The sequence below is a fragment of the Acidiphilium cryptum JF-5 genome (assembly GCF_000016725.1).
Classification (GTDB): domain Bacteria; phylum Pseudomonadota; class Alphaproteobacteria; order Acetobacterales; family Acetobacteraceae; genus Acidiphilium; species Acidiphilium multivorum.
This window is the reverse complement of the sequence record NC_009484.1, coordinates 2,015,001-2,240,158: the sequence shown is the minus strand read 5'-3', so window position 1 is coordinate 2,240,158 and position 225,158 is coordinate 2,015,001. Positions and strand designations below refer to the sequence as shown.

Genomic DNA, 225,158 nt, shown 5'->3' with positions numbered 1-225,158 from the left:
CGCTGATGCTGGTGCTCGCCCTCGGCGCGCTGGCCCTGCGCCGCGGCGGCCGGCTCTACGAGAACGCCTGGTTCAAGCGCTTCGCGGTGGCGATGGGCCCGGCCGGCTTCCTCACCATCATCGCCGGCTGGGTGGTCACCGAAACCGGCCGCCAGCCCTGGACGGTCTATGGCGTGCTGCGCACGGTGCAGAGCGCCTCGCCGCTCACCCTGGGCGAGATCGTCTGGTCGTTCGGCATCATCATCGTGCTCTACACGCTCGTCTTCGGCGTCGGCATCCGCTACGTGCTCGGCCTGATGGCGCATGAGCCGACGGTGGGCGAACCGCCGCTGCGCGACGACAAGCCGCTGCGCAGCCACGGCCCGCACCGCCTGCACGATCCCGCGCCGGCCCCGAGCCCGGCGGAGTGATGGCCATGCTCAACGCCCATACCCTGCCGATCATCTGGGGCTGCATCATGGCCTTCGTGATCTTCGCCTATGTCGTGCTCGACGGGTTCGATCTCGGCGTCGGCATCCTGTTCGCGGCCGAGCGCAGCCGCGCCGAGCGGGACATCATGGTCAATTCCATCGCCCCGGTCTGGGATGGCAACGAAACCTGGCTCGTGCTCGGCGGCTCCGGCCTCTACGGCGCCTTCCCCGAGGCCTACAGCGTGATCCTGCCGGCGGTCTACCCGCTGGTGATCACCATGCTGATCGGCCTCATCCTGCGCGGCGTCGCCTTCGAGTTCCGCTTCCGCGCCCATACCGAGCGGCACCGGCTCAGCTGGGATTACGGGTTCTGGTTCGGCTCGGTCATCGCCGCCTTCTGCCAGGGGGCGATCCTCGGCGCCGTGCTGCACGGCACCAAGGTCGCCGGCGGCCAGTTCGCCGGCGGGCCCTTCGCCTGGTTCTCCGCCTTCTCGGTGTTCACCGGCCTTGCGGTGGTCTGCGGCTACGCGCTGCTCGGCGCCGCCTGGCTGGTCTGGCGCACCGAGGGCGGGCTGCAGCTGCGGATGCGCCGCGAAGCCGCCCGGCTCACGGTGGGGATGCTCGCGGGCATCCTCGCCGTCAGCGTCTGGACCCCGCTGCTCGACCACGCCTATGCCGTGCGCTGGTTCACCTGGCCGGGCCTCGCCGTCACCGGCCTCGCCCCGCTCGCGGTGGCGGCGCTGGCCTTCTTCCTGTTCCGCGCCCTGCGCCACGGCGGCGCGGTGCATGACAGCACCGCCTTCCTCTGCGCGCTCGGCCTGTTCCTCGCCAGCTTTCTCGGCCTCGGCTTCTCGCTGTTCCCGCACATCATCCCGCCCGGCGTGACGATCTGGCAGGCCGCATCCCCCGTCGGCTCGCAGGAATTCCTGCTTGTCGGCGCGGTCGTCCTCATTCCGGTCATCATCGCCTACAACGCCTTTGCCTACACCATCTTCCACGGCAAGGTTGATCACGCGGCGTTCGATCATTGAGCCCGCTCCCGCCGGTCCGCCACCGGACCGGCGGGATGGCTGGACAGCATGTCCAAGCCGTGTTGATACCATAGCCGCAGGCAGCCACTCGCTGCCGCGCGGTTCCGGATGCAAAGGGGAAGACGATGGCGGGTAGTGTGAACAAGGTGATCCTGGTTGGAAATCTCGGGCGGGATCCTGAAATGCGGACGACCCAGTCCGGCATGAAGATCGTCAATCTCGCGGTCGCGACCTCGGAAACCTGGAACGACAAGATGAGCGGCGAGCGGCAGGAGCGCACCGAGTGGCACCGCGTCGTCATCATGAACGACCGGCTGGCCGACGTGGCGGAGCGCTTCCTGAAGAAGGGCTCGAAGATCTATCTCGAGGGCAAGTTGCAGACCCGCAAATGGACCGACCAGTCGGGCCAGGAGAAATACACCACCGAAATCATGTTGGGCCGGATCGGCGCCGAGCTGGTGCTGCTCGACCGTGCTGGCGCCGGGGCGGGCGGTGACGACATGCCGCGCCCGGCATCGCGGCCCTCCGGCGGCGGCGGTGCGCCGCGTGCCGGCGGATGGGATGCCGGGCGGGCCGGCGGCGGCGAACTCGACGACGAAATTCCGTTCTAGAGCACTTTCCGATCCTTTCGGATCGGATGTAGTGCTCTATCATATTGATAAACAGAGCATCTTTATCCGATCAGATGACTCCATCTGATCGGATGATGCTCTAGTGTCCTGCCCCTGAAATTCGTGGGTGAATTTCAGGGACAAGCAGGCCACTAAACTATTGTTTTTCCCAGTGTCCACTTTGAATCTGAAATCCGATGGATTTCAGATTCGGGACACTAGGGCACTTTCCGATCCTGTCGGATCGGATGTCGTGCTCTATCATGTTGATCACCAGAGCATCCTGATCCGGTCAGATGGAGCCGTCTGACCGGATGATGTTCCGGTTCGAATAAACCTCCGTGGTCGAGCCCAGGGGGGTCACTCCAGGTCCGCATCGGTCGCTGGGCCGCGCACTTTCGATATTCGACGGCCGGCGCATCAGAATTTGACACGGACACCGGCATACCCCCCGATTGGCGCCGCGACCGAATAGGCCCGGGGATTGTTATAGCCGGAACCGAGGGTCAGCGCCTCGCCGGCGGGGCTGGAGAATCCGCCGAACTCGTAATATTTGGCGTCAGTGAGGTTGTCGACCTCGCCAAACACGGTGACGCGAGGCGTCACCTTGTAGCTCGTGTTGAAATTCAGCGTCACAAAGCCAGGCAACGGCGGCTGTTGATTGGACTGGTCGCCGTGCAGATAGGTATAGGTCTGCGCGTTGCCAGCCAGTCCGACCGTCCATTGTGGCGTGATCTTGTAGTCGGCGCCGAACTTAAAGATGTTTTTCGGAATGGCGGGCAGGAAGTCGCCTGGCTGGACAGTGATGACGCCGCCGACCGCCGAGGGATTGTGCGAACTGACCAGAAAGCCGCTCTGGTAAGTGGCCTGAATGCGCGAGTAGGTGAAATACGCGTCCCAGCGCCGTTCGTTGAGCTTCAGCGCCAGATCGACGCCCTGTCGCAGAACGCTGCCGATATTGGCAAAATATCCCGTATATTGGCCGAGATAGGGCGACTGGAGAAACTCGATGTCGTTGTTTGCGACGGCATGATAGTAATCGACGTTATAGGTTAGCGTGCCATTGTCCGGCACCAGGAAGGCGCCGCGCAGACCGGCTTCGAACGTGTGGGCAACGACCTGTTTCAGGTTCGGATCCGTCGCGATGAAGTTCGCCAGCGTGCACGAAGCGGTGGGGGACGCACAGGACAGTTCCGCAGGTGTCGGCACCGCGTTCGCCTCCGAATAGCTGCCATAGAGCGTGGCGAGCGGCGTCAGCTTGTAGGCGAAGCCGATATCCGGATTGAAGTGCTTGTAATAGTGCCGCGCGTTGAGCCCCTGCCCGCCGACATATTGATCCGGCGGATTGTGATTGTGCAGGGCGATGTTCGCGATGTTGAACCGGCCGCCGAGCGTCAGGGTCAATCGTCTGGTGAGGTCCAGCGTGTCGAGCAGGTAGAGGCCGTAATACGCGTTGCGCACCACGATTCCGACGGGAACGGCTCCCGCCTCGTCCGATTTGTAGCCCGGATAGGCGATCCCCGGCGGCGGCGCATAGTTGCGCTCGGCATTGAGAATGCCGTCGTAACTTGCCGCCGTGTAGTTCGTGAAACCTCCGTCGAAGCTGACGCCGGCGACAATGTGGTTTCGCAGTCCGAACACGCGCTGCTTGCGGGTGAGCTGCAGCGAGGCGCCATAGCCGTTTGTGTTGGTGGTGTTGACGGCGAGCGATCCGTAACGGCCGGTCGGAGACGCATAATACGGGACATAGCCGCCACCGGCGAGCGTGGCGGGCGTGTTGGAACCGCCCTGACACATGTCGCCGCCATACGGGCCGGCGCCGCAGGGAAGATCGTTCGGCCCGTTGCCGTTGATCAGATGCTCCCAGAGATTGTCGTAGTACAGAACCGCCTGCAGCGATGTCCTGGCATTGATCCGGTCCGTCAGCGTGGCTGACAGCTTGGCGTATTTGTCCTCGATGGAATTGGGGCCGGTATATTCGGCATTCGGGTTGACGGCGAGGAGCTGAACGGGCGTCGCGGCCGGGCCGTTCAGGAACGAATGTCCCAGCGTGGCGTTGACGTGCAATTCCGCGCCGGGCCCGCGCCAGCCAAGATCGCCGTAGAAGCTTTCGAGCGCCGAGGATTGCGCATCGCGCCAGCCTGAACTCCGCGCTCCCTGGATCGCGGCGTAGGCGGCCACGTTGCCGTGCTGCACGCCGTATTGCGCGTTGCCGCGGAACGTGCCGAACGATCCGCCCGAGGCCTCGACCTCCGCGCCATGATAGGTGAAGCCGTTCTTCATCTGAACGTCGAGCGCGCCGCCAAGGGCGTTGAGGCCGAATAACGGGTTGGCGTCCTGCACGCTGATGGACCGGATGGCGACCTGGGGCAGCACGCTCCATAGCGCGAGGTCGCCGAACGGCACGTTGAACCGGGCGCCGTTCACGTAGACGCTGATGCCCTCCGGCGTTCCCTGGATCGGCGAGAGCGTGAACCCGTGATAAATGATGTCCGGCTGATACGGATTGGCCTGGCTGTTCTGCAGGTTCACGCCCGAGGCGGAGCGGTCCAGCGCCGAAACCACGCTCGGGTTGCCGTTCCGGTTGATCTGCCTGCTGCCGAACTGCTGGATCGCCGCCGGCCATTTTCCTGCATTGATCTCGGCGCCGCCAAGCGGCGCCACATTGACGCGGATCGTCCGGATCCCGATCGGGGATTTCGATGATGCGGCCTTGGCCGGCGGCGTTTCGGCACCGGCTGCCGGCGCGACCACGATCGGGTTCTGGGCCGGCGGGACGACCTGCCCGTCGGCGATGCCGGCACTTGCCGCCAGACCGGCCGATACGGCCATGGCGCAAAATGAAAACGAGCGTATTCCGCCGCTCGGGAAATCCCGCTTTTCCATCCCTGTTTCCTCCGCGGCTGAGCCAGCTACAAATGCTTATCGTCGAATATTTATCTTAAACTGCAAGTGGTGTATCGGGAAAAAATCCCGAATCGACCGCGCGCCGGGGAATAAGATCGTGAGGCGAGCCCGCCCTCTCATCCGCCGCTGGAACGGTCTTCCGCACCGATGCCGAGCTGTTTCAGCTTGCGATGCAGCGCGCTGCGCTCCATGCCGACGAAATGGGCGGTCCTGCTGATATTGCCGCCGAACCTCAGCAATTGCGCCTGCAGATACTGGGTTTCGAAAACGTCCCGTGCCTCGCGCAGGGGCAGGGCCATGATGTCGGCAAGCGGATCGATCGCCAGCGCGCGGGGGGCGTGCGCGCCGATCTCCGCGGGCAGATGCTCTGCGCGGAACGGTTCGCCGGACTCGCCGGGATGCATGATCATCAGCCAGTCCATCACGTTGCGCAACTGGCGCACATTGCCTGGCCAGTCATGCACCTGCAACGCCGCCAGCGCTTCCGAGGACAGGGAGCGCAGCGGCAGGCCCGAGGTTTCGGCCGCGCGGTTGAGAAAATGCCGCGCGAGCGCGGGGATGTCCTCGCGTCGTTCCCGTAGCGACGGGACGCGCAGCGGAACCACCGCGAGCCGATAATAGAGATCCTGCCTGAACTTGCCGGCTCCGATCGCGGTTTGCAGGTCGCGCGCGGTACTCGCGATGATCCGCACGTCCACCTTCACCCGCGTCGAACCGCCGATGCGCTCGAAGCTCTGGTCTTGCAGCACGCGAACGATCTTGCCCTGCGTTTCCAGCGGCATGTCGGCGATTTCGTCAAGCAGGAGCGTGCCGCCATGCGCGCGTTCCAACACGCCCGCACGCCGCGGCGGCGCCTTGGGATCGGCGCTGGCCTCGGTGCCGAAAAGCTCCACCTCGAATCGCTCGGGGGCGAGGGTCGCGCAGTTCAGCACCACGAAAGGCTGGTCGGCGCGTTTCGAGCGCGCATGGATCATCCGCGCCACCACTTCCTTTCCCGATCCCGCCGCGCCCGAAAGCAGCACGCGCGAGCCGGTGGGCGCGACCTTCTCGATCGCATGGCGCAGGCCGGTGACCGCGGCGCTCTCGCCCGTCAGGTTCGTTTCCGTGCCGGCCCGCAAGCGGAGTTCGGCGTTTTCCGCGGCAAGGCGGGCGGCTTCCAGGGCCCGCTGGATCACCAGGAGCAGGCGGTCGGACTTGAAGGGCTTTTCGATGAAGTCGTAGGCACCGTGCTGGATCGCGTTCACCGCCATCTCGATCGTGCCATGGCCGGAGATGATGACCACGGGGACGTCTTCCGCCTCGGCCTTCATCACCTTCAGCAGGTCGATCCCGTCGAGCGGGGAATTCTGCAGCCACACATCCAGCACGACGAGCGACGGCCGGCGGTCCCGAAAGGCGGCGAGCGCCTCATCCGAATTGCCGGCATTGCGTGTCGTGTAGCCTTCATCCTGCAGGATGGCCTCGACCAGAAGCCGGATGTCGGGTTCGTCATCGATGATCAGAATCTCGGACATTTGTCTCCTAACCCGCCTTCAGCACCAGCGTTACGGTGGCGCCCGGCCCGTCCTCGCGGTCGGCAAGCTCGAGCCTGCCGTGGTGATCTTCCATGATCTTGCGCACGATGGCGAGGCCGAGGCCGGTGCCCTTCGGCTTCTGCGTTATATATGGTTCCGCAAGCCTTGTGCGATCCTGCACCGGCAACCCGATTCCGTCATCCGTCACCGCCAGGCGGAATTCATCGCCATGCGGGTCGATCCGCAGCCTCACATGGCCCCGGGCCGCTTCGCGCCCGGCATTGTCCGGGCGCATCGCGATGGCATCCGCGGCATTCTGCAACAGGTTCGTCAGTGCCTGGCCGATCAGCCGCGCGTCGCACGCGGCGCGCGGCGCGGGATCGGGGCATTCGACCGACCACTCGATTCCAGGATGTGCCGCGCGTTGCAGGATCACGGCCTCGCGCGCGATCCGGCCGAGGTCTTCGGGCTTGATGATCGGCTGCGGCATCCGCGCGAAGGCGGAGAACTCGTCCACCATTCGGCCGATGTCGCCGACATGGCGCACGATCGTGTCGGCGCATTGGGTGAAACTGTCCTTGTCCGAGGTGATTTCCCGGGCGAAGCGCCGTTTCAGCCGTTCGGCGGAAAGCTGGATCGGGGTCAGGGGGTTCTTGATCTCATGGGCGATCCGCCGCGCCACGTCGGCCCAGGCGGCCTTGCGCTGGGCGGATTGCAGTTCGGTGATGTCATCGAAGGTGACGACAAAGCCGGTCGGCCGCTCGCCCTTCAGGTCAGCGCCGATCCGGACCAGGAACACGCGCCGCTCGGAACCCTTCGCATAGTCGACCTCCCCGGTCGCCGGCCGGCTCGGATTGTCCCGCGCCTGATCGAGCAGCGGGGCGAAATCCGGCACGATTCCGGCCAGCTCTCCTCCGAGATGGTTCAGCAGGTCGATGCCGAGCAGTTCCGACGCCGCGCGATTCGGCAATTCGATCCGCCCTCGCGGGTCGAGGCCGATCACGCCGGCCGAAACGCCGGCCAGCACCGTTTCGGTGAAGCGGCGGCGTTCGTCGATCTGGCCGTAGGCGTTCATCAGTTCGGCGCGTTGCTCGGCGATCTGCCCGGTCATGCGGTTGAAGGCCCGGGACAGCCCGGCGACGTCGTCTCCCGTGTCGCCTTCCGGCACGCGGACATGATAGTCGCCGCCGCGAACCCGCTCGGCCGCCTCGATCAGGTAGGAGATCGGCCGGGCGATCTGGTTGGCGAACAGCAGCCCGATCAGCGAGGCGCCGGAGAGCACCAGCAGGGCGACGGTCGCGAAGATCAGCGCGAAGAACAGCTCGAACTGGGCGCGATGGTGTTCGAGCCGGTTGTATTCGGCAACGGCCTGGCGGGTGCGGTCGACATGGGCGAGGATGGACGGGTCGATCGGCCGCTCGACCATCAGCATGAGCGTCGGCGTCGCCTCCAGTTCGACGACGGCGCGCTCGAGCATGGAGTTGGGCGTGCTCCATACCGCGACCTGGTGCTTCTCCGCTTCGGCGATGATGCGGTCGGGGGGCAGCGTCACGCCTTCCGAGGAGAACAGCCCGGCCGAGGCGACCACCTTGTTGGTCAGGGGCTCGAATATCGCCGACTGGGTCAGGCCGTGCAGGGCGGTCTGCGCGACCAGCACGTTCAGGAAGCCCTGATCGAAGAAGTTCTGCGGATTGCCGAAGAAGATCGGCCCGTTCTGGTTGAGCTGGTTGGCGATGGCCAGGGCATCGAGCCGGATGCTGTTCTTCTTGGCGTCGAGATATCCCTCGGCCACCTGCTGGCTTTCGGCCAGCGCCGTGCGCACCCGCTGGTTGAACCAGGCCTGGATGCCGAGATTGAAGAACACGGCGGCGAAGATCGCGACCAGGATGGCCGGCACCGCAGCCACGCCGCCGAACAGCAGCACGAGCCGCACATGCAGCCGCGCGCCCGCCGCGCCGCGGCGGCTTTCCATCAGCACCCGCGTGACGCTCGCCACCAGCACGGTGATCAGCAGCAGGAGGATCGCGATGTCGCCGATCGCGAGGCCGACGGCCGCACCCGAATGCAATTCGAGCTTGATGCCGCCGGCGAGATAGGCGAACGAACCGATTCCGAGCAGCAGGGCGAGGGTCGCCAGGATCAGGGTCGAGACCCGGCCAAGCAGGAAATCCAGCGGTCCGCTCCGGCGCGGCCTCGTCGGCAGTTTCAGAAGTTCGGCCTGCGGTTCCACGTTGCCCTCAGCCCACCCGGCGCGTGACGCCGATTTCGTGCTCTCGGATCTTCTTGCGCAGCGTGTTGCGGTTGAGGCCGAGCAGGGCCGCGGCGCGAATCTGGTTGCCGCGCGTCTCCCCGAGCACGAGGCGGATCAGCGGCGCCTCGAAGGCGGCGAGCACGCGGTCGTAGAGCACGCCGTCCTCGCCCGCTTCGCGCGCCTCGGTCATCAGCCGGGCGACATGCCGCTCGATGACGCGCTCAAGCGCCTGCGGCGTATCCGGCGGCGGCTCGGCCCCGGCAGGGGGTGGGGCATCCTCGATCGCGCGATCGGAAAGTTCAGCCTCGATGATCTCCTCGCTGATCGTCGACTGCGGCACCAGCGCGGACAGGCGGCGCATCAGGTTTTCCAGTTCGCGCACATTGCCCGGCCAGCGATACTGCGACAGCCGGACCATGGCCTCGGGGGCAAGGGTCTTGGATGGCAACCCTTCGGCTTGCGCGCGGTTCAGGAAATGCTGCGCGAGCAGCGGAATGTCGCCCGGCCGTTCGCGCAGGGATGGCAGGCGGATCGGCACGACATTGAGGCGGTAGAACAGGTCTTCGCGGAACTGGCCCGAGCGGATCAGCACCCGCAGGTCGCGATGGGTCGCGGCGACGATGCGGGCATTCGCGCGGATCGGCTGGCGGCCGCCGACCGTCGTGAACTCGCCTTCCTGCAAGACACGCAGCAGGCGGGTCTGCGCCTCCGGCGGCATGTCGCCGATCTCGTCGAGGAACAGCGTCCCGCCGGCGGCCTGCTCGAAGCGGCCGACATGCCGGTTGGCGGCGCCGGTGAAGGCGCCGCGCTCGTGGCCGAACAGCTCGCTTTCGATCAGTTCGCGCGGGATGGCGGCCATGTTGATCGCAACGAACGGCCCCTGCCGCCGGCGTCCGTAATCGTGCAGGGCGCGGGCGACGAGTTCCTTGCCCGAGCCCGATTCGCCGGTGATCATCACGGTGAGGTCGGTCGTCGTCAGCCGGGCGATGACGCGGTAGATCTCCTGCATGGCGGCCGAACGGCCGATCAGCGGGAGATTGTCCTCCGGCGCGCCGGAAGGTTCGGCCGGCGCCTGCATCGCCGGCTGCTTCAGGGCGCGATCGACGATTGCGAGCAGCTCGCCGAGATCGAACGGCTTCGGGAGATATTCGAAGGCGCCCCGCTGGGTGGACTGCACGGCCGTCAGGATGGTCGACTGCGCGCTCATCACCAGCACCGGCATTTCCGGCCGGATGCGCTTGATCCGGGGAACGAGGTCGAGCCCGTTTTCGTCGGGCATCACCACATCGGTGATGACGAGGTCGCCCTCGCCATCCTCGACCCAGCGCCAGAGCGTTGCGGCGGAGGAGGTGGTGCGGACCTGGTATCCCGAACGTCCGAGCGCCTGGGTCAGCACCGTGCGGATCGAGCGGTCGTCATCGGCGATCAGGATGGTCGGCAGGGTGGTCATGGCGGGCCCTCGGCGCGATCTTCGAACTGCGGCAGATGGATACGGAATTCGGTGCGGCCGGGCCGGCTGTCGACATTGATGAGCCCGCCGTGATCGGCCACGATCTTGGCGACCAGCGCGAGGCCGAGGCCGGAGCCGGCCGCCTTGGTGCTGACGAAGGGCTCGAAGAGGTGGCGGCGGATATCCTCGGGGATTCCCGCGCCGTTGTCGCGCACGGAAATGAAGATCGGCAGGTTGCGCTGGCCGCGGGCAGGGGAGGCGGCGAGCCGCACGCCATGCTGGAAGCCGGTGGCCAGCGTGATCTCGCCATCCGGCCGTTCCGTCTCGCTGATCGCCTCGGCCGCGTTCTTCATGAGGTTCAGCAGAACCTGGACGAGCTGGTCGCGATTGCCGAGCACCGGCGGCAGTGACGGATCATAGGCCTCGACGAAGCGGATCCGCGCGCCGAAGCCGGACTGGGCCAGGCGCCTGACATGCTCGAGCACCCGGTGAATGTTTACGGCCGTCACATCGATCGGCTTGTCGCTGAACACCTCGATGCGTTCGACGAGTTCGCGGATGCGGTCGACCTCGTCGCGGATCAGCACGGCGAGTTCGCGGTCCTCGGGCGCCGCGTTGGCCTCGAGCAGCTGCGCGGCGCCGCGGATGCCCGACAAGGGATTCTTCACCTCGTGCGCGAGAACGGCGGCCATGCCGGTGATGCTGCGGGCCGCGTTGCGGGCCGAAAGCTGCTGGTCGAGCGCCCGGGCGGCCGAACTGTCCTGCATCGTGACCGCGAGATGGCCCGGCGCATCCACGATCGCGGCAACCTGCATCGACACGCCGCGCCGGGCGAAGCGCGGGCCTTCGAGCACGAGGTCGTGTTCGGCGATCGGCGCTTCGTCGCGTCGGGCGCGGTCGAGCAGGATGAAGATGGGATGGTCGGCCGGGATGAATTCGTGCAGCGGCTTGCCGGCAAGGAAGGCCTGCGACGAGCCGAACATTTCCTCCGCCGCGTAATTCGCGAAGAGGAACCGGTCGTCCGCGTCGAGTTCGATGACGGCGAGAGGCAGCGCCGCCAGCAACTGGCGGGAATCGATCGGCGGTTCCGGCTGCCTCGTCACCGCCCCCCGGCGCCGGAATGCGCCGCGCAGGCCGCTCATGCGGCCGCCTGCACCGGTGCGTCCGTCTCGCCCATCGCCCGCGCGTAGATGTCGTGGATCATCGCCTCGACGGCGGCGGAATCGTCTTGCCGGTTGACGGCCGCACGGAATTCGGCGGCGCCCGGCAGGCCGCGCACATACCACCCGATATGCTTGCGCGCCACACGCAGCCCGGGCTGTTCGCCGTAATGCGCCCGCATCGCGCGGTAATGGCCGATGAGCACATCGCGCCGCATTTCCAGGTCCGGCGCCGGCAGCTTCTGGCCGGTGGCGAGATACCGCGCCACCTGGGCGAGAAACCAGGGGCGTCCGTAGGCGCCGCGGCCGATCATCACGCCGTCGGCCTGCGAGCGGCGCAGCGCTTCCTCGGCCTCGTCCTCGGTCGTGATGTCGCCGTTGGCGATCACGGGGATGGCGACGGCCGCCTTCACCGAGGCGATGAAATCCCAGTCCGCCGTGCCTTCGTAGAATTGCTGGCGGGTGCGGCCATGCACCGTGACCATGGCGATGCCGCTTTCCTGGGCGATCCGCGCGAGGGTGGGGGCGTTCAGGCTCTGCCGGTCCCAGCCCATGCGCATCTTCAGCGTCACCGGCACGTCGACCGCCTTCGCCGTGGCTTCGAGGATGCGGCCGGCCTGCACCTCGTCGCGCATCAGCGCCGAGCCTGCCATCTGTCCCACCGCCACCTTCTTCACCGGGCAGCCGAAATTGATGTCGACCAGATCGGCGCCGCCGGCGACGGCGATGCGCGCGGCTTCCGCCATCGCAGCCGGGTCGCAGCCGGCGAGCTGAACCGAGTTCGGCCCCGTGCCCTCGTCGACCGAGGCCATGCGAAGTGTCGCCGCGTTCTCGCGGATCATCGCCCAGGAGGCGATCATCTCCGACACCACGAGCCCGGCACCCATCGACTTGACCAGCCGCCGGAACGGCAGGTCGGTGACGCCGGACATCGGCGCCAGGATCACCGGCGTCTCGATCGTCACGTCGCGCGCGGCGCCGCCCGGCGCCTTGAGCCGGATCGGGTGCAATTTCGGGAAGCTTCTCATCTCGTTGCCCATGAATTAAGCACTACAGGCCCGGGCATTGACGCGCAATCGTCCAGTTGCCAAAGCCGCGCTGTTCCCGCGCACATTGTGCCCGCAAGCCAACTGGAGAACCCGGCCCATGGATATCAAGACCCTTCTCGCCAGCGGCGCGCTGCCCCGCGTGGGCACCGGCTACGACGTGCATGTGCTGGCCGAGGGACGGAAACTGATGCTGTGCGGCATCGAGGTGCCGCACGAAAAGGGGCTCGCCGGGCATTCCGACGCCGATGTGGCGCTGCATGCGCTCTGCGATGCGATCTACGGCGCGATGGCCGAGGGCGATATCGGCCGGCATTTCCCGCCCTCCGAAGCGACGTGGAAGGATGCCGATTCGGCGCGCTTCCTGCGGCATGCCGCGGGCCTCGTCGCGGAAAAGGGCGGGGCGATCGCGAATATCGACATCACCATCATCTGCGAGCGCCCCAAAATCACCCCGCATGCGCTGGCGATGCGCACCCGCGTGGCCGGGCTTGCCGGCGTGCCGCTCGATCGTGTGTCCGTGAAGGCGACGACCTCGGAACGCCTCGGCTTCACCGGTCGGGGCGAGGGGATCGCCGCCCAGGCCGCGGTGCTGCTGCTGATGCCGTTCGCCGCGTGAGCGGGAACGGCCTGCGGGGCTAGCCGCCCTGCGGGCGAGGCTTCTTGAGCACGACAAGCGAGACCGCCGCGGCCCCGAGGCAGATCCAGGCGGAGAGACGGAGCGCGTCGTCGAGGCTCCAGGTGCTCGCATCGAGTTGCAACCGGCCGGCGATCATCGCCATGGTCTGCGCGTGGGACATGCCGTCCTGCCGCGCGTGGGCGAGCGCTTGGCGAACCAGCGACTCGCTCATGGCGCTGCGGGTCAGCGCCGCGACGGATTCGGTGTGCCGCTGCCATAGCGTCTGCAACATGGTGACCCCGACGATGTCGCTGGCAAGGCGGATGAAATTGCTCGTCGTCGAGGCCGCGGCCAGATCGTCCGCCGGGATCTCCGACAGGATGATCATCGTGAGCGGCACGAACAGCATGCCCACGGCAATGCCTTGCAGCAATTCGCTCGGCACCGTCGCCGCGAGGCCGATCTCGGGATTGTAGACCGCCATCGCGAAGGCGATCGCGAAAAGCAGGAAACACAGTGCCGCGAGCATGCGCAGGCTGACATGCCGGGCGATGCGCCCCATGGCGGAGGCCACCGGGATCGCGGTCAGCGCCAGCGGGATCAGCAACACGCCGCCCCACCAGCCATTGTAGCCGAGATCGACCTCGGTCCAGAGCGGGAGGATCGAACTCCAGCCGACGAAGATCGACCAGCCGAGGCACAGCAGCAGCAGGCCGAACCCGAAATTCCGGTTGGTCACGAAGCGCAGTTCGAGCAGCGGCGCCTCGCTCGTCAGTTCCCAGATGATGAAGCAGCCGAGCAACAGGATCGCGGCGACCGTGTAGCGTTGGATGAAGGGCGAGCCGAACCAGCCGAACTGCTCGCCCTGGTTCAGCACGATCTGCAGCGCGATCAGCCCGAGCCAGAGCAGGGCGAGGCCGACAAGATCGAAGGGCGGCGGCGGCGCCGTCGGGCGGTCTTCCGGCAGGGAGACGCGGATCAGCACGAAGGCGAGCAGGGCGAAGGGGATGACCAGCCAGAACAGGTCGATCCAGTCGTAATTCACCGCCAGCCAGCCGCCGAAGGCCGGGCCGAAGAAGAACGGCACCAGCATCGAATTGCTCCAGAGCGCCGTCGCCAGCGTGTGATGGCGCTTCGGGAAATGGCGCAGCAGCAGCGTCTGCACCAGCGGCACCAGCAGGCCGGACGAAATGCCCTGCACGCCGCGCGCGACCAGCATCGTCATCAGCGAATGGGACAGGATTCCCATCCCCGCGCCGATCGCCAGCATGATCATGCTGGCGAGGAACAGTCGCTTGAAGCCGAGCTTGCGGGCGAACCAGGGCATCAGCGCGATGCCGAGGGCCCAGTGAATGAGGAAGTAGGTGAGCGTCCACAGCGCGTGATCGCTGCTGGTCGCCAGCCGGCCGGCGACATAGGGGTAGATGCTCTGCAGCGAGCCGCCGCAGAATGAGCCCGCGGCAAGGCCGAGGCAGGCGCCGATCGTCATCGGCACCAGGGCGACCTCGTTCTTCCGGCCCGCGCGCGAGCGGGCATCAAGTTCGCGTGTGGATGATGAGACAGACATACTGCCCGAAAATAGAAAAGCCGCCGTCCATGTCCAGATGGCGCGGCGGGGTTCAGCCCTGCGAAAACGGGAACATGCGCCAGCCTGGCGCAGATTTCGTTAACCGTTTCGTGCAAGGATCCCGGCATTCCGTCGGGGCTGCCATTTGTTGCGCTGCGGTAGCATCGGCGGACCGGCAGGCGTATACGCGCAATCACAACCAGACCATGGGGGATCAACGATGATCGCAACCTCGCCCGCCCTCGCCAAGACCCTTGTCACCGCCCTGCCGGGCGATGGGATCGGCCCCGAAGTCTTCGAGGCGACGCGCCGCATCTTCGAGGCCGCCGAAGCGCCGGTCGAGTGGGAGGTTGCCGAAGCCGGCGCCGCCGTGTTCAGGAAGGGCATCGCCTCCGGCGCGCCGCGCGAAACCCTCGATTCCATCGCGCGCAACCGCATCGCCCTCAAGGGGCCGCTGGAAACGCCGGTCGGCTACGGCAACAAGTCGGCCAACGTCACCCTGCGCAAGCATTTCGAGCTCTATGCCAATATCCGCCCGGTCCGCGAGCTGCCCGGGGTGAAGACGCCGTTCACCGGGCGCGGGATCGACATGGTCATCGTCCGCGAGAACGTGGAGGACGTCTATGCCGGCATCGAGCACATGCAGACTCCGGATGTCGCCCAGTGCCTCAAGCTGATGACGCGGCCGGGCTGCGAGCGCATCATCCGCGCCGCCTTCGGCCTTGCCCAGGCGGAGGACCGCCGGAAGCTGACCTGTGCCACCAAGGCGAACATCATGAAGCTCACCGAGGGCATGATGAAGCGCGTCTTCGAGGAAGTCGGTCCCGATTATCCGGATATCGCGCAGGATCACATCATCATCGACAACTGCGCCCATCAGCTCGTCATCGCCCCCGAGCAGTTCGACGTGATCGTGACCTCGAACATGAATGGCGACATCATTTCCGACCTCGCCGCCGGGCTGGTCGGTGGCCTCGGCATCGCGCCATCCTCCAATCTCGGCGATCACGCGGCGATTTTCGAGGCGGTGCACGGCTCGGCGCCGGCCATCGCCGGCAAGGGGCTCGCCAACCCGACCGCGCTGCTGTCCGCCGCGATCATGATGCTCCGCCATATCGGCGCCTTCGAGACGGCCGAGACGATCGAGCAGGCGCTGTTCATCACCCTCGCCGAGGGGGAGAACCTGACCGGCGACCTCTCGCCGCGCGGCCATGGCGTCGGCACCGACAAGTTCGTCGGCCAGGTCATCGAGAATCTCGGCCGCACGAGCAATCTCCCGTCGCGCGCCTACCGGCCGCTCGAGCTCAAGGCGTGGCCCGACCGCACCGCCCATACGGAGCCCGCAAGCCGCGAACTGATTGGCGTCGACATCTTTCTGGAAAGCAGCCTTTCCGCGGCCGAGCTGGGCGCCTCCCTCACCGCCATTGCCGAGGGCAGTGCGCTCCGCCTCGACTCGATCTCGAATCGCGGCGTCCAGGTCTGGCCGGCGACCGGCGGCAGGACCTTCCTCGTCGACCATTTCGATTGCCGCTTCATGCTCAATGAACCCGCGGCCGGAAACGGGCCGCAGGGCATTTCCGACCTCGTGAAGGCGATCGGACAGAAGCATTCCTGGATGCATGTCGAGAAGCTGCAACGGTTCGATGGCAAGGACGCCTTCGAACGGCCCCAGGGCGAAAGCTGATCGGCGCTATTTGAAGATGCGCTGGCGGACGAAGCGTCGTGCCGCCAGCCAGCCGCACAGCGAGGCGAGACCGGAAACCACACCACCCCAGACAATGTCGGTCAGGCTCAGCCCGAGAGTCCAGTATTTCAAGGTGGCGAGATTGGTAAGGTCGTAGAGGCCGTAGGTGAACACGCCGAAGCAGAACCCGTATCCAAAGGCTGCGGCCCGGCCGGCCGCGACGGCGCGCGGCCGCACGAACATCGTGAGCCCGAGCACTTGCAGCAGATAGACGGCAAGGGCTGGCGCAGGCCTGAACCCCGGGATCATGATGCCCCCGAGAGAGGCGCGATAGATGGCGTTCGCGGTCAGGCCCAGCCAGACCGCATCGAGAAGCAGATACGCCAGCAGGCAGGCCGTATAGAACACGATGATTGCGCGCATGGGGATCTCCCGGACCGTTCTGGCGGATATGCGCGGTTTGCGATCATTCACAAGCCGCATTGCGATAGGGTGGATTCCGCCGCTCGATCAACCTTCTGTCAATCTCAATGATTTAACGTGCATTCCTGATACCATGGTGGCACTTCATGCCGGAAGCCAGTCTTAAAGGTTGACAGAAAGGAGGCTTGCGATGCGTCTCTCCCGTCGCTTCCTGCTCGATTCGGGGGTCAAGGCCACGATCACCCTGCCGCTCTGGATGCAGTCGGCGCTGGCGCGTGCTGTTCCCGGCCCTGCGCCGCGCCTGAGCCGGGCCGCCTGGCGCGAGGCCACCGGCAGGCGTCTCGTGGTCATCGATCCCGGTCATGGCGGCCACGATCCGGGCTGCATCGGTCAAGGCGACATTTACGAAAAGACGGTCGTGCTCTCCACGGCATACGACCTGCGGCACGCGCTCGAGCGTGCCGGCTATGACGTGGTGATGACGCGTTCGCGCGATATCTTCATCCCGTTGCAGACGAGGGTGGATATTGCCGAGCGGCATAAGGCGGCGCTCTTCCTCTCGATCCACGCGAACTCGGTGGCGCACGATCCCGCGGTGCGGGGCGCCAGCGTCTATACGTTCTCGAACCATGCCTCCGATGCGCTCGCCGCCAAAATCGCGCGTTCGGAGAACAGCGTCGAGCGGATATCGAACCCCAATTTCCGCGGCGTTTCGCCCCAGGTGGCAAAAATCCTGTTCGCGCTGATGGCGCACAGCACCAAGATCGAGTCGCATCTTCTGCAGCAGAAAATGGTCGGCGCGCTTGGCCAGCATGTGCCGTTGCTGCCGAATCCGGCCCGCCACGCAACCTTCGCGGTGCTCCAGTCCTCGGCAATTCCGAGTGTTCTCGTCGAGACGGCCTTCCTGTCGAATCCGCAGGACGAGGCGGAACTGCGCACGCCCGTCTTCCGTCGCCGCGTTGCGCAGTCGATGAAGTCGGCGGTCGATGCCTGGTTCCTCGCCCGGCAGCACGCCGTCGCAAACTTGTAGGAGTATATCCCTACGGCGGCGATGATGTCCGCATCCGGAAATAGGGCGGACTCTCGACCGGCTTGCCGCCTCGAAAGGTGAGGATCGCCGCGGCGCGGACGATTGTTGGATCGACGAGGGGCGCACCCGGCGCGTAGTAGGGCCCGGCAAGGCGAACCTCGCCATGCCCGATCGCGACATCCAGCGCGCACGGGTTCCGGACCGTGACGAGTTCGCCGCGTGAACCGACGAGCCCAACGGTTCCTTCGCCGCAATCCGCGCCGGTGTTGTGCTCGGCAACAATCGCGAAGCGCCGTCCGCCAAGCACGGCGATGCCGGCCAGATGCGCGCGCTGCTGCGGAAACCAGCGCGGCGCGCCGGCCGGCCGGACAAGGCGCGGGATCAGCTGTGCGGGATCACCAGGACTTGAAAAGATGACCCTTCCGTTGTTCCGGACGGAGAGAAAATATTGGAAATTTCCCGGCCCGCGGGGAGAGCGGCGCAATGTTGCCGAGAGCGGTCCTGATGCGGCGTGCCCGACGGGTTCCGATCCTTGCCCCGTCGAACAGGCAACCAGCAAGACTGCGAGCGCGGGAAGCGCTGCCCGCACCGGTCAGTGGCCAGAAGCTCGGCGAGCCTCGATGCGATCCCAGATCGTTGCTTCCAGATGCAGGCCGTTGAAGCGCGCGACCTGTTGCAGCCCGGTCGGGGAGGTGACGTTGATCTCGGTCAGGTAGTCGCCGATCACGTCGATCCCGGCAAAAAGCAGTCCGCGCTCCTTGAGCGTCGGTCCGATCCGCGCGCAGATCTCACGGTCGCGCGCCGTCATTTCGGTGGGTTCGGCGATGCCGCCCGCGTGCATGTTGGATCGGGCGTCTCCCTCCGCCGGCACACGGTTGATCGCGCCCAGCGGCTCGCCATCGATCAGGATGATCCGCTTGTCGCCGGCCCGCACGGCCGGCTCGTAGCGCTGCACCATCAGCGGTTCGCGCGAACCGGCGAAATGCGTGTCGAGCAGGGCGCCGAGATTCTCGTCATCCGGCTTGATGCGGAAGATGCCCATGCCGCCATTGCCGTAGAGCGGCTTGACGATGATGTCCTTGTGACGGGCGCGGAATTCGCGGATGGCGGTGCGGTCCCAGGCAATCAGCGTGGGCGGCATCAGGTCCGGAAAGTCCGTCACCAGCAGCTTTTCCGGTGCGTTGCGCACCGCGGCGGGATCGTTGACGACGAGCGTCCGCGGATGGATGTGCTCGAGCAGGTGCGTCGCCGTGATGTAGCCCATGTCGAACGGTGGATCCTGGCGCATCAGCACCACGTCCATCGCCGCGAGATCCATCGTTTCCGCGGGGCCGAACGCGAAGTGGTTGCCGGCTTCGCGCCGCACCGTCACCGGCCGGAGCCGCGCGTTGAGCGCGCCGTTCTCGAGCCACATGTCGCGCACGGTATAGTGCCAGAGCGCATGGCCCCGGCGTTGTGCCTCGAGCATCAGAACAAAGGTCGAATCACCGTCGATATCGACGCTTTCCATCGGATCCATCTGGACCGCGACCCGCAAACCGCTCATGCGCCCTCCCGTGATCTTCGGCCGCCGGTTCGCGCCACGTGAACCGCTCCGCCTTGTCGGCTTGCTGGATATCAGGAGGCGCGCTGCTGTTCCAGACTGGCAACGCAGGTCGCATCCGCGACGCCGCGAGGGGCCGCCCGCGCAAGGCGCACGACGGGCGCGCCTTTTGCGCCGCGATACAGAATCACGTCGAGCCTGCAGATCGGCGAATGATAGAGCCAGACCTCGGCAGGTCCGTCGACGCGGAGAAGGGATGGTTCGCCAAGATCAGCCTTCAATGTTTCCGGCGTTGCCCCGATCAGCCTGGCCGAGGCGGGCTTGGGCCCGGTATCGGCCAGACCGGTCTTCGGGTTGTGCGGTGCGGCACAACCCGCCAGCGCGCCGGAGGCGAGCAAGATCAGAACGCGGCTGCGTTTCATTCGGAGGCGGTGTCTCCCGTCGCAGGACGGTCAGCAACTCAGTCGGTGGAGGAAGCGCCCGCGTTGCCTTCGGTGATCATTTCGATCCGGCCGGTGATCTGTCCGCCATCCTCGACTTGCAGCCGCCGGCAGCGCGCGGTGCCGAGAACCCGCCCCGTCGCGCGCACGATGAGCGAATGGCGGGCTGTCAGCGTGCCATCGATCACGCCGGCGACTTCCGCCTCCTCGACCTCGACCTCGCCCTTGAACACGCCGCCCTGGCTGATCGACAACTCGGTTGCCTTGATCATCGTGGCCTCGACGGTGCCTTCGACGACGAGACGCTCGGCATCCTGCACCACCCCCTGCAGGCTGATCCCGCGCCCCACCACCAGCGTGCGGCGCTCGGCGGCTTCCGGGTTGCGCATGGTCGGCCGGAAGCTGGCGCCAGAGGCCGGTGCGACGGCCGGCGCGCCGCCGGTTGACGGAGCGGCCGAGGGCTGGTTGGGCGAGAAGGGGGTTCGGGCCATAGGTATCTCCTTAGCCGTTGCGTCTCCCGCCTGGTGCGGGGCAGATTCGGAGGAAGCGGGGCGGAAGGGCGGCATGCTCAGACCGTCATCGGTGGCGCCGTCCTGTCGTGCAGGGGTCAGTCGCGATTTGGTCTCCGCCGCCTGCTCGTCGCGTTTTCTGAAGCTGATCACGAAACCTCCACACCATTCACGTCATGTCCGCTAGCACGCTGCGTGGCCTGCGGACAATCGGCTTGCTGACAAAAATCGCGCATTTTCCCCAAGGTTCCGCAATGCCATCATCTCTCCGCGAGGTAATCCGGCGTTCATGCTCAAGGCGGCATTTGGCACCGGCCCGTGCTGATGATACGCGGTCGCGTGAATACCACGAATGGCTAACAGGACGGGACTGGCAGGAGAGACGCATGAACTCAACCCGGTACGACATCATCGGCATCGGCAATGCGATCGTCGATGTAATCGCCCGCACCGACGACATGTTCCTTGACCGGCATGACATGCGCAAGGGGGCGATGCGTCTGATCGATGCCGAGGCGGCCGAACGGATCCTTACGGCGATGCCGCCTGGCCAGATCGCTTCTGGCGGATCGGTCGCGAACAGTTGTGCCGTCGCCGCGGGACTCGGCGCCCGCACCGCCTTTCTCGGCAAGGTGGCGCGGGACGAGCTTGGCGTGGCCTTCGCCGCCGATCTCCGGGCGATTGGGGTCGACTTTCCGCATGCGCCGCTTCCCGAAGGTGCGCCCACCGCGCGTTGTCTCATCCTTGTGACGCCTGATGGCCAGCGCACCATGAACACCTATCTCGGGGCCTGCATCGATTTCGATCACACCGATCTCGACGCGGAGGCGATCCGCGACTCGTCGATCCTCTACCTTGAGGGCTATCTCTTCGATCCGCCGCGCGCCCAGCACGCGTTCCGCGAAGCGGCGCGAATTGCCCGCGCCGCGGGCCGCCGGGTCGCGCTGTCCCTCTCGGATGCGTTCTGCGTCGATCGCCATCGCTCCGGCTTCCTCGACCTGATTGCGTCCGGCAATGTCGATATCCTGTTTGCGAACGAAGCCGAAATCTGCTCGCTCTTCGAGCAGAACACCTTCGAGAGCGCGGCAACGGAGGCGGCTCATGTCGTTCCGCTTGCCGTGCTCACGCGCAGCGAGGCGGGCAGCGTGATCGTCTCGGGGGCCGAGCGGCATGTCGCCGCCGCGCTGCCGGTCGATGTCGTTGATACGACCGGTGCGGGCGATGCCTATGCCGCGGGCTTCATGGTCGGCTTCTCGCGCAATGCGCCGCTCGCCGAATGTGCCGCCCTTGGCAGCCGCGTCGCCGCCGCCGTCATCGGGCGGATTGGTGCGCGCCCCGATTTGGCGACGCTGGCTGCCCTCGCGCCCGCTGTTGCCTGACCCGCCGGGCGAAGAATCGGTAGGTCCTGATATATTAACGTTTTGGAAAGCTTGTTTTGGTTTGATGGCGCCGTGAATTTCCGGCCCGTGCGCTGACGCCGCGGGCCGTCTGCCAGCAAAATTCTGGCACCGTCATCATCATCGCCGCGCAGGCAGTTGCCATGCGGCGGACAGGAGACCTGACAATGCTTGACTATGCAAAGACCTGGCTCGCGCTGCGCGGCCTGACATTCGCGAAGGACAATCGCGGCGTGACCGCGCTGGAATATGGCCTGATTGCCGCGCTGATGGCGGTTGTCATTATTGGGGCGTTTACCACTCTCAGTGGTGATTTGAAGGGGGCCATCGACGGAATATCTAACGCTTTGTCCGCGAATACCCCGACTTAATTGAACAGTTTGGTTCCGCTTATTTTCTGACCCTGACGCCAAAAGATAGTTGGCGTCAGGGGCCCTGTTCAGTGTGACGCCGTCATGCGTGCGTGTCGTGATCTTCTCCCGCCACCAGCCGGCGCGGCCTATGTGTGCAGGCGCTTCTTCCGAGATGTGTCGTAATGCTGCTGCGTATTGCCCTGTTCATTCTCCTCGCATTGGGACTTGCCGGGTTCGGAACCGTCGCGTGGCTCGACATGCATCCGTCGCACCCTCATGCAAAGGCGCCGAAAATGGTGGCGTTGCTCGCGACCGGGCGGCCGCTGGCGCCGGGCACGTTGCTGCAGCCCGCGGATTTCGTCGCTGAAAACCGTCCGCCGTCGAAAGTGCCGGCGGACGCCGTCCCCGACACGCCGGCGAACCGGGCGGCCTACACGGGAGCCATGGTCCGTCACCGGCTCAGCGCGGGAGACTTGCTGGCAACCGACATTGTCATCCGGCCCGGTGATCACGGCTTTCTCGCGGCGGTGCTGCAACCCGGCATGCGCGCCGTATCTGTCGGGGTCGATGCGATTACGGGGGCGGCCGGTCTGATCTGGCCCGGCGATCATGTCGACCTGCTTCTGACCCAGCACCTGACCGGCGCCAATCTCCTGCCCACCCAGCGCGTTGCGGCGGAGACCGTGTTGTCCGATGTCCGCGTGATCGCGATTGATCAGCGATTGGTGCAGGGGGCGAGCGGCACCCATCCGGCCGCCAAGAACACTGCCAGGACCGTAACCCTTGAAGTGACGCCCGAACAGGCCGAGCGGGTCGAGGTCGCGGCACATCTCGGGCCTCTTTCGCTGATTGTCCGCCCGAGCGAGGCGGCGCGCGGTCCGACTCCGAAGCCGCCGCCCGTGTTCAGCGGTCAGGTTTCCCCTGCTCTTGCCGCCCTGAATGTGCCCGGCCAGACGGGAATCACCGTGTTTCAGGGTGACAAAGGCACGACAGAGTATCATCCTCAATGAACGAACTGGCGCTTCCTGGCCCGGCAGAGCCCACCTCGCGGCACCATAGCGAACGGGGCGGCGGACGACCGGCCTTCATGGGCTTCGTGCGGGACGATGCCAGCCTGCAGGTCATCCGCTCGGCACTGGCTTCGGCTTTTCCGACCGGCGTGCCGTTGCAGCGCGTATCCTTCGCCGAGACGCTGGACTATCTCGCCCGCGTCGACACCCCACGAACGGTTCTGATCGACATTTCCGGTGAAGAGCAGCCGATGAGCGCCGTGCATCGGCTCGAGCCGGTGATCGATCCGGGAACCAGGGTGCTGATCATCGGCGAGGAACGGAGTATCGGCTTCTACCGCAGCCTTACGCGCACGCTCGGGGTCAGCGAATATCTCTCCAAGCCGCTCGACGCGGCGCTGGTCAGCCGGGAATTGGCGCCCTGGGCGGTTGGCGAGGTTCCCGCCTTCGAGACGTCCCGCGGCGGATCGATGGTGGCGGTATGCGGTGCTGCGGGCGGGGTTGGCGCCACCACCATCGCAACCGGCCTCGCTTGGCTCATCGGCGGCGAAATCCGGCGTCACACAATCCTGCTCGATGCGGATTTGCAGCGCGGCAGTGCGGCGCTTGCATCCAATGCCCCACCCAGCACGGGCCTGCGCAACGCACTGGACACTCCTGACCGCATTGACCCATTGCTGATCGAGCGCGCGGCGCAGCCCTCGATCGGCCGGCTTCATGTCCTGGGCGCGGAGGAACCGCTCACCGAACCCTGGGAATATCATCCCGGTGGCGGGCGCGCGCTGCTCAATGCCCTGCGCCAGCGCTACAATCTCGTGGTTGCCGACATACCGGCCCGCCCGACGGGCTTTGCTGCCGAACTGCTCGCCCTTGCGCATATGCGGGTGATCGTGACGACCGGGGCCCCCCGAAGTCTCGGCAACGCCGCCCGGTGGCTGGCTCTTCCCCCGGGCCAGATGCAGACGTCGGCGCCGATCGTGGTTCTCAATCGCTACCAGCGCAAGCGCTGCCCCCCGATCAGCACAATCGCTTCGACCCTCGGCACCGAAATCGCCGTCGTTGTGCCAGAACTTCGGACCATCGTTGCGAAGGGCAGCGACTTGGGCGAACCTCCCGTCGCGCGCAAGGGGCCATTTCGAAAGGTGCTCCTCGATCTTGCCGGCCGGCTCGGCGTCGGCACCGCGGCGCTGGCAACATGATGGACGCCCTGCCCGTGTTCGGCCGACGTGCCGTCGAACCTTCCGCCCCGGTCCAGCAGACGATCCGGTTACGGCTGGAAGACGTCGAGATGATCCGCGCGCTCTGCCTGTCGAATATCGACGCTTCGTCGATCGCCGGGTTGACCCATGCGCGGCTGTTGCAACGCGTCGAGGGCATGGTCGCTGAACTCGCCACCGAGCACAGGATCCAGCTGAACCGGAACGAGCAGAACCAGATTGCCGCCGAGCTTGTGGACGACATGCTTGGCCTGGGACCGCTCGAGCCGCTGCTGGAGGACGAAACGATCACCGACATCATGGTGAACGGTCCGGAACGGGTTTTCGTGGAGCGGCGCGGCCGGCTTGAGCAGCTTGCGGTGCGCTTCCGTGACTCCGCCCATCTCGCGAACATCTGCCAGCGGATCGCCGCCTCTGTCGGCCGGCGCGTCGACGAATCGAGCCCGATGGTGGATGCCCGGCTCAAGGACGGCTCGCGCGTGAATATCGTGCTGCCTCCGCTTTCGATCGACGGCCCCTGCCTGTCGATCCGCAAATTCGCCAAAAAGCCGATCAATTTCGGCAAGCTGATCGAGTATGGCTCGCTCACGCCGCCCGTTGCCCGGCTGCTGGAAATTGCATCCCGTTGCCGGCTCAACGTCATCATTTCCGGGGGCACCGGCTCGGGCAAGACCACGATGATGAACGCGATGAGCAGCTTCATCGATCCGACCGAGCGGGTTGTCACCGTCGAGGATGCCGCGGAACTGCAACTCCAGCAGCCGCACGTGGTCCGGCTTGAGACCCGCCCGATGAATCTCGAGGGCAAGGGAGAGATTACCCAGCGCGATCTCGTTCGCAACGCGCTGCGCATGCGGCCCGACCGGATCATCATCGGGGAGGTGCGTGGCCCCGAGGCATTCGACATGCTGCAGGCGATGAACACCGGCCATGACGGATCGATGTCGACGATCCACGCCAACAACACGCGGGATGCGCTGGCCCGCATCGAAAACATGGTGCAGATGGCCAGCATGGGTCTTTCGCCGCGTGCGATCCGGATGCAGGTCGTCTCGGCCGTCAACCTGATCGTCCAGGTCGAGCGCCAGCGCGACGGCGGCCGGCGCCTCGTGCAACTCACCGAGATCGCCGGAATCGAAGGGGAAACGCCTCTTCTCAACGACATCTTCAAGTTCGAAGTGCTGGGCGAAGATGCGACGGGCCGGATCATCGGTCGCTATGCGATTTCCCATACGCGGGCGAGCTTCCACGAACGACTCAATTATTTCGGCCTGCTTCGTGCCTGGAAGGCCGCACTGGAAGAGGCAGCGGCATGACCGGCCTCCTCTCGCTCATCCTGCCGCTTTCCGCAGTCATGGCGAGCGCACTCGTGCTGCTCGGATTGAATTTCGTGCGGGCCGACCGGATGCAAAAGGCGCTCGACGCGAGGCTGGCGCGGGTTTCCGGACGACGGCTGGTCGTCAGTTCCCAGGATGCGGCTGCTGCGAGCGATCCCCTGGCGCGATTTCGCCGGCCGCTCAATTCCGCCCTGTTGCTTCTGGGGGTCGATCTGGTGCGGGCTCCGGACTACCCGATGCCCTGGTGGGCGATTGTCATTGCCGCTGCGGTGATATCCCGCGGCATTGCCTATCTCGTCGGTGCCCTCATCCCCGGGCTCGGCTGGATCGTCTGGCCGCCGCTGTTTCTTCTTGCTTCACGTCTCGCCTTTGGCGCCGTTCATGCGCGGCGGGCGACTGCGTTGCTGAACCAGTTCCCCGATGCGCTGGCGACGATCGTGCGCTGTGTTCGCGTTGGCATTCCGGTGCAGGAGGCCCTGCGCGTGGTCTCGCAAGACATGCCAGCGCCGACCAGCAGGGAATTCGGCCGGATTGCGGACCAGGTGGCGATCGGCACGCCGCTCGAGCTGGCGCTTCGTCAGATGGCGGACCGGGCGCATCTTGCGGAATATGGCTTTTTTGCCACGGCAATCAGCCTGCAGGCCCGGTATGGCGGTGGCCTCGCGCAGACGCTGGAGGGCCTGGCCGAAGTCATCCGCAAGCGGGTGGCGATGAAGGCACGCGGTTATGCCCTGGCGTCGGAAGCGCGGACCAGCGCTCTCATCCTCGGCATCATTCCGCTCGTTGCCGCCCTCGCCATCGAGGTTATCCAGCCGGCTTATCTCCGCGTCCTGTTCGTGACCCATGGCGGCAATATCGTGCTGGCGGCCGCGGTGGGGCTCCTCGCTGGCGGAGCGCTGGTCATGCGTGAAATCATCCGTCGCAGTCTGAACTGACATGAGAGCCGCCATCCTCTGGGTTCCCGCCCTGTTCCTGCTGGTATCCGTCACGGCGGTGCTGATGCTTCGGCTCGTTATCGTCGAGGAGAAGCTCCAGCGGCGGATCGATCGTGCGGCAGGCACGGCGTCCGGGGCGGCGGAAAAGGGGGGCGAAGCTGCTCAGCCCATCCATGTGCGGATCGTCATGGGTCTCGGTCTCGCGGTGGCGCGCAGCGGCCTGCTCAGTCCCCGCACCCTCGAGGAATTGCGGCATACACTGCGCATGGCCGGTATTCGCGACAAGGGAGCGCTTGCCCTGTTCGTTGGCACCAAGCTTCTTTCATTGACCGGCTTGTCTGTCCTGTCCCTGCTCATGTCCCGGTTCTTGCACATGACCGCGGGCCATGCCGTGATAGCTGCCGTGGTGGGAGCCATCGGGGGGCTGCTGTTGCCCGACATTATCATCCAGCAGCGGCGCAAGCGCTTCATCCAGAAGGTCGAGGGGGGGCTCGCCGATGCGCTCGACCTGATGGTGATCTGCGCCGATGCTGGCTTGAGTCTCGAATCGGCGCTGGTTCGCGTTGCCGGTGAATTGCAGTTGACCCATCCGGCTGTGGCGCAGGAGTTCACTCTGACGGCCCAGGAAATGCGGATCGGCGGCAATATTCGTGATTCGCTGAACGCCCTGGGTGTTCGGACGGGTCTCGACAGTCTGAAACGTCTGGCGTCGACTCTGATCCAGACCCTGCAATACGGCACGCCACTGACTCAGGCCCTGCGCACCCTGTCATCGGAATTGCGGCAGGAACAGCTGACCCGGTTCGAGGAGCGCGCGGCACGCCTGCCCGTACTGCTCACGCTGCCGATGATCATCTTCATCCTGCCCTGCGTGTTCCTGGTGGTGGGCGGACCCGCGGTGCTCAAATTGCTGGCGTCTTTCTGATCCAAAAGGCCTGTCGCGTTTTTGTTGCGCGCCGCTACAGTGGCAACAATTCTTGATGCAAAAAGCGCACCATGCGCGTTCTGCCCGTTCCGCATTGCTGATGGCTTTGGTATGATCCATGCATGGCAATAGGACCTCGTCTCGATCTGCGACATACTCAGTCGCTGGTGATGACGCCTCAGCTGCGGCAGGCGATCCAGTTGCTGCAGTTCACGAATGCCGAGGTCAGCCAGTTCATCGAGGATGAACTTCTCAAGAACCCGCTGCTCGAACGGGTGGAGCCCGAAGCCGACGCGGCGCTGCCCGTGCCGAGGAACGACGCTGCTTCCACCGAGAAGCCGACGGGCGATATTGGCGCGGAACATGTGGTCGATCCGGATCCCTCCGGCGCGAGCACGCCGCTCGATGTCGATTTTTCGAATGTCTATGACGCTGGCGGCGTGGGTGATGGAACCGGTTCCGGCCTTTCGCCGGAGCGGGATGACTGGATCGGCCAGATTGCCGACCGGCCGCCGGGGTTGCGGGAAAGCCTCGATCAGCAGGCGAGGCTCGCCTTTGCCGACCCGGTGCGCCGCAGGATTGCGTTCGCACTCATCATGGCGCTCGACCCTGCCGGACGCCTGGCCGACCCGCCCGAGCAGATCGCCGAACGTCTTGCAGTCGCCCCCGACATGCTGGAGGCGGTGCGTCAGACGATGATGCGTTTCGACCCGACCGGCATGTTTGCCCGCGATCTGGCCGAATGTCTCGCGGTTCAGCTCGACGAGCGCAATAGGCTGGACCCTGCCATGCGCGCGCTGCTTGCCAATCTCGAACTTCTTGCCAGGCGCGATCTTCGGTCACTGATGGAGATCTGCGGCGTCGATGCCGAAGATCTGCGCGACATGATTGCCGAAATCCGCCGCCTCAACCCCAAGCCGGGGGCGATCTTCGATGTCACCCCCATGACGCCGTTGATCCCTGATGTCCTGATGCGCCCGGGGCCGGATGGCGACTATTTTCTCGAACTGAACCCCGAGACCATGCCCCGCGTGCTCATCCGCCGAGGGTTCCACGCCCAAATCGTCGCTCGTGCGTCCCGCGAGACGCGGCAATTTCTTTCCGAACGCGTACAAAGCGCGAACTGGCTGGTACGTGCCCTCGAGTCCCGCGCGGAGACGATCCTGCGCGTCGCCGGCGAGATTGTGCGACACCAGGACGCCTTCTTTCGCCATGGGATCGGGTTTCTCCGGCCATTGACCCTGCGCGAAATTGCCGCCGCTCTCGAGATACATGAAAGTACGGTTAGCCGTGTCACGTCGAACAAGGTGATCGCCACACCGCGCGGCATTTTCGAGATGAAATTTTTCTTCACGACCGCGCTTGCGGGCGCGAATGGCGAAAGCCACAGCGCCGAGGCGGTGCGCCATCGCATCTCGACGCTGATCGAGGGTGAGGCGGCGAACCGAATCCTCTCCGACGATGCGCTTGCCAGATTGTTACAAAAGGAAGGCATAGACATAGCCCGCCGAACTGTGGCCAAATACAGGGAAGCGTTGCGCATTCCCGGCTCGGCGCAACGCAAGCGCGAAAAAGGGCTTCTGGCAGGAGGCTGAAGCGCGTCGCGCGAGGGCCGGCGTCATAAAGACTTGTCGATTATTGAGACGTATCCGTGCCGACGTAAACGCCCGCTTCACCTGGCGGCCCTACAATGCTCGGGTAAGGCTCTAACAAAAAGGATCTCGCTATGCAGATCACGGTCTCCGGCAAACAGGTTGACCTCTCAGACGCGCTGCGCGTCCATGTTGCGAACCAGCTCGACACCATCACCAACAAGTATTTCGATCACGCGCTCGAAGCGAATGTCACCTTCAGTCGTGCCAGAAGCTTCTTCACGTGTGACATCAATGTCCATGCCGGGCGAGGCCTGACCCTGCGCGGGGAAGGCGAGGCGGCCGATGCTCATGCTGCGTTCGACGATGCCGCCGAGCACATTGCCAAGCGGCTCCGGCGCTATCGGCGCCGGGTGAACGACCATGCCCGCGAGAGCGCCACACGTGATCGCCCGGAAACCGCGCGCCAATACGTCCTGCAAGAGGTTTCCGAACAAGCCGAGGTTCCGAAAGGCAACGGGTCGGGTGAGCCGGATGCCGGGCCTTACGCGGCGGTCGTCGCGGAAACGCCGGCTGAAATCGCTTTTCTTTCGGTCAGCGAGGCGGTGATGCGGATGGACCTCGCGGACCAGCCGGTGCTGATGTTCCGCAACTCCGCCAATCGGGCGTTGAACGTTGTCTACCGTCGCAGTGACGGCAATATCGGCTGGATCGACAGTTCCGCGGCGAGTTGAACCTGATTTGCGTGCCTGCGCGGATCAGCCCAACAGGGCCGCCGCGCAGGCATTGAGGATCGAGTCCGCGTCGATGCCATAAATCCTGTAAAGGTCAGGGATGTCGCCCGATTGGCCGAACCGGTCGACCCCCAGTGTCTGCACCCGCTGGCCGCGCACGCCGCCGATCCAGGCGTGCGTTCCAGGGTGTCCGTCCAGCACCGTCACGAGAGAGGCATCCGCCGCAAGCGGGGCGAGCAAGCGTTCGATATGCGAGGTGGCGTCGGCCCTGCCGCTTTGCCGGGCCTGCTGCGCCACCCGCCAGTCGGCGAACAGGCGGTCCGGGCTGGTCAGGGCGAGAAGACCGGCACCGGGCACATCCTCCAGCAGCGCGGCATGGGCGGCCTCCGCCTCCGGCGCCACCGCTCCCTGGTAGACAATCGCGATCCGCGTCCCCCGTTCGGGTGGACAGACCCAGTGGCCGCCGGCGATTACGTCCGCTGGCTCGATCCGCCGGTCCGGCTGGCAGATCGCTCGGGTCGAAAGGCGGAACCAGATCGACGACCCCTCCGGCCGCTGCATCCAGTCGAAGCCGTAGCGCATCAGGAGAAGAAGCTCGTCGCAATAGGCCGGTTCGAATGCAGCGATGCCGTCCTGCACCATGCCGAGCAACGGCGTGTTGTTCGACTGGTGCTGCCCGCCCTCCGGGGCGATGCTGATGCCTGACGGGGTTGCAACCAGCATGAACCGCGCATCCTGATAGCAACCATAAACCAGGGCATCATGACCGCGATTGACAAAGGGGTCGTACACGGTGCCGACCGGCAGAATGCGCGCGCCATAAAGTGGCGCCGCAAGCCCGGCCGCGGCCAGTAATAGGAATAAATTCTGCTCAGCGATGCCGAGCTCGATATGCTGACCTTCGGGGCTCATGCCCCAGCGCTGCGCCGAGGCGAGTTTCGAGTCGCGGAAGACATCGTTGCGGGTGTGCCGATCAAAGATGCCCCGACGATTGACCCATGGGCCGAGGCTGGTGGTAACGGTCACATCCGGGCTCATGGTGACGACGTGCCGTGCCAGTTCGGCCGCCTCACCGGCGCCACGGCCGATTTCGGACAGGATTTCACCGAAGCCGCCCTGCGTCGATAGCCGCCGTCCGGCGAAGGGCGTGTGCGGCAGGGTGGCCGGCACATGTATTCGCGGCGCCTCAAGCATGCGCCCTGCCGGTGTCAATGGCGTCGCGTAGGGTACGCCGGCGATGAACCGGGCCACTCCGTCAGGATCGTCGAGCCCCTCGAAAGGGTCCCATTCATGACCTTCGCGGATCCGCATCTGGCGGCGGAATGCCTCCATCTGCTCCGCGTTCATCAGTCCCGAATGATTGTCCTTGTGCCCCGCGAAAGGCAGGTTGGCCCCCTTGGTCGTATAGGTCAGAAAACAGGTGGGCTGGTCCGACTGAGCCGCTTTCCCGAACACCTCGACAAGTGTGGGCAGGTCGTGACCGGCAAGATTGGTCATCAGCGACGCCAGGGCCTGGTCGCTCATCGGGTCGATGATCGCGCGAACCCCCCGCGAGCGCCCGAGGTCCGTGACCAGCGCCTGCCGCCATGCCGCTCCTCCCTGGAAGGTGAGGGCGGAGTAGAGGCTGTTAGGGCAGTCATCGATCCACGCACGCAGCGCCGCCCCACCCGGCTGGCGAAAGGCGGCCTCGAGGGCCTTGCCATATTTCAGGCTGACGACGTTCCAGCCCATATCGCGGAACAGGCCTTCGAAGCGGCCGAACAGCCGGTCGGGCATCACCGAGTCGAGGCTCTGGCGATTATAATCCACCACCCACCAGACATCGCGGATATCGTGTTTCCAGCCCTCGAGCAGCGCCTCGTAGATGTTGCCTTCGTCCAGCTCGGCGTCGCCCGCGACCGCAATGTGGCGTGACGCAATCCGGTTCTGTCCGACCATGCCATGCGCCCGCAGGTAATCCTGAACCAGGGCCGCAAATGACGTGATGGCGACGCCAAGTCCGACCGAACCAGTCGAAAAGTCGATTTCGGACCCGTCCTTGCTGCGTGACGGATAGGCCTGGGCCCCGCCGAGGCTGCGCAGCCTGGCCATCTTCTCGACCGTCTGCCGACCGAACATGTAGTTGATCGCGTGCAAAACCGGCCCTGCATGTGGCTTTACCGCGACACGGTCCTGCGGCCGCAGCACATGAAAATAGAGCGCGGTCATGATGGTGACGGCGGACGCGCAGGAAGCCTGATGACCGCCGACTTTCAGTCCGTCGCGATTGGGCCGGATATTGTTTGCATGGTGGATCATCCAGGCTGAAAGCCAGAGCAGCTTGCGTTCAATCTGACGCAGGGCCGCATAGTCGGCGATGCCCGCAATGTTGCTGCCCGACCGTTCGCCGGGAGCGAGCAACTCATTCATGCCTGAATCCCGTCCTGTCCGTTTCCTTGATCCGTATAACCAAAAATCAGGCGCGCTTCATGCGCTTTGTGGCCGGCGTGACCTCAATCACGTTTCGTTTTCGTGTAAATCGGCTAACAGAAAACCACACAAGGTGGTATTCACGACAAAAGCAGACTCGAAGAGGTTCCCGCCTCCCTGATTTGATCGACCCATAATCGGCAAGGCGTGCCGACAGAACAAAGCGCCGCGCTTTCCACGCATCCGCGGATCGCCGGAATTACCCGGCGCCCATGTCCGCGGATGCGATCAACTTTGAAATCCAGAAACGTGAATGGAAAATAATTTTATGACCAAACGCCACCGGTCGCAACCGTGATCTGCCTGATTGTGTGGCTGGGGGACCTGGATTCGAACCAAGGCTGCCCGGGTCAGAGCCGGGAGTTCTACCGCTAAACTATCCCCCATGCAGATCGTCAGCGATGTCTGGTCGGGCCTTTAGCACCCTCGGCGATATGAGGCAATCACCGACTGGCCGCGTTGTCGGTCCCCGAGGTGCGTGCAAATCTGTCTTGCTCTCAGCCCATGGGTCTGCCCATTATATCAATGTCATGGCAACCAACGTCGCCGTTCCGCGCTTGTCCGACTCAACGCCCGCCGGTGCAGAACGGCGCGGTGAAGGGCGTGGCGCGCCCGATCGCCGGGCGCGGCCGCCGGCTTTCGCGGCGATTGATCTCGGCACCAATAACTGCCGGATGCTCATCGGCGTGCCGAGCGGCGGCGGTTTCCACGTTCTGGACAGTTTCAGCCGGGTCGTTCGTCTGGGCGAGGGCTTGTATCGCACCGGCATGCTCTCGGATGCGGCGATGGACCGCGCTATCGAGGCCCTCTCCATCTGTGCGGACCGGCAGCGCCGCTGGCAGGTGAGCGCCACCAGGGCGATCGCCACCGAGGCGTGTCGTCAGGCCGAGAATGGCCATGCCTTCATCGCCCGGGCGCGTACCGAAACCGGCCTGCCGATCGAGACGATCTCTCCGCGTGAAGAAATCTGCCTTGCCATGGAGAGCTGCGCCTCGCTCATCACCCAGGCGGAACGGAGGGCTCTCCTGTTCGATATCGGCGGCGGATCCACCGAGATCGCATGGGTCCGCGTGCCCGCCGCGCATGGTGGGTCCGACCGCGTAACGCCTCAATTGATCGGGTACCACACAATTCCCGTCGGAGTCGTCACGCTCTCGGAGCGCTGCGCTGGCTGGTGCGAGACGGAAGCCGGATTCGCCGGCGTGGTGGACGAAGTCAAGGCGCTGCTCCGCCCGTTCGAGGAAACCCACCGCATCAGCCAGGAAATCCGCATGGGCGGTGTCCGTCTGGTCGGCACCAGCGGCACCGTGACCACTATCGCGGGAATTGCCCTCAATCTCGACCGATATCGCCGTGGCGCGATCGACGGCACGGTGCTGCCGCACGATGTCGTCGCCGCCGGTCTCGAGTCGATCCGCGCAATGGGCCGGGCCCGCCTGACCGAGCATCCCTGCATCGGCGCCGACCGGGTGGATTTCGTCCTTCCCGGTTGCGCGATCTTCGCGGCGATCGAGGAGATGTGGCCGGCCGCCGATCTCGCTGTGGCCGACCGCGGCCTGCGCGAGGGGATGCTGATGCGCCTCATCCGCAACGCGCGTTCACGTCCGCGCCGCTGCCAGGCATGACCGAGGAAACCATCGGCTCGCGCCGCCGCGCCGCCGTGCGGCTCAAGGCCGCGCGCAAGCACAAGCCCTCGTCGCAGAAATGGCTGCTCCGCCAGTTGAACGACCCTTATGTCGCCGCGGCGAAGGAGCGGGGATTCCGTTCCCGAGCGGCGTTCAAGCTCATCGAGCTCGACGAGAAATTCGGACTGATCGGCAAGGGGGCGCGGGTGGTGGATCTCGGTGCCGCTCCCGGCGGCTGGACGCAGGTCGCACTTGAGCGCGGCGCGTCACGCGTCGTCGGCATCGACCTGCTGGACATCGACCCGATCGCGGGGGCAACCCTGATCAAGGGTGATTTCCAGGACGAATCGATGGAGACGGCACTTGCCGAGATACTGGGCGGACCTGCCGATGTCGTGATGTCCGACATGGCGCCCAACACCACCGGCCATACCGCGACCGACCATCTCAGGATCATGGGCCTCGCCGAACTCGCGCTCGATTTCGCCTTCAAGCATCTCGCGCCTGGCGGTGCCTTCGTGACCAAGCTGTTTCAGGGTGGGGCGCAGGGCGACATGCTGAACCTGCTCAAGCGCCGCTTCGCCCAGGTGCGCCATGCGAAGCCCGAGGCGAGCCGCAAGGATAGCCGCGAGCTTTACCTCGTCGCCACCGGTTACCGCCCCGACGCATCCTGAGACGCGAGATGCCGCCGCAGTTCCGCGCGGCACGCATCCCCGTCCGGCAGACAATCGTGCGCCATCCACCATCTGCGCACCGCGGCGAGCGCGGCGCCGATCGCGGGGCCTGGGGCAACACCGATGGCTACCGCATCCCGTCCCTTGAGCGGAAAGACCGGACGCTCCATCGTCGCAAGGCGTGCCCGCAGCGCCGAGCGATCGGCATCGTCCGCCGCCAGCCAGCTTCGATCGATCAGCGTTTCCGCCGGCCAGTCGGCCAACGCGTGGCGTAGCACGGCCTCGCCGGCATCAGCGGCGAGGTCCGGTGCCGTGGCAATCGCCTCCAGCCGCGCGCGTTCGGCTTCGGCGAGCCTGAGGCGGCGGGCCAACGGCCGCACCGCCCCACCGATCAGCGCCGCGACCCTGAGCAACGGATCGGCCGGTGCTCCGCGTGTCTGGAGCCGTTGGAGCGCCATGATCCCGGCCGCTTCCGGCAGAACGACTTGCAGCACGCCTGTCTCCGCCATCAGGTTGAGCGCCGCCAGCGGGTCGGGCGCTGCGAGGATGCGCTTGATTTCCTGCCACACCCGTTCCGCCGAGAGCCGGGCAAGTCCGCCCTTCAACGCCCGGATCGCCGCGACCGCCGCCTGGTCTGGAGGACCCGCCTCGTATCTCGCGTGGAAGCGGAAGAACCGCAAGATTCTGAGAAAATCTTCCTGTATCCGTGTCGTTGGGTCGCCCACGAAGCGAACGATGCCGGCGGCGAGATCGTCCCGCCCGCCGAAATAGTCGTGGATCGTGCCGTCCCGCGCCATCGACATGGCGTTGATGGTGAAATCGCGCCGTGCCGCATCCTCCCGCCAGTCATCGGTGAAGGCGACGACGGCGTGGCGGCCGTCCGTCTCGAGATCCCGCCGCAGGGTGGTGATCTCGAAATGCCGTCCGTCGAGAACCGCGGTGATTGTGCCGTGATCGAGACCGGTGGGCACCGCGCGGATACCGGCTTTCGCAAGCCGCGTCGCGACCGCCTCCGGTGGTAGCGGGCTCGCGAGATCGATGTCGCTGATCGGCCGTCCGGCGAGCCGGTCGCGCACCGCGCCGCCAACCACCCGCGCCTCGGGCAAGACGGTCCACAGCCGTTCGAGCTGCGGATCGTCGGCGATCATGGGATTCGGTTCCTGCTCCACGCGCTCTGTCCGCTTGACCATGCGCGCATCTCTACTCGATCGGATGGCGCGTTTGCAGGGCGAGTCGTCCGCTCAGGCGCTGGCCGCTTCGGCGGCGGCGGCGCTGACACCTTCGCGCAGTGTGAGGGCGAGCTGATAGAGAATCCACGCTGTCGCGCCCCAGATCACATGGTCCGGGTGCGGCCAGACGGGGAACTCCCGCGTGCCGCCGTGCCAGGTGCCCTTGCGCCACTCCGGCAGGGCCGGATCGAGGAGATGTTCAAGACGGAGCGGGAACACCGCCACCACCTCGTCCGGCGCCATGCGAAACTCCGGTGTGCCGTGGATCAGCGCGGTGACCGGGGTAATGTGGAATCCGGTGCCGGTTCCGAAATCGTCGAGTCGGCCCAGTAGCTCGACGGCGCCGGGATCGAGGCCGATCTCCTCCTCGGCTTCGCGCAGCGCCGCCGCTTCCGGCGATGCGTCGGACGGATCGACAGTGCCGCCCGGCAGTGCCACCTGTCCCGCATGATGGACGAGATGCGCGGAGCGCCGGGTCAGCCAGACGCCGCGCGCCGGCTCGATTCCGACCAGCACCGCAGCGGCGCGTGCCGTTCCCGGCCCCGCGCTCCGCCGCGCCTTGCGCTCGCGCAGCAGGCGGCGCAGCGTGGTCTCGTCGATCGTCACCGGATCACTCGACCGGATGGGCGATCTCGCCCAGCGAGAAGAACGCACTCTGGCTCCAGACCCCCAGCACCCGCTTGCCGAACTGCACCCCAGGCTCCGCCAGCGCGACGAGTTCGTAGTAGACCGAGCGGCTGACCCGCGCCTCGATCGGGAAGGGACCCTGGCCGGCACGCACGACCACATACGGTGTTGGCTCGCAGGTCAGCAGGTCGTGCGCCACGCGCAGCGGATGGTCCGGTCCGATCGCGATCGTCTCGTCGACATTGGTCCGAAGATAGAGAACCTGGTCGCGCCCCTGGCCATGCCAGTCGAGCTCGACAGCGACGAACGGCGCATCCTCCACCTCGATCCGGCCGCGCTCCACCGGTGTTTCGAGAAGGAAGGCGCCTGTCGGGTCCCGCTTCAGCACGCTGGCGAACAGGCAGACCATGGATTTGCGCCCGATCGGGCTACCGCGATAGAGCCAGGTTCCGTCACGCCTGATCAGGAACGGCAGATCGCCGCAATCCACCGGCGTGCGGGTTCTGGCCGGAGCCGTGACCCCGTCGCAACCGGGCGGACGCAAGGGCACGATGCCGCCGCCGGTTATCGCATTCACGTCGCTGGCAGGACTTCGCAGGGCCGCGGAGGCCGCTTTCGAAGATATTCCCGCCACGTGTCGAGGATCGTCCACCACTAGCCCCTATCCAACATCCTCATATGCAATACATTGGATATAGGCAGCGCGCCGTTCCGGGAAAACCACGCAGGCGATCACAAATGACGGGAATGTTGCAGAACGATGGGCGGGTTGTAAGTTCGACACACCCGGGTGACATCCTTGCCGCTTTCGCCGCCGCCGCGGCGCGGCTCGGTGATGCGCGGGAGCAGGTGCGCCGCGTCATCATCGGGCAGGACGTCGTGATCGACCAGTGTCTCGCCGCCATTCTCGCCGGCGGCCATGCGCTCATCGTCGGTGTGCCGGGGCTTGGCAAGACCCGTCTTGTCGAAGCGCTTGCCGCCGCTCTCGGCCTGTCCACGCGGCGGATCCAGTGCACGCCGGATCTGATGCCAGGCGATATCCTGGGCAGCGAAGTGCTCGAAACGGGTGCTGACGGCGCCCGTGCCTTCCGCTTCATCGAAGGGCCGGTGTTTACCGAGCTGCTGATGGCGGATGAAATCAACCGCGCCAGCCCGCGCACCCAGTCGGCCCTGCTGCAGGCGATGGCGGAGCGCCGGGTCGCGGTGGCCGGGCTCAACCGCCAGCTGCCCGATCCGTTTCACGTGCTCGCCACCCAGAACCCGCTGGAACAGGAAGGCACCTACCCGCTGCCCGAGGCCCAGCTCGACCGGTTTCTGTTCGAGATCCGCATTGAATATCCCTCGGTGGCGGATGAGCGGCGCATGCTGCTGGCGACGACCGGGCTCGATCAGACGGAGGTTGAACCGGTGCTCGACCCTGAAGGACTGCGCGCGGCCCAGCATGTGGTCCGCGCCATGCCGGTGGGGGCGAAGGTGGTTGATGCCATCCTGGCGCTGGTGCGGGGCGCGCGCCCGGAAACGGCGGGTGATCCGAAGATCGCCGCTGCGCTTGCCTGGGGGCCCGGCCCTCGCGCGGCGCAGGCGCTGATGCTCGCGAGCCGTGCCCGCGCCCTGCTGGATGGGCGCGAAGCGCCGAGCCTTGATGACGTCGCGGCGCTGGCGGCGCCGGTGCTGCGGCACCGTATGGGGCTTTCCTTCGCCGCCCGGGCCGAGGGTGAGAGCGTCGAGGCGCTGATCAGCCTCGCCGTTGCGCGGATCCTTGGCTGAAGCGGATGCCCGCGCCGCGGCGGTCGCGGCGGCCGCTGCACTGGCCGCGCGGCTACCGGCCCTGGTGCTCGCCGCGCGGCGCCTGGCCGCGGGAGTGGCGCCGGGCCGGCATGGCCGCCGCCGTGCGGGCGCGGGCGAGCAGTTCTGGCAATATCGCGAACTCCACGAGGCCGACTCCGCCCGCAGCATCGACTGGCGGCGCAGCGCACGCGGCGAACGGCTGTATGTCCGCGAGCGGGAGTGGGAAACCATCGAAACGCTGATGCTGGATATCGCCGATCATCCCGGCATGGCGTTCCACTCCGCCGGCGCGAGTGAACCGAAATTCGACCGCGCGCTGGTGCTCGGTCTCGCCCTGGCCGCGCTCGCGCTCGATGGCGGCGAACGCGTCGCTGCCTGGCGCCGCACGGCACCGCTTGGCGGACCCGGGGCGCTTGAACGCCTCGCTGCCGGCTTTCTGCTGCCGAAGACAGTCGCGCCCGGCCCCGGCCGCCTTGCGCTGATCGGAGACTTCCTCGATCCTCCGGAGGAGGTCGCGGCCGCGCTGTCGGCCATGGGGGCCAGTCTGCGGGGTGGTGTCCTGCTTCAGGTGCTTGATCCCGCCGAATGCGATTTTCCGTTCCGCGGTCGTGTGCTGTTCGAGGATCCGGCGGGGGGGCGTCCGGAAGATGTCGCTTCTGCCGAGGATGTTGCCGTCGCCTATCGCGCGCGCCTGGCCGCGCAACGTGCCGCCGTCGTCCGTGCCGCCGAAACGGCGCGGCTGCGTCCGTTGTTCCACCGCACCGACACTCCTGCCGGCCCGGCGCTCGCCGCCCTGCGGTCTGCGCTTGAACCGGCGCGATGATCGGCCCGGTCAGTTTCGCTGCTCCTGCCGTCCTCGCCGGGTTACTGCTGCTCCCGGGACTATATTTCATCCTTCGTGCGACCCCGCCGGCGCCGCGCCGGCAGCTGTTTCCGGCGATCCGACTGCTGCGCGACGTCCCGCCCACCGCCCGGAGCCCGGCGCGCATGCCGCTCTGGCTGCTGCTTCTGCGACTGGTTGCGGCTGCCGCAATCATCATCGGCTTCGCCGGCCCGCAGATCGTACCGCCTCCAATCCTTGGCGGCGCAGGCCCGGTTCTGCTGGCGATCGACAATGGCTGGGCCAGCGCGGCCGACTTTCCGGCGCGGCAGGAGGCGGCGCGGCGCATCGTCGATCAATCGGGCCGGCGCGGCGTGATCGTGCTGCCGACGGCACGAGATGCCGCGGGGCATCTGCCTCGCGCCAGCGCCCTGCTGGACCGCTCCGCCGCGCTGGCCGCGATCGGCGGGCTTCGTCCCGAGGCCTGGCCGACGGACCGCGCCGCCGCTGCGGCCGCTGTCCGCGCGGTGCGGCGCGCGCATCCTGATCTTACCGCCGTATACGTCGCCGACGGTCTGGCCGCGCAAGGCCTTCGCGGTTTTGTTGCCGCACTCCGCCCGGCGCGAATCGTTGCCGCATCGCCCGCGCGGCTTCGACTGCTGGAGCCGCCGGGCCTCTTGCCGGACGGATCTCTCCTTGCCCGGGTCGGCGTCGTGCCGCAGGCGGCAGCGGTCTCGGTTCCCGTCCTCGCCGAAGACGGCGCAGGGAGCGCGCTCGCCCGCGTGGACATAAAGGTGCAACCTGGAACGTCTGAAGGTGCAGCCCGGATCGACCTGCCGGTTGCACTTCAGGCGCGGGTGAGGCGCCTCGTCATTCCCGGCATTGCCGGGCCAGCGGCGGTCGCCCTGCTGGACGGCGCGTCGAAGGGGCTGCTGGTCGGGCTTGTGGCGGGCGGCGCGGCCGATGCCGAGCAGCGCTTCACCGGCGCACTCTATTACGTGCGCCGGGCTCTCCCCAATGGAACGAAAGTGGTCGCCGGATCGTTTAGCAGTGTGGAGGGGGCTGATCCCGGCGCGCTCATCCTGGCGGATGTGAACCTGCATCCGCGCGAGATCGCGTGGCTGCGGCGCTTCATGTCGGCGGGCGGGGTCGTCATCCGCTTTGCCGGGCCGCTCACCGCATCAAGGCCCGATTCGCTGAATCCAGATGCGCTTCTGCCCGGCGTTCGCGACCTGGCGGGTGCCCTGGCCGGCGGACACCCGGAGGCCATCGCGTCCTTCGCGCCGGATTCGCCGCTGGCAGGAATGGCCTTGCCGCGCGATGCGCGCGTCCGCCGCCAGAGCCTCGCGGACCCGGCGCGGCTCGATCCGGCAACCGTCTGGGCCAGTCTGGCCGATGGCACGCCGATCATACTCGGCAGGCGCGAAGGGCGCGGTGCCTTGGTCGATGTGTTGACGGCCGCCAATCCGGGCTGGTCGGACCTGCCGCTTGCTGCCGATTTTCCCGCGCTGATTCGCCGCCTGGTCCGTCTCGGGGCGGGTCGTGTGCCGAAATCCGGTCAACTCACGCCGGTTCGCGTGCTTGACGGCGAAGGCCGGCTGGTGCCGCCCGGCGCAGCCGCGCGGCCGCTGGATGCGGCGAAACTGGGCAACATCATGGTTTCGCCCGCTCATCCGCCAGGATTGTGGGGCAATGCCCGCGGTTCGGCGGCGCTCGATCTCGGCGGTCATGTGCCGGCACTCGCCGCGGCCTCGTGGCCTGCACTGGTGCCGGTGACCGGGCTCGATGCCTTGCCGCGAGCGCGCCGCTTCGGCCCCGACCTGCTGGCCGCCGCGATGGCCCTGCTGCTCGTCGACATGGTGGCGACGCTGCTGCTCCGTGGCGCCCTTCAGCTGCGTGTTCTGGCCGGGGCGGCCGGGCTTTGCATGCTTATCCCGGCGCCGCATGCGCGTGCGGCGCCACCGGCGGCGGCGCTGACCGCATCGCTCGCCTATGTCCGCACCGGCGATCCGGCAACCGACGCCATCGTGCGTGCCGGACTGACGGCGCTCTCCACCCAGGTGAACGAGGAGACCGCCGCCGTGCTCGGCACACCGCAGGGCGTGGTGCCGGGGCAGGGCAATCTCAATCTCTATCCGCTGCTCTATTGGATGGTGACGTCTGCGACCCGTCCGCCCGATCCGGCTGCCTGTGCGGCGCTCGACGCGTTCATGCGCGGTGGTGGCCTGCTGGTGATCGACACCGATGGCGGCAACCCCGGAAGCGCCGGTTCGGGTGCCGGGTTCGACCCGGGCGCCGGCGCCGCACTGCGCCGGGCGACGGCCTGTCTCTCCCTGCCGCCCCTCAGGCCGCTGACCGACCGTGACACCCTGGCGCACACCTTCTTTCTCACGCGCAGTTTTCCCGGCCGTTTCGACGGAGCGCCGGTCTACATTGCCGCGCCGGGCGGCCGCGACGCCGACGGCGTGAGCCCGGTGGTGATCGGCGCGAATGACTGGGCCGGTGCCTGGGCACTCGACCAGGCCGGCAATCCCTTGCAGGCTCTTCTGCCCGGAACCCCCGGCCAGCGCGACAAGGCCGGCAGGTTCGGCGTCAATCTGGTGATGTATGCGCTGACCGGCACCTATAAGGCGGATCAGTTGCAGATCCCCGCCATTCTCCGAAGACTCGGCGAATGACGATACCCGTCGTCTTTGCGCCGCTGGTGCCTTGGCCTCTGATTGCGGGACTGGCCGCGATTGCGCTCGCGTTCGGCGGCATCGGCCTGCTTCGCCGGGCGCGCGGCGCCTGGCTGCGACTCGCCGGCCTTCTCTTCCTGCTTGCCGTGCTGGCCGGACCGCGCTGGCAGGTGCGCACGACCGCGCCCTTGCCGGACACGATCGTGGTCATTCGCGACCGCTCACCCTCGATGGCGATCGGGCGGCGCGCGGCGCTTGCCGCTGCCGCCTATCGGCATCTTGCTGCCACGGTGCCGAAAGGTGTCACCCTCCGCACCGTTGCCGTCGCCGGCGACGGGCATGATGGAACGCCCCTTTTCTCCGCGCTGAAGGCGGCGCTCTCCGGAATTCCGCCCGGGGAACTCGCGGGTATCGTCGCCATCACCGATGGCGAAGCCACCGACGCACCGCCGAGCCGACTGCCCGACGGCGTGCCTGTCTCGGCATTGATCCCCGCCGCGCCGGGCCAGACGGATCGGGCGCTGAGCCTGATTTCAGCACCGCGCTACGGGCTGGTCGGCCACAAGGTGACGCTGCGTTTCGTCGTCCGGGACCATGGCGTCGAGGATCGCGGCACCGCGGTTCCGGTCGGCATCTCGGTCGATGGGCACACGGTCCATGTGGTCAGCGCACGGGTGGGACAGACGGAGACAGTGCCGCTCGATGTCTCGCATGCCGGGCGCGCGGTCGTTGCGGTGTCGGCGGCGCCGCTGGCGGGTGAGGTGTCCCGCACCAATGACCAGGCGGTGTTCCATCTCGATGGCGTGCGGCGGCGGCTGACGGTGTTGCTGATCGCCGGCCGGCCCAATCCGGGGCTGCGGGCCTGGCGGCTGCTGCTGAAATCCGATCCCGCCGTGCGGCTGGTGAATTTCACCATCCTCCGCCTGCCCGACGAGCCGATGCCGGCGCCGCTGCGGGACATGGCGCTGATTCCGTTTCCGGTGGACCAGTTGTTCGACCGGGATATCGGAAAGTTCGACCTGATCATTCTCGACCAGTTCGCGAATGACGATCTGTTGCTGCCGCCCTATCTCGCGAATATCGCGCGCCATGTCCGCGCCGGCGGCGCGCTGCTGGTCGAGGCCGGGCCGGAATTCGAAGGGAACCGGTCGATCGCCGATTCGCCGCTCGGGCCGATCCTCCCGGTGCGCCCCTATGGTGCCGGCACGGTGACTGGCGCCTTCACGCCCCAGCTCACGCGTGAAGGGCTGCGCGACCCGGTGACCGCCCGTTTCGCGCGTGATTCACTCGGTCCCTGGTATCGCTATGAAACGGTGCAGCGGCGCCGCGGCGTGACGCTGCTTCGCGTGCCGGGCGTGGCGGCGCCGCTGCTCGTTCTTGCGCATGAGGGCAAGGGGCGGGTCGCAATGCTGCTTTCCGATCAATTCTGGCTTTGGGCACGCGGCGCGCTGGCGGGCGATGCGGCGATGCGCGGGCCGGCGGCGGCGCTGCTTGGTCGCACGGTCCACTGGCTGCTCGGCGATCCGTCACTTGCGGCGCGTCAGTTGCATGCGTCCATTGCGGCGGGGCGGCTGAGCATACGCCGGATCGGGCCGGATGGCCCCCCAGGTTCGGTGACGGTGACGGCGCCGGACGGCCAGACCATGACCATCGCGCTGCACCGCACTGCGCCCGGGAGGTTTGCGGCCTCCCTGTCGGCCGGCGGGCCCGGTGTGTGGCGGGTTGCCGGCGGCGGCCGCACCGCCTATGCCGCCGCCGCAGACGAGGATCCGGCAGAGCAGCGGGATCTGGCCGCGAGCAGCCGGATTTTCGCGCCGTTCGCGCGCCGCAGCGGCGGGCGGATCGTCTGGCTCGCACATGACCCGGCGCCAGGCTGGCAGGGGCTCTACCGGCGACGCCATGCCAGCATCGTGACCGGTGAGCGCGATGTGAAACTGCCACCGGCAATTCCGGGCGTGCTTCTTGGACTTCTGCTGATTGTCGCCGGCTGGTGGCGCGAGCGCGCGTGAGCCGGCGGCGCGACGACCTCAGGCCGAGATGGACTTCGCGAAACGCGTCTTGCCGTCCATGTCGATGAAGGCGAACGCAATCGCCTCGCGTGTGACTGACGTCGTCAGGAAGCCATGTGCGCCAAGGCAGAATCCCGCGCGGCTCGGCGTGCCGGGATCGTAGATTTCCGATCCGACGCCGTTGGTCACGTAGGAAACTCCGCCCATCTCGACATATTGCATCGAGTGGTCATGGCCGTTGATGTAGAGCTTCACGCCATGGCGGCGCAGGACCGGTTCGAGTGCCGCGATCAGATCGGGCTGGTCGTGGCCGGGTCCGCCAAGGGCGGTGTAGAGCGGATGATGCCCCACCACGATCTTCCAGCGGGCGGCCGATCGACCGAGCGCATCATCGAGCCAGGCGCGCTGGGCGTGCGGGTCCTGCCCGGAAATATCGGTGACTGTGCCAACATATTTCCGGATGAAGGGCGAGGAATCGAGGAAGAAGATCTCCGCCTCGCCGCCGCCGGGCAGCGTTTCGGTGTGGGTGTAGTAGCGGGCCGGCAACTGCCAGCGCTTCGAGCGTTTCGAATATTCGATCTGCGCGGGCACGTTGCCGCGATAATCATGGTTGCCGAGGATTACTTTCCACGGGCGCTGCAGCGAGGCCTGGTCGTAGACGTCCTCGAAGCTGGTTTTCCACTGCGGATCGTTGACGGATTTCACACCGGATTCATAAAAATTGTCGCCAAGCGAAAGGATGAAGCGCGGCGAATCGGCGGCGGCCCGATCAGCCATGGCCTGGGCGACGTTGCGCTGATGATGCGCGCCGTCGCGGCCCCAGTCACCGATCGAGAGGAAGCGAAATGCATCGGCCGTTCCGGCATGCGCGGCCGGCGCGGCGGCAAGCAGGGAGGCGGCCGTGAGTTCGGCGCCGGTGCCCAGAAAACCGCGGCGGGATATTGTCATGCGGGACCTCCATCGATCAATTCGGCCCCCGTCTACCCCGCTGTCCCGGTGAAGTCATATGACAAGACGGGGACAAAGGGCGGCCCTTGCGGCGCCGCCCGTTCGTCCGTTTAGCCGGCGAGCTTTGCGGCGATCCCGGCGACATGCTTGCCCTGCGCGCGGGCAATGGCGAGTTCGTTGGCGCTCGGCTGGCGGGAACCGTCGGCGCCGGCCAGTGTGGTTGCGCCATACGGCGTGCCGCCGGTGATCTCGTTCATGTTGGTCAGCTCCGGGTTGGAATACGGAACACCGACCACGATCATGCCGTGATGGAACAGCGTGGTATGGAACGAGGTGATGGTGGTTTCCTGGCCGCCATGCTGGGTGCCGGTCGAGGCGAAGACCGAGCCGACCTTGCCGATCAGCGCGCCCTTGGCCCAAAGGCCGCCGGTCTGGTCGAGGAAATTGCGCATCTGGCCGCACATGTTGCCGAAGCGCGTGGGCGTGCCGAAAATGATCGCGTCGTAGTCGGCGAGTTCCGCCGGCGTTGCGACCGGCGCGTCCTGGTCGGTCTTTGCGTGGATCGCCTTCGCGGTGTCTTCCGGCATGGTCTCCGGCACGCGCTTCAGCGTCACCTCCGCTCCGGCGGCCTTCGCCCCTTCCGCCACGGCCTTGGCCATCGTCTCAACATGGCCCCAGGTGCTGTAGTAGAGCACAAGAACTTTCGCCATTTCGACTCTCCGTCAGGTTGTGATGCGCCCGCTATACGACGCAATTCGTTCGATATCAAACGTTATCTGATGACAATTCGGTGTCTGGTTCAATGCTCCTCGGCAATCCAGTCCTCGATCAGCTTGCGCGCGATCGAATCCCGTGGCGGCAGGTTGAAGCCCGCCTCGCGGCGGTTCGCGAGATCCGCGCGGGTGAACCACGCGGCGGCGCGCATTTCCTCGGCGTCGAGCGTGATCGCCTCGCTCACCGCTTCGGCACGGAAACCCAGCATCAGTGAGGCCGGAAACGGCCAGGGCTGGCTGCCGGTATAGGAAACCGTTCCCACGTGAACGCCGACCTCTTCAAGGGTTTCGCGGCGCACCGCATCTTCGAGACTTTCGCCCGGTTCGACGAAGCCGGCGAGGGTCGAGAACATGTTCCGCTCGGGCGGAAATTTCTGTGACTGGCCGAGCAGCACGCGGTCGCCTTTCGCAACCAGCATGATCACCGCCGGATCGGTGCGCGGGAAATGCTCGGTGCCGCATTGCGCGCAGCGCATGGTGTGGCCGCCGCGTTCGGGAGCGCAGGCGCCGCCGCACACGCCGCAGAATTTGTGGCGGGATTGCCAGTAGAGCAGGCCGCGCGCCGTGGCGAGCAGCCCGGCCTCCTCGGCCGGCAGCGTCGCGGTCAGCCCGCGCAGTTCGAGAAACGCGCCGCGCGGACGGTGCAACGCATCGAGCGGCGCGTCATGTGCCGAAAGATCGACGGCGAAGACCGGGCTGCCGTTCATCAGCCCGAGAAAGACGCTTTCCCCCGCGTCCTCGCGCGGCGGGGCATCGAGCACGGCGCGGGGTTCCGGTTCGGGAGCGATCAGCAGCTTGCCGCGCCAGTAGGCGACGAAGCCTGCGCCCGTATCGGCGCGGGCCGCGGCCAGCCAGTCGGCATCGGTGCGGCGGTGGCTGGCGCGGTCGAGCCGGGCGGAGCTGTAGAGCAGGGCGGAAGGGAGCGGAATATCGTGCATGGCGGGAAGGTGGCACCGGTCCACGGTGCCGGCAAGCCGGCCTTGCAAAGAGGCTTCAAAGGATAGATATGGAAAGCGGGAGGCCGGTCGCGGACGGGCGCCTCGCCAACCCGGTCAGGGCCGGAAGGCAGCAGCCGCAACGAGTTTCCGCACGGGTCGCGGTTCCGGTCTCCCACCTCTCAATCCAGCCCAGCTCATCGGAGGCGCATGGCCGGTCTGTTCGACGACGACGAGACGGACGATCAGCCTAGGTCCGAGCCGCCGCCGCCGGGACCGTCGCTGTTCGGCGACGACGAATTGCCCGAGGCCGCCGCCCCGGTCCATGCCGAGTCCTACCGCGTCCTCGCCCGCAAATACCGCCCGACCACCTTCGACGACCTAATCGGCCAGGACGGGCTGGTCCGCACCCTGCGCAACGCCTTCGCGATGAACCGCATCGCCCACGCCTTCATGCTCACCGGCGTGCGCGGTGTGGGCAAGACGACGACGGCGCGGATTCTCGCCCGCGCGCTGAACTGCACCGGGGCGGACGGGCAGGGCGGTCCCACGCCCGATCCCTGCGGCGTGTGCGATAATTGCGTGGCGATCCTCGCCGACCGCCACCCCGACGTGGTGGAGATGGACGCGGCCTCGAACACCGGGGTCGACGACGTGCGCGAGATCATCGAGGCGACGCGCTTCCGCCCGATGATCGCCCGCACCAAGGTGTTCATCGTCGACGAGGTCCACATGCTCTCGCGCAACGCGTTCAACGCGCTGCTCAAGACGCTGGAGGAACCGCCGCCGCACGTGAAATTCGTGTTCGCCACCACGGAAATCCGCAAGGTGCCGATCACCGTGCTCTCGCGCTGCCAGCGTTTCGACCTCAAGCGCGTGCCGGTCGATGTGCTGGCCGCGCATTTTGCCCGCATCGCGGAGAAGGAGGCGGTCGCGGTCGAAGGTGGCGCGCTCGACGCCGTCGCGCGCGCCGCCGACGGGTCGGTGCGCGACGGGCTCTCCCTGCTCGACCAGGCGATCGCCCGGGCCGATGAGGGGGCACCGGTCACGGCCGAACTGGTGGCCGATATGCTCGGCCTGGCCGATCGCGGCATGGTCTTCGATCTGCTGGAGGCCGTCGCCGCCGGCGATCCCGCCGGTGCGCTCGGCGTGATGGACCGCGCGCATGAAGCCGGCGCCGATCCGGTATTGGTGATGCAGGATCTGCTCGGCCTCGCCCATACGCTCTCGCGCCTGAAGGCGATCCCGGCCCTGGCCGAGGGCAGCGAATTGCCCGAGCTCGACCGCGCCCGCGGCGCGCCGCTGGCCGCGCGGCTTTCGGTGCCGTTTCTCGGCCGCCTCTGGCAGATGCTGCTCAAGGGCGTCGCCGAGGTGGAGCAGGCGACCGACCGGCGCGCCGCCGCCGACATGATCCTGATCCGCCTCTGCTACGTGTCCGACCTGCCGCCACCCGGCGAACTGGTTCGGCGCCTGTCTGGCGAGGGGACGGTGGCCCGCGGCAATGCCGTGCCCGCGTCCGCGCCCGGCCCGGCCCCAAGGGCGGTGGTGAACGGCGCCCCGGTCGCGCCGGCCGAGACCGCCCCGGCAACGGCCCCGCGCCTTGCCCGGTTCGAGGACGTGATTGCCCTGGCCGGCGAGAAGCGGGACGCCTTGCTCTATGCCCATCTCCGCCACGATGCCCGGCTGGTGCGGTTCGCGCCGCCGGTGATCGAACTGAACCTTACCCCCGAGGCGCCTCGCGATCTTTCGTCCCGCCTCGCCAGGTTTCTCGAGGCGGAAACCGGACGGCGATGGACCATCGCCCTATCCCGCGCCGCCGGCGCACCGAGCATGGTCGAGGCCGAAACCACGGCACGCGAGACGGCGCGCAACGAGGCACTCGACCATCCGCTGGTCAGGGCCATCTTCGAGACGTTTCCTGGGGCGAAGATCGCGAGCGTCGAGGTCGACGCGCCGCCCGCCCTTGCGGAGCCGCCCGTGATGGATGATGACCGCTTCGACGATGTCCCGCCGATTTCCGACGACGACATCGCCGATGCCATGGAGATCGACTGATGAAGAACCTCGCCGGCCTGATGAAGCAGGCCCAGCAGATGCAGCAGAACATGCAGGAGATGCAGACGCGTCTCGAAGCCATGGAGATCCGGGGCGAGGCCGGCGCCGGCCTGGTGAAGGTCACGCTGTCCGGCAAGGGGGAGATGAAGGGGATCGAGATCGATCCCAAGCTGATCGACCCGAACGATGCCGAGATGCTTCAGGACCTGATCGTCGCCGCCCATCGCGACGCCAAGTCGCGGCTGGAAACCCTCGCTGCCGAGGAAATGCAGAAAGTGACGGGCGGGATTTCGCTGCCGCCCGGCATGAAGCTGCCGTTCTGAGGCTGCATAGGCGGATATTCCTGCGATGATGGGCCCGGAGATCGAGCGGCTGGTCGGGCTGATGGCGCGGCTGCCGGGTCTCGGGCCGCGTTCGGCGCGGCGCATCGTGCTGCGGCTGATGGCCGAGCGCGAGCAGCGCCTGCTGCCGCTGATCGCGGCCCTTGATGCCGCTTGCCAGCGCGTCGCCGTCTGCCCGGTTTGCGGCGGACTGGATTCCCAACAACCCTGCATGATCTGCGCCGATGCCGCCCGCGAACCGCTGATCTGCGTGGTCGAGACGGTGGCCGATCAATGGGCGCTGGAACGCGCGGCAGTCTATCGCGGCCGCTATCATGTCCTCGGCGGCCTGTTGTCGGCCATTGCCGGCCATGGCCCCGAAGATCTTGGCATCGACCGACTCGTCGCCCGGCTCGACGGATCGGTGCGCGAGGTGATTCTCGCCCTGCCGGCCACCGTCGATGGCCAGGCCACCGCGCATTATCTCACCGAACGGCTCGCAACCTGTGGCGTGAGCGTTACCCGGCTTGCCCAGGGCGTTCCCGTCGGCGGCAGTATCGAAATCCTCGACGAGGGCACACTCGCCCTCGCGCTTTCCGCCCGCCGCGCTGCCGGATGATGCAACTCGTCCGCGACGGGCGCGACCTCAGGGTCGATTTCTTCCGCGGCATCGCGCTGTTCTGCATCTTTCTCGACCATATCCCGCACGACACACTGGCCCGCTTCACCGTGCGCAACCTCGCACTGAACGACGCGACGGAAATCTTCATCCTGCTTGCCGGCTTTGCCGCCGCCCTTGTCTATGGCCGCAAAATGGATCGCGCGGGGCCACTTTCCGCCTCGGCCGACATGCTCAAGCGCGCCTGGACGCTCTATATCGCGCATATTTTCCTCTTCGTGCTGTTCGCAGCGCAGGTGGCGCTTGCGGCCATCTGGTTCGCGCGGCCGCAATACATTTCCGGGGTGGGAATCGATCATCTGGTTGCGAAGCCGCTTTCGGCAATCATCGAGGCCGTGCCGCTGCTCTACCAGCCGGCCTATCTGAATGTCCTGCCGCTCTATGTCGCCATCATGGGCGGCATCGCGCCGCTGCTCTTCATGCTGCGCTTTCCGCGCGCACTGCTCGTGCTCAGTTTCGCGCTCTATGCCGGCGCACGGATCTATGGCTGGAACCTGCCGACCCACAGTGGCCACGGCTGGTACTTCAACCCGTTCACCTGGCAGTTGCTCTTCGTCCTCGGCATGCTGTTCTCGCGCTATGGCAAGCCGGATTTGCCCGTTCTCGCGACCGATGCGGTTGCGGTCGTGCTGCTGCTGATCGGCTTCGCGATCCTGCTGACCACATGGATCGAGCCGTCCCTCGCGAAGCACATCCCGCCACTGCTCAAGCCATTCGTGAGCAATATCGACAAAACCGGCCTGCATCCGTACCGGCTGGCCTCCATTCTCTCGCTTGCCTGGCTCGCCTCCCGCCATGTCCGCGCCGAAGGACGGTTTCTGAGCAGCCGCCTCGCCCGCGTCTTCGTCCTGATCGGCCAGTACGGCTTGCCAACCTATTGCGCGAGTATCCTGCTCTCCTATGCCGGGCGCATCGTGATGGACACCGATGACGGCTGGGCGATGCAGATCGTCGTCAATCTCACCGGTCTCGCCGCGCTGCTCGGCGTCGCCGCGATCGCCGCCTGGTACAGGGTGAAAGATGCCAAACCGTCTGTTTCCTAGTCTCCTGCTGCTTTTCGCATTGGCCGGGACGGCGGCGGCCGCGCCGTCCTGCCCGACCGTGCCGGTGCAATATCTGCGTCTGCCGCATCTGCGGGCCGCGATCCACCAGGGCCAGCCGGTCGTGATCGCGGCGATCGGTTCGTCATCCACCTGGGGGGCGATGGCGCACGACATCGGCGATTCCTATCCCGCGATGTTGCAGGACGACCTTGGCGACCGGTTGCCGGACGCGGAGATCAGCGTGATCAATCGCGGCATCAGCGGCGAGGATGCGCTGCGCGAGGACCGCCGGATGGAGCGCGATGTGCTTGCCCTGCGGCCCGTGCTGGTCATCTGGCAGGTCGGCGCCAATGCGGCGATGCGCGGCGAATCACCGGACCGGTTCACCGCTCTGGTGGAGCAGGGATTGCGCAGACTTCGCGCAGCCAATCTCGATGTGGTGCTGATGGATAACCAGCGGTCGCGCCGCCTGTTGCACTCGCCCGACAATGCGCGGATCAACGCCGCCCTTGCTCATCTGGCCCGGCGTTACCGGGTGGGCCTGTTCTCGCGCGATGTGCTCATGCGCGCTTGGGCGCGCGCCGGCGCCGATCCCTCCGGTTTCCTCGCCGCCGATGGCATGCACATGAACGACCGGGGCTATGCCTGCACCGCGGCGGCGCTGGCCGATTCGATCGTCGCTGCGGTGAAATAGCGTTCAGGCGTCCGGTTCGAGAGCCTCGGGCGCATAGCCGAGCGCGTTCAGCCCTTCCTCGAGCATGTCGCCGAGGCCGGTTTCGCCGAGCAGGTCATCAGCAAGGTTGCCGTTGATCTGCTCCGCCGCCTGGGCGCGGGCGTCGGCCCACTCGTCCCTGCCGAAATCACCGCGGCCGACAAGAAAGAGAGCCAGCAGGTCGGTCGCGGCCTCGTCGGACAGAAGGTCGATGGCCTCCCGCAACTCCGTCTCGCTTTCATCGCCGGCCTGCTCGTCGAGCATATCGGTCTCCTCCTCGGGCGGAGGCGTGCCCGCTTCGGGCTCTTCCTCCGGCTCGACCGGCGGCAAATGGGCCTCGACGGCGCGTGCCTTGAGGATAATGAAGGCGACATGCTCGGGCGGGATTTCGAGCGGAACCGGCTCGGGTTCCTCGGTGTCGATCACGCGTTTCCTGTCACGATCCGGATCGGCCATGGCGGGGTCTCCTCATCGGTGCGACTCCGGATCTGTGCATTGCGCCTTCGGGTTTGAAGTCCTCCGGAAGGCGAGTCTCTCAGCGCGAGGCGCGGGCCGTGTCCTTCGCGACGGTCGGATCGTCGGCGACTTTCGGGTTGCCCCGGCGCAACCGGTGCTCGCCGAGCAGCAGCAGGATCGGCGCCGCGATATAGATCGACGACGAGGTGCCGACGACGATGCCGAACAACATCACCCAGGCGAAGCCGGAGAGCGAGGCGCCGCCGAACAGGGCAAGCGGCAGGGCGGCGAGGAACACCGTGCTGGATGTGCCGAGCGTGCGGTTGAGGGTTTCGTTGATCGACAGGTCGATCAGCTCGCGCAGCGGCATGGTCTTGTATTTGCGCAGGTTTTCCCGCATCCGGTCATAGACTACGACCTTGTCGTTGGTCGAATAGCCGATCACGGTCAGGATCGCGGCGATGGTCACCAGGTCGAAGGGCAGGCGGGTGATGACCATGAAGCCGATCGTCTTGGTCACGTCGAGGATCAGCGTCGCCACCGCGCCGACGGCGAACTGCCACTCGAAGCGGAACCAGATGTAGACCAGGATCATCAGGAAGCTGATCCCGAGCGCGATCAGCCCCTGCTGGAACAGCGTCGCCGAGACCGAGGCGCCGATCGCCTGGGTCGAGAGGATCTTCGCACCGGGCAGGTTCTGCTTCACCACCCCTTCCGCGGCGGCGAGGGATTTCTGCGTATCCTTCGCATTGTCCTGGGATTCGAGGCTGATCAGCACGCCCTTGTCGCCGCCGAAGCTCTGCAGGGAGGCGCCGGGCAGATGCACCGCCGCGAGTTCCGCCCGCAGCCTGGTGAAATCCGGCTTCTGCGGCGTTGCCACCTGAATGACGACGCCGCCGCGGAAATCGAGGCCGAGATTGAGGCCGGGATGAAAGAACAGGATCACCGACGCGGTCGAGAGAATGGCCGAGACCGCGAGGCCGATGAACCGTCCCTTCATGAACTGGATGCGCGTGCCGTCCGGCACCAGGCGGAAGGCGGGGCGGGTGAGGAATTTCATGGCGCGGGCCTCAGAGAACCGGCAGCGCGGCGGGACGGCGCGCGACATACCAGCGCGCCGTGATCAGCCGGACCAGCACGGTCGACGTGAACAGGGTTGTGATGATGCCGACACAGATGGTCACCGCGAAGCCGCGCACCGGCGGCGATCCGAAGATGAACAGCATGATGTGGGCCAGCAGCGTCGTCACGTTACTGTCGATGATGGTGCCGTAGGCGCGCTTGTAGCCGGCCTCCAGCGCCGCGAGCGGCTTGCGGCCGAGCTTGACCTCCTCGCGCACGCGCTCGTTGATCAGCACGTTCGAGTCCACCGCCATGCCGAGCGTCAGCAGGATGCCCGCCATGCCCGGCAGCGTCAGCGTCGCCCCCATGAGCGACAGCACGGCGATCAACAGCAGCAGATTGACCACGAGGGCGATGTTCGCGAACCAGCCGAACAGGCCATAGAAACTCGCCATGAAGGTGATGACCAGCACGAAGCCCACCGCCAGCGAGACGATGCCGGCGCGGATCGCGTCGGCGCCGAGTTCCGGCCCGACGCTCTGCTGCTCGACCACCTTGAGCGGGGCGGGCAGGGCCCCGGCGCGCAGCAACAGGGCGAGGTCGGATGCGCTCTTGGCCGTGAAGCTGCCCGATATCTGTCCCCGCCCGCCGACGATCGGCGTGCGGATCACCGGCGCCTCGATGATCTTGCGGTCGAGCTCGATGGCGAACAGCTTGCCGACGTTATGGGTCGTGATGTCGGCGAATTTGCGGGCGCCGACACTGTTGAAGGTGAAGTTCACCACCCATTGCCCGCTCTGCGGGTCCTGCCCGGCCTGGGCGTTGGTCAGGTCCGCGCCGTCGACCGCGACGCGCGAGCGGATCGCGAGCTTCCGGCCGCTGCCATCGCTCATCGGCAGGATCTCGACGCCAGGCGGCGGTGTCTTGGTCTCCGGGTTCACGTCCTCCGCGACCATGTGGAAGGTCATGTGAGCGGTCTTGCCGAGCAGTTTCTTGATCTGGTTCGGGTCGGACACGCCGGGCAACTGGATGACGATCTGGTCCGCGCCCTGCCGCGCGATCTGCGGGTCCACCACGCCGCTGCCGTCGATGCGGCGGCCGATGATGGTGATCGACTGGGCGATGGCCTGCGTCTGCTTGGCGATCAGTGCCGGGCGCGAGAGGGTCAGCGTTGCGGCTCCGGCATCCGACACCTTCACGTCCAGATCCGGCGCGCCGCCGGCCGCCGCCACCGGCGAGACCAGCTTCGCGAGGATCTGCCGCACCTTCGGTGCCTCGCCCGGCTTGACGAGATTGAACTGGACCCGCCGCGCTGCAACGTCCCCGCCGAGATCGGTATAGCCGATATCGGCCTGGAGCAGGGCGTGGCGCACCTCGTCGGTCAGGTTCGCAAGCTGCTCCTTCACGACGGCGTTCATGTCGATCTGCATCAGCAGGTAGGATCCGCCGCGCAGGTCGAGGCCGAGATGGATCTGTGGCCAGGGAATGCCCGGCACCGGCCGCTTGATCAGGTTCGGCAGCGTGAGCAGCACGCCGATCGCGCAGAACAGCACGATCAGGGTGGTTTTCAGGCGCGTGAAATAAAGCATGACAGGCGAAGGGCTCCCAACGGCAAGGCATGGGTGGTATGGCGGCCTCGGCTTGCGGGTGCAAGCCCGCTGCGGTCGGGAACGGAAAGTGATGCAGAAACTCGGGGTTGGTGTGATCGGGGTCGGCCATTTCGGCCGCTACCATGCGTTGAAGACGGCCGCTTCCGAGCGGGCCGATCTGGTCGGCGTGTCCGATCCCGATGCGGGCCGTGCCGCGGCGGTGGCGGCGGAAGCCGGTTGTGTCGTCCGCCCGCTCGACGAACTGATCGCGACGTCCGACGCGGTGATCGTCGCCGCTCCGGCCGACTCCCATTTCGCCCTGGCCCGGCGCGCGCTCGAGGCCGGGCGCCATGTTCTCGTCGAAAAGCCGATTGCCGCGACGGTGGAAGAAGCGGAAATCCTCGGGCGCCTCGCGTGTGAGCGCGGCCTCGTGCTCCAGGTCGGGCATCTCGAGCGGTTTTCCGCCGCCCACGGCGCGGTCGCCGCGCGGATGGGCAAGCCTCTTTATATCGAGGCCGTGCGAATCGCCCCGTTCAAGCCGCGCGGCACCGACGTATCGGTGATCCTCGACCTGATGATCCACGATCTTGACCTCATTCTCGCCCTGGTAGCCCAGCCGATCGAAAGCATCGATGCGGTCGGCGCGGCAGTCGCCAGCGCGCATGAGGATATCGCCAATGCACGGGTGCGCTTTGTGAACGGCTGTGTCGCCACCGTCACCGCGAGCCGAATTTCCCTCAAGACCGAGCGGCGGATGAGAATATTTTCCGAGGCGGGCTATCTCGCGGTGGATTTCGCGGCGCGCCGGCTGAGCCTTGTCGGGCGAGGGCAGGGCGGAGGTCCGCGGATGCCCGGTTTCGAGGAATTCGGCATCGAGCAGGCCGGCTGGGAAGACCATGATGCGCTGGCCGCCGAGCACGCCGCGTTCCATGCCGCGTGCCTGGACGGCGCACCGGTGCTGGTCGACGCCGAAGCCGGGCGTCGCGCGCTGGAGGCGGCGATCGGCGTTGGACGATCGATCGCGGAAAGCCGTGCGAGGGCCGAGGCATCGGGTCTGATCGGCGGGCACTGAAAAGAGGGGAGCAGCCACGCCGAGTCGCGGCCTGCCGGGCCATCTATCGGGCACATGCGGGCCAACCGGAAAAATCCAGTCCTGTCCTTGATCGTTTCGCTGGCTTCTGGACTTTTCCAAAATCCCTTGTTGACGCGCCAAGCCGCGGCCCGCTACGTCGGTCACGTGTCTGAAACAGCCATTCCGCTTCCTGCGATTCGAATCCGTGGCCGTACCTTCATGGCCATGGTCGTCATGCCGGAATCGCCTTTCGGCGCCTGGCTCGATGCGCTCGACCGGCAGATCCAGCGCTCCGTCGGCTTTTTCGAGGGCCGCCCCGTTGTGGTCAATCTCGCCCTTCTTGCGATGACCGGCGATGATCTTCCCGCCGTTCTCAAGGCGCTCGAGGCGCGTGACCTGCGCATCATCGGCGTCGAGGGGGTGGAGATGGAGCGGCTGGCCGGAACGCCCTGGTTTGGCGTCAATCTCGCTCCGCCGGGTCGGGAAGGTCGTAGCGACCGTGCGATCGAGATTCCGGAACCCGAAGCCGCCATGGCGGTCGAGGCACCAGCCGCACCCCTTGTTCCTTCGGCCCGCCCGTCGCTGCTGATCGACCGCCCGGTCCGTTCCGGCCAGTCGATCGTCTTCGAGGATGGCGACATCACGGTGATCGGCCCTGTTGCCTCGGGCGCCGAACTTATTGCCGGCGGGTCGATCCATGTTTACGGCACGCTCCGCGGCCGTGCCGTCGCCGGTCTCGCGAACGGTCACGAGGCGCGGATCTTCTGCTCCCGCCTCGCAGCCGAACTGCTCGCGATCGACGGTCTCTACCGCACGGCGGATCACTGGGGCACCGGCCTGCAGGGGCGGGCGGTGCAGGTCTGGCTGGATGACAAGGAGCTGCGCCTCGCAGCATTGGGATAGGAATTCATTCATGGCGAAGGTTCTCGTAGTCACATCGGGCAAGGGCGGCGTCGGCAAGACGACCTCTTCGGCCTCGCTGGGCGCAGCTCTCGCCCAGGCTGGGCAGAATGTCGTGGTGGTCGATTTCGATGTCGGCTTGCGCAATCTGGATCTGGTCATGGGTGCCGAGCGTCGTGTCGTGTTCGACCTGGTCAACGTCGTGCAGGGCGATGCGAAACTCGCGCAGGCGCTGATCCGCGACAAGCGGGTCGACACGCTGTCGCTCCTGCCCGCGTCGCAGACCCGCGACAAGGATGCGCTGACGCCTGAAGGCGTCGAACGGGTGATTGGCGAGCTGCGCGAGAAGTTCGACTGGATCATCTGCGACAGCCCCGCCGGCATCGAGCGTGGCGCCACGCTCGCGATGCGCCACGCCGACGTCGCCGTGGTGGTGACCAACCCCGAGGTGTCCTCGGTGCGCGACTCCGACCGGATCATCGGCCTGCTGGATTCGAAAACCGTGCGGGCCGAGGCGGGCGAAACGATCGAGAAGCACCTCCTGCTCACCCGCTACGACGCCGGCCGCGCCGCCCGTGGCGAGATGCTGAAGGTCGAGGATATCCTGGAAATCCTCGCGATCCCTCTGATCGGCATCATCCCTGACAGCGAGGACGTGCTGCGCGCCTCGAATGTCGGCTGTCCCGTCACGTTGCACAGTCCAACATCCGCGCCCGCCCGCGCCTATATCGATTCGGCCCGGCGGCTGATGGGCGAGACGATCGAAATTACCGCACCGGTCGAAAAGAAGACCTTGATGAGCCGTCTGTTCGGCAGGAAGGTCGCATGAACCTGTTCAATTTTTTCACCCGCTCGCGCAGCACCGCTCCGGTTGCGCGCGAGCGGCTGCAACTCCTGCTCGCCCATGAACGCGCGCTCTCCGGCCAATCCGATCTCGCCGTGGTGCTGCAGGAAGAAATTCTTGCCGTGATCGCCAAGCACGTATCGATCGACCGCGAGAAGGTGAACGTCAAGCTCGGCCGCGATGGCACGGTGTCCACGCTCGAGATCGACATCGAGATGCCGGAGGCCGCCCTCGTAAAGAACTGAGCGCGCGCGGCAGCCATCGCCGGTTATTGCAGGGTGATGACTTGATGCGCGCGCCGGCTTCGGCTAAACCCCGCGTCGCGCTGATTGCGCCGTGCCCAGGTAGCTCAGTTGGTAGAGCATGCGACTGAAAATCGCAGTGTCGGTGGTTCGATTCCGCCCCTGGGCACCACTGCCCCAATATCCCAGACCGATGATTGGCGCTTTACCCTGACACCGATGGCGGCGTGATGGACGGTATTGAAACGGCGACGGACAGTCTCGAACGCCACAAGCATTTGCGCGAACACCCCGAAAACCGTCACGCCCGGCGCATGGCGCTGCTGATCGGCATTCTCGCCGCCGCTCTCGCTATTTGCGAGATGGGCGAGAAATCGGCGCAGAACGACTATATCTCGAAGCAGATTGCCGTGAACGACACTTGGTCCTTTTACCAGGCCAAGGCGATCAAGGCCGACATCGCACGTTCGCAGGCGCAGTTGCTCAAGGCGTTTGCCACCCAGGATAACGACCCTGCAACAGCGCGCGCGGCGCAGGCGGCCGAAGCAAGGGCAGACAAGGAAGCCTCCGATCCGCAAGGCCGCGAAGGAAAGGCACAACTGCGCGCGCAGGCGCTGCGACAGACCGAGGCGCGCGACCATCAGCTTGAGCGTTACCACCTTCTCGAAATCGTCGTGGGTCTGCTGCAGATCGCGATCGTCCTGGCATCGGTTTCCGTCGTTACCGACGTCCTCACGTTCGGTCTTGCCTCTGCTGCGTTGGGAAGCCTGTCGTTTTTAGCCGGTTTGGTGGTGATGGCGTTCGTCTAGGCCTCATCATCCGGCGTAATGGGGTTGACCGGCCAGGGGATACATGCCGTTCCTATCAGGCCAGCATCGCCATCCATCCGATCCAGTAGGGTCTGAAGATGCCAAGCGGACCTGGCCTGTGAATTCGTAGGCGAATATCAAGGATCAGCGACCGGCAATGCATCGATATCCCGATGCCCTCGCCACTTGGATTGGCCAATCTCGCTCGATTGAACGGATTTTCTTGCCGATTGATGAACAATCGGCTGCGGTGTCGTCGCAACTTCGCCACGAGCGCGCAAATTGGCAGTCAACGCATTTTCGTATGTTGAATAATACGGCGAATCGCTACAAGATTCGCCGCCGATCGATTCGTTGTTGGTCGATTCGTCAATTTATCCAACCTGCCGGAAACGCCGGCATCGGCCCGAAAGCCGATCTTAGACAGGAAAGAGGCTTCGACCATGTCGAAAGCGTTTATCGCCGAGGTCATTCAGGGCTCCGCCGAAATCACGGGCGTGGCCGCCAACCGCGCCGCGACGGACCTGATGGAAGCAATCGTCAAGGAACTGAAAAAGAACGGGAAGTTCACGCTTCCAAGCTTCGGCACGTTTACCGTCCGCAAGACCAAGGCGCGCAAGGGTGTGAACCCCCGCACCGGCGAGGAAATCAAGGTCAAAGCAGGTAAGACTGTGCGATTCAAGGCATCGCCGTCGCTCAAGAAGATGGTCTGACCCTTCAGCTCCGGGGTCCGGTTTCTGCGTATTGTGACCGGAGCGATCCGCCGAGCGGGTCGCTCCGGTTGTGTTTCATGCTTTCACCCTGCGGCATTTGTCTCGCTACCCGGGAGATCGAAATAAGAAAGAAAGTTTTGTAACGAAAATGTTTTGCGTTGCCATCTTCAAATAACCGATAATAAATTTGATCAAATTTCAGAAATCATATACGATACTATCAAGTATAAAAAAAAAGATAAAACTGAAAATTTTTCAAATTTTGAACTTACCCGGATTTTTATGCCTGTTATGGGCCAGGCACGACGTTCCGGTGGGAGAAGAAGATGAGCAGGATGACGAAGCCGGGCGGAAAGGCTCCGGAACCGGCACAGTCCGCGGCAGTGCGCAATCGCGATCCCGAAGCCAGGACGTTTGGTATCCTGGATCTCCAGTTCACATCCGTTGATCCGATCACGATCAGCGGCACTATCGGCGGAACCGCCGATGTCGAATATGCCGATGAACTCCTGCTGTCGGTCCTGACGCCCATTGCCATGCCGCGCATCGATTCCGATCCGTCCGATGATCCGGACGAGTCCTTCGATATCGAGCAAAATGATCTTCACGAACACGCGGAAGACCAGGTCAGCACGGTTGCACCGTTGCAGCAGACGGACATGCACGGCACGACCGGCCTTGTCGATCTGACGCGTTTCGCCGCGGAGGCTGCCTCACCGCAAGCCGCGATGTCCCCCTTCGATCTGGCGCCCAGAGGCGTTGCGGACCAGACGGCCGCTTCCGCCGGGTCTGCGGATCTCGCGCCGCAGCCGGCCAGTGACAGGAATGCCGGCGTCACCACCTCGGTTTGTTTCCTCGAAGGAACCAGGATCTTCGGCCTGAATGGCGACATCCCGGTTGAGACCATGAACCGTGGCGATCGGCTGATCACCAAATCCGGAGCCATGCGGCCGGTGCGCTGGGTCGGACGCCGGACGATCGACAGCCAGCGCCATCCCCGGCCCGAAACAGTCTGGCCCGTGCGGATCGAGCGCGGCGCAATCGACGATGGTCTGCCCGAGCGGACACTCTATCTCTCACCCGATCATGCGATCTATCTCGATGGTTGCCTCGTGCCTGCCAAGGCGCTGGTGAACGGCCGCTCGATCGTCCAGGAGCAACGCCGCAGCTTCACCTATTATCACATCGAACTCGAGACCCACGACATCCTGCTCGCGGAAGGACTGCCCACCGAGTCCTATCTCGACACGGGCAATCGCCGCTTCTTCGAAAGCGACGATGATGCGATGACCCTTCATCCCGATTTCGCACAGACGATGCGCGAAACCCGCAGTTGTGCGCCCTTTGTCGAATCGGGGCCGATGCTGGCCGCGATCCGGGCGCGCATCGATGCGCGGCTGCCAGCTGCCGAGATAACGACCGATCCCGGCCTGCGCGTGCTCGCGAACGGGCGTTTCCTGCCCGTCTCGTCACTCGATCCGACGACCTATGCCGTGCAGCTGCCTGCGTCGCCGACCGATCTGCGGCTGATGTCGAATGTCGTCGTCCCCGCCGAACTCCATCCGGACGCCGAGGATCGCCGTCGCCTCGGTCTCGACGTCGTCCAACTGCTGATAATGAACGAGGGGCGGATGGTTCATGTGCCGCTCGAGAGCGAAATGCTGGGGGAAGGCTGGTACGCGCTGGAGTCCGGGCATCGCTGGACCAATGGCGATGCCGTCATCCCGGCTTCACTGACGGCCGGCGCCAAGACGCTGCTGGTGCGCCTCGCCGGGCAGACGAGCTACCCGGTTGCCGGCGCCATTGCCGCCGGGGTCGGATCCTGATCAGCCGACCAGGCGGGTGAATCCGTTGGTGATCGGATAGCGACGGTCGCGGCCGAAGGCGCGCGCGGTAATCTTCACGCCGGGTGGCGCCTGGCGCCGCTTGTATTCAGCACGGTCGAGCAGCTTCCACACGCGTGCCACGGTCGCCCGATCATGCCCGGCCGCGACCAGTTCCTCGATCGATTTCTCGCCCTCAACCAGTCCTTCCAGCACGGCGTCGAGCACGTCGTAGGGCGGCAGGCTATCCTGGTCGGTCTGGTTCTCCCGCAGCTCTGCCGAGGGCGGTTTGGTGATCACGCGTTCGGGCATCACTGCTCCGGCCGGCCCCAGCGCGTCCGCCGGGCGATTGGCGTTGCGCCAGTGCGACAGCGCGAAGACCGTCGTCTTGTAGACATCCTTCAACACCGAATAGCCGCCGCACATGTCGCCGTAGAGAGTCGCGTAACCCACCGACATTTCCGACTTGTTGCCGGTGGTCAGCACCATGTGGCCAAGCTTGTTGGACAGCGCCATAAGGATCAGTCCGCGCGCGCGGGACTGGATGTTCTCCTCGGTGATATCCGGTGTCCGGCCCTCGTAGAGCGGTTCCAGCACGGCGGCGAAAGCCTCGGTGGCGCCGCCGATCGGCACCGTGTCGCAGCGGATGCCGAGCAGATCCGCGCAGGCGGCGGCATCCTCGAGGCTGTGCGCGCTGGTATAGCGGCTCGGCATCATCACCGCGCGCACCCGCGCCGGCCCGAGCGCATCCACCGCGACCGCCGCCGAAAGCGCGCTGTCGATCCCGCCCGAGAGGCCGAGAATGACGCCGGGAAACCCGTTCTTGTTCACATAATCGGCCAGTCCCATCACCATTGCCCGGTAGACCAGGTCGAGCCGCTCAGGCTCGGGCGGCAGAACGTGCGGTTCCGCGACCAGGCCCGTGGTTGTCCGCTTCCAGACGAGAGTCTCGATCGCCGCACGGAAATGCGGCATCCGCAGCGCCAGCGAGCGGTCGGCATTCAGCGCGAAGGATGCGCCGTCGAAAACGATCTCGTCCTGCCCGCCCGTCATCGCCGCGAAGACGAAGGGCAGGCCGGTCTCCACCACGCGATTGAGCGCGAGTTGCAACCGCACGCCCAGCTTGCCGTCCTCGAACGGCGAGCCGTTGATCGAGACGAGCAGTTCCGCGCCGGTCTCCGCCAGGGTTTCCGACACGGCCGGCAGCCACCAATCCTCGCAGATCATCACCCCGAGGCGAAACCCGCGGAACATCACCGGGCCGGGGGCCGGGCCGGGCGCGAAGACCCGCTTTTCGTCGAATACGCCGTAATTCGGCAACTCGTGCTTGGCCCGCCGGGCGATGATCCGTCCGCCATCAAGCACGAAAGCCGCATTATGCAGCGCGCCTTCCGCCCTCCAGGGCAGCCCGACGATGACGCCCGGCCCGCCATCCGCGGTATCGGCGGCGAGTTCGGCGGCAGCCGCTTCACAGGCGGCAACGAAGGCTGGCTTCAGCACGAGATCTTCCGGCGGATAGCCGGCGATGCCGAGTTCCGGCGTGACCAGCAGGTCGGCGCCACGGCGCGCGGCTTCGGCGCGGGCCGCGCGGATCGCCGCGAGATTGCGGTCGATCGCGCCGACATGAAGGTCGAGCTGGGCGATGGCGAGCGTGAGTGTGTCGGTCATGCCGGCTAGATAGGCGGTTTTGGTGCCGTCGTCACCGCGTGCCGGATTATGACGGATTGTTACGAACCTGCCATCATTTGGCCTCAACGTCTGGTTACCGCCCTCTCACGGCCTGGCGGACCGAATCGCCAGGCCGCAAGACAAGCCAACCTCTTATCGGAGAGATCTCCCATGACCATCGGCACGATCCTGCGCGCGACAATTCCCGCGCTCGCGCTCGCCTTCACCATGAGCGCCGCCGGCACCGCCCAGGCCGCCACCAAGAAGGCGCCGGACAGCAAGGCGAAGACGCATCATGTCGCCCACGCCGCCGCCCTGCCGGGCTACAAGACGCTCGGCGCGGCGAAGGCCGCCTGCCACGGGACGGTGGTTTGGCACGCGACGGGCAGCAAGGTCTTCCATGGCGAAAAGTCGAAGTATTTCGGCAAGACCAAGCGCGGTGCCTATGTGTGCGAGAAGGTGGCTCTCGAACATCATCTGCACGCCAGCAAGTACTGAGTCCCTGACCACGATCCCGACAGGGATTGCTTGATTCGCGGCCGGAACGTGTGCAACGTTTCCGGCCGTATTTGGTTAGGGAGATTTCAAATGGGTCTGTTCAACGGAATTTCCGGTCTGATCAGCGGCCTTGCCGAGGGGCAGCCGGCCGGCTCCCTGGCGGAGGCGCTGGAGGGCAGTGGCATCAGTCTGTCCGATCTCACGCAAACACTCCGGCAAAGCGATCTCGGCCCGCATGTCGCTTCCTGGCTCGGTGCGGGAGAGAACCTGCCGGTCAGCGTCGAAGATGTGCGGCAGGCACTCGGTGACCCGCTGGTGGAAAGGATCGCGGCGCAATTCGGGATCGATACGTCGGCGGCGGCTCAACTTCTCGCGCAGCACCTTCCCGCCGCGGTCAGCCAGGCTGCGCCCGGCGACGAGACGACAGACGACGAGTGAGAGACGTCCGAGCTCGCCGCGTCAGGCCCGCTCGCGCAGCAGGAATTCGCGGCCGAGCTTGACCCGCGGCTCGCCGTCATAGGCGACGACATCCGCCGTTGCGTAAGTCTCGCTCCATGTCTCGGGAATGAAGCTCCCTGTCCCGACGACGTCGACGGGCACATGCGCATCCGCCATCACGCTGCACTTCTCGACACCGAAGCCGGACGAGGCGACGATTTTCACCCGCACGAAACCCGCATCGTCCAGCACCTCGCGCAGCCGCCAGATCGCGGCGGCGGACACCCCGGTGCCGATCAGGTAGCGCAATTCGCTATGGCTGCGGTAACGGCGGATCGCGCCGGGCGCGTGCCGCTCCATCACCGCGTAGCTCTCCTGCGGGTCAAGCCCTTCGAGAAAGCGGCCGCCATGGGTGTCGAGCCGGATCGACAGCCGGCCCGCATCGGCCAGCTCGGGAAACCGCCGGCAGACGGCAAGCGCATCGGTCACTTCCCGGCCGAAATAATCGGTCAGCACCGTGAGGTCGGATTCGGGAAAGGTCTCGTGGAACATCTCGGCCGCGCGCACGGTGCTGCCGGCATACCCGATCAGCGCATGCGGCATGGTCCCATAGCCATGCGGCGCACCGAAATAATGCGCGGTCTCGTCAGTGGCGTTGCCGATGAAGCCGCGCGCGCCCTCGGCCCGCGCCGCCCGCGAACCGACCGACGCCGCATAGGCCATCATCTCTTCCATCTCCGCGCCCGCGCAGTGGCGGGATTCCATCGCGAGAAAGGCGGCTTTCGGCAGGGCGGCGCACATCTGATAGGCATTGTGCGCGGCCACACAGGCCGGGCCGAGCTTCTGCAGCAGGATCGTCTCGAGATCCACCAGGGCCACGAAACTGCCGGTCACGTAGGCAATCGGCTCGCCTGCGCCGACCCAGGATCCCTCGGGCCGGGCGAGTTCGACCTCGACATGCTCGCCGCGTGCCTCCATCACCTCGTCGAGCCAGCGCAGCATCAGCATCGGCGCGGAGACAACGGGGCGGCGCATGAACAGGGCGTAGGTGACCCGCGCATCGCCGAACCGGGCGACGATCGCCCTGGTCCGGTTGAAATAGGCATCGGTCCGCGCCGCGATCCCGGCGTCGAGATCGGGGCGCGGGACCGCCCGGCGTGCGGCGCGGGTCATTTACTCGGCGGCGATCGCGGTGCCGCGGGGCGCGCGACGGGTCTTCAGTTCCGCCGCGATCAGGAAGGCGAGTTCGAGCGACTGCTCGGCATTCAGCCGCGGGTCGCAGAACGTCTCGTAGCGGGCCCCGAGATCGGCCTCGGAAAGCTGCCGCGCGCCGCCGACGCACTCGGTCACGTCCTGCCCGGTCATCTCGACATGCACGCCGCTCGGCGTGGTTCCCTCGGCCTCGTGAATGTCGAAGAAGCCGCGCACTTCCGACAGGATCGCATCGAACCGGCGGGTCTTCACCTTGCCGGATGTGGTGATCGTGTTGCCGTGCATCGGGTCGCACAGCCAGGCCACATTGCGGCCCTCCCGCTTTGTCGCCCGCACCAGTTTCGGCAGCTTGGCGGCGATCTGCTCCGCGCCCATCCGCGCGATCAGCGTCAGCCGCCCGGCCTCGTTCGCCGGATCGAGGCGCTCGATCAGGCGCAGCATGTCGTCCTCGTCCATGCTCGGGCCGACCTTCATGCCGATGGGGTTCTTCACGCCGCGCATGAACTCGACATGCGCGCCGTCGAGCTGGCGGGTGCGGTCGCCGATCCAGAGGAAATGCGCCGAGCAGGCGTAATGATCGCCTGTCGTCGAATCGACGCGCGTCAGCGCCTGCTCGTAGGGCAGCAGCAGCGCTTCGTGGCTCGTGTAGAACTCGGTCTCGTGGATCTGCGGGGTCGACTGGCTGGTCATGCCGCAGGCGGCCATGAACTGCAGCGTCTCGTCGATCCGCGCCGCGAGGTCGCGGTAGCGCTCGGCGAGCGGCGAGCGGCGCACGAAATCCAGGTTCCAACGATGCACCTGGTGCAGGTCGGCATAGCCGCCCGAGGCGAAGGCGCGCAGCAGGTTGAGCGTGCCGGCGGACTGGAAATAGCCGAACTCCATCCGCGCCGGATCGGGAATGCGGGCTTCGGCGGTGAAATCCGGCCCGTTGATGATGTCGCCGCGGTAGGAGGGCAGGGTGACGCCGTCGATCGTCTCGCTGTCCGAACTGCGCGGCTTGGCGAACTGGCCGGCCATGCGGCCGAGCTTTACCACCGGCACCGACCCGCCGAAGGTCAGCACCACCGCCATCTGCAGCAGCACGCGGAACGTGTCGCGGATGACGTTGGCGGTGAAGTCGCCGAAGCTCTCGGCGCAGTCGCCGCCCTGCAGGATGAACGCCTTGCCTTCCGTCGCCAGCGCGAGCGAGGCCTTCAGGCGGCGCGCCTCGCCGGCGAAGACGAGCGGCGGATAGCCGTGCAGGCGGGCCTCCATCGCAGCGAGCTTCGCCGCGTCGGGATAGGTCGGCACCTGCTTGATCGGCTTCGCCCGCCAGGATTCCGGGCTCCAGCCCGCCGGATCATGCATCGTCGTGTCAGCGTCGTTCATGGCGATCTCCTTGGAGAAGGGCCTATAAGCCAAAACCGGGCGGGCGCGCTACTCCGCCGCCCGCGGCTTCGCCGATTCGCCGCCGCGGTTCACCCGTCGTGTCTCCGTCCGCAGGGTTACGAATTCCTCCGCCGCAGTCGGGTGGATGCCGATCGTGCGGTCGAAATCCGCCTTGGTCGCCCCGGCAGTGATGGCCACGGCAAGCCCCTGCATGATCTCGGCGGCGTCCTCGCCCAGCATATGCGCGCCGATGACCTGGTCGGTCTCCGCGTCGACGATCAGCTTCATCATCGTTTTCCGCGCGCGTCCGCTGAGCGTGTGACGCATGGGCGTGAACCGCGCGACGAACACTTTCGCGCCGTCGGGTGCCGCGTCCTCCGTCACGCCGACGGTGGCGAGCGGCGGGATCGAGAAGACCGCACTCGCCACATTGGCGAGGGAGATGCGGCGCGGCCGGTTGCCGAACAGCGTGTCCGCCAGGGCGTGGCCCTCGGCGGTGGCGACCGGGGTGAGGTTCAGCCGGTCGGTCACGTCGCCGAGCGCGAAGATGTGCGGGACATTGGTGCGATAATCCTCGTCGATCGGGATCGCGCCGCCGGGCCCGGCCGTCACGCCGGCCTTGTCCAGCCCGAGGCCCGCCACGTTCGGTGCCCTTCCGGTGGCGAAAAACACGCAATCCGCCTCGATCATGTGCCCGTTCGACAGATGCAGGCGCCGCCGCGCGCCCGCCGCCTCGATCCGCACGGGCTCGACGCCGTGATGCACGCCGATGCCGTTCGCCGCCAGCGCCTCCGCCAGCCCCGCCCGCAGGTCGGGGTCAAACCCGCGCAGCGGCAGCGGCTGGCGGTAGACGATGTCCACCTTCGAGCCGAGGCCGGCAAAGATTCCGGCGAATTCCACAGCAATATAGCCGCCGCCAACCATCACGACATGTTCCGGCCGCGCCGGCAGGTGGAAGGCGTCGTCCGAGACGATCGCGAGGTCCGCGCCGGGAATGGCGGGCCGGAGCGGCTGGCCGCCGGTCGCGATCGCGATCCGGTCGGCGGTGACGTGCTGCTCGCCCACCATCAGCGTATGCGGGCCGAGAAACCGCGCCCGCGCATTGAAGATCGTGGCGCCCGCCCGCTCCAGCAGTCCCGTATAGGCGCCGTTCAGCCGGCCGATCTCGCGGTCCTTGGCGGCGATGAAACCGGGCCAGTCATGCGCGACGGCGCGCATGTCCCAGCCGAAGCCGCGCGCGTCGGCGGCGCCAAGTCCGTACTCCGCCGCCATCACCATCAGCTTCTTTGGCACGCAGCCGATATTCACGCAGGTGCCGCCCCAGTGCCGGTCCTCGGCGATGCCGACGCGCGCGCCATGCCCCGCCGCGATCCGCGCGAGCCGCACCCCCGCCGAGCCGCCGCCGATGACGAAAAGGTCGAAATCGTGGTTCATCCCGATCATCCTGTTCTCACGCCGCCTTACGTAAGGGTTTGTCGCACGATTGGCATGGGATGGAAACGGAATGGCCGCCCTGTCGCGATCGGGCCGGTTGGCGGGCGCGCCGGCCGGTGGCAGGGTCATTCCGCCGGTCCGCTTCCGCGCGCCGGTACTGCCTGACCATCCGCGGCCCACAATCCACGCTCATGCCTGTTTCGGGGAACCGGCCCAATGATCATCACCCTCGTCGCACTGCTCGCGGCCACGGTCGTCACGGTGCCGCTGGCGCGTCGCCTCGGGGTCGGCAGCATCGTGGGCTATCTGTTCGCCGGGCTCATCATCGGTCCGGCCGGCCTGCGCCTCGTCACCGGCATCTCCGAAATCCGCAGCGTGTCGGAGCTCGGGGTGACCATGCTGCTGTTCCTGATCGGGCTGGAGATTCGCCCGCACCGGCTCTGGATCCTGCGCAAGACCATCCTGGGCCTCGGTTTCGGTCACATGATCCCGAGCGCCGCCATTCTGGCCGTCCTTGCCCATTTCGCCGGACTCGGCTGGCCGGCGGCGACGGTGGTCGGCCTCGGCCTGTCGCTCTCCTCCACGGCCATCGTCCTGCCGATGCTGAACGAGCGCAACCTGCTCAGCGCCGCCTCCGGCCGCGATGCCTTCGCCGTCCTGCTGTTCCAGGATATGGCCTTCATCCCCCTGGTCGCCCTGGTGCCGCTGCTCGTCGGCAATACGCTGGCGAGCCATCTCGCCGCCGGCGCGGCCCCGGCGGATGTCGCCGCGCATTTCGCCCACAATGTCCCCTGGCTCGCGGTCGGGCGGGCGGTGCTGGCGGTGGCGGCGATCCTGTTCGGCGGCATGGTCCTCGCCGACCGCGTCTTCCGCCTGATCGGCGGTGCGCGCACCCCCGAGGTGTTCACCGCGATGACGCTGCTGATCGTCGTCGGCACGGCGGCTCTGGCCCACTGGGCCGGACTGTCGGCCTCGCTCGGCGCCTTCATGGCGGGCGCGCTGCTGTCGGATTCGGAGTTCCGTCACGCCATCCAGGCCGATATCGAGCCGTTCGAGGGCCTGCTGCTCGGCTTCTTCTTCATCTCGGTTGGCATGTCGGTCGATTTCTCGCTGTTTCATAGCGAACCGCTGCTGATCGTCGCTTCCGTGGCCGCGCTGCTTGTCGTGAAGACCGCGGTCGGGTTCGTGGTCGCCTTCGCGAAGCGCCGCAACGTGGCCACCGCGCTGCGCTTTGCCGCTGCATTGCCGGAAGGCAGCGAGTTCAGCTTTGTGGTCTTCGCCGCCGCCGTCGGTGCCGGGGTGCTGAACCGGGCCCAGTCTGGGCTGGCGACGCTCACTGTCGCCCTGTCGATGTTGGTGGTGCCGCTCGGTTTCGCCGGCATCGAGCGCTGGGTCATGCCGCGCATCGCCCGCCGCCAGACGCCACCGACCACCCCGATCGAGGAGGGCGCCGTCGTCCCGGTGCTGATCTGCGGCTTCGGCCGGGTCGGCCAGATCGTCGGCCGGCTGCTCTCGGTGCGACGGATTCCCTTCGTCGCCCTCGACCAGAACGCGGAACATGTCGCCTTCGTCCGCCGCTTCGGCGCGCGGGCCTATTTCGGCGATCCGGCCCGGCTCACCGTCCTGCGCGCCGCCGGCGCGGGCAATGCGAAGCTGCTGGTCATCGCACTCGACGATCCCGATGCGGCGCTCCGGGTGGCCGACCTCGCGCGCCGCCACCTGCCGCACCTGACCATCCTGGCGCGGGCGCGGAACCGCCGCCATGCCCAGTTGCTGATGGATCGCGGCGTCGAGCACATCGTGCGCGAAACCTTTGCATCGAGCCTCGAACTCGGCGAACGCGCGCTGCGCGAACTCGGCATTCCGGCCGAGGAGGCGGCGCGCACCATCTTCACGTTCCGGCAGCGGGACGAGGCGCTGCTCACCGAAACCCTCGGCTTTGCCGGCGACCCGTCGCGCGTGGTCGCCAGCATCGAGCAGAGCGTCGCCGAACTGCAGTCCCTCTTCGAGGCCGATCGCGGCGGCTGAGTTGGGCTATTTCATCGCCTTCTGCCGGGCCACCAGCGCGTCGACGATCTTCGGGATGTCGGCCTCCGCGTAGGGCGCGCCGAACGCTTTCTTCATCTTCGTCACCTCCACTGTCCAGGTCGATGCGGAAAGCTTCGGTTGCCGCTCAACGAATCCCGCCGAGTGGCAGGTGACACAGTGCTGGTTCAGGATTTCCGCCCCCGTGCCCTGGAAATAGCCACCCGGAGAAGGAACGTTGACCGAGAGCGGCCCCAGCGTCGGTCCGGGTGCAGCCGCCAGTGCAATGGTGCCGCAGACGGTCGCCGCCGCGAGCGCAACAAGAGCGGCGCGCGCGGAATATGTGCTGATGATCTTCATGGCTTGCCGTCCTTTCTCAGGCGACCGTGACGTCGACATGTTCGATGGCGTTGTAGAGGAACCCGCCCGGATTCCAGCCTGCCTTCGCGGGCTGCACGTGCCCTGCCGCGTTGGTGGCCCGGACCATCAGCCGATAGGCCCCCGGTTTCGGGAAGCGCACCGGAATTTGCCAGTCCCGGAAGCCATAGGCACCATGGTTTTGCCCGAGCCTGGCCGGGCGCCAGCTCGCCCCGCCGTCGATCGACACGGCAACGGACTTCAGGGCGCTGCCGCCGCCGAAGGCAAAGCCGCGAACCACGACGGGTCTGCCGGCGGGCAGCCGCGCGCCGTTGGTGACGCTGCCGAAGAAGCTGCGCGGCTTCATCTCGTTGATCGGCACCATCTTGATCCCCGGCTCACCGGGTGTCATCGATCCGGTCGGCGTGTCAGGGATCTTGTAGGCGGTTGCCATCCAGAAATCGGTCGAGGGGTGATCCATCACCTCGATCTCGGTGAGCATCTTCACCCAATAGGTCGAATACCATCCCGGCACGATGAGGCGGACCGGGTAGCCATTGAGCAGCGGCAGATTCGCGCCGTTCATCTGGAAGGCGATCATCACCTCGCCGTCATTGGCGCGTGACAGCGGAATGGCCTTCTCGAATCTGACATCCGCCGGATACAGCCCGCCGCCCTGCTCGAGGCTGCGGAACGCAACATGCGTCGCCCCGGCCTTCACTCCGGCGCGGGCCAGCAGATGCCTGAGCGGCACGCCGGTCCACATTGCATTGTACATGGCGCCATGCGCCCATTGCGCGCCGGGCACCCGCGGTTCGATGAAGCCCCGGCTGTTGCCCGAGCACTGGTTCACCGCAGCGATCTTGCGGATCGGAAAGCCGTGCATCAGCTCGTCGAGCGTGATCTCGACCGGCTTGTTGACGAGGCCCGAAACCCTGATCCGGTATTTCGCCGTGTCGATGCTTTCCGGGAAGTCGGCCATGTGCCAGCGCACGAAGGCGCGGTCGTTCGGTGTGAACAGGTTGTCCCGGAACACCTCGAACGGCGTTTCCAGCAGCGGCGCGCGGGTCCGCTGCAGGATCATCTCGCCTTTTTGCGGAAACGTTCCCGCCGGCACGATGGGCCGCTCGCCATTGGCGAAGGGCAGGGTGACGGTCTGCGGCGCCGCCGCGCCGGCGCGCGAGGCAAGCGCAAGTCCGGCGATCGAGGCGGTGCCCAGCAGGGTCGCACGACGCGTGGCGCCGCCCTCGCTGGAAAAGCTTTGTTTCATGGCGTGTCTCCAAATATCGTTTCTTGAGCCCAACGGGTGTGTCCGTCAGCCTTTTGAGTGTAACGGAATTGTGATATTCTCGAAAGTGAATAAATGTGATGACATGCTACGGACGGTTGCGTGCGGTGCACGGCGCCGCCGCGTCTTGCACGCCGGTGCCGTCCTGCGATAACGCCGGTTCATGCGCATTCTACATCACCTCCCGCTCTCGCCCTTTGCCCGCAAGGTCAGGCTCGTGCTGGCCGAAAAGCGGCTGCCCTTCGAACTCAAGCTCGAACGGACATGGGAGCGCCGCCCGGAATACCTCGCGATGAACCCGGCCGGCACGGTGCCGACCCTGGTCGAGGAGAACGGGCTGGTGGTGCCCCATTCCAACGCCATCTGCGAATATCTCGACGAGGCGTACCCGGACATTTCCCTGATCGGCCGCACGCTGGCCGAGCGCGCCGAGATCCGCGCCGTCACCGCGTGGTTCGACGAGCGCTTCGCCACCGAAGTGTCGCGCAACCTGCTTTACGAGAAGGTGATGAAGCCGGCGGCCAAGCGCGGCGCCCCCGACCCCTCGCGCATCCGCGACGGCTATGCGGCGTTACGCGCCCATCTCGGCCATATCGGCTTTCTCGCCGAGCGGCGGAAATATCTTGCTGGCGCCAATCTCTCGCTGGCCGATTTCGCCGCCGCGGCGCATCTCTCGGCCCTCGATTTCATTGGCGATATCGACTGGTCGGTGAATCCGGCCGCCCGCGAATGGTATGCGCGGATCAAGTCCCGCCCGGCCTTCCGCCCGCTGCTGAACGATCGTGTCTCCGGCTTCACGCCGCCGCCGCACTACGCCGACCTCGATTTCTGATCCCTGCCACCCGGCGGCGCGTCAATCCGCCGCCGCCGGCGGCTGGGCGGCGAGCGCCGCCCGCACCCGGTCGCTCGGATCGGCGAGCACGCCGTGGCGGAGCAGGAAATCGATGATCACGAGATTGACGTTGAACTTTACCTCATCGGTCCCGGCGACGATGCCGAGCATCTCCCGGGCCGGGACGAGGCTGAAGGATTCCACCTCGCCATCCGCCGCTTCGGGGCGGAACGACTCGTCCAGCTCGAGGTCGTAGCAGACCAGCAGGTCGCGCCGCAGCCCCTCCGGCCGCTCCATGTCATAGGCGATCCGCGCCATCGCCCGCGCTTGGGCGATCGTGCCGGCGGGAATGCTCGCCTCTTCGGCAGCTTCCTTCGCCAGCGTGTCGAACGCGCCCATTCCGGCAGAGACGCCGCCGCCGACCAGGTTGTCCAGCTTGCCGGGATCGAGCTTCTTCGTCGCGCTCCGCCGGCCGATCCACAGATGGGGCCCGTCCGCCCGCCGCACATAGCCGTTCAGATGCACGCCGACGCCGATGACTCCGAAGGCGGGCAGCGCCCCGCGGTCGAGCGTTGCGAGCACCGGTCCGTCGATCCGGCTGCGCACGTCGAACAACTCGCCCCGCGTGCGGAAGCCGTGCGCCGGGCCGAGCGGGGTCGCCACCGCGTTCAGCCGCGCGGCCTCTTCCGGCGGAATGCTCAGCCCGCCGGGATGGGGACGCGCATAGAACGCAAGGTCCGCGGCCAGGGCGGCGCCGACATAGCCGACCGGGTCGTCGCCGATAAGGAGCGGAATCCGCCGTCCCGGCAGAACCGCCGTGCGGCACCGTGCGATACGTTCGAGCAGCGCGGCCGATACCTGCTCCTCAGTGCCGGCCATTTGCATTTCGTGAACTGCATGCCATCTGCCGGACATGGCCCGAACCGTCGACATTGCCAAGAGCGAAAGCAGTCTCGCCACCGTGCGCTCCCTGCTGCCCTATCTCTGGCCCAAGCGCGAGCCCGGATTGCGCGTCCGCGTCGTGCTCGCCTCCCTGTGCCTGGTCCTCGCCAAGGTCGCGACCGTCATCATCCCGATCCTCTATGCGCGGGCGGTGGACGTGCTGTCGGCCAAGGCCGGCCCGCTCGCCGTGCCGGCGGCGCTGATCGTCGCCTACGCGCTGGTGCGCATCGCCTCGTCCGGCTTCGGCGAACTGCGCGACGCGCTCTTCGCCGCCGTGCAGCAGCGCGCGGCGCGGGTGATCAGCCGCGAGACCTTCGAGCATCTGCACAACCTCTCGATGCGCTTTCATCTCGACCGGCAGACCGGCGGGCTCTCGCGCATCATCCTGCGCGGCACCACCGGCATCCAGACGGTGCTGCGCCTTGCCGTGTTCAACGTGGTGCCGACGCTGATCGAACTGCTGCTGACGGTCGGCATCCTCTGGCACATGTTCAACTGGATCTATGCCGCGATCACGCTGGTCGCGGTCGGCGGCTATCTCGGCTTCACCTTCGGCTTCACCTCCTGGCGCATCAAGTTCCGCCGCCAGATGAACGAGACCGACAACGCCGCCCAGACCAAGGCGATCGACAGCCTGCTGAATTTCGAGACGGTGAAGTATTTCGGCAACGAGGCGCATGAAAGCGTGCGCTTCGACGCGAGCCTCGCCGCCTACGAGACGGCGGCGGTCCGCTCGCAGGTCACGCTCAACGCGCTCAATCTCGGCCAGGCCGCGATCATCGCCGTCGGCCTTGCCGTGCTGATGCTGATGGCGGCGAACGGCGTCGTCGCCGGGCGGCTGAATGTCGGCCAGTTCGTGCTGGTGAACACCTACCTGATCCAGCTCTACCAGCCGCTCAACTTCGTCGGCTTCGTCTATCGCGAGCTGAAGCAGGGCCTGGTCGACATGGAGCAGATGTTTTCACTCCTCCGCACCCCGCAGGAGATCTCCGACCGGGCGGATGCGAAAACCCTGCCGGCGCGGGGTGCTCCCGTGCCGGTCGAGTTCGTGGATGTCCGCTTCGGCTACAGCCCCGATCGGGAGATCCTGCACGGCATCTCCTTCCGCGCCGAACCCGGCCGCAAGATCGCCCTGGTCGGGCCGACGGGGTCGGGCAAGTCGACCATTTCGCGGCTGCTCTTCCGCTTCTACGACGTGAGCGAGGGCGCCGTGCTGGTCGATGGCATCGACGTGCGCGACCTGACACAGGCGAGCCTGCGCGCCGCGATCGGCGTCGTGCCGCAGGACACCGTGCTGTTCAACGACAGCATCCGCTACAACATCGCCTATGGCCGCCCCGGCGCGTCGGATGCCGAGGTCGAGCGCGCGGCCCGCCTCGCCCAGATCCACGATTTCATCATGTCGCTGCCGCAGGGCTATGCGACCACGGTGGGCGAGCGCGGCCTCAAGCTCTCGGGCGGCGAGAAGCAGCGCGTCGCCATCGCCCGCACCATCCTCAAGGATCCCCGCCTGCTGATTCTCGACGAGGCGACCAGCGCCCTCGACACGGCGACGGAGCAGGATATCGGCGCGGCGCTGCGGCAGGTCGCGCGCGACCGCACCACGCTGGTGATCGCCCATCGCCTGTCCACGGTGATCGACGCCGACGAGATCCTCGTCCTGCGCGATGGCAACATCGTCGAGCGCGGCACCCATGCCTCGCTGCTCGCCGCCGGCGGCATCTACGCCGCGATGTGGGCCGCGCAGTCCGAGCAGATCGAGGCGGCCTCGGCCGAACAGGACCTCGCCACCGGCCCGCGCACCCGCGAGCTTCCCCTCCGCCCCGCGACGACTCCGGCCTGAGGGGCCGGCCGCCGCCATAACGATTTCATGACGCAAGGGAATGATCAGATGCACCAACAAGCAACCGAGGCGCAGATCCTCGAGGCCGGCCAGATCATCGACCAGCTGGTTCATCATATGGTCGAGAAGGAGATCCCGACCATCGCCATCGCCTCGGCCCTGCTCGGCGGCGCGCTGAACCTGCTGAGCGCCTCGCTGCCCGACGAGGCCATCCTGCGGATCCTCGACAATGCGATGGAAAGCGTGCGTTCCGGCGCGCTGCGCGAGATCGACGAACCCAAGCAATAGGGCCCCGCCGGCCGAGCGTCCGCGACAAGTCTGCATTTCCCGCTTGACAATGGTTCGGGCTTCACGATAGCAACCGATTTACTACAAGGGTCAAATTAATTGGAGCTCCGCGGTTCGGCGGAGGACCGGAATTCGATCCATCATTTCTTGGAAGAGGAAACACCATGAAAATCGCGTTCCCGACGATTATTGCCGCGTCCGCGCTGGCGGTTGGCGCCTTCGGCCTGACGGCCGCGCACGCCCAGTCGGTCACCCAGCCTTCCGTGCACCAGATCAGCAGCAAGAAGACGACGATCGCCTTCCTGCTGCCCGAGAACTCCTCGCCGCGCTATGAGCAGGTCGACCGTCCCTGGTTCATCAAGATGGCGCATGCGGCCGATCCGAACGCCAAGCTGATCGTCAGCAACGCCAATTCGAGCCCCGACACCCAGCTCAACCAGGCCGAATCCGCGATCTCGAACGGCGCGGACGTTCTCGTCGTCGATCCGGTCGACGGCAAGGCCGGTGCCGCGATCGTCAACTACGCCGCGCGCAACCACGTCAAGGTCATTTCCTACGACCGTCTGATCCAGGATTCGAAGCCCGATTACTACGTCTCGTTCGACAACACGAAGGTCGGCGAGCTGCAGGGCGAGTATATCGCCAAGCACACCAAGCCCGGCGGCAGCGTGATGATGATCAACGGCGCGCCGACCGATCCGAACGCGTTCGACTTCCGCAAGGGCGCGATGAACGTGCTCGGCCCGCTCTTCAAATCCGGCAAGCTGCACCTCGCCTACTCGGTGATGACGCCGGACTGGAGCCCGCAGAACGCGTTCGAGGAAAGCCAGCAGGCGCTCACCCGGCTGCACAACAAGGTCAACGCCGTCCTCGCCGCGAATGACGGCACCGCCTCCGGCGTGATCCGCGCGCTCCAGGCGGTCGGCCTCGCCGGCAAGGTGCCGGTGACCGGCCAGGATGCGACCAATGGCGGCCTGACCTTCATCCTCGAAGGCCTGCAGTCGATGACCGTGTTCAAATACGTCCCCGAGGAAGCCGCCGCGGCGGCGGAACTCGCGGTGGCGGTGGCGACCGACACGAAGCCGCCGGCCGGCCTGCTGAACGGCAAGACCAACAACAAGATGATCGACGTCCCGTCGGTCCTGCTGAAGCCGCTCGTGGTCACCAAGGCGAATATCGCCGGCTCGGTGATCAAGTCGGGCTATACCACCTGGAAGGCGATCTGTGTGGGCCCCGCGGCCCAGGGCAAGATCTGCAAGGCCCACGGCGCCTGATCCGGGACCATTGACGGCGCGGCGGACGCCCCGCGCGTCCGCCGTTTGCTTGGGAGGACGAGAGATGAGTGCGGCAATCGCGGCTGAACCCGCCGCAGCACCCCTGCTTGAGGTGCGCGGCCTGCAAAAGCGCTACGGCGCCGTGGTCGCCCTGCGCGACGTGAACTTCACCGTCCGCCGCGGCGAGGTGACCGCCCTGCTTGGCGACAACGGTGCGGGCAAATCCACGACCATCAAGGCGATCGCCGGCGTCGCGCCGATCGACGAGGGAGAAATCCTGCTCGAGGGAAGGCCGGTCTCGATCCGCCACCCGTCCGAGGCGACGGCGCTGGGCATCCAGACCGTGTATCAGGATCTCGCCCTCTGCGACAATCTTGGCATCTGCGCCAATCTCTATCTCGGCCGCGAACTCGTCAGCACGCCGACCGCGCTCGGCCCGCATGTGCTGCGCGATGTCGACATGGAACTCGAAGCGCGGCGGGTGCTGAAGACGCTGCGGATCAACCTGCCCGCGCTCGATACGCCGGTGGCCTCGCTCTCCGGCGGGCAGCGCCAGGCGGTCGCCATTGCCCGCGCCGTGCTGTGGGATTCGAAGCTCGTCATCATGGACGAACCCACCGCCGCCCTCGGCGTCGCCCAGACGGCGGAGGTGCTCCGCCTGGTGCGCGACCTCGCCGAGCAGGGCTATGGCGTCATTCTCATCACCCACAACATGCAGAACGTCTTCCAGGTGGCGGACAACATCGCCGTGCTGCGCCTCGGCGCCACGGTGATGGAAGCCCGCAAGAGCGACGTGACGCCGGAGCAGGTGGTCGGCGCCATCACCGGCACGCTCGCCATTCCCGGGACCGGCGCGGCAGGAGCCATGGCATGAGCAGCGTGCAGCATCCGGAGCAGAAATCCGAGCAGAAGTCCCCGTTCAGGCGCTGGCTGACCGGGGTCGCGCAATCGACCGATCTCGGCATGCTGCCGGTGATCGCGGCACTCATCGTCATCTGGATCGTGTTCGAGACGCTGAACGCCAACTTCCTGACCCCGCGCAACCTCTCCAATCTCGCGGCCCAGATCGTCGTCACCGGCACGCTGGCGCTGGCCGAAATCTACATCATCCTGCTCGGCATGATCGACCTGTCGATCGGCTGGAACTCGGTTCTCGCCGCGTCGGTGTTCTCGCTGGCCACGGTGTTCTTTCACCTGCCGGTCGGCGTCGGCATCGTGCTTGGAATCGCGCTGGCGACCGGCCTTGGTTTCCTCCAGGGCATGGTGGTCTCGCGGATCGGCGTGCCGAGCTTCGTCGTCACCCTCGGCGGCGGCATGATCGCCGAGGGCCTGACGCTCGCGATCCTGACGCCGCATGGCGGATCGGTGCCGCTGGCGGACAATTTCACCACCGCGATCGGCACGCTCAATCTCGATCCGCTGTGGTCGTGGGTGCTGAGCCTGCTGCTGTTCGGCGCCTATGCCGCGGTCACGCTGAACGGCATCCGCAAGCGCACGGCGAGCGGCCACGAGGGCGGGTTCGCCGCGACGATGCGGCTGGTCGGCGTCGCCATCATGCTGTTCGGCGCGGTGTTCATGCTGAACGCCTATCGCGGCGTGCCGTTCCTGCTCATGATCTTCCTGATCGCGCTGTTCGCCTCGGCCTTCGTCACCAAGTCCACCCGCTTCGGCCGGCATCTCTACGCGGTCGGCGGCAATGCCGAGGCGGCGCGCCGCGCCGGCATCTCGGTGAAGGGGATTCAGCTCGCCGTCTTCATCATCGCCGGCTTCCTTGTCGGCCTCGCCGGCTATCTCGATGCGGCGCGCCTCGGCGTCGCCTCCGCCTCGGTCGGCAATGGCGACATCATGCTCAACGCCGTCGCCGCGGCGGTGATCGGCGGCACCTCGCTGTTCGGCGGGCGCGGCAGCGTCTATGGCGCGCTGTTCGGCGCGCTGGTGATCGCGAGTGTCAGCAACGGCATGAACCTGCTCGGCGCCGCTTCATCGGTGCGCTTCATCGTCGAGGGGCTGATCCTGCTGGCCGCGATCACCATCGACACCATCCTCCGCCTCCGGCGGATGCGCAGCGGCCGGGCCTAACGCCCGGCTGCCACGCCAGCCGCGGGAAGGCCGCCGCCATGTTGCGCATTCATGGCGGCGGCTGCCTCGGCGGCGGCCAGCGCGCCCTCGAGATAGCCGCCGAATTCGGGCGCGCTCTCCGATCCCGAAAGCAGGACGCGGTCGCGCCACGGCGCGGGCAGGGCGAGCGGCGCATAGGCCGGATGCCCGGCCAGCGGCGGGGCGTCGGCCGGAGTCGCGGTCAGCTCGTCGGTCGACCAGTCCTGGATCAGCAGCGCGCGCGGTGATCCGGCCGCCGGGCCGAACAGCGATGCGAGCTGGGCGCGCACCGCATCCTCCAGCCTTGCCCGGCGCGCCGCCCGCATCGCGGCCGGCCAGGCGAAGAAGCCGAACAGCGCCGCCTCGCCCGCGGCACCGGGCAGGCTGGCATCGTGAATCTCGCCCAGCGGCCCGCACCGGCTGAAGGCCCCGCCCGACAGGCCGGAAGCGCGCCAGACCGGCGCGTCGTAGATCGCCAGCGCCTTGGCGTGCCCGGCCATCCAGGTCGGCACCGCCTCGAACTGCCGCAGCGAAGCGGCGGGCAGGGCGGGCGCAAAGCCGATCGTCGCCGCCAGTCGCGGCGGCAGCGCCAGCGCCACGCGCCGCGCCCGCAGCGCTGCAGCCCCGGTCTCGACGCCGACCGCATCCGACTCCAGGACCAGCCGCTCGACCCGGGTGCCGAGCCGGATCGTGCCGGGGGCGAGGCGGGCGGCGAATCCTTCGGCGAGGGCGGCGATCCCGCCCTCGATCCGCATGCTCGGCGGCTCCTGCGTGAAGCCGTGGGGCAGGCGCTGGGCCGTCCCGTCGCTGTCCTGGAACACGAAGCCGCCTTCATCCGCCTGGCGGTAGAGCCGGAGGCCGAGTGCCGCGGCGGCCCGCGCCACGCGCGGCTGCATGGCCGGCCAGATCCAGGCCGGGCCGAGATCGTAGCAGCCTGAAGCGGTGCGATGCACGAGGCTTCGCCCGCCGATTCGCGAACGCGCCTCGATCACCGCGACATCCTGGCCCGCTTCCTGCGCGCGTGCCGCGAGGGCGAGCCCGGCAAGGCCCGCCCCGACCACGATCAGGTCGTGCATGGCGTCAGGCGGCCGCCGGCAGATGGCCGCTCTTGCGGTAGAGCAGCGCCCCGTCGGCGCTGGCCAGCGCGAGCCGGCTGCCGGCGGGCAGCCGCAGCCATGTGCCGGCGCCGAGCGTCGCGCCGTCCCGCGCGATCGACCCCTCGACCACGAAAATCTCGACCCCGCGCGGATATGCCTGCTCCGCGCTCTCGATCCCGGCGGCGAGGCGGATCATGTCCACCTGCTCCCAGGGCGCCGAAAACAGCAGCGCCTCCGACCACCCCGGCGCCCGCTCGCGCCACAGCCCGGGATCGGTGGTATCGATGCGCACCGGCGCGGCCTCTTCCGGCGGCATCTGCCGCAGCTTCACCAGGATCGTCGCCCCCGGCGCGCTGGAGGGCGTGTGCCGCGACCCGGGCGGATTGCGCACGTAATGCCCGCGCGGAAAATCCCCGGTCTCGTCCGAGAACACGCCCTCCAGCACCAGGAATTCCTCGCCCTCGTCATGCCGGTGCGGGCTGAAGGCCGAACCCGGCGCGTAGCGCACCAGCGAGGTCGCTCGCGCCACCTCGCCGCCGTCGCGCTCCAGCATCCGTCGCTCCACGCCGGCCATCGGCGAGGCGATCCAGTCGAGCGCCGCCGAATCGACGAGCGCCGGCTGGCGAAGATCGGCGTTGATCTGCATGTCTGCTCCTTTCGGCCCGTGGCCGGTCCCAAACACATTCTATCGCCTGCATATGGCCTGTTTCGTGCCGAGGGCAAACCGCTGTTGCCTTGCCGGTCTATTGTATTTTCCCGACCGACCCATATCCTGAGCGCAGGGAAGGCGCGCTGCGGCCGCCGTCAGCAACTGGAAGATGAGGAATCGATCATGGTGAAATTCGGTCTTGCCCAGCCGGTCAAGCGCGTCGAGGATTCGCGGCTGCTGCGCGGCGCTGGACAATATACCGACGACGTTCCGGGCGAGGGCGCGCTGCACCTGCACGTCCTGCGTTCGCCGCACGCCGCCGCGACGATCACCGGGATCGACGCCGAGGCCGCCCGCGCGGTGCCGGGCGTCGTCGCCATCGTCACCGGCGCGGATCTCGCCGCCGAGGGCATCGCGCCGATTCCCTGCATGGTGCCGATCAAGAACCAGGACGGCACGCCGCGCGCCCAGGCCGATCGCCCGGCCCTCGCCCAGGGCGCGGTGCGCCATGTCGGCGAGCCGGTGGCCTATATCGTCGCCGAAACCGCGCAGGCCGCGCGCGATGCCGCCGAGCTGGTCGATGTCCGCTACGACACGAAGCCCTCGATCACCGATCTGGCCAGCGCGATGTCCGACAGCGCGCCGCGCGTGCATGAGGACGCGCCGGCCAACCGCGTCTTCGACTGGGCGGTGGGCGACGCCGCGAAGGTGGACGAGCTGTTCGCCGCCGCCGCGCATGTGACGAAGCTGCGCATCGTCAACAACCGCATCGTCGTCAACTCGCTGGAGCCCCGCGCCGCCCGCGCCGAGTTCGACGCGGCGTCCGGCCGCTGGACGCTGACCACCAACACCCAGGGCGGCTGGCTGCTGAAGGACTGCCTCGCCGGCGCCGTGTTCAAGGTGGAGCCGGCGAAGTTCCGGGTCATCACCCCGGATGTCGGCGGCGGCTTCGGCATGAAGCTGTTCGTCTATCCCGAGCATGTCATGGTCTGCCACGCCGCCCGCAAGCTGGGCCGGCCGGTGAAATGGACCTCCGAGCGCAGCGAGGCGTTCCTCTCCGACACGCATGGGCGCGACCACATCACCATCGGCGAACTGGCGCTCGACGCCGATCACCGGATCACCGCCATGCGGGTGACGGACACGGCGAACATGGGCGCCTATCTCTCGAATTTCGGCCCCTTCATCCCGACCCTCGCCGGCACCAAGGTGCTGGCCAGCGTCTATGGCATGAAGGCGATCCATGCGCGGGTGTTCGGCGTGTTCACCAACACCGTGCCGGTCGACGCCTATCGCGGCGCCGGCCGCCCGGAGAGCAACTATCTCGTCGAGCGGCTGATCGACGCCGCCGCCCGCGAACTCGGGATCGACCGCGCCGAGCTGCGCCGCATCAACATGGTGCCGGCGAGCGCCATGCCCTTCACCACCGCGATGGCGCAGACCTACGATTCGGGCGATTTCCACAAGGTGCTCGACCATGCGCTCGACATGATCGACTGGAAGGGCTTCCCCGCCCGCCGCGCGAAGTCGGCTGCCGCCGGCAAGCGGCGCGGCATCGGCATGGCCTATTACCTCGAGGCGACCGGCGGCGCGCCGGAGGAGCGCGCCGAGATCCGCTTCACCAGGGATGGGCATGTCGATGTCTATGTCGGCACCCAGTCCACCGGCCAGGGCCATGAAACCGCCTATGTGCAGCTGGTGAACGACCGGCTCGGCATCGATCCTGACAAGATCCGCGTCCGCCAGGGCGATACCGACACGATTCCGCAGGGTGGCGGCACCGGCGGCGCGCGCAGCCTTTATTCCGAGGGCCAGGCCATCGCGCTGACCACCGCGACCATTCTCGAAAAGGGCCGCAAGGCCGCGGCCGATCATCTGGAGGCCGCGGAGGCCGACATCGTGTTCCAGGACGGCGCGTTCCGCATCGTCGGCACCGACCGGGCGGTCGACGTCATCACCCTGGCGGCGGACCTGCACGGCGATCAGGGCAACGCGCTCGATACCGCCGAGATCGCCAAGATCGAGAAGCACACCTTCCCGAACGGCTGCCACATCGCCGAGGTCGAGATCGATCCGGAAACCGGCGTCACCTCGGTGCTGCGCTATCTGGTGTGCGACGATGTCGGCACCATCGTGAATCCGATGATCGTGCGCGGCCAGGTGCATGGCGGCGTCGCCCAGGGGCTCGGGCAGGCGCTGCTGGAGAACACCGCCTACGACCCGGAGTCGGGCCAGCTCGTCGCCGGCAGTCTGATGGACTATGCGCTGCCCCGCGCCGACGACCTGCCGGATATCGAGGTGGAGTTCGTCTCGGTGCCCTGCGCCTCGAACCCGCTCGGCGTGAAGGGCGCGGGCGAGGCCGGCGCCGTCGGCTCGCCGCCGGCGCTGATCAACGCGGTGATCGACGCGCTTGCCGTCGACGGTATCCGCGAGATCGACATGCCGGCGACGCCCGAGCGCGTCTGGCAGGCGATCTCGGCGCGGCAGGCCGCTTGATCCACCTGGTCAAGCTCGCGGTCGGCGTGAAGGATCCCGGCCACCTGGCCGAGATCCAGCGCCGCCGCGCCGTGGCCGATCCGCCGCTGCGCCACCAGACCCGCAGCTTTCCCAAGCGCGCGGCGGAGCTGACCGATGGCGGGTCGATCTACTGGGTCATCACCGGCGCCGTGCTGGTTCGCCAGCGTGTGCTCGACGTCACCGAGGATGTCTGGGATGACGGCACGCGCTGCACCGGCCTCGTGCTCGACCCCACGCTCGTCCGGGTCGAGGCGCGGCCGATGAAGCCCTTCCAGGGCTGGCGCTACCTCGCGCCGGACGACGCGCCGGCCGACCTGCCGGAAGGCGGCCGCACTTCCGGCATCGAGGACCTGCCGCCGGCGCTGCGGCGCGACCTGCGCGCCCTGGCGCTGCTGCCATGACGCTCCGCCTGCCGTGGTCGCGCCCGTGCGTGCCGGTGATCCGGCTTGCCGGGCTGATCTCGCCGCGCGAGGGGGCGGTCAATCTCGAACGCTTTGCTCCGGCCATCGACCGCGGTTTCGACCTCGCCAAGGGCGGGACGAAGCTGCTGATCCTCGCGATCGAGAGCCCCGGCGGCTCGCCGGTGCAATCCGACCTGATCGGCCGCCACATCCGCCGCAAGGCCGAGGAGACGGGCGTGCGCGTTCTCGCCGTGATCGGCGATGTCGGCGCTTCCGGCGGCTACTGGATCGCCTGCGCCGGCGACGAGATCTTCGCCAATCCGATGTCGATCGTCGGCTCGATCGGGGTGGTCGGCGGCGGTTTCGGCCTGCATGACCTGATCCGCCGCTTCGGGATCGAGCGCCGCATCGTCACCGCCGGCGCCAACAAGCTGCGCAACGATCCGTTCTCACCCGAACGGCCGGGGGACGCCGCATTCAACCAGGCGCTGCTCGACGACATTCACGATGCCTTCAAGGCGTGGGTGCGCGAGCGCCGCGGCGCCGCCCTGAAAGGCGACGACACGGTGTTCGACGGCTCCTACATGCTGGGTAGCGCGGCGAAGGCACGCGGTCTGATCGACGGATTCGGCGATGTGCGCGGCCTGATCACCGGGCGCTGCGGCCCGCGCGCGAAGCCGGTCTTTCTTGGCCCGAAGCGGAAATTCTCGCTGCTGCGGCTGTTCGGCCGCTCCAGCCTGATCGAACTCGCCAATGCGATGGAGGCCGAGGCGCTCACGCCGAAACTCGGCTGAGCGCCCCGGTCGCTTCGGCGTCCTACGACGCCTGGGTCACGAACTTGGTGGCGAGATAGGCCTCGATCGCCTCGGCGCCGCCTTCCCAGCCATAGCCGCTGTCCTTCATGCCGCCGAACGGCGTCTCGGGCAGGGCGATGCCGTGATGGTTGATCGAGATCATCCCCGATTCGATGCGGTCGCCCAGCGCCGTCACCGTTCTGGCCGACCGCGAATAGGCGTAGGCGGCGAGGCCGTATTCCAGCCGGTTGGCCTCGGTCACCGCGTCCTCGAAGGTCGAGAAACGGTTGACCAGCGCGAGCGGGCCGAACGGTTCCTCGTTCATCACCCGCGCCGTGGTCGGAATGTCGGTCAGCACGGTGGGCTGGAAGAAATATCCCTTGTTGCCGATCCGCTCGCCGCCTTCGGCCACCTTCGCGCCGTGCTTCGTCGCGTCGGCGATGAAGCCCTCGATCGCCGGGATGCGGCGCTCGTTGGCGAGCGGCCCCATCGTCGTGCCCTCCTCGAGCCCGTTGCCGACCTTGATTTTCCGGACCGCGCCGAGGAAGCGCTCCATGAACCCGTCATAGACGCTCTCCTGCACGAGGAAGCGCGTCGGCGCGACGCAGACCTGGCCGGCATTGCGGAACTTGTTGGCGGCGAGAATCTTCGCCGCCGCGTCGAGATCGGCGTCCTCGAAGACGATCGCCGGCGCGTGGCCGCCGAGTTCCATCGTCGCCCGCTTCATGTGCGCCCCGGCGAGGGCGGCGAGATGCTTGCCCACCGCGGTCGAGCCGGTGAAGGAGATCTTCCGCACCGCGCGGTGCGGGATCAGATATTCGGAAATCTCGGCCGGCACGCCGTAGACGAGGTTGAGCACGCCCGGCGGCAGCCCGGCATCGGCGAAGGCGCGCACCAGCTCGGCGCAGGCGCCCGGCGTTTCCTCCGGCCCCTTCAGGATCACCGCGCAGCCGGCGGCCAGCGCGGCCGAGACCTTGCGCACCGCCTGGTTGATCGGGAAGTTCCACGGCGTGAAGGCGGCGACGATGCCGACCGGCTCCTTGACCACGAGCTGGTAGACGCCCGCCGCCCGCGCCGGGATCACCCGGCCATAGGTGCGCTTCGCCTCTTCGGCGAACCAGTCGATCACGTCGGCGGCGACCGTGGTTTCGCCCTTCGCCTCGGCGAGCGGCTTGCCCTGTTCCATCGTCATGATCGTGGCGATCTCGGGAATCCGCGCCCGGATCAGCTCGGCGGCCTTGCGCAGCAGCGCCGCGCGCTGGAATGCCGGCGTCGCCCGCCAGGTCGCATAGCCAGCCTCCGCCGCTGCGATCGCGGCGTCGAGATCCTCGCGCCCCGCATGGGCGGCGGTGCCGATCACCTCCTCGGTCGCCGGGTTGATCACGTCGAGCGTGCGGCCCGAGGCGGATTTCGTCCATGCCCCGCCGATATGCAGCAAAACGTCCTTGTACATCTATGATCCTGTCTCTGTGTCCTGTCTGGCCGCCGGTTCAGACGGTGGCCAGCACCTTGCGCAGCTTGTCGAACATCTCGTCGAGCTGGTCGTCGGTGGTGATGAAGAGCGGGGCGAAGATCACCGTATCGCCGGCAACCCGCAGCACCAACCCCTGTTCGAAGGCGCGGCGCAGCACGGCGAAGCCACGCTTGCCCGGCCCGCCCTCGGGCGCGAGATCGACCGCGCCGAGCAGGCCGAAACCGCGGGTGTCGATGACGATCGGGACGTCGCGCAGTGCCGCGATGCGTTCGAGGAATTTCGGCGCCAGCGCCGCGCCGCGCGCGAACAGGTCATCCTCGCGGAAAATCTTCAGCGTCGCCAGCGCGGCGGCGCAGGCCACCGGATGCGCCGAATAGGTGTAGCCGTGGAAGAACTCCACCGCCTCCGGCCCGGCGGCATCGAGAATCGCCTGCTGCACGTCTTCCCGCACGGCGACGGCGGCCATCGGGATGTTGCCGTTGGTGATCGCCTTGGCCATGGTCAGCATGTCCGGCACCACGCCGAACGCATCCGCCGCGAAGGGCGCGCCGGTGCGGCCGAAGCCGCAGATCACCTCGTCGAAGATCAGCAGGATGCCGTGCTTCGTGCAGATCTCGCGCAGCCGCTCCAGATAGCCCTTCGGCGGCACCAGCACGCCCGTCGATCCCGCGATCGGCTCGACGATGCAGGCGGCGATGGTGTCGGCGCCATAGAGATCGATCATGCGCTGCAGATCGTCGGCGAGATCGACGCCGCCATGCTCGCCCTGGCCCATCTGGAAGCGGTTCTCGGGGATGTGCGTGTGCCGCATATGCGCGACACCCGGCAGGCCGAGGCCGAATGCCTCGCGGTTCTTCACCATGCCGCCGACCGACCAGCCGCCGAAATTGACCCCGTGATAGCCGCGCGCCCGGCCGATGATCCGCTGCCGCTGCCCCTGGCCGCGCACGCGGTGATACTGGATCGCGACCTTGAGCGCGGATTCGACCGCTTCCGATCCCGAGCCGGCGAAGAACACGCGGTTCAGCCCGGCGGGCAGCATCTGCGCCAGTTCGGTGGCCAGCCGGAACGAGCCGGGCACGCCGAACTGGAAGGCCGGCGCGTAATCCAGCTCCTCGAGCTGCCGCGCCACCGCGTCGCGGATCTCGCGCCGCCCGTGTCCGGCCGGCGTGGTGTAGAGGCCGGAGACCGAGTCCAGCAGCTTCTCGCCCGCCGTATTCCAGTAATGCACCCCCTCGGCGCGGGCGATGATGCGCGGCGCATCATGGAACTGCTTGTTGGCGGTGAAGGGCATCCAGTGATGGATCAGCGGCTCGTTCGAGCGCGAAGCGGGCTGGTTCATGGAACGGTCCTCGCAGAAAGGAAATATCGTCAGCTTATTATTTTAATCGGAACACGCGCAAGCCTGGCGGTTGATGTGCCGTTTCGTGACAGTCTGTCGATTATCCTGAACACATCACCGTCGTTTCGCCGCCCCTTGGCCCGCGCCGCCGCCGGGCCTAAAAGCGGTGCTCGACTATAATGGGAGTTTAAATATATGAAACTGTTCAGGCATGGCGCCAGCGGCGCCGAACGTCCGGGAATTGTCGATGCCTCCGGCGCGCTGCGCGACCTCTCCGGCGTCATTGCCGAAATCGACGCCACCGTTCTCTCCGATGCCGGGCTTGCGCGCCTCGCCGCGCTCGACGCCGCGACGCTGCCGCTGGTGCCCGCCGGCACGCGGATCGGCGCGCCGGTTCCCCGGCCGGTCAATTTCATCTGCATCGGCCTCAACTATGCCGACCATGCGGCCGAATCCGGGCTCAAGGTGCCGGAGGAGCCGATCATCTTCCTCAAGGCCGGCAGCGCGTATTCGGGCCCGAACGACGATATCGTGATCCCGCCCGGCTCGAAGGAGACGGACTGGGAGGTCGAACTCGGCGTGATCATCGGCACCGGCGGCTCCCATATCGCCGAGGACGCGGCGCTCGATCACGTCGCCGGCTACTGCGTGGTCAACGATGTCAGCGAACGCGAATACCAGATCCGCCGCGGCGGCACGTGGGACAAGGGCAAGGGCTGCCCGAGCTTCGGCCCGACCGGCCCCTTCCTCGTCACCCGCGACGAGGTGCCCGATCCGCAGGCTCTCGATCTCTGGTGCGAGGTCGACGGCAAGCGGATGCAGAACGGCAACACGCGGACGATGATCTTCGGCGTGAAGACGCTGGTCTCCTATGTCAGCCGCTTCATCCGGCTCGAACCCGGTGACATCATCGCCACCGGCACACCGCCCGGCGTCGGCATGGGCATCAAGCCTGAGCCGGTCTTCCTGCGGCCCGGCCAGACCGTGCGCCTCGGCATCGCCGGGCTTGGCGAGCAGACGCAGAAGACGACCGGCGGCTGATTCGCGCCCGGCATGACCGGAAAGGCCGGATTGCCCGGTGCCGCGCGCGGGCTGTATTGCACCCCGGCGGCACCGGGCCCGGCCATCCGGACGCCGTGCCGCGCGATCTGGATTTTCGTTAATTCTCCTGCCATTGCCGCCGGGGCCAAGCTTCAGTAAAGGCCGATCATGCGCCGCTCGACCCTCACCCTTGTTCTCCTCCCCGCGATTCTCGCCGGCTGTGCCGTGCCCGGCCGAAGAACGCCCGGACCCTATGCCGGGGCGCCGTCGCTGGTCGACGTTGCGGCCCTCACCAGCTTCAACGGCCGCCTGCCGCTGGTCACCATCCCCGAATCCACGGAAATCTGGTCGCCATCGGTGAAATACGCGGTGGATGCCGCGTTGAAGATCAATCCCAAGGCGCGCTTCCGCGTCTATGTCACCGGCCCGACGGCGGGCGGTCCCGCCGCCGCCGAAATGGCGATGGCGCGCCTCGCGCCGCGCGCGGCCCAGGTCGCGGATGCCATCGTCGCCGACGGTGTCGCGCCCGATCACGTCTCGCTCGGCGCCTCGGCGCCGCTGCACGCGGTACCGCCGCCCGCAACACCCGAGATCGTGGTCTTCGCGAAGTAATGCCCGTCGCTGATCTGGCGACGGCCGCGCTGCGCCTTCTCGAACCGGAGACGGCGCACAACGCCGCCATTGCGGCGCTGCGCCTCGGCCTCGCCGGAAGGCAGCGTGTTCCCGCCGATCCGCGCCTCGCCATGCCGGCCTTCGGACGGACCATCGCCCTGCCGATCGGCCTCGCCGCCGGGTTCGACAAGAACGCCGCCGCCCTCGCCGGCCTGTCCCGCCTCGGCTTCGGCTTCGTCGAGGCCGGCACCGTCACCCGCCGGCCGCAGCCGGGCAATCCGAAGCCCCGCCTGTTCCGCCTCGAGGATGACGGCGCGCTGATCAACCGCATGGGCTTCAACAATCTCGGGATCGAGGGTTTCGCCGCCCGCCTTGCCAGGGCTGACCGCGCGCTCACGGCGCTCGGCGCCAATCTCGGCATCAACAAGGAGGGCGCCGATCCGCTGGCCGACTACCCCGCCCTGGTCGCCGCGGTCGCCCCGCATGCCGACTACGTCGCGATCAACGTCTCTTCGCCGAACACGCCTGGCCTGCGCGACCTGCAGGCCGCCGACCGTCTGGCCGCGATCCTCGACGCGATCCGCGCCGCCGTGCCCAACGCGCCGCCGCTCTTCGTCAAGCTGGCCCCCGATCTCGACGAGGCGGCGCTGCCCGAGCTGGTCGACATGGCGATCGGCCGCGCGGTGGCCGGGCTGATCGTCAGCAACACCACGCTCGCCCGGCCCGAGAGCCTGCGCGGCGCGGCGCGCGGCGAGGCCGGCGGCCTGTCCGGCGCGCCGCTGTTCAACCGGTCGACGCGCATGCTCGCCCGCGTCCGCCTGCTCGCCGGCGACCGGCTTCTGCTGATCGGCGTCGGCGGCGTGGCGACGCCGGAACAGGCCCTCGCCAAGTTCCGCGCCGGCGCCAGCCTCGTGCAGGTCTATACCGCCTTCGTCTATCAGGGGCCGTCATTGCTGCCCCGCCTCGCCGCCGGCCTGTCCGCCCTGCTCGACCAGTACGGCGCCGCCACCCTCGCCGAGCTCGTCGGCCGCGATGCCGACCGCCTCGCGGAGATCGCTCCATGACCGCCGATACGATGAGCGTCGAAACCCTCGCCCATGATCACGACGGCTTCATCGTCGATCTCTGGGGCGTGGTGCATGACGGCGTGCGCCCCTATCCCGGCGTTCCCGCCTGCCTGCGCCACCTGCGCGAGGCCGGCAAGCGCGTCGTCTTCCTCTCCAACGCGCCCCGCCGCACCGCGCCGGTCGCCGCCGCCCTGGCCGCGATGGACATCGGCCCCGAGCTATACGACGGCATCATGACCAGCGGCGAAGCCGTCCGCGCTGCGCTGGTCTCACGCACCGAGCCCGATTTCGCGGCCCTGGGCGACCGTCTGTTCCATCTCGGCCCGCCGCGTGACCGCAACCTGTTCGATGATCTCGGCCTCGCCGAGGCCGACCGCCCCGGCGCCGCCGATTTCCTGCTCAACACCGGCCCGGACGATCTCGCGCCGCCCGACGATCCCGCCGCCTTCGATCCGTTGCTGCGTGAGGCCCTCGGGGCCGGGTTGCCGATGGTCTGCGCCAACCCGGACCTGGAGGTGATTCGCGACGGGCGCCGCATCATCTGTGCCGGCACGCTCGCCCAGCGCTACGCCGCCTGGGGCGGGCGGGTGATCTGGCGGGGCAAGCCCGATCCCGCCGTCTATCGCCCGACCCTCGACCTGCTCGGCACCGAACCTGGCCGGACCATCGCGTTCGGAGATTCGCTGCGCACCGACATCGCCGGCGCGAAGGCGGCCGGCATCGCCTCGGTGCTCGTGCTGTCCGGCATCCACGTCGCCACGCCGGCCGAGGCGCGGGCCGATTGCGCGGCCGCCGGGCTCGATCCGCGCGCCATCATCGGCGGGTTCCGCTGGTAAGGGTTCATCCCCGCGCCGTTTCGTGATAGCGCCGGGGTCATGACAATCCGCGTCCGTTTCGCGCCGTCGCCCACCGGCATGCTCCATATCGGCGGCGCCCGCACCGCCCTGTTCAACTATCTCTTCGCCCGCCATCACGGCGGCCAGTTCCTGCTCCGCGTCGAGGATACCGATCGCGAGCGCAGCACGCCCGAGGCAACGAAGGTCATCCTCGACGCGCTCGACTGGCTCGACCTGAAGCCCGACGAACCGCCGGTCTATCAATCGACCCGCTATGCCCGCCATCGCGAGGTGGCCGAGCAGATGCTCGCCGCCGGCCAGGCCTATCGCTGCTACTGCTCCCGCGAGGAGCTTGCCGAGATGCGCGCCGAGGCCGAGCGGAGCAAAAAGCCGTTCCGCTATGACGGGCGCTGGCGCGACCGCGATCCGGCCGAAGCGCCGGCCGGCGTCGATCCCGTCATCCGCCTGCGCGCCCCGCGCGAGGGCGAGACCGTGATCCACGATCTCGTCCAGGGCGAGGTGCGGGTGAAGAACGCCGAGCTGGACGACATGATCCTGCTGCGCTCCGACGGCACGCCGACCTATCTGCACGCCGTCGTGGTGGATGACCACGACATGGGCATCACCCATGTCATCCGCGGCGACGACCATCTGACCAACACGTTCCGCCAGGCCCAGATCTACGACGCGATGGGCTGGGCGCGGCCGAATTTCGCCCATATCCCCCTGATCCACGGCGCGGACGGTGCGAAACTCTCGAAGCGTCACGGCGCCGTCTCGGTCCTGCAGTTCCGCGACGAGGGCTATCTGCCCGAGGCGCTCTGCAACTACCTGCTCCGCCTCGGCTGGGGCCATGGCGATGCGGAGATCCTGCCCCGCGAGGAGCAGGTCGCGCTGTTCGACCTCGATGGCGTCGGCCGCGCCGCGAGCCGGATGGACTATGCCAAGCTGCTCCACGTCAACGCCGTCTTCCTCCGCGCCGCCGAGGACGAACGCCTTGCCGCCGATGTCGTCGCCCGGCTCGAACGCGATCACGGTTTTCCGGTGAGCACCGAGGCGGCGGGCCGCATCGCGATGCTGATGCCGGGGCTGAAGGACCGCGCCCGCACCCTGGCCGAACTGGCGGAATCCGCCCTGTTCGTCGTTCGTGAGGCGCCGCTGCCGATGACCGAGAAGGCCGAAGCCCTGCTCACCGAGGCGGCGCGCGACGACCTCGCCGCCCTGCTGCTCGATTTCGACAAGACCGATTTCTCGAAGGCGGCGCTGCACGAGGCGATGAAGGCCTATGCCGAGCGCGAGGAGAAAAAGCTCGGCGCCATTGCCCAGCCGCTCCGCGCGGCGCTGACCGGCAGCACCGTCAGCCCGCCGATCGACGCGGTGATGGAAGCGCTCGGCCCGATCGAGGTCCGCAAGCGGATCTTTTCCGTCCTCGGCGAATAGCGCCGCCGTTGCCGCCCGAAAAAATGGCGGGCGCCGCAAGGCCGCCCGCCATTCGCGTTTCAGCCGGGGAGGGAACGGAACATCAGCGATTGACCGCCTTCAGCCCCGCTTCCGGATAGCGCGTTCCCGCCACCGCATCCGCCGGCATGATCCGCTCGATCGCGGCGAGGTCTTCCGGCGTCAGCGTCACGTCGAGCGCGCCGATATTCTCGTCGAGATAGGCCCGCCGCTTGGTGCCCGGAATCGGCACGATGTCCTCGCCCTGCGCCAGCACCCAGGCCAGCGCGAGTTGCCCGGCGGTGCACTTCTTCTCCGCCGCAAGCGCCTTCACCTTCCCGACCAGTTCGAGATTCTTCGCGAAATTCTCGCCCTGGAAGCGTGGGGCGTGGCGCCGCCAGTCATCGGCGGCGAGATCCTCGGGCCTTGCGATCGCCCCGGTCAGGAAGCCGCGGCCGAGCGGCGAATAGGGCACGAAGCCGATTCCGAGCTCGCGCACGGTGGCGAGAATCTCGCCCTCCGGCTCGCGCGACCAGAGCGAATACTCGGTCTGCAGCGCGGTGATCGGATGGACCTTGTGCGCCCGGCGGATCGTGGCCGGCGCCGCCTCGGACAGGCCGAGATGCCGCACCTTGCCGGCCTTCACGAGGTCCGCCATCGCGCCCACCGTCTCCTCGATCGGCACGTTCGGATCGACGCGATGCTGATAGTAGAGATCGATCGTGTCGATCCCGAGCCGCTTGAGCGAGGCGTCGCAGGCGCGGCGCACATAGTCGGGCCGCCCGTTGATGCCGACCCGCTGCCGGTCCTCGGTGAATTCATTGCCGAACTTGGTCGCGAGTACGATCCTGCTCCGGTTCGCCTTCACGAAATCCGACAGCAGGCGCTCGTTGTCGCCAAAGCCGTACATGTCGGCGGAATCGAAGAAGGTGATGCCGCGTTCCAGCGCGCGCTCCAACGTCGCACGCGCTTCCGCCTCGTCGCGTCCGCCATAGAAATCCGACATGCCCATGCAGCCGAGGCCCAGGGCGGAAACCGTGAGTGATCCGAGTTTCCTTGTCTTCATGCGTCTCTCCGTCAGTTGATCCGCCGCCCATATGGGGCGTTCCGCCCCGTCATGCAGCCCCGTGCCGGCCAATGGCGCAACTTGTCCTTGATCCCGATCAAGGTTCGGCTTGTTGCGGTGCAGCAACATGGTGCCATGCCCGGCGCGCCGTGCGCCGGCACTTCGAGAAGGATCCGACCATCATGAAGGCTTGCATGACGGCTGCCGGCGTCGCCGCGTTGCTCCTCGCCTCGGCGCTGCCGGCCGCCGCACAGGTGACTGGCCCGACCGGCTTTCACGCCGGCGACATCCTCGTCCGCCTGCGGGCGGATGGCGTCCTGCCGCGCAATTCATCGAGCGACGTATCGGTCATCGGCGGTCATGTGAAGGCGTCGGACACCGTGATTCCCGAGATCGACCTCTCCTATTTCTTCACGCCCCACATCGCGGTGGAGGCGATCGCCGGCACCTCGCGCCACAATGTCGAGGTCACCGGCTCGGCGCTCGGCACGGTGAAGGTGGGCAGCGTCTGGGTGCTGCCGCCCACCGTCACACTGCAATACCATTTCGGCGGCATGGGGGATTTCGTCCCCTATGTCGGTGCCGGCCTGTCGGTCCTGTTCTATTACGGCCAGAGTACCGCCTCCGACCTCAAGTCCCTCGGGCTCGACTCGGTAACCTACCGCACGGGCATCGGCCCGGCGATCGAGGCCGGGTTCGACTGGCACGTGCAGGGACGCTGGTATGCGAACTTCGTGGTCAAGCAGATCTTCGCCGGCACGCGGGCGAGCGTCGGCCATGGCACGATCGTCGCGCATGCCGCGATCAACCCGACGATTGTCGGCGCCGGCATCGGCTACCGGTTCTGAACCGCACCGCACGGGCCGGCGCCCGCTGGCGTTGACGCCGGCCCGAGGCGCGCTTCCCGACTCGACAGACGCGCCGCCGCCCTGTATAGCGCGCCTCTCAATTGGAACGCGGGAGGCTCGGCCACGGGTGGCTGGGCCGTTGGAACCGCGGTCCATTGGCGTGTTCCGGGCTCGCCCGGCGGCACGCCTTCGGATCAGGAGTGCGCCTCATGGCGAAGAAAGTCGTCGGCTATATCAAGCTGCAGATTCCTGCGGGCAAGGCGAATCCGTCGCCGCCCGTCGGCCCCGCGCTCGGCCAGCGCGGCCTCAACATCATGCAGTTCTGCAAGGATTTCAACGCGGCCACGCAGGGGATGGAAGTGGGCATGCCGGTGCCGGTGGTGATCACCGCCTATGCCGACCGCACCTTCAGCTTCATCACCAAGACGCCGCCGAACACCTATTTCCTCAAGAAGGCCGCGGGCATCCAGAAGGGTTCGACCGCGACCGGCAAGGGCGCCACCGTCGGCAAGGTGACGATGAGCCAGCTGCGCGAGATCGCCCAGACCAAGATGGTGCACATGAACGCGAACGACGTCGACGGCGCGGTGCGCATGCTGGTCGGTTCGGCCCGCTCGATGGGCCTTTCGGTGGTGGAGGGCTGATCATGGCAAAGAACAAGCGGCTCGCGAAGGCTCAGTCCGCCGTCGATCGCGCGAAGCTCTACCCGGTGGTGGAGGCGATGGCGCTGGTGAAATCCAATGCCACCGCGAAGTTCGACGAAACCGTCGAGCTCTCGCTCAACCTCGGCATCGATCCGCGTCACGCCGACCAGATGGTCCGTGGCCTGATCTCCCTGCCGAACGGCACCGGCAAGACGCTGCGCGTCGGCGTGTTCGCCCGCGGCCCCAAGGCCGAGGAGGCGAAGGCCGCCGGTGCCGACGTGGTGGGCGCGGAAGACCTCGCCGAACTGGTGCAGAACGGCACGATCGAATTCGACCGCTGCATCGCGACGCCGGACATGATGGCCCTGGTCGGCCGGCTCGGCAAGATCCTCGGCCCGCGCGGCCTGATGCCGAACCCCAAGCTCGGCACCGTGACGATGGACGTGAAGGGCGCGATCACCGCGGCCAAGTCCGGCCAGGTCGAGTTCCGCGCCGAGAAGGCGGGCATCATCCATGCCGGTATCGGCAAGGCGAGCTTCGAGGCCGAAAAGCTGATCGAGAACGCCAAGGCTCTGGTCGACGCGATCCAGAAGGCCAAGCCAACGGGTGCGAAGGGCACCTACCTGCAGAAAGCCGCCCTGTCGTCGACGATGGGGCCCGGCGTGCGGGTGGATGTCAGCAGCCTGACAGCCTGACGAGATGCGCCGGGGCCTCGGCCCCGGCCATGACGGGATCGGCCGGTTCACGCCGGCGGTTCCGGACCTGTCCAAGACGGTATGTGGCGCAAGCCTTGAAGGGAGTTCTCCCGCACACCGGAGACGGGGATCGGAGCGTTTCGTTCCGATGGTTCCGATCTGAGGACAGGCGAACGGCGGCCGGGATGGTCCCGGCCGCTTGGGCAACCCGGCGGGATGCGGTCCAAACGCACCCCGCCTGACGAGTGGAGATCGACGTGGATCGCGCACAGAAGCGTGAATTCGTGGACCAACTCGCCGCGGTGTTCGCCGAGACGTCGATGGTCGTGGTCAGCCGTAATGACGGTCTGACCGTGGCCGATGTCACGGCGCTGCGCGTGAAGATGCGGGAAGCGGGCGCGCAGTACAAGGTGGCGAAGAACCGTCTGGCTCACCTCGCTCTGGAAGGGACCCGATTCGACGGACTGAAGCCGATGCTGAAGGGGCCGACCGCGCTTGCGTGGTCTCAGGACCCGGTGGCGGTGGCGAAGGTGGCCGTCGAGTTCGCCAAGACCAACGAGAAGTTCGTGCTGGTCGGCGGCGCGCTGGGGACGCAGATGCTCGATGCATCCGGCGTCAAGGCGCTCGCCGAACTGCCGTCGCTCGATCAGCTCCGCGCCAAGCTCCTGGGTCTCATCCAGGCGCCGGCGACGAAGGTGGCGGGCGTGCTGCAGGCGCCGGCCGGCCAGCTCGCGCGGGTCTTTGCGGCCTATGCCAGGGCGGATGAGGCCGACGCGGCCTGAGACGACATGAGGCGGGCCGGCACTCCCGGCTTGCATGGAACCAACTGAACGACTATTCTAAGGAATTGAACAATGGCTGATCTGGCAAATCTGGTTGAACAGCTTTCGAGCCTGACGGTTCTCGAAGCGGCGGAGCTTTCCAAGCTGCTCGAGGAGAAGTGGGGCGTTTCGGCTGCGGCTCCGGTCGCGGTCGCGGCGGCTGCACCCGCCGGCGGTGGCGCTGCCGCCGCGCCGGTCGAGGAGAAGACCGAATTCAACGTGATCCTCAAGTCCTCTGGCGACAAGAAGATCAACGTGATCAAGGAAATCCGCACGATCACCGGTCTCGGCCTGAAGGAGGCCAAGGATCTGGTCGAGGGCGCGCCGAAGACCGTGAAGGAAGGCGTGAACAAGGACGAGGCCGAGAAGATCAAGAAGGTTCTGGAAGAGCAGGGCGCATCTGTCGGCATCGAGTGATGTTACCCCGCGCCGCACGGCCTTCGGGCCGGCGGCGCGACAGGACTGAAACTGGCGGGGCGCCCCCTGGCGCTCCGCCCGTTTGCCGTTGCGTGCCTCGGGTGAGGGCGGAGCGGCGGTTGATGACTGGCGGGGTTTCCCGCCGCTGACGCGGCGACGCCCGGGCTGATGGTAGCCCCGGGCCGCGGCGCGGTCACTGGAATATAGATCGGGGTCTGAGCATGAATGCGATTTCGGGTGGCCTGAACAAAGTTTCCTTCACCAATCGCAAGCGCATCCGCAAGAGCTTCGGGCGTATCCCTGAAACCACGCCGATGCCCAATCTGATCGACGTGCAGCGCGCAAGCTACGATGCGTTCCTGCAGATGCACGTCTCGCCCGACTCCCGCACCAATTCCGGCCTGCAGGAAGTCTTCAAGTCGGTTTTCCCGATCGACGACTTCGCCGGCCGCGGCCGTCTCGAATTCGTCTATTACGAGCTCGAGGAGCCGAAATACGACGTCGAGGAATGCATCCAGCGCGGCATGACCTACGCGGCCCCGCTGAAGGTGGTGCTGCGCCTGATCGTCTGGGACGTCGATGAAGACACCGGCGCCCGCTCGATCCGCGACATCAAGGAACAGCCCGTCTACATGGGCGACATGCCGCTGATGACCGACAACGGCACCTTCGTCGTGAACGGCACCGAGCGCGTCATCGTCAGCCAGATGCACCGCAGCCCCGGCGTGTTCTTCGACCACGACAAGGGCAAGACCCACAGCTCCGGCAAGTATCTCTTCGCCGCCCGCGTCATTCCCTATCGCGGCTCCTGGCTCGATTTCGAGTTCGACGCCAAGGACCTCATCTATGTCCGCATCGACCGCAAGCGGAAGCTGCCGGTCACCACGCTGCTCTATGCGCTGGAAGGCCGCGCCACCGAGGCGCTGCGCGCCGCCCGCGAGGCGAAGGGCGAGTCGCTGGAGATCGGAGAGATCCGCGGCATGGATGCCGAGGAAATCCTTACCTATTTCTACGGCAAGGTGCCCTTCACCCGCACCCGGACCAGGGACGGCGAAACCGCCTGGGCGCGCCCCTTCGAGCCGGAGACGTTCCGCGGCGCCAAGCTGGTCGAGGACCTGGTCGACGCCGAGACCGGCGAGGTCGTTGCCAAGGCCGATGACAAGCTGACCGCGCGCGTCGCCCGCCAGATCGCCGTGAAGACCCGGACGGTCCTGGTCAGCCGCGCCGACCTGATCGGCCGCTACGTCGCCGAGGATCTGTTCGACCCCAACACCGGCGAGATCTTCGCCGATGCCGGCGAGGAGATCTCCGAGGCCAAGCTCAAGACCTTCGAGGATGCCGGGCTCGACGAGATCCCGACCCTCGCGATCGACCAGGCCAAGGGGCCCTGGATCCGCAACACCCTCGCCGCCGACAAGAATGCCAGCCGCGAGGACGCGCTGATCGACATTTACCGCGTCATCCGCCCCGGCGAGCCGCCGACCTCGGAGACCGCCGAGGCGCTGTTCCGCGGCCTGTTCTTCGATGCCGAGCGCTACGACCTTTCGGCCGTCGGCCGGGTGAAGATGAACATGCGCCTCGGCCTTGAATGCGAGGACACGGTGCGCGTGCTGCGCAAGGAAGACATCCTGCGCACCATCCAGATCATGTGCGAGCTGAAGGACGGCCGCGGCCAGGTCGACGACATCGACAATCTGGGCAACCGCCGCGTCCGCTCGGTCGGCGAGCTGATGGAGAACCAGTACCGCATCGGCCTGCTGCGCATGGAGCGCGCCATCCGCGAGCGCATGGGCTCGGTCGATATCGACGGGGTGATGCCTCACGACCTGATCAACGCGAAGCCGGCGGCCGCCGCGGTCCGCGAGTTCTTCGGCTCGTCGCAGCTTTCCCAGTTCATGGACCAGACCAACCCGCTCTCGGAAGTGACGCACAAGCGCCGCCTCTCGGCCCTCGGTCCGGGCGGCCTCACCCGCGAGCGCGCCGGCTTCGAGGTGCGCGACGTGCACCCGACGCATTACGGCCGCATCTGCCCGATCGAGACGCCGGAAGGCCCGAATATCGGCCTGATCAACTCGCTCGCCACTTTCGCCAAGGTGAACAAGTACGGCTTCATCGAGACGCCCTACCGCCTCGTGAAGGACGGCAAGGTGCTCGACGAATACAAGTATCTCTCGGCGATGGAGGAAGAGCGCCTCACCGTCGCCCAGGCCGATGCGCCGAAGCTCGCCGACGGCACGCTGACCGAAGACCTCGTCTCGGTCCGCCGCAACGGCGATTTCCGCCTGGTCAAACCCGACGAGGTCACGGCGATCGACGTCTCGCCGCGCCAGCTCGTCTCGGTCGCCGCGGCGCTGATTCCGTTCCTCGAGAACGACGACGCCAACCGCGCGCTGATGGGCTCGAACATGCAGCGCCAGGCGGTGCCGCTGATCAAGTCCGATGCCCCGCTGGTCGGCACCGGCATGGAAGCGCCGGTCGCGCGCGACTCGGGGGCGACCATCGTCGCCCGCCGCGCCGGCGTGATCGACCAGATCGACGGCGCCCGCATCGTCGTCCGCGCCACGGGCGAGGACGGCACGACCCAGGGCGTCGACATCTACCGCCTGCGCAAGTTCATGCGCTCCAACCAGTCCACCTGCATCAACCAGCGCCCGCTGGTCCGCGTGGGTGACCGTGTCGGCGCCGGCGACATCATCGCCGATGGCCCGTCGACCGAGCTCGGCGAACTCGCGCTCGGCCGCAACGTGCTCTGCGCCTTCATGCCCTGGAACGGCTACAACTTCGAGGACTCCATCCTGATTTCCGAGCGGGTCGCGCGCGAGGACATGTTCACGTCGATCCATATCGAGGAATTCGAGGTCATGGCCCGCGACACCAAGCTCGGCCAGGAAGAGATCACGCGCGACATCCCGAATGTCGGCGAGGAGGCGCTCCGCAATCTCGACGAGGCGGGCATCGTCTATATCGGCGCCGAGGTGAACCCCGGCGATATCCTGGTCGGCAAGGTCACGCCGAAGGGCGAGAGCCCGATGACGCCGGAGGAAAAGCTGCTCCGCGCGATCTTCGGCGAAAAGGCGTCGGATGTGCGCGACACCTCGCTGAAGCTGCCGCCGGGCGTGAACGGCACGGTGGTCGACGTGCGGGTGTTCAACCGCCGCGGCGTCGACAAGGACGAGCGCGCGCTGGCGATCGAGCGCGCCGAGATCGAGCGCCTCGCCAAGGACCGGGACGACGAGCGGGCCATTCAGGAGCGCGCCTTCCTGAACCGCCTGCGCGAGAAGCTGCTCGGCCAGGTCGCCGGCTCCGGCTACAAGGGTGTGCGCTCAGGCACCGAGATCACCACCGAGCTGCTCGCCGAGATCCCGCGCGGCGCCTGGCGCAACCTGACCGTCCAGGACGATCGGGTGATGGCCGAGATCGAGACGCTGAAGCGCGAGTTCGACGCTTCGGTCCACAAGCTGCAGCAGCGTTTCGAGAGCAAGGTCGAGAAGCTGCAGCGCGGCGACGAGATGCCGCCCGGCGTGATGAAGATGGTCAAGGTCTTCATCGCGGTGAAGCGCAAGCTGCAGCCGGGCGACAAGATGGCCGGCCGCCATGGCAACAAGGGTGTCGTCTCCAAGGTCGTGCCGATCGAGGACATGCCGTTCCTTGAAGACGGCACGCCGGTCGATGTCGTGCTCAACCCGCTGGGCGTGCCCTCGCGCATGAATGTCGGGCAGATCCTCGAAACCCATCTCGGCTGGGCCTGCGCCAATCTCGGCCGGCAGATCGGCGAGGCGGTCGAGGCCTATCAGCGTGACGTCGCCGAGCGCGAGCGCCTGCACGCGATGCTGAAGAGCGTGTATGGCGAGGAGATCTACAACGAGCAGATCGCCTCGATGTCCGACGCCGAGCTGCGCGAGCTGTGCGGCAACATCCGCAAGGGCGTGCCGATCGCGACCCCGGTGTTCGACGGTGCCCGCATCACCGACATCGAGGACATGCTGGCCAAGGCCGGCCTCGACGTCTCCGGACAGATGACCGTCTGCGACGGCCGCACCGGCGAGCAGTTCGAGCGCAAGGTGACGGTGGGCTACATGTACATGCTCAAGCTCGGCCACATGGTCGACGACAAGATCCATGCCCGCTCGATCGGCCCCTACAGCCTGGTCACCCAGCAGCCGCTGGGCGGCAAGGCGCAGTTCGGCGGCCAGCGCTTCGGCGAGATGGAGGTCTGGGCGCTCGAGGCCTATGGCGCGGCCTACACGCTGCAGGAAATGCTCACCGTCAAGTCGGACGACGTCTCCGGCCGCACCAAGGTCTACGAGGCGATCGTGCGCGAGCAGGACAATTTCGAGGCCGGCGTGCCCGAGAGCTTCAACGTTCTCACCAAGGAACTGAAGTCGCTCGGCCTGAACGTCGATCTCAACCTGTCCGTGGACTGACCAGGACCGTTCGGATTTGTCATGGCGCGGGGCGGCGACCCCGTCCCGCGCTGATGAAAGGGACTATCGCATGAACGATTTGATGAAGATTCTCGGCCAGACCGGTCAGGCCGCCACGTTCGACCAGATCCGTATCCAGATCGCCTCGCCGGAGCAGATCCGCTCCTGGTCGTATGGCGAGATCAAGAAGCCCGAGACCATCAACTACCGCACCTTCAAGCCCGAGCGCGACGGCCTGTTCTGTGCGCGCATCTTCGGGCCGATCAAGGACTACGAGTGCCTCTGCGGCAAGTACAAGCGGATGAAGTTCCGCGGCATCATCTGCGAGAAATGCGGCGTCGAGGTCACGCTGGCCAAGGTGCGCCGCGAGCGCATGGGCCATATCGAGCTCGCCTCGCCGGTCGCGCATATCTGGTTCCTGAAGTCGCTGCCGAGCCGCATCGCGACGATGGTCGAGATGACGCTGAAGGATCTCGAGAAGGTTCTCTATTTCGAGAACTACATCGTGCTCGACCCCTACACGACCGACCTCAAGCGCTACCAGCTCCTCTCCGAGGACGATCTCTACGCGAAGCAGGACGAGTTCGGCGAGGACGGGTTCAAGGCCGGCATCGGCGCCGAGGCGGTCAAATCGATCCTTGCCGGCATCGATCTCGAGGCCGAGCGGGCGATCATGCGTGCCGACCTGAAGGAGGCGACCTCCGAGGCAAAGCGCAAGAAGCTGGTCAAGCGCCTAAAGCTGGTCGAGGCCTTCATCGAATCCGGCACCCGTCCGGAATGGATGATCATGGATGTCGTCCCGGTCATTCCGCCCGAACTGCGCCCGCTCGTCCCGCTCGATGGCGGTCGTTTCGCGACGTCGGACCTGAACGATCTCTATCGCCGCGTCATCAACCGCAACAACCGCCTCAAGCGCCTGATCGAGCTGCGCGCGCCGGACATCATCGTGCGCAACGAGAAGCGCATGCTCCAGGAATCGGTCGACGCGCTGTTCGATAACGGCCGCCGCGGCCGCGCGATCACCGGCACCAACAAGCGCCCCCTCAAGTCGCTGTCGGACATGCTGAAGGGCAAGCAGGGCCGCTTCCGCCAGAACCTGCTCGGCAAGCGCGTCGACTATTCGGGCCGTTCGGTCATCGTCGTCGGGCCGGAGCTGAAGCTGCACCAGTGCGGCCTGCCGAAGAAGATGGCGCTGGAGCTGTTCAAGCCCTTCATCTACGCCAAGCTCGAGAAATACGGCCTCGCCACCACGATCAAGGCGGCGAAGCGCATGGTCGAGAAGGAACGTCCCGAGGTGTGGGACATTCTCGAGGAGGTGATCCGCGAGCATCCGGTGCTGCTCAACCGCGCGCCGACGCTGCACCGTCTCGGCATCCAGGCCTTCGAGCCGATCCTGATCGAGGGCAAGGCGATCCAGCTGCACCCGCTGGTCTGCACCGCCTTCAACGCCGACTTCGACGGCGACCAGATGGCGGTCCACGTGCCGCTCTCGATCGAGGCGCAGCTCGAGGCCCGCGTGCTGATGATGAGCACGAACAACATCCTCAACCCGGCCAACGGCAAGCCGATCATCGTGCCGAGCCAGGACATCGTGCTCGGCCTCTATTACCTCTCGCTCGAAACTCCGGCCTTCACCGGTGTCGAGGACAAGGAAGCGCCGCTCTTCGGCACGATGGGCGAGATCGAGCACGCGCTCGATTCCGGCTATCTGAAGCTGCACGACAAGATCCGCGCCCGCGTCGTCCGCACCCATCCGGACGGCAGCCGCACCACCGAAGTGGTCCCGACCACGCCGGGCCGCATGATGATCGGCCAGCTTCTGCCCAAGCATCACGACGTGCCGTTCGCCCTGGTCAACCAGCTGCTGACCAAGAAGAAGGTGTCGGACGTGATCGACGCCGTCTACCGTCATTGCGGCCAGAAGGAGTCGGTGATCTTCTGCGACCGGCTGATGGGCCTCGGCTTCCGCCAGGCGGCCAAGGCCGGCATTTCCTTCGGCAAGGACGACATGGTCATCCCGGCCGAGAAATACGGCCTGCTGGAAAAGACCCAGGCCGAGGTCAAGGAATACGAGGCGCAGTATCACGACGGTCTCATCACCGCCGGCGAGCGCTACAACAAGGTGATCGACGCCTGGTCGCGCTGTAACGACGAGGTCGCGGCCGCGATGATGCGCGAGATCTCGCGCCAGGATCCCGGCAAGCCGACCAACTCGGTCTGGATGATGAGCCATTCCGGCGCCCGCGGGTCGCCGACCCAGATGCGCCAGCTCGCCGGCATGCGCGGCCTGATGGCCAAGCCGTCGGGCGAGATCATCGAGCAGCCGATCCTGTCGAACTTCAAGGAAGGCCTGACCGTCGCCGAATACTTCAACTCGACCCACGGCGCCCGCAAGGGCCTCGCGGACACCGCGCTGAAGACGGCGAACTCCGGCTACCTCACCCGCCGCCTGGTCGACGTGGCGCAGGACTGCATCATCGTCACCGCCGATTGCGGCACCGAGCGCGGCCTGACCATGCGCGCGGTGATGGATGGCGGCGAGGTGGTCTCCTCGCTCTCCGAGCGCATCCTCGGCCGCACCGCGGCGGAAGACGTGCTCGACCCGGCCGACGGTTCGGTGATCGTCAAGGCGAACGAGCTGATCGGCGAGATCGACTCGATGCATATCGAGAAGCTCGGGGTCGAGAGCGTGAAGATCCGCTCGGTGCTGACCTGCGAGGCCAAGGTCGGCGTCTGCGCCAAGTGCTACGGGCGCGACCTCGCGCGCGGCACGCCGGTCAATATCGGCGAGGCCGTGGGCGTCATCGCCGCGCAGTCGATCGGCGAGCCGGGCACCCAGCTGACCATGCGCACCTTCCATATCGGCGGTGCCGCGCAGCGTGGCGCCGAGCAGTCGAGCGTCGAGGCCAGCCATGACGGCACGGTGACCATCCGCAACCGCAACGTGGTGTCGAACTCGGCCGGCGCGCCGATCGTCATGAGCCGCAACTGCGAGATCGCGCTGAACGACGCCTCCGGCCGCGAGCGCGCCCGCTTCCGCGTTCCCTACGGCGCCCGCCTGCTGGTGGACGAGGACCAGACGGTCACGCGCGGCCAGAAGCTCGCGGAGTGGGATCCCTACACCCTGCCGATCATCACCGAGCGCGCCGGCCTCGTGGAATACGCCGACCTGCTGGAAGGCGTGACCCTGGTCGAGCGGGTCGACGAGGTGACCGGCCTGACCTCCAAGGTGGTGGTGGACTACAAGCAGTCGGCCAAGGGGGCGGATCTGCGTCCGCGCCTGATCCTGAAGGACGAACGCGGCGAGGTGCTGCGCCTCGCCAACGGCGCCGAGGCCCGCTACTTCCTCAGCCCCGACTCGATCCTCTCGGTCGAGAACGGTGCCAGCGTGCATGCCGGCGACGTGCTCGCCCGCATCCCGCGTGAGGGCAGCAAGACGCGCGACATCACCGGCGGTCTGCCGCGCGTGGCCGAACTGTTCGAGGCCCGCCGTCCGAAGGATCACGCGATCATCGCGGAAACCGACGGCCGCGTGGAATTCGGCAAGGACTACAAGGCGAAGCGCCGCATCATCGTGAAGAACGACGAGACCGGCGAGGAAACCGAGTATCTGGTGCCGAAGGGCAAGCACGTCTCGGTGCAGGAGGGCGACTACGTCCACCGCGGCGACCCGCTGGTCGACGGCCCGCGCGTCCCGCACGACATCCTGCGCGTGCTCGGCGTCGAGGCGCTGTCCGAATATCTCATCAACGAGATCCAGGACGTCTACCGGCTCCAGGGCGTGAAGATCAACGACAAGCACATCGAGGTGGTCGTCCGCCAGATGCTGCAGAAGATCGAGATCACCGAGCCCGGCGACACCACCTACCTGGTCGGCGAGCTGGTCGACCGGATCGAGTTCGACGAGGAGAACGAGCGCCGGCTGCGCGCGGGCGAACGCCCGGCGGGTGGCCTGCCGGTGCTGCAGGGCATCACCAAGGCGAGCCTGCAGACGCTCAGCTTCATCTCGGCGGCCTCCTTCCAGGAGACCACCCGCGTCCTCACCGAGGCGGCGACGGCCGGCAAGACCGACCAGCTGCTCGGCCTCAAGGAGAACGTGATCGTCGGCCGCCTGATCCCGGCCGGCACCGGCAGCGTGATGAGCCGTCTGCGCTCCATCGCCGCCGGCCGCGACCGCTCGACCCTCGCGGCGACTCGCCCGGCCCTGCCGGCGCGCGACGAGGTCTCGGCGGACTAATCTCCGCCCCGACCGGGCTTCGATCGGAACGGCTCCCGGGCAACCGGGAGCCGTTTTTTCGTTCTCGCCCGGCGGGAGCGGGCTTTTCCTCCGCTCATGGCAGCCAGAACGGCCGGTCATTCTGCCGATTTTCATCCCCCGCACGGATTCAGGACGGGCAGAACGCTTGACTTGCCGCGGCTCTCCTCTTAAGGGTGGCGACCTCAGCGAGGCCCGGTAACGCCCGGCCGCGTCGTTCATTTACTCTCACGCTTGCGGCGCCGCCACCCGGCCCAACGGGTGGCTTAGGTCGCAGGTCTGGGTTTCCGCAGGCGGGGATTACTCCGCCCTGCGGCATTGTTATGAGCGCCCGGCAGAGCGTAACCGGCAAGAAGGATCAGGATCGAGCATGCCGACTATCAACCAGTTGATCGCCAAGGGGCGCGAAGTTCGGGCCAAGCGCAACAAGGTGCCCGCGCTGCAGGGCTGCCCGCAGAAGCGCGGCGTCTGCACCCGCGTCTACACGACGACCCCGAAGAAGCCGAACTCGGCGCTCCGCAAGGTTGCCAAGGTTCGCCTGACCAACGGCTACGAGGTCGTGAGCTACATCCCTGGCGAGGGGCACAACCTTCAGGAACACTCGGTCGTGCTGATCCGCGGCGGGCGCGTGAAGGACCTTCCGGGCGTGCGCTACCACATCCTGCGCGGCGTGCTGGATACGCAGGGCATTGCCAAGCGCCGGCAGCGTCGTTCGCTCTACGGCGCCAAGCGGCCGAAGTAAGGAGAGTTTCCGTGAGCAGACGCCATTCCGCCGTCAAGCGCGAAGTATTGCCGGACCCGAAGTTCGGCGACGTGGTGATCAGCCGTTTCATGAACGTGCTGATGTACGACGGCAAGAAGTCGGTCGCCGAGTCCATCGTCTACGGTGCCCTGGACAGCCTCAAGAAGCGCGGCGGGCAGAATGCCGATCCGGTCCGCCTGTTCCACGAGGCGCTGGACAATGTGAAGCCGGCGATCGAGGTGCGGTCCCGCCGTGTCGGCGGCGCGACCTACCAGGTTCCGGTCGAGGTGCGCTCCGAGCGCCGCCAGGCTCTCGCGATCCGCTGGATCATCGAGTCCGCCCGCAAGCGCGGCGAGCACACGATGGAAGACCGTCTTTCGAACGAGCTGCTCGATGCGGTGAACAATCGCGGGGCGGCCGTGAAGAAGCGTGAGGACACGCATCGCATGGCTGAGGCGAACAAGGCGTTCAGCCACTACCGCTGGTAAGCAACCGTCAGACTCCACCCCATCACGCCAGCACGGCGCTGAAGCAGATACGTTACGGAGAAACCCATGGCCAAGGCTAAATTCGAGCGGACGAAGCCGCACTGCAACATCGGCACGATCGGCCACGTCGATCATGGCAAGACCTCGCTCACCGCGGCGATCACCAAGGTGCTGGCCGAATCCGGTGGTGCGACCTTCCGCGCCTATGACAGCATCGACGCCGCTCCCGAGGAGCGCGCCCGCGGCATCACGATCGCGACCGCGCATGTCGAGTACGAGACCGCGAACCGCCACTACGCGCATGTCGACTGCCCTGGCCACGCCGACTACGTGAAGAACATGATCACCGGCGCGGCGCAGATGGATGGCGCGATCCTGGTCGTCTCCGCCGCCGATGGCCCGATGCCGCAGACCCGCGAGCACATCCTGCTCGCCCGCCAGGTCGGCGTGCCGGCGCTCGTCGTGTTCCTCAACAAGATGGACATGGCCGACCCCGACCTCGTCGAGCTGGTCGAGATGGAAGTCCGCGACCTGCTGAGCAAGTATGAGTTCCCGGGCGACGACATCCCCATCATCAAGGGTTCCGCTCTCTGCGCGCTCGAGGACAGCAATGCCGAGCTCGGCCGCGAGGCGATCCTGAAGCTGATGGAAGCGGTGGACAGCTACATCCCGCAGCCGGAGCGCCCGAAGGACAAGCCGTTCCTGATGCCGGTCGAAGACGTGTTCTCGATCTCCGGCCGCGGCACCGTGGTGACCGGCCGCGTCGAGCGCGGCATCATCAAGGTTGGCGACGAAGTCGAGATCGTCGGCCTGAAGGCCACCGTGAAGACGACGGTCACCGGCGTCGAAATGTTCCGCAAGCTGCTCGACCAGGGCGAGGCCGGCGACAACATCGGCGCGCTGCTGCGTGGCACCAAGCGTGAAGACGTCGAGCGTGGCCAGGTTCTCGCCGCGCCGGGCTCGATCACCCCGCACACCAACTTCTCCGGTTCGGTCTACATCCTGAACAAGGAAGAAGGCGGGCGCCACACGCCGTTCTTCACCAACTATCGCCCGCAGTTCTATTTCCGCACCACCGACGTGACCGGCGTGGTCACGCTGCCGGAAGGTGTCGAGATGGTGATGCCGGGTGACAACGTGACGGTGAGCGTCGAGCTGATCGCGCCCATCGCGATGGACGAAGGTCTCCGCTTCGCGATCCGCGAAGGCGGCCGGACGGTTGGTTCGGGCGTCGTCGCGAGCATCACGAAGTAACCGCCTGGCTGGTTAGCGAGGCGGCCGCCATCCGGTCTCAACCGGGTGGCGGCCGCTGGATTTGGTTCGGACTAGCGCGCGGCCCGAATGGGCGGACCGGGCGTTCCGTGTAAAGATTGCAGGTTTCGACGATGGACAGTCAGAATATTCGCATTCGCCTGAAGGCGTACGATCACCGGGTGCTGGACAACAGCACCAGGGAGATCGTGAACACGGCGAAGCGCACGGGCGCCCAGGTGCGGGGACCGATTCCGCTGCCGACGCATATCGAGCGGTTCACCGTGAACCGCTCGCCGCATGTCGACAAGAAGAGCCGCGAGCAGTTCGAAATCCGGACCCATCGCCGTCTGCTCGACATTGTCGAGCCGACCCCGCAGACCGTGGACGCGCTGATGAAGCTCGACCTCGCGGCCGGCGTCGATGTCGAGATCAAGATCTGAGCAGAGATGAGTGTGATGCGCACCGGTATTATCGCGAAGAAGCTGGGCATGACCCGGTTGTTCAGGGAAGACGGCACCCACGTGCCGGTGACCGTGCTGCACATGGACGATGTGCGCGTGGTTGCCGCCCGCACCAAGGAACGTGACGGCTACGCGGCCGTTCAGCTCGGCTTCGGCCATGCCAAGACGAAGAACGTGACGAAGCCGATGAAGGGCCACTTCGCCGCGGCGAAGGTCGAGCCGGCGAACCGGCTGGTCGAGTTCCGCGTCGCGGACGATGCGGTGCTGGAAGCCGGCCAGGTGCTTTCGGCGGCGCATTTCACCGTCGGCCAGAAGGTCGATGTCGCCGGCATCAGCAAGGGCAAGGGCTTCGCCGGCGGCATGAAGCGCTGGAACTTCCGCGGCCTTGAGGCCTCGCACGGCGTCTCGATCAGCCATCGTTCGCTGGGGTCGACCGGTAACCGCCAGGATCCGGGCAAGACCTTCAAGAACAAGAAGATGGCCGGCCATCTCGGCGGCGAGCGCATCACGACCCTCAATCTCGAGGTCGCGGCGATCGATGAGGCGCGCAACCTCATCATGATCAAGGGCGCGGTGCCGGGCGCCAAGGACGGCTACGTCCTGGTGCGCGACGCGGTCAAGACGGCCCGCCCGGCCGATGCTGCCTATCCGGCGGCGCTGAAGGCCTGAGGAGAGCGACATGCAGATCGACATTTCAACCCTCGATGCCGGCTCGGCCGGCAAGGCCGAGCTGCCCGAGGAATATTTCGCCGCCACGCCGCGCGCCGACATCATGGCCCGCGTGGTGCACTGGCAGCTCGCGAAGCGCCGTGCCGGCACCCACAAGGTGAAGGGCATGGGCGAGGTCAGCGGCACGACGAAGAAGCCGTATCGCCAGAAGGGCACCGGCAACGCCCGCCAGGGCTCGCTGCGCGCGCCGCAGTTCCGCACCGGCGGCGCCGTGCACGGCCCGGTCGTTCGCGATCATGGCTATTCGCTGAACAAGAAGGTCCGCCGTCTCGGCCTGATCTCGGCGCTGTCGCAGAAGCTGGCCGAGGGCAAGCTGGTCGTGCTCGACACGGTCGCCGGCGTCTCGAAGACGAGCGAACTGAACGTCAAGCTGAAGAAGCTCGGCTGGGGCCGCACGCTGGTGGTGGATGCGGTGGTGGACGAGGGCTTCGCCCGCGCCAGCCGCAATCTGATCGGGATCGACGTGCTGCCGGTCGTCGGCGCCAACGTCTACGACATCCTCCAGCACGACACGCTGGCGATCACCGCCGCCGGGCTCGAGGGACTGAAGCGGCGTCTTGACGGCATCAAGGCCGGCGCCAACGAGGAGATCGCGGCATGAGCGAGACCGCTGAAAAGAAGGCGGCGCCGAAGAAGCCGGTGCTGTCGCGCGAGGCGATGTTCGACATCATCCGCGGGCCGCTGATCACCGAGAAGGCGACGGCCCTGTCGGAAAAAAACCAGGTCGGCTTCAAGGTGTCGCTCGATGCGACCAAGCCCGGCATCAAGGCGGCGGTCGAAACCCTGTTCGGCGTGAAGGTGCTGAGCGTGAACACGCTCGTCCAGAAGGGCAAGACAAAGCGCTTCAAGGGCCGCCCGGGCCGGCGTTCGGACTTCAAGAAGGCGTTCGTGACGCTGGCCGAGGGTCAGTCGATCGATTTCACGACGCGGCTGGCGTAAGGCGAGACTGAAACATGGCACTCAAGCATTTTAAACCGGTCACGGCGAGCCTTCGCGGCACCGTGCTGGTGGACCGGTCCGAGCTCTGGAAGGGCAAGCCGGTCAAGGGCCTGACCGAAGGGCTGACCAGCTCTGGCGGGCGCAACAACCATGGCCGCACCACGGTCCGGTTCCGTGGCGGCGGACACAAGCGCGCCTATCGCGTCGTCGACTTCAAGCGCCGCAAGTTCGACGTGGCGGCGACGGTCGAGCGCCTCGAATACGACCCGAACCGTTCGGCCTTCCTCGCCCTCGTGAAGTATGAGGACGGCGAACTGGCCTACATCCTGGCGCCGCAGCGCCTAAAGGTGGGTGACCAGGTCGTCGCCGGCGTCAAGGTCGACGTGAAGCCCGGCAATGCGATGCCGCTCTCGGCGATCCCGGTTGGCACGATCGTCCACAATATCGAGCTGAAGGCCGGCGCCGGCGGCAAGCTGGCCCGTTCGGCCGGCACCTTCGCCCAGCTGGTCGGCAAGGACCAGGGCTATGCCCAGGTGAAGCTGATGTCCGGTGAGCTGCGTCTGATCCGCGGCGAGTGCATGGCGTCGATCGGCGCGGTGTCGAACCCCGATCACTCCAACCAGCAGCTCGGCAAGGCGGGTCGCAAGCGCTGGCTGGGCCGGCGTCCTCACAACCGCGGCGTCGCGATGAACCCGGTCGACCATCCGCTGGGTGGTGGCGAGGGGCGCACCTCTGGTGGTCGCAACCCGGTCACGCCGTGGGGCAAGCCGACCAAGGGTGCGAAGACGCGTGCGAACAAGCGGACTGACGGCCTTATCATCCGCCGTCGCAAGGTCGGGAAGGGCTGATCGAGATGACACGTTCCGTCTGGAAGGGCCCGTTCGTCGACGGGTACATGCTGAACAAGGCCGACGCCTCGCGCGCGTCGGGCCGCAACGAGATCATCAAGATCTGGTCGCGCCGCTCGACCATCCTGCCGCAGTTCGTCGGCCTTACCTTCGGCGTCTACAATGGCCGGAAGTTCCTGCCGGTGCAGGTGACCGAGAACATGGTGGGTCACAAGTTCGGCGAGTTCTCGCCGACCCGCACGTTCAATGGCCACGCGGCCGACAAGAAGGCGAAGCGAGGCTGACATGAGCAAACCGAATCATCCGCGCACGCTGGCCGACTCCGAGGCCGAGGCGGTTCTGCGCAACCTGCGCTGCAGCCCGCGCAAGCTCAATGTCGTCGCGGCATCCATCCGCAACAAGCCGGCGGGCAAGGCCGTGGCCGACCTCACCTTCAGCAAGCGCCGCATTGCGAAGGACGTGAAGAAGGCGCTGGAGTCGGCCATTGCCAACGCCGAGAACAACCATCAGCTGGATGTCGACCGCCTGGTCGTCACCACCGCCGATGTCGGCCGTTCGATCGTGATGCGCCGCTTCCATGCCCGTGGCCGTGGCCGCGCGGCGCGGGTCGAGAAGTGGTTCAGCCATCTGCGCATCGTCGTGGCCGAGCGCGACATCGAGACCAAGGCCGACCGCCGCGCCCGGCGCGCCGCGGCCAAGCCGGCGGCAAGTGCCAGCCCGGCGGCGAATGAAGGGGTGCCTGCGTAATGGGTCACAAAGTCAATCCGGTCGGGCTGCGGCTCGGCATCAACCGCACCTGGGACAGCCGCTGGTTCGCGGGCGCCGACTATGCGTCGCTGCTGCATGACGACCTCAAGTTGCGCGAACATCTGCTCGGCCGCCTGTCCGGCGCCGGCGTCTCCAAGGTGCTGATCGAGCGTCCGGCGAAGAAGCCGCGCGTGACGATCTATGCCGCGCGTCCCGGCGTGGTCATCGGCAAGAAGGGTCAGGACATCGAGGTGCTCAAGAAGGAGCTCTCCTCGATGGCGAAGGCCGACGTGTCGCTGAACATCGTCGAGATCCGCAAGCCCGAGATCGATGCCGCGCTGGTCGCCCAGAACATCGCCCAGCAGCTCGAACGCCGCGTCGCGTTCCGCCGCGCCATGAAGCGCGCCGTCCAGTCGGCGATGCGCCTCGGCGCCCAGGGCATCCGGATCAACTGCAGCGGCCGTCTCGGCGGCGCCGAGATCGCCCGCATGGAGTGGTATCGCGAAGGTCGTGTGCCCCTGCACACGCTGCGCGCCGACATCGATTTCGGCGTCGCCACCGCGAAGACCACCTATGGCACCTGCGGCGTGAAGGTCTGGATCTTCAAGGGCGAGATCATGGCTCACGACCCGATGGCGCAGGACCGCCGCGCCGCCGAACAGGCGCCGCAGCGCTGAGCCGGAGCAGATAATATGTTGTCACCGAAGCGAACGAAATTCCGCAAGGCGCACAAGGGCCGCATCCACGGCACCGCCAAGGGGAACACGCAGCTCAATTTCGGCCAGTTCGGCCTCAAGGCGCTGGAGCCGGAGCGGATCACCGCGCGGCAGATCGAATCCGCCCGCCGGGCCATCACGCGCCAGATGAAGCGCGCCGGCCGCGTGTGGATCCGCATCTTCCCGGACCTGCCGGTCTCCACCAAGCCGGCCGAAGTCCGCATGGGCTCGGGCAAGGGCGCCCCGGAATACTGGGTGGCGCGCGTCCAGCCGGGCCGCATCATGTTCGAGATCGACGGTGTTGCCGAAGGCATCGCGCGCGAGGCACTGAAGCTCGGCGCCGCGAAGCTGCCGATCAAGACCAAGATCGTCACCCGTATCGGAGAGGCCTGAGATGACGAAGGCGACCGACATCCGGACCAAGACGCCGGACGAACTGAACGACATGCTGCTCGAACTGAAGCGCGAGCAGCTGAACCTGCGGTTCCAGCGGGCCACCGGCCAGCAGGAGAACACCAGCCAGATCCGCAAGGCGCGTCGGGACGTTGCACGTGTGAAGACGATTCAGGCCGAGCGCGCCCGCGCCGCGGCCAAGGCTTGAGGGGTTTAGAGTTATGCCGAAGCGCGTCCTGACCGGACGGGTCGTGAGCGACAAGATGGACAAGACCGTCACGGTGCTTGTCGAGCGTCGCGTCATGCATCCGCTTTACAAGAAATTCATCCGCCGCTCGAAGAAGTATGCGGCGCATGACGAAGGCAATGTCTGCGCGATGGGCGATCTGGTGCGGATCGAGGAGTGCCCGCCGATCAGCAAGCGCAAGGCCTGGCTCGTGACCGCGCGCAACGGCGAGCCGGTCGGCGCCGCCGCCGAAGCCCAGGGAGCGTGAGATGATCATCGTTGAATCCAATCTCGACGTTGCCGACAATTCGGGCGCGCGCCGGGTGCAGTGCATCAAGGTGCTGGGCGGCTCGAAGCGCCGCACCGCCTCGGTCGGCGATGTCATCGTCGTCTCGATCAAGGACGCGATCCCCCGCGGCAAGGTGAAGAAGGGCGATGTGCACCAGGCCGTCGTCGTTCGCACCGCCTACCCGGTGCGCCGCGCCGATGGCAGCGTGATCCGCTTCGACCGCAATGCGGCCGTGCTGATCAACAAGCAGATGGAGCCGATCGGCACCCGTATCTTCGGGCCGGTCACCCGCGAGCTGCGCGCGCGCAAGTTCATGAAGATCATCAGCCTGGCGCCGGAGGTGCTGTAATATGGCCGCGCGTATCCGTAAGGGCGACCGGGTAGTCGTGATCGCCGGCGCGAGCAAGGGCCGCGAAGGCGAGGTTCTGCGCGTGCTGCCGGCCGAGAACAAGGCCGTGGTCTCGGGCGTGGCGGTGGCGAAGCGCCACACCAAGGCCCGTGGCATGGGCGAGCAGGGCGGCATCATCCAGAAGGAGATGCCGGTCCATCTGTCGAATATTGCACTGATCGATCCGGAGACGAAGAAGCCGACCCGCGTGGGCTTCCGCGTTCTCGAGGACGGTCGCAAGGTCCGGGTCGCCCGCAAGAGCGACTCCGTGATCGATGGTTGAGGATAGAGCGATGAGCGAGGCCATTGCCAAGACCCGGCTTCAGCAGCACTACGAGACCGTGGTGCGCGAGGCGCTGCAGAAGGAGTTCGGCTACACGAACCCGATGCAGGTGCCGAAGCTTGAGAAGATCGTGATCAACATGGGCGTCGGCGAGGCGGCCGCGGACCAGAAGAAGCTCGACGCCGCGGTGGCCGAGCTGACGCTGATCGCCGGCCAGAAGCCGGTCAAGACGGTGGCGAAGAAGGCGATCGCCGGCTTCAAGATCCGCAAGGGCCTGCCGATCGGCTGCAAGGTGACGCTGCGCCGCGCGCGGATGTACGAGTTCCTTGACCGGCTGGTGACGATCGCGCTCCCCCGCGTGCGCGACTTCCGCGGCATCTCGGGCAAGGGTTTCGACGGCCGCGGCAATTTCGCCATGGGTCTCAAGGAGCAGATCGTGTTCCCCGAGATCGAGTACGACAAGGTCGACGACATGCGCGGCATGGACATCGTGTTCGTGACCACGGCGCCGACCGATGCCGAGGCGAAGGCACTGCTCAAAGGGTTTGAGATTCCGTTCGTCAACTGAGCGGATTTTCAGGCGCGTAAACGGATTTAGTGGAAAACCGCCGGGAAGTGCCGGCAGGTTCCGGAGGATAGAAGACGATGGCGAAGACCTCTCAGGTCAATCGGAATAAGCGGCGCGAGAAGATGGCGGCGCGTGATGCGGCGAAGCGCGCGGCGCTGAAGGCGATCGTGAACGACCGTTCCCTCCCTGTGGAGGACCGGTTCGACGCGACGCTGAAGCTCGCGCAACTCCCGCGCAACGGCGCGAAGACCCGCGTGCGGCTGCGCTGCGAACTGACCGGGCGCGCCCGCGGCAACTATCGCAAGTTCAAGCTCTGCCGTGTCGCGCTGCGCGACCTCGCGAGCGCCGGGCAGATTCCGGGCATGGTCAAGTCGAGCTGGTAAGGGGATAATACATGTCGATGTCTGATCCCCTGGGTGACATGCTCACCCGCATCCGCAACGCGCAGCGCGCCCGCCACGCGGTGTGCGTCGCGCCTGCGTCGAACCTGCGCGCCAACGTGCTCGACGTGCTGAAGCGCGAAGGCTTCATTCGCGGCTTCTCCAAGGAAGAGCTTCGCCCCGGTGTGGCCCAGCTGCGCATCGAGCTCAAGTACAACGACGGCGAGCCGGTGATCAAGGAAATCACCCGCGTTTCCCGTCCGGGCCGCCGCGTGTATTCCAAGATCAAGGAGCTGCCGCGCGTCTATGCCGGGCTCGGCGTGTCGATCCTGTCGACCCCGCGCGGCGTGATGAGCGATGTCGAGGCACGCACCGCCAATGTCGGCGGCGAAGTGCTCTGCCGCGTCTTCTGAGGAGGCAGCATCATGTCACGAGTTGGTAAATATCCGGTCGCGCTGCCGCAGGGTGTGTCGATCACCGTGGTCGACGGCATCCTGACCGCGAAGGGCAAGCTGGGCGAGCTGAAGATGCCCCTGTCCGAGCGGGTCGAGACGGTGGTCGAGGACGGCAAGGTGACGGTGTCGCCGCGCGACAAGGAAGCGGCCTCGCGGATGATGTGGGGCACCACCCGCGCCAATGTGGCCAACATGGTCCAGGGCGTTTCGCAGGGCTACGCCAAGACGCTCGAGATCAACGGCACGGGTTTCCGCGCCGCGGTCCAGGGCAGCAACCTGGTGATGAATCTCGGCTTCTCGCACGATGTGGTCTATCCGGTGCCGCAGGGCATCAAGATCACCTGCGAAAAGCCGACCTCGATCAAGGTCGAGGGTATCGACAAGCGTCTGGTCGGGCAGGTCTGCGCCGAGCTCCGCGCCTTCCGTCCGCCCGAACCCTACAAGGGCAAGGGTGTGAAGTTCGAGGGCGAGGCGATCCGCCGCAAGGAAGGCAAGAAGAAGTAATGAGCGCTGTACACGAAAACGAGGCGCGGCGCCGCCAGCGCCTCCGCTACCAGATCCGCCTGAAGGCGCATGGCCGCCCGCGGCTGTCGGTGTTCCGGTCGGGCAAGCACATCTACGCCCAGGTGATCGACGATGCCGCCGGCCGCACGCTGGCCGCGGCCTCCTCGCTCGATGCCGGGTTGCGTTCGGCGCTGAAGACCGGCGCCGACAAGGCGGCCGCCGCGGCGGTGGGCAAGCTCGTCGCCGAGCGCGCGAAGGAGGCCGGGGTCACCCAGGTCGTCTTCGACCGTGGCGCCTACATGTATCATGGCCGGGTGAAGGCCCTGGCCGAAGCCGCTCGCGAGAGCGGTCTGGATTTCTGAGGAGCAGGGCATGGCACGCGAACCGAGAGAAGGCCGGGGCCGCGAGCGCGAGCGGGATCGCGATGGCGACGAGCTGATCGACAAGCTCGTCACCATCAACCGCGTCGCGAAAGTGGTGAAGGGCGGCCGTCGCTTCGCCTTCGCCGCCCTCGTGGTGGTGGGCGACCAGAAGGGCCGGGTCGGCTTCGGCGCCGGCAAGGCGAAGGAAGTCCCGGAAGCCATCCGCAAGGCGACCGAGCGCGCGAAGCGCGGCATGATCCGCGTCCCGATGAAGGAAGGCCGCACGCTGCATCACGACATCGAGGGCCGCTTCGGCGCCGGTCATGTCGTCCTGCGCGCGGCGCCCCCCGGCACCGGCATCATCGCCGGCGGTCCGATGCGCGCGGTGTTCGAGACCCTCGGCATCGGCGACGTCGTGGCGAAGTCGCTGGGCAGCCGCAACCCGCACAACATGGTGAAGGCCACGGTCGCGGCGCTTTCGCAGTGCGCGAGCCCGCGCAGCGTCGCCTCGCGTCGCGGCAAGAAGGTCGCCGACCTGTTCGGCCCGAAGCGCGAGAAGGAGGCCCCGGCCGATGTCTGAGCAGGTGAAGCGGGTGCGCGTCACCCAGGTCGGATCGCCGATCGGCCGCAAGCCGGGCCAGAAGGAGACCCTGATCGGTCTCGGCCTGCACCGGATGAACGCGAGCCGTGAACTCGCCGCCACCCCGGAAACGCTCGGCCGCATCCGCAAGGTCAAGCATCTCCTGAAGGTCGAGGAGCTGTCGTAATGAAACTGAACGAACTGCGCGACAATCCGGGCGCGCGTCCCAAGTCGAAGCGGCTCGGCCGCGGCATCGGCTCGGGCAAGGGCAAGACGTCCGGCAAGGGCGTCAAGGGCCAGAAGGCGCGTGAGGGCGTGTCGCTGAACGGGTTCGAGGGCGGCCAGCTCCCGATCTACCGGCGTCTGCCGAAGCGCGGCTTCAACAACGTCAACCGCAAGGACTACGCGCCGCTCAATGTCGGCACCCTCGCGGCGCTGATCGAGTCCGGCAAGATCGACGCCGGCCAGAAGATCACCGAGGCGACGTTGCGCGCCGCCGGCGTCTATGCCGGCTCGAAGCTCGCCGGCGTGCGTCTGCTCGGCCGCGGCGAGATTTCGCAGAAGGTCGAGATCGAGGTGTCCGGCGCGTCCGCCAGCGCGATCGCGGCGATCGAGCAGGCCGGCGGCAGCGTGACCACTACGGTCGCGCGCGCGGAGCCGGCATCTGCCTGAACCACTTGCCGTGACCACCAAGGTTGCGGCACACTAGAGCCTGACGAACGGCGCTGCAGGTCGTGAGTTTTCACTGACCCGCGGCGCCGTTCCGGTTTCCGGAGATACGGCACGCTGCCGTTGGATGAGGGATATTCATGGCGTCCGCCGCTGAGCAACTCGCTTCGAGCTTCAACCTCGAAACCCTGTCGAAGGCGACCGATCTCAAGAAGCGGATCTGGTTCACCCTCGGCGCGCTGATCGTTTTCCGCCTTGGCACCTATATCCCGATCCCCGGGGTCGACCCGACGGTGATGGAGCACATGCTCGCCCAGAACGGCGGCGGCATCCTCGGCATGTTCAACATGTTCAGCGGCGGCGCGCTCGGCCGCATGACCGTGTTCGCCCTGAACATCATGCCCTACATCTCGGCCTCGATCATCATGCAGCTGCTCCAGGCGGCCGTGCCCCAGCTCGAGGCGCTGAAGAAGGAAGGCCAGACCGGGCAGCAGAAGATCAATCAGTACACCCGCTACCTGACCGTGCTGATCGCGCTCGCCCAGTCCTACGGCATCGCGATCGGACTTGAGAGCATCACCTCCACGGTCGGCCCCGCGGTGCTCGATCCGGGCCTGTTCTTCATCGTCACCACCGTGATCACGCTGACCGGCGGCTCCGTCTTCCTGATGTGGGTGGGCGAGCAGATCACCTCGCGCGGCATCGGCAACGGCTCGAGCCTGATCATCTTCGCCGGCATCGTCGCCGCCCTGCCGGGCGCGATCGCCAGCGTGCTCCAGCTCGGCGCCTCCGGCGGCCTGTCCACCGGCTTCGTCATCGGCTTCTTCGTGCTCTCGCTCGCGGTGGTCGCCTTCGTCGTGTTCATGGAGCGTGCCCAGCGCAAGGTGCTGATCCAGTATCCGAAGCGCCAGGTCGGCAACCGGATGTTCGGCGGCGATTCGTCGCATCTGCCGATGAAGGTGAACACCTCCGGCGTGATCCCGCCGATCTTCGCCAGCTCCCTGCTGCTGATCCCGGCCACGGTGATCGGCTTCAGCCACGGCACCGGCCCCGGCTGGCTGCAGTTGCTGGCCCGCGAACTCTCCAACGGCCAGCCGGGCTACATGCTGCTCTATGCCGGCCTGATCATCTTCTTCTCGTATTTCTATACGGCTGTCGTGTTCAACCCGGAAGAAACCGCCGACAATCTCAAGAAATATGGCGGATTTGTTCCAGGAATCCGCCCAGGCGCAAATACAGCCAAATATTTCGACACGGTGCTGACCCGCCTCACCACGATCGGCGCGGCCTATCTCGTGATCGTCTGTCTCATTCCACAGTTCCTGATCGGCCAGTTCGACCTTGCGGCGGGATATTATTTCGGCGGCACCTCGCTGCTCATCGTGGTATCTGTTACGATGGACACGGTAGCGCAGATCCAGTCGCACCTTCTGGCACACCAGTATGAAGGCCTGATCCGAAAAGGCCGAGGGAGAACACGCGGTCGATGAACATCATTCTTTTGGGACCACCCGGTGCCGGCAAGGGCACCCAGGCCAAGATCCTGCAGGATCGTTACGGTGTTGCCCAGATCGCGACCGGCGACATGCTGCGGGCCGAGGTGAAGGCGGGCACCGAGCTGGGCCGCGCGGCGAAGGCGGTGATGGAGTCGGGCGCGCTGGTTTCGGACGAGATCATCATCGGCATGCTGCGCAACCGCCTGTCCCAGCCGGACTGCCGCAACGGCTTCATCCTCGACGGTTTTCCGCGCACGGTGCCGCAGGCCGAGGCGCTGGACACGATGCTCGCCGAGCAGAAATTCGATCTCGACGCCGTCATCCTGCTCAAGGTCGACGAGGCGGTGCTGGTCGAGCGCATTTCCGGCCGCTTCACCTGTGCGCATTGCGGCGCCGGCTATCACGACAAGTTCCACCCGACCGGCGTCCCCGGCGTGTGCGACAAATGCGGCAGCCATGATTTCGTCCGCCGGCCGGACGACAAGGCCGAGGTCGTGAAGGACCGCCTGGTCGCCTACAATGCGCAGACCGCGCCGATCCTGCCCTATTACGAGCAGAAGGGCCGACTTCACGTCGTCGACGGGATGGCCGCGATGGATCAGGTGACGGCCGAGATCGAGGGCGCGCTGCGCCGCGCCGGGGTCGCCGCGCCGGCAACGGCATGAACGGCCCCGATCACGCAAATTTGATCAAGGTCGATTGACTCTGACCGGGTCGGGCTTTAGACAACCAGTCTTGCGGCGCTCCCTGGCGGGGCGCCGCACTTTGTTCAGGCGATGCCGGCCCGCCGGGCCCGTGCTTCGCCTTCCGTTGGATGATCTTCCCTGCCGCCGGCGCGATCCGGCGGCGATCTAAGGAGCAGACCGTGGCGCGTATTGCCGGCGTAAACATTCCTTCGAACAAGCGCGTGCTGATCAGCCTGCGTTACATCTACGGCATCGGGCCCGCCAAGGCGCGCGAAATCTGCCAGTCCCTCGAGATCGGCGAAGACAAGCGCGTGAACCAGCTCTCCGAAGACGAGATCATGAAGATCCGCGAGCTGATCGACAGGGACTATCGCGTCGAGGGTGACCTGCGTCGCGAAGTCGCCATGAACATCAAGCGGCTGGTCGATCTCGGCTGCTATCGCGGGTTGCGCCATCGCAAGGGCCTGCCGGTCCGCGGCCAGCGCACCCACACCAACGCCCGCACCCGCAAGGGCAAGGCGGTCGCGATCGCCGGCAAGAAGAAGGCGACCCGCTAAGCCCTTCCGCCGCGCCCTACCGACTGACCGCGCCGCCCGCCCACGGGCCGGCGTATCGAGACAGAGACAGGATTATCCATGGCCAAAGCAGCCTCCACGCGTCCCCGCCGCAAGGAACGCAAGAACATTTCCTCGGGCGTCGCTCACGTGCTCGCGAGCTTCAACAACACGATGGTGACGATCTCCGACGCCCAGGGCAACGCGATCTCGTGGTCCTCCGCCGGCAGCCAGGGTTTCAAGGGCAGCCGCAAGTCGACCCCGTACGCCGCCCAGGTTGCCGCCGAGGATGCCGGCCGCAAGGCGCGCGAGCATGGCATGGAGACGCTGGAAATCGAAGTGAGCGGCCCCGGGGCCGGACGCGAGAGCGCGCTGCGCGCCCTGCAGACGATCGGCTTCTCGATCACCGCGATCCGCGACCTGACCCCGATTCCGCATAACGGCTGCCGCCCGCGCAAGCGCCGTCGCGTCTGACCGCGCGGGCCGCGTCGGCGGCCCGGCCCGGAGCGCGCGGCTCCACCGCGCCGCCGGAGAGTCGGCACGTTTTTGGATGGGGTGAGGGTGGCATCGCCGCCCGACCGGAGGGACTGATGTTGAGAGACACGCACTTGGCCTTGCAGCGGAACTGGCAGTCGCTGCGCAAGCCGGAAAAACTGGATATCGAACCCGGCGCGGACGACACGCGCGTCGCGACGATCATTGCCGAGCCGCTCGAGCGCGGCTTTGGCCTGACCCTCGGCAACGCCCTGCGCCGCGTCCTGCTGTCGTCCCTGCACGGCGCCGCCGTGACCTCGGTGCGGATCGACGGCGTGCTGCACGAATTCTCCTCGATCGCCGGCGTGCGCGAGGATGTGACCGACATCGTGCTCAACATCAAGCAGATCGCCGTGCGCATGCATGGCGACGGTCCGAAGCGGATGACCGTCTCCGCCACCGGCCCCTGCGAGGTGACCGCCGGCATGATCCAGACCGGACACGACATCGAGGTCATGAACCCCGAGCTGGTGATCTGCACGCTGGACGATGGCGCGACGCTCGGCATGGAATTCACGGTCGAGTCCGGTCGCGGCTACGTCCCCGCCGCCGCCAACCGCCCGGAAGACGCGCCGATCGGCCTGATCCCGGTCGACTCGATCTACTCGCCGGTCCGCCGCGTGTCCTACCGCGTCGAGCCGACCCGCGTCGGCCAGGTGACCGACTATGATCGGCTGATCCTGAACATCGAGACCAACGGCGCCGTCACGCCGGAGGATGCCGTGGCCCTCGCCGCCCGCATCCTGCAGGACCAGCTCGGCATGTTCATCAACTTCGAGGAACCGCAGCGCCTCCGCGCCGAGGAGCCGCGCCCCGAGCTGCCGTTCAACCCGAACCTGCTCCGCAAGGTCGACGAGCTGGAGCTCTCGGTCCGGTCGGCGAACTGCCTCAAGAACGACAACATCGTCTATATCGGCGACCTCGTGCAGAAATCCGAACAGGAAATGCTCCGCACGCCGAATTTCGGCCGCAAGTCGCTGAACGAGATCAAGGAAGTCCTCTCCGCCATGGGCCTCGGCCTCGGCATGGTTGTGCAGGACTGGCCGCCCGAAAACATCGAGGAGCTGGTCAAACGCTCCGACAACCCGTTCTGATCGCCTTTCCACCCAACGCTTTTCGTCTTTACTGATCCGGAGTCACTCCCATGCGTCACGGCCTTGCAGGACGTAAACTCGGCGTCACCGCGTCCCACCGCGCGGCCATGTTCCGCAACATGGCGGTCGCCCTGCTCAAGCACGAGCAGATCACCACCACGCTGCCCAAGGCCAAGGAGCTCCGGCCCGTTGCCGAGAAGCTGATCACCCTTGGCAAGCGCGGCGGCCTGCATGCGCGCCGCCAGGCCCATGCGCTGCTGCGCGACGACGTCATCGTCGCCAAGCTCTTCGACTCGCTGGCCGACCGCTACAAGGAACGCCAGGGCGGCTACACCCGCGTCCTGAAGGCCGGCATGCGCTATGGCGACGCGGCCGACATGGCCGTGATCGAACTGGTCGACCGCGATCCCGCCGCCAAGGGGCAGGACAGCGGGCCGAAGCCCGAGGTTGCGTCCGACGAGGACGAAGCCGGCGAGGCGGCCGCGGCCTGATCGCCGCCGCATTTCCGGTCCGGATGAAGGGCGCGGCGCCAGCCGCGCCTTTTTTCGTTCCGCGGTCGCCCCACATCACATCCCGACATCCAGACACGGAGCGACGATGCGATTCGACCAGATCACCGCCGAAACCCCGACCGAGTCCGGCCTCGCCGCCGCCTACCGGGCGCTCCACGCGGAGCTCGACGCCGGCGCCGTCGGCCCCGCGATCGACGCCTGGGAGGCCCTGCGCCGGGACCACGGCACCTGGTCCAGCCTCGTCCATCTGCGCTTCTCGCAGGACACCGCCGATCCGGCCCGCAAGGCGGCGCGGGAATTCGCCGATGCGCTCGGCCCCGTCGTCGCCGATCACGAGACGACGTTCAAGGCCCGCCTGCTGGGCCTCGATCCGGCCCCGCTCGAAGCCCGCTTCGGCGCCCACGCGCTGGCGATGTGGCGCAACGACGTCACCACCTTCCGCCCCGAAATCGCCGCCGATCTCGAAACCGAATCCCGCCTCGCCGCCGACTACACGGCGCTGCTCGCCAGCGCCCGCATCGCGTTCGACGGCCAGACGCTGAACCTCTCCGGCCTCGGCCCCTATGCCGAAAGCCCCGACCGCGCGGTCCGCCACGATGCCGCCGCCGCCCGCTGGGCCTTCTTCGCCGAGCACGGCGCCACGCTCGACGACCTCTACGACCGGCTGGTGAAGCTCCGCCACCGCATCGCCCGCACCCTGGGCGACGCCAGCTTCACCGCGCTCGCCTATCGCCGCATGGGCCGGCTCGACTACGGCCCCGCCGAGGTGGCGACCTATCGCGAGGAAGTCCGCCGCCACGTCGTCCCCCTCGTCGCCCGGCTGATGGAACGCCGCCGCGCCGAAAACGGGCTCGACCGCCTGATGGCCTGGGACGAGCCGATGATCGACCCCGAGGGCAATCCGAAACCCGTCGGCGGCCGGGCGGTGCTGGAGCAGGCCGCCACCGAGATGTTCGCGGCGATGGACCCGCGCCTTGATGCCTTCTACCGCGCGATGCGCGAGGGCGGCTTCATGGATCTCGACAACCGCCCCGCCAAGGCCGGCGGCGGCTTCTGCACCAGCTTTCCCAGCATCGGCATGCCGTTCATCTTCGCCAACTTCAACGGCACGCATCACGACGTCGACGTGTTCACCCACGAGATGGGCCACGCGTTCCAGAATTACATGAGCCGGCAACAGCCGGTCTCCGACTATTTCTGGCCGACCATGGAGGCCGCGGAAATCCATTCGATGAGCCTGGAATTCCTCGCCCATCCGCATATCGCGCCGATGTTCGGCGCCGCCACCGCGCGCTACCGGCGGATGCACCTGATCGGCGCGCTGGAATTCCTGCCCTACGGCGTCTGCGTCGATCACTTCCAGCACGAGATCTACGCCGATCCCGATCTCACGCCGGCCGATCGGCACGCCATCTGGCGCCGCCTCGAACAGCTCTATCTGCCCTGGCGGGACTGGGGCGACCTCGCCTATCCGGCGATGGGCGGCCGCTGGCAGGCGCAGATGCACATCTACCGCTCGCCCTTCTACTATATCGACTACACCCTGGCGCAGTGCTGCGCGCTGCAGTTCTGGGTCGCCTCGCAGCGCGACGAGCGCGCCGCCTTCGACACCTATGTGAACCTCTGCGCCCTCGGCGGCTCGCGCCCCTTCGGCGGCCTGGTCGCCGCCGCCGGCCTCGTCTCGCCCTTCACCCCGGGCGCCCTGCGCGATGCCGTGCGCGCCGCCGCGCAGGCGCTGGATCTGTCATAGAGCATCAACATGATGGAGCACGACATCCGATCCGGAAGGACCGGAAAGTGCTCCAGACCGGGAGCCGAAGAATGACCTTCCCCACCGTCGCCGCCGGCTATGGCGCCCTGCTCGCCCTGATCTACCTCGTCCTCTCGCTCTGGGTCGGCTTCGGCCGCTTCGGCTTCCGGGTGATCCACGGCGATGGCGGCAACGATCGCCTCGCCCGCCGCATCCGCGCCCATGCTAATTTCGCCGAATACGTCCCGCTGATCCTTCTCCTCGCCGCCCTGCTGGAGGCGAGCGGGGCCGGGCGGCTCGAGATGAACGCGCTGCTCTTCCCGCTGCTGGTCGCGCGCATCATCCACCCGTTCGGCATGATCGCGCCGGAGAATTCGCCGCAGCAATTCCTCTGCCGCGCGCCCGGCGCGCTCATCACCTGGCTCGTCCTCGGCGCGGAGGCGATCCTGCTGCTGGCGCGCCTGCGATGAGCGATGCCGCCCTGGCCCGGGTCCGCGCCGCCCTGCGCGCCGCCGGCCTCGCCGATGGCCTGATCCGCGAATTCCCCGCCGGCACCGCGACCGCCGCCGATGCCGCCGCCGCCCTCGGCTGCGATGTCGCCGCGATCGCCAAGTCGATCGTCTTCCGCGCCGGCGATGCGCCGGTGCTCGCGATCGCCTCCGGGGCGAACCGCGTCGGCAAGAGCCGTCTCGCCGCCGTCCTCGGCGCGAAACTCGCCCCCGCCAGCCCCGATTTCGTGCGCGATGCCACCGGCTTCGCGCCCGGCGGCGTGTCCCCCGCCGGCCACGATCCGGCGATGCGCATCGTCATCGACCGCGATCTCTTCGCCTTCGCCGAGGTCTGGGCCGCGGCCGGCACGCCCCGTCACGTCTTTCCGGTCACGCCTGACGGCCTGGTCCGCCTGACCGGCGGCCTGGTCGCCGACATCAGGCAGGAGGGCTGATCACGGATCGCGCCGCATCACCATCCGCACGCCGATATTGATCGCCAGCACGACGAGCATGACCAGCAGCGCCGCGGCGAAGGCGAGGGCGTGCGATTCCGGGTTCGGTTCGTTGATGAAGGTCCAGATCACGTAGGTCAGGTAGCCGATCGGCTCGTTGGTGAGCTTCCCGGTCCAGAGATAGTTCGACCACCCGGCGGTATAGATCAGCGGCGCCGTCTCGCCGACCGAGATGGCGAGCGAGAGCAGCACGCCGGTGATCACCCCCGGCGCCGCCGCCGCCAGCACGATGCGCGAGGCCACGGTGTGGTCCCGCGCGCCCAGCGCGTAGGCCGCCTCGCGCATGCTGGTCGGCACCCGCCGCAGCGACAGCTCGGTGATCCGCGCCAGATAGGGCACGACCATGATGGCGAGCGTGATCGCCCCGGCCAGCGCCGAGAACTTCCAGCCCAGCCCGATCACCATCGTGATGTAGGAGAAATAGCCGAGCACGATCGAGGGCGTGCCGGTCAGCGTGTCGGCCAGGAATCGCACGGTCGCGGCGAGGCGGTTCGAGCCGTATTCCGAGAGATAGATCCCGGCGCCGATCCCGATCGGCGTGGCGATCAGGAGCGAGCCGAGCGAGAGCACCAGCGTGCCGATGATCGCGTTCTGCAGCCCGCCGGTCACCCCGTTGGTCGAGGTGGTGAAGAGTTCGATCGAGAAGGCCGAGGCCCCCTTGAGCGTCACCGTCAGCACGAGGTCGAGCAGCGGCACCGCGATCAGCAGGAAGGCGAGGGTGCACAGCCCCCACCCGACGATATTGGTCGCGTAGCGCCGCCGCTCCAGCGTGGTCAGCCGCGCCGGCGCGGCGTCATGCATTGCGGACATTGATCGTCCTCCTGACCAGCAGCCGCGCCGCGGCGTTCACCAGCACGGTGATGACGAACAGCACCAGCGCGATTTCCGCGAGCGACTTCACCGCCATGTTGCTCGGGTCCTGCAACGCGCTGTCGAGCTGCGAGAGGATGAAGGCGGCCATCGTGCTGATCGGGGTGAAGATCGTCCCCGGCAGGTAGTTGAGCGCGCCGCCCGAGACCATCAGCACCGCCATCGTCTCGCCCAGCGCGCGGCCGAGCGCCAGCACGATGCCGCCGATCAGCGTGACGCGCGCGGTCGGCAGCATGGTGCTGGTGACCACCTCGAAATGCGTCGCCCCCAGCGCATAGGCCGATTCGCGCAGCTCGCGCGGCACCTGGTTCAGCGCGTCGTAGAGCGTCGTGGTGATGATCGGCGTGATCATCAGCGCCAGCACGATCGAGGCGGCGAGCAGCCCGTAGCCGCTGCCGGTGCTGTTGCTCATGTTGAAGAAGGGGATGAAGCCGAGCGTCGCGGTGATCGCCGGGCTGATCCAGTTCGCGATCAGCGGCACCAGCACGAAAATGCCCCACAGGCCGAACACCACGCTCGGCACCACAGCGACCAGCTCGACCAGCATGGTCAGCCAGGGCCGCATCCGCGCCGGCGCCTTTTCCGAAAGAAACATCGCGGCGCCGACGCTCACCGGCACGGCGAACAGGATCGCGAGGAAGGAGGAGAACAGCGTGCCGACGATGAAGGCGAGAATCCCGTAATTCGCTCCCGGCGGCACCTCGTAGCCATGGCGCATCACCGTGTTGCCGTAGAGATTTCCGAGATTCCAGTTGATCGTCCACAGGAAGCGCAGCCCGTTGAACCCGATCGCCTGCCACGAATAGCGCGCGAGGAAGAAGACGATGGCGGCAAGGGCGAGCGGAATCACCAGGGCGACCGCCGCCATGGCCAGCCTGAACGGTTTCACCTTCGACATGCGGGTGCCTTTACACGAAACTGCCCTCCCGGCGAAGCCGGAAGGGCAGGGTAGGCTTGTTCCGGCCTGTGGCCGCCCGGATCAGCTGCCGATCTGGGCGATCTGCTTCGCGGAGAGTTCGCGGATCTTCTTCGGCAGCGCCTTGAAATGCACCTGCTTCAGATACTGCTCCGAGTTGCCCTCGTTCGAGGCCCAGGTCAGCAGCGTCTTCACCGCATCGGCGGTGGCCTTGTTCGGCTGCTTCTTGTTCACGATCGCATATTCGTAGTTGATGATCGGGTAGCTGTTCGCCCCCGGCGCGAAGACGAGGCTGATGCGCTCGTCCGCCGGCGTCTTGTCGCCCAGCGCGGCGGCGGCGGCGCTGATCGTCGAGGCGGTCGGCAGCAGCGCCTTGCCCGCGCGGTTCACCAGCTTCGCGGTGCCGAGCTTCGCCGCGTCGATCTGCTTGGTGAAGCTGACGCCGACATAGGCGATCGAAAACTTGTTGCCCTTCAGCGCCTCGACCATGCCGGGGTTGCCCTGTGCGCCGAGCCCGCCCTGCACCGCCGGCCAGGAGATGCTGGTGCCGTAGCCGACCTTGCTGTTCCACTCCGGCGTCGAGAAGCTCAGATACTGCGAGAAGATGAAGGTGTCACCCGAACCGTCGGTGCGGTGCACCGGGATGATCTTGTGGTTCGGCAGCTTCACCCCCGGGTTCAGCTTCGCGATCGCCGGCGAATCCCAGTTGGTGATCTTGCCGGAATAGATGTCGGCGAGCACCGGGCCGGAGAACACCAGGTGGTGACCGTTCAGGCCGGGGATGTTGTAGTTGATCGACTGCGCCGAGATCGCCAGCGGGATGTTCAGGATGCCGGGGTTCTGCTTCAGCTGGCCGTTCGACATGTAGGCGTCGGACGCGCCGATCTGCACGAGACCCTTGATCGCCTGCGCGATGCCGGTGCCCGAGCCGGTGCCCTGGGTCGTCACGCGGATGCCCGGATGCGCCTTCTCGAAATGCGGCACCCAGATGTTGAACAGCGGGTAGAGCAGCGTGGAGCCGGTCTCGGTCAGCGTGACGGTCTGCGCGGCAGAGGCGACGCCGGCGCCGATGCCGGCGACGAGCAGCGCCGCGGCGCCGGAGCGCAGAAGGACGGAGCGCCGAAGTTTGTTGTCTGATCGCACGATGGATCTCCCTGTCGGTTGCGATGGGCAGCAGGTGGGTTGAACGCATCGCTGCGTCCTGACGCGCCCTCTAGATGATCCTGTGTGACAAGGCGACCGGCTGTCGGTTAAGCTTTTATGACAACCGATCGCCCTTTGTGACAGCCGCGCCGTTTTTCAACCCTTGCGCGATCCGTCCGCGCAGCATCTCAACCGGTGTTTCCAGTCCCGCGTAGCGGATCGCCCGCCGCAGCCGCTTGCCATCCTCGCCGCGCACCTGAAGCGTGAGCGTCGTCGGCGTCACCTCGGCGGCGGCGATGTCCGCCCAGACATGGTGCTCCGTCTCCGCCGGCCGGCGCAGCAGCGCGACGCCGTCCGCCCCGATCACCGCGCGCGTCCGCACCGCCCGGTCGCCATGCCGCCGCCGCATCGACTCGACCGAGCCGATCACCGCGATCGTGCCCGACAGCGGCAGCAGCAGCGCCATCGCGGTCAGGAACGGGCTGGGCCTGGCCGTGTGCACGAACACGAACGGCGCCGCGAGGCCGAGCAGCAGGATCATCAGTGCCACCGGCAGGGGCGGGCTGGTCTTCGCCGGCCCCGCGCGCAGCGCGAGGTCGTCCTCCAGCTTGTTCCGATCGTCGCTCCCGTCATCGCTCATCTGCGCAAATTGCCGGAGCGCCGCCGGTTTGTCGATCATCCCCCCCGGGGCATAGTAACGGCGATGGACCCCGAGTCGCCCCGCCCCGGCCTTGCCGAACTCTTCGCCGGTTTCTTCGCGGCCGGCCTGTCGGGTTTCGGCGGCGTGCTGCCCTTCGCCCGCCGCATCATGGTCGAGCGCCGCGGCTGGCTCACCGGGGCCGAGTTCGCCGACCTGTTCAGCCTCTGCCAGTTCCTGCCCGGCCCGAACGTGGTTAACCTCGCCGCCGCCTTCGGCGCCCGCCAGCGCGGCCCGAAGGGGGCGGTGGTCGCCATCGCCGGCCTGCTCGCGGCGCCGGTCGTCATCGTCATCGCGCTGGGTGCGGTCTATGAGCGGATCGGCGGCATCCCCCTCGTCCATCACGCCCTGCTCGGCCTCGCCGCCGGCGCCGCCGGCCTGTTCGCCGCCGCCGCGCTGCGAATCGCCTGGCCCGTGCTGCACCGCCCCGCCCGTGCCGCCATCGTCGGCCTCGCCTTCGTCCTGTTCGGCGTGCTGCATCTCGCCCTGCCGGTGGTGATCGGCATCGCCACGCCCCTCTCCGTGCTGCTGGCCTGGCGGTTCAGGGCATGATCCTGCTGGTCCTGCTCGGCCTGTTCGCCGGCCTCTCCCTGATCGCGATCGGCGGCGTCGCCAGCACCCTGCCGGCGATGGCCCGCGCCGTCGTCGCCCATCACTGGATGACCGCGCCGCAATTCGCCGCCCTGTTCGGTCTTGCCCAGACCAGCCCGGGGCCGAACATGCTCGTCGTCACGCTGATCGGCCTGCACGTCGCCGGCCTCGCCGGCGCGCTGGTCGCCACGCTGGGGATGATCGGCCCGTCCAGCGTGCTGACGGTGCTGGTCTCCGGCGTGTGGGAGCGGTTCCGCACCGCGCGCTGGCGGCTGCTCCTGCAGGCGGCGATCACGCCGGTCTCCGGCGGGCTGATCCTTGCCGCCGCCTCCGTCGTCGTCCGCGCAGCGGATCGCGGGCCGCCGGCCTGGGCGCTCACGCTCGGTGTCATGCTGGCGGCGCTCCGCTTCCGCCTGCACCCGCTGGCGCTGCTCGCCGTCGCCGCCGCCCTGGGCACGCTGCTGTTTTAGGGCCTCTCGGGAAGGATCGGAGAGTGCTCTACGGCCGCCCCCGGCGCGCCGTTGCCTTGGCCGCGCCCACCGGGTCCCGGCGCGGCGGCACCAGCAGGCCGCGATTGGGCAGTTGCGCGAACCGGCCGATATCCGCCGCCGGCTGGCCGAACAGGTAGCCCTGCACGAAATTGCAGCCGCACTCCCGCACGAAGGCCAGCGCCTCCGGCGTCTCGATCATCTCGGCGATCGTCGAGATCCCCATGCGCCGGCACAGCTCGGTCAGCGCGCTGAGGAAGGCGCGCCCCTTCTGCGCCCGCTGGGCGTGGCGGATCGCCGCGCCGTCGAACTTCACCGCGTCGACCTCCAGCACCGAGAGATAGCGGAACGACGCGGCGCCGGCGCCGAAATCGTCGAGCGTCACGCCGAAGCCGCGCCGCCGCAGCCCCTGGATGAAGCCGTTCGCCGCGTCGAGATCGGCGATCTGCGCACTCTCCGTGATCTCGAACGACAGCCGGCGGCGCAGCCAGATATTCTCCTCCAGCAGCCGGTGCAGCCCCTCGGCATAGGCGGCGCTGTTGATCGACCGGCCGGAAATGTTGACCGCGATGCAGACATGCTCGTCGTTCAGCGGCAGCGTCCCGAGCCAGGACACCGCCTTGCGCGCCATCGCGAGGTCGAATTCCTCGATCAGCCCGGTTTCCTCGGCCAGCAGGATGGTCTCGAAGGGCGAGCCGGTGCCCGCCTCGTCGAACCGGGTCAGCGCCTCGAAGTGATGGATCGCGCCGCTGCGGATATCGACGATCGGCTGGAAGGCGATGCCGAACACCCCGTCATCGATCGCGCGGCGCAGCCGCGTCACGCTGCCCATCGCGTCGCTCAGCCGCTCGCGCAGCCGCTGCCCCGCCTCGTGCAGCGACAGTTCGCTGCCCTCGCCGAACCGGTGCATCGCATAGACCAGCCCGCGGGCGAGGTCGCCCTCGCTCATCCCCTCCGCCTGCATCGGCAGCGTCATCGACTCGATCCGCGGCGGCGGCGCCGTCGGATCGGCGGCATGGATCATCGCCTCGATCTGGTGGATCACCGCGCCGAAGGTCCGTCCCGCCTCGTGCAGCACCGAATAATGCCCCGAATCCAGCCGCATCGCCGTGTCGCCGCCGAGCGAATGGGCGCGCAGCAGGTCGCCGAGCGTCTCGCCGAGCGGCTGGCCGCCCTCCTGCGCGATCCCCGGAATCGCGAACAGCGTCATTTCCGCCCCCTGCGCGCCGGCGGCGGCGAGGCGTTCGGCGAGGCGCGGCACCTCCTCGATCTCTTCCGGCTCGTCCGGCGCGTCCTCCGCCAGCTTGCGCATGGACACGTAGATCGCATCCCGCGCGGTATCCAGCCGGTGCGCCGCGACGCTCACCCGCGCCCCCACGGCGCCGTCCCGCCCGGCGAGGCGGATCGTCCCCGCCAGCACCCGGCGCGTCGGCGTCAGCGACTCGAGCACCGCGGCAATGCGGCCGCGGTCCTGTGCGGCGATCAGGTCGGTGAGGTTCCGGCCGGTCCAGGCCTGCTCGGGCAGTCCGGTCAGCGCCTCGCTCGCGCCGGAGGCGGTCTCGATCCTGAGGCGCGGATCGAGGGTGAGAAGCAGGTCGCCCCAGCAGAACGCCAGCAGCGCGTATCTGTCCCGCTCCAGCCGCAGCGCAGTCGTGGCGGCTTCGGTATTCAGCATCCCGGTTCCAACTCCGCCCAGGCCGTCGCCAGGCGGCGGCATCTCGCCGCACTATCCGGAACTCCGGTTAATCCCGAGTAAATCGAAACAATCCGGAGCGCGTTCCGATCCTCCCGGACCGGACGTAGCGCTCTACCCTGTCGACAGGATCACCAGAGCATCCTTGTCCGACCGGACGATGCCCTATCCCAGCGCCGCGGCCAGCAGGTCGAGCGCGTGGTCCACCGTCGCCCGCCGCACCGCGTCGCGGCCGCCGGGGAAGACGCGCCGCTCGGCCAGCGTCGCGCCGTCCTTCCGGGCGAGGCCGAACCAGACCGTGCCGACCGGCTTCTCCGCCGATCCCCCCTCCGGCCCGGCGATCCCCGTCACCGCCACCGCGAGATCGGCCCCCGCCCGCGCCCGCGCGCCCTCGGCCATCGCCCGCGCCACCGTCTCGCTCACCGCGCCCTCCCGCGCGATCAGCCCGGGCTCGACGCCGAGCATCGCCACCTTCGCGTCGTTCGCGTAGCTGACGAAGCCGTGGCCGAACACGGCGGACGCGCCGGCGATATCGGTCAGGGCCGCGGCGATCATCCCGCCGGTGCAGCTCTCCGCCGTCGCGATCGTCCGCCCCGCCTCCCGCGCCCGCCCGATCACGGCTGCCGCCCTCGGGTTCACAGCCCCGTCCCTGGCCAGACGAGGCGCAGCGCCGCCAGCACGATCGCGGCGAAGGCGCCGGCGATCCAGTCATCCGCCATGATCCCCAGCGCGTCGTGCCGCGCGTCGGCCAGGCTGATCGGCCAGGGCTTGCGGATGTCGAAGACGCGGAACAGCAGGAAGGCGAGCAGCACGCCCGAGCCGGTCAGCCAGGGCAGGCCGAGCAGGGCGATCATCTGCCCCGCGACCTCGTCGATCACGATCCAGCCGGGGTCGCGCCCCGCCATGCCGGTCCGCGGAATCGCGATCATCCCCGCCGCGCTGGCGATCACGATCCCGGCGGCGAGCGCGACGGTGCCGTAAGTATAAAGTATGCCGCCGGCGAGCAGCCCGAGCAGCGCGCCCGCGGTGCCCGGCGCGCGGGGCACGAAGCCGATGCCGAGGCCCGAGGCCACCGCCCTTCCCAGCACGTCCGATGCGCTCACCGCGACGCGGTCCACCGCACCACCGGATCGGTCGCCGGCTTCCCTTCCAGCGCGCGATAGATCACGATCCCCTCCGTCACCCGTTCCACATAGTTGCGCGTCTCCCCGAACGGGATCTCCTCGATCCACGTCACGAGATCGACGCCGCCCTGCGCCTTCGGCATGCGCGGGTCGCCATTGGCGGCGATCCATTTCTCGACGTTGCGCGGCCCGCCGTTATAGGCCGCGATCGCGAGCGGCAGGCAATCGCCGAAGCGCTGCAGCAGACGGGCGAAATACGCCGAGCCGAGGGCGACGTTCCGCGCCGGGTCATCGACCAGCGCGCCCGGCGGCAGCGCGAGTCCGGACTGCCGCGCCACCTCCCGCGCCGTCCCCGGCATCAGCTGCATCAGCCCCTCCGCGCCCGAGGGGCTGGTCGCGCGCGGATCGAAACTGCTCTCCTGGCGGATCAGCGACAGGATCACGCTGCGCGGCGGCGGCGCCGGCGGCGGCGGAACCGTGGCCGCGGCGGGTTCGAGGCGCGGCTGCCCCGGCGCCGGCAGCAGCCCCGGCGGGATCGGCCAGCCGAGATGCACCAGCATGTCCCCCGCCGTCCCGGCCATCCGCGCCACCATCACCGAGGCCGAAACCTGGCCGATCCCGTCGGCCAGCCGCGCGTCGAGATAGCGGTCGGCAAGGCTCGGGCTGAGTTCGGCCATCCGCAGCAGGAAGGCCCGCGCCCGGCGCGGCGCGCCCATCTCGGCCAGCAGCACGGCGGCCTGCGGCAGTTCGCGCTCGGCGAAGGCGGTGGCCTGCCCCGTCGTCAGCCGCGGCGGGCCGAGGGCGCGGATCCGCGCCGCCAGCTGCGCCGGCGTTTCCCCCGCCTGAAGGGCGGCCAACTGGCCGTAGAACGTGTCCGGCCAGGCGGCGGCGCGCAGCAGGTCGGCCCGCGCCGCCTGGCCGCTCTCGGTCTGCGCCAGCCAGTAGAAGGCGCGGGCGCGGGTGATCACCGCGGTCGAAAGCCCGCGCAGCCGAACGAACCAGGGCCGCGCCGCGGCCGGCTCGTGCAGCATCCGCAGGGCGATGAACCCGGCGAGGAAGTCGCGGCCGGCCCGCGCGTCCTCGCCCGGCGGCCGCGCGGCGGCGACCAGCGCATAGGCGTCCTTCGCATCGCCGGCGGCGAGCAGGTCGCGCGCGAAACTCTCCCGCCGCCGCCAGAGCAGCGCGCGCGCCAGCCCCGTCGCCTGCTTCTCCGCCTCCGCCCCCAGCGCCTGCCACAGCGCGAGCCGCGCGGCCTGATCCTGTGCCGCGGCGAGTTCCGCGAAGAACAGGAACGGCGTCGCCCGCTGCGCCGTGGTCAGCGCCGCGACCGCCGCCTGCGCCTGCCTGCCGCCATGCGCGAGGGCGATGAAGGCGCGCGCGGTCGCGGCCTCGCCCGCCGGCAACTGGTCGAGCAGCATCGTCGCCACGTCGAGCTTCCCGGCGATGGCGAGGCGCGAGAACCGCGCCCAGTTGGTCTCCGGCGTCAGCAGCGCGGCGTATTTCGCCTCGAACGTCGCCGCGCCGGCCGGGCTGTCGAACCCGTCGATCCAGGCGCGCCGGGCGAAGCGCGCCGCCTCGCGCGGCGCCACCTGGTCGAGGGCGGCGGCGCAGCGCGCATTGGCGGCGGCGGTCTCGGGCAGCCGGGTGCGGCATTCGCGCCGCACCGTGGCGTCGTCCGGGTCGGCGGCCAGCGCCTCGTTCCACCGCCGCGCCAGGATTCCCTGCTCCGGCCAGTCGGGATATCTGGCCATGAACGCGGCGATCTCGGTCTCGCTCGCCGCCCCGGGGTCGAGCACCCGGTAATAGGTCACAAGCCGCGCCACCAGCCGGTCCGGCTGGGCGGCGGCCAGCGTTTCCGCCTCGGTCCAGTGATTGGCGCGGATGTCGTTCATGATCCGGGCGAGGGCGGGGGCGGGCTGCAGCGGGGCGGCGATCGCGACCGCGCCCAGCGGCGCGGGGGCGGCGCCGAGAGCGAGCAGGGACGTCAGCAGCAGCAACATCCGGACCATGCGCGAACCAATAGCAGGACTGCTCCCGCGCTCCCATACCTTGCCGCCGCCGAATGCTGCGAATAGGTTACGCGCACTCACGGAGAACACAATGTTTCACGGCTCACTGGTCGCGCTGGTCACCCCGATGCACGAAGACGGTCGCATCGACGAGGCGGCGCTCGAACGTTTCATCGAATGGCAGATCGCCGAGGGCACCAACGGCCTCGTCCCGGTCGGCACCACCGGCGAATCCCCCACGCTCAGCCATGACGAGCACAAGCGTGTGGTCGAGATCACCGTCGAGGTGGCGAGGAAACGCGTCCCGGTGATCGCCGGCGCCGGCTCGAACGCCACGCGCGAGGCCATCGGCCTCGCGAAGCACGCCGAATCCGTCGGCGCCGACGGCGTTCTCGTCGTCACCCCCTACTACAACAAGCCGACGCAGGACGGCCTGCTCCGCCACTTCACCGCGGTCGCCGACGCGATCGGTATTCCGCTCATCATCTACAACATCCCGCCCCGCTCGGTGATCGACATGAGCGTGGCGACGATGGCCCGCCTCGCGCAGCACCCCAACATCGTCGGCGTGAAGGACGCGACGGCGAACCTCACCCGCCCGCTGCACACCACCGCCGCCTGCGGCGCGTCGTTCTGCCAGCTCTCGGGCGAGGATCACACCGCGCTCGCCTTCCTCGCCGCCGGCGGCGTCGGCTGCATCTCGGTGACCGCCAACATCGCTCCGCGCCTCTGCGCCGAGATGCAGGCGGCCTGGCGCGCCGGCGACCTGAAGACCGCGATGGCGATCCAGTCCCGCCTGCTGCCCCTGCACGATGCGATGTTCGCCGAGAGCAATCCCGCCCCGGCGAAATACGCCGCCTCCCTGCTCGGATTCGGCTCGGAATTCTGCCGCCTGCCGCTCGCCCCGCTCGCCGAGGCGACGAAGGCGCAGATGCGCGCCGCGATGACCGGGCTCGGGCTGCTCGCCTGATGGCCGAGCCCCGGAAATCCGGGCTGATCTCCCACGGGATCGCGGCGCAGAACCGCAAGGCCCGGTTCAACTACACGATCAAGGACACGGTCGAGGCGGGCATCGTCCTGCGCGGCGCCGAGGTGAAGTCGCTGCGCATGGGCCGCGCCACGCTGTCCGAGGCCTTCGCCGGCGAGCGCGACGGCGAGATGTATCTCTTCAACATGTACATCCCCGAATACCAGGGCGGCGTGCTCTCCCGCTTCGACACCAAGGGCCCGCGCAAGCTGCTGCTCAAGCGCAAGCAGATCGACCAGCTCCTCGGCGCCATCGCCCGCCAGGGCTCGACCGTCGTCCCGCTCGACGTGCATTTCAACCCGCGCGGCCTCGCCAAGGTCACGCTCGGCATCGCCGAGGGCCGCAAGCAGCACGACAAGCGCCAGGCCATCGCCAAGCGCGACTGGGAACGCGACAAGGCCCGCATCCTCAAGAACCGCTGACCCCCGCCGCGCGCTGGACCGCGAGCCCCTTCACCCCATATCATCGTCCGGCCCGGAAGGAGAACGGCGATGGACGAAGCGGACAAGCAGGGAAACGACGGACCGGAAATCAGCCTGATCGGCCAGATCCGCGACAAGCTGATCGGCCGCAAGCAGGACTGGTCGCGCGAGGGGCGGGGCCTGACCGGCGCCACCGCGCCGCCGGCGCAGCGCCTCCCGCCCGGCCAGCGCCTCGTCACCGACTGGCCGGTGCTCGATCTCGGCGTCCAGCCCGAGGTGCCGAAAGCCGCCTTCCGCCTCGCGATCGACGGCGCCGTCGCCAATCCCGTCACCCTCGACTGGGACGGGTTCATGGCCCTGCCGCAGCAGGACAGCGTGTCGGACATGCACTGCGTCACCACCTGGTCGCGCTACGACAATCACTGGCGCGGCGTGTCGATCCGCACCATCCTCGACCTGGTGCGGCCGCACCCGGAGGCGACCCACGTCCTCTTCGAATCCTATGACGACTACACGACCAATCTCCGCCTCGACCAGTTCGCCGCCGAGGACTGCTACCTGGTGCACAGCTGGGAGGGAAAGCCGCTGACCCGCCAGCACGGCGGCCCGGTGCGGGTGCTGGTGCCGCGCTACTATCTCTGGAAATCCGCCAAATGGGTCCGCCGCATCACCTTCGCGACGGCCGACCGCAAGGGCTTCTGGGAAACCCGCGGCTACAACAACAACGCCGATCCCTGGGCCGAGGAACGCTACGCCTGAACCGCCCGCCTTCACGCGCGGCCCGGCTTCGGCTACCAGTCTGCTCGAACAGGCCATCCAATCAGGAGAGACGCGATGATCAAGGTGGGCGACAGGCTCCCGGCCATGAAGCTGATGACCCCCGGCGCCGAGGGACCGCAGGAGATCGACACCGGCGAACTGTTCGCCGGCAAGACGGTGGTGCTCTTCGCCGTTCCCGGCGCCTTCACCCCCACCTGCAGCGCGAAGCACGTTCCCGGCTTCCTCGAGCATTACGACGCGCTGAAGGCGAAGGGTGTCGACGAGATCGCCTGCATCGCGGTGAACGACGTGTTCGTGATGACCGCCTGGGCCGAGAGCCAGAAGGCCGGCGGCAAGGTCACCTTCCTCGCCGACGGCTCCGGCGCCTTCACCCGCGCCCTCGGCCTCGAGCTCGACCTCATCGCCCGCGGCCTCGGCGTCCGCAGCCAGCGCTATGCCCTGGTCGCGCAGGACGGGCTGGTGACGCACCTCGCCATCGAGCAACCGGGCGGCTTCGAGGTCAGCCGGGCCGAGGCGGTGCTGGAGGCGCTCGGCGGCTGAGCCTGCCCGCGTGACGGCCTGCCGCAGCCCGGTCCTCAGCGTCGTCGTTCCCTGCTATCGCGAGCAGCCGAACGTCGCCCCCATGGTCGCCGCCCTCGATGCCGCCCTCGCCGGCATCGACTGGGAGGTGATCTTCGTCGACGACGACAGCCCCGACGGCACGGCCGACGCAGCCCGCGCCCTGGCGCGGACCGACACCCGCGTCCGCTGCCTCCGCCGCGTCGGCCGCCGCGGCCTGTCCTCGGCCGTCATCGAGGGGGCGCTGTCCAGTTCCGCCCCCTTCGTCGCGGTGATCGACGGCGACCTCCAGCACGACGAGACCATCCTCCCCGCGATGCTCGACGCCGTGCGCGCGGGGGCGGACATCGCGGTGGGCAGCCGCCACGTCGGCGGCGGCGACGCCGCCGGCCTCGCCTCGCCGCTGCGCCAGCGCCTTTCCGCCGCCGGCATCGGCCTCGCCCGGAAACTCGCCGGTGTTGCGATCTCCGACCCGATGAGCGGCTTCTTCCTCCTCCGCCAGTCGCTGTTCGAGGACCTGGCGCACCGGCTGAACGGGCAGGGCTTCAAGATCCTGCTCGACCTGCTGCTCTCCGCGCCGGCCCCGCTGAAGGTCGCCGAACTCCCCTACCGCTTCCGCCCCCGCGCCGCCGGCGAAAGCAAGCTCGACATCCTGGTGATGGTCCAGTTCGCCGGCCAGTTCGTCGACCGCGCGCTCGGCGGCATGGTGCCGCTGCGCTTCATCGCCTTCGCCCTGGTCGGCCTGTTCGGCATTTTCGTGAACCTCGCGGCAATGCAGGCGAGCCGCGCCGCCGGGCTCGGTTTCGGCCCGGCGCAGACGCTCGGCACCATCGTCGCCATGGTCGCCAATTTCGAGCTGAACAACCGCCTGACCTACCGCACGATGAAGCTGCGCGGCGTGCGCTACTGGCAGGGTCTCGTGCTGTTCATGCTGGTCTGCGGCCTCGGCGCCATCGCCAATATCGGCATCGCCGGCGCGCTCTATCATCGGGGCGACGCCAACGGCCTCGCCGCCAGCGCCGCCGGCTCGGCGATCGGCGTGGTCTGGAACTACGCGGTCTCCGCCACCCTGGTCTGGCGCGTGTGATGAGCGCGCAAAAGTCGTGCGTGCGATGAGCGCGCAAAAGCCGTGCGTGCGATGAGCGCGCAGAACCGATGCGTGCGATGAGCGCGCCGGACCGGTCCGGGCGATGAGCCGCCAGGCCTGGCTGGCGGCCCTGGCCGGCCTCACCCTCCTCCGCCTCGTCCTCGCCGCCCTCATCCCGCTCTCGCCGGACGAGACCTATTACTGGCTGTGGTCGAGGCACCTCGCCACCGGCTATTACGACGACGCGCCGCTGATCGCGCTCTGGATCCGGGCCGGCACGTTCATCGCCGGCAACGGCGCGCTCGGCATCCGTCTGCTCTCGCCGCTCTCCGCCGCGATCGGCACGCTGCTGCTCTGGCGCGCCGGCGAGGATCTCTTTCCCAACCGCCGCGCCGGCCTCACCGCCGCGCTCCTGCTCAACGCCACCCTGGTGCTGAATGCCGGCGCCATCATCACCACGCCGGACACGCCGCTCCTGCTGTTCTGGACCGCTTCGCTCTGGGCGATGGCGCGCTGGCTCGCCACCGGCGACGACCGCTGGTTTCTCGCCGCCGGCCTCGCCGCGGGGCTCGGCTTCGAGGCCAAATACACCGCCGCCCTGCTCTTCGTCGCCATCGGTCTGTTCATGCTCGCCACGCGCGAGGGCAGGGCGGGGCTGCGCCGACCGCTGCCCTGGCTCGGGCTGCTGCTCGGCCTGCTGGCGATGCTGCCGGTGGTCCTGTGGAACGCGGCGCATGGCTGGGCGAGCTTCGCCAAGCAGGGCGGCCGCTCCGCGCATCTCGACCTGGCCGGGACGCCCGGCCACCTGCTCGGGCTGATCGGCGGGCAGGCCGGCCTCGCCACCCCGATCGTCCTCGGCCTGATGGCCTGGGGCGTCTGGTCGCTGCGGCGCGACCGTTCCGCCCCCGCCCGCCTGGTCCTGCTCGCCGTGCTGGTGCCCGCCGCCGTCTTTGTCGAGCACACGCTCTCCGGCCCCGTGCAGGCGAACTGGCCCGCCATCCTCTACCCCGCCGCCGCCCTCGCCGCCGGCGCCATCGCCCCGCGCATCGCCCGCGCCTGGCTGCGGGCCGCCGCGGCGCTCGGCTTCCTGCTCGCCGTGATCGTCTGGCTCCAGGCCGCCGCCGCCCCGTTCCCGCTGCCCCCGCACCGCGACCCGACCGCGATCCGCCTCGCCGGCTGGCGGGCGCTGGCGCGCGATGTCGCCCGCGCCGCCGCCTCGCGCCACCTCACCGTGATCGCCAGCACCGACTACAGCACCCTGTCCGAACTCGCGCACGACCTGCCGCCCAGCTTCGCCGTGGTCGGACTCGGCCCGCGCTGGCGCTTCTTCGCCGCCCCGCCGGCCGCGCCGGGCACGCCGGTCCTGCTGGTCGAACCGTCCTGGCTCGCCGGCTTCGCCGCAAGCGAGGTCGCCGCCGCCGTCCCCGCCGGCCATGCCGCCCGCCGCCGCGCCGGCGTCGCGATCGAATCCTACGCCCTGTCCGCCGCCCGTCTCGCCGCCGCCCCCGCCGCACTCATGAGGCCCAAGCAATGACCCGCCTGCCCACCGCCGAGGATGTTCTCGCCGCCCACGCCCTGATCGCCCCGCACATCGTCCGCACCCCGGCGCTGCGCTCTCCCGCGCTCGACGAGCGGACCGGCGCGGAGGTGTTCATCAAGGCCGAGCCGCTGCAGCGCACCGGCAGCTTCAAGCTGCGCGGCGCGACCAACGCGATCCTGCGGCTCGCCCCCGCGGCGCGCGCGGCCGGCGTCGTCGCCTATTCCTCGGGCAATCACGGCCAGGCGGTGGCCTGCGCCGCCGCCGCCCTCGGGATTCCCGCCACCATCGTGATGCCGCGCGACGCCCCCGCCATCAAGCGCGACTCGACCGCCGCCTGGGGGGCCGACATCGTGCAGTACGACCGCCGCACCGAGGACCGCGAGGCGATCGGCGCCGCCATCGCCGCCCGCACCGGCGCCGCCCTGATCCCCCCCTACGACCATCCGGACGTGATCGCCGGGCAGGGCACCCTCGCCCTCGAACTGGTGGAGGATGCGCGGGCGGCGGGCGCCGAACTCGATCTCGTCTTCGTCTGCACCGGCGGCGGCGGCCTGACCGCCGGCTGCGCCCTCGCCCTCGAACACGCCTCGCCCGCGACCCGGCTGATCGCCGTCGAGCCCGAGGGCTGGGACGATACCGGCCGCTCGCTGGCCGCCGGCACCCGCCTCGCCAACGACGGCGCGGGCTCCGCGCTCTGCGACGCGCTGATGGCGATGACGCCCGGCGAACTCACCTTCGCGCTCAACGCGCCCCGCCTCGCCGGCGCCGTCGCCGTCGGCGAGTCGCAGGTGCTCGCCGCGATGGGCTTCGCGCTGCGCCATCTCAAGCTCGCGGTCGAGCCCGGCGGCGCGGTGGCGCTGGCGGCGGTGCTGGCCGAGGCGCTGCCGCTCGACGGCCTGGCGGTGGGAGTCGTTCTCTCCGGCGGCAATGCCGATCCCGGAACGCTGGCCCGCGCCCTCGAAGTCACCTGCTGACGGTCTCCGATTCAGCCTTTTTTAACCCCCACCCCCGATACTCCGCCCCGAAAGGTGACAAGGGGTTCATGGCGCAGCGCAAGAAGAAGGGCGGCAAGGGGGGCGATCAGGCGGTCAACCTGATCATCCGCCGCGAGGAGATCGTCGAGGGCGGCCATCACGGCGGCGCCTGGAAGGTCGCCTATGCCGACTTCGTGACCGCGATGATGGCCTTCTTCCTGCTGATGTGGCTGATCAACGCGACGACCGAGGCGCAGCGCGTCGGCCTCGCCGACTATTTCAGCCAGGCCAACGTGCTCAACCGCGCCGCCTCCGGCGAGGGCAAGCCGTTCGGCGGCAGCACCCCGTTCGACAAGGGCGCCCTCTCGTCGGATCGCGGGGCGGTGCGCGTCACCGTCGGCCACAACCCGGTCTCCTACCAGGTGCCGCACACGCCGCAGGGCCAGCAGATCCGCCCGGATCATCCCACCGGCAACGACATGGTGAACACCTCGCCCGGCGCCGGCCACAAGCCGCGTGCCTCCGGCGCCACCGCGTCGAACGCGGCGCCGAAGCCCGCGCCCGAGTTGCAGAAGCCCGCTTCACCCGCCGCCGGGGCGCGGTCCGCGCCGTCCGGCGAGAAGGCCGCCGCCGGCACCGGCGGCGCCATCGGCGGCCTCGCCCCCGGCAATCTCGGCGAAGCCCGCTTCAGGACCGCGGGTTCCGAGATCCGGCAGATGATGGCGCAGGACCCGGATCTGGCGTCGCTCTCGAAACAGGTCAGCGTCCACGTCACGCCGCGGGGCCTGCGCATCCAGATCATGGACGCGCACAAGCGGCCGATGTTCGCGCTCGGCTCGGCCCGGCCGAACCCGATGACGCTGGAACTGCTCACCAAGATCGCGCCGATCCTGTCCCGGCTGGGCGACCGGATCCGCATCGCCGGCTACACCGATGCCCGGCCCTATGTCGCCGGTCCCAAGGACAACTGGGACCTGTCCGTCGAGCGCGCGAACGCGACGCGCGCGGTCCTGGTCAAGGCCGGCTTTCCGAAGCGGCTGATCGCGCGCGTGAGCGGCTATGCCGACCGAAAGCTGCTCATCCCATCCAATCCGCTGGCGGCAGCCAATCGGCGGGTGGGAATACTGGTGGTGCGTCCGGCACTGCCGGAAGGGGTCAAAACAGATGGTGCCAAGGCGCCATGACCCGAACGGAGATGCAATGTTCTGAGATTTCGGTGAAATATGCTCACTTTGGGAGGCGTTGCATTCCTGCTCGTCTGCGTGTTCGGCGTCTTTATCGTGACGGGCGGGGCGATCGGTCCGCTGCTGAAATCGATGCCCTTCGAACTCATCACGATCGGCGGCGCCGCGGTCGGCACCTTCGTGGCCGGCAACTCGATGCACGACATCAAGCACACGCTGGCCGGCTTCAAGAAGGTGCTGCGCGGCGGCGCCTTCAAGAAGGCCGACTACACTGACCTGCTGTGCCTGCTGTTCTACCTTGTCCGCCTCGCCGCGACGCGCGGCGCCATGGCGCTGGAGCCGCATATCGAGCGTCCGGAGGAAAGCCCGGTCTTCAAGCACTTCCCGGCCATCCTCAAGAACGAGGAAGCCACCGCGATCATCTGCGACTATCTGCGGATGGTCGGCATGAACGCCGACGATCCGCACCAGATCGAGGACGTGATGGCCCGCGAACTGCGCAAGACCCTGGCCGAGGAGCTGCACGGCGCCCACACGCTGCAGACGATGGCGGACGGCCTGCCCGCGCTCGGCATCGTCGCCGCGGTGCTCGGCGTGATCAAGACGATGGCGCATATCAGCCAGCCGCCCGCCGTGCTCGGCGAAATGATCGGCGAGGCGCTGACCGGCACCTTCCTCGGCGTGCTGCTCGCCTATGGCGTGGTGGGGCCGCTCTCGGTGCGGCTGCGCGGCGTGGTCGAGGAGGATTCCCGTTATTTCGAGGTGATCCGCGCGGTGCTGGTCGCGCATCTGCACGGCAACGCGCCGCAGGTCAGCGTCGAGGTCGGCCGCAAGATGGTGCCCAACCTGTTCATGCCGACCTTCCAGGAACTGGAGGAATCCGTGGAGTCCCTCAAGATCGCCGCCTGACCGTCCTCAACCCTGGCCGCCGAGATGGCGCTGCATGATCACCACGTCGATCCAGCGGCCGAACTTGAACCCCACATCGCGGAGCGTCCCCACCCGCTGGAAACCGAGACTGGCATGCACCCCGATCGAGCCGACATTCTCCGAATCGCCGATCACGGCGAGCATCTCCCGGAATCCGGCGGCGCGCGCCTCGTCGAGCAGCCGCGCGACCAGCGCCTTGCCCACCCCCTGGCCGCGCACGTCCTCGCGCACATAGACGCTGTCCTCGGCGGTGAACCGGTAGGCCGAGCGGGCGCGGTACTGGTCGAAATAGGCGAAGCCGAGAATGCCCGTCGCATCGGCGGCGACCACCCAGGCGCGTCCCGCGCCGGTGACCTCGCGAAACCGCGCCGTCAGCGCTTCGAGGGAGGGCGGCACCTCGTCGAACGTTCCGGTCCCCTCCAGCACGTGATGGGCATAGATCGCCTGGCAGGCGGGCAGGTCTTCCGGGGCGGCGGGGCGGATATCCATGGTCGCGTGCTCCTTGGCAGATCGCTGCCTGATCCAGCACCGCCGGGGCCGAAACGCAAGACCCGTTTCGCGGCGGGTTCAAATCTATGGAAAAAGCGTCCGCACATGTGCTAACGGAGTGTTGAATGTTTGATTTGATATTTGATTTCGTAACCGGGTGCGGTTTTGGCACCCCGCGGCGCCGGTTCACGGCGTGGCAGACCGGCAGGCGCGCCCCGGACGAAAGATCTATCGCAACGGGGAAAGATCTTGTCTGATGAGCGAGACAATCGAGCCGGTGGATGCCGCGCCGGATGGCGGCAGGGAGCTTCACGTGCGCGTGCTGGCGGTCAGGGCCGCGGCCCGGTTCCACGGAATCGACCTCGATCCTGAACTCCTGCGCAAGGAGGGCGGCGGCGCGCCGCCATCCTCCGCCGGTCTCGTCGAATGGACGCGCGATGCCGGGCTCTGGGCCCGCGCGATCCGCGTCAATTTCCGCCAGCTCCTCAAGATCGAGACGACGGCGCCGGTCATCCTGCTGCTGAAGGATGGCGGCGCGGCGATCATGGTCGCCGCCGACCGCGAGCGCGCCGTCGTGTTCCTGCGCGACCCCCGCGCCCCGCAGGGCACCGCGCCCGTCCCGGTCGACGAGCTGCAGCTCGGCCAGCTGTGGGACGGCACGGTGCTCCTCGTCCGCGGCGAGCGCGGCGAGGACGATGCCGAGCCGGTCTTCAACTTCGCGCTCCTCTTCCGCATGGTCTGGCGCGAGAAGCGCATCCTGCGCGACATCGCGATCAGCTCGGTCACGCTCACCGTGCTGCAGGTGATCCCGGCGCTGCTGGTCATGGTCGTGCTCAACTCGGTGATCGAGTACCACGCGATGAACACGCTGGCGCTGATCTCGATCGTCTTCGTCATCGCCATCCTCTGGGAGGCGGTGCTCACCTGGGGCCGGCAGATGATGCTGGTGATGCTCTCCACCAGGCTCGACGCCCGGCTGAACCTGATGATCTTCGACCGGCTGATGACGATCCCGATCGAGTTCTTCGAGCGCAACCAGGCCGGCCAGATCGGCTACAAGGTCGGCCAGATCTACCGCGTGCGCGACTTCATCACCGGCCGGCTGCTGACCACCTTCATCAACATCTTCATGATCGCGCTGGTCCTGCCGATCCTGTTCTACCTCAACGCCTTCCTCGCCTGGACGGTGCTGATCGCCTCGGCCACCATCGCCGTCATCATCACCGCCTTCCTGCCCGCGCTCGCCCGGCTGACCGGCCGCATCATCGAGGCCGAGAGCCGGAAGGGCGCGGTGCTGGTCGAAAGCCTCTACGGCGTGCGCACGGTCAAGGCGCTGGCGCTCGAGAAGGTCCGCTCCGATGACTGGGACGGCCGGGTGGCGCTCACCAGCCAGCTCAATCTCGAGATGGGCCGGCTCTCCGCCTGGCCGCAGGTGCTGTCGCTGCCGCTCGAGCGCTACGCGACGATCGGCGTGCTGCTGCTCGGCGGCTATGTCGCGCTCACCTCGCAGAACCCGCTCGCCGCCGGCTCGCTGGTCGGCTTCATGCTGCTCGGCGGCCGCGTCGCCGGCCCGCTGATCTCCTTCGCCCGCCTCGTGCAGGACGCGCAGGAGGCCCGCGCCGCCGTCGGCATCGTCGGCGAGGTGCTGAACCGGCCGACCGAGCGCCGCGCGATGAACACCGGCCTGCGCCCCGCCTTCCGCGGCGCCGTCGCCTTCGAGGAGGTCACCTTCACCTACGAGGGCGGCAAGACGCCGGCGCTGAACAAGGTCAGCTTCTCGATCCCCGAGGGCACCATGCTCGGCATCGTCGGCCGTTCCGGCTCGGGCAAGTCGACCATCACGCGCCTGCTCCAGGGCATCAACCGCGACTATCTCGGCGCCGTGAAGATCGACAACACCGAACTGCGCGAGATCAATCTCCGTCATCTGCGCAAGAGCTTCGGCGTCGTCCTGCAGGACAATTTCCTCTTCCGCGGCTCGGTGCGCGACAACATCATCGCCGGCCGTCCCGGCCTCACCTTCGAGGATGCGATCCGCGCCGCCCGCCTCGCCGGCGCGGAGGAATTCATCGAGCGCCTGCCCCAGGGCTACGAAACCTTCGTCGAGGAGGGCTCGCCCAACCTCTCGGGCGGCCAGAAGCAGCGCCTCGCCATCGCCCGCGCCCTGATCGCCGATCCCCGCCTGCTCATCCTCGACGAGGCGACGAGCGCGCTCGACCCCGAAAGCGAGGCGCTGATCAACGCCAACCTGCTGCGCATCGCCCGCGGCCGGACGATGGTGATCGTCTCCCACCGTCTCGCCTCGCTGGTCGATTGCGACATGATCCTGGTCATGGATGCCGGCCGTGTCGTCGATATCGGCCGGCACGCCGATCTCGTCGAGCGTTGCGCGATCTACCGCCATCTCTGGCTCCAGCAGAACCGCCACATGAATCCCGAAGGAGGCCGCCATGCGCCGACCCCGACCCTCGCGCAAGGCGACTGACCGGCTGCCGCCCTCCGGCGGCAGCCTCGCCCTGGCCGATCCCGCCTCGCTGTCGGACCTGCCGCTGCCGCTGCTGGAATTCCAGTCGCCGACGGCGGCGGTGATCGCGACGCCGGTGTCGATCGTCTCGCGCTACACCATGCTGCTCGTCACCGCCCTGGTGGCGACGCTGATCGCCGTCGCGGCCGTCGTGCGCATTCCCAAGGTGGTCTCGGCGCCCGGCCGGCTGGTCTCCACCGCCCCGAACGTCCTGCTCCAGCCCTTCGACACCTCGATCGTCCAGGCGATCGACGTCCACGAGGGCGAGATCGTCCACAAGGGCGAGATCCTGGCGAAGCTGAACCCCACCTTCGCCAGCGCCAATCTGCGCGCGCTGAGCGCCGAGGTGATCCAGCTCGCCGCCCGGCGCGACCGTCTCGCCGCCGAGGCGGGCGGCACCACCTACGCGCCGGCGCATCCCAACGCGGCGCAGCGTCTCCAGGCCGCGATCTTCCAGAGCCGCAAGGCCGAGCGCATCTACACGATCGAGAATTACGACCAGAAGATCGCCGAGCTGCGCATGATCATCGCCAAGAGCGACAGCGAGGCGGGGTTCTACCGCAAGCAGGTCGGCGTGGCGAAGGATGTCGAGCACATGCGCGACCAGCTCCAGCGCATGCAGGTCGGCAGCAAGCTCAACTCCCTGCTTGCCCGGAACGACCGGCTGACCGTGTCCAGCTCGCTCTCCAGCGCGCTGGCCACCGCCGCCGCCGGCGAGCGCGACCTCGCCGCCCAGCAGGCCGAGCGCGACGCCTATGAAAAGAAATGGATCGCCGATGTCGGGGAGAAACTCGCCGAGACCGACAGCAAGCTGATCGCCACCGAGCAGGACCTCGCCAAGGCGCGGCTGCAGAGCCAGCTCGTGGTGATGCGCGCGCCGCGCGACGCCATCGTGCTCACCGTCGCCCATGTCTCGGTCGGCTCGGTGCTGCGGTCGGGGGCCAAGTTCATCACCCTGGTGCCGCTGGACGCCCCGCTCGAGGTCGAGGCCGATATCAGCGGCGCCGAATCCGGCCATGTCCATGTCGGCGATCCGGTCACGGTGAAATTCGCCACCTTCGATTACCTGCGCTACGGCACCGCCCGCGGCACGCTCCGTTCGGTCAGCGCCGACAGTTTCAGCTCCGACCAGCCGCCGGCGGAGGGCGCCTCGCCGCTGCCCAACCGGCCGCGCGGCCTCTACTACAAGGCCCGCATCTCGATCGACAGGCTGATGCTGCACGGCGTGCCGCCCAGCTTCCGCCTCACCCCCGGCATGCCGCTCACCGCCGACATCAAGACCGGCCGGCGCACCATCCTCTCCTATTTCATGACCAAGCTGCTGCCGGTCGCGACCGACAGCATGCGCGAGCCCTGAGGGGGGCATCCCGCGCCGATGCGACTGCTGGACCATCTGGCGGCGCTTTCGCCGCCCAGGGCCCTCCGCCGGGCGCGGCGCCTCGCCGCCGCCGGCGCGCGGGCGCGGGCGGCGCGGCTCTACAGCGTCGCCGCCGCCGCCGGACTCGTCGAGGCGCAGAACGAGGTGGCGCACGCCTATCTCGCCGGCACCCTGTTCCCGCGCAACCCGGCCGAGGCCGCGCGCTGGTTCCGCGCCGCGGCCGAGGCCGGCCACGTGCCGAGCCAGTGCCGCCTCGCCAGCCTGCACCTGCAGGGGCTGCGCGCCGCCGCGTCCGGCCCCGGCCTGTTCCCGGACGATCACTGGGCCGCCGATGACGCCCCCGGCGCCGACTATCCGGCGGCCCTGGCCTGGGCCCGCAAGGCGGCGGACTCCGGCTCGGCGGACGGCCAGTCCCTGCTCGGCTTCATCCTCGCCAACGGCCCCGAGGGCATTCTCGACCGCGACGCCGCGCTCGACTGGTACCGCAAATCCGCCGCGCAGGACTGGCCGCAGGGCCATCTCGGCCTCGGCATGCTGCTGATGTCCCGCGCCGACACGGCGGAAAAGACGATCGAGGCGATGGCCCCGATCGAGCGCGCCGCCGAGGCCGGCCTGCCCACCGCGCATTTCCTGCTCGGCGTCATCCACGAGCAGGCGGTCGGCGTCCTGCCCGATCCGTCGCGCGCCCTGATGCACTACCGCAAGGCGGCGATCCACGGCATCCGCAACGCCCAGGCGAAGCTCGGCGCCATGCTGCTCGCCGGCAGCGGCTGCGCGCCGGACCCGGTCGAGGGCGAATCCTGGCTCCGCCGCGCCGCCGTCGCCGGCGATCCCGAGGCCGCCGCCCTGGTCGGCGATCTCTACGCCCGCGGCGGCGACCTGCCGCCGAACTATGCCGAGGCGGCGATCTGGTTCCGCGCCGCGGCCGAGGCCGGCCACCGCACCGCCGCCCGCGCCCTCGGCATGCTCTACCTCACCGGCGCCGGCGTCGTGCGCGATGCCGACGAGGCGGCGCGCTGGCTCGCCCGCGCCGCCAGCGGGGGCGATGCCGCCGCCCAGGCCAACCTCGCCAACCTCATCCTCCACCGCCAGGTCCGCAGCGCCTCGGTCGATGGCCTGCCGATCCACGAATGGTTCGAGCGCGCGGCGGGCTCCGGCGACGCGATCGGCGCCTTCAACTACGCCGTCTGCCTCACCGAGGGCATCGGCGTCGCGCGCGACGAGGCGAAGGGGGCGATGTGGCTGCGCCGCGCCGCCGAAAACATCGTCAACGCGCAGTACTGGTATGGCCGCATGCTGCTGGAGGGCAGGGGCGTTCCCGCCGATCCCGAGGCCGCCTATGGCTGGATCAGCCGCGCCGCCGACACCGGCATGACCGACGCCCTGGCGCTCCAGGCCGAGATGAAGCTGCATGGCCGCGGCACCGCGCGCGACCATGCGGGCGCGCGCGATCTCTTCCTCCGCGTCGCCGAAACCGGCCATCCCGGCGCCATGTTTGCCCTCGGCGCCCTGCATGGCGGCGGGCACGACATTCCGGTCGACCGCGCGGCGGCGCTGCACTGGTATCGCCGCGCCGCCGAGGCGAACCACCCGCTCGCCCAGCTCATGCTCGGCCGCTGGCTGCGCAAGGGGCTGGCCGGCCCGCCGGAGCCGGCGGAGGCCGAAACCTGGCTCCGCCGCGCCCTCGCCCAGGGCGTCGAGGAGGCGCGGTCCGACCTTGTCGACCTTGCCGCCGGGCCGGAACCCGCCGCCAGCCGTGCCGCCGGGGACTGACGCCGCCTTCGCGCGCGTGCGCGACCGCCGCAACGACGAAGCGGTGGACGCCTGGCGCCGCGCCCGCCTCGCCATCGCCGCCGGCGATCCGGCGGAGGCGGCGTTCTGGCTCGACCGCGTCTGCCGCCTCGCGCCGGATGACGGCCGCCCGCGTTACGAGCGCGCCCTCCTGCGCGCCGCGACCGGCGATCCCGAGGCCGCCGCCGCCCTCGCCGACATCGCCACCCGCTTCGACCATGCCGGGGCCTGGATCGCGCTCGCCCGCCTGCGCCATGCCGCCGGCGCGCATGACGAGGCCGCCGCCGCTCTCGCCGAACTCCTCGCCCGCCACGAGGTTCCGCCGGCGCTCGACGATGGCGGCCGGTTCGAAACCCTCGCCACCGCCATCGCCCGCGCCGCCGGGTTCGCCGGCTGGCGCGGCATCGCCGAGGGCCGGCGCGTCGGCGACGGTCCGCACGGCGCGAATCTGCTCGGCGCGCCCGACCTCGCCGCGATCCGCCATCACGACGGCATCGCCATGCCGGCGGGGCAGGGGATCGAGGGCTGGGTCGCCCATCCCGCCGCCCCCTGGCGGGTGCCGCGCCTCACCCTGGTCGACCGCGCCGGCACCCGCCGCGCCCTCACCCCGCGCCGCCGCCTCGGCCCGTCCGACCAGCGGCCCTTCGTCGAGCGCCACGGCTTCCGCATCGGCCCGGCGCGCCTCGCCGGTCTCGTCCCGCCCTTCATCCTCGAAACCGCGTCCGGCGCCGCCCTCGCCGGCACGCCGATCGACCCCGCCGCCCTCGCCGCGCTGAAGCCGGCCCGCATCCGCCGCCGCCGCCCCGTCCTGCCGCCGCGCGCCCCGCTCTGCGCCGTCATGCCCGCCTATCGCGACGCGGCGGCGACGGCGGATGCCATCGCCTCCTTCCGCCGCGCCGCCCCGCGCTGCCCGCTGGTGGTGGTGGACGATGCCTCGCCCGAGCCCGCCCTCGTCCGCCTGCTCGATGAAGCGGCCGCGGCCGGGCGCATCGCGCTCCGCCGCCACCGCCGCAACCGCGGCTTCCCCGCCGCCGCCAACGCCGGCATCGCCGCCGCCCGCCGCCTCGTCCCCGGCTGCGACATCCTGCTGCTCAACGCCGACATCCTGCTGCCGCCGCGCGCCCCCGCCCGGCTGCACGCCGCGCTCTACCGCGCGCCCGACATCGCCAGCGTCACCCCGCTCTCGAACGAGGCGACGATCATGAGCTACCCGGCCCGCCAGGGCGGCAACCCCGCGCCGGACCTCGCCGCCACCACCCGGCTCGACGCGCTGGCCCGCCGCGTCAACGGCGCCGCCCTGGTCGACATCCCGACCGCGATCGGCTTCTGCATGGCGATCCGGCACGACGCGCTCGACGCCATCGGCGGGTTCGACGCCACGCTCTTCGCCCAGGGCTACGGCGAGGAGAACGACTGGTGCCGCCGCGCCGCCCTGGCCGGCTGGCGCCATGCCGGCGCGCCCGGCATCTTCGTCGCCCATCGCGGCGGCGCCTCCTTCGGCGCCACCACCGCCGCGCTCTGCGCCCGCAACCTCGCCGTCCTCGAACGCCGCCATCCCGGCTACGCCGCCCTCATCGCCGCCCATCACGAGGCCGATCCGCTGCGCGACGCCCGCCGCCGGCTCGACCTTGCCCGCTTCGCCGCCGGCCGCGTCCGCCACGGCGCGGTCGCCCTCGTCGCGCATGACCACGGCGGCGGCATCGCCCGCGTCGTCGCGGCGCGGATGGCGGCGCTGCGGGAGGCCGGGCTGCGGCCGATCCTGCTCAGCCCCGACCTGATCCGCGCGGACGGCTCGATCGCCGGCACCGGCCCCGCCCGCCTCGCCGATGGCGGCGCCGAACCGTTCCCCAACCTCGTCTTCGATCCCCGCACCGGGATGCGCGCCCTCGTCGCCCTGCTCCGGCGCGAGGGGGTGCGCCATGTCGAGTTCCACCACACGCTCGGCCACGACCCGGCGATCCTCGCCCTGCCGGCCCGGCTCGGCGTCCCGGCGGATCACGTGGTCCACGACTACGCCCATTTCTGCAAGCGGGTGAACCTGATCGGCCCGGCCAGGCGCTATTGCGGCGAACCCGGCATCGACGGCTGCGAAACCTGCCTCGCCGCCGCCGGCAGCGCCTTGGCCGACCCGATCGCGCCCGCCGCCCTGCGCGCCCGCTCCGCCGCCGCCTTCGCCGCCGCCCGCCGCGTCGCCGCCCCCTCGGCCGATGCCGCCGCCCGCCTGCGCCGCCATTTCCCCGGCCTCGCCGTCGCCGTCACCCCCTGGGAGGACGATGACGACCTGCCGCCGCCCCGCCCGCCCGCGCCCGGCGCGCCCCGCCGGATCGCGCTCGCCGGCGGCATCGGCCCCGCCAAGGGGTTCGACGTCCTGCTCGCCTGCGCGCGCGATGCCGCCGCCCGCGCCCTGCCGCTCTCCTTCGTCCTCGCCGGCACCAGCGAGGACGATGCCGCGCTGATCGCCACCGGCCGCGTCCGCGTCACCGGCGCCTATGAGGAGGGCGAGGCCCAGGCCCTGCTGCGCGATGCCGGCGCCGCCCTCGGCTTCCTGCCCTCGATCTGGCCGGAAACCTGGTGCTTCGCCCTCGGCGAGCTCTGGCGCGCCGGGCTCTACGTCCTCGGTTTCGACATCGGCGCCCCGGCCGCCCGCATCCGCGCGACCCGGCGGGGCGACGTCCTGCCCCTCGGCCTGCCGCCGGCCCGCATCAACGACATCCTGCTCGCCTGGCAACCGCCCGCGCCCGCCGCCCGTCCTCCGGCCCTGACGGCCGCATCCCTTTCCCCCGCCTGACAATGGAGACACGCCCCATGGCCAAGACCCCGGCCCCCGCCCGCAAGACCCCGACCCGCGCCGCGTCCCGTCCCGCTGCGTCCCGTCCCGCTGCGGCCCGCCCTGTCGCGCCGCCGCCGGCCGCCGCCCCGGCGCAGGCCGCCGCGAAGGCCGCCGGCGTCGAGGAGCTGAAGGTCTCCGCCCACATGATGACGCTCGATGCCGGCCTGTTCTGCATCGTCAACGAGGCGAATCCCGCGGCGGCGCAGCGCGGCGGCCTGCCCGGCGTGCGCGTCTCGCCGCCGCCGCTCGCGCCCGACAGCGTCGAGATCCTCGCCTTCCGCCCGGATGGCTGGCTCTCCGGCCTGGGCGATGCCGCGCTCGTCCGCGTCGCCCGCGGCCCCGCCCGGGTGATGGTGACGGTCTACCAGCTTCCGGGCCAGGCCGATTCGGCGCCCCGCCTGCAGGTGCTCCGCCTCGCCGCCGCCACCGGCGCGCCCGCCGCCCCGCCGGTCCCGCCGCCGGCCGCCGTCCCGGTCGCCGCCGTCCCCGCCGCCCCGGTGCGGATGGACCTGCTCGCCCATATCCAGACCCGCGGCGATGTCGGCGCCCGCTTCGGCGACTGGCTGGGCGAAGCCGGGTCCGGCCACTGGATCGAGGGCATCGCCATCGCCGCCCCCGAGGGCATCGACCCGGCCGACCTCACCTACCAGGCGGTGCTCGGCCGCGGCTGGCTCTCCCCCTGGGTCGAGGCCGGGCACTATTGCGGCAGCCGCGGCATGGCGCTGCCGCTGCTCGGCTTCCGCGTCCGCCTGCAGGGCGAGGCGGCGAAGCGGTTCGACCTGCGCTGCGAGGCAACCTTCATCGACGGCTCGAAGACCCGCCCGGTGGGCAACGACGAAACCTGCGAGTCCGAGAGCCTGGCCGCGCTGGAGTCGATGCGCGTCACCCTGCTGCCGCGCGCGGCGGCGAAACCCGCCCCCCGCGGCCGCCGCTGAGCCGGGGCGCGCCGTGAAGTTCCTCTTCGTCCACCAGAACTTTCCGGGCCAGTACCTGCACATCGTGCGCGACCTGCTGGCCGAGGGCGGGCACGAGATCGTGTTCATGACCGAGCCGAACCGCAACGCCATCCCCGGCGTGCGCAAGGTCACCTACGCGGCGCCGCCCCGCGTGCCGGACGGCGTCCACCCCGCCGCCCGCGAATACGACATGGCGATGCGCCGCGCCGAGGCCGGCTATGCCGGGGCGATGCAGATCCGCGCCCTCGGCTTCCGGCCGGACATCATCGTCGGCCATCACGGCTGGGGCGAGATGCTCAACCTGTGCGACGTGTTTCCCGGCGTGCCGATCCTCGGCTATTTCGAGTTCTACTACCGGATCGACGGGACGGACGTGAACTACGATCCCGAATTCCCGATGCCGCCCGAGCGCTTCGGCGCGGTGCGGGCGAAGAACGGGGTGAACCACCTCGCCTTCGCCCTCGGCCAGCACGGCCAGACGCCGACCGAATGGCAGCGCAGCACCTATCCCGCGTGGATGCACGGCCGGCTCTCCATCGTCCGCGAGGGGGTCGATCTCGGCATCTGCCGCCCCGATCCCGCCTTGCGCCGCCGCACCCTGAAGGTCGGCCCGCTCAGCGTCGCGCCGCGGCAGAAGCTCATCACCTATGTCGCCCGCAACCTCGAACCCTATCGCGGCTTCCACACCTTCATGCGCGCCCTGCCGCGCATCCTCGCCGCCCGCAGCGACGTGGTGGTCTCCCTCGTCGGCGGCGACGAGATCAGCTACGGCGCGCCGCCGCCGCAGGGCAACTGGCGCGGCGTGATGATGCAGGAACTCGCCGGCCGGATCGACCTCTCGCGCGTGCATTTCCTCGGCCGCGTCGAATACGAGGACCATATCGCCCTGCTCCGCCGGTCGGACGCGCATGTCTACCTGTCCTACCCCTTCGTCGCCTCCTGGAGCCTGCGCGAGGCGATGGCGGTCGGCGCGCCGATCGTCGGCGGCGACACGCCGACCGTCACCGAATTCATCGCCGATGGCGAAACCGGCCTGGTCGCCGCGAATCTCGACCCCGATTCGGTGGCCGACGCCGTGCTCCGTATGCTGGAGGAGCGCGACCTCGCCGCCCGCCTCGGCGAAGCCGCCCGCGCCTATGCGGTCGCAAATCTCGATCTCGCCCAGTATCTGCGCGATTTCCGCGCCGAGATGGCCCGCGTCGCCGGCCGCGACATCGTGCCCGAGGCGCCGTCGCCGCGCCCTGGCGCCAAACCGGCGCGCGCCGTGAAGGCCGCCGCGGCAAGGCCGACCGGTGCGAAAGCTTCCCCGGCGAAGCCCGCCGCCGTAAGGAAGGCGGCGGCCGCGAAACCCCGGGCGGCCGCGCGCCGGCGCTGAACCTCGGGGCGACAGGAGATCGGGATGCAGGCAATGCCGGACAACGTCATGGTGGTCGATCACCCGCTGGTCGCGCACAAGCTCACCCTGCTGCGCGCCGCGGCGACGCCGACGGGCGATTTCCGCCGCCTCGTCCGCGAGATCAGCCTGCTGATGGGCTACGAGGTGCTGCGCGACCTGCCGACCGAGCCGGTCCATATCGAAACCCCGCTGGAGCCGATGACGGCCCGCCAGGTCTCCGGCAAGAAACTCTGCTTCATCTCGATCCTGCGCGCCGGCAACGGCATTCTCGACGGCATGGTCGACCTCGTGCCCTCGGCGCGCATCGGTCATGTCGGCCTCTACCGCGACCCGCTCTCGCACGAGCCGATCGAATACTACTTCAAGGTCCCGGACGACATGGACCAGCGCCTGACCGTGGTGGTCGACCCGATGCTCGCCACCGGCCATTCGGCGGCGGCGGCGGTCACCAGGCTGAAGCGGGCAGGGGCGGGGGCGATCAAGTTCGTCTGCCTCATCGCCGCCCCGGAAGGCATCGCCGCCCTGCACGCCGCCCATCCGGACGTGCCGGTCTACACCGCGGCGATCGACCGGCAGCTCGACGAGCACGCCTATATCCGCCCCGGCCTCGGCGACGCCGGCGACCGTCTCTTCGGCACCAAGTGATTTCGCGCCTCCCCCGCCGCGCGGGCGGGTGGAGGCGCAAAATCACTCCATGACCGCCATTTCCGGCTTCTCCGCCTTCGCGGCCATGGCGGCCTGCGGCGGGCGGCGCATCAGCAGCAGGCAGAGCATGGTCGGGATGCTGATGACCATCATGAACTTGAACGCGTCGATGAAGGAGATGATCTGCGCCTGCTGGTCGAGTGTCGCGTTCAGCAGCGCCGCCCCGGCATGGGTCATCGGGTCGAGCAGGCGCGAGACCGCGCCGCCCACCTGCAGGTTGCGGCTGAACGGCGTCACGTGGTCGGCGAGCGTGGCGTGGTTCACCTGCGCCATCTGCACCTGCACCGCCTCGGTGACGGAAATGCCCACCGCCATGCCGATATTGCGCATCAGGCTGAGCAGCGAGGTGCCCTGGGTGCGCAGCGCCTGCGGCAGCGTGTAGAAGGCGACGACCTGCAGCGGGGTGAACACGAAGCCGAGCCCCATTCCCTGCACGATCAGCGTCTCGATCATGTAAGACTGCGGCGAGGAGGGCAGCCACTGCATCATCATCCAGAACGAGACGACGAGCAGCGCGAAGCCCGCCGCCATCAGCGCGCGCGGGTCGATCCGGTTCGACAGCCGCCCCGCCAGCATCATCGCCCCCATCGTGCCGATGCCGCGCGGCGCCATCACCAGCCCCGCCGTCTCCACCGGGTAGTTGCCGAGCTTTTCGAGGAAGGGCGGCATCAGCGTCGCTGACGACAGCAGCACCGAGCCCACCGCGAACATGGTGATCAGCCCGGCATTGAGGTTGCGGTCGGCGAACACCCCGCGCGGGATGAACGGGTTCTTCGCCGTCATCATGTGGACGATGAAGAGATAGAGCCCGATCACCGCCAGCACCGCGAAGGTGACGATCTCCGGCGAGCCGAACCAGTCCTTCTCCTGCCCGCGGTCGAGCATGATCTGCAGCGAGCCGAGGAAGAGCGACAGCACGGCGAAGCCGATCCAGTCGAACTGCCCGCTCGCCGGCCGCCGCGCCCGCTTCGGCATGAACGCGCCGAGGGCCAGCACCGCGGCGATGCCGAACGGCACGTTGACGAAGAACACGTAGCGCCAGTTGTAGAAATAGGTGAGATAGCCGCCCAGCGTCGGCCCCAGGATCGGCCCGATCATGACGCCGACGCCCCAGATCGCCATCGCCGAGCCGCGCTTCTCGACCGGGTAGATGTCCAGCATGGTGGACTGGCTGAGCGGCACCAGCGCGGCGCCGAATACGCCCTGCAGCAGCCGGTCCATCACCATCTCGCCGAGCGAGGTGGCGACGCCGCACATCATCGAGCTGACGGTGAAGCCCACCAGCGAGATCAGGAAGATGTTCTTCCGCCCATACTGCGCGGCCAGCCAGCCGACCGGCGCGGTCATGATCGCGGCGGCGATGACGTAGGAGGTCAGGACCCAGGTGATCTCGTCATACGAGGCCGAGAGCGAGCCCTGCATGTAGGGCAGCGAGACGTTGGCGATGGTCGCGTCCAGCGCCTGCATCAGCGTGCCGATCATGCAGCCGACCGTGACGATCGCCCGCGGCAGCCCGCTGAGCTGCATTTCCTCCTCGTGCGAAGCCGGCCCGGCCATGGTTCAGCGCTCCCGCCGCATCCCGGCTCAGAACAGGTCCGAAAGCCGGTTCTGGTGCCCGGTGGTGATGGTGATCTCGGCGGTCATGCCGTTGCGCAGCACGAGGTCCTTCGGCCCGCCGGTGATGTTCACCCGCAGCGGAATGCGCTGCACCACCTTCACCCAGTTGCCCGAGGAATTCTCCGCCGGCAGGATCGAGAAGCTCGACCCGCTGGCCGGCGAGATGCTGGCGACCACGCCCTGCCAGGTCTGCCCCGGATAGGCGTCGACATGCACCTTCACCTTGTCGCCCGGCTTCACCCAGGTCAGCGAGGTCTCCTTCGGCTGCGAGCGGATCCACACATCGCTGGTCGAGACCAGCGCGAAGGCCGAGGTGCCGGCCGGCAGGAACATGCCCGGCTCCAGCTTGTCGGTCTCCGTCACCACCCCGGCGAAGGGCGCGCGCACGATCGAGTGGCGGTAGTTCAACTCGGCGGTGGCCAGCGCCGCCTTCGCCGCCTTGTATTGCGGCGTGTCCCCGATCTTGATCTTGGGGTTGCCCGACAGTTTCGCGAGATCGACGCCCGCCTGCGCCGTCATCGAGGCGAGCGTCGCCTCGTCGCCCTGGAGCTTGTATTTCGCATCGTCATAGGCGGTGCGCGTCACGCCGCCGGTATGCACCAGCGCCGCGTAGCGCGCGAAGTTCAGCCTGTCGTTGTCCACCACCGACTGCTGGGTGCGGATCTTCGCGATCTCGGCGCGATAGCCGGCCCGCGTCGCCTCGATCTCCTGGCCCACCTCGGCGAGGTTCGCCTTCGCCTGGGCGATCGCCACCCTGAAGCGCGACGGGTCGAGGGTGAACAGCACCTGCCCCTTCTTCACCTGCTGGTTGTCGTGAACATCGACCGTCTCGACGAGGCCCGACACGTCGGTCGACAGCGCGACCCGCGCCGCCCGCACATAGGTATCGGTCACGTTCACCGTGCCGCCGCTCAGCAGCCAGTAGACCAGGATCGCGCCGAGGATCACCAGCACGCCGCCGATCATCAGCAACGGGCGCAGCATCCGCCCGGAGCGGCTGCGTCCCCTCGTCGCCTCCTGGCGCATCTCGGCTTCGCGGGCCACGGGGCCGGTTGCGGTACTCGTTTGGGACATCAGACCATCTCCTGTTCGGCTTGTGCCGTGGTATCGTCGCCGGAAGCGGCGGCCATCCCGCCCGGCGCCGCCGCGCACGCTCCCGTTTCGTCATGTGCCGCGCCGCCGCAGCGCCCGGCGCCGAGCAGCGTCGCCTTGATCCGCAGCAGCTCCCCGACCAGCGTATCCATCGTCTCCGGCGCGAGCCCGCTGCCGATCAGCGCCGCGACCGCGCCGCGCTGGGCCTCGATCTCGGCGAGCAGCGGCCGCGCCGCCTCGGTCAGGTGCAGCCGCCAGATCCGCCGGTCGCGCGGGTCGGCCCGCCGCTCCACCAGGTTGCGCGCCGCCAGCCGGTCGGTCAGCCGCGCGACGCTCATCGGCTCCACCTCCAGCAACTCGGCGAGATCCTTCTGCGACAGGCCCGGATGCCGGGCGAGCTTGATCAGCATCGCCCATTGCGCGCGGTTCATGCCGTGCAGCCTCGCGCGGCGGTCGATTTCAAGCCGCAGCAGCCGCGCCACATCGTGCAGCAGCAGCAGCAGGTCGGGTTCGGCGGGCAACTGGGACATAGCAGCCGAGATGATAAGGTGCGTTACGAGTAAGTGCCACTGCCGCAGTTCTGCGTTTTTCGCAGGGGCCGTTCCCGGCCCGCCCCCCTTGCGCGCCGGCGTCCGCTCAGGCGCTCACCCGGCCAGCGCCTGGTGCAGCACCGGAATGGCGCCGGACAGCATGATCTGCACGCCGATCCCGAGCAGGATGAACGCCGCCAGCCGCGACAGCACCCGCCGCCCGGTCGCGCCGAGGATCACGTCCAGCCGGTCGGCCGCCGCATAGCTCACCCAGGTGATCGCCGCGATCGCCACCGCCGCGAGCGACATGCCGGCGTAGAACGCGCCGAGCGGCGTGCCGAAGGCGCCCCGTTCCGTCCCCAGCGTCACCGCGACGGCGATGGTCCCCGGCCCGGTGGTGAAGGGCAGGGTGAGCGGAAAGAACGCCATCGAGGCGATCTCGTCCGGGTCCTGGTCCGGCGCCGGCAGCGAGCTCGCCGCCTGCGCCTGCTTGCGCGCCTCGGTCACCTCCGGCGCGTTCAGCATCTGGAACGCCCGGCTCGCCACCACCGCGCCGCCGGCCAGCCGCAGCGCGTTCAGCGTGATGCCGAAGAAGCTCAGGATATAGCTGCCCGCCCAGAGCGAGACGAGCATCACCGCGGCGCTGTTCATCCCCACCTTGCGCGCCAGCGTCGCCCGCACCGGCCGGCTCGCATTGCCGGTGATCTCGTTGAAGATGATCGCCCCGGCCAGCGGATTGACGATCGACAGCAGCGCCGGAAACCCGAGCAGGAAGGCGTTCAGCCCGGGCCCGAGCAGGTTCAAGCCGGCAGTTCCCGCGCGGCGATCGCGGCGAACAGCGCCGCCCCGAGCGGGATGATCGCGTCGTTGAAGTCGTAGCGCGGATGATGCAGCGGCACCGAGCCGCGCTCGCCGTCCGCCTGGCCGATGCGGAAGAAGCAGCCCGGCCGTTCCAGCGCGTAGAAGGCGAAATCCTCCCCGCCCATCGAGGCCGGCATGGTGGTCCGCACCTGCGCCGCGCCCACCACCCCCCGCGCCGCCTCGGCGAAGGACGCGGCGGCGCCGGCATCGTTGACCACCGGCGGATAGCCCCGCTCGTAGCCGACCTCCGCCGCCACCCCCGCGTCGGCGGCGAGTTCGGCCACCAGGCCCGGAATGTCGCGCGCCATCTGGTCCTGCACGTGCGGCATCAGCGTGCGCACCGTGCCCGACAGGGTCGCCACCTCGGGAATCACGTTGTTGGCGCTGCCGGCATGGAAGGTGCAGACCGAGACCACCGCCGAATCGAGCGGCGCCACCCGCCGCGCCACCAGGCTCTGCAACCCGACCACGATCTGCGCCCCGGCGACGATCGGGTCGATCGCCTGGTGCGGCCGCGCCGCGTGCCCGCCCTTGCCGGTCAGCCGGATCCGCAGCGTGTCCGACGCCGCGTTCACCGTCCCCGGCGAGGCCGAGACCACCCCCGCCGGCAGCAGCGGGTCGTTATGCGCGCCGAACACCGAATCGAACGGGAACCGCTCCAGCAGCCCGTCCTCCAGCATCGCCCGCGCCCCGGCGCCGCCCTCCTCGGCGGGCTGGAAGATGAAATGGATGGTCCCGGAAAACCGCCGCGTCGCCGCGAGGTAGCGCGCCGCGGCCAGCAGCATCGTGGTGTGCCCGTCATGCCCGCAGGCATGCATCGTCCCCGGCGTGGTCGAGCGCCAGGGCGCGTCGCCCGCCTCCTCGATCGGCAGCGCGTCCATGTCGGCGCGCAGCGCGATCGCCCGGTTCCCCGACCCCGCCCGCAGCGTGCCGACCACCCCGGTGCCGCCCACCCCGGTCGTCACCTCCAGGCCGAACGCCGCCAGCCGTTCCGCCACCAGCGCCGCGGTGCGGCGCTCCTGGTAGCCGAGTTCGGGATGCGCGTGGAAATCGCGGCGCCAGGCGGAAAATTCCGGCGCCCAGGCGAGAAGCTGCTCGTCGATCGTCATGGCGCGCAGAATAAGGCCAAAAGCGCCGCGCCGTCACCCATACGGAGACGGACGGGGCCGGCCGCCCCGCCGCCGGTTTCATGCCGCTGCCGTATAGGTGATAGGTGTACCCGACCCGTTATTGCACCGCAGCAAATGTGCCATATGGACGGTCAGACGGAGCGCCGCTCCGGGATGACAAGCCTGAACACGAAAGCATAAAGGAAGACTCCCATGAACAAGCTGACCCGCGCCATCGCCCTCATCGCCGCCCTCGGCGCCATCGCCCCGGTCGCCGCGAACGCCGCCACCTTCGGCAACACCCACGACCAGCTCGTGCAGAAGATCAACAACGCCTACGGCACCCAGTTCAAGACCGGCCACGCCGCCCCGGCCGCGTCGGCCCAGGCCCAGCACAACAACTGATCCGTGCGGCGCCCCGCGCGGGCGCCGAAACGACAGATAAAAAAACGAACAAATGCCGCCCCGAGGCTCCCCGGGGCGGCGTTTTCGTCGGTGCCGGCGGGCGGCGGCGTCAGGCCGCCGGGCGGATCGCCGCGTTGCGGATCTCGTCGTCCACCGTCTCGGCGAAGCGCTTGAAGTTCTCCTCGAACCGCGCCACCAGCTCCGCCGCCTGCCGGTCATAGGCGGCCTTGTCGGCCCAGGCCTCGCGCGGGTCCAGCACCGCCGACGGCACGCCCTCGACCGCATCGGGAATCATCAGCCCGAACGCCCGGTCCGGATGGAAGCTCGTGCCCTCCAGCGCGCCCGAAAGTGCCGCGTTCAGCAGCGCGCGCGTATGCCGGATCGACATCCGTCGCCCGGTCCCGAACGCCCCGCCGGTCCAGCCCGTGTTCACCAGCCAGCACGAGACGCCATGCTCGGCGATCAGCTTCGCCAGCAGCTCGCCATAGACCCGCGGCGGCCGCGGCAGGAACGGCGCGCCGAAACAGGTCGAGAAGGTCGCCTGCGGCTCGCGGCCCAGCCCCTTCTCGGTGCCCGCCACCTTCGCCGTGTAGCCGGAGAGGAAGTGATACATCGCCTGCGCCGGCGTCAGCTTCGCGATCGGCGGCAGCACCCCGAACGCATCCGCCGTCAGCATCACCACGTTGCGCGGCATCCCGCCCCGCCCGGTCGGCTCGACATTGGGGATGAACTCGATCGGGTAGCACGAGCGGGTGTTCTCGGTCAGGCTGCGGTCGGCGAGGTCCACCACCCCCTGCGCGTCCGCCACCACGTTCTCCAGCACGGTGCCGAAGCGGTGGCTCGCGGCGAAGATCTCCGGCTCCGCCTCGGCCGAGAGGTCGATCACCTTGGCGTAGCAGCCGCCCTCGAAGTTGAACACGCCATCCGGCCCCCAGCCATGCTCGTCATCGCCGATCAGCCGGCGCGCCGGGTCGGAGGAGAGGGTGGTCTTGCCGGTGCCCGACAGGCCGAAGAACAGGGCGACGTCGTCGTCCCGGCCGATATTGGCGCTGCAATGCATCGGCAGCACGCCGCGTTCGGGCAGCAGCCAGTTCATCACCGTGAAGATCGATTTCTTGATCTCGCCGGCATACTGCGTCCCGGCGATGACGATCCGCCGCTCCGCGAAGGACAGCGCGATCGCGGTCGAGGAGCGCACCCCGTCCACCGCCGGGTCGGCCTCGAATTCCGGCGCGTGCAGGATCACGAAATCCGGTTCGAACCCGTCCAGCTCCGCCGCGGCCGGGCGGATGAACATGTTCCGCGCGAACAGCGCCTGCCAGGCATTGGTGGTGACGAGGCGCACCCGGATGCGGTTTTTCGGATCGGCGCCCGCGAACAGGTCCTGGGTGAACAGCTCGCGCCCCTGCAGGAAGGCCTGCACCCGGCCGCGCAGCGTCGCGTAATGCGCGGCGGAGAGCTTCTGGTTCACGCTCCCCCACCAGACATCGGCGCTGGTCTGCGGCTCGTCCACCACGAACTTGTCGGCGACCGAGCGGCCGGTATGCACGCCGGTCTGCACCATCAGCGCGCCATCGGCGGAAAGCCGGCCTTCGCCGCGGCGCAGCGCGTGGGTGACGAGGGCGGGCGCGGTCAGGTTCGCGTGCAGGGCGGCGGCGCGGGCAATGCCCGCCGGGGCCAGGATGGCCGCCTGTCGGGCGGCCTCGGAGTCGGGATTCGTCGGGTTTGGCGTCACGGCTCTGGTCTTTCTTGGCTTCGACTTCATGTTCGATTTTCGCTATATGCCGTCCCTTACGGGTTTTTCCAAACCCGAAAAGCGAAAATTCGACCGCGCTCAGCGAAACTCAACCATGCGTCGCGCCGTCTGCCAAATTCGTGAGCGCATCTTCATAAACCCGCAACATCCGCCCGAAGGCGACGCGCAGCACGATGTCCTCGCGCCCGAGATCGAACCCGTCGGGGTCGAGCGTCACCATCCGCCAGCCGCTGCCGCTGCCGCCGTGCCGCGCGGCCACCTCGTCGAGGCGCGCGCCGAGCCCGTCATTCGCCGCCGCCATCGCCGCGCGGCACGCCGCCTGGTCCTGCAACGCCGCCGTCCTTGGCGACAGCCGCTCGACATCGAGCGTCGCCGCCCGCGCGAATCCGCCGACGAACCGCGCGCCCACCGGGCTCAGCCGGTAGATCCCGAAATCCGTGAACCCCGCGTAGCCACGCGCATAGGGGTGGATGGCGAGGTAGCGCTCGCGGTCCTCCGGCGCGTCCGAGCGCGCCGCGTCGCACACCAGCGACAGGCGCGGGCTGGTCTGCGGATTCGCCTCTGCCGGCGGCCCGCTGACCATCAGCGCGCAGCGCGGATCGCGGTCCAGCGCCCTGGTATGTGCCGAAAGCTGCGAGAGCAGCACCACCACGTCGCCCTCCGGCGTCACCGCCGGGGTGACGAGGGCGATCGCCGGATACTCGTCCTCGATCACCGCGAGGCTGCCCACCCGCGCCGCCCGCAGCAGCAGCCGCGCCTCGCGGTGGATGTCGTTCTGGATGTCCCTGGGCTCTTGCATCGGCGCCATATTCCCGTCACGTCAGATCCGGATACTGCGACGAAAGACGGCTGCAAGGCAAAACCCATGAAACAGACGATCGCCCTGGTCGACGACGACCGCCACATCCTCGAATCGGTGCAGATGACCCTCGAGCAGGAGGGCTTCGCCGTCCGCACCTATACCGACGGCGAATCCGCCCTCCAGGGGCTGATGACCCGCCCGGCCGACCTCGCGGTGCTCGACATCAAGATGCCGCGGATGGACGGGATGGAGCTGCTCCAGCGCCTGCGCGCCCGCTCGGCCATGCCGGTCATCTTCCTCACCAGCAAGGACGACGAGCTCGACGAGCTGATGGGCCTGCGCCTCGGCGCCGACGACTACATCACCAAGCCCTTCAGCCAGCGCCTGCTGCTCGAGCGCATCCGCGCCCTGCTGCGCCGCAACGAGGCCAGCCGCGCCGAGGGGTCCGGCGCCGCCCCCACCGGCGTCATCGGCCGCGGCGACCTCACGCTCGACGAAACCAAGCACCAGTGCCTCTGGAAGGGGCAGGACATCCAGCTCACCGTCACCGAGTTCCTGCTGGTCAAGGCGCTCGCCGCCCGCCCCGGCATGGTCAAGTCGCGCGACCAGCTGATCGACGCCGCCTATGGCGAGAACGTCTATGTCGACGACCGCACGATCGACAGCCACATCAAGCGCCTGCGCCGCAAGTTCCGCGCCGTCGATGACGAGTTCGACCAGATCGAGACGCTCTACGGCATCGGCTACCGCTACAAGGAAGCATGACCGCGGCGGCCTCCTTTCCCGCCGGCGGGCGCGGCTGGCGGCGGGTCTCGCCGCTGCTGCGGCGCATCCTGCTGGTCAACGCCCTGCCGCTCGCCCTCATCGTCGCGGCGCTGCTCTATCTCGACCAGTACCAGCACGGCCTGCTCACCGCCGAGGTCACCGCGCTGCGCGAGCAGGCGCGGATCTATGCCGGCGCGCTCGCCGAATCGGCGGTGCAGTCCAACGCGTCGGACCAGCCCTCGCTGAAGCCGGACCTCGCCCGCCCGCTGCTCTACCGCCTGACCGAGCCGACGCCGAACGCCCAGGCCCTGGTCTACGGGGCGGATGGACGGGTGATCGCCAATTCGCGCATCCGCCAGGGGCCGGGCGGGGCGATCGTGACCGAGCCGCTGCCGCCGGTGCAGCCGCGCGGCGACTTCGCCCGCGCCGTCAGCTTCCTCTACGACCAGTTCGTCGCCTTCCTGCCGAGTTCCGAGGTCACCTCCGGGCAGGACGGCAAGGGCGGCTCCGGCCTCGGCTGGCAGCCCAGCGTGCGCGAGGTGCTGAAGCTCACCGGCGCCAAGCCCTCGCACGCGGCGCCGCCCTTCATCCGCCGCGCCGCCGATGGCCGGCTGCTGATCACCGTCTCCGAACCCATCGTCCGCGCCAAGAACACGGTCGGCGCCGTGCTCCTCACCCGCGAGGCGACCGAGGTCGACCGCGCGGTCTTCGCCGTGCGGGTATCGATCCTCGGCCTGTTCGTGCTCGCCTTGGTGCTGACCGTGCTGCTTTCGGTCTATCTCGCCCGCACCATCGCGACGCCGCTGCTCCGCCTCGCCGCCTCGGCCGGCCGCCTGCGCGAGGGCCGTGGCGCGATGACCGAGCCGGTGCCCCCGCCGATCGCCGCCCGCGACGACGAGATCGGCGTCCTCGCCCGCGCCCTCGAGGAATCCGCCCACGCCCTCTGGGCGCGGATGGACGCGATCGAGCGCTTCGCCGCCGATGTCGCGCACGAGATCAAGAACCCGCTCTCCTCGATCCGCTCCGCCGTCGAGACCGTCCGCCGGACGGACGATCCCGCCCGCGCCGCCCGCCTGTTCGACATCATCTCGCAGGACGTCCGCCGGCTCGACCGGCTGATCTCCGACATCAGCGATTCCTCGCGCCTCGATTCCGAAATGTCGCGCACCGCGCTGGAGCCGGTCGACCTCGCCCCCATCCTCGCCGCCCTCGCCGAGATCCACCAGTCCACCCGCGAGGACGACGCGCCGGTGATGGTGCTCGACGCGCCGAAGACCGGCCTCGTCGTCCGCGGCGCCGAGGGACGGCTGGTCCAGGTCCTGCGCAACCTGATCGGCAACGCGATCTCCTTCAGCCCGCAGCGCGGCAAGATCTGGCTGCGCGGCCGCGTCACCGGCAGCATCGTCGAACTCGCCGTCGAGGACGAGGGCCCCGGCATCCCCGATGCCAAGCTCGACCACGTGTTCGACCGCTTCTACTCCGAGCGCCCGCAGGGCGAGGGCTTCGGCAACCATTCCGGCCTCGGCCTGTCGATCTCCCGGCAGATCGTCGAGGCCCATCAGGGCCGCATCACCGCCGAGAACCGCCGCGACCCCGAGGGCGCGGTCATCGGCGCCCGCTTCGTCATCCGCCTGCCGCGCGGATGACCGCGAAGCACCGTCATGCCTCCGTGCCGACCACCGAACGCCCCGGCAACCGCCCCTTCGGGATCCCGGCGAACGCCAGATGGGCCGGCGTCCCGATCCCCGGGTTCCTCGCCATCGCGATCGCCGCCCTGGATGCCTGGACGGTCTGGTGCAACGCCTCCCCCGCCACCTATTTCCACTACGGCAAGATCATGTTCTTTCCGCTGATCGCCGCCGGCGTACTCATGGCCTGGGCGCTCAATTCCGGCAAGCTGGTGATGATCCGCCTGTGGCACGTCTTCGCCCGCCTCGTGGTCGCGGCCTATGCCGTGCTCGCGGTCATCTTCATCGCCGAACTGGCGGTCTATCCGTTCGCCCGCGCCTTCGGCGCAGTCATCGGCCTGGTCATTTTCCTGCTGACCGCGCCGTTCTTCCTGCTGATGCGCCGCGATTTCCGCCGCAGCCGCTGGCTCGACCCCGATTCGCTGCCCTCCGAATGGGAAATCGCCGCCATCCACGACCCGAATTCGATCAATTACCAGCCACCGAAACGCAAACGAGGCTGACCGCCCGGCCATGAAAAAAGGGCCGGCGCAACCCGCCGGCCCTTCCCGCATCCGAACGCCCGCCGGAGATCACCCCTGGCGTTCGACCATCATCTGCTTGATCTTGCCGATCGCCTTCGCCGGGTTCAGCCCCTTCGGGCAGGTCTGCGTGCAGTTCATGATCGTGTGGCAGCGATAGAGCTTGAACGGATCTTCCAGCGCGTCGAGCCGCTTGCCGGTCGCCTCGTCGCGCGAATCCGCGATCCACCGATACGCCGCCATCAGCACGGCCGGGCCGAGATAGCGGTCGCCGTTCCACCAGTAGGACGGGCAGGAGGTCGTGCAGCAGAAGCACAGGATGCACTCCCACAGCCCGTCCAGCTCCGCGCGTTCCTCCACGCTCTGCTTGCGCTCGCCATCCGGCGGCGGCGCCGTCTCGGCCTGCAGCCACGGCTCGATCGAGCGATACTGCGCATAGGCCTGGTTGAGGTCCGGCACGAGGTCCTTCACCACCGGCATGTGCGGCAGCGGGTTGATGTTCACCGCCTCCTTCACCTCCTCGATCGGCTTGAGGCAGGCGAGCGTGTTGGTCCCGTCGATGTTCATCGCGCAGGAGCCGCAGATCCCCTCGCGGCAGGAGCGGCGGAAGGTGAGGGTGGGGTCGATCTCGTTCTTGATCTTGATCAGCGCGTCCAGCACCATCGGCCCGCACTTGTCGAGGTCGATCTCATAGGTGTCGGCGCGCGGATTGGCGTCCTCGTCGGGGTTCCAGCGATACACCTTGAAGCTCTTCACCCGGGTCGCCCCCGGCTCGGCCTTGTAGGTCTTGCCCTGGGTCACGCGGCTGTTCTTCGGGAGGGTCAGTTCGGCCATGGTTCGAAACCCTTTCTCAGTAGACGCGCTTCTTCGGCGGGAACACCGAAACGTCGTTGGTCAGCGTCTGCATCCGCACCGGGCGGTAGTCGAGCGCCACCTCGCCTTCATCCGTGCAATGGGCGAGCGAATGCTTCATCCACTCGGCGTCGTCGCGCTCGGGGAAGTCGTCATGCGCGTGCGCCCCGCGGCTCTCGTGCCGCGCCTCGGCCGAGGCCATGGTGGTGATCGCGTTGCCCATCAGGTTGTGCAGCTCGAGCGCCTCCATCAGGTCGGAATTCCAGATCAGCCCGCGATCGGACACCGAGATGTCCTTCAGCCCCTGCCACAGGCCGGACATCTTCGCGACACCTTCCTTCAGCGTCTTGGAGTTGCGGAACACCGCGGCGTGGTTCTGCATCGTCCGCTGCATCTGGTCGCGGAGTGCGGCCACGGTGGTGCCGCCCTTGGCGTGGCGCGTCGCGTCCAGCCGGTCGAGCGAGGCCTCGCCGGCGCGGGCGGGCAGGGCGGGCTGGCTCGCGCCCGGCGTGACCACCTTGGCCGCCTGGTGCGCCGCCGCCCGGCCGAACACCACGAGGTCGAGCAGCGAGTTGGTGCCGAGCCGGTTCGCGCCGTGCACCGAAACGCACGCCGCCTCGCCCACCGCCATCAGCCCCGGCACGATCGCGTCCGGATTGTCCTTGGTCGGCCGCAGCACCTCGGCGCGATAGTTCGTCGGAATGCCGCCCATGTTGTAATGCACGGTCGGCAGCACCGGGATCGGCGCCTTGGTCACGTCGACGCCCGCGAACACCCGCGCGGTCTCCGAAATCCCCGGCAGCCGCTCATGCAGCTGCTCCGGCTTCAGCCCTTCGAGGTGCAGCAGGATGTGGTCCTTGTTCGGCCCGCAGCCGCGCCCTTCCATGATCTCGATCGTCATCGAGCGCGAGACCACGTCGCGCGAGGCGAGGTCCTTCGCCGTCGGCGCGTAGCGCTCCATGAAGCGCTCGCCCTCGGCGTTGGTCAGGTATCCGCCCTCGCCGCGCGCGCCCTCGGTGATCAGGCAGCCGGCCGGGAAAATGCCCGTCGGGTGGAACTGCACGAACTCCATGTCCTGCATCGGCAGCCCGGCGCGCAGCGCCATGCCGCCGCCATCGCCGGTGCAGGTATGCGCCGAGGTGCAGGAGAGATAGGCGCGGCCATAGCCGCCGGTCGCCAGCACCACCAGCTGCGCGCGGAAGCGGTGGATCGTCCCGTCCTCCAGGCACCAGGCCATCACCCCGCGGCAGGCGCCCTCGTCGTCCATGATGAGGTCGGTCGCGAAATACTCGACGAAGAACTCCACATCCGCCTTCAGGCTCTGCTGGTACAGCGTGTGCAGGATGGCGTGGCCGGTGCGGTCGGCGGCGGCGCAGGCGCGGCGCACCGGCGCCTGGCCGAAATCCTTCATGTGCCCGCCGAACGGCCGCTGGTAGATCTTGCCGTCCTCGGTGCGGCTGAACGGCACGCCGAAATGCTCCAGCTCGTGAATCGCCGGAATCGCCTCGCGGCACATGTATTCGATGGCGTCCTGATCACCGAGCCAGTCCGAGCCCTTGACCGTGTCGTACATGTGCCAGCGCCAGTCGTCCGGCTCCATGTTGCCGAGTGCCGCGCCGATGCCGCCCTGCGCGGCCACGGTATGGCTGCGGGTCGGGAACACCTTGCTGATGCAGGCGGTCTTCAGCCCGGCCTGGCCCATGCCGAGCGTCGCCCGCAGGCCGGACCCGCCGGCCCCGACGACGATGACGTCATAGGTATGGTCGATGATCGTGTAGGCGCCGAGCGACGGCTTCGACATTGCGTTCATGACGGTGATTTCCCCAGGCGGCGGATCAGAAGGACAGTTTCAGGACCGAGATGATGGCCAGCAGCCCGAAGAACCCGGCCGTCGCCCGCATCGCGAGCATGACCGCGAGCCGCTTGCCCTCGGAGCGGATGTAGTCCTCGATCACCACCTGCAAACCCAGCTGCAGGTGATAGAACAGCGCGATCACGAGGGCGAGGAACAGCACCCCGTTCCACGGCTCGGCCATGTAGCGCAGCATCTCGGCCTGGCTCGCGCCCTCCAGCAGCAGCACCGACAGCACGGCGTAGAGCGCGAGCGGCAGCAGCGCCAGCGCGGTCAGCCGCTGCGCCCACCAGTGATGCACGCCCGATTTCGCGGCCCCCATGCCGCGGGCGCGGCCGAGTGCCGAACGCATGATCCTCATCGACTTGTCTCCCCCCGCCGCGCTCACAGCAGCACCAGCCCGACCAGCCAGACCAGCACGGTCAGCCCGCCGGCCGCCACCACCACCGCCACGCCGGAGCGATGCACGCTCGGCAGCTCGAAGCCGACCCCGGCATCCCACAGCAGGTGCCGGATGCCGTTGCAGAAGTGGTAGAACAGGGCGAAGGTGAAGCCGAACAGCACGATCATCCCGAGAATCGAGCCGACGATCGCCTGCGCCACCGAGAACGCGCCCGACGAGGTCGCCGCCGCCGCCAGCCAGAGCGAAAGCAGCACCGCCCCGGCCGACAGCGCGACGCCGGTGATCCGGTGCAGGATCGACAGGGTCGAGGTGATCTGGGGGCGATAGACTTGCAGATGGGGTGACAAGGGCCGGCGGACCGTCCCGCCTGTCGAGTTGCGCCCCTGCATGAGCGCTTCGCGCACATCCTGCATGCTCGTCACCACCTTTCTGCCGGTCGTCTCATGACGAAATTGAAATGCTGCACCTGCTTAGTCCCCGAGGTGGCGAGGGTCAATTCACTGTCAAGCGCCCGCGATCCGATACAGCACGGTCTCCCGCGCGCTCCGGCTTTCGAGTTCGTGCAGGGTCGGAACCGTGCGGCGGGCGAATTCCGCCAGCCCCGCGCGCGGCACATAGGCGCGGCCCGGATCGGCGATCCACACCTCCGCCGTCGCAGCGCAGCGTTGCAGCCACGGCCAGATATGCGCGGTCATCGGTTTCTCATAGCAGACATCCCCGCAGAGAATGAGGTCCTGCGCCGGCGCGGTGCCAGTCGCGTCGCCGATCACGATCTCGACCGCGACCCCGTTCGCCGCCGCGTTGAGCCCGATCGCCGCCCCCGCCACCGGGTCGATCTCCACCGCCGTCACCCGCGCCGCCCCCGCCTTCGCCGCGGCGATCGCGGCCAGGCCCGACCCGGCGGCGAAATCCATCACCCGCCGGCCGCGCACGCTCTCGGGGTGGTCCAGCACATGCCGCGCCAGCGCGATCGAGCCCGGCCAGGCAAACGCCCAGTAGGGCGGGGCGATGCCGCTCTCGGCGAGGAATTCCTCGGTCGCCTGCCAGATCGGCGTGATCTCGGTGGCGAGATGCAGCCCGATCTCCGGCACCAGCGCCGGCGCCGTCCACGCCGTGCTCGCGCGGATGAACGCGGCCGCGTCCCTCATCGCCCGATCAGGATCGCCAGCCCCACCAGCAGCCCGACCCACCGGTTGAGCTTGAACAGCGCGAGGCAGCGCGCCGGATCGTCGATATCGAGCCGCACGACCTGCCAGGCCAGCAGCGCGCCCGGCAGCGCGAGCGCGATCAGCCCGTCCCGCCCGATCCCGGCCACCGCCATCGCCGCGGCGATGAGCGCCAGCATCCCCGCATACCACAGCGCGACGAACAGCCGCGTCCGCCCGCCGAGCCTGAGTGCCGAGGACTTGATGCCCGCCAGCGCGTCGTCCTCGCGGTCCTGGTGCGCGTAGATCGTGTCATAGCCGAGGATCCACAGGATCGTCCCGGCATAGAGCGGCAGCACCGGCCAGCCCAGCGCCCCGTGCGCGGCGGCATAGCCCAGCGGCGCGCCCCAGCCGAAGGTGAAGCCGAGCATCACCTGCGGCCACCAGGTCACCCGCTTCGCCGCCGGGTAGAACGCCACCAGCACCAGCGAGGCAACGCCGAGGATCTGCGCCGTCCGCCCCAGCATCAGCAGAATCACCAGCCCCGCCAGCAGCAGCAGGAGCAGGAAGGCCACCGCCGCCGGGACCGACACCGCGCCCGAGGCCAGCGGCCGCCCCGCCGTCCGCGCCACCTTGCGGTCCAGCTCGCGGTCCCACAGGTCGTTCACCACGCATCCCGCCGCCCGCATCACCACCGCGCCCACGGCGAACAGCGCGATCAGGCCGAGCGTCGTCCACACCCCCGCCCGCGCCAGCAGGATGCTCCACAGCCCCGGCAGGAACAGCAGCCACACGCCGATCGGCCGGTCCAGCCGCGCCAGCAGCGCGAAGGGCCTGAGCCGCGCCGGCAGCCGCGCCACCCATCCCCCGGCCCGGATATCGGTAAAACCTGTCCCGCCTGCTACAGGGTCAGCCATGGCCTCGCTCATCCGTCTGCACCTTCCATCACCCTTGTCGCCCGGCGCGACCCTTGCCACATCCGCGGCCCAGGCGCACTACCTCGGCGCCGTGATGCGCCGCCGCGCCGGCGATCCGCTGCTGGTCTTCAACGCCGGTTCCGGCGAATTCGCCGCGACGATCGGCGCGCTCGACCGCCGCGCCGCCACCCTCGTCCTCGGCGCGCGCACCCGCGCGCCCGAACCCGAACCCGATTGCTGGCTCTGCTTCGCCCCGCTCCGGCGCGACATGACCGAACTCGTCGTCGAGAAGGCCACCGAGCTCGGCGTCTCCCGCCTCGTGCCCGTGCTCACCGCCCGCACCCAGCCCGCCCGCCTGCGCGCCGACCGCCTCGCCGCCATCGCCACCGAGGCCGCCGAACAGTCCGAGCGCCTGACCATCCCCGACATCGCCGAGCCGGCCCCGCTCGCGGCGTTTCTCGCCGCCTTCCCGCCGTCCCGCCGCCTCTTCGTCGCCGCCGAGCGCCACGCCGCCCCGCCCCTGTCGCCGGCCGATCCGCTTCAACCCCACGCCCTCCTGGTCGGCCCCGAAGGCGGCCTTGCGCCGGAGGAGCTTGACGCCATGGCCCGCCATGCGTTTGTGTCGCCGGTAACCCTCGGACCGCGCATCCTGCGCGCCGAAACCGCCGCCATCGCCGGGCTCGCGCGTCTGCTCGCGGGGTCCGCGCCCAGCTGATTTCAGGAGCCCGCTTTGTCCAACCCCGGAGAGGCCGACGCCACCCCGATCGATCCCGCGCAGCCCGCCGCGCGCCAACTCGCCGACTGGTTTGCCGCCGGCTGCAAGCCGCCGGCCGATTTCCGCATCGGCACCGAACACGAAAGCTTCGGCTTCCGCCGCGACAACTTCGCGCCGCCGCCCTACGCGCCGGACGGCATCCGCGCCGTGCTCGAATCGGTCGCCGCCGCCGAGGGCATCGAGCCCATCCTCGATGCCGGCAACCCGATCGGCCTGAAGGGCAGGGGGTTCTCGATCTCCCTCGAGCCCGGCGGCCAGTTCGAGCTCTCCGGCGCCCCGCTCGCCTCGATCCACGAGACGAAGCGGGAGATCGACGCCCATATCGCCCGCGTCCACCGCATCGGCGAGGCGCTCGGCCTCGGCTTCGCCCCGCTCGGCTTCCACCCGACGGCCCGCCGCGCCGATTTCGACTGGATGCCCAAGGGCCGCTACGCCATCATGCGCGCCTACATGCAGAAGGTCGGCACCCGCGGGCTCGACATGATGCTGCGCACCTGCACCGTCCAGGCCAATCTCGACTTCGCCTCCGAGGCCGACATGGTGCGGAAGATGCGCGTCGGCCTCGCCCTGCAGCCGCTCGCCACCGCCCTGTTCGCCAACGGCCCCTTCGTCGAGGGCAGGCCGAACGGCCTGCTCTCCAACCGCGCCGATGCCTGGCTCGATACCGACAACGCCCGCGCCGGCATCCCCCGCATGGTCTTCGAGGACGGTTTCGGCTTCGAGCGCTACGCCGACTACATGCTCGATATCCCGATGTATTTCGTCTACCGCGACGGGCGGTACATCGACGTCTCCGGCAAGTCCTTCCGCGACTTCATCGCCGGCCGGCTCGAGGGCCTCGCCGCCGAGCCCGCCACGATCGGCGACTTCGCCGACCACACCACCACCACCTTCCCCGATGTCCGCCTCAAGCGCTTCATCGAGACCCGCGGCGCCGATTCCGGCAATCCCGCCATGCTCCTCGCCCAGCCCGCCCTCTGGACCGGCCTGTTCTACGACGATGCGGCGCTCGACGCCGCCTCCGCCCTGATCCGCGACCTCTCCTGGGAGCAGATCGTCCACCTGCGCGATGAGGTGCCCCGCCACGGGCTCGACATCGCGCTGCCCACCGGCACCCTGCGCGACCTCGCGCGCGACGTCCTCGCCATCGCCGCGGACGGGCTGAAATCCCGCGCGCGGACCAACGCGGCCGGCGAGGACGAGCGCATCTACCTCGCCCCCCTCGAAGCCATCGCCCATGGCGCGCCCACCCAGGCCGAGCACTGGCTCGGCCGCTACCACGGCGCCTGGCACGGCGACGCCACGCGCATCTTCGCCGAAGCCGCCCTCTGAGCCTGTCCGGCCCGGGCCGCCGTCGACGCCCTCACCACGGATTGCGTTGACGCGCGGCCCCGCTCCGCTACACCCCGCGGCATGACCGCATCCTCCCGCCACGTCTACGACCGCGCCAGCCTCGCCTTCCACTGGCTCACCGCCATCCTGGTCGGCCTGAACTGGGCCCTTGCCGAGGGGCGCGGCTTCCTGCCGAAAGGCGACGCCCGCGCCCTCGTCCTCTCCGTCCATATCGCGACCGGCTTCGCCATCGCCGCGATCCTGCTCCTCCGCCTCGCCTGGCGCCTCACCCTCGGCCACAAGCCGCCCCGGCTGCCCGGCGTGCTCGAAGCCATCGGCCGCCTCGCGCATGTCCTGCTCTATCTCCTGCTCGCCCTGACGGTCGCCACCGGCATCTCCCGCGCGCTCGGCCACGGCTCCCGCCTCTTCGCCTGGCGGCTCGACGTGCCGATGCCCGCCCCGCTCCACGCGTTCCTGCGCGCCGCCGGCTCGATCCACGGCACCATCGCCGACGCGCTGGTCATCCTCGCCGGCCTGCACGCCCTCGCCGCCATCGCCCACCACGCCCTCCTGCGCGACGACACGCTGAACCGCATGCTCCCCCTGATCGGTGACCGCCTCCGCGCCCCGCGCCCCTGGACCCGCCACACCGAGCGTCTGCTCCGCCGCCTCGGCATCCACCCCACCCGCGCCGACTGATCGTGGCATCGCCCGCGTCCGGCACCGGAGGGCGGAATGTCATCAAAAGACAATCTAGGCGTGCAAGACATCCATGATGAAACGGCAACGACTGTCGGAAAATTTTACATCTCATTCGCCTCGATTTCATAACATGCTGAATTATTTATGGAATATTTTCAGGCACGAAATTTGCCTCTAATTTTTTATTCAGCGTGACGGCCTCGCCCTCCCGGCAGGATCCGACCGGCCGCGCCATTCGACGTGACGATTTCAGCCTCAAGGAGACGGCATTCCATGATGTCCAGTTCGACCCGGTCCCGGCCCGCCAGACCGCTCGCCACCGCCCTGCTCGCCGGCGCCGCCGCCCTCGCGCTCCTCGCGTCCGGCGGCACCGCCCAGGCCCACAACGGAAATGGCTGGAACTGGGGCCAGGGGCAGCAATGGGGGCAGCAGGGCAGCAAAACCAGCACGCTCCACAGCTTCTGCGCCGGCTCCACGCCCGCCTGCACCGATAACGGGATCAACACCCCCACCACGACGAACCCGCCGGAATTCGGCTTCTGGGCCTCCGGCGGCCCGACCTCCGGCGACCTCATCCTCGCCTTCCTGACGCCGGAGACGACGCCGCCCTCCGCCGCCCCCACGATCGGCATCACGCAGGCCGCCAAGGGAACGCCCTCCTCCGTCACGACGACGCTCGCCAAACCCTTCGCCTGGACGAGCGGCTATCTCACCTCCTATCTCGGTTACGCGTCGGCCAAGCCGAAGAACAAGATCACCGCGTTCAAAAGCGTTCCCGGCGGGTACGACGTCTACGTCGCCGATCTCGGCAGCCAGACCCTCCAATCCGCGGCGCAGGCGACCAACGGGCCGCTCTTCACCCTCACCGCCGCCCTGCCGGAATACTCCTACGCCGTCGCCTTCCTCGCCAGCACCCCGCTCAGCAACTGCCAGTCCGGCACGGCCTACGGCGCCACGGCCAATAGCGCCGCCCTCTATATCGACGGCAAGCCGTCAACCCCGGTCCCCGAGCCCGGCTCGCTGGCCCTGCTCGGCACCGCCCTGGCCGTCCTCGGCCTCGCCGCCCGCCGCAAGCGCCGCGCCTGACCCACCCGCCCCCGGCAACCGCCGGGGGTTTTCTTCCTCCCCGGCCCGCATCCCGGCCGGCGACCGCGCCAAGCCGTTCGCCGCCGACGCCCCGCCCCGCATGGCCAGCTTGGCCCGCCCGCCCGCCGGCCTATGATACGGCGCACATCATGGCCGCTGCGGCGACGGAGCAAAAATGCATCTTCCCCATCCTGAATTTCACCTTCTCGGCCGCACCGGCTGGCTCCGCGCCGCCGTGCTCGGCGCCAATGACGGCATCATCTCCACCGCCAGCCTCATCCTCGGCGTGATCTCCGCGAGCGGCGTCCGGCACGATGCGCTGGTCGCCGGCGTCGCCGGCCTCGTCGCCGGAGCGATGGCGATGGCCGCCGGCGAATACGTCTCGGTCAGCTCCCAGGCCGATACCGAAACCGCCGCCCTGGCCAAGGAACGCGCCGAACTCGCCGAAAGCCCGGCCTCCGAGCACGCCGAACTCGCCGCGATCTACGTCGCCCGTGGCCTCGACCCCGCTCTCGCCGGCGCCGTCGCCACCCAGCTCATGGCGCATGACGCGCTCGGCGCCCATGCCCGCGACGAGCTCGGCCTCACCGAATTCACCGCCGCCAACCCGATCCAGGCCGCCATGGCCTCCGCCGCCACCTTCGCCGTCGGCGCCGCCGCCCCGCTCATCCTCGCCGCCACCCTGCCGAAGCCCGTGCTCTCCGCCGGAATCGGCCTCGGCGCCCTCGTCTTCCTCGCCGTGCTCGGCGCCGTCGGCGGCCGCGCCGGCGGCGCGCCGATGCTCAAACCCGCCCTGCGCGTCGCCTTCTGGGGGGCGCTCGCCATGGCCGCCACCACGCTGATCGGCCACCTGTTCGGCGCCACCGTCTAGTTTTCCGCTCCCGAACGCCATCGGCGTTCGGGAGCGGAACACCAGTTCATGTTCCGATCCTCCCGGACCGCGTAAAGATTTCCTAACGGAATTCTTGCCCACCCCCCGCCCGTCATGGTCTCCTGCGCGCATGGAGACACGCGGCGTCATCGTCACCTTCCTGCGGATCGTCGATGCGCTGTACGGCGCCATCGCCCGGGCCGGGCGGCGCGGCGCCTTCGGGCCGGATCGCGACCTCGCCGCGGCGATCGCGCTCCGCATCGCCCGCCTCGTCGGCCGCATCGCCGACCTCGCCGCCCGGCTGGAGGCCGGCACGCTGCACCCGCCGCGCCGGCAGGCGCCCCGCCGATCGGCGCCGCGTCCGCGCGCGCCGTCCGCCCTGCCGCGCCGCCGCGGCCTCGCCGCCGCCGGCGGATTCGAAATCCGCGGCTATGCCTCCCAGCTCGCGCATCTGCTGAACCAGCCCGAAATGGCGGCGATCCTCGCCGCCGACCCGCGCTTCGGCCGCGCCGTCCGCCCGCTCTGCCACCTGCTCAGGATTCCGCTGCCGGCCGCGCTGGCCCCGCAACCGATTTTGCTCCGCCGCCCCGAACCCGCCAGCGGAACGCCCTCGCAGCGGCTCTGCAACCACTCTTCCGCGCCGGCGCCGGATCGGGCCGCGCCATCTGCCCCGCTTGCCGTCGCCCTCCGCCCGTCCGGATAACGCCGGGGCGGCGCTTACATTCAGCCTTCTGCCAGAACGTCCCTGATCGCCCCGGTCAGGCGCGCCAGTTCATCCTGCGCGATGGTCAGCGCCGGGGTGAGATAGACGATGTCGCGGAACGGCCGGATCCACGCCCCGCGCGCGACGAACCGCTCCCGCAACCCCACCGGATTCTTGATCCGCCCCAGCTGCACCACGCCGATCGCCCCCTTCACCCGCACATCGACCACGCCGGGCAGCCCCCGGCACGGTTCCAGCCCCTCGCGCAGCCAGGCCTCGATTTGCCTGGCCTGCCCCAGCCGGTCCTCGGTCTCGAACAGGTCGAGCGAGGCATTCGCCGCGGCGCAGCCCAGCGGATTGGCCATGAAGGTCGGCCCGTGCATCAGCGCCTTCATCGGGTCCTCGCCGAGAAACGCCTCGTACAGGTCGCGATGCACCACCGTCGCCGCCAGCGGCGAGGTGCCGCCCGTCAGCGCCTTCGACAACGTGACGATATCCGGCACGACGCCCGCCTGCTCGAAGGCGAACATCGTTCCCGTCCGCCCGAACCCGGTGAAGATCTCGTCGAAAATCAGCGTCAGCCCGTATTGGTCCGCCGCCGCCCGCAGCCGCCGCAGCACGGCGTCGTCGTGAAACACCATGCCGCCCGCCCCCTGCACCAGCGGCTCGACGATGATCCCCGCGAGCTCCCCGGCGTGCCGCTCCAGCAGCGCCATGAAAACCTGCTCCGACTCCGCATCCCGGGGCAGGGGGGCGATCACATGCTCCTGCAACAGCCCGGCGAACAGCGCGTGCATCCCTTCCTCGGGGTCGCACACCGCCATCGTCGCCAGCGTGTCGCCATGATACCCGTCGCGGAAGGCAAGGAATTTGTGCCGCCCGCGCTCGCCGCGATTGAGCCGCGCCTGCACCGCGACCTTCATCGCCACCTCCACCGCGACCGAGCCGGAATCGGTGAAGAACACCCGCTCCAGCCCGTCCGGCATCATCCCGGCCAGCCGCGTCGCCAGCCGATAGGCCGGCTCGTGCGCCAGCCCGCCGAACATCACATGCGGCATCGAATCGAGCTGGGCCGCGACAGCCTCACGGATATGCGGATGATTGTAGCCATGGCACGCCGTCCACCAGGAGGCGACGCCGTCGATCAGCACCCGTCCGTCGGCCAGATGGATCCTTGATCCCTCCGTCCGTACCGCCGGCAGCGGCAGCGGCGCGGTCTGCATCTGCGCATAGGGCAGCCAGACATGCCGCCAGCCGCGCTCCAGCCAGTCGCTCACGAAAGCTTCGTCATCCCGAGCCTGTCGAACAGCGCATTGTCGCGCGCGACCGCGGGGTTCGCCGTGGTCAGCAGCGTGTCGCCATAGAAAATCGAGTTCGCCCCGGCGAGGAAGCACAGCGCCTGCGCCTCGTCGCTCAGCGCCTCCCGCCCGGCCGACAGCCGCACCCAGGATCTCGGCATGGAAATCCGCGCCGCCGCGATGGTGCGGACGAAATCGATCGGGTCGATCGGCGCGCTCTCGCCAAGCTTCGTGCCCTTCACCGCGACCAGCGCGTTGATCGGCACGCTCTCCGGCGGCGGGTCGAGATCGGCGAGCGTCGCCAGCAGCCCGGCCCGGTCGTCGAGATCCTCGCCCATCCCGATGATCCCGCCGCAGCAGATATTGATCCCCGCATCCCGCACCGCCGCCAGCGTATCCAGCCGGTCCTGGTAGGTGCGGGTGGTGATGATGCTGCCGTAGAATTCCGGCGAGGTGTCGAGATTGTGGTTGTAATAGTCGAGCCCGGCCGATTTCAGCCGCGCCGCCTGGTCCGGCCGCAGCATCCCGAGGGTGACGCAGGTTTCCATCCCCAGCGCCTTCACCCCCTCGACCATCGCCGCCACCCGGTCGAGATCGTGATCCTTGGGTGAGCGCCAGGCCGCCCCCATGCAGAAGCGCTGCGCCCCGGCCTCCTTCGCCCGCCGCGCCGCTTCCAGCACCGGGGCGATGTCCATCAGCTTCGAGGCCTTCACCCCCACGTCGAATTCCGCGCTTTGCGGGCAATAGCCGCAATCCTCCGGGCAGCCGCCGGTCTTGATCGAGAGCAGGGTGGAAATCTGCACCTGGGTCGGGTCGAAATGCTGCCGGTGCACCGTCTGCGCCTGGAAGATCAGCTCGGGCAGCGGCAGCGCCAGCAGGGCGGCGATGCGCGCCCGCGTCGGGGACGGCGCGGCAGCGGCGGTGGCGGTGGAAGAATCGAGTGCGATGGACATGGCAAGCTCCGATTTGCCCCAAGGGGTCGAACCGGTGATAAACGCTGCATCCGCGTTCGTGAAGCTTTTGCGGCAGATTGAGACAGGATGACCACGCTCGACCAGTTCGCGACCGACAAGCTCGCCCGCCTCGAGGCCGGCGCCCTCCGCCGCCGCCTGCGCCCGACCGCCCGCGCCCCCGGCGCGGTGCTGGAGCGCGACGGGCAGCGGCTGATCTCGTTCTCCTGCAACGACTATCTCAACCTCTCCACCCACCCGGCGGTGATCGACGCCGCGATCGACGCCGCCCGCCGCCACGGCGCCGGCGCCGGCGCCTCCCGCCTCGTCACCGGCGACCATCCGCTCTATTGCGCGCTCGAGGCGCGCCTCGCCGCGCTGAAACAGACGGAAGACGCCGTGGTGTTCGGCTCGGGCTTCCTCGCCAATACCGGCATCATCCCGGCGCTGATGGCGCGGGAGGATGCGATCTTCGTCGACGAGCTCGCCCATGCCTGCATCTGGGCCGGCGCCCGCCTGTCCGGCGCCGCGCTCCACGTCTTCCGCCACAACGACCTCGCGCATCTCGCCGAACTCCTCGCCGCCCATCGCCAAGCCGCCCGCCACGCGATGGTGGTGACCGACGGCGTCTTCTCCATGGATGGCGACCTCGCGCCCGTCGGCGAGATGCTCGCCTTGGCCAAGGCGCATGACGCCTGGCTGATGACGGACGATGCGCACGGCATCGGCGTCATCAACGAAGGGCGCGGCTCGGCCCACGGCCATGACGTGCCGTTGCAGATGGGCACGCTGTCCAAGGCGGTGGGCAGCTATGGCGGCTATCTCTGCGCCTCGCACGTGGTGTGCGAGCTGATCCGCAACCGTGCCCGCAGCTTCGTCTACACCACCGGCCTGCCGCCGGCGGTGGTCGGCGCCTCGATCGCAGCCCTCGACCTGATCGCGACCGACCCCGCAATGTGCGCCGCCCCGCTCGCCCATGCCCGCCGCTTCTGCGCCGCCCTGGGCCTGCCACCGGCCGAAAGCCCGATCGTGCCGCTCCTGCTCGGCACCGCCGAGCGCGCCCTCGCGGCGCAGGCCGTGCTGGAGGCGGCGGGCTTTCTGGTCGCCGCCATCCGCCCGCCCACGGTGCCCGAGGGCACGGCGCGGCTCCGCTTCGCCTTCACCGCCTGCCACGCCCCAGATGACATCGACCGTCTGGCCCAACTCGTCCACGACAGAATCCTGGTGACCGCATGAGCCATTTCTTCATCACCGCATCCGGCACCGAGATCGGCAAGACGCATGTCGCCGCCGGCATGATCCGCCACTGGCGGGCCGGCGACGTTCCCGCGCGGGCGCTCAAGCCGGTCGCCAGCGGCTACCAGCCCGCGCTCTCCGCGTCGAGCGATGCCGGTATCCTGCTGCGGGCGATGGGCAGTTCGATGGTGAACGACGAGGCGGTCGCCACCATCTGCCCCTGGCGGTTTCCCGACCCGATCTCGCCGGACATGGCGGCGGCGCGCAGCGGGCGGCGCATTCCGTTCGACGACCTCGTCGCCTTCTGCCAGGCCGAGATCGTCGGCGCGGCCGGCCCCATGCTGGTCGAGGGCGTCGGCGGCGCGATGGTGCCGCTGGATGAAACGCACACCGTGCGCGACTGGATCGCCGCCCTCGGCATCGAGGTCGTGCTGGTCGCCGGCGGCTATCTCGGCACGATCAGCCACACGCTCTGCGCCGTCGAGGCGCTGCGCGCGCGCGGGATCGCGATTGCCGCGGTCGTGATCAACCCGATGGAGCCGCTGCCGGTGCCGGTCGAGCGCACGCGGGAGTCGCTGCTGCGGCATCTCGGCGCCACCCCGCCGCCGGTCTTCATCGACGATACGCCGGACTGGCACGCCTGGCTCGACGAGGCCGCCCGCCGCTGAGTCGCCGGATGATACGAACGGCGTGTTGACACCCCCCGAAATCCTATATACCGGTTATTGAAAATCTGCATGGGGAGACCGACGGATGCGCGCTCTTGTGCCCGATTGCCCTTGCAGGCGGCAGGCTGAGTGGCTTCTGTTCTGGTCTCGTTCCCGCGCGGCCCACGGGTTCGCCCGGCGCCGGCGTGACACGGCGGGCCGTGACCGCGACGGAAGTGGCTTCAGGCCCGGATCGGTCCGGAAAATTCACAAACACTAGGGGAAACAAATCCAATGGTCAGAAAACTCCTTTTTGGCGCCGGCATGATTGCGCTGTCGTGCGGGCTGGGTGTCGCGCACGCGGCCTCGGGCACGATCGAGATCGGCATGATCGCGGACATGACCGGACCGGCGGCGCTCAGCGGGCAGCACAAGGTCGATGGCGCGAAGCTCGCCGTTGACGAGATCAACGCCCATGGCGGCATCAACGGCAAGAAGATCAAGCTGATCGTCGAGGACGATCGCGGGCAGAACCAGGCCGGCGTCTCGGCCTATCAGAAACTTGCGGCGAACCAGAATATCGTCGCGATCATCGGCTCGATCCGCAGCACCATCGTGCAGGCGACGCTGCCTTACGTCGCGCGCTACAAGATTCCGACCATGATCGGCGGCACCGATCCGAAGCTGACGCATGTGGGCAACCAGTGGGTGTTCCGCTTCCGCCCGAACGATACCTATGCCTCGGCGACGATGGCCCAGTATGCGGTAAAGACGATGGGCAGCAAGAAGGTTGCCATTCTTTACGACACCGACGCCTTCGGCTCGGCCGGCAATCAGCTGCTCAAGGCGGCGCTCGTGAAGGACGGCGCGAAAGTGGTCAGCGACCAGGGCTACACGACCGCGACGCGCGACTACACCTCGTTCCTTGAAAAGATCAAGAACTCCGGCGCGGATACGCTGGCCACCTACATGACGAATTCGGAGGACGAGGCGCAGATGCTCAAGCAGCTGCGCCAGCTCGACCTCAAGGTGAAGATCATCGGGTCCACCTCGATCGCGACGGCGGTGTGCATCCAGCTTGCCGGGTCGGCGGTCGACGGCACCTACGGCGTTTCCGATTTCGTGGCGGACGGCAATGACGCGGCGAAGGCGTTCACCAAGCTCTATGTCGCGAAATATCACAGCCAGCCCGACGTGTTCGGCGGCTGGGTGTATGACGCGATGAACGTCCTGAGCCGGGTGATCGCGAAGGACGGCACCGCGCCGGCGGCGATCCAGAAGGGCATTCGCGCGGTGAAGGGCTATCACGGCGTCGAGGGCACCTACAATTTCGACGCGAACGGCGACGGGCTGCACGGCTACTGGGTGGTGAAGATGCAGCACCAGAAGGTCATCCCGATCAAATACGTCGGCTGAAGGCCGCGCGCCGTCCGGGCAGGGTCGTGGCCCGGACGGCGTTCGCCGTTATCGTGACGGAATGAAAAACCAGCTGCCCGGGATATCGTCTGCGTGTTCTCCGAATTCATCCAGCTGACCATCGCGGGGCTTGCGGTCGGCAGCATCTATGCGCTGATCGCGCTCGGCTTCGTGCTGATCTACACCTCGGTCAACGTGGTGAATTTCGCCCAGGGCGATTTCGCGATGATCGGCGCCTATTTCATGGTCAGCCTCGTCGTCGTGCTGCATCTGCCCTGGTGGCTCGCGCTTCTGCTCGCGGTGGCGGGAACCGGCGTGGTCGGCGCGCTGTTCCAGTTGCTGATCTTCCAGCCGGTGCGCAACCGGCCGCGCAACTTCCTGCCGGTGATGATCGCCACTGTCGGCGCCTCGGTCTTTCTCGAACAGGCGTTCCTGCTGATCTATGGGCCGATCCCGTACCAGCTGCCGCCGATCTTCAAGGCGCAGTCGGTCGCGTTGCTCGGCGTGCACGTCTATCCGCAATATATCGTCATCATCGTCGTCACCGCCGCCATGGTGGCGCTGCTGAACTGGTTCCTCGAACGGACCAAGCTCGGCAAGCAGTTGCAGGCGACGGCGCAGGACCCGGACACCGCGCGGCTGATGGGAATCCGCGTGGCGTGGATGGCGGCGCTGACATTCGCCATCAGCACCGCGCTGGGCGGGCTGGCGGGGTTGCTGATCGCGCCCGTCTATACGGTGACGGCGACGATGGGCTCGACCATCGCGCTGAAGGCGTTCGCCGCGGCGATCGTCGGCGGGTTCGGCAGCATGAAGGGCGCCATCGTCGGTGGGCTCGGCATCGGGCTGATCGAAACCTACGGCGCGACCTATATTTCGGGGTCGTATCGTGATGCGTTTCCGTTCATCGTGCTGATCCTGTTCCTGATCTTCCGGCCATACGGGCTGTTCGGTGAAAAAGTCTCGCAGAAGGTCTGACCGGCGCGCCGGCGGCTTCAGGGAAACGACAACATGACCAGGTCGATCGCCAAGTTCCTGCCCTTCATCGCGCTGCTCGTGCTGATTCCCTTCCTGCTGCCGGGCGGGCGGCTGGGCTCGTATTATCTCACGCTGCTGATCCTCTCGCTGTCCTACGCCGTCGCGGCCCTGGGGCTGACCGTTCTGCTCGGCTATTCGGGGCAGATCTCGCTGGCGCAGGCAGCGTTTTTCGGGATCGGCGCCTATACGTTCTCTATCCTCGCGGTGAACCACCACATCGGCTACTGGAGCGCGGCGCTGGCGGCGGTGGCGGTGACGACCGGGTTCGGCCTGTTCCTCGGCGCGATCTCGCTCAGGCTCGCCAGCCACTATCTCGCGCTGGTGACGATCGGCTTTCAGATCATCACCGAACTCGTGCTGAACAACTGGAACGCGGTGACCGACGGCGCCGACGGGATTTCCAACATCCCCCGGCCGAGCCTGTTCGGCTACGCGATCAACAGCGATCACGGGTTCTATTTCATCTCCGTCGCGGTGCTGGTGCTGGCGAGCTATGTCGTGTTCCGCCTGCGCCATTCGCGGCTGGGCGGGGCGCTGTTCGCCCTGCGCGAGGACGAGATCGCCGCTTCGGCAAACGGGATCAGCCTGTTCCGGACCAAGGTTCTCGCCTTCGCCGTCTCCGCGGCGCTCGCCGCGATGGGCGGGATTCTCTACGCTTCCGGCTCGCTCTATATCAGCCCGAACGTCTTCAATTTCTATCAGTCGGTCTCGTTCTTCGCGATGGCGCTGGTGGGCGGGCAGGCCTCGATCGTCGGCACCACGCTGGGTGCGGGGCTGATCACCTTCCTGCCGGAAGTGCTGCGCTTCCTGCATGCCTATTACATCGCGGTCTATGGCGTGCTGGTCGTCGTCGTCGTGCTGTTCATGCCGGAAGGGCTGTACGGGTTGCTGCTCCGCGGCGTCGGCGCGGTGGCGACGCTGGTGGCGGGCCGGCGGCGCTCTGACGAGGAAGAGGTGGCGCATCTCGAGGCCGGCGCCGTGCCCGAGCGGCCGGTGGCCTCGGACCGGCCGCTTCTGGAAATTCGAGATCTGGCCAAGCATTTCGGCGGCATCAAGGCGGTCAACGGCGTGTCGCTCACGGTCAACCGGGGCGATGTCGCGGTGCTGATCGGGCCGAACGGATCGGGCAAGACGACGGTGCTGAACGTGCTGAGCGGGATCTATACGGCGACGGCAGGATCGATCGTCTATGACGGGAAGGAGATCACCAATCTCGGCCCGGCGCGGATCAACCGGCTCGGCATTTCCCGCACCTTCCAGAACATCCGCCTGTTCCCCGAACTCACCGCGTTGGAAAATGTGGCGGTCGGTTATTACCGGCGCGGCACGGTCGGGCTTGCGGGCGCGTTGCTCTCGCGGCCGCGCGGTTATCGCGAGGAACGCGAGGCGATGGAAAAGGCGAGGGAAACGCTGCATTTCCTCGGTTTCGCCCGGCTCGGCGTGAAGGCGAAGAACCTGCCGTACGGGCAGCAGCGCATCGTCGAGATCGCGCGGGCGATCGTCTCCGGCCCCGAACTCCTGCTGCTTGACGAGCCGGCGGCGGGGATGAACCACGAGGAAACCGAGGTGCTGTCGCAGATCCTCTACCGGATCCATGCGCGGGGGATGACGATGCTGCTGATCGAGCACGACATGAGCTTCGTCTCCAGTGTTGCGACGCGGGCCTATGTGATGGATTTCGGCCAGAAGATCAGCGAGGGTTCGGTGAAGCAGGTGCTGTCGGATCCTGCCGTGATGAAGGCGTATCTGGGTGACGATGTCGAATATGCTTGAGGTCAGCAACATCCAGTCGCGCTACGGGCAGGTGACGGCCCTGCACGACATCAGCATCGAGGTGCGGGCGGGCGAGGTCGTCGCCCTGCTCGGCGTGAACGGCGCGGGCAAGTCGACCACGCTCAAGACGATTTCCGGCCTGCTGCACCCGACGCGCGGCGAAATCCGCTTCGAGGGCGAGCGGATCGACCGGATGGCGCCGGAGGCGATCGTCCGCCGCGGCATCGCGCATGTGCCGGAAGGGCGGCACGTGTTTCCGGGCCTCACGGTGCGCGAGAACCTGATCATGGGCACGTCGAACCGGAAGGTGTCGCGCGCCGAAACCGAGCGGGACATCGAGGGGATTCTCGAAATCTTCCCCGATCTGAAGCGGCTTTATGCGCAGATGGGCTGGTCGCTCAGCGGCGGGCAGCAGCAGATGCTGGCGATCGGGCGCGGGCTGATGGCGAAGCCGCGCCTGCTGATGCTGGACGAGCCCTCGCTGGGCCTCGCGCCGGTCATCGTCAAGCAGGTGTTCGCGACGATCGCGCGGATCAACGCCGAGGGGATGACGGTGCTGCTCGTCGAACAGAACGTCAATCTCAGCCTGAAGGTCGCGCATCGCGCCTATCTGCTGGAGACCGGGCGGATCGTGCGGGCGGACACGAGCGAGGCGCTGCGCGCGGACGAGGGGTTCCGCGCGGCGATGCTGGGTGCTGGCGCCCACTGACGCCGGCTCCGCGGCCACATGAGATTTCGCCAGGCGGTCACACGAAACTTCGCCTGGCGGTCACATGAAACCTCACTTGGCGGTCACATGACCGCGCCGACCTGCCAGGGCACGAATTCGTTGTCGCCATAGCCGAGCCGCTCGGATTTCGTGCGCGCGCCGGAGGCGACGTCGAGCAGGTGGCGGAAGATTTCCTCGCCCTTTTGCGCGATCGTCGTGCCGGAGAGGATGTCGCCGCAATCGATGTCCATGTCGGTTTCCATGCGGCGGTAGAGATCGCTGTTGGTGGCGAGCTTGATCGAGGGCACCGGCTTGCAGCCGAAGGCCGAGCCGCGGCCGGTGGTGAAGCAGAGGATGTTGGCGCCGCCGGCAACCTGGCCGGTGACCGAGACCGGGTCGTAGCCCGGCGTGTCCATGAAGACGAAGCCGCGCTCGGTGACCGGCTCGGCATAGCGGTAGACGGCGGTGAGCGGCGTGGTGCCGCCCTTGGCGACGGCGCCGAGGGATTTCTCGAGAATGGTGGTCAGCCCGCCGGCCTTGTTGCCGGGTGAGGGGTTGTTATTCATCTGCCCGCCGGTGCGGGCGAGATAGTCGCGCCACCAGTCGATCCGCGCCAGCAGGTCGTCGGCGACGCGGCGGCTCGCGGCGCGATGGACGAGAAGATGCTCGGCGCCATAGATTTCCGGCGTCTCCGACAGGATCGCGGTGCCGCCGTGGCGCACCAGGATATCCGCCGCCTCGCCGAGTGCGGGGTTGGCGGTGAGGCCGGAATAGGCGTCCGACCCGCCGCATTGCAGGGCGAGGATGAGATGCGAGGCGGGCAGGGGCTCGCGCCGCGCGGCGTCGGCGCGGGGCAGGATCTCGCGCAGCGCGGCAAGCCCGGCCTCGATCGTCGCGGGCGTGCCGCCGGAGTCCTGGATCGTCATCCAGTGGAAGCGGGGATCGTCCTTCAGCCCGTAGCGGGCGGTCATCCGCGCGATCTGCAGCACCTCGCAGCCGAGGCCGATGAACAGCACGCCGGCGACGTTCGGGTTGCAGGCCGCGCCCCAGAGCGTGCGTTCGAGGAGCTCGTAGCCCTCGCCATCGGCCGCCATGCCGCAGCCGGTGCCGTGGGTGAGCGGAACGATGCCGTCGACATTCGGAAACCCGTCGAGCAGCCCGCTCCGCTCCGCCCGCAGCGCGATCTGGCGGGCGACGGTCGCGGCACAGTTCACCGAGCTCAGGATGGCGATGTAGTTGCGCGTGCCGACCTGGCCGTTGGCGCGGCGGAACCCCATGAACGTCGCCGGCGCGGCGGCGGGTTCGACCGGCTTCACCTCGCCGAGCGTGTAGTCGCGCGCGAATTCGTGAACCTCGACATTGTGTTCGTGCACCCAGGCGCCGGGGGCGATGGCCTCCTTCGCGAAGCCGATGATCTGGCCGAACTTGCGCACCGGCGCGCCGGCCTCGATCGGGGCGGAAGCGATCTTGTGCCCGCGGGGGATTCGCGCCGAGGTCACCAGGCCCTCGGCGACGCCGGTGCCGGATGCGATCGGCTCGATCGCCACGAGGACATTGTCGGCGTCGTTCAGGCGCACGGTGGTGGGAGCGTTCATGGGTCTGGTTCCGTTTCTCGCCCTGGCGCGGGGCGGTGGTCCGCCCCGGGTCGTTGAATGAAATATACCGGTATGTATTTTTCCGATAAACGGCAAGCCGGTCAAGCGCCGGCCGGCCGTCCCGCGCGCTGCGCCACCTCGCCGGCATCGGGCGAGAAATAGTCGCGCCGCTCGGCGATCAGCAGGCGCACGGTTTCGAACACCCGGTCGAGATGCGTCTGCATCGCGGCGGCGGCGCGCTCGGAATCGCGCCGCATCAGCCCGTCGAAGATCGCCTGGTGCTCGGCGAGCACGGTTTCGGCGTGGTGCGGGCGCGGGAAGCCGAGGCGGCGAATGCGGTCGAGCTGCGCCTTGGCGCCGTTGATGATGCGCCAGACCGTGGGCGAGGCGCCGCATTCGCTGATGAGGCGGTGGAAATCCTCGTCCAGCAGATAGAACTCGTCGAAATCGCGGGCGGCGGAAGCCTTGCGCTGGGCGGCCATGTTGGCGGCGAGCGCGCGCTCGAAGGCGAGGTTCATCCGCGATGCGGCGAGCCGCACCACGCGCATCTCCAGCGCGTCGCGCACCATCTGGCCGTCGAACGCGTCCTGGATATGGATGGGGGCGACGCTGGTGCCCGAACTCGGCACCACGGTGACGAGGTTTTCCGCCGCGAGCTGCAGGATCGCCTCGCGCAGCGGCGTGCGCGAGATGCCGAGCCGGGCGCAGATTTCGCGCTCGTTGATCGCCGCCCCGGGCGGCAGCTTGAGCTGGACGATGCCGTTGCGGATGATCGTGTAGATCTGCGCGGTCTTGCCGATCGCGGGGTCGAGCCGGAGCGCGCCGAGCGAGGCGAGGAACGGATCTTCCGCCGCGGGGTTTCCGGTTTCGGCGGGCTGCTTGCGGGGGCGCGGCATGAATCTCCCTGACGTGGTGCGCCCGGAAGGATCTGACCGGCATGGACGCAAGGCGTTTTGCACCGATCATACCGGGGGCGCGACATGTTTGACAGTCGTGATTTACCAATATACCGGTATTTCGGGAGGGTCGATACATGGACGGTCTGCCGGCGCGCGAGGGGAACATGAAACGGGCGCTGGAGGGGCGGGTTGCGGTCGTCACCGGCGCCGGCGGCGCGATCGGCGCGGCGGTGGCCCGCGCGCTCGCGGCCGAGGGGGCGGTGCTCGTGCTGGTGGACATCGCCGCCGGGAAGCTGGCCGCGACCGGCGCCGAACTCGGCGCTGCGGCGCGGGTGGTCGTGGCCGATCTCGGCGATCCGGACGCCATCGCCGCGGCGGCTGCCGTCGTGAACGATAAGGGCGGCGCCGACATTCTCGTCAACAATGCCGGCATTCTCTCGAACCGCAAGATCGACGCGACCGATCTCGCCGAATGGCGGCGCGTGCAGGCGGTGAATCTCGACGGCGCCTTCCTGCTCACCCGCGCCCTGCTGCCGGCGATGCGGCGGAAGGGCTGGGGGCGGATCGTGAATATCGCCTCCTACGCGGCGAAATGCGGCGGGCTGACGGCGGGCACGGCCTATACGGTGTCGAAGGCGGGGCTGGTGGGGCTGACCTTTTCGGTCGCCCGCGAGGTGGCCGCCGAGGGGATCACCGTCAACGCCATCGCGCCGGCCTACGTGATGTCGCCGATGGTGTCGGAAATGCTGACCGAGGCGCAGCGCGCCGAACAGCTTGCGCAGATCCCCGTCGGCCGGTTCTGCCGGCCGGAGGAAGTGGCGCATGCGGTGATGTTCCTGGCCTCGCCGCTGGCGGCCTCGATCACCGGCGAGGTGATCGACATGAATGGCGGATTGCAGTTTGACTGACGAGCCGTTATATCCGGCACGGCTCGCGTCGCTGCCGGCGGACATCGCCCGCCCGGGCTATGACCGCGATGCGGTGCGGACCGGCATCCTGCATCTCGGCCCAGGCGCGTTCCACCGGGCGCACCAGGCGGCCTTCACCGAGGATTGCCTTGCGGCGGGCGAGACGGCGTGGGGGATTCTCGGCGCCTCGCTGCGCAGCGCGGGCACGCGGGACGCGCTGGCGCCGCAGGATTTCCTCTACACGCTGGCGCTGCGCGAGGGCGGGCGAGAGGCGTTGCGGGTGGTGGGCGCGCTGCGGGGCATTCTCGCCGGCGCCGATGCGCCGCGCGCGGTGCTGGCGGCGCTGGACGATCCGGCGATCCGTATCGTCACGCTCACCATCACCGAGCGCGGCTATGGTTGCGATGTCGCGCGCGGGGAGCTCGACGAGGGCGATGCGGATGTCGCCCACGATCTCGCCGCGCCGGATGCCGTGCCGCGCAGCGTGCCGGGGTTGCTCGCCGCCTCGCTGTGGCGGCGGCGGCGGGCGGGGATCGCGCCGTTCACACTGCTCTCCTGCGACAATCTCGCCGGCAATGGACGTGTGCTGCACGCGGCGGTGACGCGGATGGCGGCGCGGCGCGATCGCGGGTTCGGCGATTTCGTGGCGGCGGAAGTGGCCTGCCCGTCGAGCATGGTGGACCGGATCGTGCCGGCGACGACGGCGGAGGACCGGGCGCGGATCGCCGCCCGTCTCGGCTGCGCCGATGCCGCACCGGTGGTCGGCGAGCCTTTCGCGGAATGGGTGATCGAGGACCGGTTCCCGACCGGGCGGCCCGGCTGGGAGCGCGCGGGGGCGCGGTTCGTGACCGACGTCGCGCCGCATGAGCGCCGCAAGCTGCGGCTGCTGAACGGCGCGCACACGATGCTCGCCACGATCGGGCCGGGGCTCGGCTGCGCCACGGTGGCGGAGGCGGTGGCGCATGAACGGCTCTCGCCGGTGCTGGCGCGGTTCTGGGCGGAGATGGCGGCGACGCTGCCGGCGGAGACCGACGCCGCCGCCTATTGCGCGCGGCTGCGGGCGCGGTTCGGCAACACGGCGCTGCGGCACGAACTGGCGCAGATCGCCCTGGGATCGGCGCAGAAACTGCCGCAGCGAATCCTGCTGCCCTGCCTCGAGCGCTGGCGCGCGGGGCGGGCCTCGCCGGTGCTGATCGCGGTCATCGCCGCCTGGCTGCGCGGCGCGGCGGCGGGCGGCGACCCGCTCGACGGGCTCGCCCGGCGCGAGGTTTTTGCCGCCGACGAGTGGCGCGCGCCGCCGCTTCGGGGCATGATCGCCGAGGAATGCGGCGCGATGGCGCGGCAGGGGCTGGCGGCACGGCTCGACGCGCTCTGCCGCGCGCCGGACTGACAAGGGGAAAGGGCAGGGCGATGGAAGAAACCTGGCGCTGGTTCGGGCCGGAAGATCCGATCCCGCTCGAGCATGTGCGGCAGGCGGGGGCGACCGGCGTGGTGACGGCGCTGCACGACATTCCGCCCGGCGAGCCCTGGCCTGTCGCCGCGGCGCAGGCGCGGCGCGACGCGATCGAGGCCGCCGGGCTGCGCTGGAGCGTGTGCGAGTCGATCCCGGTGCCGACCGGTATCAAGTGCCGCGACCATGACTGGCCGCGTCTCGTCGCGGTGTGGAAGGACTCGCTCGCCGCGGTGGCGCGGGCGGGGGTCGGCGTGATCTGCTACAATTTCATGCCGGTGATCGACTGGACGCGCACCGAACTTGCCCACGAGATGCCGGACGGGGCGAAGGCGCTGCGCTTCGACATGGTGGATTTCATCGGCTACGACGTCTTCGTGCTGCGCCGCGCCGGGGCGGCGTCGTGCTATCCGGCGCCGCTGGTCGCGCAGGCGGAGGCGCGGATGGCGGCGTGCGACGCGGCGGCGCTGGCGCGGCTGGAACGGACCATCATCGCCGGCCTGCCGGGCGGGGCGGCGGCGCAGACGCGGGAGACCATCGCCGCCGAGATCGCCCGGTTCGACGGGCTGGACGACGCGGCGGTGCGCGCCAATCTGGTCGATTTCCTGCGCGAGGTGGTGCCGGTGGCCGAGGAACTCGGCGTGCGGCTCGCGATCCATCCCGACGATCCGCCGGTGAAGCTGTTCGGCCTGCCGCGCGTGGTCTCGACGCTGGAGGATCTGGCGATGCTGTTCGAGGCGGTGCCCTCGCGAGCGAACGGGCTGACGCTCTGCGCCGGGTCGCTCGGGTCGCGCGCGGATAACGACGTGCTGGCGATCGCCGAGACGTTCCGCAGCCGCATCCATTTCGCCCATCTGCGCAACGTGACGGTCGAGCCGGACGGGTCCTTCGTCGAGGCGCCGCATCTCGGCGGGCGGACCGACATGGTGGCCCTGCTCGCCCTGCTGCTGCGCGAGGAACGCGAGGCGGCGGCGGCGGGGCGGCGGGCGTCGATCCCGCTGCGGCCGGACCACGGGCATCTGCTCGCGGCCGATGCCGCCAGGCGCGTCAATCCCGGCTATTCCTATATCGGCCGGCTGCGCGGGCTGGCGGAGCTGCGTGGCGTGATCCGCGCGCTCGAAGCCCTGGCGCCGGCGGCGTGATGTTCGCCGCCATCGGGGAATGCCTCGCGGAGTTCGCGCCGAACGAAGCGGGCGGCTACGCGCTCGGTTTCGCGGGCGATACGTTCAACGCCGCCTGGGCGGCGCGGGTGCGGCTGCGCGGCGCGGTGCCGGTGCGCTACGTGACCGCGATCGGGACCGACTGGATGTCGGACGCGATGCGCGCGCGGATCGAGGCGGCCGGGATCGATGCCGCCTTCGTGCGGCGGGTCGAGGGCGCGTCGGTCGGGCTGTATGTGATCCGGGTGGAGGCGGGCGAGCGGTCCTTCGCCTATTGGCGGCGGCAGTCGGCGGCGACGCATCTGGCCGACGATCCGGCATTCCTCGCACGGGCGCTGGCGGGCGCGCGGCTCGTGCTGGTCTCGGGCATCACGCTGGCGATCCTGCCGCCGGCGGGGCGGGCGGCGCTGCTGGACGCCCTCGGCGCGGCGCGGGCGGCGGGGGCCGAGATCGCCTTCGATACCAATTACCGCCCGGCGCTGTGGCGCGACGCCGACGAGGCGCGGGAGACCGTCCGGCGCGTGCTGCCGCTCGTGGATATCGCGCTGCCGACCTTCGAGGACGAGGCGGCCCTGTTCGGCGACGCGGCGCCGGCGGCGACGGTCGCGCGGCTCGCGGCGGCGGGGGTGCGGGATGTCGTCGTCAAGAACGGCACGGCGGCGACGCTGGGGCGCTGCGGTGCGGAGAGCTTCGAGGTGGTGCCGCGCGAGGTGGTGACGCCGGTGGATTCGACCGGCGCGGGCGATGCGTTCAACGGCACCTTCCTCGCCTGCCGGTTGCAGGGCATGGCGCCCGCGGCCGCGGTGGCGGCGGCGCAGGCGGTGGCGGCGCGGGCGGTGCTGACGCGCGGCGCGCTGATCGCCGACGAGGCGTGAGCCGCGCTTAGAGCACTTTCCGATCCTTTTGGATCGGATGTAGTGCCCTATCATGCTGATAAATCGAGCATTTTTATCCGATCAGATGACTCCATCTGATCGGATGATGCTCTAGCCCCGGTAGATCCGCGCGGCGTTGCCGCCGAACACCGCATCCACCGCATCAGGCGCCATCACCCCGGTGAGGGCTTCCGCCGCGCCGCGCCAGGCATCGTAGGAGGCGGCGAGGGTGAGCACCGGCCAGTCGCTGCCCCAGAGAATCCGGTCCGCGCCGAAGGCGTCGAACACCGTGCGGACATAGGGGGCGAGCGCGTCGAAACCGGCACCAGGCGCCGCCTCGGTGATGAGGCCGGAGAGCTTGCAGGCGATCGCGGTGTCGGCGGCGAGGCGGCGCAGCGCCTCCGCCCAGGCGGCGTGGCCGTGCTCCGCGATCGCCGGTTTGGCGGCGTGGTCGAGCACCATGGCGAGGCCGGGATGCCGGCGCGCGAGTTCGCCGCAGCGCGGCAGGTGCGCCGGGCGGACCAGCAGGTCGAGCACCAGGCCGGCGCGTTCCATCGCGGCGAGGGCGGGTTCGATCTCCGGACGCAGGATCCAGTCGGGATCGGCGATGTCCTGCAGCATCGGGCGCAGGCCGGCGAGGCGCGGGTCGCCCGCGAGGGCGGCGATGCGGGCCGGCGCATCGTCCGCTGCGAGATCGGTCCAGCCGACGACTGCGCGGACGAAGCCGCCGGCGCGGGCGGCGATGTCGAGCAGGAAGCGCGTCTCCGCCTCGGTGGGCGCGGCCTGGACGAGGATGACGGCGTCGATCCCCGTCGCGGTGCGGCGGGCCTCGTCGAGCGTGATCTCGCGACAGATCGGCAGGTCCGGCGTCAGCCAGCCATAGTCGCCGCGGGCGGGCGACCAGAGATGCAGGTGCGAGTCGATGCGCATCAGGCGGTCAGCGCGCGGTCGAGATGGACATAGCCGCCATCGACGACGTGATGCTGGCCGGTGACGTGCGAGGCGGCGGCGGAGAGCAGGAAGACGACGCTCGCCGCGATTTCCGCCGGCGTGGTCATGCGCGCGCCGAGCGGGATGGTGCGGGTGATGGCGGCGCGGCGGGCCTCGGGGTCGGGCTGGGCGGACAGCCACTGGTCGTACATCGGCGTGGCCACCTCGGCGGGGAGGACGGCGTTGACCCGTATGCCATCGGCGGCGAGTTCGGCGGCCCATTCGCGGGTGAGGCCGAGCAGGCCGCCCTTGGCCGCGGCATAGCCGCTGGTGCCGCCCTGGCCGGTGAGGGCGACCTTGGAGGCGATGTTCACCACCGCGCCGCGCGACTGGCGCAGATGCGGCAGGCAGAGATGCATCAGGGTGAAGCACTGCACGAGATTGCGTTCGAGCGAGGCGCGGAAGGCTTCGAGTGCTGCATCGAGCGTGCCGCCAAGCCCGGCGCGATCGTTCACGCCGGCATTGTTCACCAGCCCGTCGATCCGGCCGTGGCGCGCGGCGATGGCGGCGATGGCCCCGGCGCAGGCGGCGGCATCGGTCAGGTCGAGGCGGTGATGCTCGCCGGGTGCTGCGGCGCGGTCGAGCACCACCGGCACGGCACCGGCGCCGGCCAGCGTGTCCACCACCGCGGCGCCGATTCCCGAGGCACCGCCTGTGACGATGACGATCTTTCCCTTGAGCCCAAGCTCCATTGCTGCTCCCTTCCCTGCGGGTCGTGCCAGATATCGTTGTTGTATAGAAACGAAATCGGCATCGCCGGCGCGGACGCTATCAACCGGCCGCGGGCCGCGCAAGCCGGCGCGCGATGCCGCGATGGTGAGGCGCCGGCGGCGGCGGCCCGCTTGTCAGCGTTGCTGCATATCGATATTCTGCACCCCAATGGCCGATGGCGGACGCCTTCGGCGAAGGGGAGGAACAACGATGCGAGCGAACGACCCCGGAACGGGCGCGCCGGTCGGAACGGAGATCTCGGCATGAGCGTGCCCGCCCTTGAGGTGCGCGGCGTCGACAAGCGGTTCGGCGCGGTCGAGGTGCTGCGCGACGTGTCGCTCGAAGTGGCCCCAGGCGAGGTGCTTGGCGTGGTCGGCGACAACGGGGCCGGCAAGTCCACCCTGATGAAGGTGATTTCCGGCGTGCACCGGGCCGATTCCGGCTCGATCCGGCTCGGCGGCGAGGAGATGTCGTTCCGCTCGCCGCGCGATGCGCGCAATGCGGGGATCGAGACGATCTACCAGGACCTCGCGCTTGCCGATCATCTCGATGTGGGCGCCAACATCTTTCTCGGCCGCGAGCCGATGCGGCGCTTCATGGGCCTCGTGCCGATGCTCGACGAGCGGAAGATCCATGGCGAGATCGCCGCCCTGCTGGCGCGGATCGAAAGCCACATTCCCGATCCGATGACGCGGGTGCTCGACCTTTCCGGCGGGCAGCGCCAGGCGGTGGCGATCGCGCGCGCGCTCTACTGGCGGGCGAAGGTCGTCATCATGGACGAGCCGACGGCGGCCCTCGCCGTGATGGAAACCGAGAACGTGCTGAAGATGGCGCGGCAGCTCGCCGGCGAGGGGATCGGCGTGCTGTTCATCGGCCACAACCTCGTCGAGATCCTCAAGGTCTGCGATCGGGTGATGGTGATGTATCGCGGGCGCAAGGTGTTCGACGCGCGCTCGGCCGAGACGTCGCAGACCGAACTGATCCGCTACATGACCGGCTATGCGGATGCCGAAACCAACGAAGCCGAAAGGGAACATCCATGAAACTACGCAAGACATTGCTCGGTGCCGCGGCGGTCGCGCTGCTCGGCGGCATGGCGGCGGCGCCGGCCATGGCGGCCGCGCCCACCGTTCATTCGCTGCCGGTGCCGGCCAAGCCGGCGAAGCATTATCATTTCACGCTCATCACGAAATCCAACGCCTCGCCCTACTGGCTCGCGGTGCGCGAGGGGGCGGACGCGGCGGCGAAGAAGTTCGGCGTTTCGGTCGCCTTCGAGGCGCCGGCCAGCGGCACCGACCTCGCCGGGCAGATCGGCATGGTCAATAACGCGGTGACAGGAGGCACTGACGGCATCATCCTCGCCGCGCAGAATCCGCAGGCGCTGCTCAAGCCGGTGAAGTCGGCACTCGCGCATCACATTCCGGTGGTGACGGTCGATTCCGGCCTGTCGCCCAACATCTCGGACTGCTTCCTCGCCACCTCGAATGTCGGGGCCGCGGCGGCGCTCGCGAAATATACGGCCGACCACCTGATGGGCGGCAAGGGACAGTATGCGATCGTCGACTTCAACCACACCGCCTCGACCGGAATCGCCCGGCCGAAAGGCTTCATGCTCGGGATGAAGTCCTATCCGCACATCAAGAAGATGGGGCCGATCCAGTATTCCAACAACGACGTCAGCGCCGGGCTGCGGATCGCGACCACGATGCTTACGCAATACCCGCATCTCAAGGTGATCTTCGGCGCGAACGACCGCGCGGCGCTCGGCCCGGCCGAGGCGGTGCAGCGCGCGCACGCCAAGGTGAAGGTCGTCGGGTTCGATGCCGATCTTGGCGAGATCGCGCTGGTCAAGGCGGGGATCATCCAGGCCTCGATCCTGCAATCGCCCTACGACATGGGCTATTACGCGGTGGTCGCGCTGCTCGACAAGCTCGACGGCAAGACGCTGCCGAAGCGGATCAACACGCCGTATTTCCTGCTGACGCCGAAGAATCTCGGCTCCAGCCAGGCGACGGCGGCGATCCGCCAGTACGCGCCCAAGTATAACCCCGCGGGCTGAGGGAGACTGGCGGACGATGGACCAGCAGGCACGAACAGCCGCGCTCGACGTCGAGACCATTCCGCGCGGGCGCATGCTGTGGCGCTTCGTCCGCCAGATCGCCTTCGCGCTGATCAGCATCGTGGTGCTGGTCGTCGCGTTCGGCGTGCTGAACCCCCGCTTCCTGAGCGGGGGAAACTGGTTCCACATCGCCCAGCAGGTCGCGGTGATCGCGATCCTGGCGACGGGGCAGACCTTCATCATCGCGACCGCCGGGATCGACATCTCGCAGGGCTCGGTGGTCGCGCTGTCGTCGATGATCTGCGCGATCGCGATCGTTGATGCGCACATGTCGTCCGGGGTGGCGATCGTGCTGACGCTGGCGCTGGGGGCGGTAATCGGCGCGATCATCGGACTGTCGGTGGTCGTGCTCGGCGTGCCGCCCTTCATCGCGACGCTGGGCATGCTCGCGGTCGCACTCGGCGCGGCGCTGCTGACCACCAACGGCACGCCGGTGTTCGGCCTGCCGAACGGGTTCCAGGAGATTTCGCAAGGCACCGTGCTGGGCTTTCCCAACATGGCGTGGATCGCGGTGCTGCTCGCGCTGTTCTCGGCCTATCTGCTGAACAAGACGCGGTTCGGCCGCTACACGCTGGCGATCGGCAGCAATGCCGAGGCGGCGCGGCGGGTGGGCATCAACGTGCCGCGGCATCTGCTGCTGGTCTATGTGTTCGGCGGGATCGTCTCGTCGCTCGCCGGCGTGATCTATCTCGCCTACACGGCGGCGGCGCAGCCGACCTCGGGGGCGAATTACGAACTCTATGCGATCGCCGCGGTGGTGATCGGCGGCGGGTCGCTGTTCGGCGGGGTGGGGACGATCCTCGGCAGCATCCTCGGCGCGCTGCTGATGACGATCCTGAAGAACGGCACGCAGCTGGCGGGGATTTCACCCTATGTCGAGCAGGTGATTCTCGGGATCGTGGTGGTCGGCGCCGTCTATGTCGACAATCTGCGGCGGCGGCTGCGCTGAGCTGAAGGCCGCCGGCCGGATGCGGGCATCCGGCCGGTCGGGGCAGGCGGTCAGGCGAGGTCGAAGCGGTCGAGCTCCATGACCTTGGTCCAGGCGGCGACGAAGTCCTTCACGAAGGCGGCCTCGCCGTCCTGCGTGCCGTAGACCTCGGCGAGCGCGCGGAGCTGGGAGTTCGAGCCGAACACGAGATCCACCCGCGTTGCCGTCCACTTCACCGCCCCGCTCTTGCGGTCGCGCAGCTCGTAGACGCCGGGCTCGGCGGCGGGGTGCCAGCTCATGTTCATGTCGAGCAGGTTGACGAAGAAGTCGTTCGTCAGCGCGCCGGGGCGGGTGGTGAAGACGCCGTGCTTCGCCCCGCCGACATTGGCGCCGAGGGCGCGCATGCCGCCGATCAGCGCGGTCATTTCCGGGGCCGTCAGCGTCATCAGCTGGGCGCGGTCGATCAGCTGTTCCTCCGGCGCGCGCGGATCGCCCTTGCCGAGATAGTTGCGGAAGCCGTCGGCCTTCGGCTCCAGCACCGCGAAGGAGGCCACGTCGGTCTGCGCCTCGGTCGCGTCGGTGCGGCCGGGGGTGAAGGGCACGGTGACGTCATGGCCGGCCGCCTTCGCCGCCGCCTCGATCGCCGCACAGCCGCCGAGCACGATCAGGTCGGCCAGCGAGACCTTCTTGCCGCCGGTCGCCGCCGCGTTGAACTCGGCCTGCACCTTTTCGAGCGCGGCGAGCACCTTGGCGAGTTCGGCCGGCTCGTTCGCCGCCCAGTCCTTCTGCGGGGCGAGGCGGATGCGCGCGCCGTTGGCGCCGCCGCGCTTGTCCGAGCCGCGGAAGGTCGCCGCCGAGGCCCAGGCGGTGAGCGCGAGGCGGGTGGGCGCGATGCCGGTGGCGAGAAGCTTCGCCTTCAGCGCCGCGATATCGGCCGCGTCGATCAGCTTGTGGTCCACCGCGGGAACCGGGTCCTGCCAGATCAGGTGCTCGGCCGGAACCAGCTTGCCGAGATAGCGCGAGACCGGCCCCATGTCGCGATGGGTGAGCTTGAACCAGGCGCGGGCGAAGGCATCGGCGAACTCGTCCGGATTCTGGTGGAAGCGGCGCGAGATCTTCTCGTAGGCCGGGTCCATGCGCATCGACAGGTCGGTGGTGAGCATGGTCGGGCGGTGCTTCTTCGCGGCGTCGAACGCATCGGGGATGACGTCACCCGCGTCCTTCGCGACCCACTGCCAGGCGCCGGCGGGGCTCTTGGTCAGCTCCCATTCGTAGTTGAACAGGTTGTCGAAATAGAAGTTGCTCCACTGCGTGGGCGTCTGCGTCCACGTGACTTCCGGGCCGCCGGTGATGGCATCGCTGCCCTTGCCGGTGCCGTAGCTGCTGATCCAGCCAAGTCCCTGCTGCTCGATCGGCGCGGCTTCCGGCTCGGGGCCGACCAGGGCGGCGTCGCCGGCGCCATGGGTCTTGCCGAAGGTGTGGCCGCCGGCGATCAGGGCGACGGTTTCCTCGTCGTTCATCGCCATGCGGGCGAAGGTCTCGCGGATGTCGCGCGCCGCGGCCACCGGATCGGGCTTGCCGTTGGGGCCTTCGGGGTTGACGTAGATGAGGCCCATCTGCACGGCGGCGAGCGGGTTTTCGAGGTCGCGGTCGCCGCTGTAGCGCTTGTCGTCGAGCCAGGTCGTCTCCGGGCCCCAGTAGATGCCCTGGTCGGGCTCCCAGGTGTCGACGCGGCCGGCGCCGAAGCCGAAGGTCTTGAAGCCCATCGATTCGAGGGCGACGTTGCCCGCGAGGACCATGAGATCGGCCCAGGAGATCTTGCGGCCGTATTTCTGCTTGACCGGCCAGAGCAGGCGGCGGGCCTTGTCGAGATTGGCGTTGTCGGGCCAGCTGTTCAGCGGAGCGAAGCGCTGCTGGCCGGCGCCGGCGCCGCCGCGGCCGTCACCGATGCGGTAGGTGCCCGCCGCGTGCCAGGCCATGCGGACGAAGAGCGGGCCATAATGGCCGAAATCGGCCGGCCACCAGTCCTGCGAATCGGTCATCAGCGCCTTCAGGTCGGCGATCACCGCATCGAGGTCGAGGGTCTTGAATTCCGCGGCGTAATCGAAATCCGGATCCATCGGGTTCGACAGCGCCGAGTGCTGGTGCAGCATGCCGAGATTGATCTGGTTGGGCCACCAGTCGGCATTGGACTGGATGCCGGCCGAGCTTGACCGGGTCGCGCCGCCGGTGACGGGGCATTTCGCTTCTGTCGACAAGTCTTCCTCCGTTAATTGCCTGGGATGCCTGTCCGCCCGGGGTAGCGACTCGATTCCGATCGGTCAAATCCATTTTATGGAATGGAACAATAGGGGAAACCTATTGCAATCAAAGTGAAACAGTTCGTCGCGGAGTGCGGCGGGACGGCGCGGAATTGCCGCGGTGCAGCAACGAAAACGGCTTGCGGCGGTGCGGCGGCGCGGTATACCGGCTGTGCGTTGGTGTTTCCAGTGTGCGTCTGCCGCACAAACGGCGGCGCACCGCGACGAGCCGGAAAGCCGGCGGCGAGGCGGGAGGGTGAATGGCGATGGAAACGAGGACGAGGGTCGGCATCATCGGCGCGGGGCCGGCGGGGCTGATGCTCGCGCATCTGCTGGCCCGGGCGGGGATCGACAGCGTCGTGCTGGAGCGGCAGTCCCGCCATCATGTCGAGCATCGGATCCGCGCCGGAATCCTTGAACACGACGTGGCCGAACTGCTCCGCGCGACCGGGCTCGGGGCGCGGATGGACACGATCGGCTTTCGCCATGACGGCACCAACCTGCTGTTCGACGGCGCGCTGCACCGGATCGACTTCGCGCGGCTGACCGGCCGCCATGTGATGCTCTACAGCCAGCACGAGGTGGTGCGCGACCTGATCGGGGCGCGGGTGGCGGCGGGGCTGCCGATCGTCTTCGAGGCGGAATGCGCGGCGATCGAGGGGATCGGGACGGCGCGGCCGGCGATCGTCTATCGGCATGACGGCGCCGAGCACCGCCTCGACTGCGATATCGTCGCCGCCTGCGACGGGTTTCATGGCGCCGGCCGCGCCGCGCTGCCGGCGGCGGCGGCGCGCGAATACGACCGGGTCTATCCGTTCGGCTGGCTCGGCATTCTCGCGGAAGCGCCGCCCTCGAAGGACGAGCTGATCTACGCCAATCATCCGAACGGGTTCGCGCTGCTGTCGATGCGGTCGGCCACGGTCAGCCGGCTCTACATCCAGTGCGGCATGGAGGAGCGGCTGGAGGACTGGCCGGACCAGCGGATCTGGGACGAGCTGGCGCGCCGGCTCGATCATCCGGGGTTCAGCCTGAACACCGGGCCGGTGATCCAGAAGGGGATCACGGCGATGCGCTCCTATGTCGTCGAGCCGATGCAGGCGGGGCGGCTGTTCCTCGCCGGCGATGCCGCGCATATCGTGCCGCCGACCGGAGCAAAGGGGCTGAACGCCGCGATCGCCGATGCCGCGCTGCTGGCCGGCGCCATCGTCCGCTGGGCGCGGGGCGAGGCGGGCGCGCTCGCCGGCTATGGCGCGGCGGCGCTGGACCGGGTGTGGAAGGTCGAGCGGTTCTCCTGGTGGATGACCTCGATGATGCACCGGTTCGACACGCATACCGGGTTCGACCGGCGGATGCAGCACGCCGAGCTGGAGTATTATACGCAGTCGGAGGCGGGGCAGACCGCGCTGGCCGAGAATTATGTCGGCCTGCCCTTCGCCGCGCCGGAGGGGGTGCCATGAACGAGACCGAAGCCGACGGGATCGCGCCGTCGCGCAGCGCGCAGCCGCCGCTCTCGGCGCCGGATTATCGCAGCACGGCGCTGCGCGCGCCGCGCGAGATGCCGGTGGCGATTCCGCAGACGCTGACCGAGACGACCGGGCCGGTCTTCGAGCCGTCGCGCTTCGCGCCGACCGACAATCTCGCCGTGAATGACGGGCACGAGGCGATGGGCGAGCGGATCATCGTCACCGGGCGGGTGCTGGACGAGGCCGGGCGGCCGGTGCCGCGCAGCATGGTCGAGATCTGGCAGGCGAATGCCGCGGGGCGCTACAACCACAAGGGCGATACGCATGACGCGCCGCTCGACCCGCATTTCCGCGGCGCCGGGCGCGTGTTCACCGATGACGAGGGGCGCTACCGCTTCGTTACGGTCAAGCCGGGCGCCTATCCCTGGGGGAACCACGCCAATGCGTGGCGGCCGAATCACATCCATTTCTCGCTGTTCGGCGCCGGGTTCGCCGCGCGCCTGATCACGCAGATGTATTTCCCCGGCGACCCGTTGCTTGAACTCGACCCGATCTTCCACGCGGTGCCGGACGCGGCGGCGCGGGCGCGGCTGGTGGCGGCGTTCGATATCGGCGTCACCGAGCCGGGGCGGGCGCTCGGCTATCGGTTCGACATCGTGCTGCGCGGCCGCGCCGCCACGCCGATGGAGGGGTGAGGGATGGAGATGTCGGCGCAGCAGACGATCGGGCCGTTCTGGCACCTGATCGACCAGCCGGACTGGTGGGACCTGACGCGGTTCGGCGCCGCCGGCGCGCGGATCGCGATCGAGGGAAGGATCACCGATGGCGCGGGGGCGGCGGTGGCCGACGCGGCGGTGGAGCTGTTCCAGGCCTCGCCCGCGCGGGATGCGGTATTTCCCGGCTATGGCCGGGTGGCGGCGGATGCGGAGGGCCGGTTCCGCTTCGCCACCGTGATGCCGGGCCCGCTGCCCGGGCCGCGCGGGGCGAACGCGCAGCAGGCGCCGCATTGCGGCCTGGCGCTGCATGCGCGCGGCCTGCTGCGGCCGCTTTTCACGCGGATCTATTTCGCCGGGGATGCGCTGAACGCGACCGACCCGCTGCTGAGCCTGGTGCCGGCGGCGCGGCGCGACACGCTGGTGGCGGATGAGACCTCGCCCGGCGTCTGGCGGCGCGACATCGTGCTGCAGGGCGAGGGCGAAACGGTATTTCTGGACTTTTGAACAAGGGAAGCAGCGTATCCATGACCGAGGCCTTTATTTGCGAGTATGTGCGGACGCCGTTTGGGCGTTATGGCGGGACGCTTTCGGCGGTTCGCGCGGACGATCTGGCGGCGGTGGCGATCCGCGGGGTGATGGCGCGGGCGGCGGGGCTCGATCCGGCGGCGGTGGACGAGGTGCTGTTCGGCTGTGCGAACCAGGCGGGCGAGGATAACCGGAACGTGGCGCGGATGGCGCTGCTGCTGGCGGGGCTGCCGGAGAGCGTGCCGGGGGCGACGGTCAACCGGCTGTGCGGCTCCGGGCTGGATGCGGTGGGGAGTGCGGCGCGGGCGATCCGGCTGGGCGAGGCGGGGGTGGCGATCGCCGGCGGGGTGGAGAGCATGACCCGCGCGCCCTTCGTGATGCCGAAGGCGGGGGCGGCGTTCGACCGGTCGAACGCGGTGTATGACACGACGATCGGCTGGCGCTTCGTCAACCCGCTGATGAAGGCGCAATACGGCGTCGACGCGATGCCGGAGACGGCGGAGAACGTCGCCGCCGATTTCAACATCTCGCGGGCGGACCAGGACGGGTTCGCGCTGGCGAGCCAGCGCAAGTGCCAGGCGGCGGCAGAGGCCGGCTTCTTCGCCGGCGAGATCACCCCGGTGACCATTCGCGGCCGCAAGGGCGACACGGTGGTTGACACCGACGAGCATCCGCGGCCGGAGACGACGCTGGAGGGGCTGGCGAGGCTGAGCACGCCGTTCCGCGAGCCCGGCACGGTGACGGCGGGCAATGCGTCGGGGGTGAATGACGGGGCGGCGGCGCTGATCCTCGCCTCGGCGGCGGCGGCGCAGGCGCATGGGCTGACGCCGCGCGGGCGCGTGGTCGGCATGGCGACGGCGGGTGTGCCGCCGCGGATCATGGGCATGGGGCCGGCGCCGGCGGTGAGGAAGCTGCTGGCGCGGACCGGGGTTTCGCTGGACGCGGTGGACGTGATCGAGCTGAACGAGGCCTTCGCGGCGCAGGCGCTGGCGGTGACGCGGGATCTCGGGCTTGCGGATGACGACCCGCGGGTCAACCCGCATGGCGGGGCGATCGCGCTGGGGCATCCGCTGGGCGCGTCGGGGGCGCGGCTGGCGGGCACGGCACTGCGGGCGCTGGAAGCGCGGGGCGGCAGGCTGGCGATCGCGACGATGTGCATCGGTGTCGGCCAGGGCATCGCAGTGCTGATCGAGCGGGTGTGAGGCGATGATCGACAAGTTCGTGGCCTCGGTCGAGGCGGCGCTGGAGGGGATCGGCGATGGCGCCGCGATCATGGTGGGCGGGTTCGGCGCGGTGGGGCAGCCGAACGCGCTGGTCGACGCGCTGGCGGCGCGCAACCTGCGGGGGTTGACGCTGATCGCCAACAACGCGGGCGGGGATTTCGGCGGGATGCCGAAGCTGATCGAGCGCGGGGCGATTGCCAGGGTGATCTGCTCCTATCCGCGGGCGAGCCGGCGGACGGCGTTCGACGAGCTGTACGAGGCGGGGAAGATCGAGCTGGAACTGGTGCCGCAGGGCACGCTGGCGGAGCGGATCCGCGCCGCGAATGCCGGGATTCCGGCCTTCTTCACGCCGACCTCGGCGGGGACGGAACTCGCGGCGGGGAAGGAGACGCGGCGGATCAACGGGCGGGACTGCGTTCTGGAATACGCGATCGAGGCGGATTTCGCGCTGATCGAGGCCTGGGCGGCGGACCGGTGGGGGAACCTGACGTTCCGGCGGGCGGGGCGCAACTTCAACCAGATCATGGCGGGGGCGGCGAAGGTGACGGTGGCGAGCGTGCACCGGCGGGTCGAGCTCGGCGCGCTGGATCCGGACCGGATCGTGACGCCCGGCGTGTTCGTCGACCGGGTGGTGCTGGTGCCGGAGCCGATGGAAGGGGAGGCGGCGTGATGGAGGGGACGGTGATGCGGCGGGGCTGGTCGCGCGCGGAGATGGCCGCGCGGGTGGCGGCGGATATTCCCGAGGGCTGGGTGGTCAATCTCGGCATCGGGCTGCCGACGCAGGTGGCGAACCATGTGCCGGCGGAGCGGGAGGTGATCTTCCATTCCGAGAACGGCATCCTGGGGATGGGGCCGGCGCCGGACGCGGGGGCGGAGGACCCGTTCCTGATCAACGCGGGCAAGCAGCCGGTGACGCTGCGTCCGGGGGCGTCGATCGTCGGGCAGGCGGACAGTTTCGCGATCATCCGCGGGCGGCACCTCGATCTGTGCGTGCTCGGCGGGTATCAGGTGGCGGCGAACGGCGATCTCGCCAACTGGTCGGTCGGGCGCAAGGGCGTGGCGCCGGCGGTGGGCGGGGCGATGGACCTCGGCGCTGGGGCGGCGCGGGTCTGGGTGCTGATGGAGCACTGCACGAGGGAGGGCGAGCCGCGGCTGGTGGAGCGCTGCACCTATCCGCTGACCGCGCTGGGCTCGATCACCCGCGTCTATACCGATCTTGCCGTCATCGACATCACGCCGGCGGGGTTCGTGCTGCGCGACGCGGCACCAGGGGTCACGCCGGAACAGGTGCGCAGCCTGACCGCCGCCCCTCTCGCCATCGGGTGACGATCGCCGGCATCAGGGCCGCCGACCGGTCATCCGCCGGCGGGCGAGGGGCGTTCCGGCCCAGCCTCGGTGGGGGGACGGCGCCGGTATGCGCCAGCCATGTTGGTCGTTTCCGCCGGGTGCGGTAATGAGCCCCATGCCATTTTATGTTGAGACTCCCGCGCTCCAGCATGCGCTCGCGGCGCGCGGTTATGCCGACCCGACCGCCGTGCAGAGCGCCGTGCTGGAACCCGAGGCCGAAGGACGCGACCTCCTGGTCTCGGCCCAGACCGGCTCGGGCAAGACGGTCGCCTACGGGCTGGCCTTCGCCGCCACGATCCTGGACGAGGACGTGCTGCCGCCGGCCGGCGCGCCGCTCGCGCTCATCATCGCGCCGACCCGCGAGCTTGCCATCCAGGTTCATGCCGAACTCGCCTGGCTTTACGAGCATACCGGCGCGAGCGTGGTCTCCTGCGTCGGCGGCATGGACCCGCGGCGCGAACAGCGCGCCCTGGCCAGCGGTTGCCATATCGTGGTCGGCACACCGGGCCGCCTGCAGGACCATATCGAGCGCCGGCATCTCGATCTCGGCCGGCTCAGGGTCGTCGTGCTCGACGAGGCCGACGAGATGCTCGATCTCGGCTTTCGCGACGAACTCGAATTCATCCTCGGCGCGTCTCCCGCGGACCGCCGCACGCTGCTGTTCTCGGCCACCATCGCGCGCGAGATTGCCGCGCTGGCGCGGCAATACCAGCGCGACGCGTTGCGGATCGACACCGTCGCGCGCAACCAGCCGCACGCCGATATCGAATATCGGGCGATCCGGATCGCCGCCCACGAGGTCGAGCACGGGCTGGTGAACCTGCTGCGGTTTCATGAGGGCGCCGGTTGCCTGGTGTTCTGCTCGACCCGCGAGTCCGTGCGGCAGCTTTACGGGCGGCTTCAGGAACGCGGCTTCGCCGCCGTCGCCCTGTCCGGCGAGCTCAGCCAGTCGGAACGCAATGCCGCGCTGCAATCCCTGCGCGACGGGCGCGCCCGCGTCTGCATCGCCACCGACGTCGCCGCGCGGGGACTCGACCTGCCCAATCTCGACCTTGTCATCCACGCCGACCTGCCGGCCAACAAGGCGACCCTGCTCCATCGCAGCGGCCGGACCGGACGCGCCGGACGCAAGGGCCTCTGCCTGCTGATGGTGCCCGACAGAAGCCGGCGCCGGGCGGAGGTTCTGCTTGCGTCGGCGAATATCAGGGCGATCTGGGAGGCCCCTCCGACGGCCGAGGCCATCCGCGCCCGCGACCATGCGCGGCTGCTGACCGATCCGGTGCTGACCGAGGCGCCGCTCGATGAGGAGATCGCCCTGGCGCGTGAACTGCTTGCGAACCGGTCGGCCGATGTTGTCGCAACGGCGCTGATCCGCCTGTATCGCGCCCGCCTGCCGGCGCCGGAGGAGATCGCGCCGCAGCCTGAAGTCCTCCCCCGTCCGGCGGCCCGTCGCGCCGCGGGCGCAGAGGACGGGCGGGCCATGGTATGGTTCCGGTGCGATGTCGGCCGCCGCAAGAAGGCCGATCCGAAATGGCTGCTGCCGGCGATCTGCCGGGTCGGCGGCGTCACCAAGCGCGATATCGGGGCGATCCGCATCTTCGATCACGAGACGCGGTTTGAAATCGGCGCCGATGTGGCCGACGCCTTTGCCGCCGCCATCGGTGCCGGCACCAATTCCGAGATGCGGATCGAACCGGCGGGCCACCAACCCGGCACGGCAGCGGAGGATTTCGGTCGCGGCAGGAAGGAAGGCCGGTTCGGGAAATCCCCGTCCCGGATCAAAGCTCACGCGCCGCCCCGCCGCGGCGGCAAGGCACGGAAAGCGGGATAGATCGGCGCGCGGACGATCCTTGCCGAGGCCGGCCGGTTCCTGATCATCGTGGGCGTGCGCCATGAGCGTGGCGGGGCCTCCGGAACGGCGACAATGCTCGCCGGTTGCGGGCCCGCCGAATTAGCGGTTGGCCGGCACCGGCGACATGTCGGCCAGGGATTTTCCGTTGAGCGTCTCGATGAAGGCGTCTTTCGCCCGGTTGAGCGTCTGCCGCAGCCGACAGGCCGGCAGCAGATTGCACTGCCCGCCATCGGCGCGGAAGCATTCGACCATGGCCTGATCGCGTTCGAGATAGCGGACCACGTCTCCGATGCGGATCTGCCCGGGCGGCTTCGCGAGGCGGACGCCGCCGGTGGGCCCGCGGGAACTGAGGAGGTAGCCGCCGGCCACGAGATCCATCAGGATTTTCGCGAGATGATGGCGTGATACGTCGAGGCGGGTGGCAAGTGCGGACGTCGATTGAACCCGGTCAGGCTCGATCGCGAGCAGCATGAGGGCGCGCAGCCCGTAATCCGTATAGTTGGTCAGCGTCACAAACATATATTAGTCCGCTTATCAGGTATTGACAATGCGTATTTGGGCGGAGCATTTTACGTATATGAAATGCGTATATAGCCGGCTGACGGAGTAGCCATGCAGGACAACGGAATCGATGAAGCGATGATCGAACGGCAGGTGCATGCCTTCTATGGAGCGGCGAGGCGCGACCCGCTCATCGGCCCCGTCTTCGAGGCGAAGGTGCATGACTGGGATCGTCATCTCGGCCGCATGTGCGCGTTCTGGTCCTCTGTCGCGCTGATGAGCGGCCGCTACAGCGGCACGCCGATGCAGGCGCACGCGCCGCTGCCCATCGAGGCCGCGCATTTCGGAAGATGGATGGAACTGTGGGCGGAAACCGCGCGGGAACACTGCCCGCCGGACGCGGCCGATCGTTTCGTCCTGCTCGCGGGGCGGATTGCCCGCAGCCTTGAACACGGCATTGCCGTGCATCGCGGCGAACTGCCGCTCTTCCCTCATGCCAATCAGGAGACAACCCATGTCCGGGCAGATTGAAACGCCGGCCGATGCCGGTCTGTTGAACGCGCCTGTCGGCCAGATCGCCGCCAGCCGAGCGGGTGCCGCTTCGGTGTTTCAGACCTTCGGCATCGATTTCTGCTGCCAGGGCAAGCGCACGCTGGCCGAGGCGCTGGCAGGGCAGGGGATCGCGCCGTCGCCCGTTCTCGCCGCCCTGATGAGCGCCGCCGCCGAACCGCTCGATGACTGGCGGGACGCGCCGACGCCGGCGCTGATCGACCACATCAAGACGCGCTACCACGCGGTCCACCTCGCCGAGCTGCCGAACCTGCGCGACCTTGCCGCCAAGGTCGAGGCGACGCACCGCAAGCACCCTGCCGTGCCGGATGGCCTTGCGGAAACATTGTCGCGCATGATCGCCGAACTGCGCCTGCATCAGCAGCGCGAGGAGGTCGTGCTGTTTCCGCTGCTCGCCCAGGGGGGCGGCGAGATGGCGCGTGCCGCAATCCAGGTCATGCGCGCCGAGCACGAGGATCACGGCGCGGTTCTCGCGGGGATCGAGGCGATCACCGGTGGCCGGGTCGCGCCGCAGGGCGCCTGTGCCACCTGGCGGGCGCTGTATCTCGGCCTTGGCAAGTTTCACGACGATCTGATGATGCATGTCCATCTGGAGAACAACGTCCTCTTCCCGCGCTTCGAGGCCGAGGAGGAAGCCGGGGAGGGCAATCCGGCATCAGGAGCCAATCACTGACGGCCGGGCCGATGCTGCCGCCCGCCTGGATCTGCTCCCGTTGACTGCAGCCCTGTTTACCGAAAGTCGCGTCATGGCCTATGTCGTCACCGAAAGCTGCATCAAGTGCAAATACATGGATTGCGTCGAGGTCTGTCCGGTTGACTGCTTCTATGCCGGCGAGAACATGCTGGTGATCCATCCGGACGAATGCATCGATTGCGGGGTCTGCGAACCCGAATGCCCGGCCGAGGCGATCGTGCCGGATTCCGACGCGAAGGCGGACGCATGGATCGATCAGAACCGTGAATTGGCGGCCCTCTGGCCGAATATCACCCGCAAGGGAACCCCGCCAGAGGACGCCGACGCGTGGAAGGACAGGCCTGGCAAGGCCGCATCGCTCTCGAGGGAGCCGGGCACGCCATGACGGTGCCGGCGCTGTTGCCCTTCCTGCGCGAGATGCTGGCGCTACACGTGATCGCGGTGATCTTGTGGATGGCGGGGATGATCGTGCTGCCCATGATCTATCTGCGCCATCATGGGCTGGAGCCGGCGAGCCCGGCGGCGATGGCGTTCGCGGCCCTCGAGCGCCAGATCTTCAAGCGCCTGGTCAATCCCGCGATGTATGCGGCCTGGGGGTTCGGCATCCTGCTTGCGTTGACGCCCGGCACGATATCCTGGAGCGCACCGTGGTGGCTGGTGAAATTGGCCGCCGTGCTGCTGCTCTCCTGGTACCATGGCATTCTCTCCGCCTGGCGCCGGCGGCTGCGCGACGATGCCCGGCCGGAGGTGACAATCCTGAGGCGGAGCGCGGTTGTCCCGATCGTCCTGATGGTCGTGATCGTCACGATGGTGCTGGTTCGGCCATGAGGCGCCGAATATAGCCCGCCTGCGTTATCGCCTGGTCATGGTGGCGACGCACGCAGACGGGTTCAGCTAAAATTCAAAATGCAACCGTGCTGCGAGAGCGCGCCTCGATTCCGTTGACAAGACGCGCCCTGGCAGGTTTGGCCTTTACACGAACGATCCGCCGACGAATTGCTGCAACTGGTTCGGGTTGATACCGACCATGGTGATCCTCGTGTTGTCCGACAATGTCAGGACAGCGCCGGTTTGAGGCGATGCATTTGAAGTTGCAGTGACGGAAGAAATCGTCTGGCCGTTGATCATCACCATGATATCTCTCTGCGTCGAGAAATTGTTGATGATGTCCTGGCTGCTTGTACCGCCCGACCTGGCAAAATAGATATTGTCCGAGCCGGCCAGGGACGATCCCGTGATCGTGGCGTTGCCGGACCCGGTGAAGAAGTACTGGGTTCCCGTGCCTTCTGACGAAATGATGTCATTGCCGCTGCCGGCCGCAAACAGGTTGCTGCCCGTTACCGATGTGGCGGTGAGCGTTTCATTGCCGACACCGGCAAAAAGCGCATTCCAAGCTCCGCTCGGTGTCGCATTCCCGCCTCCGGCCTCAATGAAATCGCCGTTCCCGCCGCCGACCAGAGTGGCCGACCCGGAACCGCCGATCAGGGAGTTGTTGCCTTCCGCGCCGCCGGTAATGATGCCGCCGCCGACGCCGCCGAAAGCCGTCACGGCGCCCGCGCCGCCAAGAACCGTCACCGCGTTGGTGCTCTGATTGATGAAGTCGATCTTGCCGGTCGATCCCGTTGGATTGCCTGCGCGAACGACGGACTGCCCGGTAGCGACGATGGTGTCAAAGCCGCCATTGTTCCTGAACCGGTTTGTGCCGGCGGTGAACTGGACGCTTTCGTCGTCGGTCGACGAATAGATCGTCGTGTTGCCGGCGACCGAGCCGAGGGAACCGGCGCCCGAGGTGCTGATTGCCGCCCCCTGACTGCCGCTGATCGAGATCGTATTGCCGCCGGAATTGCCGACGATTGTTGCCGCCCCGGTCGCGTAAAGCGTGTTGCCGGTCGCGTTCGCGCCAAAGGTGATCTTCGACGCGCCGGATACAGAAATCAGGTTGCCGGAATCGTTGACGTTAATCACGTCGCTACCGGCGGACATGACGGTATTGGTGCCCGCGTCGAGGTTGATGACGTTGTGGCCACCCTCGGTCGTGATGCGATTGTAACTCGCGCCGCCGGCGGCGTTGGCGGCCGTCGTGATCGTGTTGTCGCCGCTCGCGACCTGAACGTCGTACCAGTAACCGTCAAGCGTGAAGTTGTTGTTTCCGCCGCCTGCATAGATCGTGTCGGTGCCGGCGCCGCCCATCGGATCCCATGTCAGGTTCGTGGTCGAGCCCGTGACGATCAGCGCGTTCTTGCCGGCGCCGCCGGTAATGGTCTCGTTACCGCTGAAGGTCGCGATGATTCCGCGGATACCGTTATTGGTCGGAACGCCATTGGTCATGGCGTTAGGCCAGCTGATCGACCCGCCGCTGCCGGTGACCGAACCGGTGATGTAAGTATCCTCGTAGAACGACGTATTGGTGGGCTCAGGAGGAGGGGAGGAGTTCGTAGTGCCGTCGGAATTCAAGGATATCGGTGTTACTGTTACACCGGTATAGGGCGAATTCAGATTGATGAGGTTGGTGATATTGTTGTCCAGCTGTTGCTGAACAATGGCCTGAATCGATGTGTCTACTGCAAACGTGTCTGGTGTCGCACCAAGACTTGATATGACTGAGACATTTTCCGTTGATGTTGAGGATGACACGAGCCGCTCCTTGGTCTGCTGTGCTGGTGCCCTCAGATCTATCGGCGAAAAATTAACGCATTCCCAACAGGAAGCAGTTTTTCTAACAAACAATTCGTCTCAAGGTTGTAGTTTGGTGTTGTTTCAAATTACGCGTTCAATACAAATTTCTAACGGGGATCAGGCCCGGTCCCTGATCGCACATAGCGCCTCGAATTCAGCGACATGCTCGTAGTCCGGCATCAGCCTTTCGAGATCCCGGCACCGCCGGGTCGCGGGGTGGAAATAGATTTCCGTTGAGCCGGAGGGCAGGACTTCGAGATAGGCGTTCACCCGTTCGGGTGTCATGTGGCCGGAACGTCGGATGCCGAGGATATGGTCGGGACTCGATAGCCCGGCGCGGCTCGCCTGTGCGCGGATAACACGCGACCAGGCATAAAGGGCATGGGCCGGGAAACCCGGCCGGTCGCCGCTCGCCCTCAGGACCGCGGGGGGTTCGGCCGGAACCCGGATGCGCCGGAGGCCGAATTCGCGGCCGATGCGGATCATCAGCGACGCCACGGTGGGATGCATGTGCATGTGCTTGTGGCTATCCGCGTGGTGCAGCGTGAGGCCGGTCGCCGCGAAGGCCTCGAACTGCGCACGGATTTCAGCCGCCAGTTCCCGCCGCGCGGCGGGGGAGAAAAAGTAGCGGAAGCCGCGGGCGACCTGATCTGCCCCGAACCGGCCATCCGCGCCGGTGATCGTGGGCAAGGCGGTGTGGCCGAGCACGGAATCCCCCTCGACCAGCACCAGATGCAGCCCGACATTCAGGCTGGGCAGGCGCCGCGCGCGGGCAACCGCGTCGGCCGCGGCGGGGGCGGCCACCATGAGACTCGCCTGGGTCAGCGCGCCCTCAAGATGGGCGCGTTCCACCGCTTCGTTGACGCTGTCGGTCAGGCCGAAATCATCCGCCGAGAAGATGACCTCGGCGTCGCTTCGCATGGCTGCGGATGCTCTGGACGATCAGGCGGCGTGGCGCTCGCGCAGGAACTGGAAGAACTCCACGCCCTCGCGCAGGCGGCGCTTCATCATTTGCGGGCTGCGCACCATCTCGCCGACAATCGAGGCGATCTTCGGCACGCGGAAATAGAACTGCCGGTAGAAGGTTTCCACGCTGTCGAAGATTTCGGTGTGCGTCAGATGCGGGTAGTGGAGCGGCGCGATCTGGATCCCGTGATCGTCGATCAGTTCGGCATGCGCCGCGTCGAGCCAGCCGTTTTCGACGGCCTGGTTGTAAAGGAAGGTGCCTGGGTATGGCGCGGCGAGGGAGACCTGGATGGTATGCGGGTTGATCTCCTTCGCGAAATCGATCGTCTCGCGGATGGTGTCCTGCGTTTCGCCGGGCAGGCCGAGAATGAAGGTGCCGTGGATCTTGATGCCGAGATCGTGGCAGTCCTTCGTGAATTTCTTCGCGACCTCGATCCGCATGCCCTTCTTGATGTTGTGCAGGATCTGCTGGTTGCCGCTTTCATAGCCGACGAGCAGCAGACGAAGACCATTGTCGCGCAGCACCTTGAGCGTGTCGCGGGGAACGTTCGCCTTGGCATTGCAGGACCAGGTGACGCCGAGCTTGCCGAGTTCGCGCGCGATCGCCTCGGCGCGGGGAAGGTTGTCGGTGAAGGTGTCGTCGTCGAAGAAGAGCTCGCGCATCTGCGGGAAATCGCGCTGGATCTGCTTCACCTCGGCGATCACGTGCTCGACCGAGCGGGTGCGGTAGCGGTGGCCGCCGACCGTCTGCGGCCAGAGGCAGAAGGTGCAGCGCGACTTGCAGCCCCGGCCGGTATACAGCGACACGTAGGGGTGCATCAGATAGCCGATGAAATAGTCCTCGATCTTCAGGTCGCGCTTGTAGACGTCGGCGACGAAGGGAAGGCTGTCCATGTCCTCGAGGGTGGGGCGGTCCTGGTTGTGGACGATCTCGCCGGCCTCGTTGCGCCAGGAAATGCCTTCGACCTCGGCGAAGGGCTTGCCCTCGGCGATTTCCTTGATCGTGAAGTCGAACTCGTTGCGGGCGACGAAGTCGACAGGGGCGGCGCGCTCGAGGCTTTCGCCGGCCTGGACCGCCACCTTCGCGCCGATGAAGCCGATCTTCACGCCGGGGTTCTCCGCCCTGATCTGGGCCGCGACCTTGACGTCGTTGGCGAAGGACGGCGTGGAGGTGTGGATGATGACGAGCTCGGCGGCGCGGGCGTGCGGCATCACATCCTTCATCGTGAGGCCGGCGGGAGGCGCGTCGATCAGTTTGGAGCCGGGGATCAGCGCCGCCGGCTGGGCGAGCCAGGTCGGGAACCAGAAGGACCGGATCTCGCGGCGCGCCTGGTAGCGGGAGCCGGCGCCGCCGTCGAACCCGTCGAAGGAGGGCGGTTGCAGGAACAGGGTCTTCATCATCGCATCGGTCCTAATTCATATGCCGCGGGGCGGCTTCTGCCTGTCGCCCGCTGTCGCTGCGGCCCGAATCGGCCTCCAGCACATTGCCACGCCACTCGACGGTATCGCTCCAGAAACTCATCACGAAAATGGCCGCCGAAACCATATCGCGCAAGAGGAAAAGCCAGGGCGCCGGCGTGCTCGCCAGGGCGGGTGAACCACGGCCGCGCCCGGAAAACCCAAGGCGGCGTTCGAGCTGCTGCGCGATGATGTAGCGCAGGCCGGCGGCGAGGGCCAGGCCGATCCATGTCCACGTCGCGCCGCCGGACAGCAGCAGTGCCGCCAGGGCCCAGAAGAGCGGGAACTGCGTGATCATTCCGGCATAGCTGAACGGCACCAGCGCGCGAATTGTGCGGGCCCAGCGCAGTTCGTGCCGCATGAGGGCGGCGAACGTCGTCTCGGGCACCGAGGTGGCCGGAAGCGCCGGCGCGAGAACGACCTGCTTGCCGGTGGCGCGGATGCGCTGGCCGAGGACGTTGTCGTCGGCGAGATGGTCGAGCAGCGCCTCGAACCCGCCGATCCGGTCGAGATCGGCACCGCGGAGAGCCATTGTCGCGCCAAGGCAGTCCTGCCGGCCGAGCGCGCGGGCGATGGCGGCGCCGGGAAGGAAGCCGTGATTGATCTGCATCGCGCCCAGCCGGGCGGCGAGCGCGCCGTTCGCGGGCAGACCGGTATAGAAGGTCGTGGCGAGGCCCGCCTCTGGCCGCGAGAGGGAGCGGGCGATGCCGTTCAGGAAATCCGGCGCGACATGCATGTCGGCATCCGAGATCACGAGAAGGTCGTACCGGGCGGCGGACCGCATTGCGATCAGGTTGGCGACCTTCCGGTTGCGGCCCGCCCGGTGCGGCCCGGCGACCGTCGCGACGTCGACCTGCCTGTAGCGTGCCTGCAAACGGGCTACCAGGGCGAGGGCGGGGTCATCGGGATCGGCCGCGCCGAATACGAGCTGAAACCGCGGATAGTCCAGCAGGAAGAAGGATTCGAGCGCAATGTCGAGCAGCGGTTCGGTGCCGTGCAGCGGCTTGAGAACGGTGATGCCCGGTGCGTCGCCCGGCATTGAAGCTTCCGGATGCCGGGCGACGCGCACGAGGGTGGAGCCGATGGCCTGCTGGACGAGGCCGACCGCGCAGAGCGCGTCGGCGAGGGCCGGCAGGATTGCGGTCATGTCAGTCCTTGATCGCCCCGCCGGACAGCGAAGCGACCTTCGCCTTCAGCGCATCGATCAGCCGCGACGCGTTGCCAGGCTCGATCAGGCCGCTGAAGTCAGAGCGCTGCGTGGCGACCTTGCTGATTGTCCCGTCGAAGAGAACGTCGGTAATTTTCCACACACCGCCGGACTGCCGCATCACGTAGGCCAGTTCGACCTTCTTTCCCCCGTTTCCCTCGAACGTGGTCGACACGACGCGGGCATTGCCTGTCCGCCGGATGTCGGGATTGGTCGTGAAGTGCTGGCCGGCGTAGGCGTTGAAGTTGCTCACATAGGTTGCAACCGTATACTGGCGGAACAGTTTCTCAAGCTCGGTTTTCTGGGCAGCCGGAATTTGCGACCAGAGCAGTCCCGCCGAGTTCTGCAGGATCAGTCGAAGGTCGAAACTCTTTTCGATCACCGGCTTGAGCATGGCGTAGCGCGCACTGAAGGTCTTGCCGGCGCTGCCAGCCTTCATTGTCGCGATCAGCGCGTCGTCCAGGGCGTTGACCGGCTGCGTTTCCGGGGCAGCGGCAGCGCGTGCCGCCGGAAGCGCGAGGGGCAGGGCCACGGCAAGTGGCGCCGCCAGGAGCATTCGACGTTTCATAAGGGCAGATATGGCGATCAACGTGCCGGAATTGCGACCGAACCGTGCGAATTTTCGGGCACGGCTCCGCGACCGAGCGCGCCGAGCGCGTGCGCCACGATATCCTTCGCGGTAAGTCCGGCATCGATCAGCTGGCCGGCGGGTGAGTTGTGGTCGATGAAGCGGTCCGGAAGCGTCATCGGGCGGAATCGCAGCCCTGAGTCGAACGCGCCCGACCAGGCGAGATGGTGGCCGACAGCCGCGCCGAAGCCGCCGCTCGAACCATCCTCGATCGTGATCAGGACTTCGTGATGACGGGCAAGCTGGTCCACCAGCGCGGTATCGAGCGGCTTCATGAAGCGGGCATCGGCGACGGTTGCGGGGAAGCCGCGCGCCGCGAGTTCGTCCGCTGCCTTCAGCGCTTCGGCCAGGCGTGGGCCGAGCGCCAGGACGGCCACCTTGCTGCCTTCGCGCACGATTCGTCCCTTGCCGATTTCCCATGGCGTTCCGCGCGCAGGGAGCTGGACGCCGGTGCCCTCGCCGCGCGGATAGCGGAACGCGGACGGGCGGTCGTCGATCGCGGCCGCGGTGGCAACGCAGTTCATCAGTTCCGCCTCATCGGACGGTGCCATGATCACCATTCCGGGGAGGCAGCCGAGATAGGCGAGGTCGTAGGCGCCGGCATGGGTGGCACCGTCCGCGCCGACGAGGCCGGCGCGGTCCATGGCGAAGCGCACGGGCAGGGACTGGATCGCCACGTCATGCACGACCTGGTCGTAGGCGCGCTGGAGAAAGGTGGAATAGATGGCGCAGAACGGCGCCATGCCCTCGGTCGCCATGCCGGCGGCGAAGGTCACGGCGTGCTGTTCGGCGATGCCGACATCGAAGCAGCGGTCCGGGAAGCGCTTGGCGAAGGCGTCGAGGCCGGTGCCGCTCGGCATCGCCGCGGTGACCGCGACGACGTTCGGATTATGTTCCGCCTCGGCGATCAGCGCCTGGGCGAACACCTTTGTATAAGAGGGCGGTCCCGGCGGCGCCTTGGTCTGCTCGCCGGTGACGACGTTGAACTTCGAGACGCCGTGATACTTGTCGGCCGACGCCTCGGCCGGTGCGTAGCCCTTGCCCTTCTGGGTGACGACATGGAGCAGGATCGGCTCGTCGCCGTCGATGTCGCGCAGATTGCGCAGGACCGGAAGAAGATGGTCGAGATTATGGCCGTCGATCGGGCCCACATAATAAAAGCCCAGCTCCTCGAACAGCGTGCCGCCGGTAAGGATTCCGCGGGCGTATTCCTCGGCGCGCTTGGCCGTGCGTTCGAGCGTGCGGGGGAAGCGTTTCGCCATCCGGGCGGCGAAATCGCGGATCGAGAGGAAGCTGCGCGAGGAGATCAGCCGCGAGAGGTAGGCGCTCATCGCGCCGACCGGCGGCGCGATCGACATGTCGTTGTCGTTGAGGATGACGATCATGCGGGACTTGCTGGCGCCCGCGTTGTTCATCGCCTCATAGGCCATGCCGGCGGACATCGCCCCGTCGCCGATCACGGCGATGACGTGACGCTTAGGGGATTCATCCTTCAGGTCGCGGGCCACGGCCATGCCCAGGCCGGCCGAAATCGACGTCGAGGAATGGGCGGCCCCGAACGGATCGTATTCGCTTTCGGAACGGCGCGTGAAGCCGGACAGCCCGCCGGGCTGGCGCAGTGTACGGATGCGATCGCGCCGGCCGGTGAGGATCTTGTGCGGATAGGTCTGATGGCCGACATCCCAGATCAGGCGATCCCGCGGGGTCTCGAACACCGCGTGCAGGGCCACCGTCAGCTCGACGACGCCGAGCGACGCGCCCAGGTGCCCGCCGGTCACGGAAACGGTGTCGATCGTTTCGGCGCGCAATTCCCCGGCGAGCTGGCGGAGCTGGTCGGCGGAGAAATTGCGCAGGTCGCTCGGAACGCGGACACGATCCAGCAGGGGAGTCTGCGGCGGCATCAGACGATACCCCGTGCGCAGGTAACCGGTCTTTCGCTGGCGCGGTAAGCCATCATGCTGATTCCTTCAATCTCCGTCATTGCGACCCTGCGGCACTCCGGGCCGTGCCGGTACCCGGAGGATTTATACATTCATCGTGGGGAGCGATAGGGCATGGTTGAAGAGATAAGATCAACCGGTCTGGAATGAAACGGGTGCGGGGATGGGGTGGCTGTTTGATCTCGCACGATGCATAACTGCAACACAGGCGGTCTCCAAGAGGGGGCTCGGAACAGGCGCCCTTGCGAAGCCGCCTTGGGATGACTTATTTCAGAGAAACGGCGTACTGCCGGAGTGGATTTCCCACAATCGCGAATTCCCGATTCGAAAGGCGACAGACCATGGATCTGCCTCATACCATGACCGAATGCGCAGATCCGGCCGTGGACCAGACGGTCATGAAAGTCGTGCTGGCGCAGCCGCGCGGGTTCTGCGCCGGCGTCGAGCGGGCGATCGAGATCGTTGAACGGGCATTGGCGAAATTCGGTCCGCCGATCTATGTGCGCCATGAAATCGTGCATAACCGCCATGTGGTGGAGGATTTGAGATCCCGCGGCGCGGTGTTCGTCGACGAGATTTCGGAAGTGCCGGATGGGGCGATTACGGTGTTTTCTGCGCATGGTGTCGCGCGGAAAGTGCAGCAGAGCGCCGCGAACCGCGCCCTGCCGGTGATCGATGCCACCTGCCCGCTGGTTGCCAAGGTCCATTCCGAAGGGCGGCGCTACGCTGGTCAGGGGCGGGAGATCGTGCTGATCGGCCATGCCGGGCACGCGGAAGTCGAGGGGACGATCGGCCAGATCGACGGTCGGGTCTATCTTGTGCAGACCGTCGAGGATGTGGCGTCACTGCAGGTGAGCGACCCGGACAAGCTTGCCTATATCACACAGACGACGCTTTCGGTTGACGACACGCGCGGAATCATTGCGGCGCTGGTCGAGCGCTTTCCCGGGATCGTCGGTCCCGACGTGCGCGATATCTGCTATGCGACCCAAAACCGGCAGGAAGCCGTGCGGCATCTGGCCGAACAGGTCGACGTTATCCTGGTCGTCGGCAGCCGAAATTCATCGAATTCCAATCGTTTGTGCGAGATCGGCGCCGAATTGGGGCGTCCGTCCTATCTGATCGACGATGCCAGCCATCTCGATCCGTCCTGGTTCAAGGGCATCCGCGCCGTCGGGGTTACGGCGGGCGCGTCGGCGCCGGAAGTGCTGGTCAAAGGGGTGATCGATGGCCTGCGGAAGTTCGGCGCCATCGAAATCGATACCCTTGCCGGCACGCCGGAAGATGTCAGGTTCAAACTGCCCACCGAAGTGAGCGATGCCTGAACGGCGCATCGGCAGGTTGGGAAATATCAGGAGTTACCAATGGGCGTGCCGCTGAAGCAGGCGATCAAGGTTGGAGCCTACGTGCTGAAACAGCATTTGACCGGCAATCGGCGGTATCCGCTGGTGCTGATGCTGGAGCCGCTGTTCCGCTGTAACCTGGCTTGCGCCGGTTGCGGCAAGATCGATTATCCCGCACCGATTCTGAATCAGCGCCTGTCGGTTGCCGACGCGCTGGAAGCCGTGGATGAGTGTGGCGCTCCGGTTGTGGCGATTGCTGGCGGCGAGCCGCTGCTGCACCGGGAAATGCCCGAGATCGTCGAGAAGATCCTGGCGCGGGACAAGTTCATCTATCTCTGCACGAATGCGCTGCTGCTCGAGAAGAAGATCGACCAGTACAAGCCGCACCCGAATTTCTGCTGGGACATTCATCTCGACGGCGATCGCGAGATGCATGACCAGGCGGTCAGTCAGGAAGGCGTCTACGAACGTGCCGTTGCCGCGATCAAACTGGCCAAGGCAAAGGGATTCCGTGTTTCGATCAACTGCACATTGTTCGACGGAGCCAATCCCGAGCGGGTCGCCGCGTTCCTCGATACCGTGAACGAAATCGGCGTCGATGGGGTCATGACGTCCCCGGGTTATGCCTATGAGCGTGCCCCGGATCAGGAACATTTCCTTAACCGTCAGCGGACGAAAGAACTTTTCCGGGCGATCTTCCGCCATGGAAAGGAGCGGAAGGCGCGCGGAATTCGCTGGAAATTCAATCAGTCTCCCCTCTTTCTCGACTTCCTGGCCGGCAATCAGACCTACAAGTGCACGCCCTGGGGCAACCCGACGCGCAACGTGTTTGGTTGGCAGCGGCCTTGCTACCTAATCGGGGAAGGCTACGCAAAGACGTACAAGGAGCTGATGGAGACAACCGATTGGGACAAATATGGTGTCGGCAATTATGAAAAATGCGCCGACTGCATGGTCCACTCGGGCTTCGAGGCGACTGCGGTGGTTGACTCGGTCAAGCGCCCCTGGAAATTGGCCAAGCTTGCGGTGACGGGGATCCGTACCGAAGGCGCCATGGCGGCAGATATCCCGCTTGATCATCAGCGGCCGGCGGAGTTTGTGTTCTCACGGCACGTCGAACACAAGATGGCGGAGATCCAGGGAACCGAGGAACCGGCCGAACCCGCGGAGTAACCGGGGAACGGCCGTATCCCGCCCCTGTTGCGGTCATCCGGCGGCGCTTCGCTCGCGAGGCGCCGGCATGATGTTTTGTGCGGGGGCAGTTCTGGTCGGACGGAGTTCGGACTCTCGACGGTCGACAATCATGTAGCCCCGGCCCCAGTTCGTCTGGATCAGGTCGTCGGCTCCGGCGGCCAGCAGTTTCTTGCGGATTTTGCAGATGAACACGTCGATGATTTTTGGGTTGGGCTCGTCGAGCCCTCCATAGAGATGATCAAGGATCGCTTCCTTGCTCAGAACGCATCCTTTCCTTAGGGCAAGGATCTCCACGATCTGATATTCTTTTTTTGTTAATCCGATCTCGGTTTGAGATACGAAAATTTTCTTCGCGTTCATGTTGATTTCAACATTGCCGACAGCCAGCGACGAGCTCTGGAAGCCGCGGCTGCGACGAACCTGATTCTGCACTCTGAGGAAAATTTCCTCGTGTGAGATTGCGCTTACGATCAGATCGTCAACACCTGCCTCGAGAATGCGCAGGCGCGTTGCTTCGCTCAGCAAATGCGCGACGGCCATGATCGGGCAGCGCAGTCCAGCGAGGCGCAACCTGCGGATGAGTTCGATCTCCGCCGGGCGGGTATCCGTTACACGCAGAACGACCGCGTCGTATTCATAAAATCGCGTCAGATCGAGCGCTTCTTCAATATCCGTCGTTTCGTCTACAACGACGAGCTTGGACTTAAAGAATGTAGTCAGAACATCTCGATTATCGAGCGGGTTTCCAAAAATGAGAAGTTTCATTACAACCCCCAGTTAACTGAAAAATTCAATACAACCGGAAGGGGAGGGCGTCAATAAAATAATTTTAAGGAGATGATAATCGATTGAATAATAATTTCGATTACGAAAAATGGGATTGAAATTGAGTTTTTGGAAACTTTTCCGGCACCAGGGCGCACAAATGCGGTGAAAACCCTGCCTTTATCCGCCGATGGCCGGGGTGTTCGGCAGGGGGAGCAGCGAGGTTCGAGCGCGTGGGAGGGTATTGAAGATTAAATCGAGGCAATGGATTGGCGTGCGCCGGACTACCAGCGGTTGCGCGCTTCCTGATCCTCGTCGCGTGCCGAAACCCAGTGCGATGTGCCATCGGCAAAGTTCTCGCGCTTCCAGAACGGCGCGTCGGTCTTCAGCCAGTCGATCAGGAAGGCGGTTGCCGCGAGGGCGTCAGCCCGATGGGCGCTGGCGGCGGCGGCCAGAACGATACGGGCGCCGGGTGTCAGTTCGCCGACCCGGTGGATGATCGTGCAACCGGTGAGCTGCCAGCGGTTCGCGGCCGTCTTGGCAATCTCGGCCAGGGACGCCTCGGTCATTGCCGGGTAATGTTCGAGAATCAGGGAGGTCAGCCGGCGGCCGCCGGCCTCGCCTCGGACGACGCCGACGAAACTGGCAACCGCGCCGGCCCCCGCTTCAAGCGCAGCGAGTTCGGCGCCGACGTCGATGTCCTCAGTCGTGACGACGATGCGAGGCATGCTCCGGTCCGTCATCCACCGGTGAAAGGCGGAAAGAAGGCGATCTCGCGGGCACCTTCCAGCAATGTGTCGGGCGGAACGAAGCGCTGATCGAGGGCGGTCTTGATCGCGCGGCGGTCCGCGAATGCACGGGTATGGGCAGGGCTGCGCGCCGACAGAAAATCGGTCAGGGCACTAATTGTCGTCACTTCGGGCGGAATATCGACGTCTTCCTCGGAGAGGCCGATACGCTCGCGCAACCAGGCGAAATAGAGGATCTTCATTATAAGGATATGGGACCACAGAGGCGTTGAGTCATCGGGTCGGGACCGTTACCACCTGGCCATTCGACTGGATCAGCGTCGCGGTGCCGTTCCCGTTGGGAATCAGGATGCCGCCCCCCCGGCCGCCGATCGGGGCGATCGTCTGGTAACGGCCGTTGCTGGGAGACGTCACGATGCCGAGCGGGCCATGCGGTCCCATGACCGTCTGGCCCACAGGCAGCGAATCTCCGGAGGTAATCGGCTTGGCGGGCCTTGCCGGCGCTGTCGGTATTGCCGGGGCGCGCGGCACAGGCGCCTGTGCGCTGCCGGGTGGCGTGGATGAGTGCATGGCCGCGCCGGCGGGGCGGGAGAACGTTGCCTCCGCGCCTTCCGCGCGGTCGGGCGGCAGACGGCGGACCTTTGCGCCGGGCGGAACCGAATAGGACGGCGCCGGGGAGCTGCCGGCGGGGGCGCTGTAGAGGTTCTGATAAGCCTGCCCGAGGGGCACGTTCATGTGTTTCTGGATTTCACCGAGTGTTGGCACCGGAGCGAGCTTGCCCGGCCAGACATCGCCTGGCTGGGGACGCAGCGGCTGTACCGCGACCTCGTTGCCGCGGGCGCGCTGCATGTTGATGGCGTCACCCGCGGGCGCATTCGGATCCCCGAGTGGGTTGAGGGTGCTGTTGAAATAGTTGCCCACGCCCGCGCAGCCGGAAAGCAGCAGCACAAGACTGCCGGGAAGAAGTGCGGCCACGGCACGGCGGGGCCGGGGCGAAGGCAGTACGGCCGGGCGGGATGGGGCGGATCTGGCAAATTGCCGCATCTTTCTTCCTCGAAATTGTTCGAATTCGTTATGCGCCGGTTTGCCGGTCTACCTCAAGCGATCAGGCGGCCGCATCGGCGGAGGAGGAACCGCGCGACGGCTGGCGGATCGCCGAGGGGAAGAACAGGTCGGTCGCACCCGGGGAGCGGGACATCGCAGGCGACGGCGATGACATCGTCCTGCTCCGGCCAAAGCGGCGCCTTGCCGAGTTCGGGCCGATGCACTTCGATCTTTTCGACCGCGGCCGCCTTGAAGCCTTCCGCGAGATAGAGATCGGCCGGTGCCATGCGGGCGAGCAGGGCAGGAAGATCCGGTTCGGCGGCGGCGCCGTGATCGTGAAACAGCACGAAGCGTTCGGCGGTGGCGAGCATCGTTTCGTGTGCTCCGGCTTCGCGATGACGGAAACTGTCCTTGCCCGGCTGGTCGGGGTCGACCTTGTGGTGGGCGTGCTTCAGGGTCGAGACCCGCAGCCCGGCGCCGCCGAGCAGGGGCAGAAGGGCTGTGAGCAGGGTTGTCTTGCCGCTTCCCGACCAGCCGATGAGGGCGATGACCGGCGCGCCGTGCGCCGTGAGTGTCGCTGATGATTTCGTCATCTTCGGGTCAGGGTGACGGTCCGGGCTGGGTCACGTGACGCAGCCCCGCGGTCAGGTAATCCCAGCCGGTGATGAGGGTGAGGCCGGCGGCGATCCAGAGCAGGGCGCCGCCGATGATGCCGGCCGGGAGCCAGGGGATGCCGAGTTCCGCGGCGCCGGAATTGCCGAGCAGGAGAATGCCGAGCGCCACCATCTGCGCGGCCGTCTTCCATTTGGCCAGCCGGGTCACCGGCATGCCGACCTTGATGCCCGCAAGGTATTCACGCAGGCCCGACACCAGGATTTCACGCAGCATGATCACGATCGCCGGGTAGATGCCGAAGGCGGTCACGCGATGAAAACCGACGAGAAGCATCAGTGTTGCGCCGACCAGCAGCTTGTCCGCGATCGGATCGAGCATCCGGCCGAGATCGGATAGCTGGCGGCGGCTGCGGGCGAGGCGGCCGTCCAGCCAGTCGGTGATGCCCGCGATGACGAAAAGGAGGGCGGCCAGCAGATCGGCGAGCGGGGAGCCGATCGCGACCAGCACGACCAGCAGCGGGATCGCCGCGATGCGCGAGAGCGTCAGCACATTCGGTAAGTCGGTCAGCATTCGGGGACGTTAAGCCGATTTTGCCGCCGGCGTCACCCGTCGCAACAGGCTTATGACAGCAGAATGATCGTATCGCCGGGCGCAATCCGCCCTGGGGCGAGGACCTCGGCATAAATCCCGCAGTCGATATGACCGAAATGCGTCATCAGGTCCTTGACCGGATTGGCGTCGCGCGCCCGGGTTTCCGGGTTGACGGTCGTGGCGGCGCAGCGGTCGATCCGTGCGGTAACCCGCAGCCGCGCGTCCCCGATCGCGAGTGTGCGGCCGACCCAGCCGAGTTCAGCCCAGGGCTCGGCGCCGTCGAAATAGAGATTGGCGCGGAAGCGCAGAGGGTGGCGCGGCGCGCCGGCGGCGGCTTCGAGCGCCCGCAGGCTGGCCAGGCCGATCAGGCTGATCACCTGGTTCCGGTGGTCTGAGAAACTATGGCCGGACACATGCCGGAATCGTGGCGTGCCGCGCATCGAGCCCGGCAGGGCGGCGGCGATGAACGTCCCAAGCTGGCTGCGTCCGGCCTCGGTCAGGGGCGATGCGTCGATCGCCGCGCCGTCCGGCGCGATGAGGGTCAGCAGGCCTGCGGCGTCGTCGAAGCGGCAATCGAGGCGAACGGCTTCCGGATCGCGGGCGAGGCAGAGGAATTCGGCTTTCGGGCGCCAGGCCGGCGCTGCCGGATCGAAACCGCAATCCCCCTGCGCGAGTGCGAAGGCGCGGTCCCAGGCGATGGCGCGTCCGGCTTCGAGGTCCGCGGCCTTCAGCGGTTCGGCGGTCAGGCCCTTGACCGGATAGCGGAAGAGTGAGTCGACGAGCATGGTCATGGGGGCGGTTCCTCTTGAGGAGGATCAATGCAGCAACCATGTCCAGCGGACAAGGTCGGACCATTGCCTTGCGAGGGATGGTCCGGCCGGGTCGCCTGATGAAAGGGATCGAGAACAATGGATTTCGAGAAGTTTACCGAACGCGCCCGCGGCTTCGTGCAGGCCGCGCAGACGATTGCCGTGCGCGAATATCACCAGCAGATCACGCCGGAACACCTGCTCAAGGCGTTTCTCGACGATGAGGAAGGGGCCGCGAGCGGGCTGATCCGCGCGGCCGGGGGCGATCCGGCCGCGGTTCGTCTCGCGGCCGATGCCGCGATTGGAAAACTGCCGAAGGTGCAGGGCTCCGGCGCCGGGCAGCCGCAGATCACGCCCGATCTCGTGCGGGTGCTCGATGCGGCGCAGCAGATGGCGCAGAAGGCCGGCGATGAATATGTCGCGCAGGACCGCGTGCTGGTGGCACTCGCGGCGAGCGGCACGCCGGCGGGCCGGGCGCTGACCGCGGCCGGCGCCTCGGCGCAGGCCCTGGAGAAGGCGGTGGCCGATATCCGCAAGGGCCGCACGGTGACGAGCGCGAACGCGGAGCAGACCTTCGATGCGCTGAAGAAATATGCGCGGGATGTGACCGAGGCCGCGCGCGCGCAGAAGCTTGATCCGGTGATCGGCCGCGACGAGGAGATCCGCCGGGCGATCCAGGTGCTGGCGCGGCGGACCAAGAACAACCCGGTGCTCATCGGCGAGCCTGGGGTTGGCAAGACGGCGATCGTCGAGGGGCTCGCGCTCCGCATCGTCAATGGCGACGTGCCGGAGGCGCTGAAGGGCAAGCGGCTGCTCGCGCTCGATCTCGGCGCGATGGTGGCCGGCGCGAAATATCGCGGCGAGTTCGAGGAACGGCTGAAAGCCGTGCTGAAGGAGATCGAAGGCTCGAACGGCGAGGTCATCCTGTTCATCGACGAGATGCACACGCTGGTCGGCGCGGGGCGGGCGGATGGCGCGATGGATGCCTCGAACCTGATCAAGCCCGAACTGGCTCGCGGCGCGCTGCACTGCGTGGGGGCGACGACGCTCGACGAGTATCGGAAGTACATCGAGAAGGATGCGGCGCTGGCGCGGCGCTTCCAGCCGGTCTTCGTGGATGAGCCGAGTGTCGAGGACACGATCTCGATCCTGCG

At 68.0% G+C, this 225,158-nt stretch carries 222 protein-coding genes, 2 tRNA genes and 1 other RNA gene (2 of these 225 cut by a window edge); 147 read left to right on the top strand and 78 right to left on the bottom strand.

The window, feature by feature from the left end; genetic code table 11:
• The 3 genes from ACRY_RS12690 to ssb all read left to right on the top strand — a co-directional run.
• On the top strand, positions 1-410 hold the 3' portion of the coding sequence (locus ACRY_RS12690; RefSeq protein ID WP_012039768.1) for a cytochrome ubiquinol oxidase subunit I. It extends 1,009 nt beyond the left edge of the window; only the last 410 of its 1,419 coding nucleotides appear in the window; the start codon falls outside the window, past its left edge; it ends in the stop codon at positions 408-410.
• Positions 411-415: 5 nt separating this feature from the next.
• Positions 416-1,441 carry a cytochrome d ubiquinol oxidase subunit II gene (cydB, locus tag ACRY_RS12685; protein ID WP_012039767.1) on the top strand — a complete coding sequence of 342 codons (1,026 nt, stop codon included), beginning with the start codon at positions 416-418 and terminating at the stop codon, positions 1,439-1,441.
• A 125-nt stretch (positions 1,442-1,566) separates the two neighbouring features.
• A complete protein-coding gene (gene ssb, locus ACRY_RS12680; RefSeq protein ID WP_012039766.1) occupies positions 1,567-2,052 on the top strand; it encodes a single-stranded DNA-binding protein in 486 nt (161 codons plus the stop codon).
• A gap of 420 nt (positions 2,053-2,472) precedes the next feature.
• Here ssb and ACRY_RS12675 read toward each other — a convergent pair whose 3' ends face one another.
• From ACRY_RS12675 to dusB, 6 genes are all read right to left on the bottom strand, one after another.
• Complete coding sequence (locus ACRY_RS12675) at positions 2,473-4,884, bottom strand: TonB-dependent receptor (RefSeq protein ID WP_231295255.1); 2,412 nt, start codon at positions 4,882-4,884, stop codon at positions 2,473-2,475.
• 191 nt (positions 4,885-5,075) lie between these two features.
• Positions 5,076-6,473 carry a sigma-54-dependent transcriptional regulator gene (locus ACRY_RS12670; RefSeq protein WP_007424570.1) on the bottom strand — a complete coding sequence of 466 codons (1,398 nt, stop codon included), beginning with the start codon at positions 6,471-6,473 and terminating at the stop codon, positions 5,076-5,078.
• A 7-nt stretch (positions 6,474-6,480) separates the two neighbouring features.
• Positions 6,481-8,703, bottom strand: a complete 2,223-nt coding sequence (locus tag ACRY_RS12665) for a sensor histidine kinase NtrY-like (protein ID WP_012039764.1) — start codon at positions 8,701-8,703, stop codon at positions 6,481-6,483.
• Positions 8,704-8,710: 7 nt separating this feature from the next.
• Complete coding sequence (ntrC, locus tag ACRY_RS12660; protein ID WP_007424572.1) at positions 8,711-10,174, bottom strand: nitrogen regulation protein NR(I); 1,464 nt, start codon at positions 10,172-10,174, stop codon at positions 8,711-8,713.
• The gene (locus ACRY_RS12655) at positions 10,171-11,316 is read right to left on the bottom strand and encodes a two-component system sensor histidine kinase NtrB (RefSeq protein WP_007424574.1); all 1,146 of its coding nucleotides are present in this window, start codon (positions 11,314-11,316) and stop codon (positions 10,171-10,173) included. Before ACRY_RS12655 ends, ntrC begins: the two co-directional genes overlap by 4 nt.
• On the bottom strand, positions 11,313-12,362 hold the full coding sequence (dusB, locus tag ACRY_RS12650; protein WP_231295254.1) for a tRNA dihydrouridine synthase DusB: 1,050 nt from the start codon (positions 12,360-12,362) through the stop codon (positions 11,313-11,315). The genes ACRY_RS12655 and dusB overlap by 4 nt, the downstream gene beginning before the upstream one ends.
• Before the next feature lie 118 nt (positions 12,363-12,480).
• On the opposite strand from dusB, the gene ispF reads away from it, so the two are divergent.
• A complete protein-coding gene (ispF, locus tag ACRY_RS12645) occupies positions 12,481-12,999 on the top strand; it encodes a 2-C-methyl-D-erythritol 2,4-cyclodiphosphate synthase (RefSeq protein ID WP_007424575.1) in 519 nt (172 codons plus the stop codon).
• Between the two features lie 19 nt (positions 13,000-13,018).
• On the opposite strand, the gene ACRY_RS12640 is transcribed toward ispF, so the two are convergent.
• On the bottom strand, positions 13,019-14,488 hold the full coding sequence (locus ACRY_RS12640; protein WP_231295419.1) for a DHA2 family efflux MFS transporter permease subunit: 1,470 nt from the start codon (positions 14,486-14,488) through the stop codon (positions 13,019-13,021).
• A 298-nt stretch (positions 14,489-14,786) separates the two neighbouring features.
• Between ACRY_RS12640 and ACRY_RS12635 the strand changes: the two genes are divergently transcribed.
• Complete coding sequence (locus ACRY_RS12635; protein WP_007424577.1) at positions 14,787-16,250, top strand: NADP-dependent isocitrate dehydrogenase; 1,464 nt, start codon at positions 14,787-14,789, stop codon at positions 16,248-16,250.
• A gap of 6 nt (positions 16,251-16,256) precedes the next feature.
• Here ACRY_RS12635 and ACRY_RS12630 read toward each other — a convergent pair whose 3' ends face one another.
• Positions 16,257-16,673 carry a DUF2177 family protein gene (locus ACRY_RS12630; protein WP_012039762.1) on the bottom strand — a complete coding sequence of 139 codons (417 nt, stop codon included), beginning with the start codon at positions 16,671-16,673 and terminating at the stop codon, positions 16,257-16,259.
• A 190-nt stretch (positions 16,674-16,863) separates the two neighbouring features.
• Between ACRY_RS12630 and ACRY_RS12625 the strand changes: the two genes are divergently transcribed.
• On the top strand, positions 16,864-17,703 hold the full coding sequence (locus tag ACRY_RS12625; protein ID WP_007424579.1) for an N-acetylmuramoyl-L-alanine amidase family protein: 840 nt from the start codon (positions 16,864-16,866) through the stop codon (positions 17,701-17,703).
• A 10-nt stretch (positions 17,704-17,713) separates the two neighbouring features.
• On the opposite strand, the gene ACRY_RS12620 is transcribed toward ACRY_RS12625, so the two are convergent.
• From ACRY_RS12620 to ACRY_RS12605, 4 genes are all read right to left on the bottom strand, one after another.
• Positions 17,714-18,187 carry a hypothetical protein gene (locus tag ACRY_RS12620; protein WP_231295253.1) on the bottom strand — a complete coding sequence of 158 codons (474 nt, stop codon included), beginning with the start codon at positions 18,185-18,187 and terminating at the stop codon, positions 17,714-17,716.
• Between the two features lie 108 nt (positions 18,188-18,295).
• A complete protein-coding gene (gene gshB / locus ACRY_RS12615; protein WP_012039760.1) occupies positions 18,296-19,249 on the bottom strand; it encodes a glutathione synthase in 954 nt (317 codons plus the stop codon).
• Between the two features lie 71 nt (positions 19,250-19,320).
• Positions 19,321-19,668 carry a hypothetical protein gene (locus tag ACRY_RS12610; protein ID WP_007424582.1) on the bottom strand — a complete coding sequence of 116 codons (348 nt, stop codon included), beginning with the start codon at positions 19,666-19,668 and terminating at the stop codon, positions 19,321-19,323.
• A gap of 38 nt (positions 19,669-19,706) precedes the next feature.
• Positions 19,707-20,177 (bottom strand): bactofilin family protein, encoded by a 471-nt coding sequence (locus tag ACRY_RS12605; RefSeq protein ID WP_007424583.1) that lies wholly within the window; start codon positions 20,175-20,177, stop codon positions 19,707-19,709.
• Between the two features lie 404 nt (positions 20,178-20,581).
• On the opposite strand from ACRY_RS12605, the gene ACRY_RS12600 reads away from it, so the two are divergent.
• The 9 genes from ACRY_RS12600 (at position 20,582) to hpf (ending at position 29,695) form a co-directional block, all read left to right on the top strand.
• Positions 20,582-21,574, top strand: a complete 993-nt coding sequence (locus ACRY_RS12600) for an adenosine kinase (RefSeq protein WP_012039759.1) — start codon at positions 20,582-20,584, stop codon at positions 21,572-21,574.
• 185 nt (positions 21,575-21,759) lie between these two features.
• A complete protein-coding gene (locus ACRY_RS12595; protein WP_012039758.1) occupies positions 21,760-21,963 on the top strand; it encodes a Flp family type IVb pilin in 204 nt (67 codons plus the stop codon).
• Between the two features lie 164 nt (positions 21,964-22,127).
• Positions 22,128-22,955, top strand: coding sequence for a Flp pilus assembly protein CpaB (gene cpaB / locus ACRY_RS12590; protein WP_012039757.1), 828 nt, complete (start codon positions 22,128-22,130; stop codon positions 22,953-22,955).
• Positions 22,952-24,154 carry an AAA family ATPase gene (locus ACRY_RS12585; RefSeq protein WP_012039756.1) on the top strand — a complete coding sequence of 401 codons (1,203 nt, stop codon included), beginning with the start codon at positions 22,952-22,954 and terminating at the stop codon, positions 24,152-24,154. Before cpaB ends, ACRY_RS12585 begins: the two co-directional genes overlap by 4 nt.
• Positions 24,151-25,488: a CpaF family protein gene (locus tag ACRY_RS12580; RefSeq protein ID WP_007424588.1), complete on the top strand. Its 1,338-nt coding sequence runs from the start codon at positions 24,151-24,153 to the stop codon at positions 25,486-25,488. Before ACRY_RS12585 ends, ACRY_RS12580 begins: the two co-directional genes overlap by 4 nt.
• Complete coding sequence (locus ACRY_RS12575) at positions 25,485-26,444, top strand: type II secretion system F family protein (protein ID WP_007424589.1); 960 nt, start codon at positions 25,485-25,487, stop codon at positions 26,442-26,444. Before ACRY_RS12580 ends, ACRY_RS12575 begins: the two co-directional genes overlap by 4 nt.
• Position 26,445: 1 nt before the next feature.
• Complete coding sequence (locus ACRY_RS12570; RefSeq protein WP_012039755.1) at positions 26,446-27,369, top strand: type II secretion system F family protein; 924 nt, start codon at positions 26,446-26,448, stop codon at positions 27,367-27,369.
• Between the two features lie 122 nt (positions 27,370-27,491).
• Positions 27,492-28,964 (top strand): RNA polymerase factor sigma-54, encoded by a 1,473-nt coding sequence (rpoN, locus tag ACRY_RS12565; RefSeq protein ID WP_012039754.1) that lies wholly within the window; start codon positions 27,492-27,494, stop codon positions 28,962-28,964.
• Positions 28,965-29,095: 131 nt separating this feature from the next.
• A complete protein-coding gene (gene hpf, locus ACRY_RS12560; protein WP_007424592.1) occupies positions 29,096-29,695 on the top strand; it encodes a ribosome hibernation-promoting factor, HPF/YfiA family in 600 nt (199 codons plus the stop codon).
• A 24-nt stretch (positions 29,696-29,719) separates the two neighbouring features.
• Here hpf and ACRY_RS12555 read toward each other — a convergent pair whose 3' ends face one another.
• Entirely contained in the window at positions 29,720-32,104 is a 2,385-nt protein-coding gene (locus tag ACRY_RS12555) for a 1-deoxy-D-xylulose-5-phosphate synthase N-terminal domain-containing protein (protein WP_012039753.1), read from the bottom strand.
• Between the two features lie 372 nt (positions 32,105-32,476).
• Positions 32,477-32,550: transfer RNA gene (locus ACRY_RS12550), tRNA-Gln, on the bottom strand.
• Between the two features lie 144 nt (positions 32,551-32,694).
• On the opposite strand from ACRY_RS12550, the gene ACRY_RS12545 reads away from it, so the two are divergent.
• Positions 32,695-33,789 carry a Ppx/GppA phosphatase family protein gene (locus ACRY_RS12545; RefSeq protein WP_012039752.1) on the top strand — a complete coding sequence of 365 codons (1,095 nt, stop codon included), beginning with the start codon at positions 32,695-32,697 and terminating at the stop codon, positions 33,787-33,789.
• Positions 33,786-34,463, top strand: coding sequence for an RlmE family RNA methyltransferase (locus ACRY_RS12540; protein ID WP_007424595.1), 678 nt, complete (start codon positions 33,786-33,788; stop codon positions 34,461-34,463). The genes ACRY_RS12545 and ACRY_RS12540 overlap by 4 nt, the downstream gene beginning before the upstream one ends.
• On the opposite strand, the gene ACRY_RS12535 is transcribed toward ACRY_RS12540, so the two are convergent.
• The 3 genes from ACRY_RS12535 to ACRY_RS12525 all read right to left on the bottom strand — a co-directional run bounded on the left by ACRY_RS12535 (position 34,442) and on the right by ACRY_RS12525 (position 36,974).
• Positions 34,442-35,611 carry a CCA tRNA nucleotidyltransferase gene (locus ACRY_RS12535; RefSeq protein ID WP_007424596.1) on the bottom strand — a complete coding sequence of 390 codons (1,170 nt, stop codon included), beginning with the start codon at positions 35,609-35,611 and terminating at the stop codon, positions 34,442-34,444. The two genes, ACRY_RS12540 and ACRY_RS12535, sit on opposite strands and share 22 nt — an antisense overlap.
• Positions 35,612-35,704: 93 nt before the next feature.
• A complete protein-coding gene (locus ACRY_RS12530; protein ID WP_007424597.1) occupies positions 35,705-36,298 on the bottom strand; it encodes an NUDIX hydrolase in 594 nt (197 codons plus the stop codon).
• A 4-nt stretch (positions 36,299-36,302) separates the two neighbouring features.
• Positions 36,303-36,974, bottom strand: a complete 672-nt coding sequence (locus ACRY_RS12525) for a DUF1285 domain-containing protein (RefSeq protein ID WP_013640488.1) — start codon at positions 36,972-36,974, stop codon at positions 36,303-36,305.
• Between the two features lie 83 nt (positions 36,975-37,057).
• Here ACRY_RS12525 and ACRY_RS12520 point away from each other — a divergent pair, with 83 nt between their 5' ends.
• The 4 genes from ACRY_RS12520 to ACRY_RS12505 are packed head-to-tail and all read left to right on the top strand — an operon-like array spanning position 37,058 to position 43,614.
• The gene (locus ACRY_RS12520; protein ID WP_050751117.1) at positions 37,058-38,086 is read left to right on the top strand and encodes an AAA family ATPase; all 1,029 of its coding nucleotides are present in this window, start codon (positions 37,058-37,060) and stop codon (positions 38,084-38,086) included.
• Entirely contained in the window at positions 38,079-38,930 is an 852-nt protein-coding gene (locus ACRY_RS12515; protein WP_231295252.1) for a DUF58 domain-containing protein, read from the top strand. Before ACRY_RS12520 ends, ACRY_RS12515 begins: the two co-directional genes overlap by 8 nt.
• Entirely contained in the window at positions 38,927-41,605 is a 2,679-nt protein-coding gene (locus ACRY_RS12510) for a DUF4159 domain-containing protein (protein WP_012039748.1), read from the top strand. Before ACRY_RS12515 ends, ACRY_RS12510 begins: the two co-directional genes overlap by 4 nt.
• Complete coding sequence (locus tag ACRY_RS12505) at positions 41,602-43,614, top strand: hypothetical protein (RefSeq protein ID WP_012039747.1); 2,013 nt, start codon at positions 41,602-41,604, stop codon at positions 43,612-43,614. Before ACRY_RS12510 ends, ACRY_RS12505 begins: the two co-directional genes overlap by 4 nt.
• 18 nt (positions 43,615-43,632) lie before the next feature.
• On the opposite strand, the gene ACRY_RS12500 is transcribed toward ACRY_RS12505, so the two are convergent.
• The 3 genes from ACRY_RS12500 to nudC form a co-directional block, all read right to left on the bottom strand.
• Positions 43,633-44,562 carry a purple acid phosphatase family protein gene (locus tag ACRY_RS12500; RefSeq protein ID WP_012039746.1) on the bottom strand — a complete coding sequence of 310 codons (930 nt, stop codon included), beginning with the start codon at positions 44,560-44,562 and terminating at the stop codon, positions 43,633-43,635.
• A gap of 110 nt (positions 44,563-44,672) precedes the next feature.
• Positions 44,673-45,272 (bottom strand): NAD(P)H:quinone oxidoreductase, encoded by a 600-nt coding sequence (gene wrbA, locus ACRY_RS12495; protein ID WP_012039745.1) that lies wholly within the window; start codon positions 45,270-45,272, stop codon positions 44,673-44,675.
• Positions 45,273-45,361: 89 nt separating this feature from the next.
• Entirely contained in the window at positions 45,362-46,273 is a 912-nt protein-coding gene (gene nudC, locus ACRY_RS12490; protein ID WP_012039744.1) for an NAD(+) diphosphatase, read from the bottom strand.
• 78 nt (positions 46,274-46,351) lie between these two features.
• On the opposite strand from nudC, the gene ffs reads away from it, so the two are divergent.
• From ffs to ACRY_RS12465, 6 genes are all read left to right on the top strand, one after another.
• Positions 46,352-46,449, top strand: an RNA gene (ffs, locus tag ACRY_RS18140) — signal recognition particle sRNA small type.
• A 31-nt stretch (positions 46,450-46,480) separates the two neighbouring features.
• Positions 46,481-48,325 (top strand): DNA polymerase III subunit gamma/tau, encoded by a 1,845-nt coding sequence (locus ACRY_RS12485; protein WP_012039743.1) that lies wholly within the window; start codon positions 46,481-46,483, stop codon positions 48,323-48,325.
• Positions 48,325-48,648, top strand: coding sequence for a YbaB/EbfC family nucleoid-associated protein (locus tag ACRY_RS12480; RefSeq protein WP_012039742.1), 324 nt, complete (start codon positions 48,325-48,327; stop codon positions 48,646-48,648). Before ACRY_RS12485 ends, ACRY_RS12480 begins: the two co-directional genes overlap by 1 nt.
• Before the next feature lie 25 nt (positions 48,649-48,673).
• Positions 48,674-49,264 carry a recombination mediator RecR gene (gene recR, locus ACRY_RS12475; RefSeq protein ID WP_012039741.1) on the top strand — a complete coding sequence of 197 codons (591 nt, stop codon included), beginning with the start codon at positions 48,674-48,676 and terminating at the stop codon, positions 49,262-49,264.
• Positions 49,261-50,367 (top strand): OpgC domain-containing protein, encoded by a 1,107-nt coding sequence (locus tag ACRY_RS12470; protein WP_012039740.1) that lies wholly within the window; start codon positions 49,261-49,263, stop codon positions 50,365-50,367. The genes recR and ACRY_RS12470 overlap by 4 nt, the downstream gene beginning before the upstream one ends.
• Positions 50,345-51,061, top strand: a complete 717-nt coding sequence (locus ACRY_RS12465; protein WP_012039739.1) for an SGNH/GDSL hydrolase family protein — start codon at positions 50,345-50,347, stop codon at positions 51,059-51,061. Before ACRY_RS12470 ends, ACRY_RS12465 begins: the two co-directional genes overlap by 23 nt.
• 3 nt (positions 51,062-51,064) lie before the next feature.
• On the opposite strand, the gene ACRY_RS12460 is transcribed toward ACRY_RS12465, so the two are convergent.
• From ACRY_RS12460 to secD, 3 genes are all read right to left on the bottom strand, one after another.
• On the bottom strand, positions 51,065-51,535 hold the full coding sequence (locus ACRY_RS12460) for a DUF3775 domain-containing protein (protein ID WP_012039738.1): 471 nt from the start codon (positions 51,533-51,535) through the stop codon (positions 51,065-51,067).
• A gap of 79 nt (positions 51,536-51,614) precedes the next feature.
• Positions 51,615-52,595, bottom strand: a complete 981-nt coding sequence (gene secF, locus ACRY_RS12455) for a protein translocase subunit SecF (protein ID WP_007421986.1) — start codon at positions 52,593-52,595, stop codon at positions 51,615-51,617.
• A 10-nt stretch (positions 52,596-52,605) separates the two neighbouring features.
• Positions 52,606-54,186: a protein translocase subunit SecD gene (gene secD, locus ACRY_RS12450; RefSeq protein WP_007421985.1), complete on the bottom strand. Its 1,581-nt coding sequence runs from the start codon at positions 54,184-54,186 to the stop codon at positions 52,606-52,608.
• A gap of 91 nt (positions 54,187-54,277) precedes the next feature.
• Here secD and ACRY_RS12445 point away from each other — a divergent pair, with 91 nt between their 5' ends.
• The 8 genes from ACRY_RS12445 (at position 54,278) to ACRY_RS12410 (ending at position 60,592) form a co-directional block, all read left to right on the top strand.
• Positions 54,278-55,258: a Gfo/Idh/MocA family protein gene (locus ACRY_RS12445; protein WP_007421984.1), complete on the top strand. Its 981-nt coding sequence runs from the start codon at positions 54,278-54,280 to the stop codon at positions 55,256-55,258.
• A gap of 54 nt (positions 55,259-55,312) precedes the next feature.
• Positions 55,313-56,161, top strand: a complete 849-nt coding sequence (gene minC / locus ACRY_RS12440) for a septum site-determining protein MinC (RefSeq protein ID WP_012039737.1) — start codon at positions 55,313-55,315, stop codon at positions 56,159-56,161.
• A gap of 10 nt (positions 56,162-56,171) precedes the next feature.
• Positions 56,172-56,987 (top strand): septum site-determining protein MinD, encoded by an 816-nt coding sequence (minD, locus tag ACRY_RS12435; protein ID WP_007421982.1) that lies wholly within the window; start codon positions 56,172-56,174, stop codon positions 56,985-56,987.
• On the top strand, positions 56,984-57,247 hold the full coding sequence (gene minE, locus ACRY_RS12430; protein WP_007421981.1) for a cell division topological specificity factor MinE: 264 nt from the start codon (positions 56,984-56,986) through the stop codon (positions 57,245-57,247). The genes minD and minE overlap by 4 nt, the downstream gene beginning before the upstream one ends.
• Before the next feature lie 93 nt (positions 57,248-57,340).
• Positions 57,341-57,416: transfer RNA gene (locus ACRY_RS12425), tRNA-Phe, on the top strand.
• Between the two features lie 58 nt (positions 57,417-57,474).
• Positions 57,475-58,053 carry a DUF4337 domain-containing protein gene (locus ACRY_RS12420; RefSeq protein WP_231295250.1) on the top strand — a complete coding sequence of 193 codons (579 nt, stop codon included), beginning with the start codon at positions 57,475-57,477 and terminating at the stop codon, positions 58,051-58,053.
• Between the two features lie 443 nt (positions 58,054-58,496).
• Positions 58,497-58,766, top strand: a complete 270-nt coding sequence (locus ACRY_RS12415; protein WP_007421979.1) for an HU family DNA-binding protein — start codon at positions 58,497-58,499, stop codon at positions 58,764-58,766.
• Between the two features lie 326 nt (positions 58,767-59,092).
• On the top strand, positions 59,093-60,592 hold the full coding sequence (locus ACRY_RS12410; protein WP_012039736.1) for a Hint domain-containing protein: 1,500 nt from the start codon (positions 59,093-59,095) through the stop codon (positions 60,590-60,592).
• On the opposite strand, the gene ACRY_RS12405 is transcribed toward ACRY_RS12410, so the two are convergent.
• Entirely contained in the window at positions 60,593-62,257 is a 1,665-nt protein-coding gene (locus tag ACRY_RS12405; protein WP_192826783.1) for an NAD+ synthase, read from the bottom strand.
• A gap of 171 nt (positions 62,258-62,428) precedes the next feature.
• Between ACRY_RS12405 and ACRY_RS12400 the strand changes: the two genes are divergently transcribed.
• Together ACRY_RS12400 and ACRY_RS12395 are read left to right on the top strand one after the other, a co-directional pair.
• Entirely contained in the window at positions 62,429-62,755 is a 327-nt protein-coding gene (locus tag ACRY_RS12400) for a hypothetical protein (RefSeq protein WP_007421976.1), read from the top strand.
• 90 nt (positions 62,756-62,845) lie between these two features.
• Complete coding sequence (locus tag ACRY_RS12395; protein ID WP_007421975.1) at positions 62,846-63,193, top strand: YidB family protein; 348 nt, start codon at positions 62,846-62,848, stop codon at positions 63,191-63,193.
• Between the two features lie 21 nt (positions 63,194-63,214).
• Here ACRY_RS12395 and ACRY_RS12390 read toward each other — a convergent pair whose 3' ends face one another.
• The 3 genes from ACRY_RS12390 to gorA are packed head-to-tail and all read right to left on the bottom strand — an operon-like array spanning position 63,215 to position 67,207.
• Positions 63,215-64,366: a nicotinate phosphoribosyltransferase gene (locus tag ACRY_RS12390; protein WP_007421974.1), complete on the bottom strand. Its 1,152-nt coding sequence runs from the start codon at positions 64,364-64,366 to the stop codon at positions 63,215-63,217.
• Positions 64,367-65,773 (bottom strand): class II 3-deoxy-7-phosphoheptulonate synthase, encoded by a 1,407-nt coding sequence (locus ACRY_RS12385; RefSeq protein WP_007421973.1) that lies wholly within the window; start codon positions 65,771-65,773, stop codon positions 64,367-64,369. It abuts the gene before it with no gap.
• 48 nt (positions 65,774-65,821) lie between these two features.
• Complete coding sequence (gene gorA, locus ACRY_RS12380; RefSeq protein WP_012039735.1) at positions 65,822-67,207, bottom strand: glutathione-disulfide reductase; 1,386 nt, start codon at positions 67,205-67,207, stop codon at positions 65,822-65,824.
• A gap of 216 nt (positions 67,208-67,423) precedes the next feature.
• On the opposite strand from gorA, the gene ACRY_RS12375 reads away from it, so the two are divergent.
• A complete protein-coding gene (locus tag ACRY_RS12375) occupies positions 67,424-69,235 on the top strand; it encodes a cation:proton antiporter (RefSeq protein ID WP_007421971.1) in 1,812 nt (603 codons plus the stop codon).
• 6 nt (positions 69,236-69,241) lie between these two features.
• Here the strand turns inward: ACRY_RS12375 and ACRY_RS12370 are convergent, their stop codons facing one another.
• Entirely contained in the window at positions 69,242-69,592 is a 351-nt protein-coding gene (locus ACRY_RS12370; protein ID WP_007421970.1) for a hypothetical protein, read from the bottom strand.
• Positions 69,593-69,608: 16 nt separating this feature from the next.
• The gene (locus ACRY_RS12365; protein ID WP_007421969.1) at positions 69,609-70,859 is read right to left on the bottom strand and encodes a molybdopterin-dependent oxidoreductase; all 1,251 of its coding nucleotides are present in this window, start codon (positions 70,857-70,859) and stop codon (positions 69,609-69,611) included.
• A 181-nt stretch (positions 70,860-71,040) separates the two neighbouring features.
• Between ACRY_RS12365 and ACRY_RS12360 the strand changes: the two genes are divergently transcribed.
• Positions 71,041-71,709, top strand: coding sequence for a glutathione S-transferase family protein (locus tag ACRY_RS12360; RefSeq protein ID WP_007421968.1), 669 nt, complete (start codon positions 71,041-71,043; stop codon positions 71,707-71,709).
• Between the two features lie 21 nt (positions 71,710-71,730).
• On the opposite strand, the gene ACRY_RS12355 is transcribed toward ACRY_RS12360, so the two are convergent.
• Entirely contained in the window at positions 71,731-72,588 is an 858-nt protein-coding gene (locus ACRY_RS12355) for an NUDIX hydrolase (RefSeq protein ID WP_043509174.1), read from the bottom strand.
• Between the two features lie 34 nt (positions 72,589-72,622).
• On the opposite strand from ACRY_RS12355, the gene ACRY_RS12350 reads away from it, so the two are divergent.
• The 5 genes from ACRY_RS12350 to ACRY_RS12330 all read left to right on the top strand — a co-directional run bounded on the left by ACRY_RS12350 (position 72,623) and on the right by ACRY_RS12330 (position 78,135).
• Positions 72,623-74,494: an ABCB family ABC transporter ATP-binding protein/permease gene (locus ACRY_RS12350; protein ID WP_007421966.1), complete on the top strand. Its 1,872-nt coding sequence runs from the start codon at positions 72,623-72,625 to the stop codon at positions 74,492-74,494.
• A 48-nt stretch (positions 74,495-74,542) separates the two neighbouring features.
• Positions 74,543-74,782, top strand: a complete 240-nt coding sequence (locus ACRY_RS12345; protein ID WP_007421965.1) for a hypothetical protein — start codon at positions 74,543-74,545, stop codon at positions 74,780-74,782.
• A 164-nt stretch (positions 74,783-74,946) separates the two neighbouring features.
• Positions 74,947-76,056 carry a sugar ABC transporter substrate-binding protein gene (locus ACRY_RS12340; RefSeq protein ID WP_007421964.1) on the top strand — a complete coding sequence of 370 codons (1,110 nt, stop codon included), beginning with the start codon at positions 74,947-74,949 and terminating at the stop codon, positions 76,054-76,056.
• A gap of 64 nt (positions 76,057-76,120) precedes the next feature.
• The gene (locus tag ACRY_RS12335) at positions 76,121-76,930 is read left to right on the top strand and encodes an ATP-binding cassette domain-containing protein (protein ID WP_007421963.1); all 810 of its coding nucleotides are present in this window, start codon (positions 76,121-76,123) and stop codon (positions 76,928-76,930) included.
• Entirely contained in the window at positions 76,927-78,135 is a 1,209-nt protein-coding gene (locus tag ACRY_RS12330) for a sugar ABC transporter permease (RefSeq protein ID WP_007421962.1), read from the top strand. The genes ACRY_RS12335 and ACRY_RS12330 overlap by 4 nt, the downstream gene beginning before the upstream one ends.
• Here ACRY_RS12330 and ACRY_RS12325 read toward each other — a convergent pair.
• Together ACRY_RS12325 and ACRY_RS12320 are read right to left on the bottom strand one after the other, a co-directional pair.
• Positions 78,132-79,229, bottom strand: coding sequence for an FAD-dependent oxidoreductase (locus tag ACRY_RS12325; protein ID WP_012039732.1), 1,098 nt, complete (start codon positions 79,227-79,229; stop codon positions 78,132-78,134). The two genes, ACRY_RS12330 and ACRY_RS12325, sit on opposite strands and share 4 nt — an antisense overlap.
• A 4-nt stretch (positions 79,230-79,233) precedes the next feature.
• The gene (locus tag ACRY_RS12320) at positions 79,234-79,896 is read right to left on the bottom strand and encodes a cupin domain-containing protein (protein WP_035185731.1); all 663 of its coding nucleotides are present in this window, start codon (positions 79,894-79,896) and stop codon (positions 79,234-79,236) included.
• Between the two features lie 186 nt (positions 79,897-80,082).
• Here ACRY_RS12320 and ACRY_RS12315 point away from each other — a divergent pair, with 186 nt between their 5' ends.
• From ACRY_RS12315 to ACRY_RS12305, 3 genes are read left to right on the top strand one after another with little or no spacing between them, the layout of a single operon-like run.
• Positions 80,083-82,395: a xanthine dehydrogenase family protein molybdopterin-binding subunit gene (locus ACRY_RS12315; protein ID WP_012039730.1), complete on the top strand. Its 2,313-nt coding sequence runs from the start codon at positions 80,083-80,085 to the stop codon at positions 82,393-82,395.
• Positions 82,392-82,817 carry a DUF1489 family protein gene (locus ACRY_RS12310; protein WP_007424340.1) on the top strand — a complete coding sequence of 142 codons (426 nt, stop codon included), beginning with the start codon at positions 82,392-82,394 and terminating at the stop codon, positions 82,815-82,817. Before ACRY_RS12315 ends, ACRY_RS12310 begins: the two co-directional genes overlap by 4 nt.
• Positions 82,814-83,611 (top strand): S49 family peptidase, encoded by a 798-nt coding sequence (locus tag ACRY_RS12305; RefSeq protein WP_012039729.1) that lies wholly within the window; start codon positions 82,814-82,816, stop codon positions 83,609-83,611. Before ACRY_RS12310 ends, ACRY_RS12305 begins: the two co-directional genes overlap by 4 nt.
• Positions 83,612-83,633: 22 nt before the next feature.
• Here ACRY_RS12305 and ACRY_RS12300 read toward each other — a convergent pair whose 3' ends face one another.
• Together ACRY_RS12300 and ACRY_RS12295 are read right to left on the bottom strand one after the other, a co-directional pair.
• A complete protein-coding gene (locus ACRY_RS12300; RefSeq protein WP_007424338.1) occupies positions 83,634-85,064 on the bottom strand; it encodes an NAD-dependent succinate-semialdehyde dehydrogenase in 1,431 nt (476 codons plus the stop codon).
• Positions 85,065-85,101: 37 nt separating this feature from the next.
• Positions 85,102-86,427: an aspartate aminotransferase family protein gene (locus tag ACRY_RS12295; RefSeq protein WP_012039728.1), complete on the bottom strand. Its 1,326-nt coding sequence runs from the start codon at positions 86,425-86,427 to the stop codon at positions 85,102-85,104.
• 195 nt (positions 86,428-86,622) lie between these two features.
• Between ACRY_RS12295 and ACRY_RS12290 the strand changes: the two genes are divergently transcribed.
• From ACRY_RS12290 to gltX, 5 genes are all read left to right on the top strand, one after another.
• Positions 86,623-87,468 (top strand): fumarylacetoacetate hydrolase family protein, encoded by an 846-nt coding sequence (locus tag ACRY_RS12290; protein WP_007424336.1) that lies wholly within the window; start codon positions 86,623-86,625, stop codon positions 87,466-87,468.
• Between the two features lie 168 nt (positions 87,469-87,636).
• Positions 87,637-88,080 (top strand): hypothetical protein, encoded by a 444-nt coding sequence (locus ACRY_RS12285; protein ID WP_007424334.1) that lies wholly within the window; start codon positions 87,637-87,639, stop codon positions 88,078-88,080.
• Complete coding sequence (locus tag ACRY_RS12280; protein ID WP_012039727.1) at positions 88,080-89,144, top strand: quinone-dependent dihydroorotate dehydrogenase; 1,065 nt, start codon at positions 88,080-88,082, stop codon at positions 89,142-89,144. Before ACRY_RS12285 ends, ACRY_RS12280 begins: the two co-directional genes overlap by 1 nt.
• Positions 89,141-89,983, top strand: a complete 843-nt coding sequence (locus ACRY_RS12275) for a TIGR01459 family HAD-type hydrolase (protein ID WP_007424159.1) — start codon at positions 89,141-89,143, stop codon at positions 89,981-89,983. The genes ACRY_RS12280 and ACRY_RS12275 overlap by 4 nt, the downstream gene beginning before the upstream one ends.
• 39 nt (positions 89,984-90,022) lie before the next feature.
• Positions 90,023-91,423 (top strand): glutamate--tRNA ligase, encoded by a 1,401-nt coding sequence (gene gltX / locus ACRY_RS12270; protein ID WP_012039726.1) that lies wholly within the window; start codon positions 90,023-90,025, stop codon positions 91,421-91,423.
• 82 nt (positions 91,424-91,505) lie between these two features.
• Here gltX and ACRY_RS12265 read toward each other — a convergent pair whose 3' ends face one another.
• On the bottom strand, positions 91,506-92,486 hold the full coding sequence (locus tag ACRY_RS12265) for an aldo/keto reductase (RefSeq protein WP_007424161.1): 981 nt from the start codon (positions 92,484-92,486) through the stop codon (positions 91,506-91,508).
• Between the two features lie 194 nt (positions 92,487-92,680).
• Between ACRY_RS12265 and ACRY_RS12260 the strand changes: the two genes are divergently transcribed.
• The 40 genes from ACRY_RS12260 to ACRY_RS12065 all read left to right on the top strand — a co-directional run bounded on the left by ACRY_RS12260 (position 92,681) and on the right by ACRY_RS12065 (position 124,180).
• Entirely contained in the window at positions 92,681-93,334 is a 654-nt protein-coding gene (locus ACRY_RS12260; protein ID WP_231295249.1) for an OmpW/AlkL family protein, read from the top strand.
• Positions 93,335-93,543: 209 nt separating this feature from the next.
• A complete protein-coding gene (gene rplK, locus ACRY_RS12255) occupies positions 93,544-93,978 on the top strand; it encodes a 50S ribosomal protein L11 (RefSeq protein ID WP_007424163.1) in 435 nt (144 codons plus the stop codon).
• A gap of 2 nt (positions 93,979-93,980) precedes the next feature.
• On the top strand, positions 93,981-94,673 hold the full coding sequence (gene rplA, locus ACRY_RS12250) for a 50S ribosomal protein L1 (protein ID WP_007424164.1): 693 nt from the start codon (positions 93,981-93,983) through the stop codon (positions 94,671-94,673).
• A gap of 257 nt (positions 94,674-94,930) precedes the next feature.
• Positions 94,931-95,455, top strand: a complete 525-nt coding sequence (gene rplJ, locus ACRY_RS12245) for a 50S ribosomal protein L10 (RefSeq protein ID WP_012039724.1) — start codon at positions 94,931-94,933, stop codon at positions 95,453-95,455.
• 72 nt (positions 95,456-95,527) lie between these two features.
• Complete coding sequence (rplL, locus tag ACRY_RS12240; RefSeq protein WP_012039723.1) at positions 95,528-95,911, top strand: 50S ribosomal protein L7/L12; 384 nt, start codon at positions 95,528-95,530, stop codon at positions 95,909-95,911.
• A 221-nt stretch (positions 95,912-96,132) separates the two neighbouring features.
• Positions 96,133-100,335, top strand: a complete 4,203-nt coding sequence (rpoB, locus tag ACRY_RS12235; protein WP_012039722.1) for a DNA-directed RNA polymerase subunit beta — start codon at positions 96,133-96,135, stop codon at positions 100,333-100,335.
• A 70-nt stretch (positions 100,336-100,405) separates the two neighbouring features.
• Complete coding sequence (gene rpoC / locus ACRY_RS12230; protein WP_012039721.1) at positions 100,406-104,572, top strand: DNA-directed RNA polymerase subunit beta'; 4,167 nt, start codon at positions 100,406-100,408, stop codon at positions 104,570-104,572.
• Between the two features lie 388 nt (positions 104,573-104,960).
• Positions 104,961-105,332 carry a 30S ribosomal protein S12 gene (gene rpsL, locus ACRY_RS12225; protein ID WP_007424169.1) on the top strand — a complete coding sequence of 124 codons (372 nt, stop codon included), beginning with the start codon at positions 104,961-104,963 and terminating at the stop codon, positions 105,330-105,332.
• Positions 105,333-105,343: 11 nt separating this feature from the next.
• On the top strand, positions 105,344-105,820 hold the full coding sequence (gene rpsG / locus ACRY_RS12220) for a 30S ribosomal protein S7 (protein ID WP_007424170.1): 477 nt from the start codon (positions 105,344-105,346) through the stop codon (positions 105,818-105,820).
• Between the two features lie 66 nt (positions 105,821-105,886).
• Positions 105,887-107,074 carry an elongation factor Tu gene (tuf, locus tag ACRY_RS12215; RefSeq protein ID WP_007424171.1) on the top strand — a complete coding sequence of 396 codons (1,188 nt, stop codon included), beginning with the start codon at positions 105,887-105,889 and terminating at the stop codon, positions 107,072-107,074.
• Between the two features lie 131 nt (positions 107,075-107,205).
• Positions 107,206-107,514: a 30S ribosomal protein S10 gene (rpsJ, locus tag ACRY_RS12210; RefSeq protein WP_007424172.1), complete on the top strand. Its 309-nt coding sequence runs from the start codon at positions 107,206-107,208 to the stop codon at positions 107,512-107,514.
• 15 nt (positions 107,515-107,529) lie between these two features.
• On the top strand, positions 107,530-108,204 hold the full coding sequence (gene rplC / locus ACRY_RS12205) for a 50S ribosomal protein L3 (protein ID WP_007424173.1): 675 nt from the start codon (positions 107,530-107,532) through the stop codon (positions 108,202-108,204).
• Between the two features lie 10 nt (positions 108,205-108,214).
• The gene (gene rplD, locus ACRY_RS12200; RefSeq protein WP_007424174.1) at positions 108,215-108,865 is read left to right on the top strand and encodes a 50S ribosomal protein L4; all 651 of its coding nucleotides are present in this window, start codon (positions 108,215-108,217) and stop codon (positions 108,863-108,865) included.
• A 41-nt stretch (positions 108,866-108,906) separates the two neighbouring features.
• The gene (locus ACRY_RS12195) at positions 108,907-109,203 is read left to right on the top strand and encodes a 50S ribosomal protein L23 (protein ID WP_172637351.1); all 297 of its coding nucleotides are present in this window, start codon (positions 108,907-108,909) and stop codon (positions 109,201-109,203) included.
• A 14-nt stretch (positions 109,204-109,217) separates the two neighbouring features.
• Entirely contained in the window at positions 109,218-110,051 is an 834-nt protein-coding gene (gene rplB / locus ACRY_RS12190; protein WP_007424176.1) for a 50S ribosomal protein L2, read from the top strand.
• A 5-nt stretch (positions 110,052-110,056) separates the two neighbouring features.
• Positions 110,057-110,335: a 30S ribosomal protein S19 gene (gene rpsS, locus ACRY_RS12185; protein ID WP_007424177.1), complete on the top strand. Its 279-nt coding sequence runs from the start codon at positions 110,057-110,059 to the stop codon at positions 110,333-110,335.
• A 1-nt stretch (position 110,336) separates the two neighbouring features.
• A complete protein-coding gene (rplV, locus tag ACRY_RS12180; RefSeq protein ID WP_007424178.1) occupies positions 110,337-110,798 on the top strand; it encodes a 50S ribosomal protein L22 in 462 nt (153 codons plus the stop codon).
• Entirely contained in the window at positions 110,798-111,475 is a 678-nt protein-coding gene (gene rpsC, locus ACRY_RS12175) for a 30S ribosomal protein S3 (protein WP_007424179.1), read from the top strand. The genes rplV and rpsC overlap by 1 nt, the downstream gene beginning before the upstream one ends.
• 15 nt (positions 111,476-111,490) lie before the next feature.
• Positions 111,491-111,907, top strand: a complete 417-nt coding sequence (rplP, locus tag ACRY_RS12170) for a 50S ribosomal protein L16 (RefSeq protein WP_007424180.1) — start codon at positions 111,491-111,493, stop codon at positions 111,905-111,907.
• A gap of 1 nt (position 111,908) precedes the next feature.
• Complete coding sequence (gene rpmC / locus ACRY_RS12165; RefSeq protein WP_007424181.1) at positions 111,909-112,115, top strand: 50S ribosomal protein L29; 207 nt, start codon at positions 111,909-111,911, stop codon at positions 112,113-112,115.
• A gap of 13 nt (positions 112,116-112,128) precedes the next feature.
• Positions 112,129-112,401, top strand: coding sequence for a 30S ribosomal protein S17 (rpsQ, locus tag ACRY_RS12160; RefSeq protein WP_007424182.1), 273 nt, complete (start codon positions 112,129-112,131; stop codon positions 112,399-112,401).
• Position 112,402: 1 nt separating this feature from the next.
• Entirely contained in the window at positions 112,403-112,771 is a 369-nt protein-coding gene (rplN, locus tag ACRY_RS12155; RefSeq protein WP_007424183.1) for a 50S ribosomal protein L14, read from the top strand.
• 1 nt (position 112,772) lies between these two features.
• A complete protein-coding gene (gene rplX, locus ACRY_RS12150) occupies positions 112,773-113,093 on the top strand; it encodes a 50S ribosomal protein L24 (RefSeq protein WP_012039719.1) in 321 nt (106 codons plus the stop codon).
• Positions 113,094-113,103: 10 nt separating this feature from the next.
• The gene (gene rplE, locus ACRY_RS12145; RefSeq protein WP_007424185.1) at positions 113,104-113,661 is read left to right on the top strand and encodes a 50S ribosomal protein L5; all 558 of its coding nucleotides are present in this window, start codon (positions 113,104-113,106) and stop codon (positions 113,659-113,661) included.
• A 77-nt stretch (positions 113,662-113,738) separates the two neighbouring features.
• Entirely contained in the window at positions 113,739-114,044 is a 306-nt protein-coding gene (gene rpsN / locus ACRY_RS12140; protein WP_007424186.1) for a 30S ribosomal protein S14, read from the top strand.
• 11 nt (positions 114,045-114,055) lie between these two features.
• Complete coding sequence (gene rpsH / locus ACRY_RS12135; RefSeq protein ID WP_007424187.1) at positions 114,056-114,454, top strand: 30S ribosomal protein S8; 399 nt, start codon at positions 114,056-114,058, stop codon at positions 114,452-114,454.
• Between the two features lie 12 nt (positions 114,455-114,466).
• Positions 114,467-115,000, top strand: a complete 534-nt coding sequence (gene rplF, locus ACRY_RS12130) for a 50S ribosomal protein L6 (RefSeq protein ID WP_012039717.1) — start codon at positions 114,467-114,469, stop codon at positions 114,998-115,000.
• The gene (gene rplR, locus ACRY_RS12125; RefSeq protein WP_007424189.1) at positions 115,000-115,362 is read left to right on the top strand and encodes a 50S ribosomal protein L18; all 363 of its coding nucleotides are present in this window, start codon (positions 115,000-115,002) and stop codon (positions 115,360-115,362) included. Before rplF ends, rplR begins: the two co-directional genes overlap by 1 nt.
• A gap of 10 nt (positions 115,363-115,372) precedes the next feature.
• Positions 115,373-115,942: a 30S ribosomal protein S5 gene (rpsE, locus tag ACRY_RS12120; RefSeq protein ID WP_007424190.1), complete on the top strand. Its 570-nt coding sequence runs from the start codon at positions 115,373-115,375 to the stop codon at positions 115,940-115,942.
• Positions 115,935-116,129 carry a 50S ribosomal protein L30 gene (gene rpmD / locus ACRY_RS12115; protein ID WP_007424191.1) on the top strand — a complete coding sequence of 65 codons (195 nt, stop codon included), beginning with the start codon at positions 115,935-115,937 and terminating at the stop codon, positions 116,127-116,129. Before rpsE ends, rpmD begins: the two co-directional genes overlap by 8 nt.
• Positions 116,129-116,614, top strand: coding sequence for a 50S ribosomal protein L15 (rplO, locus tag ACRY_RS12110; protein WP_007424192.1), 486 nt, complete (start codon positions 116,129-116,131; stop codon positions 116,612-116,614). The genes rpmD and rplO overlap by 1 nt, the downstream gene beginning before the upstream one ends.
• Before the next feature lie 137 nt (positions 116,615-116,751).
• A complete protein-coding gene (gene secY / locus ACRY_RS12105; protein ID WP_007424193.1) occupies positions 116,752-118,101 on the top strand; it encodes a preprotein translocase subunit SecY in 1,350 nt (449 codons plus the stop codon).
• Complete coding sequence (locus ACRY_RS12100) at positions 118,098-118,772, top strand: adenylate kinase (protein WP_012039716.1); 675 nt, start codon at positions 118,098-118,100, stop codon at positions 118,770-118,772. Before secY ends, ACRY_RS12100 begins: the two co-directional genes overlap by 4 nt.
• Positions 118,773-118,972: 200 nt before the next feature.
• On the top strand, positions 118,973-119,350 hold the full coding sequence (rpsM, locus tag ACRY_RS12095) for a 30S ribosomal protein S13 (protein WP_007424195.1): 378 nt from the start codon (positions 118,973-118,975) through the stop codon (positions 119,348-119,350).
• Between the two features lie 78 nt (positions 119,351-119,428).
• Positions 119,429-119,821: a 30S ribosomal protein S11 gene (gene rpsK / locus ACRY_RS12090; RefSeq protein WP_007424196.1), complete on the top strand. Its 393-nt coding sequence runs from the start codon at positions 119,429-119,431 to the stop codon at positions 119,819-119,821.
• Between the two features lie 134 nt (positions 119,822-119,955).
• Positions 119,956-120,975, top strand: a complete 1,020-nt coding sequence (locus ACRY_RS12085; protein WP_007424197.1) for a DNA-directed RNA polymerase subunit alpha — start codon at positions 119,956-119,958, stop codon at positions 120,973-120,975.
• A 50-nt stretch (positions 120,976-121,025) separates the two neighbouring features.
• Complete coding sequence (gene rplQ / locus ACRY_RS12080; protein WP_007424198.1) at positions 121,026-121,466, top strand: 50S ribosomal protein L17; 441 nt, start codon at positions 121,026-121,028, stop codon at positions 121,464-121,466.
• A gap of 106 nt (positions 121,467-121,572) precedes the next feature.
• Positions 121,573-123,237 (top strand): M3 family oligoendopeptidase, encoded by a 1,665-nt coding sequence (locus tag ACRY_RS12075; protein WP_012039714.1) that lies wholly within the window; start codon positions 121,573-121,575, stop codon positions 123,235-123,237.
• A gap of 71 nt (positions 123,238-123,308) precedes the next feature.
• Positions 123,309-123,707 (top strand): MAPEG family protein, encoded by a 399-nt coding sequence (locus ACRY_RS12070; RefSeq protein ID WP_007424200.1) that lies wholly within the window; start codon positions 123,309-123,311, stop codon positions 123,705-123,707.
• Complete coding sequence (locus ACRY_RS12065) at positions 123,704-124,180, top strand: YbaK/EbsC family protein (RefSeq protein WP_007424201.1); 477 nt, start codon at positions 123,704-123,706, stop codon at positions 124,178-124,180. The genes ACRY_RS12070 and ACRY_RS12065 overlap by 4 nt, the downstream gene beginning before the upstream one ends.
• Here the strand turns inward: ACRY_RS12065 and pstA are convergent, their stop codons facing one another.
• The 4 genes from pstA to ACRY_RS12045 form a co-directional block, all read right to left on the bottom strand.
• Positions 124,181-125,050: a phosphate ABC transporter permease PstA gene (pstA, locus tag ACRY_RS12060; protein WP_007424202.1), complete on the bottom strand. Its 870-nt coding sequence runs from the start codon at positions 125,048-125,050 to the stop codon at positions 124,181-124,183.
• Positions 125,034-126,008 (bottom strand): phosphate ABC transporter permease subunit PstC, encoded by a 975-nt coding sequence (gene pstC / locus ACRY_RS12055; protein ID WP_007424203.1) that lies wholly within the window; start codon positions 126,006-126,008, stop codon positions 125,034-125,036. Before pstC ends, pstA begins: the two co-directional genes overlap by 17 nt.
• Positions 126,009-126,089: 81 nt before the next feature.
• Entirely contained in the window at positions 126,090-127,169 is a 1,080-nt protein-coding gene (gene pstS / locus ACRY_RS12050) for a phosphate ABC transporter substrate-binding protein PstS (RefSeq protein ID WP_007424204.1), read from the bottom strand.
• A gap of 115 nt (positions 127,170-127,284) precedes the next feature.
• Positions 127,285-127,809 (bottom strand): hypothetical protein, encoded by a 525-nt coding sequence (locus ACRY_RS12045; RefSeq protein ID WP_231295248.1) that lies wholly within the window; start codon positions 127,807-127,809, stop codon positions 127,285-127,287.
• Between the two features lie 63 nt (positions 127,810-127,872).
• On the opposite strand from ACRY_RS12045, the gene ACRY_RS12040 reads away from it, so the two are divergent.
• A complete protein-coding gene (locus ACRY_RS12040) occupies positions 127,873-128,418 on the top strand; it encodes a chromate transporter (RefSeq protein ID WP_013640454.1) in 546 nt (181 codons plus the stop codon).
• Positions 128,415-128,927, top strand: a complete 513-nt coding sequence (locus ACRY_RS12035; RefSeq protein ID WP_007423461.1) for a chromate transporter — start codon at positions 128,415-128,417, stop codon at positions 128,925-128,927. Before ACRY_RS12040 ends, ACRY_RS12035 begins: the two co-directional genes overlap by 4 nt.
• Positions 128,928-128,955: 28 nt before the next feature.
• Here ACRY_RS12035 and ACRY_RS12030 read toward each other — a convergent pair whose 3' ends face one another.
• The 4 genes from ACRY_RS12030 to ACRY_RS12015 all read right to left on the bottom strand — a co-directional run bounded on the left by ACRY_RS12030 (position 128,956) and on the right by ACRY_RS12015 (position 133,771).
• Positions 128,956-130,620: an EAL domain-containing protein gene (locus tag ACRY_RS12030; RefSeq protein WP_012039712.1), complete on the bottom strand. Its 1,665-nt coding sequence runs from the start codon at positions 130,618-130,620 to the stop codon at positions 128,956-128,958.
• Between the two features lie 183 nt (positions 130,621-130,803).
• Complete coding sequence (locus ACRY_RS12025; protein WP_012039711.1) at positions 130,804-131,277, bottom strand: CinA family protein; 474 nt, start codon at positions 131,275-131,277, stop codon at positions 130,804-130,806.
• Entirely contained in the window at positions 131,274-131,741 is a 468-nt protein-coding gene (locus ACRY_RS12020; RefSeq protein ID WP_231295247.1) for a phosphatidylglycerophosphatase A, read from the bottom strand. The genes ACRY_RS12025 and ACRY_RS12020 overlap by 4 nt, the downstream gene beginning before the upstream one ends.
• Positions 131,738-133,771, bottom strand: a complete 2,034-nt coding sequence (locus ACRY_RS12015) for a lytic transglycosylase domain-containing protein (RefSeq protein WP_012039710.1) — start codon at positions 133,769-133,771, stop codon at positions 131,738-131,740. Before ACRY_RS12015 ends, ACRY_RS12020 begins: the two co-directional genes overlap by 4 nt.
• A 91-nt stretch (positions 133,772-133,862) precedes the next feature.
• Between ACRY_RS12015 and dapA the strand changes: the two genes are divergently transcribed.
• The 9 genes from dapA to motA all read left to right on the top strand — a co-directional run bounded on the left by dapA (position 133,863) and on the right by motA (position 142,252).
• Positions 133,863-134,741 carry a 4-hydroxy-tetrahydrodipicolinate synthase gene (gene dapA / locus ACRY_RS12010; RefSeq protein ID WP_007423390.1) on the top strand — a complete coding sequence of 293 codons (879 nt, stop codon included), beginning with the start codon at positions 133,863-133,865 and terminating at the stop codon, positions 134,739-134,741.
• On the top strand, positions 134,741-135,220 hold the full coding sequence (smpB, locus tag ACRY_RS12005) for an SsrA-binding protein SmpB (protein WP_007423391.1): 480 nt from the start codon (positions 134,741-134,743) through the stop codon (positions 135,218-135,220). Before dapA ends, smpB begins: the two co-directional genes overlap by 1 nt.
• A 69-nt stretch (positions 135,221-135,289) precedes the next feature.
• The gene (locus tag ACRY_RS12000) at positions 135,290-135,979 is read left to right on the top strand and encodes a sulfite oxidase-like oxidoreductase (protein ID WP_007423392.1); all 690 of its coding nucleotides are present in this window, start codon (positions 135,290-135,292) and stop codon (positions 135,977-135,979) included.
• A gap of 75 nt (positions 135,980-136,054) precedes the next feature.
• On the top strand, positions 136,055-136,540 hold the full coding sequence (locus ACRY_RS11995) for a peroxiredoxin (protein WP_012039709.1): 486 nt from the start codon (positions 136,055-136,057) through the stop codon (positions 136,538-136,540).
• Between the two features lie 10 nt (positions 136,541-136,550).
• On the top strand, positions 136,551-137,645 hold the full coding sequence (locus ACRY_RS11990) for a glycosyltransferase (protein WP_012039708.1): 1,095 nt from the start codon (positions 136,551-136,553) through the stop codon (positions 137,643-137,645).
• A 103-nt stretch (positions 137,646-137,748) separates the two neighbouring features.
• Positions 137,749-139,179 (top strand): ArnT family glycosyltransferase, encoded by a 1,431-nt coding sequence (locus ACRY_RS11985; RefSeq protein ID WP_012039707.1) that lies wholly within the window; start codon positions 137,749-137,751, stop codon positions 139,177-139,179.
• Entirely contained in the window at positions 139,176-140,159 is a 984-nt protein-coding gene (locus ACRY_RS11980) for a threonine ammonia-lyase (protein WP_012039706.1), read from the top strand. The genes ACRY_RS11985 and ACRY_RS11980 overlap by 4 nt, the downstream gene beginning before the upstream one ends.
• A gap of 68 nt (positions 140,160-140,227) precedes the next feature.
• Positions 140,228-141,343: a flagellar motor protein MotB gene (locus ACRY_RS11975; protein ID WP_012039705.1), complete on the top strand. Its 1,116-nt coding sequence runs from the start codon at positions 140,228-140,230 to the stop codon at positions 141,341-141,343.
• A gap of 39 nt (positions 141,344-141,382) precedes the next feature.
• Entirely contained in the window at positions 141,383-142,252 is an 870-nt protein-coding gene (motA, locus tag ACRY_RS11970) for a flagellar motor stator protein MotA (RefSeq protein ID WP_007423895.1), read from the top strand.
• 6 nt (positions 142,253-142,258) lie between these two features.
• Here motA and ACRY_RS11965 read toward each other — a convergent pair whose 3' ends face one another.
• Entirely contained in the window at positions 142,259-142,762 is a 504-nt protein-coding gene (locus ACRY_RS11965; RefSeq protein WP_007423896.1) for a GNAT family N-acetyltransferase, read from the bottom strand.
• A gap of 256 nt (positions 142,763-143,018) precedes the next feature.
• On the opposite strand from ACRY_RS11965, the gene ACRY_RS11960 reads away from it, so the two are divergent.
• Genes ACRY_RS11960 through upp form a run of 7 tightly spaced genes read left to right on the top strand, consistent with a single transcriptional unit; the run spans position 143,019 to position 154,282 of the window.
• Entirely contained in the window at positions 143,019-145,247 is a 2,229-nt protein-coding gene (locus ACRY_RS11960; RefSeq protein ID WP_007423897.1) for a peptidase domain-containing ABC transporter, read from the top strand.
• Positions 145,213-146,643, top strand: coding sequence for an HlyD family type I secretion periplasmic adaptor subunit (locus ACRY_RS11955; protein WP_007423898.1), 1,431 nt, complete (start codon positions 145,213-145,215; stop codon positions 146,641-146,643). The genes ACRY_RS11960 and ACRY_RS11955 overlap by 35 nt, the downstream gene beginning before the upstream one ends.
• Before the next feature lie 18 nt (positions 146,644-146,661).
• Positions 146,662-148,437: a tetratricopeptide repeat protein gene (locus ACRY_RS11950; protein WP_012039703.1), complete on the top strand. Its 1,776-nt coding sequence runs from the start codon at positions 146,662-146,664 to the stop codon at positions 148,435-148,437.
• Entirely contained in the window at positions 148,382-151,243 is a 2,862-nt protein-coding gene (locus ACRY_RS11945) for a glycosyltransferase (protein WP_012039702.1), read from the top strand. The genes ACRY_RS11950 and ACRY_RS11945 overlap by 56 nt, the downstream gene beginning before the upstream one ends.
• Before the next feature lie 17 nt (positions 151,244-151,260).
• Positions 151,261-152,220 (top strand): hypothetical protein, encoded by a 960-nt coding sequence (locus ACRY_RS11940; protein ID WP_155856369.1) that lies wholly within the window; start codon positions 151,261-151,263, stop codon positions 152,218-152,220.
• A 13-nt stretch (positions 152,221-152,233) separates the two neighbouring features.
• Positions 152,234-153,616: a glycosyltransferase gene (locus tag ACRY_RS11935; protein ID WP_012039700.1), complete on the top strand. Its 1,383-nt coding sequence runs from the start codon at positions 152,234-152,236 to the stop codon at positions 153,614-153,616.
• A gap of 24 nt (positions 153,617-153,640) precedes the next feature.
• Positions 153,641-154,282: a uracil phosphoribosyltransferase gene (gene upp, locus ACRY_RS11930; protein ID WP_007422581.1), complete on the top strand. Its 642-nt coding sequence runs from the start codon at positions 153,641-153,643 to the stop codon at positions 154,280-154,282.
• Between the two features lie 42 nt (positions 154,283-154,324).
• Here the strand turns inward: upp and ACRY_RS11925 are convergent, their stop codons facing one another.
• The 5 genes from ACRY_RS11925 to ACRY_RS11905 form a co-directional block, all read right to left on the bottom strand.
• Positions 154,325-155,899, bottom strand: a complete 1,575-nt coding sequence (locus ACRY_RS11925) for a DHA2 family efflux MFS transporter permease subunit (protein ID WP_007422580.1) — start codon at positions 155,897-155,899, stop codon at positions 154,325-154,327.
• Between the two features lie 27 nt (positions 155,900-155,926).
• A complete protein-coding gene (locus tag ACRY_RS11920) occupies positions 155,927-157,033 on the bottom strand; it encodes an HlyD family secretion protein (RefSeq protein WP_012039699.1) in 1,107 nt (368 codons plus the stop codon).
• A complete protein-coding gene (locus tag ACRY_RS11915) occupies positions 157,033-157,581 on the bottom strand; it encodes a MarR family winged helix-turn-helix transcriptional regulator (protein WP_007422578.1) in 549 nt (182 codons plus the stop codon). Before ACRY_RS11915 ends, ACRY_RS11920 begins: the two co-directional genes overlap by 1 nt.
• A 114-nt stretch (positions 157,582-157,695) precedes the next feature.
• Positions 157,696-158,385, bottom strand: a complete 690-nt coding sequence (locus ACRY_RS11910) for a MarC family protein (protein ID WP_012039698.1) — start codon at positions 158,383-158,385, stop codon at positions 157,696-157,698.
• Positions 158,382-159,551, bottom strand: a complete 1,170-nt coding sequence (locus ACRY_RS11905; RefSeq protein WP_012039697.1) for an amidohydrolase — start codon at positions 159,549-159,551, stop codon at positions 158,382-158,384. Before ACRY_RS11905 ends, ACRY_RS11910 begins: the two co-directional genes overlap by 4 nt.
• Before the next feature lie 213 nt (positions 159,552-159,764).
• On the opposite strand from ACRY_RS11905, the gene ACRY_RS11900 reads away from it, so the two are divergent.
• Positions 159,765-159,956 (top strand): hypothetical protein, encoded by a 192-nt coding sequence (locus ACRY_RS11900; protein WP_043509171.1) that lies wholly within the window; start codon positions 159,765-159,767, stop codon positions 159,954-159,956.
• Positions 159,957-160,065: 109 nt separating this feature from the next.
• Here the strand turns inward: ACRY_RS11900 and ACRY_RS11895 are convergent, their stop codons facing one another.
• Positions 160,066-161,721, bottom strand: a complete 1,656-nt coding sequence (locus tag ACRY_RS11895) for a phosphoenolpyruvate carboxykinase (RefSeq protein WP_012039696.1) — start codon at positions 161,719-161,721, stop codon at positions 160,066-160,068.
• A gap of 79 nt (positions 161,722-161,800) precedes the next feature.
• Positions 161,801-162,511, bottom strand: coding sequence for a HugZ family protein (locus ACRY_RS11890; protein ID WP_231295246.1), 711 nt, complete (start codon positions 162,509-162,511; stop codon positions 161,801-161,803).
• 66 nt (positions 162,512-162,577) lie between these two features.
• Between ACRY_RS11890 and ACRY_RS11885 the strand changes: the two genes are divergently transcribed.
• Genes ACRY_RS11885 through ACRY_RS11875 form a run of 3 tightly spaced genes read left to right on the top strand, consistent with a single transcriptional unit; the run spans position 162,578 to position 165,470 of the window.
• Complete coding sequence (locus tag ACRY_RS11885) at positions 162,578-163,279, top strand: response regulator transcription factor (RefSeq protein ID WP_007422574.1); 702 nt, start codon at positions 162,578-162,580, stop codon at positions 163,277-163,279.
• Complete coding sequence (locus tag ACRY_RS11880; RefSeq protein WP_007422572.1) at positions 163,276-164,925, top strand: stimulus-sensing domain-containing protein; 1,650 nt, start codon at positions 163,276-163,278, stop codon at positions 164,923-164,925. The genes ACRY_RS11885 and ACRY_RS11880 overlap by 4 nt, the downstream gene beginning before the upstream one ends.
• Positions 164,922-165,470, top strand: a complete 549-nt coding sequence (locus tag ACRY_RS11875) for a hypothetical protein (protein WP_043509169.1) — start codon at positions 164,922-164,924, stop codon at positions 165,468-165,470. Before ACRY_RS11880 ends, ACRY_RS11875 begins: the two co-directional genes overlap by 4 nt.
• 69 nt (positions 165,471-165,539) lie before the next feature.
• Here ACRY_RS11875 and ACRY_RS11870 read toward each other — a convergent pair whose 3' ends face one another.
• The 6 genes from ACRY_RS11870 to ubiA all read right to left on the bottom strand — a co-directional run bounded on the left by ACRY_RS11870 (position 165,540) and on the right by ubiA (position 170,657).
• A complete protein-coding gene (locus ACRY_RS11870; RefSeq protein WP_012039695.1) occupies positions 165,540-166,322 on the bottom strand; it encodes a succinate dehydrogenase iron-sulfur subunit in 783 nt (260 codons plus the stop codon).
• 16 nt (positions 166,323-166,338) lie between these two features.
• Complete coding sequence (gene sdhA / locus ACRY_RS11865) at positions 166,339-168,150, bottom strand: succinate dehydrogenase flavoprotein subunit (RefSeq protein WP_012039694.1); 1,812 nt, start codon at positions 168,148-168,150, stop codon at positions 166,339-166,341.
• Between the two features lie 25 nt (positions 168,151-168,175).
• Positions 168,176-168,553, bottom strand: a complete 378-nt coding sequence (sdhD, locus tag ACRY_RS11860) for a succinate dehydrogenase, hydrophobic membrane anchor protein (protein ID WP_007422568.1) — start codon at positions 168,551-168,553, stop codon at positions 168,176-168,178.
• A gap of 23 nt (positions 168,554-168,576) precedes the next feature.
• Positions 168,577-169,008 (bottom strand): succinate dehydrogenase, cytochrome b556 subunit, encoded by a 432-nt coding sequence (gene sdhC / locus ACRY_RS11855; RefSeq protein WP_012039693.1) that lies wholly within the window; start codon positions 169,006-169,008, stop codon positions 168,577-168,579.
• 90 nt (positions 169,009-169,098) lie between these two features.
• Positions 169,099-169,743: a class I SAM-dependent methyltransferase gene (locus tag ACRY_RS11850; protein ID WP_012039692.1), complete on the bottom strand. Its 645-nt coding sequence runs from the start codon at positions 169,741-169,743 to the stop codon at positions 169,099-169,101.
• Positions 169,740-170,657: a 4-hydroxybenzoate octaprenyltransferase gene (ubiA, locus tag ACRY_RS11845; RefSeq protein WP_007422565.1), complete on the bottom strand. Its 918-nt coding sequence runs from the start codon at positions 170,655-170,657 to the stop codon at positions 169,740-169,742. Before ubiA ends, ACRY_RS11850 begins: the two co-directional genes overlap by 4 nt.
• Between ubiA and ACRY_RS11840 the strand changes: the two genes are divergently transcribed.
• The 6 genes from ACRY_RS11840 to ACRY_RS11815 all read left to right on the top strand — a co-directional run bounded on the left by ACRY_RS11840 (position 170,656) and on the right by ACRY_RS11815 (position 176,126).
• Positions 170,656-171,372, top strand: coding sequence for a 16S rRNA (uracil(1498)-N(3))-methyltransferase (locus tag ACRY_RS11840; RefSeq protein ID WP_012039690.1), 717 nt, complete (start codon positions 170,656-170,658; stop codon positions 171,370-171,372). The genes ubiA and ACRY_RS11840 overlap by 2 nt on opposite strands.
• Positions 171,373-171,387: 15 nt before the next feature.
• Entirely contained in the window at positions 171,388-172,764 is a 1,377-nt protein-coding gene (locus ACRY_RS11835) for a glutamate--cysteine ligase (RefSeq protein ID WP_012039689.1), read from the top strand.
• A gap of 81 nt (positions 172,765-172,845) precedes the next feature.
• Positions 172,846-173,463: a cytochrome b gene (locus tag ACRY_RS11830; RefSeq protein ID WP_012039688.1), complete on the top strand. Its 618-nt coding sequence runs from the start codon at positions 172,846-172,848 to the stop codon at positions 173,461-173,463.
• Positions 173,464-173,739: 276 nt separating this feature from the next.
• Complete coding sequence (locus tag ACRY_RS11825; protein ID WP_012039687.1) at positions 173,740-174,552, top strand: PEP-CTERM sorting domain-containing protein; 813 nt, start codon at positions 173,740-173,742, stop codon at positions 174,550-174,552.
• A gap of 175 nt (positions 174,553-174,727) precedes the next feature.
• A complete protein-coding gene (locus tag ACRY_RS11820; protein WP_007423721.1) occupies positions 174,728-175,423 on the top strand; it encodes a VIT1/CCC1 transporter family protein in 696 nt (231 codons plus the stop codon).
• Between the two features lie 130 nt (positions 175,424-175,553).
• Positions 175,554-176,126, top strand: coding sequence for a hypothetical protein (locus ACRY_RS11815; protein ID WP_012039686.1), 573 nt, complete (start codon positions 175,554-175,556; stop codon positions 176,124-176,126).
• A gap of 20 nt (positions 176,127-176,146) precedes the next feature.
• On the opposite strand, the gene ACRY_RS11810 is transcribed toward ACRY_RS11815, so the two are convergent.
• The gene (locus ACRY_RS11810; protein WP_012039685.1) at positions 176,147-177,403 is read right to left on the bottom strand and encodes an adenosylmethionine--8-amino-7-oxononanoate transaminase; all 1,257 of its coding nucleotides are present in this window, start codon (positions 177,401-177,403) and stop codon (positions 176,147-176,149) included.
• Positions 177,400-178,377, bottom strand: coding sequence for a biotin synthase BioB (gene bioB, locus ACRY_RS11805; protein WP_012039684.1), 978 nt, complete (start codon positions 178,375-178,377; stop codon positions 177,400-177,402). Before bioB ends, ACRY_RS11810 begins: the two co-directional genes overlap by 4 nt.
• Positions 178,378-178,464: 87 nt before the next feature.
• Between bioB and bioF the strand changes: the two genes are divergently transcribed.
• The 6 genes from bioF (at position 178,465) to ACRY_RS11775 (ending at position 185,193) form a co-directional block, all read left to right on the top strand.
• The gene (gene bioF, locus ACRY_RS11800; protein WP_012039683.1) at positions 178,465-179,610 is read left to right on the top strand and encodes an 8-amino-7-oxononanoate synthase; all 1,146 of its coding nucleotides are present in this window, start codon (positions 178,465-178,467) and stop codon (positions 179,608-179,610) included.
• On the top strand, positions 179,607-180,278 hold the full coding sequence (gene bioD / locus ACRY_RS11795) for a dethiobiotin synthase (RefSeq protein WP_007423276.1): 672 nt from the start codon (positions 179,607-179,609) through the stop codon (positions 180,276-180,278). The genes bioF and bioD overlap by 4 nt, the downstream gene beginning before the upstream one ends.
• Positions 180,279-180,581: 303 nt before the next feature.
• Complete coding sequence (locus ACRY_RS11790) at positions 180,582-181,673, top strand: ABC transporter substrate-binding protein (protein ID WP_231295245.1); 1,092 nt, start codon at positions 180,582-180,584, stop codon at positions 181,671-181,673.
• Positions 181,674-181,766: 93 nt separating this feature from the next.
• Entirely contained in the window at positions 181,767-182,651 is an 885-nt protein-coding gene (locus ACRY_RS11785) for a branched-chain amino acid ABC transporter permease (protein ID WP_007423274.1), read from the top strand.
• A 33-nt stretch (positions 182,652-182,684) separates the two neighbouring features.
• Complete coding sequence (locus ACRY_RS11780; protein ID WP_012039682.1) at positions 182,685-184,484, top strand: ABC transporter permease subunit; 1,800 nt, start codon at positions 182,685-182,687, stop codon at positions 184,482-184,484.
• Entirely contained in the window at positions 184,477-185,193 is a 717-nt protein-coding gene (locus ACRY_RS11775; protein WP_012039681.1) for an ABC transporter ATP-binding protein, read from the top strand. The genes ACRY_RS11780 and ACRY_RS11775 overlap by 8 nt, the downstream gene beginning before the upstream one ends.
• Positions 185,194-185,276: 83 nt before the next feature.
• On the opposite strand, the gene ACRY_RS11770 is transcribed toward ACRY_RS11775, so the two are convergent.
• Entirely contained in the window at positions 185,277-186,788 is a 1,512-nt protein-coding gene (locus ACRY_RS11770) for a UxaA family hydrolase (RefSeq protein WP_007423271.1), read from the bottom strand.
• A gap of 101 nt (positions 186,789-186,889) precedes the next feature.
• On the bottom strand, positions 186,890-187,684 hold the full coding sequence (locus ACRY_RS11765) for a GntR family transcriptional regulator (RefSeq protein ID WP_012039679.1): 795 nt from the start codon (positions 187,682-187,684) through the stop codon (positions 186,890-186,892).
• A 137-nt stretch (positions 187,685-187,821) separates the two neighbouring features.
• On the opposite strand from ACRY_RS11765, the gene ACRY_RS11760 reads away from it, so the two are divergent.
• Genes ACRY_RS11760 through ACRY_RS11745 form a run of 4 tightly spaced genes read left to right on the top strand, consistent with a single transcriptional unit; the run spans position 187,822 to position 192,080 of the window.
• On the top strand, positions 187,822-188,595 hold the full coding sequence (locus tag ACRY_RS11760) for an SDR family NAD(P)-dependent oxidoreductase (RefSeq protein ID WP_012039678.1): 774 nt from the start codon (positions 187,822-187,824) through the stop codon (positions 188,593-188,595).
• Entirely contained in the window at positions 188,573-189,985 is a 1,413-nt protein-coding gene (locus tag ACRY_RS11755; RefSeq protein ID WP_012039677.1) for a mannitol dehydrogenase family protein, read from the top strand. Before ACRY_RS11760 ends, ACRY_RS11755 begins: the two co-directional genes overlap by 23 nt.
• A gap of 20 nt (positions 189,986-190,005) precedes the next feature.
• Positions 190,006-191,187 (top strand): mannonate dehydratase, encoded by a 1,182-nt coding sequence (uxuA, locus tag ACRY_RS11750; RefSeq protein WP_012039676.1) that lies wholly within the window; start codon positions 190,006-190,008, stop codon positions 191,185-191,187.
• The gene (locus ACRY_RS11745) at positions 191,187-192,080 is read left to right on the top strand and encodes a sugar kinase (RefSeq protein ID WP_012039675.1); all 894 of its coding nucleotides are present in this window, start codon (positions 191,187-191,189) and stop codon (positions 192,078-192,080) included. The genes uxuA and ACRY_RS11745 overlap by 1 nt, the downstream gene beginning before the upstream one ends.
• A 111-nt stretch (positions 192,081-192,191) precedes the next feature.
• Here ACRY_RS11745 and ACRY_RS11740 read toward each other — a convergent pair whose 3' ends face one another.
• Both ACRY_RS11740 and ACRY_RS11735 read right to left on the bottom strand, forming a co-directional pair.
• Positions 192,192-193,010, bottom strand: a complete 819-nt coding sequence (locus ACRY_RS11740) for an amidohydrolase family protein (RefSeq protein ID WP_012039674.1) — start codon at positions 193,008-193,010, stop codon at positions 192,192-192,194.
• Positions 193,010-193,762 (bottom strand): SDR family oxidoreductase, encoded by a 753-nt coding sequence (locus tag ACRY_RS11735; protein ID WP_012039673.1) that lies wholly within the window; start codon positions 193,760-193,762, stop codon positions 193,010-193,012. The genes ACRY_RS11740 and ACRY_RS11735 overlap by 1 nt, the downstream gene beginning before the upstream one ends.
• 282 nt (positions 193,763-194,044) lie before the next feature.
• On the opposite strand from ACRY_RS11735, the gene ACRY_RS11730 reads away from it, so the two are divergent.
• The 3 genes from ACRY_RS11730 to ACRY_RS11720 are packed head-to-tail and all read left to right on the top strand — an operon-like array spanning position 194,045 to position 196,849.
• A complete protein-coding gene (locus ACRY_RS11730) occupies positions 194,045-194,824 on the top strand; it encodes an ATP-binding cassette domain-containing protein (protein ID WP_007423993.1) in 780 nt (259 codons plus the stop codon).
• Positions 194,821-195,840, top strand: a complete 1,020-nt coding sequence (locus tag ACRY_RS11725; protein ID WP_007423991.1) for a substrate-binding domain-containing protein — start codon at positions 194,821-194,823, stop codon at positions 195,838-195,840. Before ACRY_RS11730 ends, ACRY_RS11725 begins: the two co-directional genes overlap by 4 nt.
• Before the next feature lie 16 nt (positions 195,841-195,856).
• Positions 195,857-196,849, top strand: a complete 993-nt coding sequence (locus ACRY_RS11720; protein ID WP_007423990.1) for an ABC transporter permease — start codon at positions 195,857-195,859, stop codon at positions 196,847-196,849.
• 50 nt (positions 196,850-196,899) lie between these two features.
• On the opposite strand, the gene katG is transcribed toward ACRY_RS11720, so the two are convergent.
• Positions 196,900-199,086, bottom strand: coding sequence for a catalase/peroxidase HPI (gene katG, locus ACRY_RS11715; RefSeq protein ID WP_007423989.1), 2,187 nt, complete (start codon positions 199,084-199,086; stop codon positions 196,900-196,902).
• 302 nt (positions 199,087-199,388) lie between these two features.
• Between katG and ACRY_RS11710 the strand changes: the two genes are divergently transcribed.
• The 7 genes from ACRY_RS11710 to ACRY_RS11680 all read left to right on the top strand — a co-directional run bounded on the left by ACRY_RS11710 (position 199,389) and on the right by ACRY_RS11680 (position 206,233).
• Complete coding sequence (locus tag ACRY_RS11710) at positions 199,389-200,585, top strand: 4-hydroxybenzoate 3-monooxygenase (protein WP_043509168.1); 1,197 nt, start codon at positions 199,389-199,391, stop codon at positions 200,583-200,585.
• Positions 200,582-201,286, top strand: a complete 705-nt coding sequence (gene pcaH / locus ACRY_RS11705) for a protocatechuate 3,4-dioxygenase subunit beta (protein WP_007423987.1) — start codon at positions 200,582-200,584, stop codon at positions 201,284-201,286. The genes ACRY_RS11710 and pcaH overlap by 4 nt, the downstream gene beginning before the upstream one ends.
• 3 nt (positions 201,287-201,289) lie before the next feature.
• The gene (gene pcaG / locus ACRY_RS11700) at positions 201,290-201,811 is read left to right on the top strand and encodes a protocatechuate 3,4-dioxygenase subunit alpha (protein WP_043509167.1); all 522 of its coding nucleotides are present in this window, start codon (positions 201,290-201,292) and stop codon (positions 201,809-201,811) included.
• Between the two features lie 20 nt (positions 201,812-201,831).
• Positions 201,832-203,034 carry a 3-oxoadipyl-CoA thiolase gene (gene pcaF / locus ACRY_RS11695; protein ID WP_007423986.1) on the top strand — a complete coding sequence of 401 codons (1,203 nt, stop codon included), beginning with the start codon at positions 201,832-201,834 and terminating at the stop codon, positions 203,032-203,034.
• A 4-nt stretch (positions 203,035-203,038) separates the two neighbouring features.
• Entirely contained in the window at positions 203,039-203,725 is a 687-nt protein-coding gene (locus ACRY_RS11690; RefSeq protein WP_012039670.1) for a 3-oxoacid CoA-transferase subunit A, read from the top strand.
• A complete protein-coding gene (locus tag ACRY_RS11685) occupies positions 203,725-204,381 on the top strand; it encodes a 3-oxoacid CoA-transferase subunit B (RefSeq protein ID WP_012039669.1) in 657 nt (218 codons plus the stop codon). The genes ACRY_RS11690 and ACRY_RS11685 overlap by 1 nt, the downstream gene beginning before the upstream one ends.
• Positions 204,382-204,517: 136 nt before the next feature.
• Positions 204,518-206,233 carry a DEAD/DEAH box helicase gene (locus ACRY_RS11680; protein ID WP_043509166.1) on the top strand — a complete coding sequence of 572 codons (1,716 nt, stop codon included), beginning with the start codon at positions 204,518-204,520 and terminating at the stop codon, positions 206,231-206,233.
• Positions 206,234-206,353: 120 nt separating this feature from the next.
• On the opposite strand, the gene ACRY_RS11675 is transcribed toward ACRY_RS11680, so the two are convergent.
• A complete protein-coding gene (locus tag ACRY_RS11675) occupies positions 206,354-206,773 on the bottom strand; it encodes an RrF2 family transcriptional regulator (protein WP_012039667.1) in 420 nt (139 codons plus the stop codon).
• Between the two features lie 93 nt (positions 206,774-206,866).
• Here ACRY_RS11675 and ACRY_RS11670 point away from each other — a divergent pair, with 93 nt between their 5' ends.
• The 4 genes from ACRY_RS11670 (at position 206,867) to ACRY_RS11655 (ending at position 208,847) form a co-directional block, all read left to right on the top strand.
• Complete coding sequence (locus ACRY_RS11670) at positions 206,867-207,286, top strand: group III truncated hemoglobin (protein WP_012039666.1); 420 nt, start codon at positions 206,867-206,869, stop codon at positions 207,284-207,286.
• The gene (gene ric / locus ACRY_RS11665; RefSeq protein ID WP_011942529.1) at positions 207,270-207,998 is read left to right on the top strand and encodes an iron-sulfur cluster repair di-iron protein; all 729 of its coding nucleotides are present in this window, start codon (positions 207,270-207,272) and stop codon (positions 207,996-207,998) included. Before ACRY_RS11670 ends, ric begins: the two co-directional genes overlap by 17 nt.
• Positions 207,999-208,071: 73 nt before the next feature.
• Positions 208,072-208,404 (top strand): ferredoxin FdxA, encoded by a 333-nt coding sequence (gene fdxA, locus ACRY_RS11660; protein ID WP_011942528.1) that lies wholly within the window; start codon positions 208,072-208,074, stop codon positions 208,402-208,404.
• Positions 208,401-208,847, top strand: a complete 447-nt coding sequence (locus ACRY_RS11655) for a CopD family protein (RefSeq protein ID WP_011942527.1) — start codon at positions 208,401-208,403, stop codon at positions 208,845-208,847. Before fdxA ends, ACRY_RS11655 begins: the two co-directional genes overlap by 4 nt.
• A 144-nt stretch (positions 208,848-208,991) precedes the next feature.
• Here the strand turns inward: ACRY_RS11655 and ACRY_RS11650 are convergent, their stop codons facing one another.
• From ACRY_RS11650 to dxs, 6 genes are all read right to left on the bottom strand, one after another.
• Positions 208,992-210,653, bottom strand: a complete 1,662-nt coding sequence (locus ACRY_RS11650) for a beta strand repeat-containing protein (RefSeq protein ID WP_011942526.1) — start codon at positions 210,651-210,653, stop codon at positions 208,992-208,994.
• Between the two features lie 159 nt (positions 210,654-210,812).
• Positions 210,813-211,616 carry a hopanoid biosynthesis-associated protein HpnK gene (hpnK, locus tag ACRY_RS11645; protein ID WP_011942525.1) on the bottom strand — a complete coding sequence of 268 codons (804 nt, stop codon included), beginning with the start codon at positions 211,614-211,616 and terminating at the stop codon, positions 210,813-210,815.
• A gap of 21 nt (positions 211,617-211,637) precedes the next feature.
• Positions 211,638-213,062 carry a hopanoid biosynthesis associated radical SAM protein HpnJ gene (gene hpnJ, locus ACRY_RS11640; protein WP_011942524.1) on the bottom strand — a complete coding sequence of 475 codons (1,425 nt, stop codon included), beginning with the start codon at positions 213,060-213,062 and terminating at the stop codon, positions 211,638-211,640.
• A 10-nt stretch (positions 213,063-213,072) separates the two neighbouring features.
• On the bottom strand, positions 213,073-214,266 hold the full coding sequence (gene hpnI, locus ACRY_RS11635; protein WP_011942523.1) for a bacteriohopanetetrol glucosamine biosynthesis glycosyltransferase HpnI: 1,194 nt from the start codon (positions 214,264-214,266) through the stop codon (positions 213,073-213,075).
• Position 214,267: 1 nt separating this feature from the next.
• Positions 214,268-214,882, bottom strand: a complete 615-nt coding sequence (locus tag ACRY_RS11630; RefSeq protein ID WP_043509165.1) for an ABC transporter substrate-binding protein — start codon at positions 214,880-214,882, stop codon at positions 214,268-214,270.
• Between the two features lie 29 nt (positions 214,883-214,911).
• Positions 214,912-216,855: a 1-deoxy-D-xylulose-5-phosphate synthase gene (dxs, locus tag ACRY_RS11625; RefSeq protein ID WP_007421331.1), complete on the bottom strand. Its 1,944-nt coding sequence runs from the start codon at positions 216,853-216,855 to the stop codon at positions 214,912-214,914.
• Positions 216,856-217,235: 380 nt separating this feature from the next.
• Between dxs and ispH the strand changes: the two genes are divergently transcribed.
• Both ispH and hpnH read left to right on the top strand, forming a co-directional pair.
• Positions 217,236-218,219, top strand: coding sequence for a 4-hydroxy-3-methylbut-2-enyl diphosphate reductase (ispH, locus tag ACRY_RS11620; RefSeq protein WP_007421330.1), 984 nt, complete (start codon positions 217,236-217,238; stop codon positions 218,217-218,219).
• Positions 218,220-218,258: 39 nt separating this feature from the next.
• Positions 218,259-219,410, top strand: a complete 1,152-nt coding sequence (hpnH, locus tag ACRY_RS11615) for an adenosyl-hopene transferase HpnH (RefSeq protein ID WP_011942521.1) — start codon at positions 218,259-218,261, stop codon at positions 219,408-219,410.
• 33 nt (positions 219,411-219,443) lie between these two features.
• On the opposite strand, the gene ACRY_RS11610 is transcribed toward hpnH, so the two are convergent.
• From ACRY_RS11610 to ACRY_RS11580, 7 genes are all read right to left on the bottom strand, one after another.
• Positions 219,444-220,196: a response regulator transcription factor gene (locus ACRY_RS11610; RefSeq protein ID WP_011942520.1), complete on the bottom strand. Its 753-nt coding sequence runs from the start codon at positions 220,194-220,196 to the stop codon at positions 219,444-219,446.
• 284 nt (positions 220,197-220,480) lie between these two features.
• Entirely contained in the window at positions 220,481-220,924 is a 444-nt protein-coding gene (locus ACRY_RS11605; RefSeq protein WP_007424833.1) for a molybdenum cofactor biosynthesis protein MoaE, read from the bottom strand.
• Positions 220,925-220,935: 11 nt separating this feature from the next.
• Positions 220,936-221,187 carry a molybdopterin converting factor subunit 1 gene (moaD, locus tag ACRY_RS11600; protein ID WP_007424832.1) on the bottom strand — a complete coding sequence of 84 codons (252 nt, stop codon included), beginning with the start codon at positions 221,185-221,187 and terminating at the stop codon, positions 220,936-220,938.
• Positions 221,188-221,218: 31 nt separating this feature from the next.
• Complete coding sequence (locus ACRY_RS11595) at positions 221,219-221,920, bottom strand: hypothetical protein (RefSeq protein WP_231295244.1); 702 nt, start codon at positions 221,918-221,920, stop codon at positions 221,219-221,221.
• Between the two features lie 122 nt (positions 221,921-222,042).
• Positions 222,043-222,582: a molybdopterin-guanine dinucleotide biosynthesis protein B gene (gene mobB / locus ACRY_RS11590; protein ID WP_011942518.1), complete on the bottom strand. Its 540-nt coding sequence runs from the start codon at positions 222,580-222,582 to the stop codon at positions 222,043-222,045.
• Between the two features lie 7 nt (positions 222,583-222,589).
• Positions 222,590-223,174, bottom strand: coding sequence for a CDP-diacylglycerol--glycerol-3-phosphate 3-phosphatidyltransferase (gene pgsA / locus ACRY_RS11585; RefSeq protein ID WP_007424829.1), 585 nt, complete (start codon positions 223,172-223,174; stop codon positions 222,590-222,592).
• A gap of 50 nt (positions 223,175-223,224) precedes the next feature.
• A complete protein-coding gene (locus ACRY_RS11580) occupies positions 223,225-223,986 on the bottom strand; it encodes an MOSC domain-containing protein (RefSeq protein WP_011942517.1) in 762 nt (253 codons plus the stop codon).
• Between the two features lie 117 nt (positions 223,987-224,103).
• Here ACRY_RS11580 and clpB point away from each other — a divergent pair, with 117 nt between their 5' ends.
• On the top strand, positions 224,104-225,158 hold the start of the coding sequence (clpB, locus tag ACRY_RS11575) for an ATP-dependent chaperone ClpB (protein ID WP_011942516.1). The gene runs 1,528 nt beyond the window's last position; only the first 1,055 of its 2,583 coding nucleotides appear in the window; its start codon is at positions 224,104-224,106; the stop codon falls past the right edge of the window.

Coding starts and splice junctions, on each gene's coding strand:
- bioD (WP_007423276.1), top strand. CDS start 179,607: ATGAGCCATTTCTTCATCACCGCATCCGGCACCGAGATCGGCAAGACG.
- ACRY_RS12030 (WP_012039712.1), bottom strand. CDS start 130,620: ATGCTGAATACCGAAGCCGCCACGACTGCGCTGCGGCTGGAGCGGGAC.
- ACRY_RS12065 (WP_007424201.1), top strand. CDS start 123,704: ATGAGCGATGCCGCCCTGGCCCGGGTCCGCGCCGCCCTGCGCGCCGCC.
- ACRY_RS12410 (WP_012039736.1), top strand. CDS start 59,093: ATGAGCAGGATGACGAAGCCGGGCGGAAAGGCTCCGGAACCGGCACAG.
- cpaB (WP_012039757.1), top strand. CDS start 22,128: ATGCTGCTGCGTATTGCCCTGTTCATTCTCCTCGCATTGGGACTTGCC.
- ACRY_RS11610 (WP_011942520.1), bottom strand. CDS start 220,196: ATGAAACTTCTCATTTTTGGAAACCCGCTCGATAATCGAGATGTTCTG.
- ACRY_RS11605 (WP_007424833.1), bottom strand. CDS start 220,924: ATGCCTCGCATCGTCGTCACGACTGAGGACATCGACGTCGGCGCCGAA.
- pcaG (WP_043509167.1), top strand. CDS start 201,290: ATGGAGATGTCGGCGCAGCAGACGATCGGGCCGTTCTGGCACCTGATC.
- sdhA (WP_012039694.1), bottom strand. CDS start 168,150: ATGAACGCAATGTCGAAGCCGTCGCTCGGCGCCTACACGATCATCGAC.
- ACRY_RS12340 (WP_007421964.1), top strand. CDS start 74,947: ATGAAAATCGCGTTCCCGACGATTATTGCCGCGTCCGCGCTGGCGGTT.
- ACRY_RS12015 (WP_012039710.1), bottom strand. CDS start 133,771: ATGGTCCGGATGTTGCTGCTGCTGACGTCCCTGCTCGCTCTCGGCGCC.
- ntrC (WP_007424572.1), bottom strand. CDS start 10,174: ATGACCACCCTGCCGACCATCCTGATCGCCGATGACGACCGCTCGATC.
- ACRY_RS12370 (WP_007421970.1), bottom strand. CDS start 69,592: ATGAAGATCATCAGCACATATTCCGCGCGCGCCGCTCTTGTTGCGCTC.
- rpmC (WP_007424181.1), top strand. CDS start 111,909: ATGACGAAGGCGACCGACATCCGGACCAAGACGCCGGACGAACTGAAC.
- ispF (WP_007424575.1), top strand. CDS start 12,481: ATGGATATCAAGACCCTTCTCGCCAGCGGCGCGCTGCCCCGCGTGGGC.
- rplL (WP_012039723.1), top strand. CDS start 95,528: ATGGCTGATCTGGCAAATCTGGTTGAACAGCTTTCGAGCCTGACGGTT.
- ACRY_RS12350 (WP_007421966.1), top strand. CDS start 72,623: ATGGCCCGAACCGTCGACATTGCCAAGAGCGAAAGCAGTCTCGCCACC.
- ACRY_RS12390 (WP_007421974.1), bottom strand. CDS start 64,366: ATGACCCGCGCCGCACGCCGGGCGGTCCCGCGCCCCGATCTCGACGCC.
- pstA (WP_007424202.1), bottom strand. CDS start 125,050: ATGTCCGCAATGCATGACGCCGCGCCGGCGCGGCTGACCACGCTGGAG.
- rpsS (WP_007424177.1), top strand. CDS start 110,057: ATGACACGTTCCGTCTGGAAGGGCCCGTTCGTCGACGGGTACATGCTG.
- ACRY_RS12510 (WP_012039748.1), top strand. CDS start 38,927: ATGATCGGCCCGGTCAGTTTCGCTGCTCCTGCCGTCCTCGCCGGGTTA.
- ACRY_RS12635 (WP_007424577.1), top strand. CDS start 14,787: ATGATCGCAACCTCGCCCGCCCTCGCCAAGACCCTTGTCACCGCCCTG.
- ACRY_RS11920 (WP_012039699.1), bottom strand. CDS start 157,033: ATGTCCCAAACGAGTACCGCAACCGGCCCCGTGGCCCGCGAAGCCGAG.
- ACRY_RS12320 (WP_035185731.1), bottom strand. CDS start 79,896: ATGCAGATCAACGCCGATCTTCGCCAGCCGGCGCTCGTCGATTCGGCG.
- rplF (WP_012039717.1), top strand. CDS start 114,467: ATGTCACGAGTTGGTAAATATCCGGTCGCGCTGCCGCAGGGTGTGTCG.
- ACRY_RS12040 (WP_013640454.1), top strand. CDS start 127,873: ATGGACCCCGAGTCGCCCCGCCCCGGCCTTGCCGAACTCTTCGCCGGT.
- ACRY_RS11740 (WP_012039674.1), bottom strand. CDS start 193,010: ATGCGCATCGACTCGCACCTGCATCTCTGGTCGCCCGCCCGCGGCGAC.
- ACRY_RS12415 (WP_007421979.1), top strand. CDS start 58,497: ATGTCGAAAGCGTTTATCGCCGAGGTCATTCAGGGCTCCGCCGAAATC.
- ACRY_RS11925 (WP_007422580.1), bottom strand. CDS start 155,899: ATGGCCGGGCCGGCTTCGCACGAGGAGGAAATGCAGCTCAGCGGGCTG.
- ACRY_RS11775 (WP_012039681.1), top strand. CDS start 184,477: ATGCTTGAGGTCAGCAACATCCAGTCGCGCTACGGGCAGGTGACGGCC.
- ACRY_RS12570 (WP_012039755.1), top strand. CDS start 26,446: ATGAGAGCCGCCATCCTCTGGGTTCCCGCCCTGTTCCTGCTGGTATCC.
- rpsL (WP_007424169.1), top strand. CDS start 104,961: ATGCCGACTATCAACCAGTTGATCGCCAAGGGGCGCGAAGTTCGGGCC.
- dxs (WP_007421331.1), bottom strand. CDS start 216,855: ATGCCGCCGCAGACTCCCCTGCTGGATCGTGTCCGCGTTCCGAGCGAC.
- pgsA (WP_007424829.1), bottom strand. CDS start 223,174: ATGCTGACCGACTTACCGAATGTGCTGACGCTCTCGCGCATCGCGGCG.
- ACRY_RS12305 (WP_012039729.1), top strand. CDS start 82,814: ATGACGCTCCGCCTGCCGTGGTCGCGCCCGTGCGTGCCGGTGATCCGG.
- ACRY_RS12365 (WP_007421969.1), bottom strand. CDS start 70,859: ATGAAACAAAGCTTTTCCAGCGAGGGCGGCGCCACGCGTCGTGCGACC.
- ACRY_RS11875 (WP_043509169.1), top strand. CDS start 164,922: ATGACCGCGAAGCACCGTCATGCCTCCGTGCCGACCACCGAACGCCCC.
- hpf (WP_007424592.1), top strand. CDS start 29,096: ATGCAGATCACGGTCTCCGGCAAACAGGTTGACCTCTCAGACGCGCTG.
- hpnI (WP_011942523.1), bottom strand. CDS start 214,266: ATGACCGCAATCCTGCCGGCCCTCGCCGACGCGCTCTGCGCGGTCGGC.
- ACRY_RS11840 (WP_012039690.1), top strand. CDS start 170,656: ATGGCCTCGCTCATCCGTCTGCACCTTCCATCACCCTTGTCGCCCGGC.
- ACRY_RS12290 (WP_007424336.1), top strand. CDS start 86,623: ATGAAACTGTTCAGGCATGGCGCCAGCGGCGCCGAACGTCCGGGAATT.
- ACRY_RS12265 (WP_007424161.1), bottom strand. CDS start 92,486: ATGAAGACAAGGAAACTCGGATCACTCACGGTTTCCGCCCTGGGCCTC.
- ACRY_RS12335 (WP_007421963.1), top strand. CDS start 76,121: ATGAGTGCGGCAATCGCGGCTGAACCCGCCGCAGCACCCCTGCTTGAG.
- rplA (WP_007424164.1), top strand. CDS start 93,981: ATGGCAAAGAACAAGCGGCTCGCGAAGGCTCAGTCCGCCGTCGATCGC.
- ACRY_RS11905 (WP_012039697.1), bottom strand. CDS start 159,551: ATGACGATCGACGAGCAGCTTCTCGCCTGGGCGCCGGAATTTTCCGCC.
- ACRY_RS11770 (WP_007423271.1), bottom strand. CDS start 186,788: ATGAACGCTCCCACCACCGTGCGCCTGAACGACGCCGACAATGTCCTC.
- ACRY_RS11765 (WP_012039679.1), bottom strand. CDS start 187,684: ATGCCGCGCCCCCGCAAGCAGCCCGCCGAAACCGGAAACCCCGCGGCG.
- ACRY_RS12395 (WP_007421975.1), top strand. CDS start 62,846: ATGGGTCTGTTCAACGGAATTTCCGGTCTGATCAGCGGCCTTGCCGAG.
- rplV (WP_007424178.1), top strand. CDS start 110,337: ATGAGCAAACCGAATCATCCGCGCACGCTGGCCGACTCCGAGGCCGAG.
- ACRY_RS11720 (WP_007423990.1), top strand. CDS start 195,857: ATGGACCAGCAGGCACGAACAGCCGCGCTCGACGTCGAGACCATTCCG.
- hpnK (WP_011942525.1), bottom strand. CDS start 211,616: ATGCGAAGCGACGCCGAGGTCATCTTCTCGGCGGATGATTTCGGCCTG.
- tuf (WP_007424171.1), top strand. CDS start 105,887: ATGGCCAAGGCTAAATTCGAGCGGACGAAGCCGCACTGCAACATCGGC.
- ispH (WP_007421330.1), top strand. CDS start 217,236: ATGGATCTGCCTCATACCATGACCGAATGCGCAGATCCGGCCGTGGAC.
- minE (WP_007421981.1), top strand. CDS start 56,984: ATGAACCTGTTCAATTTTTTCACCCGCTCGCGCAGCACCGCTCCGGTT.
- wrbA (WP_012039745.1), bottom strand. CDS start 45,272: ATGGCGAAAGTTCTTGTGCTCTACTACAGCACCTGGGGCCATGTTGAG.
- rpoC (WP_012039721.1), top strand. CDS start 100,406: ATGAACGATTTGATGAAGATTCTCGGCCAGACCGGTCAGGCCGCCACG.
- upp (WP_007422581.1), top strand. CDS start 153,641: ATGCAGGCAATGCCGGACAACGTCATGGTGGTCGATCACCCGCTGGTC.
- ACRY_RS12575 (WP_007424589.1), top strand. CDS start 25,485: ATGACCGGCCTCCTCTCGCTCATCCTGCCGCTTTCCGCAGTCATGGCG.
- ACRY_RS12420 (WP_231295250.1), top strand. CDS start 57,475: ATGGACGGTATTGAAACGGCGACGGACAGTCTCGAACGCCACAAGCAT.
- mobB (WP_011942518.1), bottom strand. CDS start 222,582: ATGACGAAATCATCAGCGACACTCACGGCGCACGGCGCGCCGGTCATC.
- rpoN (WP_012039754.1), top strand. CDS start 27,492: ATGGCAATAGGACCTCGTCTCGATCTGCGACATACTCAGTCGCTGGTG.
- ACRY_RS12275 (WP_007424159.1), top strand. CDS start 89,141: ATGACCGCCGATACGATGAGCGTCGAAACCCTCGCCCATGATCACGAC.
- ACRY_RS12610 (WP_007424582.1), bottom strand. CDS start 19,668: ATGAAACGCAGCCGCGTTCTGATCTTGCTCGCCTCCGGCGCGCTGGCG.
- ACRY_RS12035 (WP_007423461.1), top strand. CDS start 128,415: ATGATCCTGCTGGTCCTGCTCGGCCTGTTCGCCGGCCTCTCCCTGATC.
- ACRY_RS12400 (WP_007421976.1), top strand. CDS start 62,429: ATGACCATCGGCACGATCCTGCGCGCGACAATTCCCGCGCTCGCGCTC.
- secF (WP_007421986.1), bottom strand. CDS start 52,595: ATGAAATTCCTCACCCGCCCCGCCTTCCGCCTGGTGCCGGACGGCACG.
- uxuA (WP_012039676.1), top strand. CDS start 190,006: ATGGAAGAAACCTGGCGCTGGTTCGGGCCGGAAGATCCGATCCCGCTC.
- rplC (WP_007424173.1), top strand. CDS start 107,530: ATGCGCACCGGTATTATCGCGAAGAAGCTGGGCATGACCCGGTTGTTC.
- rplO (WP_007424192.1), top strand. CDS start 116,129: ATGAAACTGAACGAACTGCGCGACAATCCGGGCGCGCGTCCCAAGTCG.
- ACRY_RS12520 (WP_050751117.1), top strand. CDS start 37,058: ATGACGGGAATGTTGCAGAACGATGGGCGGGTTGTAAGTTCGACACAC.
- gltX (WP_012039726.1), top strand. CDS start 90,023: ATGACAATCCGCGTCCGTTTCGCGCCGTCGCCCACCGGCATGCTCCAT.
- ACRY_RS11995 (WP_012039709.1), top strand. CDS start 136,055: ATGATCAAGGTGGGCGACAGGCTCCCGGCCATGAAGCTGATGACCCCC.
- motA (WP_007423895.1), top strand. CDS start 141,383: ATGCTCACTTTGGGAGGCGTTGCATTCCTGCTCGTCTGCGTGTTCGGC.
- ACRY_RS12675 (WP_231295255.1), bottom strand. CDS start 4,884: ATGGCCGTATCGGCCGGTCTGGCGGCAAGTGCCGGCATCGCCGACGGG.
- ACRY_RS12625 (WP_007424579.1), top strand. CDS start 16,864: ATGCGTCTCTCCCGTCGCTTCCTGCTCGATTCGGGGGTCAAGGCCACG.
- rpsJ (WP_007424172.1), top strand. CDS start 107,206: ATGGACAGTCAGAATATTCGCATTCGCCTGAAGGCGTACGATCACCGG.
- ACRY_RS11890 (WP_231295246.1), bottom strand. CDS start 162,511: ATGCAAGAGCCCAGGGACATCCAGAACGACATCCACCGCGAGGCGCGG.
- rplN (WP_007424183.1), top strand. CDS start 112,403: ATGATCATCGTTGAATCCAATCTCGACGTTGCCGACAATTCGGGCGCG.
- ACRY_RS11980 (WP_012039706.1), top strand. CDS start 139,176: ATGACCCGCCTGCCCACCGCCGAGGATGTTCTCGCCGCCCACGCCCTG.
- rplP (WP_007424180.1), top strand. CDS start 111,491: ATGTTGTCACCGAAGCGAACGAAATTCCGCAAGGCGCACAAGGGCCGC.
- ACRY_RS12300 (WP_007424338.1), bottom strand. CDS start 85,064: ATGTACAAGGACGTTTTGCTGCATATCGGCGGGGCATGGACGAAATCC.
- ACRY_RS11680 (WP_043509166.1), top strand. CDS start 204,518: ATGCCATTTTATGTTGAGACTCCCGCGCTCCAGCATGCGCTCGCGGCG.
- ACRY_RS11900 (WP_043509171.1), top strand. CDS start 159,765: ATGAACAAGCTGACCCGCGCCATCGCCCTCATCGCCGCCCTCGGCGCC.
- ACRY_RS12600 (WP_012039759.1), top strand. CDS start 20,582: ATGAACTCAACCCGGTACGACATCATCGGCATCGGCAATGCGATCGTC.
- ACRY_RS12375 (WP_007421971.1), top strand. CDS start 67,424: ATGATCATCACCCTCGTCGCACTGCTCGCGGCCACGGTCGTCACGGTG.
- ACRY_RS12580 (WP_007424588.1), top strand. CDS start 24,151: ATGATGGACGCCCTGCCCGTGTTCGGCCGACGTGCCGTCGAACCTTCC.
- ACRY_RS11670 (WP_012039666.1), top strand. CDS start 206,867: ATGCAGGACAACGGAATCGATGAAGCGATGATCGAACGGCAGGTGCAT.
- ACRY_RS11690 (WP_012039670.1), top strand. CDS start 203,039: ATGATCGACAAGTTCGTGGCCTCGGTCGAGGCGGCGCTGGAGGGGATC.
- secD (WP_007421985.1), bottom strand. CDS start 54,186: ATGCTTTATTTCACGCGCCTGAAAACCACCCTGATCGTGCTGTTCTGC.
- gshB (WP_012039760.1), bottom strand. CDS start 19,249: ATGAGCGGTTTGCGGGTCGCGGTCCAGATGGATCCGATGGAAAGCGTC.
- ACRY_RS12540 (WP_007424595.1), top strand. CDS start 33,786: ATGACCGAGGAAACCATCGGCTCGCGCCGCCGCGCCGCCGTGCGGCTC.
- ACRY_RS12480 (WP_012039742.1), top strand. CDS start 48,325: ATGAAGAACCTCGCCGGCCTGATGAAGCAGGCCCAGCAGATGCAGCAG.
- ACRY_RS12640 (WP_231295419.1), bottom strand. CDS start 14,488: ATGACGATCGGCGCCTGCCTCGGCCTTGCCGCGGGCTCATTCTGCGGC.
- ACRY_RS11960 (WP_007423897.1), top strand. CDS start 143,019: ATGAGCGAGACAATCGAGCCGGTGGATGCCGCGCCGGATGGCGGCAGG.
- ACRY_RS11675 (WP_012039667.1), bottom strand. CDS start 206,773: ATGTTTGTGACGCTGACCAACTATACGGATTACGGGCTGCGCGCCCTC.
- ACRY_RS12070 (WP_007424200.1), top strand. CDS start 123,309: ATGACCTTCCCCACCGTCGCCGCCGGCTATGGCGCCCTGCTCGCCCTG.
- ACRY_RS12260 (WP_231295249.1), top strand. CDS start 92,681: ATGACGGCTGCCGGCGTCGCCGCGTTGCTCCTCGCCTCGGCGCTGCCG.
- ric (WP_011942529.1), top strand. CDS start 207,270: ATGTCCGGGCAGATTGAAACGCCGGCCGATGCCGGTCTGTTGAACGCG.
- pcaH (WP_007423987.1), top strand. CDS start 200,582: ATGAACGAGACCGAAGCCGACGGGATCGCGCCGTCGCGCAGCGCGCAG.
- ACRY_RS12325 (WP_012039732.1), bottom strand. CDS start 79,229: ATGCACGACCTGATCGTGGTCGGGGCGGGCCTTGCCGGGCTCGCCCTC.
- recR (WP_012039741.1), top strand. CDS start 48,674: ATGATGGGCCCGGAGATCGAGCGGCTGGTCGGGCTGATGGCGCGGCTG.
- ACRY_RS11790 (WP_231295245.1), top strand. CDS start 180,582: ATGATTGCGCTGTCGTGCGGGCTGGGTGTCGCGCACGCGGCCTCGGGC.
- ACRY_RS12280 (WP_012039727.1), top strand. CDS start 88,080: ATGCCCGTCGCTGATCTGGCGACGGCCGCGCTGCGCCTTCTCGAACCG.
- ACRY_RS11985 (WP_012039707.1), top strand. CDS start 137,749: ATGAGCCGCCAGGCCTGGCTGGCGGCCCTGGCCGGCCTCACCCTCCTC.
- ACRY_RS12000 (WP_007423392.1), top strand. CDS start 135,290: ATGGACGAAGCGGACAAGCAGGGAAACGACGGACCGGAAATCAGCCTG.
- rpsH (WP_007424187.1), top strand. CDS start 114,056: ATGTCGATGTCTGATCCCCTGGGTGACATGCTCACCCGCATCCGCAAC.
- rplD (WP_007424174.1), top strand. CDS start 108,215: ATGCAGATCGACATTTCAACCCTCGATGCCGGCTCGGCCGGCAAGGCC.
- ACRY_RS11820 (WP_007423721.1), top strand. CDS start 174,728: ATGCATCTTCCCCATCCTGAATTTCACCTTCTCGGCCGCACCGGCTGG.
- ACRY_RS12630 (WP_012039762.1), bottom strand. CDS start 16,673: ATGCGCGCAATCATCGTGTTCTATACGGCCTGCCTGCTGGCGTATCTG.
- dapA (WP_007423390.1), top strand. CDS start 133,863: ATGTTTCACGGCTCACTGGTCGCGCTGGTCACCCCGATGCACGAAGAC.
- ACRY_RS11830 (WP_012039688.1), top strand. CDS start 172,846: ATGACCGCATCCTCCCGCCACGTCTACGACCGCGCCAGCCTCGCCTTC.
- rplE (WP_007424185.1), top strand. CDS start 113,104: ATGAGCGAGGCCATTGCCAAGACCCGGCTTCAGCAGCACTACGAGACC.
- ACRY_RS12045 (WP_231295248.1), bottom strand. CDS start 127,809: ATGAGCGATGACGGGAGCGACGATCGGAACAAGCTGGAGGACGACCTC.
- ACRY_RS11580 (WP_011942517.1), bottom strand. CDS start 223,986: ATGACCATGCTCGTCGACTCACTCTTCCGCTATCCGGTCAAGGGCCTG.
- ACRY_RS11880 (WP_007422572.1), top strand. CDS start 163,276: ATGACCGCGGCGGCCTCCTTTCCCGCCGGCGGGCGCGGCTGGCGGCGG.
- ACRY_RS12100 (WP_012039716.1), top strand. CDS start 118,098: ATGAACATCATTCTTTTGGGACCACCCGGTGCCGGCAAGGGCACCCAG.
- rplX (WP_012039719.1), top strand. CDS start 112,773: ATGGCCGCGCGTATCCGTAAGGGCGACCGGGTAGTCGTGATCGCCGGC.
- ACRY_RS11825 (WP_012039687.1), top strand. CDS start 173,740: ATGATGTCCAGTTCGACCCGGTCCCGGCCCGCCAGACCGCTCGCCACC.
- ACRY_RS11940 (WP_155856369.1), top strand. CDS start 151,261: ATGGCCAAGACCCCGGCCCCCGCCCGCAAGACCCCGACCCGCGCCGCG.
- ACRY_RS12535 (WP_007424596.1), bottom strand. CDS start 35,611: ATGATCGCCGACGATCCGCAGCTCGAACGGCTGTGGACCGTCTTGCCC.
- ACRY_RS11725 (WP_007423991.1), top strand. CDS start 194,821: ATGAAACTACGCAAGACATTGCTCGGTGCCGCGGCGGTCGCGCTGCTC.
- ACRY_RS12285 (WP_007424334.1), top strand. CDS start 87,637: ATGCGCCGCTCGACCCTCACCCTTGTTCTCCTCCCCGCGATTCTCGCC.
- ACRY_RS11760 (WP_012039678.1), top strand. CDS start 187,822: ATGGACGGTCTGCCGGCGCGCGAGGGGAACATGAAACGGGCGCTGGAG.
- pstC (WP_007424203.1), bottom strand. CDS start 126,008: ATGTCGAAGGTGAAACCGTTCAGGCTGGCCATGGCGGCGGTCGCCCTG.
- ACRY_RS12670 (WP_007424570.1), bottom strand. CDS start 6,473: ATGTCCGAGATTCTGATCATCGATGACGAACCCGACATCCGGCTTCTG.
- secY (WP_007424193.1), top strand. CDS start 116,752: ATGGCGTCCGCCGCTGAGCAACTCGCTTCGAGCTTCAACCTCGAAACC.
- ACRY_RS12075 (WP_012039714.1), top strand. CDS start 121,573: ATGCGATTCGACCAGATCACCGCCGAAACCCCGACCGAGTCCGGCCTC.
- rpoB (WP_012039722.1), top strand. CDS start 96,133: ATGAATGCGATTTCGGGTGGCCTGAACAAAGTTTCCTTCACCAATCGC.
- ACRY_RS12330 (WP_007421962.1), top strand. CDS start 76,927: ATGAGCAGCGTGCAGCATCCGGAGCAGAAATCCGAGCAGAAGTCCCCG.
- minD (WP_007421982.1), top strand. CDS start 56,172: ATGGCGAAGGTTCTCGTAGTCACATCGGGCAAGGGCGGCGTCGGCAAG.
- ACRY_RS11745 (WP_012039675.1), top strand. CDS start 191,187: ATGTTCGCCGCCATCGGGGAATGCCTCGCGGAGTTCGCGCCGAACGAA.
- dusB (WP_231295254.1), bottom strand. CDS start 12,362: ATGAGAAGCTTCCCGAAATTGCACCCGATCCGGCTCAAGGCGCCGGGC.
- ACRY_RS12345 (WP_007421965.1), top strand. CDS start 74,543: ATGCACCAACAAGCAACCGAGGCGCAGATCCTCGAGGCCGGCCAGATC.
- nudC (WP_012039744.1), bottom strand. CDS start 46,273: ATGCACGATATTCCGCTCCCTTCCGCCCTGCTCTACAGCTCCGCCCGG.
- ACRY_RS12360 (WP_007421968.1), top strand. CDS start 71,041: ATGCGCATTCTACATCACCTCCCGCTCTCGCCCTTTGCCCGCAAGGTC.
- rpsN (WP_007424186.1), top strand. CDS start 113,739: ATGGCGAAGACCTCTCAGGTCAATCGGAATAAGCGGCGCGAGAAGATG.
- ACRY_RS12315 (WP_012039730.1), top strand. CDS start 80,083: ATGGTGAAATTCGGTCTTGCCCAGCCGGTCAAGCGCGTCGAGGATTCG.
- ACRY_RS11955 (WP_007423898.1), top strand. CDS start 145,213: ATGCGCCGACCCCGACCCTCGCGCAAGGCGACTGACCGGCTGCCGCCC.
- ACRY_RS11870 (WP_012039695.1), bottom strand. CDS start 166,322: ATGGCCGAACTGACCCTCCCGAAGAACAGCCGCGTGACCCAGGGCAAG.
- hpnJ (WP_011942524.1), bottom strand. CDS start 213,062: ATGATGAAGACCCTGTTCCTGCAACCGCCCTCCTTCGACGGGTTCGAC.
- moaD (WP_007424832.1), bottom strand. CDS start 221,187: ATGAAGATCCTCTATTTCGCCTGGTTGCGCGAGCGTATCGGCCTCTCC.
- sdhC (WP_012039693.1), bottom strand. CDS start 169,008: ATGCAGGATGTGCGCGAAGCGCTCATGCAGGGGCGCAACTCGACAGGC.
- pcaF (WP_007423986.1), top strand. CDS start 201,832: ATGACCGAGGCCTTTATTTGCGAGTATGTGCGGACGCCGTTTGGGCGT.
- ACRY_RS12555 (WP_012039753.1), bottom strand. CDS start 32,104: ATGAATGAGTTGCTCGCTCCCGGCGAACGGTCGGGCAGCAACATTGCG.
- ubiA (WP_007422565.1), bottom strand. CDS start 170,657: ATGGCTGACCCTGTAGCAGGCGGGACAGGTTTTACCGATATCCGGGCC.
- rpsK (WP_007424196.1), top strand. CDS start 119,429: ATGGCCAAAGCAGCCTCCACGCGTCCCCGCCGCAAGGAACGCAAGAAC.
- ACRY_RS12460 (WP_012039738.1), bottom strand. CDS start 51,535: ATGGCCGATCCGGATCGTGACAGGAAACGCGTGATCGACACCGAGGAA.
- rplQ (WP_007424198.1), top strand. CDS start 121,026: ATGCGTCACGGCCTTGCAGGACGTAAACTCGGCGTCACCGCGTCCCAC.
- ACRY_RS12500 (WP_012039746.1), bottom strand. CDS start 44,562: ATGACAATATCCCGCCGCGGTTTTCTGGGCACCGGCGCCGAACTCACG.
- ACRY_RS11975 (WP_012039705.1), top strand. CDS start 140,228: ATGGCGCAGCGCAAGAAGAAGGGCGGCAAGGGGGGCGATCAGGCGGTC.
- ACRY_RS12505 (WP_012039747.1), top strand. CDS start 41,602: ATGACGATACCCGTCGTCTTTGCGCCGCTGGTGCCTTGGCCTCTGATT.
- ACRY_RS11685 (WP_012039669.1), top strand. CDS start 203,725: ATGGAGGGGACGGTGATGCGGCGGGGCTGGTCGCGCGCGGAGATGGCC.
- hpnH (WP_011942521.1), top strand. CDS start 218,259: ATGGGCGTGCCGCTGAAGCAGGCGATCAAGGTTGGAGCCTACGTGCTG.
- ACRY_RS12655 (WP_007424574.1), bottom strand. CDS start 11,316: ATGAGCGGCCTGCGCGGCGCATTCCGGCGCCGGGGGGCGGTGACGAGG.
- ACRY_RS11755 (WP_012039677.1), top strand. CDS start 188,573: ATGGCGGATTGCAGTTTGACTGACGAGCCGTTATATCCGGCACGGCTC.
- rpsC (WP_007424179.1), top strand. CDS start 110,798: ATGGGTCACAAAGTCAATCCGGTCGGGCTGCGGCTCGGCATCAACCGC.
- cydB (WP_012039767.1), top strand. CDS start 416: ATGCTCAACGCCCATACCCTGCCGATCATCTGGGGCTGCATCATGGCC.
- ACRY_RS11735 (WP_012039673.1), bottom strand. CDS start 193,762: ATGGAGCTTGGGCTCAAGGGAAAGATCGTCATCGTCACAGGCGGTGCC.
- sdhD (WP_007422568.1), bottom strand. CDS start 168,553: ATGAGGATCATGCGTTCGGCACTCGGCCGCGCCCGCGGCATGGGGGCC.
- ACRY_RS12465 (WP_012039739.1), top strand. CDS start 50,345: ATGCCAAACCGTCTGTTTCCTAGTCTCCTGCTGCTTTTCGCATTGGCC.
- bioB (WP_012039684.1), bottom strand. CDS start 178,377: ATGTCCATCGCACTCGATTCTTCCACCGCCACCGCCGCTGCCGCGCCG.
- ACRY_RS12485 (WP_012039743.1), top strand. CDS start 46,481: ATGGCCGGTCTGTTCGACGACGACGAGACGGACGATCAGCCTAGGTCC.
- ACRY_RS11730 (WP_007423993.1), top strand. CDS start 194,045: ATGAGCGTGCCCGCCCTTGAGGTGCGCGGCGTCGACAAGCGGTTCGGC.
- ACRY_RS11815 (WP_012039686.1), top strand. CDS start 175,554: ATGGAGACACGCGGCGTCATCGTCACCTTCCTGCGGATCGTCGATGCG.
- ACRY_RS11850 (WP_012039692.1), bottom strand. CDS start 169,743: ATGAGGGACGCGGCCGCGTTCATCCGCGCGAGCACGGCGTGGACGGCG.
- rpsE (WP_007424190.1), top strand. CDS start 115,373: ATGGCACGCGAACCGAGAGAAGGCCGGGGCCGCGAGCGCGAGCGGGAT.
- ACRY_RS11915 (WP_007422578.1), bottom strand. CDS start 157,581: ATGTCCCAGTTGCCCGCCGAACCCGACCTGCTGCTGCTGCTGCACGAT.
- ACRY_RS12295 (WP_012039728.1), bottom strand. CDS start 86,427: ATGAACCAGCCCGCTTCGCGCTCGAACGAGCCGCTGATCCATCACTGG.
- ACRY_RS12545 (WP_012039752.1), top strand. CDS start 32,695: ATGGCAACCAACGTCGCCGTTCCGCGCTTGTCCGACTCAACGCCCGCC.
- ACRY_RS12355 (WP_043509174.1), bottom strand. CDS start 72,588: ATGGCCGGCACTGAGGAGCAGGTATCGGCCGCGCTGCTCGAACGTATC.
- rplB (WP_007424176.1), top strand. CDS start 109,218: ATGGCACTCAAGCATTTTAAACCGGTCACGGCGAGCCTTCGCGGCACC.
- gorA (WP_012039735.1), bottom strand. CDS start 67,207: ATGAACCACGATTTCGACCTTTTCGTCATCGGCGGCGGCTCGGCGGGG.
- ACRY_RS11965 (WP_007423896.1), bottom strand. CDS start 142,762: ATGGATATCCGCCCCGCCGCCCCGGAAGACCTGCCCGCCTGCCAGGCG.
- ACRY_RS12385 (WP_007421973.1), bottom strand. CDS start 65,773: ATGAACGACGCTGACACGACGATGCATGATCCGGCGGGCTGGAGCCCG.
- rplK (WP_007424163.1), top strand. CDS start 93,544: ATGGCGAAGAAAGTCGTCGGCTATATCAAGCTGCAGATTCCTGCGGGC.
- fdxA (WP_011942528.1), top strand. CDS start 208,072: ATGGCCTATGTCGTCACCGAAAGCTGCATCAAGTGCAAATACATGGAT.
- ACRY_RS12585 (WP_012039756.1), top strand. CDS start 22,952: ATGAACGAACTGGCGCTTCCTGGCCCGGCAGAGCCCACCTCGCGGCAC.
- ACRY_RS11630 (WP_043509165.1), bottom strand. CDS start 214,882: ATGCTCCTGGCGGCGCCACTTGCCGTGGCCCTGCCCCTCGCGCTTCCG.
- ACRY_RS11710 (WP_043509168.1), top strand. CDS start 199,389: ATGGCGATGGAAACGAGGACGAGGGTCGGCATCATCGGCGCGGGGCCG.
- minC (WP_012039737.1), top strand. CDS start 55,313: ATGCGGGCCAACCGGAAAAATCCAGTCCTGTCCTTGATCGTTTCGCTG.
- ssb (WP_012039766.1), top strand. CDS start 1,567: ATGGCGGGTAGTGTGAACAAGGTGATCCTGGTTGGAAATCTCGGGCGG.
- ACRY_RS11780 (WP_012039682.1), top strand. CDS start 182,685: ATGACCAGGTCGATCGCCAAGTTCCTGCCCTTCATCGCGCTGCTCGTG.
- ACRY_RS12405 (WP_192826783.1), bottom strand. CDS start 62,257: ATGACCGACACACTCACGCTCGCCATCGCCCAGCTCGACCTTCATGTC.
- ACRY_RS11655 (WP_011942527.1), top strand. CDS start 208,401: ATGACGGTGCCGGCGCTGTTGCCCTTCCTGCGCGAGATGCTGGCGCTA.
- rpsQ (WP_007424182.1), top strand. CDS start 112,129: ATGCCGAAGCGCGTCCTGACCGGACGGGTCGTGAGCGACAAGATGGAC.
- ACRY_RS11885 (WP_007422574.1), top strand. CDS start 162,578: ATGAAACAGACGATCGCCCTGGTCGACGACGACCGCCACATCCTCGAA.
- bioF (WP_012039683.1), top strand. CDS start 178,465: ATGACCACGCTCGACCAGTTCGCGACCGACAAGCTCGCCCGCCTCGAG.
- ACRY_RS12605 (WP_007424583.1), bottom strand. CDS start 20,177: ATGGCCCGAACCCCCTTCTCGCCCAACCAGCCCTCGGCCGCTCCGTCA.
- ACRY_RS12445 (WP_007421984.1), top strand. CDS start 54,278: ATGCAGAAACTCGGGGTTGGTGTGATCGGGGTCGGCCATTTCGGCCGC.
- smpB (WP_007423391.1), top strand. CDS start 134,741: ATGGCCGAGCCCCGGAAATCCGGGCTGATCTCCCACGGGATCGCGGCG.
- rplR (WP_007424189.1), top strand. CDS start 115,000: ATGAGCGCTGTACACGAAAACGAGGCGCGGCGCCGCCAGCGCCTCCGC.
- ACRY_RS12470 (WP_012039740.1), top strand. CDS start 49,261: ATGATGCAACTCGTCCGCGACGGGCGCGACCTCAGGGTCGATTTCTTC.
- ACRY_RS11895 (WP_012039696.1), bottom strand. CDS start 161,721: ATGAAGTCGAAGCCAAGAAAGACCAGAGCCGTGACGCCAAACCCGACG.
- ACRY_RS12595 (WP_012039758.1), top strand. CDS start 21,760: ATGCTTGACTATGCAAAGACCTGGCTCGCGCTGCGCGGCCTGACATTC.
- rpmD (WP_007424191.1), top strand. CDS start 115,935: ATGTCTGAGCAGGTGAAGCGGGTGCGCGTCACCCAGGTCGGATCGCCG.
- ACRY_RS11950 (WP_012039703.1), top strand. CDS start 146,662: ATGCGACTGCTGGACCATCTGGCGGCGCTTTCGCCGCCCAGGGCCCTC.